At 38.7% G+C, this 230,686-nt stretch carries 219 protein-coding genes, 3 tRNA genes, 1 pseudogene, 3 riboswitches and 1 other annotated feature (1 of these 227 only partly in view); of the genes and pseudogenes, 38 read left to right on the top strand and 185 right to left on the bottom strand.

The window, feature by feature from the left end; genetic code table 11:
• The 5 genes from IGK01_RS08895 to IGK01_RS08915 all read right to left on the bottom strand — a co-directional run.
• Positions 1-216: the beginning of a transcriptional regulator GutM gene (locus IGK01_RS08895; RefSeq protein ID WP_010735018.1), read on the bottom strand. Its footprint begins 267 nt before the window's first position; 216 of the gene's 483 nt are visible here — the first part of the coding sequence; the start codon lies at positions 214-216; its stop codon lies off the left edge, out of view.
• Positions 213-2,075, bottom strand: coding sequence for a BglG family transcription antiterminator (locus tag IGK01_RS08900; RefSeq protein ID WP_438840675.1), 1,863 nt, complete (start codon positions 2,073-2,075; stop codon positions 213-215). The genes IGK01_RS08895 and IGK01_RS08900 overlap by 4 nt, the downstream gene beginning before the upstream one ends.
• A gap of 16 nt (positions 2,076-2,091) precedes the next feature.
• Positions 2,092-2,892, bottom strand: coding sequence for an SDR family oxidoreductase (locus tag IGK01_RS08905; protein WP_010735016.1), 801 nt, complete (start codon positions 2,890-2,892; stop codon positions 2,092-2,094).
• Between the two features lie 183 nt (positions 2,893-3,075).
• The gene (locus IGK01_RS08910) at positions 3,076-4,452 is read right to left on the bottom strand and encodes an InlB B-repeat-containing protein (RefSeq protein WP_438840676.1); all 1,377 of its coding nucleotides are present in this window, start codon (positions 4,450-4,452) and stop codon (positions 3,076-3,078) included.
• Positions 4,453-5,244: 792 nt separating this feature from the next.
• Positions 5,245-5,502 (bottom strand): TfoX/Sxy family protein, encoded by a 258-nt coding sequence (locus IGK01_RS08915; RefSeq protein WP_062804957.1) that lies wholly within the window; start codon positions 5,500-5,502, stop codon positions 5,245-5,247.
• A 225-nt stretch (positions 5,503-5,727) separates the two neighbouring features.
• Positions 5,728-5,825, top strand: a riboswitch (TPP riboswitch).
• A 76-nt stretch (positions 5,826-5,901) separates the two neighbouring features.
• On the opposite strand from IGK01_RS08915, the gene thiD reads away from it, so the two are divergent.
• The 3 genes from thiD to thiE are packed head-to-tail and all read left to right on the top strand — an operon-like array spanning position 5,902 to position 8,154.
• Positions 5,902-6,714 carry a bifunctional hydroxymethylpyrimidine kinase/phosphomethylpyrimidine kinase gene (gene thiD / locus IGK01_RS08920; RefSeq protein ID WP_023519969.1) on the top strand — a complete coding sequence of 271 codons (813 nt, stop codon included), beginning with the start codon at positions 5,902-5,904 and terminating at the stop codon, positions 6,712-6,714.
• On the top strand, positions 6,711-7,523 hold the full coding sequence (thiM, locus tag IGK01_RS08925; protein WP_023519970.1) for a hydroxyethylthiazole kinase: 813 nt from the start codon (positions 6,711-6,713) through the stop codon (positions 7,521-7,523). The genes thiD and thiM overlap by 4 nt, the downstream gene beginning before the upstream one ends.
• On the top strand, positions 7,513-8,154 hold the full coding sequence (gene thiE / locus IGK01_RS08930; protein ID WP_062804954.1) for a thiamine phosphate synthase: 642 nt from the start codon (positions 7,513-7,515) through the stop codon (positions 8,152-8,154). The genes thiM and thiE overlap by 11 nt, the downstream gene beginning before the upstream one ends.
• 151 nt (positions 8,155-8,305) lie before the next feature.
• Here thiE and rplS read toward each other — a convergent pair whose 3' ends face one another.
• From rplS to rpsP, 6 genes are all read right to left on the bottom strand, one after another.
• On the bottom strand, positions 8,306-8,653 hold the full coding sequence (gene rplS, locus IGK01_RS08935; protein WP_438840677.1) for a 50S ribosomal protein L19: 348 nt from the start codon (positions 8,651-8,653) through the stop codon (positions 8,306-8,308).
• A 145-nt stretch (positions 8,654-8,798) separates the two neighbouring features.
• Complete coding sequence (trmD, locus tag IGK01_RS08940; protein WP_349519997.1) at positions 8,799-9,536, bottom strand: tRNA (guanosine(37)-N1)-methyltransferase TrmD; 738 nt, start codon at positions 9,534-9,536, stop codon at positions 8,799-8,801.
• Complete coding sequence (rimM, locus tag IGK01_RS08945) at positions 9,526-10,050, bottom strand: ribosome maturation factor RimM (protein ID WP_010735009.1); 525 nt, start codon at positions 10,048-10,050, stop codon at positions 9,526-9,528. The genes trmD and rimM overlap by 11 nt, the downstream gene beginning before the upstream one ends.
• A gap of 125 nt (positions 10,051-10,175) precedes the next feature.
• Positions 10,176-10,991 (bottom strand): hypothetical protein, encoded by an 816-nt coding sequence (locus IGK01_RS08950; RefSeq protein WP_349519874.1) that lies wholly within the window; start codon positions 10,989-10,991, stop codon positions 10,176-10,178.
• Positions 10,992-11,095: 104 nt separating this feature from the next.
• A complete protein-coding gene (locus IGK01_RS08955) occupies positions 11,096-11,344 on the bottom strand; it encodes a KH domain-containing protein (protein WP_010735007.1) in 249 nt (82 codons plus the stop codon).
• Between the two features lie 11 nt (positions 11,345-11,355).
• On the bottom strand, positions 11,356-11,631 hold the full coding sequence (rpsP, locus tag IGK01_RS08960; RefSeq protein WP_010735006.1) for a 30S ribosomal protein S16: 276 nt from the start codon (positions 11,629-11,631) through the stop codon (positions 11,356-11,358).
• 316 nt (positions 11,632-11,947) lie between these two features.
• On the opposite strand from rpsP, the gene IGK01_RS08965 reads away from it, so the two are divergent.
• On the top strand, positions 11,948-12,502 hold the full coding sequence (locus IGK01_RS08965) for an NADPH-dependent FMN reductase (protein ID WP_010735005.1): 555 nt from the start codon (positions 11,948-11,950) through the stop codon (positions 12,500-12,502).
• A gap of 65 nt (positions 12,503-12,567) precedes the next feature.
• Here IGK01_RS08965 and IGK01_RS08970 read toward each other — a convergent pair whose 3' ends face one another.
• From IGK01_RS08970 to IGK01_RS08990, 5 genes are all read right to left on the bottom strand, one after another.
• Positions 12,568-13,101 (bottom strand): dihydrofolate reductase family protein, encoded by a 534-nt coding sequence (locus IGK01_RS08970; RefSeq protein ID WP_023519974.1) that lies wholly within the window; start codon positions 13,099-13,101, stop codon positions 12,568-12,570.
• 14 nt (positions 13,102-13,115) lie between these two features.
• The gene (locus tag IGK01_RS08975) at positions 13,116-13,679 is read right to left on the bottom strand and encodes a DNA-3-methyladenine glycosylase I (RefSeq protein WP_062804951.1); all 564 of its coding nucleotides are present in this window, start codon (positions 13,677-13,679) and stop codon (positions 13,116-13,118) included.
• Between the two features lie 96 nt (positions 13,680-13,775).
• Entirely contained in the window at positions 13,776-15,194 is a 1,419-nt protein-coding gene (ffh, locus tag IGK01_RS08980) for a signal recognition particle protein (protein ID WP_010735002.1), read from the bottom strand.
• 20 nt (positions 15,195-15,214) lie between these two features.
• The gene (locus IGK01_RS08985; RefSeq protein WP_010735001.1) at positions 15,215-15,553 is read right to left on the bottom strand and encodes a putative DNA-binding protein; all 339 of its coding nucleotides are present in this window, start codon (positions 15,551-15,553) and stop codon (positions 15,215-15,217) included.
• Positions 15,543-16,016, bottom strand: a complete 474-nt coding sequence (locus IGK01_RS08990; RefSeq protein WP_010735000.1) for a DUF523 domain-containing protein — start codon at positions 16,014-16,016, stop codon at positions 15,543-15,545. Before IGK01_RS08990 ends, IGK01_RS08985 begins: the two co-directional genes overlap by 11 nt.
• Positions 16,017-16,143: 127 nt before the next feature.
• Between IGK01_RS08990 and IGK01_RS08995 the strand changes: the two genes are divergently transcribed.
• A complete protein-coding gene (locus IGK01_RS08995) occupies positions 16,144-16,848 on the top strand; it encodes a response regulator transcription factor (RefSeq protein ID WP_010734999.1) in 705 nt (234 codons plus the stop codon).
• A complete protein-coding gene (locus tag IGK01_RS09000; RefSeq protein ID WP_153830230.1) occupies positions 16,845-18,593 on the top strand; it encodes a sensor histidine kinase in 1,749 nt (582 codons plus the stop codon). Before IGK01_RS08995 ends, IGK01_RS09000 begins: the two co-directional genes overlap by 4 nt.
• Positions 18,594-18,687: 94 nt before the next feature.
• Here IGK01_RS09000 and IGK01_RS09005 read toward each other — a convergent pair whose 3' ends face one another.
• From IGK01_RS09005 to IGK01_RS09015, 3 genes are all read right to left on the bottom strand, one after another.
• Positions 18,688-21,141 carry a cation-translocating P-type ATPase gene (locus IGK01_RS09005; protein WP_438840678.1) on the bottom strand — a complete coding sequence of 818 codons (2,454 nt, stop codon included), beginning with the start codon at positions 21,139-21,141 and terminating at the stop codon, positions 18,688-18,690.
• 224 nt (positions 21,142-21,365) lie between these two features.
• Entirely contained in the window at positions 21,366-22,250 is an 885-nt protein-coding gene (locus IGK01_RS09010; protein ID WP_010734996.1) for a phosphate ABC transporter substrate-binding protein PstS family protein, read from the bottom strand.
• Positions 22,251-22,391: 141 nt separating this feature from the next.
• Positions 22,392-22,862, bottom strand: a complete 471-nt coding sequence (locus IGK01_RS09015) for a hypothetical protein (RefSeq protein ID WP_010734995.1) — start codon at positions 22,860-22,862, stop codon at positions 22,392-22,394.
• 199 nt (positions 22,863-23,061) lie between these two features.
• Here IGK01_RS09015 and IGK01_RS09020 point away from each other — a divergent pair, with 199 nt between their 5' ends.
• Positions 23,062-23,427, top strand: coding sequence for a hypothetical protein (locus IGK01_RS09020; protein ID WP_010734994.1), 366 nt, complete (start codon positions 23,062-23,064; stop codon positions 23,425-23,427).
• A gap of 145 nt (positions 23,428-23,572) precedes the next feature.
• Here IGK01_RS09020 and IGK01_RS09025 read toward each other — a convergent pair whose 3' ends face one another.
• The 9 genes from IGK01_RS09025 to IGK01_RS09065 form a co-directional block, all read right to left on the bottom strand.
• Positions 23,573-24,154, bottom strand: coding sequence for a type II toxin-antitoxin system Phd/YefM family antitoxin (locus tag IGK01_RS09025; RefSeq protein ID WP_409173487.1), 582 nt, complete (start codon positions 24,152-24,154; stop codon positions 23,573-23,575).
• 42 nt (positions 24,155-24,196) lie between these two features.
• Positions 24,197-25,519 (bottom strand): hypothetical protein, encoded by a 1,323-nt coding sequence (locus tag IGK01_RS09030; protein WP_023519980.1) that lies wholly within the window; start codon positions 25,517-25,519, stop codon positions 24,197-24,199.
• 389 nt (positions 25,520-25,908) lie between these two features.
• Positions 25,909-27,972, bottom strand: coding sequence for a copper/silver-translocating P-type ATPase CopB (copB, locus tag IGK01_RS09035; RefSeq protein WP_371740695.1), 2,064 nt, complete (start codon positions 27,970-27,972; stop codon positions 25,909-25,911).
• 127 nt (positions 27,973-28,099) lie between these two features.
• Positions 28,100-30,283 (bottom strand): heavy metal translocating P-type ATPase, encoded by a 2,184-nt coding sequence (locus tag IGK01_RS09040; RefSeq protein ID WP_438840679.1) that lies wholly within the window; start codon positions 30,281-30,283, stop codon positions 28,100-28,102.
• Positions 30,284-30,493, bottom strand: coding sequence for a copper chaperone CopZ (gene copZ / locus IGK01_RS09045; RefSeq protein WP_010734989.1), 210 nt, complete (start codon positions 30,491-30,493; stop codon positions 30,284-30,286).
• Positions 30,494-30,506: 13 nt separating this feature from the next.
• Complete coding sequence (locus IGK01_RS09050; protein WP_010734988.1) at positions 30,507-30,947, bottom strand: CopY/TcrY family copper transport repressor; 441 nt, start codon at positions 30,945-30,947, stop codon at positions 30,507-30,509.
• 75 nt (positions 30,948-31,022) lie between these two features.
• Positions 31,023-31,556, bottom strand: coding sequence for a topology modulation protein (locus tag IGK01_RS09055; protein WP_062804945.1), 534 nt, complete (start codon positions 31,554-31,556; stop codon positions 31,023-31,025).
• Between the two features lie 103 nt (positions 31,557-31,659).
• Positions 31,660-33,123 (bottom strand): APC family permease, encoded by a 1,464-nt coding sequence (locus IGK01_RS09060; RefSeq protein WP_010734986.1) that lies wholly within the window; start codon positions 33,121-33,123, stop codon positions 31,660-31,662.
• 298 nt (positions 33,124-33,421) lie between these two features.
• The gene (locus IGK01_RS09065) at positions 33,422-35,503 is read right to left on the bottom strand and encodes a heavy metal translocating P-type ATPase (RefSeq protein ID WP_438840680.1); all 2,082 of its coding nucleotides are present in this window, start codon (positions 35,501-35,503) and stop codon (positions 33,422-33,424) included.
• Between the two features lie 207 nt (positions 35,504-35,710).
• Here IGK01_RS09065 and IGK01_RS09070 point away from each other — a divergent pair, with 207 nt between their 5' ends.
• Both IGK01_RS09070 and IGK01_RS09075 read left to right on the top strand, forming a co-directional pair.
• Complete coding sequence (locus IGK01_RS09070) at positions 35,711-36,889, top strand: hypothetical protein (protein WP_137072589.1); 1,179 nt, start codon at positions 35,711-35,713, stop codon at positions 36,887-36,889.
• A 110-nt stretch (positions 36,890-36,999) separates the two neighbouring features.
• On the top strand, positions 37,000-38,292 hold the full coding sequence (locus IGK01_RS09075) for a hypothetical protein (protein WP_438840681.1): 1,293 nt from the start codon (positions 37,000-37,002) through the stop codon (positions 38,290-38,292).
• Between the two features lie 71 nt (positions 38,293-38,363).
• Here IGK01_RS09075 and IGK01_RS09080 read toward each other — a convergent pair whose 3' ends face one another.
• The 9 genes from IGK01_RS09080 to IGK01_RS09120 form a co-directional block, all read right to left on the bottom strand.
• Positions 38,364-38,723 carry a YccF domain-containing protein gene (locus IGK01_RS09080; RefSeq protein ID WP_010734982.1) on the bottom strand — a complete coding sequence of 120 codons (360 nt, stop codon included), beginning with the start codon at positions 38,721-38,723 and terminating at the stop codon, positions 38,364-38,366.
• A gap of 33 nt (positions 38,724-38,756) precedes the next feature.
• A complete protein-coding gene (locus IGK01_RS09085) occupies positions 38,757-39,101 on the bottom strand; it encodes a hypothetical protein (protein WP_023519988.1) in 345 nt (114 codons plus the stop codon).
• Positions 39,098-39,733: an SGNH/GDSL hydrolase family protein gene (locus IGK01_RS09090; protein ID WP_104776392.1), complete on the bottom strand. Its 636-nt coding sequence runs from the start codon at positions 39,731-39,733 to the stop codon at positions 39,098-39,100. Before IGK01_RS09090 ends, IGK01_RS09085 begins: the two co-directional genes overlap by 4 nt.
• Positions 39,734-39,893: 160 nt before the next feature.
• Entirely contained in the window at positions 39,894-41,192 is a 1,299-nt protein-coding gene (gene asnS, locus IGK01_RS09095; protein ID WP_010734979.1) for an asparagine--tRNA ligase, read from the bottom strand.
• A gap of 30 nt (positions 41,193-41,222) precedes the next feature.
• Entirely contained in the window at positions 41,223-42,416 is a 1,194-nt protein-coding gene (locus IGK01_RS09100; protein WP_438840682.1) for a pyridoxal phosphate-dependent aminotransferase, read from the bottom strand.
• 26 nt (positions 42,417-42,442) lie between these two features.
• Entirely contained in the window at positions 42,443-42,946 is a 504-nt protein-coding gene (locus IGK01_RS09105; RefSeq protein ID WP_010734977.1) for a cell wall elongation regulator TseB-like domain-containing protein, read from the bottom strand.
• Positions 42,947-43,014: 68 nt separating this feature from the next.
• Entirely contained in the window at positions 43,015-45,804 is a 2,790-nt protein-coding gene (locus tag IGK01_RS09110; RefSeq protein WP_438840840.1) for a helicase C-terminal domain-containing protein, read from the bottom strand.
• A 281-nt stretch (positions 45,805-46,085) separates the two neighbouring features.
• Complete coding sequence (locus tag IGK01_RS09115; protein ID WP_005875554.1) at positions 46,086-46,286, bottom strand: cold-shock protein; 201 nt, start codon at positions 46,284-46,286, stop codon at positions 46,086-46,088.
• 377 nt (positions 46,287-46,663) lie between these two features.
• Positions 46,664-47,770 (bottom strand): baeRF6 domain-containing protein, encoded by a 1,107-nt coding sequence (locus IGK01_RS09120; protein ID WP_224434124.1) that lies wholly within the window; start codon positions 47,768-47,770, stop codon positions 46,664-46,666.
• A 476-nt stretch (positions 47,771-48,246) separates the two neighbouring features.
• On the opposite strand from IGK01_RS09120, the gene IGK01_RS09125 reads away from it, so the two are divergent.
• Both IGK01_RS09125 and IGK01_RS09130 read left to right on the top strand, forming a co-directional pair.
• Positions 48,247-49,554, top strand: a complete 1,308-nt coding sequence (locus tag IGK01_RS09125; protein ID WP_062804932.1) for a serine hydrolase — start codon at positions 48,247-48,249, stop codon at positions 49,552-49,554.
• Between the two features lie 335 nt (positions 49,555-49,889).
• The gene (locus tag IGK01_RS09130) at positions 49,890-51,092 is read left to right on the top strand and encodes a YdcF family protein (RefSeq protein ID WP_010734972.1); all 1,203 of its coding nucleotides are present in this window, start codon (positions 49,890-49,892) and stop codon (positions 51,090-51,092) included.
• A 50-nt stretch (positions 51,093-51,142) separates the two neighbouring features.
• Here the strand turns inward: IGK01_RS09130 and IGK01_RS09135 are convergent, their stop codons facing one another.
• From IGK01_RS09135 to IGK01_RS09150, 4 genes are all read right to left on the bottom strand, one after another.
• Positions 51,143-52,399, bottom strand: a complete 1,257-nt coding sequence (locus IGK01_RS09135; protein ID WP_023519995.1) for a voltage-gated chloride channel family protein — start codon at positions 52,397-52,399, stop codon at positions 51,143-51,145.
• Between the two features lie 51 nt (positions 52,400-52,450).
• Positions 52,451-52,518: riboswitch (Fluoride riboswitch) on the bottom strand.
• A gap of 40 nt (positions 52,519-52,558) precedes the next feature.
• Entirely contained in the window at positions 52,559-53,215 is a 657-nt protein-coding gene (locus IGK01_RS09140) for a FusB/FusC family EF-G-binding protein (protein ID WP_010734970.1), read from the bottom strand.
• 282 nt (positions 53,216-53,497) lie between these two features.
• Positions 53,498-54,001 (bottom strand): HD domain-containing protein, encoded by a 504-nt coding sequence (locus IGK01_RS09145; protein ID WP_010734969.1) that lies wholly within the window; start codon positions 53,999-54,001, stop codon positions 53,498-53,500.
• Between the two features lie 123 nt (positions 54,002-54,124).
• Complete coding sequence (locus IGK01_RS09150; RefSeq protein ID WP_062804929.1) at positions 54,125-54,886, bottom strand: TrmH family RNA methyltransferase; 762 nt, start codon at positions 54,884-54,886, stop codon at positions 54,125-54,127.
• 108 nt (positions 54,887-54,994) lie between these two features.
• Between IGK01_RS09150 and IGK01_RS09155 the strand changes: the two genes are divergently transcribed.
• A complete protein-coding gene (locus IGK01_RS09155) occupies positions 54,995-55,270 on the top strand; it encodes an acylphosphatase (protein ID WP_023519998.1) in 276 nt (91 codons plus the stop codon).
• A 219-nt stretch (positions 55,271-55,489) separates the two neighbouring features.
• Positions 55,490-56,428, top strand: coding sequence for a membrane protein insertase YidC (yidC, locus tag IGK01_RS09160; protein ID WP_010734966.1), 939 nt, complete (start codon positions 55,490-55,492; stop codon positions 56,426-56,428).
• Between the two features lie 59 nt (positions 56,429-56,487).
• On the opposite strand, the gene glyS is transcribed toward yidC, so the two are convergent.
• The 11 genes from glyS to IGK01_RS09215 all read right to left on the bottom strand — a co-directional run bounded on the left by glyS (position 56,488) and on the right by IGK01_RS09215 (position 67,496).
• The gene (gene glyS / locus IGK01_RS09165; RefSeq protein ID WP_438748346.1) at positions 56,488-58,557 is read right to left on the bottom strand and encodes a glycine--tRNA ligase subunit beta; all 2,070 of its coding nucleotides are present in this window, start codon (positions 58,555-58,557) and stop codon (positions 56,488-56,490) included.
• Position 58,558: 1 nt separating this feature from the next.
• The gene (gene glyQ, locus IGK01_RS09170; RefSeq protein ID WP_438840683.1) at positions 58,559-59,476 is read right to left on the bottom strand and encodes a glycine--tRNA ligase subunit alpha; all 918 of its coding nucleotides are present in this window, start codon (positions 59,474-59,476) and stop codon (positions 58,559-58,561) included.
• Positions 59,477-59,851: 375 nt separating this feature from the next.
• Complete coding sequence (gene recO, locus IGK01_RS09175) at positions 59,852-60,655, bottom strand: DNA repair protein RecO (RefSeq protein WP_438840684.1); 804 nt, start codon at positions 60,653-60,655, stop codon at positions 59,852-59,854.
• Between the two features lie 281 nt (positions 60,656-60,936).
• The gene (era, locus tag IGK01_RS09180) at positions 60,937-61,836 is read right to left on the bottom strand and encodes a GTPase Era (RefSeq protein ID WP_438840685.1); all 900 of its coding nucleotides are present in this window, start codon (positions 61,834-61,836) and stop codon (positions 60,937-60,939) included.
• Between the two features lie 13 nt (positions 61,837-61,849).
• A complete protein-coding gene (locus IGK01_RS09185; protein ID WP_226075803.1) occupies positions 61,850-62,257 on the bottom strand; it encodes a diacylglycerol kinase family protein in 408 nt (135 codons plus the stop codon).
• Positions 62,241-62,717 (bottom strand): rRNA maturation RNase YbeY, encoded by a 477-nt coding sequence (gene ybeY, locus IGK01_RS09190; protein WP_010734960.1) that lies wholly within the window; start codon positions 62,715-62,717, stop codon positions 62,241-62,243. The genes IGK01_RS09185 and ybeY overlap by 17 nt, the downstream gene beginning before the upstream one ends.
• Before the next feature lie 20 nt (positions 62,718-62,737).
• Complete coding sequence (locus IGK01_RS09195; protein WP_010734959.1) at positions 62,738-64,927, bottom strand: HD family phosphohydrolase; 2,190 nt, start codon at positions 64,925-64,927, stop codon at positions 62,738-62,740.
• Positions 64,928-64,948: 21 nt separating this feature from the next.
• Positions 64,949-65,920 (bottom strand): PhoH family protein, encoded by a 972-nt coding sequence (locus tag IGK01_RS09200; RefSeq protein ID WP_438840686.1) that lies wholly within the window; start codon positions 65,918-65,920, stop codon positions 64,949-64,951.
• 333 nt (positions 65,921-66,253) lie between these two features.
• Positions 66,254-66,700 carry a GatB/YqeY domain-containing protein gene (locus IGK01_RS09205; protein WP_010734957.1) on the bottom strand — a complete coding sequence of 149 codons (447 nt, stop codon included), beginning with the start codon at positions 66,698-66,700 and terminating at the stop codon, positions 66,254-66,256.
• Between the two features lie 26 nt (positions 66,701-66,726).
• A complete protein-coding gene (gene rpsU, locus IGK01_RS09210; protein ID WP_002356740.1) occupies positions 66,727-66,903 on the bottom strand; it encodes a 30S ribosomal protein S21 in 177 nt (58 codons plus the stop codon).
• A 164-nt stretch (positions 66,904-67,067) separates the two neighbouring features.
• Positions 67,068-67,496 (bottom strand): Fur family transcriptional regulator, encoded by a 429-nt coding sequence (locus tag IGK01_RS09215; RefSeq protein WP_438840687.1) that lies wholly within the window; start codon positions 67,494-67,496, stop codon positions 67,068-67,070.
• Between the two features lie 90 nt (positions 67,497-67,586).
• Between IGK01_RS09215 and IGK01_RS09220 the strand changes: the two genes are divergently transcribed.
• Positions 67,587-68,444, top strand: a complete 858-nt coding sequence (locus tag IGK01_RS09220; RefSeq protein WP_010734955.1) for a pyruvate, water dikinase regulatory protein — start codon at positions 67,587-67,589, stop codon at positions 68,442-68,444.
• A gap of 228 nt (positions 68,445-68,672) precedes the next feature.
• Here IGK01_RS09220 and IGK01_RS09225 read toward each other — a convergent pair whose 3' ends face one another.
• From IGK01_RS09225 to IGK01_RS09245, 5 genes are all read right to left on the bottom strand, one after another.
• Positions 68,673-68,972, bottom strand: a complete 300-nt coding sequence (locus IGK01_RS09225; protein ID WP_010734954.1) for an ArsR/SmtB family transcription factor — start codon at positions 68,970-68,972, stop codon at positions 68,673-68,675.
• A 65-nt stretch (positions 68,973-69,037) separates the two neighbouring features.
• Positions 69,038-70,765 carry a phospho-sugar mutase gene (locus tag IGK01_RS09230; protein ID WP_010734953.1) on the bottom strand — a complete coding sequence of 576 codons (1,728 nt, stop codon included), beginning with the start codon at positions 70,763-70,765 and terminating at the stop codon, positions 69,038-69,040.
• Between the two features lie 260 nt (positions 70,766-71,025).
• Positions 71,026-71,961: a thioredoxin-disulfide reductase gene (trxB, locus tag IGK01_RS09235; protein ID WP_438840688.1), complete on the bottom strand. Its 936-nt coding sequence runs from the start codon at positions 71,959-71,961 to the stop codon at positions 71,026-71,028.
• A 143-nt stretch (positions 71,962-72,104) separates the two neighbouring features.
• The gene (locus tag IGK01_RS09240; protein WP_023520005.1) at positions 72,105-73,538 is read right to left on the bottom strand and encodes a 6-phospho-beta-glucosidase; all 1,434 of its coding nucleotides are present in this window, start codon (positions 73,536-73,538) and stop codon (positions 72,105-72,107) included.
• 5 nt (positions 73,539-73,543) lie between these two features.
• The gene (locus tag IGK01_RS09245) at positions 73,544-74,944 is read right to left on the bottom strand and encodes a 6-phospho-beta-glucosidase (protein WP_019724139.1); all 1,401 of its coding nucleotides are present in this window, start codon (positions 74,942-74,944) and stop codon (positions 73,544-73,546) included.
• Between the two features lie 305 nt (positions 74,945-75,249).
• On the opposite strand from IGK01_RS09245, the gene IGK01_RS09250 reads away from it, so the two are divergent.
• Positions 75,250-76,155, top strand: a complete 906-nt coding sequence (locus IGK01_RS09250; protein ID WP_023520007.1) for a MurR/RpiR family transcriptional regulator — start codon at positions 75,250-75,252, stop codon at positions 76,153-76,155.
• A 246-nt stretch (positions 76,156-76,401) separates the two neighbouring features.
• Here the strand turns inward: IGK01_RS09250 and IGK01_RS09255 are convergent, their stop codons facing one another.
• The 5 genes from IGK01_RS09255 to IGK01_RS09275 form a co-directional block, all read right to left on the bottom strand.
• Positions 76,402-78,288: a beta-glucoside-specific PTS transporter subunit IIABC gene (locus tag IGK01_RS09255; protein ID WP_077151119.1), complete on the bottom strand. Its 1,887-nt coding sequence runs from the start codon at positions 78,286-78,288 to the stop codon at positions 76,402-76,404.
• 102 nt (positions 78,289-78,390) lie between these two features.
• A complete protein-coding gene (licT, locus tag IGK01_RS09260; protein WP_023520009.1) occupies positions 78,391-79,236 on the bottom strand; it encodes a BglG family transcription antiterminator LicT in 846 nt (281 codons plus the stop codon).
• 445 nt (positions 79,237-79,681) lie between these two features.
• Positions 79,682-81,460 carry an ABC transporter ATP-binding protein gene (locus IGK01_RS09265; protein ID WP_010734946.1) on the bottom strand — a complete coding sequence of 593 codons (1,779 nt, stop codon included), beginning with the start codon at positions 81,458-81,460 and terminating at the stop codon, positions 79,682-79,684.
• A complete protein-coding gene (locus IGK01_RS09270; protein ID WP_194179839.1) occupies positions 81,460-83,211 on the bottom strand; it encodes an ABC transporter ATP-binding protein in 1,752 nt (583 codons plus the stop codon). The genes IGK01_RS09265 and IGK01_RS09270 overlap by 1 nt, the downstream gene beginning before the upstream one ends.
• Before the next feature lie 214 nt (positions 83,212-83,425).
• On the bottom strand, positions 83,426-83,650 hold the full coding sequence (locus IGK01_RS09275) for a YneF family protein (protein ID WP_010734944.1): 225 nt from the start codon (positions 83,648-83,650) through the stop codon (positions 83,426-83,428).
• Between the two features lie 244 nt (positions 83,651-83,894).
• On the opposite strand from IGK01_RS09275, the gene IGK01_RS09280 reads away from it, so the two are divergent.
• On the top strand, positions 83,895-85,457 hold the full coding sequence (locus tag IGK01_RS09280; RefSeq protein WP_438840689.1) for an Nramp family divalent metal transporter: 1,563 nt from the start codon (positions 83,895-83,897) through the stop codon (positions 85,455-85,457).
• Between the two features lie 83 nt (positions 85,458-85,540).
• On the opposite strand, the pseudogene IGK01_RS09285 reads toward IGK01_RS09280, so the two are convergent.
• From IGK01_RS09285 to IGK01_RS09300, 4 genes and pseudogenes are all read right to left on the bottom strand, one after another.
• Positions 85,541-86,838: pseudogene (locus IGK01_RS09285) on the bottom strand (MFS transporter).
• A gap of 94 nt (positions 86,839-86,932) precedes the next feature.
• Entirely contained in the window at positions 86,933-87,799 is an 867-nt protein-coding gene (locus tag IGK01_RS09290) for an aldo/keto reductase (RefSeq protein ID WP_438840690.1), read from the bottom strand.
• Positions 87,800-87,872: 73 nt separating this feature from the next.
• Complete coding sequence (locus tag IGK01_RS09295; RefSeq protein WP_010734939.1) at positions 87,873-88,292, bottom strand: MerR family transcriptional regulator; 420 nt, start codon at positions 88,290-88,292, stop codon at positions 87,873-87,875.
• A gap of 326 nt (positions 88,293-88,618) precedes the next feature.
• Positions 88,619-89,518, bottom strand: a complete 900-nt coding sequence (locus IGK01_RS09300) for a deoxyribonuclease IV (protein WP_409173500.1) — start codon at positions 89,516-89,518, stop codon at positions 88,619-88,621.
• A 261-nt stretch (positions 89,519-89,779) separates the two neighbouring features.
• On the opposite strand from IGK01_RS09300, the gene IGK01_RS09305 reads away from it, so the two are divergent.
• Positions 89,780-92,125, top strand: a complete 2,346-nt coding sequence (locus tag IGK01_RS09305; protein ID WP_065096318.1) for a transglycosylase domain-containing protein — start codon at positions 89,780-89,782, stop codon at positions 92,123-92,125.
• A gap of 226 nt (positions 92,126-92,351) precedes the next feature.
• On the opposite strand, the gene ccpA is transcribed toward IGK01_RS09305, so the two are convergent.
• Positions 92,352-93,353, bottom strand: a complete 1,002-nt coding sequence (gene ccpA, locus IGK01_RS09310; protein WP_023520019.1) for a catabolite control protein A — start codon at positions 93,351-93,353, stop codon at positions 92,352-92,354.
• A 213-nt stretch (positions 93,354-93,566) separates the two neighbouring features.
• Here ccpA and IGK01_RS09315 point away from each other — a divergent pair, with 213 nt between their 5' ends.
• Positions 93,567-94,670, top strand: a complete 1,104-nt coding sequence (locus IGK01_RS09315) for an aminopeptidase P family protein (RefSeq protein ID WP_224434131.1) — start codon at positions 93,567-93,569, stop codon at positions 94,668-94,670.
• Positions 94,671-94,787: 117 nt separating this feature from the next.
• Here IGK01_RS09315 and IGK01_RS09320 read toward each other — a convergent pair whose 3' ends face one another.
• From IGK01_RS09320 to IGK01_RS09450, 27 genes are all read right to left on the bottom strand, one after another.
• Positions 94,788-95,144 carry a GNAT family N-acetyltransferase gene (locus IGK01_RS09320; RefSeq protein ID WP_349519918.1) on the bottom strand — a complete coding sequence of 119 codons (357 nt, stop codon included), beginning with the start codon at positions 95,142-95,144 and terminating at the stop codon, positions 94,788-94,790.
• 166 nt (positions 95,145-95,310) lie between these two features.
• Positions 95,311-95,874, bottom strand: a complete 564-nt coding sequence (locus IGK01_RS09325; RefSeq protein ID WP_010734933.1) for a YtxH domain-containing protein — start codon at positions 95,872-95,874, stop codon at positions 95,311-95,313.
• Between the two features lie 2 nt (positions 95,875-95,876).
• Complete coding sequence (locus IGK01_RS09330; RefSeq protein ID WP_010734932.1) at positions 95,877-96,320, bottom strand: DUF948 domain-containing protein; 444 nt, start codon at positions 96,318-96,320, stop codon at positions 95,877-95,879.
• A gap of 124 nt (positions 96,321-96,444) precedes the next feature.
• Complete coding sequence (gene galU, locus IGK01_RS09335; RefSeq protein WP_010734931.1) at positions 96,445-97,377, bottom strand: UTP--glucose-1-phosphate uridylyltransferase GalU; 933 nt, start codon at positions 97,375-97,377, stop codon at positions 96,445-96,447.
• Positions 97,378-97,399: 22 nt separating this feature from the next.
• A complete protein-coding gene (locus IGK01_RS09340; protein ID WP_226075633.1) occupies positions 97,400-98,413 on the bottom strand; it encodes an NAD(P)H-dependent glycerol-3-phosphate dehydrogenase in 1,014 nt (337 codons plus the stop codon).
• A 43-nt stretch (positions 98,414-98,456) separates the two neighbouring features.
• Positions 98,457-99,287 (bottom strand): prolipoprotein diacylglyceryl transferase, encoded by an 831-nt coding sequence (gene lgt, locus IGK01_RS09345; protein WP_438840691.1) that lies wholly within the window; start codon positions 99,285-99,287, stop codon positions 98,457-98,459.
• A 14-nt stretch (positions 99,288-99,301) separates the two neighbouring features.
• Positions 99,302-100,240: an HPr(Ser) kinase/phosphatase gene (gene hprK / locus IGK01_RS09350; protein WP_010734928.1), complete on the bottom strand. Its 939-nt coding sequence runs from the start codon at positions 100,238-100,240 to the stop codon at positions 99,302-99,304.
• A gap of 229 nt (positions 100,241-100,469) precedes the next feature.
• Positions 100,470-100,826, bottom strand: a complete 357-nt coding sequence (locus IGK01_RS09355) for a phage holin family protein (protein WP_010734927.1) — start codon at positions 100,824-100,826, stop codon at positions 100,470-100,472.
• Positions 100,826-101,131: a PspC domain-containing protein gene (locus tag IGK01_RS09360; protein ID WP_010734926.1), complete on the bottom strand. Its 306-nt coding sequence runs from the start codon at positions 101,129-101,131 to the stop codon at positions 100,826-100,828. The genes IGK01_RS09355 and IGK01_RS09360 overlap by 1 nt, the downstream gene beginning before the upstream one ends.
• 153 nt (positions 101,132-101,284) lie before the next feature.
• Positions 101,285-102,856, bottom strand: coding sequence for a daptomycin-sensing surface protein LiaX (gene liaX / locus IGK01_RS09365; protein WP_224434133.1), 1,572 nt, complete (start codon positions 102,854-102,856; stop codon positions 101,285-101,287).
• Positions 102,857-102,967: 111 nt separating this feature from the next.
• A complete protein-coding gene (locus tag IGK01_RS09370; protein ID WP_023520026.1) occupies positions 102,968-103,726 on the bottom strand; it encodes a YibE/F family protein in 759 nt (252 codons plus the stop codon).
• Positions 103,726-104,772, bottom strand: a complete 1,047-nt coding sequence (locus tag IGK01_RS09375; RefSeq protein WP_010734923.1) for a YibE/F family protein — start codon at positions 104,770-104,772, stop codon at positions 103,726-103,728. Before IGK01_RS09375 ends, IGK01_RS09370 begins: the two co-directional genes overlap by 1 nt.
• A 585-nt stretch (positions 104,773-105,357) precedes the next feature.
• A complete protein-coding gene (gene phoU / locus IGK01_RS09380) occupies positions 105,358-106,044 on the bottom strand; it encodes a phosphate signaling complex protein PhoU (RefSeq protein ID WP_010734921.1) in 687 nt (228 codons plus the stop codon).
• A 12-nt stretch (positions 106,045-106,056) separates the two neighbouring features.
• Entirely contained in the window at positions 106,057-106,815 is a 759-nt protein-coding gene (gene pstB / locus IGK01_RS09385; RefSeq protein WP_010734920.1) for a phosphate ABC transporter ATP-binding protein PstB, read from the bottom strand.
• 15 nt (positions 106,816-106,830) lie between these two features.
• On the bottom strand, positions 106,831-107,637 hold the full coding sequence (gene pstB / locus IGK01_RS09390; RefSeq protein WP_010734919.1) for a phosphate ABC transporter ATP-binding protein PstB: 807 nt from the start codon (positions 107,635-107,637) through the stop codon (positions 106,831-106,833).
• Positions 107,638-107,651: 14 nt separating this feature from the next.
• Positions 107,652-108,536 (bottom strand): phosphate ABC transporter permease PstA, encoded by an 885-nt coding sequence (gene pstA, locus IGK01_RS09395; protein ID WP_409173502.1) that lies wholly within the window; start codon positions 108,534-108,536, stop codon positions 107,652-107,654.
• A complete protein-coding gene (pstC, locus tag IGK01_RS09400; protein ID WP_034687410.1) occupies positions 108,536-109,456 on the bottom strand; it encodes a phosphate ABC transporter permease subunit PstC in 921 nt (306 codons plus the stop codon). Before pstC ends, pstA begins: the two co-directional genes overlap by 1 nt.
• A gap of 115 nt (positions 109,457-109,571) precedes the next feature.
• Positions 109,572-110,426 carry a phosphate ABC transporter substrate-binding protein PstS gene (locus IGK01_RS09405; RefSeq protein WP_010734916.1) on the bottom strand — a complete coding sequence of 285 codons (855 nt, stop codon included), beginning with the start codon at positions 110,424-110,426 and terminating at the stop codon, positions 109,572-109,574.
• A gap of 347 nt (positions 110,427-110,773) precedes the next feature.
• Positions 110,774-112,222 (bottom strand): cardiolipin synthase, encoded by a 1,449-nt coding sequence (gene cls, locus IGK01_RS09410; protein WP_010734915.1) that lies wholly within the window; start codon positions 112,220-112,222, stop codon positions 110,774-110,776.
• A 225-nt stretch (positions 112,223-112,447) separates the two neighbouring features.
• Positions 112,448-113,332 carry a permease-like cell division protein FtsX gene (ftsX, locus tag IGK01_RS09415; RefSeq protein WP_282568476.1) on the bottom strand — a complete coding sequence of 295 codons (885 nt, stop codon included), beginning with the start codon at positions 113,330-113,332 and terminating at the stop codon, positions 112,448-112,450.
• Positions 113,325-114,011, bottom strand: coding sequence for a cell division ATP-binding protein FtsE (ftsE, locus tag IGK01_RS09420; protein WP_010734913.1), 687 nt, complete (start codon positions 114,009-114,011; stop codon positions 113,325-113,327). Before ftsE ends, ftsX begins: the two co-directional genes overlap by 8 nt.
• Before the next feature lie 110 nt (positions 114,012-114,121).
• A protein-coding gene (prfB, locus tag IGK01_RS09425; protein WP_178946468.1) for a peptide chain release factor 2 occupies positions 114,122-115,220 on the bottom strand; the annotation gives its coding sequence in 2 pieces (ribosomal slippage) (positions 114,122-115,147 and positions 115,149-115,220; 1,098 coding nt in all).
• Between the two features lie 382 nt (positions 115,221-115,602).
• Complete coding sequence (gene secA, locus IGK01_RS09430) at positions 115,603-118,137, bottom strand: preprotein translocase subunit SecA (protein ID WP_438840692.1); 2,535 nt, start codon at positions 118,135-118,137, stop codon at positions 115,603-115,605.
• A 217-nt stretch (positions 118,138-118,354) separates the two neighbouring features.
• A complete protein-coding gene (gene hpf, locus IGK01_RS09435) occupies positions 118,355-118,906 on the bottom strand; it encodes a ribosome hibernation-promoting factor, HPF/YfiA family (RefSeq protein WP_010734910.1) in 552 nt (183 codons plus the stop codon).
• 136 nt (positions 118,907-119,042) lie between these two features.
• Positions 119,043-119,744 carry a ComF family protein gene (locus IGK01_RS09440; RefSeq protein WP_438840693.1) on the bottom strand — a complete coding sequence of 234 codons (702 nt, stop codon included), beginning with the start codon at positions 119,742-119,744 and terminating at the stop codon, positions 119,043-119,045.
• Positions 119,725-121,050, bottom strand: coding sequence for a DEAD/DEAH box helicase (locus IGK01_RS09445; protein WP_010734908.1), 1,326 nt, complete (start codon positions 121,048-121,050; stop codon positions 119,725-119,727). The genes IGK01_RS09440 and IGK01_RS09445 overlap by 20 nt, the downstream gene beginning before the upstream one ends.
• A gap of 263 nt (positions 121,051-121,313) precedes the next feature.
• Entirely contained in the window at positions 121,314-121,604 is a 291-nt protein-coding gene (locus tag IGK01_RS09450; RefSeq protein WP_010734907.1) for a DUF7662 domain-containing protein, read from the bottom strand.
• Positions 121,605-121,735: 131 nt separating this feature from the next.
• Between IGK01_RS09450 and IGK01_RS09455 the strand changes: the two genes are divergently transcribed.
• On the top strand, positions 121,736-122,380 hold the full coding sequence (locus IGK01_RS09455; RefSeq protein WP_023520031.1) for a YigZ family protein: 645 nt from the start codon (positions 121,736-121,738) through the stop codon (positions 122,378-122,380).
• A gap of 84 nt (positions 122,381-122,464) precedes the next feature.
• Here the strand turns inward: IGK01_RS09455 and IGK01_RS09460 are convergent, their stop codons facing one another.
• Together IGK01_RS09460 and IGK01_RS09465 are read right to left on the bottom strand one after the other, a co-directional pair.
• Positions 122,465-123,172, bottom strand: a complete 708-nt coding sequence (locus tag IGK01_RS09460) for a GntR family transcriptional regulator (protein WP_010734905.1) — start codon at positions 123,170-123,172, stop codon at positions 122,465-122,467.
• 237 nt (positions 123,173-123,409) lie between these two features.
• The gene (locus IGK01_RS09465) at positions 123,410-127,639 is read right to left on the bottom strand and encodes an acyl-CoA dehydratase activase-related protein (protein WP_375152406.1); all 4,230 of its coding nucleotides are present in this window, start codon (positions 127,637-127,639) and stop codon (positions 123,410-123,412) included.
• 173 nt (positions 127,640-127,812) lie between these two features.
• Here IGK01_RS09465 and IGK01_RS09470 point away from each other — a divergent pair, with 173 nt between their 5' ends.
• Positions 127,813-128,421 (top strand): TetR/AcrR family transcriptional regulator, encoded by a 609-nt coding sequence (locus IGK01_RS09470; protein WP_137072622.1) that lies wholly within the window; start codon positions 127,813-127,815, stop codon positions 128,419-128,421.
• A gap of 52 nt (positions 128,422-128,473) precedes the next feature.
• Here the strand turns inward: IGK01_RS09470 and IGK01_RS09475 are convergent, their stop codons facing one another.
• The 24 genes from IGK01_RS09475 to IGK01_RS09590 form a co-directional block, all read right to left on the bottom strand.
• Positions 128,474-128,644 (bottom strand): hypothetical protein, encoded by a 171-nt coding sequence (locus IGK01_RS09475; protein WP_010734900.1) that lies wholly within the window; start codon positions 128,642-128,644, stop codon positions 128,474-128,476.
• Positions 128,645-128,761: 117 nt separating this feature from the next.
• Positions 128,762-128,833, bottom strand: a tRNA-Gln gene (locus IGK01_RS09480).
• A gap of 6 nt (positions 128,834-128,839) precedes the next feature.
• Positions 128,840-128,920, bottom strand: a tRNA-Tyr gene (locus IGK01_RS09485).
• An 87-nt stretch (positions 128,921-129,007) separates the two neighbouring features.
• Positions 129,008-129,241 (bottom strand): DUF2969 domain-containing protein, encoded by a 234-nt coding sequence (locus IGK01_RS09490; RefSeq protein WP_010734899.1) that lies wholly within the window; start codon positions 129,239-129,241, stop codon positions 129,008-129,010.
• A 74-nt stretch (positions 129,242-129,315) separates the two neighbouring features.
• A complete protein-coding gene (locus IGK01_RS09495) occupies positions 129,316-130,200 on the bottom strand; it encodes an ROK family protein (protein WP_023520035.1) in 885 nt (294 codons plus the stop codon).
• A gap of 65 nt (positions 130,201-130,265) precedes the next feature.
• Positions 130,266-130,715, bottom strand: coding sequence for a GNAT family N-acetyltransferase (locus tag IGK01_RS09500; RefSeq protein ID WP_010734897.1), 450 nt, complete (start codon positions 130,713-130,715; stop codon positions 130,266-130,268).
• Positions 130,716-130,747: 32 nt separating this feature from the next.
• Positions 130,748-131,023 (bottom strand): membrane protein insertion efficiency factor YidD, encoded by a 276-nt coding sequence (gene yidD / locus IGK01_RS09505; RefSeq protein WP_010734896.1) that lies wholly within the window; start codon positions 131,021-131,023, stop codon positions 130,748-130,750.
• A gap of 212 nt (positions 131,024-131,235) precedes the next feature.
• On the bottom strand, positions 131,236-131,412 hold the full coding sequence (locus tag IGK01_RS09510) for a DNA-directed RNA polymerase subunit beta (protein WP_010734895.1): 177 nt from the start codon (positions 131,410-131,412) through the stop codon (positions 131,236-131,238).
• Positions 131,413-131,426: 14 nt separating this feature from the next.
• Positions 131,427-132,728 (bottom strand): UDP-N-acetylglucosamine 1-carboxyvinyltransferase, encoded by a 1,302-nt coding sequence (gene murA / locus IGK01_RS09515; RefSeq protein WP_010734894.1) that lies wholly within the window; start codon positions 132,726-132,728, stop codon positions 131,427-131,429.
• Between the two features lie 95 nt (positions 132,729-132,823).
• Positions 132,824-133,054 carry a DUF1146 family protein gene (locus IGK01_RS09520; RefSeq protein WP_029594144.1) on the bottom strand — a complete coding sequence of 77 codons (231 nt, stop codon included), beginning with the start codon at positions 133,052-133,054 and terminating at the stop codon, positions 132,824-132,826.
• A 311-nt stretch (positions 133,055-133,365) separates the two neighbouring features.
• On the bottom strand, positions 133,366-133,788 hold the full coding sequence (locus tag IGK01_RS09525) for a F0F1 ATP synthase subunit epsilon (protein WP_010734892.1): 423 nt from the start codon (positions 133,786-133,788) through the stop codon (positions 133,366-133,368).
• A 13-nt stretch (positions 133,789-133,801) separates the two neighbouring features.
• Positions 133,802-135,208: a F0F1 ATP synthase subunit beta gene (atpD, locus tag IGK01_RS09530; RefSeq protein ID WP_010734891.1), complete on the bottom strand. Its 1,407-nt coding sequence runs from the start codon at positions 135,206-135,208 to the stop codon at positions 133,802-133,804.
• 22 nt (positions 135,209-135,230) lie between these two features.
• Entirely contained in the window at positions 135,231-136,133 is a 903-nt protein-coding gene (locus IGK01_RS09535) for a F0F1 ATP synthase subunit gamma (RefSeq protein ID WP_438840694.1), read from the bottom strand.
• Positions 136,134-136,146: 13 nt separating this feature from the next.
• Entirely contained in the window at positions 136,147-137,703 is a 1,557-nt protein-coding gene (gene atpA / locus IGK01_RS09540; protein WP_010734889.1) for a F0F1 ATP synthase subunit alpha, read from the bottom strand.
• 22 nt (positions 137,704-137,725) lie between these two features.
• Entirely contained in the window at positions 137,726-138,268 is a 543-nt protein-coding gene (atpH, locus tag IGK01_RS09545; RefSeq protein WP_010734888.1) for an ATP synthase F1 subunit delta, read from the bottom strand.
• A complete protein-coding gene (gene atpF, locus IGK01_RS09550) occupies positions 138,255-138,779 on the bottom strand; it encodes a F0F1 ATP synthase subunit B (RefSeq protein ID WP_010734887.1) in 525 nt (174 codons plus the stop codon). Before atpF ends, atpH begins: the two co-directional genes overlap by 14 nt.
• A gap of 101 nt (positions 138,780-138,880) precedes the next feature.
• The gene (gene atpE / locus IGK01_RS09555) at positions 138,881-139,096 is read right to left on the bottom strand and encodes an ATP synthase F0 subunit C (RefSeq protein ID WP_010734886.1); all 216 of its coding nucleotides are present in this window, start codon (positions 139,094-139,096) and stop codon (positions 138,881-138,883) included.
• Between the two features lie 49 nt (positions 139,097-139,145).
• On the bottom strand, positions 139,146-139,865 hold the full coding sequence (gene atpB / locus IGK01_RS09560; RefSeq protein WP_010734885.1) for a F0F1 ATP synthase subunit A: 720 nt from the start codon (positions 139,863-139,865) through the stop codon (positions 139,146-139,148).
• 301 nt (positions 139,866-140,166) lie between these two features.
• Positions 140,167-140,631 (bottom strand): SsrA-binding protein SmpB, encoded by a 465-nt coding sequence (gene smpB, locus IGK01_RS09565; protein ID WP_010734884.1) that lies wholly within the window; start codon positions 140,629-140,631, stop codon positions 140,167-140,169.
• Between the two features lie 33 nt (positions 140,632-140,664).
• Positions 140,665-143,028, bottom strand: coding sequence for a ribonuclease R (gene rnr, locus IGK01_RS09570; RefSeq protein ID WP_023520038.1), 2,364 nt, complete (start codon positions 143,026-143,028; stop codon positions 140,665-140,667).
• Positions 143,029-143,030: 2 nt separating this feature from the next.
• The gene (locus IGK01_RS09575; protein WP_438840695.1) at positions 143,031-143,777 is read right to left on the bottom strand and encodes an alpha/beta hydrolase; all 747 of its coding nucleotides are present in this window, start codon (positions 143,775-143,777) and stop codon (positions 143,031-143,033) included.
• A gap of 202 nt (positions 143,778-143,979) precedes the next feature.
• Positions 143,980-144,216: a preprotein translocase subunit SecG gene (gene secG / locus IGK01_RS09580; RefSeq protein ID WP_010734881.1), complete on the bottom strand. Its 237-nt coding sequence runs from the start codon at positions 144,214-144,216 to the stop codon at positions 143,980-143,982.
• Positions 144,217-144,416: 200 nt separating this feature from the next.
• On the bottom strand, positions 144,417-144,692 hold the full coding sequence (locus IGK01_RS09585; RefSeq protein WP_019724263.1) for a GNAT family N-acetyltransferase: 276 nt from the start codon (positions 144,690-144,692) through the stop codon (positions 144,417-144,419).
• Between the two features lie 90 nt (positions 144,693-144,782).
• Positions 144,783-145,748: an alpha/beta hydrolase gene (locus IGK01_RS09590; protein ID WP_029594240.1), complete on the bottom strand. Its 966-nt coding sequence runs from the start codon at positions 145,746-145,748 to the stop codon at positions 144,783-144,785.
• A 291-nt stretch (positions 145,749-146,039) separates the two neighbouring features.
• A riboswitch (PreQ1 riboswitch) is annotated at positions 146,040-146,084 on the top strand.
• A gap of 23 nt (positions 146,085-146,107) precedes the next feature.
• Between IGK01_RS09590 and IGK01_RS09595 the strand changes: the two genes are divergently transcribed.
• Together IGK01_RS09595 and IGK01_RS09600 are read left to right on the top strand one after the other, a co-directional pair.
• On the top strand, positions 146,108-147,082 hold the full coding sequence (locus tag IGK01_RS09595) for a nucleoside hydrolase (protein WP_010734878.1): 975 nt from the start codon (positions 146,108-146,110) through the stop codon (positions 147,080-147,082).
• Positions 147,083-147,088: 6 nt separating this feature from the next.
• Positions 147,089-147,667, top strand: a complete 579-nt coding sequence (locus IGK01_RS09600) for an ECF transporter S component (RefSeq protein WP_023520040.1) — start codon at positions 147,089-147,091, stop codon at positions 147,665-147,667.
• A gap of 174 nt (positions 147,668-147,841) precedes the next feature.
• Here IGK01_RS09600 and IGK01_RS09605 read toward each other — a convergent pair whose 3' ends face one another.
• From IGK01_RS09605 to IGK01_RS09630, 6 genes are all read right to left on the bottom strand, one after another.
• Positions 147,842-148,450, bottom strand: coding sequence for a sugar O-acetyltransferase (locus IGK01_RS09605; protein ID WP_438840696.1), 609 nt, complete (start codon positions 148,448-148,450; stop codon positions 147,842-147,844).
• 99 nt (positions 148,451-148,549) lie between these two features.
• The gene (locus IGK01_RS09610) at positions 148,550-148,876 is read right to left on the bottom strand and encodes a hypothetical protein (protein WP_438840697.1); all 327 of its coding nucleotides are present in this window, start codon (positions 148,874-148,876) and stop codon (positions 148,550-148,552) included.
• 3 nt (positions 148,877-148,879) lie between these two features.
• On the bottom strand, positions 148,880-149,173 hold the full coding sequence (locus tag IGK01_RS09615; protein WP_023520042.1) for a hypothetical protein: 294 nt from the start codon (positions 149,171-149,173) through the stop codon (positions 148,880-148,882).
• 13 nt (positions 149,174-149,186) lie between these two features.
• Entirely contained in the window at positions 149,187-150,776 is a 1,590-nt protein-coding gene (locus IGK01_RS09620) for a cutinase family protein (RefSeq protein WP_438840698.1), read from the bottom strand.
• On the bottom strand, positions 150,776-151,171 hold the full coding sequence (locus IGK01_RS09625) for a hypothetical protein (protein ID WP_010734872.1): 396 nt from the start codon (positions 151,169-151,171) through the stop codon (positions 150,776-150,778). The genes IGK01_RS09620 and IGK01_RS09625 overlap by 1 nt, the downstream gene beginning before the upstream one ends.
• A 139-nt stretch (positions 151,172-151,310) precedes the next feature.
• Complete coding sequence (locus IGK01_RS09630) at positions 151,311-151,703, bottom strand: hypothetical protein (protein WP_224434139.1); 393 nt, start codon at positions 151,701-151,703, stop codon at positions 151,311-151,313.
• 263 nt (positions 151,704-151,966) lie between these two features.
• Here IGK01_RS09630 and IGK01_RS09635 point away from each other — a divergent pair, with 263 nt between their 5' ends.
• Together IGK01_RS09635 and IGK01_RS09640 are read left to right on the top strand one after the other, a co-directional pair.
• Positions 151,967-152,143, top strand: coding sequence for a hypothetical protein (locus tag IGK01_RS09635; protein ID WP_010734870.1), 177 nt, complete (start codon positions 151,967-151,969; stop codon positions 152,141-152,143).
• A 197-nt stretch (positions 152,144-152,340) separates the two neighbouring features.
• On the top strand, positions 152,341-152,748 hold the full coding sequence (locus IGK01_RS09640; protein WP_409173510.1) for a hypothetical protein: 408 nt from the start codon (positions 152,341-152,343) through the stop codon (positions 152,746-152,748).
• Positions 152,749-152,794: 46 nt separating this feature from the next.
• Here IGK01_RS09640 and IGK01_RS09645 read toward each other — a convergent pair whose 3' ends face one another.
• The 9 genes from IGK01_RS09645 to rpoN all read right to left on the bottom strand — a co-directional run bounded on the left by IGK01_RS09645 (position 152,795) and on the right by rpoN (position 164,551).
• Positions 152,795-153,862, bottom strand: coding sequence for a WxL protein peptidoglycan domain-containing protein (locus IGK01_RS09645; protein ID WP_010734868.1), 1,068 nt, complete (start codon positions 153,860-153,862; stop codon positions 152,795-152,797).
• Between the two features lie 207 nt (positions 153,863-154,069).
• On the bottom strand, positions 154,070-155,533 hold the full coding sequence (locus IGK01_RS09650) for a helix-turn-helix domain-containing protein (protein WP_062804889.1): 1,464 nt from the start codon (positions 155,531-155,533) through the stop codon (positions 154,070-154,072).
• Positions 155,534-156,076: 543 nt separating this feature from the next.
• Complete coding sequence (locus tag IGK01_RS09655) at positions 156,077-156,571, bottom strand: hypothetical protein (RefSeq protein ID WP_010734866.1); 495 nt, start codon at positions 156,569-156,571, stop codon at positions 156,077-156,079.
• 803 nt (positions 156,572-157,374) lie between these two features.
• Positions 157,375-158,673: a phosphopyruvate hydratase gene (gene eno, locus IGK01_RS09660; RefSeq protein ID WP_010734865.1), complete on the bottom strand. Its 1,299-nt coding sequence runs from the start codon at positions 158,671-158,673 to the stop codon at positions 157,375-157,377.
• A 116-nt stretch (positions 158,674-158,789) separates the two neighbouring features.
• Positions 158,790-159,545, bottom strand: coding sequence for a triose-phosphate isomerase (gene tpiA / locus IGK01_RS09665; protein ID WP_438748374.1), 756 nt, complete (start codon positions 159,543-159,545; stop codon positions 158,790-158,792).
• A gap of 94 nt (positions 159,546-159,639) precedes the next feature.
• Complete coding sequence (locus tag IGK01_RS09670) at positions 159,640-160,830, bottom strand: phosphoglycerate kinase (protein ID WP_010734863.1); 1,191 nt, start codon at positions 160,828-160,830, stop codon at positions 159,640-159,642.
• 106 nt (positions 160,831-160,936) lie between these two features.
• The gene (gene gap / locus IGK01_RS09675; RefSeq protein ID WP_010734862.1) at positions 160,937-161,938 is read right to left on the bottom strand and encodes a type I glyceraldehyde-3-phosphate dehydrogenase; all 1,002 of its coding nucleotides are present in this window, start codon (positions 161,936-161,938) and stop codon (positions 160,937-160,939) included.
• A gap of 40 nt (positions 161,939-161,978) precedes the next feature.
• Positions 161,979-163,070 (bottom strand): sugar-binding transcriptional regulator, encoded by a 1,092-nt coding sequence (locus IGK01_RS09680; RefSeq protein WP_438840699.1) that lies wholly within the window; start codon positions 163,068-163,070, stop codon positions 161,979-161,981.
• Between the two features lie 152 nt (positions 163,071-163,222).
• Positions 163,223-164,551 (bottom strand): RNA polymerase factor sigma-54, encoded by a 1,329-nt coding sequence (gene rpoN / locus IGK01_RS09685; protein WP_023520049.1) that lies wholly within the window; start codon positions 164,549-164,551, stop codon positions 163,223-163,225.
• 59 nt (positions 164,552-164,610) lie between these two features.
• Here rpoN and IGK01_RS09690 point away from each other — a divergent pair.
• Positions 164,611-164,682: transfer RNA gene (locus IGK01_RS09690), tRNA-Arg, on the top strand.
• Between the two features lie 108 nt (positions 164,683-164,790).
• Here the strand turns inward: IGK01_RS09690 and IGK01_RS09695 are convergent.
• From IGK01_RS09695 to IGK01_RS09710, 4 genes are all read right to left on the bottom strand, one after another.
• Entirely contained in the window at positions 164,791-165,420 is a 630-nt protein-coding gene (locus IGK01_RS09695; protein ID WP_019724552.1) for a hypothetical protein, read from the bottom strand.
• A gap of 302 nt (positions 165,421-165,722) precedes the next feature.
• Positions 165,723-166,121 (bottom strand): hypothetical protein, encoded by a 399-nt coding sequence (locus IGK01_RS09700; RefSeq protein WP_010734858.1) that lies wholly within the window; start codon positions 166,119-166,121, stop codon positions 165,723-165,725.
• Positions 166,122-166,402: 281 nt separating this feature from the next.
• Entirely contained in the window at positions 166,403-167,014 is a 612-nt protein-coding gene (rpoE, locus tag IGK01_RS09705) for a DNA-directed RNA polymerase subunit delta (RefSeq protein WP_019723160.1), read from the bottom strand.
• A 75-nt stretch (positions 167,015-167,089) separates the two neighbouring features.
• Entirely contained in the window at positions 167,090-167,521 is a 432-nt protein-coding gene (locus IGK01_RS09710; protein ID WP_010734856.1) for a DUF1934 domain-containing protein, read from the bottom strand.
• 207 nt (positions 167,522-167,728) lie between these two features.
• On the opposite strand from IGK01_RS09710, the gene IGK01_RS09715 reads away from it, so the two are divergent.
• Genes IGK01_RS09715 through yidA form a run of 3 tightly spaced genes read left to right on the top strand, consistent with a single transcriptional unit; the run spans position 167,729 to position 170,740 of the window.
• Complete coding sequence (locus IGK01_RS09715) at positions 167,729-168,562, top strand: lipoate--protein ligase family protein (protein ID WP_438840700.1); 834 nt, start codon at positions 167,729-167,731, stop codon at positions 168,560-168,562.
• Positions 168,546-169,916: an HD domain-containing protein gene (locus IGK01_RS09720; RefSeq protein ID WP_023520052.1), complete on the top strand. Its 1,371-nt coding sequence runs from the start codon at positions 168,546-168,548 to the stop codon at positions 169,914-169,916. Before IGK01_RS09715 ends, IGK01_RS09720 begins: the two co-directional genes overlap by 17 nt.
• Before the next feature lie 14 nt (positions 169,917-169,930).
• Positions 169,931-170,740 carry a sugar-phosphatase gene (gene yidA / locus IGK01_RS09725; RefSeq protein ID WP_010734853.1) on the top strand — a complete coding sequence of 270 codons (810 nt, stop codon included), beginning with the start codon at positions 169,931-169,933 and terminating at the stop codon, positions 170,738-170,740.
• A 70-nt stretch (positions 170,741-170,810) separates the two neighbouring features.
• On the opposite strand, the gene IGK01_RS09730 is transcribed toward yidA, so the two are convergent.
• Complete coding sequence (locus tag IGK01_RS09730) at positions 170,811-171,254, bottom strand: NUDIX hydrolase (protein WP_438840701.1); 444 nt, start codon at positions 171,252-171,254, stop codon at positions 170,811-170,813.
• A 133-nt stretch (positions 171,255-171,387) separates the two neighbouring features.
• Here IGK01_RS09730 and gloA point away from each other — a divergent pair, with 133 nt between their 5' ends.
• Positions 171,388-171,762: a lactoylglutathione lyase gene (gene gloA, locus IGK01_RS09735; protein ID WP_010734851.1), complete on the top strand. Its 375-nt coding sequence runs from the start codon at positions 171,388-171,390 to the stop codon at positions 171,760-171,762.
• Positions 171,763-171,845: 83 nt separating this feature from the next.
• On the opposite strand, the gene IGK01_RS09740 is transcribed toward gloA, so the two are convergent.
• From IGK01_RS09740 to IGK01_RS09785, 10 genes are all read right to left on the bottom strand, one after another.
• Positions 171,846-173,192: a TrkH family potassium uptake protein gene (locus IGK01_RS09740; RefSeq protein ID WP_019723165.1), complete on the bottom strand. Its 1,347-nt coding sequence runs from the start codon at positions 173,190-173,192 to the stop codon at positions 171,846-171,848.
• A 373-nt stretch (positions 173,193-173,565) separates the two neighbouring features.
• Positions 173,566-174,201: a V-type ATP synthase subunit D gene (locus IGK01_RS09745; RefSeq protein ID WP_010734849.1), complete on the bottom strand. Its 636-nt coding sequence runs from the start codon at positions 174,199-174,201 to the stop codon at positions 173,566-173,568.
• 7 nt (positions 174,202-174,208) lie between these two features.
• A complete protein-coding gene (locus IGK01_RS09750; RefSeq protein WP_438840702.1) occupies positions 174,209-175,585 on the bottom strand; it encodes a V-type ATP synthase subunit B in 1,377 nt (458 codons plus the stop codon).
• Positions 175,578-177,359 carry a V-type ATP synthase subunit A gene (locus tag IGK01_RS09755; RefSeq protein ID WP_023520055.1) on the bottom strand — a complete coding sequence of 594 codons (1,782 nt, stop codon included), beginning with the start codon at positions 177,357-177,359 and terminating at the stop codon, positions 175,578-175,580. The genes IGK01_RS09750 and IGK01_RS09755 overlap by 8 nt, the downstream gene beginning before the upstream one ends.
• 20 nt (positions 177,360-177,379) lie before the next feature.
• Positions 177,380-177,691, bottom strand: a complete 312-nt coding sequence (locus tag IGK01_RS09760) for a V-type ATP synthase subunit F (RefSeq protein ID WP_019723168.1) — start codon at positions 177,689-177,691, stop codon at positions 177,380-177,382.
• Positions 177,681-178,667: a V-type ATPase subunit gene (locus IGK01_RS09765; RefSeq protein WP_438840703.1), complete on the bottom strand. Its 987-nt coding sequence runs from the start codon at positions 178,665-178,667 to the stop codon at positions 177,681-177,683. Before IGK01_RS09765 ends, IGK01_RS09760 begins: the two co-directional genes overlap by 11 nt.
• Before the next feature lie 14 nt (positions 178,668-178,681).
• A complete protein-coding gene (locus tag IGK01_RS09770) occupies positions 178,682-179,266 on the bottom strand; it encodes a V-type ATP synthase subunit E (RefSeq protein ID WP_438840704.1) in 585 nt (194 codons plus the stop codon).
• A 16-nt stretch (positions 179,267-179,282) separates the two neighbouring features.
• The gene (locus tag IGK01_RS09775) at positions 179,283-179,753 is read right to left on the bottom strand and encodes a V-type ATP synthase subunit K (protein WP_010734843.1); all 471 of its coding nucleotides are present in this window, start codon (positions 179,751-179,753) and stop codon (positions 179,283-179,285) included.
• Positions 179,754-179,776: 23 nt separating this feature from the next.
• Positions 179,777-181,771, bottom strand: a complete 1,995-nt coding sequence (locus IGK01_RS09780; protein WP_438840705.1) for a V-type ATP synthase subunit I — start codon at positions 181,769-181,771, stop codon at positions 179,777-179,779.
• Complete coding sequence (locus tag IGK01_RS09785) at positions 181,758-182,081, bottom strand: hypothetical protein (protein ID WP_023520058.1); 324 nt, start codon at positions 182,079-182,081, stop codon at positions 181,758-181,760. The genes IGK01_RS09780 and IGK01_RS09785 overlap by 14 nt, the downstream gene beginning before the upstream one ends.
• Before the next feature lie 108 nt (positions 182,082-182,189).
• Positions 182,190-182,237 (bottom strand) — a sequence feature (sodium ion sensor (DUF1646 type); this cis-regulatory element may regulate processes involved in with the transportation of sodium ions).
• Positions 182,238-182,452: 215 nt separating this feature from the next.
• Here IGK01_RS09785 and IGK01_RS09790 point away from each other — a divergent pair.
• Positions 182,453-183,172, top strand: a complete 720-nt coding sequence (locus tag IGK01_RS09790) for a gamma-glutamyl-gamma-aminobutyrate hydrolase family protein (RefSeq protein WP_010734840.1) — start codon at positions 182,453-182,455, stop codon at positions 183,170-183,172.
• Between the two features lie 96 nt (positions 183,173-183,268).
• Here the strand turns inward: IGK01_RS09790 and IGK01_RS09795 are convergent, their stop codons facing one another.
• The 8 genes from IGK01_RS09795 to zapA all read right to left on the bottom strand — a co-directional run bounded on the left by IGK01_RS09795 (position 183,269) and on the right by zapA (position 193,645).
• Positions 183,269-185,167: a fructose-bisphosphatase class III gene (locus IGK01_RS09795; protein ID WP_062804874.1), complete on the bottom strand. Its 1,899-nt coding sequence runs from the start codon at positions 185,165-185,167 to the stop codon at positions 183,269-183,271.
• Between the two features lie 253 nt (positions 185,168-185,420).
• Positions 185,421-186,683: an ABC transporter permease gene (locus IGK01_RS09800; protein WP_010734838.1), complete on the bottom strand. Its 1,263-nt coding sequence runs from the start codon at positions 186,681-186,683 to the stop codon at positions 185,421-185,423.
• Complete coding sequence (locus IGK01_RS09805) at positions 186,676-187,575, bottom strand: ABC transporter ATP-binding protein (RefSeq protein ID WP_010734837.1); 900 nt, start codon at positions 187,573-187,575, stop codon at positions 186,676-186,678. Before IGK01_RS09805 ends, IGK01_RS09800 begins: the two co-directional genes overlap by 8 nt.
• A 142-nt stretch (positions 187,576-187,717) precedes the next feature.
• On the bottom strand, positions 187,718-189,496 hold the full coding sequence (uvrC, locus tag IGK01_RS09810; protein WP_023520060.1) for an excinuclease ABC subunit UvrC: 1,779 nt from the start codon (positions 189,494-189,496) through the stop codon (positions 187,718-187,720).
• Positions 189,497-189,762: 266 nt separating this feature from the next.
• On the bottom strand, positions 189,763-190,077 hold the full coding sequence (gene trxA, locus IGK01_RS09815) for a thioredoxin (RefSeq protein WP_010734835.1): 315 nt from the start codon (positions 190,075-190,077) through the stop codon (positions 189,763-189,765).
• 85 nt (positions 190,078-190,162) lie between these two features.
• On the bottom strand, positions 190,163-192,523 hold the full coding sequence (locus tag IGK01_RS09820; RefSeq protein WP_023520061.1) for an endonuclease MutS2: 2,361 nt from the start codon (positions 192,521-192,523) through the stop codon (positions 190,163-190,165).
• A gap of 109 nt (positions 192,524-192,632) precedes the next feature.
• A complete protein-coding gene (locus IGK01_RS09825; RefSeq protein WP_010734833.1) occupies positions 192,633-193,181 on the bottom strand; it encodes a CvpA family protein in 549 nt (182 codons plus the stop codon).
• 29 nt (positions 193,182-193,210) lie between these two features.
• Positions 193,211-193,645, bottom strand: coding sequence for a cell division protein ZapA (gene zapA, locus IGK01_RS09830; RefSeq protein ID WP_010734832.1), 435 nt, complete (start codon positions 193,643-193,645; stop codon positions 193,211-193,213).
• Positions 193,646-193,850: 205 nt separating this feature from the next.
• On the opposite strand from zapA, the gene rnhC reads away from it, so the two are divergent.
• Complete coding sequence (gene rnhC, locus IGK01_RS09835; RefSeq protein WP_438748393.1) at positions 193,851-194,765, top strand: ribonuclease HIII; 915 nt, start codon at positions 193,851-193,853, stop codon at positions 194,763-194,765.
• 82 nt (positions 194,766-194,847) lie between these two features.
• Complete coding sequence (locus tag IGK01_RS09840) at positions 194,848-195,750, top strand: N-acetylmuramoyl-L-alanine amidase family protein (protein ID WP_438840706.1); 903 nt, start codon at positions 194,848-194,850, stop codon at positions 195,748-195,750.
• A gap of 127 nt (positions 195,751-195,877) precedes the next feature.
• Here the strand turns inward: IGK01_RS09840 and IGK01_RS09845 are convergent, their stop codons facing one another.
• From IGK01_RS09845 to ulaG, 11 genes are all read right to left on the bottom strand, one after another.
• The gene (locus tag IGK01_RS09845; protein ID WP_194179468.1) at positions 195,878-198,160 is read right to left on the bottom strand and encodes a glycosyl hydrolase family 18 protein; all 2,283 of its coding nucleotides are present in this window, start codon (positions 198,158-198,160) and stop codon (positions 195,878-195,880) included.
• A 345-nt stretch (positions 198,161-198,505) separates the two neighbouring features.
• The gene (locus tag IGK01_RS09850) at positions 198,506-201,094 is read right to left on the bottom strand and encodes a glycosyl hydrolase family 18 protein (RefSeq protein ID WP_194179469.1); all 2,589 of its coding nucleotides are present in this window, start codon (positions 201,092-201,094) and stop codon (positions 198,506-198,508) included.
• A gap of 531 nt (positions 201,095-201,625) precedes the next feature.
• Positions 201,626-202,201, bottom strand: coding sequence for a TetR/AcrR family transcriptional regulator (locus tag IGK01_RS09855; protein ID WP_010734827.1), 576 nt, complete (start codon positions 202,199-202,201; stop codon positions 201,626-201,628).
• 17 nt (positions 202,202-202,218) lie between these two features.
• Positions 202,219-202,887, bottom strand: a complete 669-nt coding sequence (locus IGK01_RS09860; RefSeq protein ID WP_019722442.1) for an ABC transporter ATP-binding protein — start codon at positions 202,885-202,887, stop codon at positions 202,219-202,221.
• A gap of 15 nt (positions 202,888-202,902) precedes the next feature.
• A complete protein-coding gene (locus tag IGK01_RS09865) occupies positions 202,903-203,973 on the bottom strand; it encodes an ABC transporter permease (protein WP_010734825.1) in 1,071 nt (356 codons plus the stop codon).
• 170 nt (positions 203,974-204,143) lie between these two features.
• Positions 204,144-204,995 (bottom strand): L-ribulose-5-phosphate 3-epimerase, encoded by an 852-nt coding sequence (locus IGK01_RS09870; RefSeq protein ID WP_041684260.1) that lies wholly within the window; start codon positions 204,993-204,995, stop codon positions 204,144-204,146.
• A gap of 1 nt (position 204,996) precedes the next feature.
• Entirely contained in the window at positions 204,997-205,638 is a 642-nt protein-coding gene (locus tag IGK01_RS09875) for a 3-keto-L-gulonate-6-phosphate decarboxylase UlaD (RefSeq protein WP_438840707.1), read from the bottom strand.
• A complete protein-coding gene (locus IGK01_RS09880; RefSeq protein WP_019722445.1) occupies positions 205,639-205,950 on the bottom strand; it encodes a PTS sugar transporter subunit IIB in 312 nt (103 codons plus the stop codon).
• 15 nt (positions 205,951-205,965) lie between these two features.
• Positions 205,966-207,456 (bottom strand): PTS ascorbate transporter subunit IIC, encoded by a 1,491-nt coding sequence (locus tag IGK01_RS09885; protein ID WP_375152421.1) that lies wholly within the window; start codon positions 207,454-207,456, stop codon positions 205,966-205,968.
• Between the two features lie 183 nt (positions 207,457-207,639).
• Positions 207,640-208,095, bottom strand: coding sequence for a PTS sugar transporter subunit IIA (locus tag IGK01_RS09890; protein ID WP_010734820.1), 456 nt, complete (start codon positions 208,093-208,095; stop codon positions 207,640-207,642).
• 170 nt (positions 208,096-208,265) lie between these two features.
• Entirely contained in the window at positions 208,266-209,327 is a 1,062-nt protein-coding gene (gene ulaG / locus IGK01_RS09895) for an L-ascorbate 6-phosphate lactonase (RefSeq protein ID WP_023520068.1), read from the bottom strand.
• Positions 209,328-209,498: 171 nt separating this feature from the next.
• Here ulaG and IGK01_RS09900 point away from each other — a divergent pair, with 171 nt between their 5' ends.
• The gene (locus tag IGK01_RS09900; protein ID WP_023520069.1) at positions 209,499-210,266 is read left to right on the top strand and encodes a DeoR/GlpR family DNA-binding transcription regulator; all 768 of its coding nucleotides are present in this window, start codon (positions 209,499-209,501) and stop codon (positions 210,264-210,266) included.
• 239 nt (positions 210,267-210,505) lie between these two features.
• A complete protein-coding gene (locus tag IGK01_RS09905) occupies positions 210,506-211,609 on the top strand; it encodes an alpha-hydroxy-acid oxidizing protein (protein ID WP_224434147.1) in 1,104 nt (367 codons plus the stop codon).
• A 201-nt stretch (positions 211,610-211,810) separates the two neighbouring features.
• Here the strand turns inward: IGK01_RS09905 and IGK01_RS09910 are convergent, their stop codons facing one another.
• Both IGK01_RS09910 and IGK01_RS09915 read right to left on the bottom strand, forming a co-directional pair.
• Positions 211,811-212,593, bottom strand: coding sequence for a PhzF family phenazine biosynthesis protein (locus tag IGK01_RS09910; RefSeq protein WP_137072640.1), 783 nt, complete (start codon positions 212,591-212,593; stop codon positions 211,811-211,813).
• Between the two features lie 7 nt (positions 212,594-212,600).
• Complete coding sequence (locus IGK01_RS09915; RefSeq protein WP_023520072.1) at positions 212,601-213,560, bottom strand: ornithine cyclodeaminase family protein; 960 nt, start codon at positions 213,558-213,560, stop codon at positions 212,601-212,603.
• 92 nt (positions 213,561-213,652) lie between these two features.
• On the opposite strand from IGK01_RS09915, the gene IGK01_RS09920 reads away from it, so the two are divergent.
• The 3 genes from IGK01_RS09920 to IGK01_RS09930 all read left to right on the top strand — a co-directional run bounded on the left by IGK01_RS09920 (position 213,653) and on the right by IGK01_RS09930 (position 218,479).
• A complete protein-coding gene (locus IGK01_RS09920) occupies positions 213,653-215,047 on the top strand; it encodes a PLP-dependent aminotransferase family protein (RefSeq protein ID WP_349520007.1) in 1,395 nt (464 codons plus the stop codon).
• Positions 215,048-215,252: 205 nt separating this feature from the next.
• Complete coding sequence (locus IGK01_RS09925) at positions 215,253-216,893, top strand: malolactic enzyme (RefSeq protein ID WP_224434148.1); 1,641 nt, start codon at positions 215,253-215,255, stop codon at positions 216,891-216,893.
• 263 nt (positions 216,894-217,156) lie between these two features.
• Positions 217,157-218,479 carry a 2-hydroxycarboxylate transporter family protein gene (locus IGK01_RS09930; protein WP_010734811.1) on the top strand — a complete coding sequence of 441 codons (1,323 nt, stop codon included), beginning with the start codon at positions 217,157-217,159 and terminating at the stop codon, positions 218,477-218,479.
• A gap of 67 nt (positions 218,480-218,546) precedes the next feature.
• On the opposite strand, the gene IGK01_RS09935 is transcribed toward IGK01_RS09930, so the two are convergent.
• The 4 genes from IGK01_RS09935 to IGK01_RS09950 all read right to left on the bottom strand — a co-directional run bounded on the left by IGK01_RS09935 (position 218,547) and on the right by IGK01_RS09950 (position 221,948).
• Positions 218,547-218,987 (bottom strand): GNAT family N-acetyltransferase, encoded by a 441-nt coding sequence (locus tag IGK01_RS09935; protein ID WP_023520077.1) that lies wholly within the window; start codon positions 218,985-218,987, stop codon positions 218,547-218,549.
• An 818-nt stretch (positions 218,988-219,805) separates the two neighbouring features.
• The gene (locus IGK01_RS09940; protein WP_157733684.1) at positions 219,806-219,979 is read right to left on the bottom strand and encodes a hypothetical protein; all 174 of its coding nucleotides are present in this window, start codon (positions 219,977-219,979) and stop codon (positions 219,806-219,808) included.
• A 31-nt stretch (positions 219,980-220,010) separates the two neighbouring features.
• Complete coding sequence (locus IGK01_RS09945; RefSeq protein ID WP_219282025.1) at positions 220,011-221,570, bottom strand: hypothetical protein; 1,560 nt, start codon at positions 221,568-221,570, stop codon at positions 220,011-220,013.
• A 132-nt stretch (positions 221,571-221,702) separates the two neighbouring features.
• Positions 221,703-221,948, bottom strand: a complete 246-nt coding sequence (locus IGK01_RS09950; protein WP_033779050.1) for a helix-turn-helix domain-containing protein — start codon at positions 221,946-221,948, stop codon at positions 221,703-221,705.
• A gap of 104 nt (positions 221,949-222,052) precedes the next feature.
• Between IGK01_RS09950 and IGK01_RS09955 the strand changes: the two genes are divergently transcribed.
• Positions 222,053-222,826, top strand: a complete 774-nt coding sequence (locus IGK01_RS09955; protein ID WP_096081684.1) for a hypothetical protein — start codon at positions 222,053-222,055, stop codon at positions 222,824-222,826.
• Positions 222,827-223,055: 229 nt separating this feature from the next.
• Here IGK01_RS09955 and IGK01_RS09960 read toward each other — a convergent pair whose 3' ends face one another.
• The 10 genes from IGK01_RS09960 to IGK01_RS10005 form a co-directional block, all read right to left on the bottom strand.
• Positions 223,056-223,304 (bottom strand): type II toxin-antitoxin system Phd/YefM family antitoxin, encoded by a 249-nt coding sequence (locus tag IGK01_RS09960; protein ID WP_438840708.1) that lies wholly within the window; start codon positions 223,302-223,304, stop codon positions 223,056-223,058.
• A gap of 98 nt (positions 223,305-223,402) precedes the next feature.
• Positions 223,403-223,717 carry a hypothetical protein gene (locus IGK01_RS09965; protein ID WP_232508816.1) on the bottom strand — a complete coding sequence of 105 codons (315 nt, stop codon included), beginning with the start codon at positions 223,715-223,717 and terminating at the stop codon, positions 223,403-223,405.
• 76 nt (positions 223,718-223,793) lie between these two features.
• On the bottom strand, positions 223,794-224,288 hold the full coding sequence (locus IGK01_RS09970) for a hypothetical protein (protein ID WP_438840709.1): 495 nt from the start codon (positions 224,286-224,288) through the stop codon (positions 223,794-223,796).
• Positions 224,281-224,595, bottom strand: a complete 315-nt coding sequence (locus IGK01_RS09975; RefSeq protein WP_002331273.1) for a hypothetical protein — start codon at positions 224,593-224,595, stop codon at positions 224,281-224,283. Before IGK01_RS09975 ends, IGK01_RS09970 begins: the two co-directional genes overlap by 8 nt.
• Before the next feature lie 215 nt (positions 224,596-224,810).
• Positions 224,811-226,202, bottom strand: a complete 1,392-nt coding sequence (locus IGK01_RS09980) for a relaxase/mobilization nuclease domain-containing protein (protein WP_438840710.1) — start codon at positions 226,200-226,202, stop codon at positions 224,811-224,813.
• On the bottom strand, positions 226,187-226,798 hold the full coding sequence (locus IGK01_RS09985; RefSeq protein ID WP_002321374.1) for a plasmid mobilization protein: 612 nt from the start codon (positions 226,796-226,798) through the stop codon (positions 226,187-226,189). The genes IGK01_RS09980 and IGK01_RS09985 overlap by 16 nt, the downstream gene beginning before the upstream one ends.
• Before the next feature lie 11 nt (positions 226,799-226,809).
• Complete coding sequence (locus tag IGK01_RS09990) at positions 226,810-226,998, bottom strand: hypothetical protein (RefSeq protein WP_002341651.1); 189 nt, start codon at positions 226,996-226,998, stop codon at positions 226,810-226,812.
• A gap of 13 nt (positions 226,999-227,011) precedes the next feature.
• The gene (locus IGK01_RS09995; protein WP_438840711.1) at positions 227,012-229,534 is read right to left on the bottom strand and encodes a pLS20_p028 family conjugation system transmembrane protein; all 2,523 of its coding nucleotides are present in this window, start codon (positions 229,532-229,534) and stop codon (positions 227,012-227,014) included.
• A complete protein-coding gene (locus tag IGK01_RS10000) occupies positions 229,521-229,739 on the bottom strand; it encodes a hypothetical protein (protein WP_438840712.1) in 219 nt (72 codons plus the stop codon). The genes IGK01_RS09995 and IGK01_RS10000 overlap by 14 nt, the downstream gene beginning before the upstream one ends.
• Positions 229,736-230,611 carry a hypothetical protein gene (locus tag IGK01_RS10005; protein ID WP_438840841.1) on the bottom strand — a complete coding sequence of 292 codons (876 nt, stop codon included), beginning with the start codon at positions 230,609-230,611 and terminating at the stop codon, positions 229,736-229,738. The genes IGK01_RS10000 and IGK01_RS10005 overlap by 4 nt, the downstream gene beginning before the upstream one ends.
• Positions 230,612-230,686: the final 75 nt, after the last annotated feature.

Here is a 230,686-nt window from a genome sequence, read left to right on the forward strand (position 1 = left end):
CTTTCGCGCATCAATAATGATCCCTTTTTGATCGACAGCAAACATGACGATCGTTCCTGCTTTGATTTTTCCAGATCGACGACCGATAGCCACCTTCCCTTTTCTGCGCATTTCTAGATAGATTTGATTAAAGTGCTTGATTTGTTTCATTCCAAATATTACTTGCAGTCCGTAAGCAACAAGTGCAAATGCGCCGAATATATATATGAAATTCATGTTATGACCCCCTTTCGTATCATCCAATTTTGTAACCCAACTAAATCATCCAAACGACATAGTTCACTTCTAAATTCAGGATCGCCAATAACAGCAAAAAGCTGATCATACAGTTTTAGCAATTCTTTTTCTTTTTCCATCGTTAGATCTTGTGGAATGGCTAACAACAAGACGACTTGTACTTGTCCGTTGATCGTGGAGATTCCTTTCCTAAAGATACCCACTGATAAAATAATTTCAGCCGATTTTTTATTGATGGCATGAGGAAAAGCAATGCCATATTCAAAAATCGTACTCCTTAACTTTTCTCTAATAAACAGTTGCTCCTTAAATTCTTGATCGACTAAGCCTTTGCTCTCAAGAGATTCAAGCATATGATCAAGATTTTGTTTGTAGGGTTTCTTTTCATTTAAAATCTCAAAATCTAATTTTAAGTGATGAACGTTTGCGGCTCTCAACTTTTCTGCTTTACGCCACTCTTCTTGCAACCAAGTTTCGTTGAATAGATTGATCAATCGAATGATTGGGATATGTTTCTTTACATTTTTCAGCGGAATGGTTGTAAAAACAGCAAAATATTGGTCTAAGTCTTCCTGCTGATACTCCTCCTCAGAAAAATGGACCATGATGATTTGCGGACCCAAAACCCGTTCCAATTGACGGCGAATAATCAAGGCTGTTCCTTTTCCGGTATTACAGACGATTGCAATTTCTTTGTGTTCGTTGTTACTGGTTTGTTTCCTCAATGCAAGTTCAAAATAAAAGGCAATATAGCTGATTTCAACAGTCGGAACCACTCGTTGTAACTGCTCCCCGATCTGCTGTAGACCAATTTTTGCCAGTTCATAGGCTAGAGGATATTGGGATTCGATTTCACCATAGAACAGATCTTGAAGCTCTATTCGAAAAATCAAACGATTGAGCATGTAAATGAAGTGCTCTTTTATTTCATGGACTAAGAAGGTTTCATCAAATTCTACTAGTAAATTTTGATGAATTGTCTCTATCATTTGTTGAAATAACTGTTCGATTTTTTGCTCATCAATAGTAGACTTATCCATGCCAGCAATAGCACTTATATTAAGAGGAAAACTGAGAAAAGCTTGTTCTGTTTGGCTTAATGTGATGCTATATTCATATTCCAAATGATGGATCAATTCGACAAAAGCAGGATGACTCGTCATAAGGTCCATATATTCATTTGGCAAATCTACCAGTATATTTCCTTTAAGGAGTCGTTTCATTGTAATAGAAATCGTTTTTTTCAAAAGAAGGCCCTGATTTTTAGGTAAATTAAATTTTTGAACTACGTGTTCTACGAAATCTTGTGTGCGTTCTGATAATGGACGTTCGGCAAAATATTCTTGTACATAATGAAGGTGTAACAGTCGTAGATCCAGTTCTTCTCCACGCATACGCAGTCCACGATTCGGCGTTCCAATCACTTCGACATTAAAAGAGGAAATCAGTTTTTTCATCACTCGTAGATCTTTAACGACAGTACTTCGGCTGACCCCTAATGCTTCTGACAGATCATCGATCAGCAAAAAATCTTTTTGCTCGATCAGCTTCTTGACGATAAAGAAAACTCTTTTACTGCAAGAATTAAAATCGCTCTTCCGCCTCAAACTGCCGTTCATTATCAAATCAAATTTTTCAAAATTTTCAATTTCGATATGAAAATCATTCTTATGTTGAACGATTTCTGCAATTCCAATCAATTCTTCGTTTAAAGATTCAATGCTGGTTTTTACCGTTTGCGTACTTGTATTCAGCTGTTGTTTCAAACTGCCGATCCTCATTTCTTTGTGGGTAACCAGTAATTGTAGAATTTGATACCATCTGTTCACCACCGTCATTTACTTCCCCCACTTTTTATCCTCTAGTTTTTCCTCCGGCCACATTTGTGGTTACTCCAGTGATATAACTCGAACGATCAGATAGATAGTAACTAACTAAGTCAGCGACTTCTTTTAATTTCCCGCTTCGACCTAATGGAATCGTGCTCGTTTTGGCATAACCTGCTCTAAGCTCTTCAATCGTGATGCCACGAGTATAGGCCAAGGCTTCTTCATAAGAAAGTGTGCGTAGTCCGGTTTCCTCCATGATTCCTGGGGCGATCCCTATTACCCGAACATTTGATTTTCCTAACTCTTTTGCCCAAGATCGAGTAAAGCTGTTGACAGCGGCTTTCGTTGCCGCATACGCACTTTGCCCCTCTGAACCTTCAAGTCCTGATTCAGAAGACATATTGATGATTACTCCTTCTCCTTTAGCAACTAAGATTCTACTTACTGCTTGAGTCATCAAATATAATCCTTTTTGATTGATTGCGATGATTTTGTCAAATACTTCCTCGGATAATTCATATCTCCCATGCGCTTGCTTTTTATCCACTAATAAGCGTGGAATGTTGATGCCTGCATTGTTGACCAAACCATCTATCGTACCAAAGTGGTCCTTTACTTTTGCAACTCCAGCTTCTACTTCTTGTCGTAATGTTATATTGGTTTTTACAAATAATAATCGTTGATGTTTAAGTGTCGAATCTTTAATATCAAAATTTGCTACATTGACATGTTGTTCCAATAGACTTTCTACGATACTTTTCCCGATACCAGAAGATCCTCCGGTTACAATAATCGTTTTCCCCTCAATGTTCAGCCAATTTGTCATAAGCTATCACCCCTTTTTTTGTTTACGCTTTCAGTATAGCTACGTAGAAGAAAATAATTAAGTCAGACTTTTTTTGAATTTCCAAAAAAAATCTGACTTAATGTCTTTTTATGAGTGATGTTTTTTTTATTTACTAGTTCTTTCCTTTATAATATTTTTTTACGTGAGGATTATCTTTCAGTTTTATCGGCTACCTTCTGATTTCGAACGTTTTAACCAGCATATTCCTATTACGAAGACTATAAACATACCCAAGCCAACCATACTAGTCGAATACATCGATTGTTCCGCCGTTTTTGGAAGATGACTCACTTTTCTAGGTTGTTTTATGGGTGTACTATACGTAACTTTATCTTTTTTCATTACTTTAGTTATTGCTTTAGTTGTTTCAGTTGTTTTTACTGTTTCATACACTTTGTTTCCTTCTGGTTGTTGGATCGATGGTATCACCGGTTCAATGATTTGCGGTAATTTTTCCCATTGTGCGGTATAAGTCATATTACCTTCCACAAACTCGCTGACAGTTGGCGTCCAACCGATGAATTTATAGCCTTCTCTTGATGGTGTTCCACTAAACACAGGGGTTGCTATGCCTTTAATCAATTTTGAAAATACTTGGTTTTCAAAAATGGTTTGATTTGCAACACCGTCTGTATAGATCACTTGATAAGTGACAGTTTGTGGAATCACAGGTTCCCAAATGGCCGTATAAGTGCCATCACCAGTCACTGTATCAGTTATTGCTTTATCCCATCCTTTAAATATATACCCAGCTCTTGTAGGTTGCCCACTAAATATGGGTGTCGCAGAACCGGCGACTAAATTGTTAAAGACTTGATCTGCAAAAATCTCTTCATCTGGTACACCGTCTGTATAGTTGACCTGATACGTTGGAATTGGTTCCCATGTTGCTGTATAAAGCGCATCGGTTGTAACTGTCTCGCTGACAGTCGGACTCCAACCAGCAAATGTATAACCTTTTCTTGTTGGTTCTGCACCAAAACCTGGTGTAGCAGTTCCAGGTTCAATACGTTTGAAAGTTTTATCCTCAAATACAACGTCATTCTCTACACCATCTACATAACTCACTGTAAACGATTCAATTGGTGTGAATGAAGCATTTACAGTAATTGATGCTAGTCGAGAAGCATTTGACGCATCTACTGGTAGCGAGACATGAATTTCAAGTGTATTTATATCACCGACTTCACCTTCGATGGTAAATGGGACGCCGATCATACGAACACTTGGATCTAGGTATGGGCTAGTATTACTGAATAGGTCGCCGACCTGATATTTTCCTAAGGAGGTCCCATTTAGAAAAACTTCCAGCTCCATCTCACTAGGATTTCTTCTTTCCGCATCAGTATTATCTAGCGTGCTTAGATCAACCATGACCATTGCTCTGCCACTTTGTTGGTTTCGAGATAACAATTTCACTTGTGTTGAAAATATCCCTGGAGAACTTCCAGGATTGATTTGTGCACCATTAAAACGCCATGGGATCATTGCATCTTCCCCGACATCATAGTAATCAATGCCATTTGCAGAATACGACACTTCTGAATTGATTCATAGAGTTGCCGCAGAAATAGTTGGATTGAAACCTAAAAATACCAGTAAAACAATAAAACAAGCGACTATCTTTTTCATAATGATCCTCCATTCTGACATGAAGTCAAAAATCACATTCCGTTTACATATTAAATTGCTCAATACTGATCAATAAAAAAATGAATGTTTTCTGTTTTGTAAAACCTCCTTTTTTTGAAAAAGTAATGATAGTAAATTCGATCACAAATTTAATCTCCTACCTTTCTATTTAGTTATAATGTTTCATTCGCTTTTAATTTATTATTAAAATTATAAAAATATAAAAGCCTGCGATCATACACCAAAATTGTTATGTTTTTTTGTTTATTAGATATTTTTTAGCGGTTTACAAAAATGAAAGTTCACTTAATCTCAAGTAAATTATAACGAATTTTAAATTAAAATTGCATGGATTTTAGCGTGTCAAATTCTCATAATGCTAGTAAACCAGTAATTAAATATGTTCTATTTTTTTGTTTAAGTTCTCGTTTTTTCAAATTCAATCAATTTCATCGTTTCTTCCTAGCAATATATTTCTGTTAAAAAGTTATAAAAAAACTAAATATTGTTATTAAATTCACAAAAAAATATTCTTTAATAATTTCGTATTTTCTATCTTCATCGCTTATTTTGATCAGAAAAGTAAAACAAAGATTGCTTATCCATCGATAGCAATGAACTTTTTTTAAAAAAATTATACAAAAATAAGCAACGAAATACGGAACAAGCCACAATTTCCGGGTTTCATTGCTTATTATTTTAGCTTAGGCTTCGATAGAATTGCTTTAACTTTTCTTTTTCCTCTTTTGTCAAAGCTTGCATAGGCTTGCCTTTTCTCGCTCCTTCGATTCCATATAGCATATGCAGACAGGCGCCACTGTCCACCTTTTGACGAATTTCAAAAAATATCTGTTCCGTTCCCTTTTCTTTAAATTTTTCTTCCGTTGTCACACCAATCTTTCGCAAATTTTCTTCTAATACTTTCCCTATATTCGGTAGATTACTTAACTCTGTCATAAGATTCCCTCCAAAAGTTTGGCTTTGATATATTGCATCGTACACTTAGAATATTCTATCGTTTTTCTTTAGTATACCATCTTGAGAAACGCACTAGCAATTCCTATAAGAACGCTACTTCGAAAGAAAGTAAACTGTTGCTTTTAGCTACTCAGTGTAGGCTTGCTCCTGTAAACTTGAATCTTCTGCTTTTTTCAGATATCATTGGTTCGTAACTAAATATGATTTTGTTTGCAGGGGGACGTTATCGCGTTGAGAAGGTAAAACCTGACCCTTTGAACCTGTTGGTTGATACCAGCGTAGGGAGCAAATGTCCTTTTTGTTGATGCGAAATCGAAACAATCAAGGCATTCTTCTATACTGGAAGAATGTCTTTTTTCTATTTTAAGGAGGAATTCGATGAAAAAAGTACTAAGTATTGCTGGCTCAGACTGTAGCGGTGGCGCCGGTATCCAAGCCGATTTAAAAACATTTGCCGCTCATGGTGTTTATGGAATGTCTGTGATCACCTCAGTAGTCGCTGAAAATACCGCTCGTGTGATCTCATACCAAGACATCGCACCAACAATTATCAATGAACAAATGACAGCTGTTTTCGAGGACATCTATCCTGATGCAGTTAAAATCGGTATGTTGTCGTGTGCAGATACGATGTTAGCTGTCGCAAGCAGTCTACAAGAATGGCAACCTAAAAATATTGTACTAGATCCTGTGATGTATGCGAAAAATGGCGATGCCTTGATGGAGCCAGAAGCAATCGACACATTGATCAAAAACGTCTTACCATTAGCTACTTTGATCACCCCAAATATTCCAGAAGCAGAAAAAATCGCAGATCGCTCGATTACTTCCCTGGAAGAAATGGAACGAGCAGCAAAAGCTATTTATGAAACATGTCACGCTGCAGTTTTGATCAAAGGAGGCCATCGCACAGGTGAAGCCACTGATATATTGTATGATGGGAAAAATATTTACTCCTATACATCTGAACGAATCGTCACAAAAAACACCCATGGCACTGGTTGTACCTTCTCTTCAGCGATTGCCTCACAACTCGCTTTGGGCGTACCATTAGACCAAGCAATTTCCAAGGCTAAAAAATATATCACTACTGCAATCGCACATTCACTAGAATTGGGCGAAGGTCATGGCCCAACCAATCATTTCTATTCACTCTATCGCAATGGTCTTAAGGAGGAACAAAGTCAATGAATACATTTTTAAAAACAGCTGTAGAAACGGTCCGTATGAAAAATCCTTTGGTCCACCATATCACGAACTATGTAACGGTCAATGATTGTGCGAATGTCACTCTTGCGATCGGTGGTTCACCAATCATGGCTGATGATGCGTTAGAGGTAGCGGAAATCACAGCAATGTCACAGGCATTGGTACTAAACATGGGTACTTTGAATGAACGTACCGTAGCTTCGATGCTTTCAGCTGGGCAAACAGCCAACGAAAAAGGTATCCCGATCATTTTTGATCCAGTCGGTGCAGGGGCTTCACAGTTTCGTAATCAAACAGCGAAAACGATCATAGAAAACTTGAAATGTGCAGTGATTCGTGGCAATATTTCAGAAATCCGCTTTTTAGCGGGAATCGCAAGCACGACGAAAGGTGTCGATGCCTCGGCAGATGATGCAAGCTCCATTGAAGAAGCCCAACGGATTGCTGATCAATTAGCAACCGCTCACAAATGTATCGTAGTGATCACCGGTGCGACAGATGTGATTTCTGATGGGCGGCGTAAAATCTTAGTGCACAATGGTTGTCCTGAAATGAGTCGGATAACTGGCACGGGCTGTATGCTCACTTCATTGATTGCTAGCTTTTGTGGGGGGTCTCCTGAACATCTTTTCCATGCAGCAACTACAGCTGTTCTTACAATGGGGATTGCTGGCGAGCTTGCGTTGGAACAAACGGCTGGTACGGGAAGTTTTCGGATCGCACTGATTGATGAAATCAGCCGTATTGATCGGGAAACATTACTACTGCGAGGAAACTACTTTGAAAAATGACATCAACTATTCCTTATACCTAGTGACAGACCAGTCACTGCTGAAAAAAAAGCCCCTCCAAGAAGCAGTGCAACAAGCCCTTGAAGGAGGTATTACCGTCTTACAGTTGAGAGAAAAAAAAGCCAATTCACGAGATTTTTATGAGGAGGCGATCGCATTGAAACGATTAGCTAAACCATACAATGTTCCATTGATCATCAACGATCGAGTAGACATTGCGTTATCTTGTGATGCAGAAGGTGTTCATGTCGGTCAAACAGATCTACCTGTGGCTGTGGTGAGAAAAATGATTGGCCCTGAAAAAATCATCGGCGCTTCCGTCCAAACACTCGAACAAGCAATTTCCGCTGAACAAGCTGGGGCAGATTATTTAGGTGTAGGGACGATGTTTCCAACCGCTACTAAAACAGATGCCATCATCGTATCAAAAAATGAACTCAAGAAGATTCTTCAACACGTTTCGATCCCTGTTGTTTTGATCGGTGGTCTCAACGAACACACGATTGCAGAATTCAAAACCTTCCCCGTTCAAGGCTTTGCTGTGGTTTCAGCGATCCTAGCAAAAGAAGAAATCAAAAAAGTGACTAAAGAACTTTCTGTACAAATCAATACGTTCATCAAAAAACAGTAAAAACATAACCACCATTAAAAAGGGGGATTTACATTTCGATTGATCCTCGATGATATTCATTTAATTTAAATTCACGAACCCTACTTGTCGTAAAGCAAAAAAAAGAACCCTTGAAAATTCAAGGGTTCTTCCTCTGTCTGATAATAAGAAATTAACGACGGATTTCTTTGATACGAGCTGCTTTTCCGTGTAATGCACGTAGGTAGTACAATTTCGCACGACGTACTTTACCGTAACGGACAACATCGATTTTTGCAACACGTGGTGTGTGCAATGGGAATGTACGCTCAACGCCTACACCGTTAGAAACTTTACGTACTGTATAAGTTTCGCTGATTCCAGCACCACGGCGTTTGATTACAACACCTTCAAATAACTGGATACGTTCACGAGTACCTTCGACAACTTTCGCATGAACACGTACAGTGTCACCAGGGCGGAAAGCTGGAATGTCAGAACGTAGTTGTTCTTTTGTTAATTCTTCGATTAATGGATTCATTGTTTTCTTCTCCTTATTCCAAACATTCTTATGAGTAATTTCTCACAGCGGAACATCGTAATAGTTAAGTGTTTTTACACTCACCATAGAATACTATCATATTCTATGGTGAGTGTAAAGAAAATTTTCATTTATTTGTTGCAACTCAAGCTTCTTCTTTTTTGATCTCCGCTAGCATTTTTTCCATTTGCGGTGTCATGTCTAATTTTGCTAACATGTCTGGACGTCGAAGATATGTTCGGCGTAAGGATTCTTTTAGTTGCCATTCTTCAATCAATTTATGGTTACCATTGGTCAATACTTCTGGTACCTTCATGTCTTTGAATTCTGCTGGTCTTGTATATTGAGGATGTTCCAACAAGCCAGTAGAATGCGAGTCTGTTTGGGCAGATGTTTGATTACCTAAAACATCTGGCAATAGCCGAACGGTCGCATCGATCATCACCATGGCGCCTAGCTCACCACCGGTCAATACATAATCTCCCAATGAGACTTCATCTGTTACGAGTGAACGGATGCGCTCATCATAGCCTTCATAGTGGCCACAAATAAAGATCAGATGCTCTTCTTCCGAAAATTCTTCTGCCATTTTTTGATTAAATGGTTTACCAGCTGGATCAAGCAAGATCACACGTTTTTTTGTTTCTTGATGTTTTTCTTCGATGGCTTTGATATTGTCATAGATGGGTTGGACTTTCAATAACATCCCTGCCCCACCACCATATGGATAATCATCGACTGTTTGGTGTTTGTTGTCCGAATACTCACGAAAATTAGAAACATTGATTTCTAACAATTCTTTTGCTACTGCTTTACCAATGATCGATTCCCCCATCGGACCTTCAAACATTCGTGGAAACAGAGTCAACACGTCAATCTTCATCATCGATCAATCCTTCTAATAATGTCACACGAACCAAGCCATTTTCAAGATCGACTTCTTGAACGACGGAATCGATATAAGGGATCAGTGCATCTTTTTTCTTTGGTCGTTGGATGACCCAAACGTCATTTGCGCCTGGAGATAAAATCTCTTTGATCTTTCCTAGTTCTTTTTCGTTTTCATCAATGACCTTCAAGCCAATGATTTCATGGTAGTAATATTCATTTTCTGTCAATTCAACTAAGTTTTCTTTTGATACACGTAAGATACCATCACGGTATTTTTCAACGTCATTGATGGAAGGATGATTCTCAAAGCTGAGTAAATCAAAGTTTTTGTGTTTACGGTGACTCTTTACAGTCAATTCTACAGGAGCTTTTCCTTCTTGGAAGAGTGTCAAAACTTCACCTTTTTTGTAACGTTCTTCAGGGAAATCTGTGGTTGAGATGACACGGACTTCACCTTTGATTCCTTGTGTATTGACAATCTTGCCAACGTTTAGATATTCAGTCAACTTTTGTCCTCATTTCTTTCATGATTCTTGTCACTCTGCTTGGTCCCGATTTGCTTTTGGACTCAGAGTGTTCTATCGTTTCCTGTCTATTTTAGCATGTGGTTCTTGGCAATTCTAGTCTTCTTTTATTGTTGTTCCATGGAAACAGCCATTTTTAATGCATTCATCGAATCTTGATTCGTGATGGTATAGACAGTGGTTGGTTTTTGCCAAATGATTCGAGTATTTTGATTCGTGCCATCGGTCATATTGATTTCGATCGTTCCGACTTTTTCCGGTGCAGGTAAGCGGGCAGACTCCAAGTAAGTCACGATCTGTTTCGCCAAAGGTACAGGATCTTGTCCGTCAATATTGCTGGCACGTATTCGTAACCGCCAATTTCCTTCTTGCCATTCAAGAATCGAAGAACCAGCAGCACCTTGTTGATAACCGACAATGTTATAACCGAGATCGACTTGTCTTCCTCCAGTATCGACCGTAAATGGCTGAATCGTGTTCAGTGTTTCTTGGGAAGATGCAAAGTCATCTTGATAAAGGTAAGAAGCGATTGGTTCTGCTTGGTTCAATGAGGCGTCGTTTAGTGGTAGCGCTTGTTCTGATTGATAGTATAAGACAGAAAAGCCTTGTTTTGTCATCGTTGCTGCGATGTTCAAGTTAGATGACCCAACTGGGATCTCTTTGGGCATCGGTGTGTCTGGATACTCTTTTTGCAATTGCTCAAAGGCAGTTTGCGTCGAATTTTCTTGCGTACTCGTACTTGTTTCAGCTGATGAGGCTGTCTCATTGCTACTCACGGAAGATGACCCTATCTCTTCTTTTGAAGTACTTGTTTCTGTCGTACGAACTGTTTCATTTGTCGTTTTTTGACTCGTTTCACTTGGTGATTGACAGGCACCGAGTAAAGCGACTGCGAATAAGCTGATCAAACCTATTTTTTTCATTCGAAACACTCCTCTCTTACTATTAAGGATACGCTTTGTACCTGTTTTTGCCAAATATGATCTCTAAAGAACACAAAAAAACTGTTTCGCGAAAACGAAACAGTTTATTCTTTATTGTCGATGATATTCAAACGCACTTTTTTCGGTGCATTGATTCGTACTCCGTAAACGATTGTGCGGATTGCTTTCGCAACGCGTCCTTGTTTACCGATGATACGACCGATATCTTCGGGAGCCACAGTTAGATTGTATTCGTAAAAATCTTCCGACTCAACGACTTCTAGCTGGACTTGATCAGGATAAGTAACTAACGGACGAACGATTGTTAAGACTAAGTCGCTTAAATCTTTCATATCCGGTCACCTTATTTCTTTGAGAATTTAGCTTCATGATGTTTTTTCATAACGCCTTCTTTTGAAAGGATGTTACGTACTGTATCTGAAGGTTGTGCACCTTTTGATAACCAGTCAAGTACTAAATCTTCTTTTAAAACTACTTCTGCAGGGTCTTTCAAAGGGTTGTAAGTACCTACAGTTTCGATGAAACGTCCATCACGAGGAGAACGTGAATCAGCTACGACGATACGGTAAAAAGGACTCTTTTTAGAACCCATACGTTTTAAACGGATTTTAACTGCCATTATATATTTCCACCTCCATTGTTTTATTCACAAGATGTAGTGTACCAGTTTTTTTTTACCCTGTAAAGCTTTTTTTCTTTACAGTCTGATTTTTTTCTATTTTTATTCTTTCTCTAAGTAGTTTGTTCCTTTTCTACGGATTTCTTCTTACTTTTTTGAATCATCAAGGTTGAACATAGGAAGCTTGTAATTCCCCTATCCATAAGCATTTCCTATGTTTTCGATCACACATTAAAATAACCCAAGTGTTTTTATTTGCTCAGTTTACTTATTTTTTGTAAGATAAATATAGAAAGATTGAAGGAGGAATTGTTTTATGACAAAAAAAATTGGTTTTTTCATCGGAAGTTTAAGAAAAGATTCATACAATAAGAAAGTTGCAGAAACTTTTGCGGACTTATTACCGGAAGGATACGAGAGCGTATTTGTAAAAATCGATGACCTTCCTTTTTATAACGAAGATATCGAAACACCTGAGCAAACGCCTGCAGAATGGACACGTTTCCGTGAAGAAGTCAAAGATCTAGACGGCGTGATCTTTGTAACTCCTGAGTACAACCGCTCAGTGCCAGCTGTATTGAAAAATGCCTTGGATGTTGGTTCTCGTCCTTATGGTCAAAGTGTTTGGGATAAAAAACCTGGTTTAGTGGTCACTGCTTCTCCTGGTGGAGTCGGTGGTTTTGGCGCAAATCATCACTTACGTCAATCATTAGTCTTTTTAAATGTCCCAACATTACAACAACCAGAAGCGTATATCGGAAATATCACTAACTTACTTGATGAAGAGGGCAACATTATCCAAGGAACCGTTGATTTCTTCCAAACGATTTTAGATGCGTATCTAGATTTCGCGGGAAAATTGAACGCTTGATGTCTTGCTAATTTTACAAAAAACCACGAAACAGCATGTTGTTTCGTGGTTTTTTGTGTGACCTACTATTCTTTGTGCTCTTCTTTACGATAGTGTAGCTCGATGAACTCGCCAAAGCGTTTCGTGTCCACCAATTGATACCGCCGTACATAATCCCCTTCTTGAAAAAGACGAATCCCATTTCCAAGTAAAACCGGCGCAATTTGAATGTACCATTCATCGATCAGTTGCTGTTCAATGATTGGTTTGAGCAAACTGCCCCCACCAACTACCCAGATCCTTTGTTCACTTGATTCCTTCAACCCCTTGAGAAAGCTTACGGGATCTTCGTGAACGACCCTAGCATCCTCCAGCTTCAATTCTTTGTCTGTTGAAAAGACATAATTGGTTTTTTCTGGATAGATCTTGGCTGTATCTAAATATTTTTTGGCTTCTTGATACGTTTTTCTGCCCATGATCGTTGTATCGATGGTTTGATAAAACGCATCATAGGTTGTTTTTTCCCCAGTAGGCGTATCGAAGAGCCATTGTAAGTCATCATTAGTTGTTGCTAGATAGCCATCCATACTGATTGCTCCGTAAAAAATGATCTTAGACATATTATCCTTCTCCTTTAGCGTTTGACTTCTTGGTGGCGAAAACAAGTGATCAGGTGATCGTTGATGATCCCTACCGCTTCTAAAAAGGCATAAATAGTCGTACTTCCAATAAATCTGAAGCCGCGTTTTTTCAAGTCCTTTGAGATACGATCAGAGAGTTCACTAGTAGTTGGCACTTCACTTTGGTCTTGGTAGTTTCCGGTTACTACTTTGCCATCCACAAAAGACCAGAGATAATCCGAAAAACTGAGTCCAGTGGCTTGCATTGCCAGAACAGCTTGTGCGTTCGTTATTGCCGCTTCGATTTTTCGACGATTGCGAATGATCCCCTTGTTGTTCATCAATTCTTCGATTTTTTCTTCATCATACTTGGCAATTTTTTCGAGTTCAAACTGGTCATAAGCTTCATCAAAAGCTTGGCTCTTGTTCAAGATCGTTTGCCAGCTGAGACCTGCTTGATTGATATCAAGCATTAATTTACGGTACAGTCGTTGATCTTCATATTCAGGTACCCCCCAAATCGTATCATGGTACTCACGCATCATTTCAGTTGATTCACTCCATGGACAGCGTTTCATCGACTCACTCCTTTTAGGATTTTCAAACAATGTATGAAAAAACTCCGAAGACAAAATTAAATACGTCTTCGAAGCTTTTTTGCACTTGATTACTGTTTATTTCTTTTTCTTCTTTTTCTTTTTGTTTTTCTTCATCATGCGATTCATCGCCATTTTTCCTAGCTTACCTTTGACACCGGTACCGAACATTTGGTCCATGCCAGGAATATTCATGTCCCCTTTAGACATTTGTTGCATCATCTTACGGGATTCTTTGAATTGTTTGATCATACGATTGACTTCCACTACGCTGTTCCCTGAACCAGCAGCAATTCTGCGTCGACGGCTTGGATTCAATAGGTCTGGGTTTTCACGTTCTGCAGGTGTCATCGAATAAACCATTGCTTTTTTACGCTCAACATCTTTCGGATCAACTTTGATATTTTCGATTCCTGGCATTTGATTCATTCCTGGGATCATTTTTAATAAGTCTTCGATTGGGCCCATACCCATGACTTGATCCAATTGTTCAATGAAATCATTGAAGTCAAATGAGTTTTCACGCATTTTTTGCGCAAGCTCTTCTGCTTTTTTCTCATCATAGTCTTGTTGCGCTTTTTCGATCAGCGTCAACATATCCCCCATACCAAGGATACGACTTGCCATGCGATCTGGATGGAAGACTTCTAAGTCAGTCAGCTTTTCACCAGAACCGATGAACTTGATCGGTGCGCCTGTCACTGAACGGATTGATAGCGCCGCTCCCCCACGTGTGTCTCCATCTAATTTTGTGATGACGACCCCGGTGATCCCTAATTGTTGATTGAAGCTATCCGCAACGTTGACGGCATCTTGACCAGTCATCGCATCGACAACGAGTAAGATTTCGTTAGGTTGTGTTAAGTCTTTGATTTGTTTTAATTCATCCATCAATGTTTCATCAATGTGTAAACGACCGGCTGTATCGATCAATACGTAATCATTTTTCTTTTCTTTTGCGAGTTCCATCCCTTGACGAACGATTTCTACAGGACTCACATCTGTTCCCATATCAAAAACCGGAACATCCAATTGCTGTCCTAAAACTTTTAACTGGTCGATGGCAGCAGGACGGTACACGTCACCTGCAATCAATAAGGGACGAGCATTTTCATTTTTCTTTAAATAATTCGCTAATTTACCAGTAAACGTTGTTTTACCTGCCCCTTGCAACCCAGCCATCATGATGACAGTCGGGATTTTAGGAGATTTAGTCAATTCAACTGTTTCAGAACCCAAAGTGATCGTTAACTCTTCATCCACGATCTTTACGATTTGTTGTGCTGGAGAAAGACTATCAAGTACTTCTGCTCCAACTGCACGTTCGCGCACACGTTTCGTAAAATCTTTGACTACTTGTAAGTTGACATCGGCTTCTAATAGCGCAAGACGGATCTCGCGCATCATTTCCTTGACGTCAGCTTCAGAGACTTTTCCTTTTTTTCGTAACTTTGACATCGCCTGTTGTAGGCGTTCAGTTAAGCTTTCAAATGCCATATTTTATTCATTCCTTTTTGTTATTCTTCGATTTCTTGAATTTTTTTGATGTATCCTTGTAGCGTTTGATCTTCAGGATACTGTTCATTGATATAGTTCGTCAATTCTGTCAACAACTGTTCACGAACGACATAGTCAGAAAAAAGGTGGAGTTTTTTTTCGTAATTCTCCAAGATCTTGCTCGTTCGTTTGATATTATCATAAACTGCTTGGCGACTGACTTCATATTCTTCAGCGATTTCTCCAAGTGAGAAATCATCTGCATAATATAATTCCATATAATTCATTTGTTTCTCAGTCAACAGTGTCGAATAAAATTCAAAAAGAGCATTCATCCGATTGGTTTTCTCAATTTCCATTCAACTCACCTCGTTGATCCATCCACTCTTCTTCTGAGCAGACACTGATTTTTTGTTGGAGAAAATAGGCGGTAGCTACGCCAATGCCTTCTTTCAGACTACCAGTGAAACTACCATCATAGATAGTTGATGAGCCGCAGGAAGGACTATTTGCTTTTAAGATCAACGTTGAGATCTGCTTTTCCTTTAGCACTTGATAAGCATTGATCGCACCTTTTTTATAGGCTTCTGTGACATCTTTTCCAGAGATCGTCATGACCTTAGCCTGATGATCCCAGACATCAAACCCATCACCACCAACGATTTCTGCTGGTTCTCTTGGAATGGGCAAACCTCCTGCTACTTCTGGACAGATCACGATTGCTTGACCTTCTGTCACGAGTTTTTTTAAGGCAGGGATTGTTTGTTCCCGGCCATCATAGCGACATGACACGCCACCTAAACAAGCACTGATACCGATCATCGGACATTTTCTCCTTTAGCTGAGCAAATTGCTTTTATATTATACCATTTATTTAGCTGGTTAAATAGTCCTTGCCCCCGATTCTGTGCTAAAATAAAGGAGATGAAATTTATCAAAAGGAGAATTTATGAAAAAAGTACTAGTTGTTGATGACGAACCCTCAATTGTAACATTACTGACATTCAATCTTGAAAAAGAAGGATATAAAGTAACCAGTGCTGCAGATGGTCAAGAAGGTCTTGATCTTGCATTGGAACATTCATATGATTTCATTATTTTAGACGTGATGCTTCCTTCGATCGACGGAATCGCGATCACACAAAAACTCCGTCAAGAAAAAAATGACACACCTATATTGATCCTAACAGCTAAAGATGATCAAGTCGATCGAATCATTGGACTGGAGATCGGTGCGGATGATTATTTGACGAAACCCTTCAGCCCTCGGGAAGTCCTAGCACGGATGAAAGCCATCTTTCGTCGGATCGAACCCCGTAAAACTCAATCTGATGAGGCAGAACCAGAATACTTATCCATTGGACAAATCAAAGCCGACTTGACGAATTATCAAGTAACGATCGAGGACCAACCGATCGAACTTACGCCGAAAGAATTTGAGTTGCTTGTTTATTTCATGAAACGCAAAGATCGAGTGATCGATCGAGATACACTGTTGGATCGTATCTGGAATTTTGATTTTTCTGGACAAAGTCGTATTGTTGATGTCCACGTCAGTCATTTACGTGAAAAAATCGAGCGTGATCCGAAACATCCTAAATATTTACTGACTGTTCGGGGCTTTGGTTATAAATTCCAGGAACCAAAACGATGAAAAAACAATGGAAAAAATTCTCCGAGCGCTTATTTTTCCTCGTCTTGTTGCTTGGCTTATTTTTTGGCGGATGGCAGATCATCTCCCATTATTTCCAACAACAGATCATTGAACAGCAAGAAAGTTATTTGACTAAAAAAGCGCAGTTATTGGCTCGTCAACTAGATGTTGAGAATCCTGCTTCTGCTAGTAATAAAGCAGTTCTGGATGAATTTGTCCATCAATCCAATGAACGAGTGACGTTGATCGATCAAACTGGCACGATCATTTATGACACGGAAGAATCTTCTCTGCATGAACAAAGAAAAACACGTCCGGAAATCAAAGCGATCTTAGAAGGCAGTACGCTTGGCACTTCACTTCGTAAGAGTACGACATTGAACGAAGAATTACTTTATGTCGCCTTGCCTATCAAAGTCAATGGGAAATTAGTAGCGATCATTCGCATCGCTGAACCTACAAGTGGCTTTCTTCCTCGCACGGAAAGTTTTCGCCGTTGGGTATTTGGTTTCTTCTTAGTTTTCTTTCTTTTATTGACATTTATGATCTACTATCTGATTTACCAACGGAACCAACCACTCAAAACAGTGATTCCTGTTTTGAAAAAGATGGTCAAGAACCCGGAACAAACGGAAATCATTATGCAGACTTCTGATCAATGGGAAGAATTATACCAGACGATCAATGGCTTGAGTGAACAGATGACCAAAATGTATCGCGCCTATACGACGACGGAAGAGCAATTATACAGCTTGTTGAATGAATTGATGATCGGTGTCTTTCTGATTGACTCCAATGCGACACTGCGTCTGCTTAATCCAAAAATGCAAGTCCATCTAGGTGTGAAAGATTATCAAGAAAATCAACATTACACAGAAGTGATCCGCGAACCAAAATTGATCCAATTGATCCATCAAGTTTCTCCGACTGAACCGATCGTTCATCAAGAAGTCACGATTGCTGACGGTACGCAAACACTGGATATCAGCTTGCGTTATTTCAATAGTTCAGAGGATACTGGCCAAATTTTAGGTGTTGCTTATGATCTGACAAAAGTCAGACATTTAGAAAAAATGCAAAAAGATTTTGTCGGCAATGTCTCACATGAATTAAAAACACCTGTCACTTCTTTGATCGGGTTTACTGAGACTTTACTGGACGGTGCAAAAGAAGACCCCGACACACTGACTGAATTTCTATTGATCATGCAAAAAGATGCGATTCGTTTAGATAAGCTGATCCGAGAAATTATTCAGTTATCAAAAGACGAAGAGAGTTTACATGAAACCCAAACGATCTATATGGAGCCTTATTTCCAACAAGTGATCCAAAGCTATCAACCAATGATCCGGAAAAAACAGTTGACGATCAAATTGATTGGAGAAAATACTGCCTTTACGACACATCCTGATTTGCTTTACCCGATCATCAAAAACTTATTTGAAAATGCGATCCAATATTCAAAAGAAGAAAGTGAGATCATCATTCGCTACGAAAGCCACGATCAGCTGATTTTCTCTGTACAAGATTTTGGTATTGGTATCGATCGCGAAGATCAAGAACGCATCTTTGAACGTTTTTATCGTGTAGATAAAGCGCGTAGTCGCCATTCAGGTGGTACAGGATTAGGATTGTCGATCGTGAAAGAATACGTGAATTTACTTCATGGTACGGTGGAGATCGAGAGTCACCCTGGTATCGGCTCTACCTTTATTGTGAAAATCCCTAAAATCAATTTATCGTGAACCTGATAGGTATAAATGAAATAAGCGTCAACCTCCAAGAACATTTCTGTTTTAGGAGGTTGACGCTATCTCTTTGTACCCAACAATTCTTCGCTCATTTCTTGAAAAATGGAAATACTTTTCTCCAACGTTTTTTCGTACGTGTCGTATCGATCTTATCTAAATGCAAATATTTTTCCACGAAAAAGGTCAACTGACGAAAGATGGATTCTGCTGCGAAAAAGAGCATGACCACCATTAAGATAGACACTGGCGAAATGGCTGATATTGAAAATAGTTTATGCAAGAAGACAACAGAAAAGACGATTCCACTTGCACAAAATAGTATGATCCGTGTTCGAAATTGATTCAATGGTTGACAGATTTTATAAAGGACTAAAAAGCCAACAACGATCAGCAACATGGTAGAGGCTGTCGACGTATCGGTTTTGTTCAGATTTAAAATTGAACCACCCACGACTAAAGCGCCTACCACCATCATATCGGTCAGACCACCCGGAATGGCTTTTTCCAAGACGTTCTCAATGAATCGGCCTTTGATTCGGTTTTCATTTTCTTCCAATGCTAATAAAAAGGAAGGTAACCCGATCGTAAATAAACTGATCAATGTGATTTGTGAAGGTTCTAATGGATAAGTGAATGCAAAAAGAACAGAAAAAACAGACAATAAGAATGAAAAAATATTTTTTACTAAGAAAAGACTGGCAGAACGTTCGATATTGTTTACGACACGCCGTCCTTCGCCAACAATCTCTGGCATTTTAGAAAAATCTGATTCCAACAAGACCACTTGTGCAGCTTGCATCGTCGCTTCATTCCCTGATGCCATCGCAATGCTACAATCGGCTTCTTTCATCGCCAAGATATCATTTACCCCATCCCCAGTCATCGCCACTGTATGCTTCTCTTTTAGTAAACGAACAAATTCCTTTTTTTGTTCTGGTTTGACACGGCCAAAGACGGTATATTTTTCCATGGCTTCTGGAAATTCTTCTTCCCTTAACGAGGAGACATCCACATATTGCTCCGCGTTTGAAATACCCGCTTGTGTGGCAACATGAGAAACTGTCGCTGGGTTATCACCAGAAATCACTTTGATAGCAACATCTTGCTTCTTAAAGTAATTAAACGTCGCTTTCGCTTCTTGACGGATCGGATTAGCAATCAATAAATAACCTAACGGGATAACGGCTTCTTCCAAGTCTTCTTGTGACAGTATCCCTTGGTATTCACCGAAAACTAATACCCGATAGCCTTGATCCGTATACGCGTTAAATTCAGAAGCATAACTCGTGAACGCTTCACGTAAGACCATCTCTGGTGCTCCAAGGACATACGTTTTATCTGTAAATGTCACGCTGCTATATTTTCTCACAGAAGAAAAGGGTAAACTTGCTGTTGCCTCTCTGTCAGAATGCTTCGTGAAGTAATTTTTGATTGCTTGCATCGTTTCATTGTCAGCTTCGATTACCTGTGCGTAGTCACCAAGTAATTCATCCAACTGATCTGCTGTTTGTTTTGCTAAAGGATTTTCAGGAATCAGCACACGTTGAACGTCCATTGAATTTTCAGTGATTGTTCCTGTTTTATCGACACATAATACATCCACTCGTGCTAACGTCTCGATACTTTTCATGTCATGAAGCAACACTTGTTGTTTCGCTAAGCGTGTCGCACTCATTGCTAGAGCAATCGTCGTGAGTAGGTACAGTCCTTCAGGAATCATACCGATCAACGCAGCTTCCATCGAAACAATACTTTCCCTCAACGTATTGCCATTGTAAAAATAGCTTTGAGAAAATAAGGTCAATCCAATGGGGATAATGATGATCCCTACCCATTTGATGATCCTATCTAACGAAGCAATCATCTCTGATTGTTCTCCAGTACCCATTTCTTTTGCCTGCATCGTTAATTTGGCAATATAAGATTCATTGCCGACTCGTGTCAACTGAACCTTCGCTTTACCCGCGACGATGAAGCTTCCCGACATTAGTTCGTCGCCGATTTCCTTATTTATCTCATCCGCTTCACCAGTCAATAGCGCTTCATTCACTTGTAGATTGCCGTCTATGATCTTTCCATCTGCGGGGATCTGGTCTCCTGTTTTTAGAATGACGAGATCATCTAGCACTAACTCTTCGATAGTTATCTTCTGTTCTTGACCATTCCGTAATACTTTGACCGTTGCGGCGTGTAACATGCTCAACTGATCTAAAATTTTCTTGGAATGGATCTCTTGATAGATTGCGATGCCCGTATTTGCCAATATGACAGGTAAAAAAGTCAAATTTTTATAGGAATTGACGACACATAATAGAATCGCTAAGACTAAAAAAATCAGATTGAAATAAGTAAAGACATTCTCCATCACGATTTGCTTGTTCGTTTTAAATGTAGGACTCGTTGCTTGATTGACAGCGCCAACACGTATTCTTTCTTGTACCTGTGTGTCTGTCAGCCCTTCATTTTTGTTAGGATCAATGCGTTCTAATTGTGCCAACATTTGCTGCATCTGTTTTTTTCGTTGTTTTTCTTTTTTATTCATAGCTAATCCCTCAACTTTTTTTCTACTCTTTAACCATACGTCATTTCGTCCAATAAATCCTCAGATATAACTGATATTCTTCTTTCAAAACTGTCATATGAAAAAAAACGAAACCGTAGAGTGGGCAATAAACTAAAAAAGCTTAGATCCTCAACGAGGAACTAAGCTTAATGATCAATGGTAGTCGTTTTGAATAAACATGTGATTGAAAGATGTATTCAATCTTATGATAAGTTACCTTCTGCGTCACGTTCAACTTTCATCATGCTGATCGGTAGGTAGCCTAAATCTTGTACTGGTCCTTCTTGAACGGCATCTGTCATCATGAAGTCTAAGAACTTCTTCACTTCTGGTTCAGGTTCGCCATTTGTATACATATGCTCATAAGACCAAATTTCCCAGCTGTTGTCTGAGACATTTTCAGGAGTTGGTTCTACACCGTTGATTTTCAACGCTTGAGTAGAATCATCTAAATAAGAGAAAGCTAAATAGCTGATCGCACCTGGTGTTTGTGAAACGATTTGACGAACTGTTCCTGATGAATCTTGTTCTTGAGATTGTATTGGTACAGCGCCATCTAATGCCCAGTATTCAAAGGTTGCACGAGTGCCGCTTCCGTTTGCACGGTTGATGACGTTGATTTCTTGATCTGCTCCGCCTAGTTCACTCCAGTTAGTGATCTTACCAGTGAAGATGTCGATCAATTGTTCTTTTGTAATATCTTCAACGCCTGTATCTTTATTTACGATTGGTGCCATTCCAACAACTGCTACACGATGGTCTACCAATTTACTTGCATCGATTCCATCTCTTTGTTCTGCAAATACATCAGAGTTTCCGATTGTTACAGCACCTGACGCTACTTGACTAAGACCTGTTCCACTTCCGCCACCTTGAACAGAAATCTGATAGTTGGGGTTATCTTGGGTAAACATTTCTTGTGCAGCATCAACTAAAGGTTGCAAAGCGGTTGAACCGACCGCTACGATTTTTACTTGATCATCTGAACTAGCCGAGTTGCTGGCTGATCCATCCGTACTTCCTGAACCAGAACCACATCCAGCTAAGATAAAACCTAATACTCCTAAAGAAAATAAAACTTTTTTCATTTATATGCCCCTTTCTTAGTTACAAATTGATTGTATCAGGGTACTGTAAATCCTAGATATTGAATATGTAAAGTTATTGTTAAGTTGTGTAAATATATCGTAAAACAAAAAAACGTCCGAAAATGGACGTCCTACAAAAAACTATATCTTTTCTATAAGTAAAGATTGTTCACGGATCTCTGTATAATAGAATAGGCCGACTGCTAACGCAAAGGAAGCAATCGCTACATAAAAACAAGGTTTGATGGTCAAAAAATACATCGCAGAATAGCTTGTATCTTTTAGTCCACTTTCACTTAATCCATTCGGACCGATGATGATCCTCGGTAATATCGAGAAATAAGATGTAAAGACCAGCATAGAAGAAAACTGGATCAAATGCCAATTATACTTTTTTATAAATGTTTTTGAAACGATCAAATTCACACTGATCAAAAAATAAAAAAGGGTCAATGTCGGAAAATTTTTGGAAATAATAAAGCCACTTCCATTGATGATGCCAAGAATCTCAGCACCTTGTACCACTGCATTCACCCATGTAAAAGGCAAAAGAAAAATTGGGAAAAACCAAAGAAACAAATACAATTGTTCTAGTTTTATTCTCTTTTTCATACAAAACCTCCCAAAAGACACTCCATCTATCATAATATATTCTATTTCTCTAAAAAAACTGAGGGGAAAGACTAGTTTTTTAAGAATAAAGCAATGAGAGTTTATTCATTTTATTCAGAATATTTCTAAAAAGAATTGATTATTCATTGTTTGATTTTACAATTAAAACCAAGGAGAACTGATTTGGAGGAATGGACCTTTGCAATTATTCTACATAAAAAAAACAATCTACTTATTGATGTGTGTGCCTTATTTTTATCTTGCTCTACTTTTTGATTATTATTATCATTCAGTCATCCTATTTATACTATTGATATTTTGGGCTTTTTTCCTTGGTTTTACGTTGAGACGAGCCAATCGTTTAGGAACATTGGTTCTTGGCAATCTTTGTTCTACGATCACCTCTTATTTATGTTTTGCTAAATGTACTGAATGGCATTTTTTATATCATCCTTTTCCCCCTGAACAGATCATCTTACTGCTCGCTGGTATTTACTTATTTCCACAGTTATTAGGGATCATTTGGGGTAGTATATTTGCCTATTCGCGTAAGCAAGTAAAATAAGCTTTCACTTTTTTAGATAGCAAAATAAAAGTAAAACCCCCAGAGACGGCTAGTGGTCGTTAGAGGGCTTTACTTTTATTTTTATATTCTTTTTGGCCTAGGTTCGATGTTTAGCGAAGCAATCAAGGCAACACTTGGTAGTTTTTTATATTTCATGTAAATAGATTTTTTTGATGATCAGCTTATCGAATAGTTGAGATTGACTATCTTGTTCACCGATGATCTCTGCGATCACGATTTTACCATTTGGTTTTTTCCTTAATTGGTAATTGATTTTACCCGTTTCTGTTAATTCATTGAGCATATCAACAACCCCGCCAAAACCAGTTTTCTTCGTAATGAATCCCAATGCCACCATTCGTTCATCAAGATTTTTAGCAGAGATAGATACACCTGTAACTAAATATTGTTTTAAGGCGCTAACCAATTCATCTAACGATTCAGAAGTGGATACGATGGCCGTGCGATTTTTTGTGAATGGTTCGTTTGTCCCAGTTCCATTTGTTTTTGCCTCTTCTGTTTCTGTCTCAACGAGTTGGCGAAGCGTGGCTAATTCTTGCAACAACGTCTCATATTGCTCTTGGGTCAACATCACACCAGCAACTTTTTCACGATTAAAAATATATACGCCTGTTTCAGCTTTTCTAGCTTGGTCAAACACATCCATCGGCGATCTTTTCACTTCTGTAATTGAAGATGTAGGTACTTCTAGTTTCTTTAATTCCAATGGATTTTCCTCCTTTGTTTTTCCAGTCCATTATAGCATATTCTAGCGTTCGATGATTCGTTTACTCGTAAAAGTTATCTTTGTGTTGATCCAATAATCGATGTCTGATAATAGTTTTTCGATTCCAAGTGAGTCTTGATAAAAATAAGTTTTCTGATCATTAGTGAGACTAGCAGAAAAAAAATGGTCTGTGATGACAAGTTGAGCATAACTAGGTGGCTTACTCCTGGTACATACGTGGATCGATGTGCGTTTGCGATGACGTAACGTTTTATCTAAAATTGCTGCAAGTCGTCTAGCTTCTTCATGGTCATAGCGAAAAAAGAATACGATTTTAACTTCCGGTGCATACATCTCCAGATAGCCTCGTTCATTTAATAATTTCAGCAACATCCTTGCCCAATCGGTGGTTGGCTGAAACAAAGCTTGTTGCAAAGCGATACGAAACTGGTTTGATTTTTCAATAAAATTAGGGATCGTGTCTGCTAATGCTTGGTAGGCAACAGCTTCTTCATGGATAAAGCGATCATGAAGACCAATTGAATATTTTAACCACTCTTGGAATAGTACTCTTGTTATTTTCTTTTTGTTGGAACTTTCAAAATCATTCGTCAACCAAAATAATGAATCTAATTTTTCAGTAACGATCGATAATTTTTGATAGACGGAGGTTTTTTCGATCCTTTCCCACCGCTTGTCTGTGATCAAATGGCTATTCAGTCGCAGGATAGCCCGATAATTCTTTTCTTTTGTCGGAAGCTTTTGTTCAGAGCGAAAGAGTAGTTCTGGAAAAATCTCATAGAAGAACAATTGATGATTTGTAAAAATCTCAATATCTGTATGTTTGGGACGTTGGTCTAGAAGTTGGATGAATAGTTCTGAAAATGTTTGATCATGGTCTTCCTTAAAAAAAGTTGGGAACTCTTTGAGAAAACAAAAAAGTAAATATCTGATTTTTCGTTCAGAACCATAGATTTGTCGCTTTTTGTAGGAAAAAGAAAGATGATAATCCCCTAGCCATTTTTTCAATCGTTCTTGTGCGGAACGATCGTATTCGAAGGAGTATTCCCTTTGTAAAATCAGATCCCGTAATAAACAGAACGAATCCGATCGGATCAAAAATTCAAACAAAAGAAATGGCTCATTGTATGCTTGATGATAAACCAGCTGGACTTCTTTTTTGTCATACGCTAGTTCTAAGGGATAATCCTCTGATTTCAATCGCTTCAAATAACGATCGATCGTTTTGACATCGACATCCATCCTTTTTGCTAAGTCGCTTTTCTTCCATGTCAGATCTTTCATTTGGTTGATCAGTAAAAAGATATTCTGTGCATTTTTTGTTAGTAATGTTTGCCAATTCATTGCTTAACCTCACTCTATCAATAGTTTTTCCAGAGTGGTTCATCAATACTCTGAAAATGTCTCTTATATAAAGTACGCAAAGAAATATTTTTTATTTTTATTATTTTACTAATTTACAAAATTAACCAGAAATTAATCCAAAGTCTCTCGTTTGTGTAAATCATACCAACGACAAAAAAGAAGTGAGCCCTTCGTTCTCTCCCACCACCTAAAACCGGATAAACAACAGGAACAGAAGTAACTTCTTCGGAAATAAGACGCCAGCCACAAAAATTTGAAAAACAATTTTCGTGGCTGGCGCCTTATTTCTTGAGACTGAACACTTCTGTCCCGACCGCATTGACATAGTCATATTCACTCTTTATTCAATAATTATTTACTAAAAATGATCATTCTTTGATCTTCAACGTCAACGCATTCAGTGCTACAACTACGGTACTCAATGACATCAAGACAGCTCCAATCGCTGGGCTTAACAAAATCCCGATCGGTGCAAGAATCCCTGCTGCTAAAGGAATGGCAAGAATGTTGTAACCAGCTCCCCACCATAGGTTTTGGATCATTTTCTTTCTCGTTTGTTTGGCTAGATCTAAGAAATGCAAGATATCTTTTGGATCACTGTTGATCAAAACCACATCCGCTGAGTCGATCGCAATATCGGTTCCTGCCCCAATCGCCATCCCGATCGTCGCACGTGCTAAACTTGGGGCGTCGTTGATTCCGTCACCGACCATGATGACTTTTTTCCCTTGTTCCTGATAACGTTTGACGATATCTTCCTTGTCATTTGGTAAAAGTCCGCCATAATACTCTTCAATACCTAAGTATTGTGCGACCACTTCTGCTGCATGTGGATTGTCACCAGTCAACATAACCGGAGTGATATTTCTTTCTTTGAGACTTTGAATAAAGGTTTTTGCTTCTGCTTTGATGATGTCGCCTAAAGCCACTAATCCCACTAAACGATCATCGATCAATAGAAAACTGACAGTATTCCCTTGTTCTTCGTAAGGAGTTAATCGCTCCTTTGCAATTTCAAGTCCTAAACGTTTGATTTCTTTTTCGTTGACTACTTTTACATTCTTATCTGCTACTGTGCCAGTTAAGCCAACCCCTGAAAGATTTTTTTGATTCTCTGCTTGATAAGGAGAAATATTTTGTTCCTTCAAATAACGCATGATCCCAATGGCTAAAGGATGATTGGCGTTCGCTTCTAAGGCACCTAGATATTTCAATAGTTCTTCTTGAGGATAATCATCGTCTAAGCTTTCGATACCAGTGACGGTGAACTTTCCTTCCGTCAACGTACCTGTTTTATCCAGCATGATGACATCTAACTCATTGGCTTGTTCTAAGGCGCGACGACTTTTGAGCAACAACCCATTTTTAGCAGCAATCGATGTCGAACGTGCAACAACTAAAGGAATCGCCAAACCTAACGCATGAGGACAGGCAATAATGAAGACGGTGACCATCCGTTCTAAAGCAGTTGGTAAATCGGTTAAAAAGAGCCACACAACAAATGCCAATAGACCGGCGATCAATGCGACATAAAACAACCATTTGGCTACTTTGTCAGACAAAGATTCTAGTTTTGACTTTTCACCTTGTGCTTGACGGACCATATCCATGACTTTTGCTAAATAGCTATTTTCACCAGTTCCAGTCACTTCGATCTCAATAGTACCGTCTCCATTGATCGAACCACCGATCACTGGATCAGATGTTTGCTTTTTGACCCCTTTGGATTCGCCAGTTACGGCAGATTCGTCCACGATCGTTTCACCTTTCAGGATCTTCCCATCCGTTGGCATTTTATCTCCTGCTCGAACGACTAAATGATCGCCCTCTTTGACCTCTTTTAAAGAAATTGTCTCTTCTGTCCCATCTGTTCGTAATCGTTTGACCGTTTCCGGTAATAATTCTGCTAATTTCTGTAACGCATTACTTGCATTAGAAACGGCACTCATTTCGATCCAGTGCCCTAATAGCATGATGACGATCAACGTCGCCAATTCCCAGAAGAAGTCCATCACATGAGTATGGGGATTGATGAGATTTGCGATAAAAGAATAGACACTATAAACATAGGCGACACTGATCCCCATAGCAATCAAGGTCATCATTGCTGGACTTTTTTGTTTCAATTCCATTTTAGCGCCACTTAAAAAGGGTTGTCCGCCATAGATGAACAAGATGGTCGCCAGGATCAAGACGAGCCAATCAGAGCCAGGGAAAGTCACTTGAAAGGGGAATTCCATGCCCATCATGGGAGAAAACAAGATGATCGGAATCGCTAGCAACAAGGACAACCAAAATTTTTGTTTAAAATTCCCCATGTGCATCGAATGATCCATCCCGCCGCTCATATGGTCATGATGATCCATTGAACTGTGGTCCATTGAGTGATGCTCATGTGCCATGCTCTCGTGGTTCATTTTTGTATGGTCCATACTCGTATGATCCATTTTATGGTGTGTCATGTTCGTTTGTTGCTTCATTTCATCATGATGATGCTCGTGCATCGTTTGTTTTTTTTGCTCGTTCATTTTCATTCTGTCCTTTCCTTTGTTGAACCGTTTATTTCTTCATTTTTTGGTTTAGACTTAATGAATTGAGTAACACACTGATTGAGCTAAAGGCCATCGCTCCTCCGGCAATGATTGGATTCAATAAGCCAAACGCAGCAAATGGAATGCCAATCGTGTTATAAATAAATGCCCAAAATAAGTTTTGTTTGATTTTTTTCAAGGTCACACTTGAAAGTTCGATCGTTTGTCCAATCGACGAGAGTTGACTATTCATTAACGTTACATCTGCTGTTTCTATAGCGATATCGGTGCCATTCCCCATGGCGATACCGACATTTGCTAAAGCCAAGGCGGGGGCATCATTGATACCATCACCGACCATCCCCACTTGTTTTCCTTCTTTTTGCAATTTTTCGACATATCCTGCTTTTTCATCAGGTAATACTTCAGCAAAGATGTGTTCTTTTGGAATACCAACTTCTTGTCCAATCGTCGTTGCAACTGATTGATTGTCCCCTGTGACCATATAAACTGCCAATCCTTGGGCTTGTAATTGTTGGATTGCTGATCTTGCGTGTTCTTTGATCTGATCAGCCACAGCGATCATCCCCAATACCTGTCTGTCATCTGCAAGAAACATCACGGTTTTTCCTTGTCGTTCTAATTGTAACGCTTGTTCTTGATACGCTTCAAATGAAACGTTCAGCTCCACTAGTCGTTTTCTCGTACCAATAAAATAAGATTTTCCATCTATTACCCCACTGATCCCAGCACCCGGATGTGCTTTTGCTTGAACCACAGGCAAAGTCGCGATCGCCTGTTCTTTTCCATAAGTCACAATGGCTTTGCCTAAAGGATGCTCTGAGCCTTGCTCTAATGTGGTGGCGATCGTTAACACTTCTTCGTCACCAATAACGTCTGTGACCACTGGTTTACCTTGTGTGATCGTACCAGTTTTATCTAAAAGGATCGTGTCTAGATGTGTTGCAGCTTCTAATGCCTCGCCGCCTTTGATCAAAATACCCTTTCGTGCGCCTAATCCTGTACCAACCATGATAGCAGTTGGTGTCGCTAGTCCTAACGCACAAGGACAAGCAATAACCAACACTGAAACACTATGGATCACTGCCAGTTCCCAGTTGCCACTGATGAGTCCAGTGACTATTAAGGTAAAGAAAGCAATGACTAAAACGATAGGAACAAAAATAGCAGAAATCTTATCAGCAATTTTTTGGATCGGTGCTTTACTTCCTTGGGCATCTTCCACCATTTGGATGATTTGTGAGAGGACAGTTCCTTTTCCTACTTGGGTCACCGTCATTTCAAGAATCCCTGTGGAATTGATGGTTCCGCCGAAGAGTAGATCCCCCGTTTTTTTCTCAACTGGCACACTTTCTCCAGTCAACATTCCTTCATCGATCGCACTATCTCCTTTGATGACTTTCCCATCTGTTGGGATTTGTTCTCCCGGTCGGACGAGTAAAATATCCCCAATCTCTACTTCCTCGATTGGTATGGTCTTTTCTTCACCATTTTTTATGACCTGTGCTGTTTTTTTCTGAAGAGACATCAACTGCTTGATGGCATCGCCGGTTTTACTTTTGGCTGTGTGTTCCAAATATTTTCCTAACAAAATCAGTGTGATGATCATATTGCTACTTTCAAAATATAAGTCCGATGAATGTGTACTGAAAAAACCATTGTATACACTAAGCGCAAATGCGGCGGTCGTACCGATTGCCACTAACACATCCATATTGGGTGCGTTTGTTTTGATGGCATGATACGCTCCTTCATAAAAGCGCCAACCAATATAAAACTGGACAGGGGTTGCTAAAATCAGTTGGACCCATGGATCATGGAAAAAATGGACAAGCGTTCCGTGAAAGCCTAACATCATTGCAATCATCGCGATCATCATAGGAAGCGTCAAGATAGCACCTATGATGACATCTCGCTTCATCTTTGTTAAATAAGTTTGCTTTTCTTCTGCAATTTTTTGCTTATGGGCCTCATCATATAAAATCGCACCATAACCAATGGTTTCAACACTCTGGATCAGTTCTTCAATTGATACTTCCTGATAATTGATCGTCGCTTTTTCTGTTGCCAGATTAACAGTCGCAGATAATACACCGGGCTGTTCATTCAACTCTTTTTCGATTCGTGCAGCACAATTGGCACAAGTCATTCCAGTAATCACGAGTGTGTCTTTTTTAGCTGGATACTCCATTTAAATCACCTCTGCTTGATAGCCTAAATCATTGATTGCTTGACATATCGTAGATGGTTGGATCACTGTTTCATCTAATGACACAGTTCCGATCTCTTTTTTTAAGTTGACATTAATTTTTTTTACACCTGGTAGCGCATTGACCGTTTCTTCCACTCTTGCAACGCAATGTTTACAGCTCATTCCTTTGATCGTTACTTTTGTTTTCATCCCTGTTTTCCTCCTAGTTGTTTTGATGGCAATGACATTGTCCTGGAATGCAATTGCACTGGATATCTGTTACTGGCTCTTTTTTCTTTAGTTCTGCCATGATTTGGTCAATATCTGCATGTGTTAAAGTTGCTTCTGAGACAAGATCTGCAATCGTCTCGCCGATTTTCTTCGCACAAATATGTGAGAATAAATTTTCAGCAGCACTTTGCACAGTGTCCGTTTCAGACACCGCTGGGTGATAAATAAATTTTTTCCCTTCTTGTTCTGTCCAAATCGCTTCTTTTTTGACAAGTCGTCCTAATAACGTTTTGACTGTTGCTGCTTTCCAGCCCATTGATTCAGAAAGGATCTGTGTGATTTCCTGAGCTGTGGTGTCTCCTAATGTCCAGACGACACGCATGATTTCCCATTCTGAGTCACTGATTTTGATTGGCTTTTTCACTTCTTCCATACGTATCACTCTCCTCTTCGTTTACAAATGTAAACTTGAATTCTAAATACAGATTACACTTGTAAACGAAACGTGTCAACTACTTTTACTTCGCCATTGCTCTAGAAATTTTTTTTGCTGTCGTGAACCATTCAAAATGACTAATTTTCCTTCTGCTCCTTGTTCATAGATTTTTTTGATTGCTAAGGGTTCCCTTTCTTTCTTGAAACGCCAAACAAAAAGTAAAAAGTCCAAATATTCTTTGTCGAATTTTTCTATAAATTCTTCTGGAACATCTGGACGGGTACTTTTATCTAATTTTCGTTTAATCGAACGTTTGACCACACGATACATCGCGATGTGTCTCGGCAAGCGAAGTAACAGGATCAAGTCAGCTTGTTCAATTCGATCTTTTGCAATCGATAGATAATTCCCTTCGATGATCCAATCCTTGTTCTCAGCCATAAATTTTTCCTGTTCTTTTAACAACCATTGCTTAGCTGCTTTTCCATAGTCCGTTGTTAGCCACAAACGATCCAGTGCTAAAAGAGGGCTTCCTGACGTTGCTTGTAAGCTTCTTGCAAGTGTGGACTTACCTGCACCCGACTGTCCAATAATCATTATTTTCATTTTTGTCCTCCTTCGAATGGTCATCTTTTTATTTTACCTCGTATTCTTAATAACGCAAAAAAAGACCGAACCAATCGTTGGACTGATTCGGTCAAATCTTATTTTAAAGTTGAGAAACTGGTTCTTTCAATGGATTTTTCTTATTATCACGACGCGCGATTGCTGGTAAGATCATACCTAGTAAAATCAAAATGATCGGTGTGACGATGTTTGAGATCAATTGGAACCACCAAGCTTGTGGATCAGCAGCGTATTCCACTTTTGGTACCATTCCCAAAATACATGCAAACGCAGTGAAAGCAAAACACCAAGCACCAAAGATGAATCCAACTTTAGGATTTTTCACGAACTTATATTCTGACGTGAATTTTTTGTATGCTTTGTTCAACATCATATAGGCTAGGAATACCCATAAGTAACGCATTGGCATAACGACTGAATTTAAGTTCGTCAACCATTTAACTAATTCATTCATATCTTTGATACCAATAATCGGTAATAGAATGATGATACCGACTAAGATACCAGTTAACATGTAACCATTGACCAACGTTCCTTTACGGTTACGTTTACGTAACCAACTTGGTACAAATTCTGGATCTGCATCGGCTAACAAGATCTTCAATGGCGCATCAATAGAAAATGCCAAGGCAGAAATTTGACCGACCATATTCGTCAATGCATAGATGATCATCAATGCATTACCGATACCATAATAGTTACCTAAGATTTGGAAGGCACTGTACGCACCGTTTGCCATTAAATCTTTCGGAATATTGTCACTTGCAAATAACATACCCATTGCCACTGAACCTAAAACAGCACAGATACCGACCATTGCTGCTAAAAAGATCATCCCTTTTGGAAATTCTTTTGCCGGGTTACGTGTAGAATTAACATAAGGAGAGATTTTCTCAGCGCCTCCTACAGCAAAGACTAACATTGAAACAGTCGTAAAGTAACTAAAGTCAAACTTAGGAATGTACGTTTTGACTTGGTTCATATTTGCTGTCGCAAATTCCATCGTTGGATTGATGAATGGCGCAGTAACAGCAAGTAAAATGAATAATAATGACATGACGAACATCGCTGTACCTGCTAAACCACCGATAACTTTTAACGTTGATAAGCCTTTTGTTGATAGATACAAGAAAGCTAAGAAAATGATCAAGGAGATCACTGCGACCATTTGGACAGACATCGTATTGACGATATCGCCATTTCCTTGAACTGCCCAACCAGCTGCAATCAAAATCGCTTGTGGTTTTTGTGCTAAGTATGGAATATGCACGACCCAATATGTCCAGGCAGCATAATAAGCTAAGCGTTTATTCGAAGTAGTATTTTCTACCCAAGAACTAACGCCCCCTTTACTATCTTTGAATGCTGATCCTAATTGACCGACGATCAGTGCATAGGGGATAAAATAAATAGCTAGAATCAATAACCATGAAGTGATTACTGAGATTCCTTGTTGCGCGTAGTTATTGACGACATTCCCCATACCCCAGACCATGTTGAATGCAATCAACGCTACTGTAAACCAGCGCAGTTGTTTTTCGTTCATCTGATTTCTCCTTTATAAATATTTAATAATTATTCATTGACTATCATATTCAATTTTCATAATGTTTACAACACTTCGTTATTTTATTTGTGGATTATTTTAGGTAAAACACATTGTTTTTACATTTATTTTTCATTTTACCCTCTAACACCTAATCTAAAGGCGCACAAACAAGAAGTATTTTCTAACTATTTTGGAATTTTCAGAACAATTAAAATCTTCCAGTTATTTTAATCACAGAAAAACCACAGTCCTCAAATAAATGATTTCTGTGGTTTAACGGTGCTTTTTTGACTGTTTATTTGACTTTTTTGACAGATAGCCCACGCATGGCGTTTAAAACTGCTATCAGGGTCACACCCACATCGGCAAAGACTGCATTTCCCATAGAAGCAAAGCCAATAGCTCCGAGAACCAATACGATTACTTTTACTCCGATAGCAAACGCAATATTTTGCTTGACGATTTTCAACGTTTTTCTTGAAATTTCAATCGCCTCCGCAAGTTTTGATGGCTCATCGTTCATGATGACGACGTCGGCTGCTTCAATGGCTACATCACTGCCTAAACCACCCATGGCGATTCCCACATCTGCTCGAGCTAATACCGGTGCATCATTGATCCCGTCTCCGACAAAGGCAGTTTTCTGAGTCGTTTCGCTCATCAATGCTTCTAATTTTTCTACCTTATCTTCTGGAAGCAGTTCACTATAGACTGTATCGACTCCGACCTCTTTTGCGACTTGTTCCGCAATCTTTTGGGCATCACCTGTCAACATCACTGTCTTTTTGACGCCGACTTTTTTCAATGTCTCGATAGCAAATGTTGCATCTGGTTTGATCGTATCCGCAATAACTAAATAGCCCATGAGCTGACTGTCGATCGCTAAATAGATCAATGTTCCTATTTCATGATTCTCTGGTTGCTCGACTCCATAGCGAGCCAATAATTTTTGATTTCCGACAAGTACCTCTTGTCCCTTGACCTGGGCGTTGATTCCTTCTCCAGCGATTTCTGCAGGTTCTTCAATTTCATATAACGGGCCACTGTAGGTATCCATGACCGCCTTGGCGATTGGATGTGTCGATACATTTTCTAGACTCGCCACATATTTCATAAATGCTTTCTTGTCAATGGTAGAAACAACTTTTTGTACGGCAAAATCACCCTTGGTCAGGGTACCTGTTTTGTCAAATACTACTGTTTCTGTACGAGCTAAAAGTTCTAGATAATTTCCACCTTTGACAAGTATCCCCCGTTTACTAGCTCCACCGATTCCTCCGAAAAAGCTAAGTGGAACAGAAATGACCAATGCACATGGACAAGAGATCACTAGGAATGTCAATGCTCGATAAATCCATTCAGAAAAATCTCCTCCATAAAGTAAGGGTGGGACAGTTGCTAAAAGAACAGCTAACGCAACGACGATCGGCGTATAGTAACGAGCAAACTTAGTGATGAATTTTTCAGCAGGTGCCTTTTTACTGCTTGCTGTCTCCACTAGTTCTAATAATTTGCTGATGGTCGAATTTTCATAGTTCTTTTTAACTTCGATGGTTAGAGGATGGGTCTTATTGATAAAACCACTTAATACATTTTCACCATTCATCACTTCTTTAGGCAATGATTCTCCTGTTAATGCAGATGTATCTACGAGGGATTGTCCCTTCAAAATCGTTCCATCCAAAGGAATTCTTTCACCTGGTTTGACCATGACCGACTCACCGATCTGCACTTCTTCTGGTTGCTTATTTACCAAGCCGCTTTCAGTGATCACATGAGCAACTTCCGGTCGGATCGCCATCAACTCACGAATGGACCGACGAGACTGATCGACCGCAAAATGTTGGAAATACTCACCGATTTGATAAAACAACATGACAGCAACTGCTTCTGGATATTCACCGATCATCATTGCACCAATCGTTGCAATCGACATTAAAAAATTTTCATCAAACACTTGTCCTTTACGAATATTGACAACCGCTTGCTTGATCACATCAAAGCCGATAAGAACAAAAATGGCGAAAAAAGTAACGAAACGAATTGGCTCAGCAGGCTTCCATAAAAACAATAAAAGTAAACTAAGTGACGCTATGATGATACGTAACAACGCTGTTTTATTTTCTTTTTCTTGTTCATGATTTTCACTTATCTGGTTTTTCACTTCGATTACTTTGACCTCTGGTTCTAATTGATGGATTTCTTCTGTTACTTGCTTTTCAATCGCTTCAATGACCGCTTTATCTGCATCGATCATCATTTTTCCAGTCGCAAAATTGACTGATGCTTCTTTTACGCCAGGTATTGCTTGTACTTTTTTTTCGATTTTCATCGCACAATTTGCGCAATCTAAACCTTCTAATTGATAACTTTTCATTTCAAGTCCCTCCTTACCAAACATATGACTATCTATTCATAAGTCATTATACATGAATGGTTATTCATATGTCAAATCATAGTAATAACAGATCATGATTAAAGTATCGTTCGGGAGAATCATTATTTCTGCAAGGTGTAAAAGAAGTTTCTTATGTAAAAGTGACGAATGATAAACTTTTACATAAGACACTAAAGGAGGAAATACATGATTGATTTCAACGATCAATACCATATACTAGCTATGGCTTTGCGACTAGGAAAAGCTACCAACTTCAAAGCAGTCGGAAAGAAAGGAAAAGAAAATTATCAATTTTTATTTTCAAAATTGATAAAAATGATCGAAAATGATCAAGATTCATTTTTTATTGAAACAGTCAAAAAAAATGACTTGATACACTCTCTTGAACATACAATTGACTATTACGATGCCAAAAAAAGAGAAGACATTCAGCACATCATGGAAAACTTAAAAGAGGATGACCCAACTAGCTTTGTCATCATTCCCTCTTACTCTACTACTATAAGATTATTTCATGATCACATATATAGCTTGATCATTCACAAAAATAAGGACTACATTGTTACTAAGATCAATAAATTAGAGTCAATGACTACGAACTTCCAGCTTAAAATTGATGAAAAAAATTTAAATAAGCTTAGCGATATTCTTTATTATTCTAAGTTTGAGTATCGAAAGACGAGAATATCTGTTGATATATTCTCAAAACTAAAAAAAATAGCTGTTGAAAAACCCTCTGCTTTACATGTGGAAATGCGTGGTTATCCAGGCATTACAAATTGCCCGATACTTGAACCGTTAACAGCATTAAAATGGACTGTCTACAATTGCAATAAGCCAATTTCGTCTGCCGAAATCAAGGAGAAGAAAGTGATCAATCCAAAACTATGGCCTTCAAAGGAGCTTCGGATGCGATTTTATCAAACGTTTTTAACCGATAATGAGCAACATAATCAACAATTTTCTATATTATGGCATTATTACACCATGCGAAAAGCAGAAACTCAATTAGTTGATAAAGAATACAAAGGAAAAATCCGCTATCTTTCTATTAAATATTTAAATAAAGTCTTAAATGATCCAGCCGTTCCAATAGAATTTAAGAGAAATCAAACAAATGAAGCCAGTCAACAAAATTATAAAGTATTTCATTCAAGGTCAAAAAAATTGGAAACATTGCACACAAAAATAAGTCATATAACCAATAAAAAGAACATAACAACTGATAAATCTCAACATAAAAACAATGAGAATTCTCAATATTTTAGACCAAGTAATAGTATTGCTTCTACTTCATCAGATAACGTTACCTCCATTAGTTTTCTCTCAAAAAAAGAGCGCCAAGTCTGTTCAATACAAAGATAACTGTTTTCCTACGAAATTGAGATAAAGCGAAAAACAGTTGCCAAGTAAATTTATCCTATCCTTTCTATGGTGGGACTATTGCACGAAAATAAAAAATAAGGAGAGTTATTATGCTTGATTTTGATGGACAATACCACCAATTGGCACTTGCTTTAAGATTAGGAAATGCGGCGGCATTTGAAGTTGTCGGTTCAGGCGGAAGAAAAAATTATCAATTTTTATTTTCAAGATTTATCAAAATGATTGAAAATGATGTTGCTGGTACCTTGATCAATGAAAGTCAAAAAAATCAAGTGATCCAGTCTTTAAGAAATACGATCGTCTACTACGATATGAAAAAATCGACTGAACTGGAAGAGAAAATCAGACATTTAAAAAAAGATGACCCAGCCAGTTTTATGATTTTTCCAGCTTATTCAGTGACCCCTGACTCTTATCATAATCATATTTATGGCTTAGTAATTTATAAGCAAGATAATGACTATCTTGTCGCGAAATTAGATAAATATGAGACAAATAAAAAGATGGGGAATCATTTGCTAAAAATCCCAGCGGATCAGTTGGGGAAATTAAGTAAAATACTATTTGCGACAAAGCTTGAACACCACAGTGAGTCTAAGATCAACCTCATCAATGAAATCACCAGACTCTCAGATAAGCCTGCAAAAAACCTTAATTTTGAAATGAGAGGGTATGCAATGATTCCCAACTGCCCGATTTTAGAACCGCTTGTCACTTTCCGAAGTGTTCTTCATAATTGTCAGGAAGCTATTTTTACTCCACCATTGATTGAAGACAAAGTGAAACCTAAATTCTGCTCATCGTTTGCGTTTCGTGAGCGGTTCTTTCAGACTTTTTTAGGTGAAAATTTAAAACACGATCAAAAATTTTTTCAATTATGGAAACATTACGAACAGCGAAAAAAAATCACTGGTCTAAAAGAAACTATCTCCAGAGATGAATTCGTTGATATTTCGGATGATTTCGTAAAGAAAGTCTACGAAGATCCTAAAACACCTAAAAAATTTGTCAAAAATCAATCCGTCGAGGTTGCACCTTATTATTATCATGTTTTTTATGATGATTCCAGGCGATTGAAACCATTGGATGCTCACATCAACGCAATCATCGATGGAACGGATCAACCATTAAAAGAGGGATTTCGCCAAAAAGTAAAAGTTAAGAGCCAGCGGTTTGGGGGAACAGTCAAAACAGTCAAAGATAGGATTTTTTCTGATAGACAGACCTCTAAAAGTAACACCACAGACGTGACACTTTCAACTTCTCCAACACAAACGTCCTTTACACAAGCGAATTTTAATCATCGCGTAGTAGACGCAACCAACAAATCGAATTTTTTGAGTAAGCAAATACCTAAAAAACATACAGATATCACTCGCTAAGTGTAAAAAAAGTAACTCTTTGGACAGACAACCAACTGTGCAAGAGAGTTACTTTTATATTTAGTCACTATTTAAACGATTTCTGCCCCAAATGGCATCAACGCTAGGCGTGCTAGTTTGAAGGATTGCTTTGCGAAAGGAATACCAATGATCGTGATACAAAGTAAAATCCCACTGATGACATGACCTAAAGCAATCGGCAAACCTGACACGATCAACCAAATGATATTGACGATCAAAGACACGCCATTGTTTGTATAAATGACTTCTTTTCCAAAGGGTGCAAACGATAAAGAAGCTAGTTTGAAACATTGTAGCCCGACCGGAATACCAACAATTGTGATACACCATAATACACCTGCTACCGCCCAACTCAGTCCTCCGAGTAAGCCACCAAAAATAAACCAAATAATATTTCCAATACAACTCATTGTTTCTTTCTCCATTCTAATAAGAGTCTTACGTTAAAAACCATTGAAATCGACTCTCTTGATTTTACGTTTTTTTGCTTCTAGTAACCACTGCTCCATAAACTGAGCGGCTACTGTTCTTTCTTGATCGACTGCCACAAAAATCGTTTGAAGCAGTTCACCTGATTGTTGATCTGCTTCAGTCGTTTCGATTTGTCTCGCTTGTCCAAAAGCGAAAATCATTTGTTTTTCTGCGTCATCATGTGCTGCTATAAAGGATATATTCAATGGATCGTTTATATCTGGCAGCATTAGTTCCTCCAAGAATCGATTTTCTTGTTGCCTGATCAACCTATTGATCATCGGTAGATCTGCTTCGGTTGCTGGGCGAATGATCATTCAAACCACTCTTTTCTTTTTTTGACCGTTTCTATCCAAATATTGGCAATCGTTTCATGACCCAGTAGTGTCGGATGGACACCATCATCCCCTGTATATTTCTCATAGCCATATGAGATGCCTAAAGAATTCAACGTTCCATCTAACGGGACAAAAACTGCTTGATATTCTTTTGCTAGTTGACGAATCAAGTGGATCTTTGGATCAAGATCACTACGCCAACTTCTCCGATCGTCAGGCTCTGGCAAAACAAATGGTTCCATCAAGACGATTTTTTTGATGCCACTTTCCACTAAACGATCAAGTAAATACCGATAATCGGCTTCAAAACGCTCAAAAGATTCTTTTGTCGCAAATGCTGCAGGCTCGCCTACATTGTGCCATGTATCATTGATACCAATCAAAATCGAGACCATATCAGGTTTCAAATCGATGCAGTCTGCTTGCCAGCGCTTCTTTAGGTCTGCTAACTTATTTCCGCCGATTCCGCGATTGACGAATGTCCACGTGTTTTCTGGATCACTCGCAGCCAATTTTGCCGCTGTTAACAGTGCATAGCCCTGACCGAGATCGTCAGTTCCTCTACCCGCATCTGTGATACTATCTCCAATGAATAAAAGTCGTTGTTCCATCACACACCCTACTTTCCTTGCCACTTTTACGTTATTATCCCACACACATCTAGCCAAAGAAAGAAGGAATTGGAACAATAGTGATTTCATAATAACTTCTTAAAAAAAATGCGTTCCACGAAAATACGATGAACGATTTTCGTGGAACGCGTCTTATTTCTTATGGGTAAATACGATTTAACAAACGTGGGAATGGAATTGCTTCACGTACATGATCGATCCCTGAGATCCAAGTCACTGTACGTTCTAAGCCTAAGCCGAAACCAGAATGTGGAACAGATCCGTATTTACGTAGATCTAGGTACCATGAGTATTCTTTTTCGTCTAAGCCATGATTCTTGATTTGTTCAAGTAAGAAATCATAGTCAGTCGCACGTTCACTTCCGCCGATGATCTCGCCATATCCTTCAGGTGCGATCATATCTGCACAAATCACGACATCTTCTCTTGTTGGATGTGGTTTCATGTAGAATGGTTTGATCGCTTTTGGATAGTTCAAGATAAAGACTGGTTGTTCAAATGAGTTCGCAATAAACGTTTCGTGTGGTGAACCGAAATCATCGCCCCACTCGATATCGTCAAAACCATTTTTCTTCAATAATTCGATGGCATCATCATACGTGATACGTGGGAAAGGTAATTTAGTATAAGTTTTCAATACTTCTTTATCACGTTCTAAGACGTCTAAAGCATACTCGCAGTTATCTAATACACTTTGAACTAAGAAAGCAACATATTGTTCTTGTACTTCTAAGCTTTCTTCTTGATGCGTGAACGCCATTTCAGGTTCGATCATCCAAAATTCGATCAAATGACGACGTGTTTTTGATTTTTCAGCACGGAAAGTTGGTCCAAATGAAAATACTTTACCAAATGCCATTGCAGCAGCTTCCATGTACAATTGACCACTTTGTGACAGATATGCTTTTTGATCAAAGTAGTTTGTCTCAAATAGATCGGTGGTTCCTTCTGGGGCAGAGCCAGTCAAGATCGGTGGATCGATTTTAACGAATTGGTTGTTGTTGAAAAATTCGTAGGTTGCACGGATGATTTCATTTCGAATCTGCATCACTGCATGTTGGCGTGAAGAGCGTAACCATAAATGACGATGATCCATCAAGAAATCTGTTCCATGTTCTTTTGGTGTGATTGGATAATCATGACTTTCACTCACTACTTCAATGTTCGTGATCCCGATCTCATAGCCAAATTTAGAACGGCTATCTTCACGAATCTCACCTGTCACAAGGATCGATGTTTCTTGAGAAAGATTTTTTGCCATTTGGAAAACTTCCTCAGGCACTTCGCTTTTTACGACAACTCCTTGGAAGAATGCTGTCCCATCTCGTAATTGTAAAAAGGCGATTTTCCCACTTGAACGCTTATTAGCGACCCAAGCACCGATCGTTACTGTTTCGCCTACATGTTTTTTTGAATCGATGATTTGAATTTGTTCCACGTAAAATTCTCCTTTGTCCTATAATAATTTCTAATCGTTTTGACTTTTACTCTCAATAAAACGTTGGATTCGTCGGATTCCTTCTTCTAACGTTGCTAGATTCGCCGCATAACTCAAACGAACATTTTCCGGTGCGCCGAAACCTTCACCTGTAACTAGAGCAACCCCTGCTTCTTCTAGTAGATCTTCGACCCACGGCGTCACTTGTTCATAGCCACATATCGCTAACGTTTCTTTCACATTCGGAAACAAGTAAAATGCGCCTTGTGGTCTTTTGACCGACACCCCGGGCAAATCAGCAACAAGCGGAAATACGATGTCTAGACGTTCTTCAAATGCTTTGCGCATCTCTTCAACGGTATCTTGTTCCCCTTGTAATGCTTCAACAGCCGCATATTGACTGACTGCAGTTGGGTTACTAGTTGATTGTGATGCAATCGCAATCATCCCATCAATGATTTTTTGATCGCCGACCGCGTATCCGATACGCCAGCCTGTCATTGCATAGGTTTTTGATACACCGTTGATGATTATCGTCTGTTCACGTATTGCTTTTGAAATCGTTGCAATTGGAGTAAACTCATTGTCATTATAAACTAATCGGCCATAAATATCATCAGCAACTATTAAAATATCGTTTTTTACTGCCCATTCACCTATAACTTGTAGTTCTTCTTTTGTATAGATCATCCCTGTCGGATTAGAAGGAGAATTGATAATGACTGCTTTTGTCTTGGAAGAACGTGCTTGTTCCAATTGTTCGAGGGTCACTTTGAAATCATTGACTTCTTGACCAGTGACAAAAACAGGGACACCTTCTGCTAACTTGACTTGTTCACCATAGCTCACCCAATAAGGTACTGGAATGATGACTTCATCTTTTGGATCTAGGATTGTTTGGAATAAGGCATAGAGGGCAAATTTCGCCCCGTCTGTCACAATCGTCTGAGAAGCATCGTAAGTCAAGCCATAATAGGTTTCCAGATACGAAACGATTGCCTGTCTTAATTCTGGAATACCCGCTGTTGGCGTATAATAGCTTGCTTTTCCATTCTTGATGGCTGCGATCGCTGCTTCTTGGATATTTTCAGGTGTAGCAAAATCAGGCTCTCCTACGGTCAAACTGATAATGTCTTTCCCTTGTGCTTTCAATGCCTTTGCTTTTGCTGCAGTTGCTAGTGTTACGGAAGGCTCTAAGCGTTCCACTCTTTTTGACTGTTTCATCCAATCTATCCTTTCATCCGTCTTTTCTATACCCCGCTAATGACTTTGACTTCCTCTCCCGTTTTAAAAGAAAGTAAATAATAATTCAACTGGTCATCTGACGTTTTGGTAATGACTTCCCATACCGGTTCATCTTTGTACATCCCTAAGGAAGCTTTTTCCACTTGTTGATCGGGATGTTGTTTGCTGATTTCTTGGCGGGCAGCTTCTTCGGTCAAGCCTGCTTTTTGTTCTAACACTTTCACACGCTCACCCGATTTAGGTATGATCACTGCAATATCTTGTCCTTTATCATTTTGGCCTGTTAATGAAAAATAAGTGGCTTCCCGAGTAAACCAATAGAATTGGTCCACTTCCTCAAGATTTGCATATTGTTCAGCTAGTTTTGTCGCCTCTTGTTTCGCTTGCGTCATTGGGCGTGTCGCACGCAGATAAAAAATCGTGCTGATCACGATTACTGCTAATAAAGCGATGATCAAGCCCAGCAAGATGCGATTGATCGTATGTTCTTTGTTTGTCTGATTCTTCAAGGACTGTCGCTCCTTCTTTTTTCATTGATGTCCATTATAACAGATTTCGAGGTGAAAATAGTCCTCGATTATGGCTTAATTTCTTCGTTTTTGTTTAAGAAATCATGGATATCCTCACAAATTTGTTCAAAAGGCGCCTCTTGGACAGGCATCTTTTTAGGCAAGGCATGAATGATCCTCGCGCCATATTTTGCGGTCACTAATCGTCGATCTAAAATCAGCAAGACACCTTTGTCCGTTTCCGAACGAATCAAACGACCTAAAGCTTGTCTGACCTTCAGTGCTGCCTTGGGTAAGGATTCTTGATAAAAAGGGTTGATGCCTTCCGATTCCAAATACGCATTTCTCGCTTTGACCATTGGACGTTGTGGATGATCGAATGGCAACCGCGTAATGACGACTAGCTGTAACGCATCTCCTGGCAGGTCGACGCCTTCCCAAAAACTATCTGCGCCGAATAGCACGCTCATATCAGAAAGAACAAAACGCTTCAATAGTTTCTCACGACTGCCACCGATTCCTTGAGCTAAAATCTCTCTTCCTTGTTCAAGCATTGTCAAATGCATTCGTTGATACACCTTTTGTAAAACATCATGAGAAGTAAACAAAACTAGGATCGGTCTTTTTTCTTGTCTGATCAACTGGTATAACACATCCGTTAGATAGTCGACATACGTTGTACCACTTAATTGATTGATCTCTGGTGCTTCTTTTGGCACGAAGATCCGTGCTTGTTTTTCGTAATCATAAGGAGAGGCAATGACTTTCAGCGGAGTACCTTCAATTCCTAATCGTTTCGCCAAATATTGACGATCTGGGCCCACTTTCAATGTCCCTCCTATATATAAAATCCGTTCATAGCGCTGATACCAAACTGTATTGGGAATCAGTGCGGCAGTAAAATCGTGGAGATGGAACATCGTCTGCTGAGGGGTGGCACCCGGAACAAACCAATGGACTAAACTTTCTTGCCAATTCTCCAACCATTCTTCCATAAAACTTGCTTGTTGATCTAAACGTTCAAACAAAGCATACAGACTTGCAAGATCGACACGCATTTGCTTCGTCCAACTTTCTTGAAGCACCTCTAAGCCTGAACGGATCCTGTACTGTAATTCCTTTATTTCTTGGTAAAAAAGATGAAGATGGTCAATGGCTGTACTTGCTTCAAAAGATAATTTATCTAAGTCCTCTTTCGTGATCATGACTTCTTCCGGGTAAGTTTGTCTTTTTTGTTGAGGTATGATCTCAAGTAACCCTTCAGCTAAACAAAGCTGTGCCTCACGAAGCGCAGACAACTCTTCTTTGTAGATATCAAGCCAGCGCTGCCCCTCATGATTGGCTGGAAGATAGCCTTTGAAGCGATCGAACAAACGATCAGGTTCTTCGAATAATTGTACTTCCTTGTTAAAATAGCTCAAACTGAATCGTTGATCATTGACTTTTTCAGCAATCTCAGGTAAATGATGTACTTCATCGATCAATAAATAAGGACTTTCAGGCAACAACGGTGTCTTTCTTTGTGTTTCTTGGACTAAAAAAGCATGGTTGACGATCAAGAAGTTACTTTGCTTGATTTGTCGATGCAAAAATCGAATAAAATCTTGTTCATAGAACGCTTGTTTTTTCGCTAAAAAGTCAAGCCCGCGATGCGAAACATCTGTAAAAAAGGCATGATTCAAATTCGTTAGATGCAATTCATCTAAATCTCCTGTTTTCGTCTGCGTCAGCCAGACAAGAACTGTCATTTGATAGAGTGCATATTGTTTTTGCTCCTTTGGCTCAAGGAGTGTGGCTTTGAACCGTTGCAAATCGAGATAATGGCGGTAGCTTTTGATAATCGTCGCTTGGATCGGTTGGTCGAATAATTGATTCAACAAAGGAATATCTTTTTCCATGATCTGCTCTTGTAAAACAAGCGATACCGTACTGATCACTGCCGGCTTCTCCGGTGTGGCCAGATAGCTAAGAGGCAATAGATAGCCAATCGTCTTGCCCATACCAGTCGCTGCTTCGATCATCAAATTTTTCGATTCATCTTTGGTAAAATGATCATAGACAACATTCATCAAACGATTTTGTTCTTTACGATACATCAACGTTTTTCCAAATATTTTCTCTTTCGCTTGTTTTTTTCTTGGATAATCTTTATGACCATAGTAAACTTCTGAAAACAGTTCGACTTCTTTTTTTTGTAAGGCGATTCCCTCGATGATTTCCAGTTCATCTGATAAAGGTGGGGGCTGCTTTCTCAGTTCGTCGGTGGTTTGTTCGATGAATAATCTAGTATCCATCCCTGTATGATTGCTCAGTTTCACGATCTGTTCAAGCGTCACTAAAGGTAACTGACGCATCCGTTCTTCAATCAGTAGAAGCAACTGTGCTGTCACTTCCGCATCGCTATCTGCCTGATGGGGATTATCGTGGATAAACCCCAGACTTTCCGACAAATCAGCTAAACGAAAGCTCGGTTCAGTCGGCAAAAATATCTGGGCCAACTCGACTGTATCGATTCCTGGAATCTGTAATTTAGGTACGCCACAGCGAGTCAATTCATGGTTCAAAAACTGATAATCAAAATAAATATTATGCGCCACGAAGATGGTATCCGCTAGAAGGTTGTAAATCGTTTGTGCTACATCTTCAAAATAGGGTGAACGATGGACACGTTGATTGGTGATCCCTGTCAAATGCTGGATCTGTTTTGAGATTTTTCGCCCAGGGTTGATATCCATCGAATAACGAGAGGTGATCCGCCCATCTTCGATCATGACACATCCAAATTGGATAATGCGATCTTCTTTTGGATTTGTCCCAGTCGTTTCAATATCGACGACTGCATAAGTTTTCGGTTTCAACATATCTTCCTCTTCTCTTCCCTCTAGTCTTCTTTTGAAATTATACTACAAATCACTTGAAAATTCTTAGGAAATCAACCTAAAGCATACGTCTGTTGTTATCTTTGCTACTGAGAGAAACAGTAAGTTTACTTCTCCCCTTCCTTTTCTCGTTATCACTCATCTAACCATGTAAGACGATGTTCTTAGGTGTAGAGAATCAAAGCATATGAAAAGAAAACACAAAAAAGCCCAGACCGCTAGGAACTAGCAGACTGAGCTTTTATTTAGTAGTGGGTTAATTAAGCTTTAACAACGTTAGTTGCTTGAGGGCCACGTTGACCTTCTTCAACATCGAAGTTTACTGTTTGGCCTTCTTCTAAAGTTTTGAATCCATCACCTTGGATAGCTGAGAAATGAACGAATACATCGTTGCCGTTTTCTGCTGTAATGAAACCGAAACCTTTTTCTGAGTTAAACCATTTCACTGTACCTGTTTCCATAATAAAAATCCTCCTTGTGTATCAAACACATATTTTGCAATTACTTGAATGGTGAATATCTGGAAGATGTTTATTTGAAACAAACTACCAAGATTACCGAACAAAAACTACATAGTTATTGTAGCACATTAATTACAGTTTAGCTAGTAAATTTTGAACTTTTTTTATTTTTTTTTTCATTCTTTTGCTTATTTCTCCAAAAAAAACGAACGTTTTTAATTTACGCTTAAAAAAAATTCACTTTTAAACTTGATGATCTTCTGATCTTTCTCCCCTGAGAAATAAGAAAAAGCCACGAAATCAAATAAATGATCTACATGGCTTTTCCTTTCTTATAAAATGAATGATCAATCGGTTCTAGGTACTGTTCCTAGAGACTAATAACGCAATATCGCGGTCAAACTCTTTTCGTCAGGCGCATCTTTTTGATCCAAGATAAAGACTTGTCCGCCATTGGTGATCACATCATCAGCTAGTTGATTCAACACTTGTCGACGGTCGTACTCTGTTTCTGGGTCTTCACCAAATCCGTCAGCCAGATTAGAGGTTGCGATAAATAAGTGAGAAATCTTTCCCTCTTTCGCTGCTGGCACGATGTCCACTAGTTGATCCAAGAATTTTTTATCTAACAATTGATTGTAGCTACTTGCTTCCTTCGCTGCCAGTTCATCCGAAAGTTTCTTCGCACCTGCTTCGATATCTTTTAAAGATAATTGGGCAGGTGAAGCTGAGATCGCCACATCCGAACGGTAATAAGGGTTTTTCGCCACTTTTTTGAACATTGTTTGATTTTCAGGCAAAGCATACAAGTACACAGGCCATTTTTCAGGATTATCCAAGCTGTCTTTAAGAAATTCATCGACCGCTTGGTAATAATTGATCCAGTCAATTTCAACTTCTTCGTCTTTAGGATTCACCCCATGGAATGTTGAGCCTTCACTACCATTTGACGAGTAGTTGATACCTCCACCTGTCAACTCAGATCCTAAAGCTGTCACCACATCTGTAGGTGCTCCTTCGGGTAGATCAACTTCTTTTACTTGTTTGTTGCTTACTTCGTAAAGCTTCATTGAATCACGATTCAATCCCAGTAAATAATACGAGTAGTTAAAATGTCCATTTTTAATGATCGCTAATAAATAAGGTTGGTCACTTACATAATATTGATCATCTACTGCAATGCTCAAACGATGAACAATGGTACTTTCAGGAGACAAGATCACCGCGACACTCGCAGTGGCACTGCGCCAAAATGAAGCATCTTCTAGTAGTTGATCGATTTTTTTTTGAAAATTCGACCAATCATGCTCCGCATATTTCTTTTCAAAACGTTTTTTTGCTTCTTTTGCAAAGTTCTTGAATTTGATCTGATCTTTTTCCACATCTTGATGTGCAACGTGAGTGTTTAGCATAATAGTAATAAATGGTCCTTTGACACCTTCTGAAGTCAGTTGTGACAGTAACTCTCTATCCTTTTTCGCCATAAACGTACCCCTCCTAAAAATCATTTCTTCAATACTACTAACTAAAGTCTACCACAACCATTTTTATCCATAAAACAAAATGGTCCCTAGACAAAAAATCGTTTACAATCCCATCTCTGACTAAGGATTGTTTTCTTCAACTATTCTTCAAAATTTCATCAATGATTCGTTACATTTCACAGCGAAATTATTCATACCTAACTGCTAACATAGAGAAAAGTAGAAATCGAGGTGTTTATATGCAATTATTGATGATATTTAGTTTACTATGTATGACTGCTCTATTTGTATTCACTGCCTTTCGTCTAAATGAACCCGAGGCTCAACCTGTACGAGTCAAAAAGAATCAACGCTAACTATCCTCTTGTGTTCGTTTGGTTTATCTAAAGTTTTTTTCAGAAAGATTGAAACTACGCACACTCTCTGATAAAATTTTAATTTGTAGCAAATCAAATTAGAAAACAAGGAGATTGGACATGGGCACTAAGAAAAAACATTTCGCTTTACTGTTGGCAACGCTTCTTTTAACGTTAGGATCATTCTTGCCAACTTTATCCGTACAGGCCGATGAAGCATTTTCTGTGAATTCCCAAGCAGCATTTGCTGTGGACGCAACAAGCGGAAAAATTTTATACGACCAAGACGGAGAAAAAACAATGGGGATCGCGTCAATCTCAAAAATCATCGGGTTGTACATCGTACTTGACCAAGTCAAAGAAGGAAAATTATCCTGGGATGATGAAGTGGCAATCTCCGATTATGCTGAAACATTAAGCATTGCACCTAATTTATCGAATGTTCCCTTACATAAGGAGAATACCTATACTGTAAAAGAACTTTTTGACTCTGCCTTTATCCAATCAGCCAACGCATCAATGGTCGCTTTAGCTGAAAAGATCTCTGGTAGTGAAACAGCATTTCTGACTGTCATGAATGACCAGTTAAAAGAATGGGGCATTGAAAATGCAACGATCGTCAATGTTTCTGGGTTGAACAATGTTTACCTCGGCGCAAATCGTCCAGAAGGTACTGGCGAAGCAGATGAAAATCAAATGTCCGCAAAAGACGTAGCGATCATCGCACGTCACCTGTTACTCGATTTTCCTGAGGTACTAGAAGTGACGAGTACTGCAACAAAAATGTTTGGTGAAAACACACAATCGCCGGTTGAAATGGTTAATTGGAATTGGATGCTTCCAGGTTTTATCAACTTCAAAGAAGGCGTTGATGGACTAAAAACTGGAACAACTGATTTTGCTGGTGCTTGTTTTGTCGGTACCATCGAACGAGACGGCAAACGCATCATTACAGTCATATTGAATGCGGAAGGTCATGAGCAAAACCCAAGCGTTCGGTTCACCGAAACGGCTCGCTTGATGGATTATTGCTATGATAACTGGTCAGTCAAAGAAATCGGTAAAGCAAACGCAAGCATTCCTTCACTCAAATCGATCGATGTGAAAAACGGAAAAGAAACTTCTGTCAATGTCGTACTAAAAAGCCCAGTCAGTGTCTGGGTCAGAAATGATATGGATACGGGTCAATTGACGATCACACCTAAGATCGATGAGACAAAAGTAAAGGATAATGAACTTGAAGCACCGATCGTTAGAGGCACAAAGGTTGGCACAGCCACTATCACTTTAGCTGATGATCAATTAGGGTACTTAGAAGATGGTGCCTCTCCAAGCACAGACATCATCACTGCTAGTTCGGTTGAAAAAGCGAATATCTTTGTGATCGGCTGGCGCAATGTCACTAATTTTTTCAGTAATCTATTCTAAATAAACATTCCAAATAGTTACATCCACTCCTTACCCAAACAGTAAATGCTGGCTCTTCTTCACGAATCGACGAGACGCTATCAACCTTTACTGTTTGGGTATTTTTCTGCTTCTTACAGAAAATAAATGTATTTTCTATTTTTTCTTTTTTTATAACAGCATTTTTACAAATTTTTCGTTATACTGTAGATGGTAGATTGTTACTTGTAGGGTTGGTCTATGAGAGGCGAGTAACACTATCAGTTCGTGTTGAATAATCATCACTAGTCTGCTAATCAGCTGTTTCCTTTTCATTCGCAGTGATGACTCCACGATTAGAAAAAGGAGTTGGTATTATGAATTTAACAAGAGATTTGATTTTTTCGATTCTCTATATCGTAGGGATGGTTGGGATCATCACCTGGCGCAGGAAACAAAAAGATCCCGCGTTATTCTTTTATTGTGGTACTTGGACATTCACATTGATGCTTACGTACTTCGTTGTATTAGAGATTTTTTATGCGAGTTTTTATTTCTTGATCCCTCTCGCTTTTTTCAGTATCTTTGCTTTTTTTTACTTTACCGAAAAAAGGCGACTACTGAATGGTTTGATCTTCAATTTATTTTTGATTAGTTTCGGCGCTTATTTATTACTCTTACTTTTTGAGACGCAGAATATCTTTATTGGTGGGATTTTTGCTTTGATTGCAGTACCAGCTTTTTTGATTTTACTATTTGGCATATATATTTTGGTCGTCTTTCTCATTTGGAATGGCATCATCGTCTTAAAAAGAGAATCACGTTCACTAGCTAATCTTTTGACTTTACTGCTAGGGATTGCCTTAACGCTATATTTAATTGCCACTGTATTTTTAATCAACTACTTACCAGCGTGGATCAATGTTCTTCTTTCTGGTATAGCAGTCATCTTGATTTATCTGTTTATTGTCTTCTATAATTTTATGACTGTCTCTTTCTTATATCAGTTCAACCGACCACGTTACAACCAGAATTATATTATCGTGTTAGGCGCAGGCCTGATCAACGGGGAACGTGTTTCTCCCCTCCTAGCCAAACGGATCGACAAAGCAATTGCTTTTTATTGGGCCCAGAGTCATGCTACGCTCAATCCACCGATTCTTTTGATGTCTGGTGGTCAAGGTGCAGATGAAAAGTTACCAGAAGCAATTGCCATGAAAAACTATGCCTTAGAAAAAGGGATTCCGGAGCGGGACATTTTAGTTGAAACAAATTCAACAACCACTTTAGAAAATATGCGTTTCTCCAAAGAATTAATGGATCGTGAATCTGGCGGTGGCGCTTATCGTGCGATTTTCAGTTCAAATAATTACCACATTTTCCGTGCAGGACTCTTTGCGAAGCAAGCACAGTTAAAAGCCAATGGCATTGGTGCAAAAACAGCCTTTTATTATTTGCCAAATGCTTTTCTTAGAGAATATATCGCGATCTTGATGTTGCATAAAAAACGTCACATGATCGTATGTGGTATCATCCTTGGCCTGACTGCATTGTTAGCTTTGATCACCCTTATTGCCTAAAAAAAGAAGTTGCGTTTCATGCAACTTCTTTTTTTCTTTCAATCAGTAAACTATTCTCTCTGATCATTATTCATTGGTAAAAATAAAATCCCTTTTTTGATCATTACTTTTTGTGCGGAATAGATTCCGTTATTTCCCGAACACATGAAACTGATCAAACAAATCATAAAAAAGAAACTAGCTGCTTCTCCTCCAAATAATTCGATGCCCATGACAAAACAAGCAATGGGTGTATTCGTCGCTCCAGAAAACACACCGATAAATCCTAATGCAGCTAGAAAAGGAATCGAAACATGCAGGATGGGCGCTAAAGTTGCCCCTAGAGTTGCACCAATCTCAAACAAAGGGGTCACTTCCCCACCTTGATAGCCAGCGCCTAAAGAAAGGACAGTAAATCCTAACTTACCGATAAAATCATAGGCATGTGCTTTTCCGGCAAACGCATCTTGCAATAAAGGCAAGCTAAGTCCTAAGTAGCGTTGTGTTTGTAAAATCATTGCCACAACTACGACAATTCCTCCACCTATAAAATTTCTAGTGATTGGATGTTTGAACCATTTCAGATACCACTTTTTCAAAAAGACGATTGAACGACTAAAAACCCAACCAATAATCCCAAAAGCGATACCCGCCACCATCAGTTTGCCAAAGAGTGCAGGACTCCACCCTGGAATTTCTCCCATCTTATAATGGATATGTGTGACACCAATCCTTTCGGTTACGAAGTTAGCAAATAAAGCAGCAAAAAAGCTGGGAAAGATCGCTTCTGTACGCATCTTTCCGATTGCTAGTACTTCAAGTCCAAACAATGTGCCTGCTAAAGGTGTCCCAAACACTGAACTAAATCCTGCACTGATCCCACTGATGACCAGCACCTCTCGCTCGATAGGACTCAATTTTAATCCCCTTGCTAGATTTTCAGCTAAAGCGCCACCCATTTGGACTGCTGTTCCTTCTCGACCGACAGAACCGCCAAAAAGATGCGTCGTGATCGTACCGAAAAGCGTTAAAGGAATCAATCGGAGCGGGATTTTTTCTTCCCCACCATTCCCTTGATCAATGACCAGATTATTCCCACGACTAGCATTCCCACCGTATCGTTGATAAAGAAACGCAAATAATGCCCCACTGACAGGTAATAGATACAATAACCAAGTATGTGCTTCTCGTAAATCCGTCACCACAGTTAAGCTATTTAGAAAAAAAGCGGAAAGTCCTCCCATTAGTACGCCTAAACAAGCAGTGATCACTAACCATTTCACCATATATGTCCCTATTTTGAATGGACTAAGTAACCGTTGATCCATTTTTCTATTCCTCCCCACAAAAAAAGCCTACTAAAAAAACGGATTCTCCGATTTTTAGTAGGCGTCATTAGTCATCTATCGATCGACATTTAAAGGCGAACACCATCACCTATTCATTTACAGAAAGTTTATCATACATTCTCAAGAAAAACAATGGCGCTATTTTTCTTTCTTCACGATGTCTGTAAATTCATAAAATGGTGCCAGCTTTACTAGTTGCTGATTGCACTGATCACTATCATGACAAATGTAATTTCCTTTTTTAGTATACGTGCCATCTGATCCTGATTTTGTCGTGGAAAGAAACATCGAAACACTCGAAGTCTTATGGCAAATCGCGCATACTCCTTTGATGATCGTCGGAGAAAGTGTGCCATGGACACCTTGTAGCCGCTCATCTGCATAATAAAGCAGATATTTCTTCTGTGTTCCTGGATCATTCCAGCCCACATAAGTATGCTCTTTAAGATCCAATGTTTGCCAATCTGGGTGTTTCAACTTTTTTACTTTTCGGAATATTTTTTCCACTTGGATTTTTGATGGTTGCTTGAATGGCGCAACATGTTCTTTTAAACGTTCGAGCAATTCTGTCGCTTTTTCTTTTTTCAAGTTTGTATCCATAACTTGTTTCACAAATGGTTCAACTAAGGCGATTACTTGTGGATCATTTTCTACTACCTCATTGATTCTTTCTGTGGCTAATGCTTGAACGGTTGCGACAGTTTTTTTATCATTCACTGAATGATAGACATTTAACAGTTGCTCGATTTCTCGTTTGATAAAGAAATATTGATACGTTTTGATTGTTGTTTCCATGATTTTTTGAGTCCTTTCTTCTTTCAAAAGTAGCTACTTTGAAGAAAAAAGAGTCCTTCAACAAAGTTAGCTTAATAACTGAAGTCCTTGAACTCTGCTAAATAAGATACGTATGGCATCTTATCATCACCCCCTTTATGCTTTTTTCATCTATGTACATTCACCTAATAAAGAGTTAACCTTATAAATCTTATTTCGTCAACTACTTTCGCAAAAAAAAAAACAGTCAAAGGTTTCCCATGATCGGGACCTTCGACTGTTTCCGTTCGGCTGGTCAAATAGTTAGATCGACTGTTCTTTTCCAAAATATCGTTGCCATTTTTGTTTCATTGTATCCGTTACTGGTTGCGCCGCTTCTTTCACCGCACAATACTTGTCAACAAATGTCACAATATAGCTTTCTTTGTATTTTGGTGGAGCGATCGTTGCTCCCCACATATGTTTCAAGATGATGTCGCGCTCTAAATCAGAAAGTTCAGTAATCTTTTCTGCATTTTTCACAGCGATCCTAGGATGCACATACGCATGTGTGCCTTCATCAAATTTTGTTGTACGCCAGTCATAATAGAATAGGTCATGTAAAAGTCCTGCACGTGCAGTAGCTCTTGCATCTCCACCCCATTTTTTTGCTAATTTGTAACTGTAATAAGAAACACTGATTGAGTGTTCCAATCTTGTCGAATGTACATGTTGGATATAATCAGCTAATTTTTGTACTGCTTCTGTTTCTAATAGATCTTCGATATAAGACATGTATTCTTCGTCTTCACGCCATTTTTCTGTCATAATTTTCGATCTGCCACCTTTTTGAATTTCATTTATCGTTGAAATTGTACATAGTATATCATTCATGTTCGGAATATTCTAGTGAGGTTGATTAAAAATCCAAAAAGCTTAATAGTTCCTTAATCAAGAAGAAAGATGATACAACAATATGCCGGTAGCTACGCCGACATTCAATGACTCAGCATGGCCATTCATCGGGATGTAGATATTTTTATCAGTTAGCGCCAATAATTCTGATCGCACCCCTTGCCCTTCATTTCCCATAATGATCGTATAATTTTTTGTTGGTACGACGGTTGGAAGAGAAACAGCTTCTTCATTGAGTTCTGTTCCGTATATCGCAAATCCTTTTTCTTTCAATTCAGGAATGAGCGCGTCTAACTCTTGTGAGATAACTGGTAAATGGTAATTGCTTCCCTGCATGCTTCTTAAAACTTTGGTGCTATAAATATCAGCTGAGCCTTTCCCTAAGATCACACCTGCTAAACCAAACGCATCTGCTGTTCGGATCATCGTTCCGACATTTCCAGGATCTTGGACATTGTCTAAAAGCAACCAGCCTCCTGTATCTATTGACACTTGGCTAACTTCTAGCGGCATCACTGCCACGATTCCTTGTGGTGTTGGTAGATCAGAGATCACCGCCATCACCTCATCAGTGACTAAAAAGCAATCCAATGCGTGTTGTTCGACCCATGTCCCCCATTCTGACCAGCCTCGTTCTGTCAGAAAGATCTCTTTAGGTATGACTTTGGCATTCACAGCTTCTTCGATCAAGTGAAACCCTTCAAGCAGGTACTCCTGTCCTTCTTCGCGGTGCTTCTTTTTATGTAATTTTTTTATTTCTTTGATTCTAGGATTTTTTGCTGATTGAATTTTTTTCACGTTTTCCACCTCACTTTATTATAGCATGGAATCAATCGTTGGGCTTGTTAGTTTTATAAAAAATCGTTATCATAAATTTATCAAATAGAGGAAAGAGTGGTGCTTCAAATGAAAAAAGTTAAAATGAATGTGCAAGGGCGTGTCCAAGGTGTAGGTTTTCGTTATATGACAAAAATAGTAGCTGATCAATTGGGCGTGACAGGAACAGTTAAAAACGAAGAAGATGGTTCGGTGACGATCGAAGCCGCTGGTGAGGAGGAAACCATCGATCAGTTCATCAAAGAAGTCAAGCTATCCCCTAGTCCCAGTGGCCGTGTCCAATATGTCGACTTGCAAGAACATCCGATGATGGAAGAACGAAAGAAATTTGATGTGATCGGCTAAATGTTTCTTCTTGAAAGCACATATGAAGAAAGTCGTTGTTGCCATCTACTGGAAGATGATCGTTTCAATTCTCTGTTCTTTTATGTGCGCTTCCCTGTCCTTCCCATGATCGGTTAAACTTAAGGGAATTATTTGAATTTTCTATGAAGTTCATTGAATTATTCTCATATTTTTAGTATAGTTAAGCTTGTGTAAAAATTTTAAAAGAGGAAGTATTTTATGAATAAATGGAAAAATTGGTTACTAGGTTCTGGTCTTGTAACACTCTTACTTTTCTTATCTGGTTGTGTCAGAATGGATGCTGAAGGAAACCCTGATACATCTGGAATCGTCTATCGCGTATTAGTACAACCTATGGGACAAGCGATTACATATCTCGTGCAGAATTTCAACTGGTCATACGGTTGGGCTGTTATCTTGATGACTGTGATCGTACGAATCATCATTTTACCTTTAGGAATCAGTCAATCGAAAAAGACAATGATCCAATCTGAAAAAATGCAAGCATTGAAACCTCAAGTCAGTGCCGCCCAAGAAAAACTAAAAGCGGCAACGACCCGAGAAGAACAAATGGCTGCACAAGCAGAAATGCAACAAGTGTATCGCGAAAATGGGTTAAGTATGACTGGTGGAATCGGTTGTTTACCTTTATTGATCCAAATGCCGATCTTCTCAGCGCTGTACTTTACTGCTCGCTATACAGAAGGTATCCGTGAATCGACTTTTTATGGTATCGACTTAGGAAATCCAAGTTTAGTCTTAGTTGCGATTGCCGGGATTGCTTACCTAATTCAAGGGTACATCTCAACGATCGGTATTCCTGAAGAACAGAAAAAAACGATGCGCACCATGTTGATCGTTTCACCTGCGATGATCGTCTTCATGTCGATCAGTGCTCCTGCAGGAGTGACCCTTTACTGGGTAGTCGGTGGTATCTTTAGTTGTCTACAAACATTTATCACCAATGTGATCATGAAGCCACGCTTAAAAGCTCAAGTCGCAGAAGAATTGAAACAAAATCCACCGAAACAAGTCGTGACACCTCGAAAAGATGTGACACCTGAAGAAGCGACGAAACCAACGAAAAAAATCAATACACAAGCAACCAAGAAAAATGCTAACGGTCGAAATGCCGGTAAACAGCAACGTAAAAAATAAAAGGTTTGGGATGTTCGCATCCCAAACCTTTTTTGTTTCAAGCTTTTACTTGATCCGTCTTATTTTGTAATGATTTGATCCAGACTAGCAATACTTAATGCCATATCAGCAATTTGTTGCAACTGTGCTAAACGGTTGTTACGGACAGCTTCATCTTCGACCATGACCATCGTTTGATCAAAATACTGATCGATAACTGGTCTTAAGCTGACTAATTGCTCATAGTTCTCTTTAAGTGTACGTTCCGCAAACTGAGCTTTCACTTTCTCAACTGCTTCGTACAATGCTTGCTCTGCTTCATTTTCAAACAGGCTTGTATCAATCTCATTCGTTGTTCTTTCGGCTTTTTTCGCTAGGTTCATCACACGCGTCAAAGCTTCCATCGATGGTTTGAAGTTTTCATCTTGCAAACGTTCCTTCAACAGACGTGCAGCTGCAAAAACGGTTGTCAAATTACTTTCCTTCGCATTCAAGACAGCATCGATCACATCGTGGCGAATGGCTTTTGTCATCAATCGTTGGCGCAAACGACCTTTGATAAAGTCGATTACATCAGTTCCTTGAACGAAAGCTAACCCGAAACGCTCTTGATTTTCATTGATTGCAGCATTCACTTCTTGTTGTAATTGTGCCAATGGGAAAGCCCATTGTTTTGCTTCAATGATCCGAACGATACCATATGCTTGACGACGTAATGCGTAAGGGTCGTTTGAACCACTTGGCACCATTCCTACAGTAAAGAAAGAGAAAATACTATCTAATTTATCGGCAATGGCTAAGACTGCACCAATCGTCGTTTCTGGCAATTCACCTTCACTAGCGATCGGTAAATAATGTTCACGGATCGCTGTCGCAACCGCTGGATCTTCTCCATGCAACAACGCATATTTTTCACCCATGATTCCTTGAAGTTCTGGAAATTCTCCAACCATGTTCGTCACTAGGTCAAACTTATAGATTTCGCCGGTACGTTGTAATGCAGCTAGTTCTTCCCCCGATAAACCGACAGATTTACCGATAACAGATGCAATCACTTGCACACGTTGCATTTTTTCATAAATACTACCGATCTTTTCATGGAAAGTCACTGATTTCAACTTATTGACATAATGCTCGATTGGGAATTTTTTGTCTTCATTGTAAAAGAATTCCGCATCTTCTAAACGCGCAGTCAGTACTTTTTGGTTCCCACGAATAACGTTATCTAGCTTCACACGATCGCCATTTCGTACAGCGATAAAATGTGGTAAGAGTTGACCTTCGGCATTTCGAACATCAAAATAACGTTGGTGTTCCTTCATGGAAGTCACGAGTACTTCTTCCGGTACAGATAGATATTTTTCTTCAAAATCACCAGCAAAGACAGTTGGATACTCCACTAGATTATTGACTTCTTCAAGTAGGTCTTCATCAAAATCGATGTGCCAATCATTTTTTGTTGATAATTGAGTCGCTTGTTCCATGATCATTGCTCTTCTCTTTTGTGGCGAAGCAACTACAAATTGTTCAGATAGCTTTTCTTCGTATTCTGCTGGATGAGCAAATGTCACATCTTCACCTAAGAAACGATGCCCACGAGAAGTACGTCCAGTTTTCACATCTAAAAATTCAAACGGGATCACTTCTTCTCCAAATAGTGCCACGATCCAATGAATCGGGCGAATATATTCAAAGTCAAAAGAAGACCAGTGCATTGTCACAGGGAATGTCATGCTTTTAATCACATCGATCAATCCTGTCAAGACTTCGATTGCTGGTTTTCCTTGAGTATATTTCGTCACATAGACATATTCCACACCTTTGATTTCTCGGAAGGTGATATCGTCTGTCGTCAATCCTTGCCCACGAACAAATCCTTGAGCTGCTTTCGACCAGTTTCCTTCAGCATCTAATGCGATTTTTTTCGCTGGTCCCTTCACTTCTTCTTCACTGTCAGCCTGACGTTCTGGTACATTTGTTACTTTGATCGCCAAACGTCTCGGAGTAGAGAATGTCTCGATTGCATCGTAAGTCAATTGATTGTCCGTTAAAAACGCTGCTGTTTTTTCTTCTAATTGTTTCATGCTTGGTGTCACAACATGCGCTGGCATTTCTTCCAAGCCAATTTCTAATAATAAGTCCTTTGCCATCTTATTCACCTTCCTTAACAGTCGTTGGATTTTCTGATTGATTATTTAGCAATGGGAATCCAAGTTTTTCACGTTCTGCAACAAAGATTTTCGCCACAGATCTCGCCATGTTACGAATGCGAGCCAAGTAGCCAGCACGTTCAGTCACAGATACTGCACCACGAGCATCTAATAGATTGAAGGTGTGACTACATTTTAAAATGTAATCATATGCTGGATGGACCAGATTTTCTTCAATACAACGTTTCGCTTCTTTTTCAAAACGATCAAAATTACTTAATAATAATTCTTGATCACTCACTTCAAATGAATATTTTGAGTGTTCATATTCAGGCTGTTTGAAGATCTCACCATATTTGACACCTGCTGACCATTCAAGATCATACACACTTTCCACTTCTTGGATATAAGAAGCTAAGCGCTCTAACCCATAAGTGATTTCTGAAGTGACTGGTTTACATGGCAAACCGCCGACTTGTTGGAAGTACGTAAATTGCGTGATTTCCATGCCATCTAACCAGACTTCCCAACCAACACCGGCACAACCCATCGAAGGGTTCTCCCAGTTGTCCTCAACAAAGCGGATATCATGTTCTAACGGATCGATCCCTAACAAACGCAAGCTTTCCAAGTAAAGTTCTTGGATATTTTCTGGTGATGGCTTCATCACCACTTGGAATTGATGGTGTTGATATAACCGGTTAGGATTCTCACCATAACGACCATCAGCTGGTCGACGTGATGGCTCAACGTAAGCGGCATTCCAAGGTTCTGGACCGATTGCTCGTAAAAACGTGTAAGGGCTCATTGTACCTGCCCCTTTTTCTGTATCGTATGCTTGCATCAGCATACAACCGTTCGATGACCAAAATTTTTGTAATGTCAAAATCATTTCTTGAACTGTTTGCTTCTTACTCATATAATTACCCCTTTCATCTTAACCAAGAATCAAAAATAGTAACAAAAAAAGTCCCTATGTTTGCGTAAACAAACATAGGGACGAATATCTTCGCGGTTCCACCCTACTTCCGAGCGACTCGGCAGCTTCGTTGATCGTACTCACAAGTGCCTCTTCAAAAACCGTTAGCATTCGGCTCACACTCTCCCGAACTCGCTTGTGCCACTTGATTTTCTACTGATCTTGATCATCATACGTATGTGATTATTGAATATCCTTTATAAATGACATTCGTCTATTGAAAAAACAATAGTTACTATCTAGGCTTTATAATAGACGTTAACCAAGTACTTTGTCAAATATTTTTGAAAAAAATCCATTGTTTCAAACATTTTTTCATTCTTCTGCAGGACTTTCCTTCGTTGCCTCATTGGTCGGTTTCATGATATGTTCCCAACTTTTCATTTGATCAATAAACTTTTTACTTTTCAAATGGATGCCTACGTATTCTTCATATAACAGATCAATCAATTGGCGAATCTTTTGTTTGGTTTCTTCTTTGAGGTCGATCCCGCTGATGCGATCATACGAGATTGCTGAGAAGAGCCGTACGAAGTGAACTGCACGTGGGTCCGCGTGATACCGATAATGATCTAACTCCCAGTGATTTTCACATAAGACGCCACCATATTTGGATGAATAATCAAATTTTCCTTGCGTCTTTCCACACACTGCACAGTGGGTCCAAACTGGCGAGATCCCGAAACGTTGCAATAATTGAATCTCAAAAATATTCGTAATGATCTCTGGGTCATCTCCTTGATCCATGCGTTGCAATGCTTGGTGTGTGAATTGAAATAGATTCGGATCATATTGCCGATCCTCGATCGCCGCATCCACTAAGTTCAACAAATAAGTCCCGTAACCGCTAAGAAAAATATCTTCTTGTATCTTACGAAACGAGTGGACATCTTTTACACTGTTAACAAAGGACAAGCCTTCATTATGAAAATGACCAATATAAATTGCTTCCGTAAAAGGCAACAATGCGGGTGCAATCGGTTGATTTTGACGATGGATCCCCTTGACATAAAACATCATTTTTCCTGCCGATTCTGTAAATATCTTGACTAATTTATCTTTTTCCTTGTAGTTGCGACTAGAAAGGATGATTCCTTTTGATTCTGCAAGCTGACTCATCGTCACCCCTCCTCTGACTTTAACGTAAATTGCTTTTTTAAATTGAAAAGAAGGAAAAAGTCATGCGAGCATCCGTGAAGTCGAGACAAAAGTAACTATTACTTTTATTCCAGACTCTTAATTGCTTCCATGACTTAGTTGTCCTCTAACTTCTGTAACTGGATAACCGGTGCTCAAGAGCAACTCTTCAATAGTAAGGCGAAACGTGAAAAAATATGGAAAGCTATTTTCCCACGTTTCGCCTTACTATTCGGAGCTGACCGGCTTTCTCACAACCTTGTTTAATACTCGTCTTGACGATATCCAAAGTCTTGTAAATAGACTCGTTTGTCTCGCCAATCTTTTTGGACTTTTACCCAAAGTTCTAGAAAGACTTTGTCCCCTAGCAGATTCTCAATATCTCTTCGTGCTTTTGTTCCGATGTCTTTCAGCATCTTACCGCCTTTACCGATTATGATTCCTTTTTGACTATCCCGCTCGACAATGATCGTAGCTTGGATATGGATTTTATTATTCTCATTACGTTTCATCGTATCGATGACTACTGCGACTGAATGGGGTACTTCATCTCGTGTCAAAAACAAGACTTTTTCCCGAATCAATTCAGAAACGATAAAATACTCCGGATGGTCAGTGACTTGATCGTCTGGGAAATATTGCGGGCCTTCAGGCATTTCGTCCACTAAGACCTCCATCAAATGTTCGACATTGTTTCCTTCTGTCGCAGAGATCGGAACAACTTGGGCAAACTCCATTTGTGAGGAATAATCTTCAATGATCCCTAATAACTCATCTGGATGGACTTTGTCGATCTTATTGATCACTAAATATACCGGTGATTGGACATTTTTCAAGCGTTCGATGATGAAATCGTCGCCTTTTCCTCTTTTTTGATCGGCGCTGATCATGAACAATACCGCATCAACTTCACGTAAAGCACTATAAGCTGTTTCTACCATAAAATCGCCTAAGCGATGTTTGGGTTTATGGATTCCAGGTGTATCAATAAAGATCAATTGTGCTTCAGGAGTCGTATACACTCCTTGGATCTTATTTCTTGTCGTTTGCGCTTTATCACTCATGATCGCGATTTTTTGACCAACGATCCGATTGAGCAACGTCGATTTACCAACATTTGGTCGTCCGACGATTGCTACAAATCCAGATTTATGTTCTGACATAATTACTCTCCTTTTAATTAAAAAACAGTTGATAGATTTTTGGACCAAATAAGATGATCCCCACGATTACAGCGAAGCAAGCAGTCAATAACACTGCCCCAGCTGCCATATCTTTGATTTTTTTCCCAATGGGATGAAAATGGAAGTCTGTGAACATATCCACTACATTCTCAAACACAGTGTTCATGATTTCGACGATCCATACGAGAAAGACTGAAAGGAGCAACCATAGCCACTCCATTCGATCCAATTGAAAGATGAACCCCATGATCAGAGCAATGATCCCAAGAGCCACATGTTTCTTCATATTTCTTTCTTCATCAAAAACGGTTTTGACTCCTTGTAAAGCAAACTCCACTGACATCAAAAAATGTTTGTTTTTATCTACTTTTTGTTCTTCTTTTTTATCTTTTAAGTCCATAAGCATCTAAAATCTCTTTCTGTAAGCCAAACATTTCCGCTTCATCTTCAGGTGTCATATGGTCGTAGCCGTTGATGTGTAAAAATCCATGGACGGCTAAGAAGCCTAGTTCGCGATCATAGGAGTGACCATATTCTTCAGCTTGTTCTTTTGCCCGATCGATTGAGATCATGATATCTCCCAATACACGAGGCATTGGCTCATCGTCCTCTTCAAAAATCACTGGGATCTCGTCTTCACCTTCATCTTCTAACGCAAAACTGATCACATCTGTTGGTGCGTCTTTGCCACGGTACGTACGATTGATTTCTTGGATAGACGGATTATCCATGAAGGTCACCGACATTTCCGTCTCATCTGATAAAGAAAGTTTTTTTGCCGCAAATTGAAGCAATTCTTCAATTTCTTTGATTTTCGTTTCAGATACAGTGTTTGTTTCATCGATAAATGTAATATCCATTAGTCATCGCTTCCTTCTTGCTATTCTTTTTCTTGTTTCATTTTTTCTGCTTCAGACTTCATTTTAGGGTATTTGATCCTTGAGTGGAAGGTACTGCTCAATCCACTAACAAGAGATTTTTCAACTTTGCGGATTTCTTTGAGTGTCAATCCACTATCATCAAGCTGACCATCAGAAATCCGTTCTTCAATCAAATTATGCACAAAAGCTTCGATTTTTTCACTGGTTGGATGATCCATCGCTCGCACAGCGGCTTCGCAACTATCCGCAATATTGACGATCCCAGCTTCCCGTGTTTGCGGTCTAGGGCCAGGGTAACGGAATTGTTCCTCTGTTACTTCGGGATTACGTTCTTTTGCTTTGATATAGAAATAACGCATCAAAGTCGTCCCATGATGTTGCTTGCAGATATCGATCACCATTTGTGGCATATCGTACTCTTCTAAAATCTTCGCACCGTCCGTCACATGCCCAAAAATAATTTGTTTACTATCTTCAGGAAGTAAAAAGTTATGGGGATTTTCCGCACCAGAAGGTAAGTTCTCCACGAAAAAGCTGGCATGTTTGATTTTGCCGATGTCATGGTAATAACAAGCCACACGTGTCAACAATGAACGCCCACCGATTTCAGCAACTGCATTCGCACTCAGATTCGCAACCATCATACTATGATGATACGTTCCCGGTGCTTCTTCTAACAATTGCTTCAATAATGGATGGTTCGGGTTACTCAATTCATTTAGAACGATCACACTGTCGTCATTCACTAATAGCTCAATATAAGGGTGCAGACCAATCGTCAGTAAATACGACAGAAATGCGCCCATGAAGCCACATACAAGTGTTAACCAAGTGGTGCCATCGCTAAAGCTCATGCCTTGATAAACCACTAAAACGACATCCATCAATAACGGAAAGACAACGACCCACATGATTGCTGGGAACCATTGTTCTGAAATACGTTGCCGTTTTAAAATGGCTGCTAAAAAGCCGGCAAATAGGTACGAGACCAAAATCACAGTCAAGAAATTCGTACCGATCGAATTGTAAAAAATGAATAGCGCTGAAACTGCTTGGAATAACGCAGCCATGATACCCGCTCTTCGATTCAAGAAAAAGTTTAAGACAAGCGGTACAAACGCTGCTGGGTAAAGTAACGGAATATACGTCGCTTGCTCTGTTTGAAAGACTTGGAAAAATTTCATCAATAAAATACTGATGGACATCGCTGTTACGTAGAAAAGAATATACTCTGTTCGTTTGAATAGATCTTTATACTGTAGTGAATTGTAGAATAACACACCAATTTGCAATAATACCGCTAGAATCATAGCGACAAGAGGAAAAATCGAAGTAGATTGACTCGTCAAACCTAACAACTCTAATTTTTTCATAGCAGCTGCATCGATTTGATTCCCTTCACGAACAATGATCTCCCCTTGGAAAATCATGACGGGTTGGATGGAGTCACGTGCCTCTTGCTTCAACTCTTCTGTTCGTTTTTCATTTAGCACATCATTCACAACAATGCCCTGATCGACTAAATAGCGGATCATTTCTTGTTGTTCTGCCGAAACATTCAAATACTGGATCTTATCATTTGCTTCTTGTTTGAAATTATCTAAATCACTTTCTCGAACTTGCTTACTCATTTGTTCGTCGATCAATTTCAAGCTTTCATCACGAACCGTCGTAATCTCGCTTTCTGACATATTCATGATCGTTGAGTAAAAACTATTTGGTAATTTTTGGTAGAACGCGACATCATCCGCATTTGAACTTTCGAATATTCGTTTCAATGCGGCTATCCGTTCTTCTACTGTTGGCTTTGGAACATTTTCATCTTCTTTTGCCTTACTGACTTTTTCTTCGTATTGTTTGTCGATCGTGTCATTCGCACGATCGATCAAAACAAACAGTTGATTGATCCGACGATCTTGTTCCGAAGCTAGGTCACTTTGGTAGGTGTACTCAGGTGTCACTGCTTCAGCTGCTAATTTCCTTTTTTGTTCGGTTTCTTCCGTGTTCTCAATCGTTTTATTGGCACGGATACTTTCTTCCGCTACTTGTCCCTCTCTAAAATCATTGGGCTTTTGCTTCACGCTGCTAAACGTGATCCCACACATCAATAGAAAGAAAAGCAATAAGAGAAAAGGTGCTGCAGCTTTCCCTAATTTCGCTTGAAGCTGCTGCAATATTTTGTTCAACATGTGGTAATCCTCCTAAAAAAGCTATTCTTGATGAAGATCCGCTTTTTCATAAGCTTTGATGATTTCTGCCACGACAGGGTGACGAACGACATCACTAGCTTCAAAATTCACAAAATCGATTTTTTTGATTTGTTTGAGTGTTCGTTCTGCATGGATCAATCCACTCATTATCCCTTTTGGTAAATCGATTTGGCTCGTGTCCCCATTGACGATCATTTTTGACTGATAGCCAAGCCGAGTCAAAAACATTTTCATTTGGGCGACTGTTGTGTTTTGCGCCTCATCCAAAATCACAAAGGCATCATCTAACGTTCTACCACGCATATATGCAAGTGGTGCAATCTCGATGATTCCTCGCTCCATCAAACGATTGGTATGATCCAACCCAAAAATCTGGTACAGTGCATCATAAACTGGTCGTAAATATGGATCGACTTTTTCCTTCAGATCTCCAGGTAAGAATCCAAGATTTTCACCTGCTTCGACGGCTGGACGAGTCAAGATGATTTTTTGGACTTCGCCTTTTTTTAAGGCAGCAATCGCTAATACGACAGCCAAAAATGTTTTCCCAGTACCAGCTGGTCCTACGCCAAAGACCACATCATGTTTGGCGACAGAATCGACGTATTTTTTTTGTCCGCTGTTTTTGACACGGATCGGTTTGCCATTGCGATCTTTGACGATCTCTTGTTCATACATCTCAACAAAATAGTCCAATGTCCCTTTTTGAGCCATTTTCAAGGCAGTGACCACATCAGGCATACTGATATGGATCCCTCGTTTGATCAATTCTTGTAACGTTCGGATGACGGAAGCAGCCAAAGAAATATCGGTTTCTTCCCCGATGATCTGGATCACTTCACCTCTTGTGTGGATCGTCGTTTCAGTTGTTTCTTCGATCAGTTTGATATGTTTATCATGTGACCCTAAAAGCATACTGATATCATCAGTTGCTGTTAATCTAATATCCAAAGAACTAGACGCTTCTGTCAAAAATAGACATCTCCTTTATTTCAAATCGTTCTTACCTATTCTACCATAATCATGAAAAACTATATAGCGAATAAAATGAGACGACTTGAGAAAAATGTTTTAATTTGGATTACTGAGACAAAACGTTCTTCAACTAAAACAACCTAATCATTTAGTAACTAGCAGAGATACCTGACTTTGATCATCAGTTGTCCGATTTATTTTAATCTATGAATCTTTTGTCAAGTAACAACAAACGTTTTTAAACAAAAAAATATTGATCAAAAAACTATTCTTTTAATGAACACAAAAAAACTACAGACACTTTCGCGTCCGTAGTTTCGTTTGCTAAGATTAAGACTGCAATAGTTCTTTTACGATAGCATTTACTTGATTTCCATCAGCTTTTCCTTTGACTTTAGGCATGATAACTCCCATGACTTTACCAAATTCTTTTGCAGATGAAGCACCTGTTTGCGTGATCGCATCTTGAACAAGTTGTCGAATTTCTTCTTCAGAAAGTTGCTCTGGCATATACTTTTCGACTATCACAATTTCACTTTTCACTTTTTCAGCTAAATCGTCACGTCCAGCTTCCTCGAATTCATGCAAAGAATCACGGCGTTGTTTCATTTCGCGAGACAACACTGTTAGTTCTTCTTCTTCTGTCAAGTCGTGACCTTCTTTAATTTGCTCGTTTTGTATAGATGACTTGATCATACGAATCACCTGTAAAGATTCTTTATCTTTAGCTTTCATCGCTGTCTTCATGTCATCGTTCAATCTACTTAGTAGTGACACACTACCAACTCCAATTCATCAAAGAACTAGAATTTTTTGCGTTTTCTAGCTGCTTCAGATTTTTTCTTACGCTTTACACTTGGTTTTTCGTAGAATTCACGTTTACGAGATTCTTGTAAAGTACCCGCTTTTGACACGGAACGTTTGAAGCGACGAAGAGCATCGTCAAGTGATTCGTTTTTGCGAACGACTGTTTTTGACATATTAATTCCCTCCCTCCGAGCTTAAAAAGTAACCGTAATTGTTATTGAAATGTTAATCTCAAGAAACAAGACTGTTCTATAAACATTATAGCTAAAGCAGTTTTGACCGTCAAGAGAATCTTATGATTTTTTTAAATAATCACCTGTTATTTTATTGAAAATTATTATTGACAGCTCTCACAGCGACCAAATATCTCAAAGCGATGCCCTTCAATGGTACACCCACTGAGTTGTTCTTCAAAATAATTCATTGGACACATATGGATTTCTTTTGTCGTCCCACAAACGGTACATATGAAGTGGTGATGATGCCCAATCTCGCCTTGACAACAATGAAAACGGAATTTCATTTCTCCATTTAGATCCGTTTCTTCCAAAAGATCTAACTCTGAAAAGTCATGTAAATTACGATAGATCGTATCATAGCTGACTCCTTTAAATTCCTGACTCATATAGTCAAAGACTTCTTTTGCAGAGACGTAACGATTTCGTTTGATTAAATATGCGAGTAATGCTTCTCGCTTTTTCGTGTATTTGAGCCCGTTATTTTTCAATGTTTCTAAAGATTGTTCGATCAATGTTTGTTTATTCATCATTATCCCCCAAATCAATATGATTACGAAGTATGTACACTCGAGTATGGTATAATAAACCTAAAAAAAAAGCAAGGAGGTTTTTTATTTATGACTGCCGAATCAAATGAAGTCGTCACCTTTTTTGTCATTTCAGACTCTGCAGGTGAAACAGCAACAAAATTAGCCCAAGCCACAATGGCGCAATATCCATCTATCGAATTTAGTTTATTTCGACGAACTTTTGTGACTGATCCAGAGACGTTGCAACGCGCACTAAATGATGCATTGTCAGAACAAGCATTAGTTCTCCATACATTGATCAACCAAGAATTGGTGGATTTAACAAATGAATTTTGTCAAAAAAACAAATTATACAGCTTTGATGTATTGACCCCACCAATTGCAGAAATCGAGCGCTTGACTGGCATCAAACCGACACGTCAACCAGGGGCACTTCACTTATTGAATGAAAATTATTTCAAACGAATCAAAGCGATGGAGTTTGCGGTGAAATATGACGACGGAAAAGATCCTCGAGGTTTTTTGGAAGCCGATGTCGTCTTACTTGGTGTTTCCAGAACTTCTAAAACACCATTAAGTTTGTTTTTAGCCAATAAAAATTTAAAAGTAGCGAATCTCCCACTGATACCTCAAGCACATATCCCTAAACAGTTGTGGGAAATCGATCCGAAGAAGATTGTTGGATTAACAAATAACCCTGATATTTTAAATAACATTCGTAAAGAACGCATGCGTTCATATGGCCTGAATCCAGATACTGCGTACTCCGATATCGAAAAAATTCGTGCAGAATTGGAATTTGCCAATGAACTTTATGAAAAATTAGGGTGTGTCGTCATCAATGTTGCTTCTCTTTCCATTGAAGAAACAGCATCATTGATATTGAATGAGTTAGAGCTGGAAGACCATAGCTATTACGGCACAGAAACTTCGGAAGAGAAATAGCTTTTTATTATCTTTTTAAATAATAAAAATAGGAGTTGATCGAGGTCGGGACAGAAGTGTTCAACCTCGAGAAATAAGGCGCCATCCACGAAAATTGTTCTTCAAATTTTTGTGGATGGCGCCTTATTTCCGAAGTGGTTACTTCTGTTCCCGCCGTTTATTCGGTTTTAGGTGGTACAAGAGGACCAATGTCCCAGACACTTTCAAATCCTTTTTTAATGACTTTAGTTAGCTTTTTTGATGCTCTACATGTTTGATCGTTTGTTCTAAAATATCTAATACATGAAAGTCATCTAAACTGTAAAGGATCGTTTTTCCTTCACGTCGTGATTTCACCACGTGGTTTTCACGTAACAACCGTAATTGATGAGACACAGCCGATTGTTCCATTTGAACAGATTGACTGATCGACGTCACATTTTTTTCACCATCTTTTAAATAAAGTAAAATATTCAAACGTGTCGGATCACTTAATACCTTGAATAATTGACTCACTTTTTCTACTTTAATGTTTTGATTCCCCGACAAACGATTCACCTCCAAAAAAAGACTGACTACTAAAGTGTACCACTTTTTTCGTCAGTCTCAACTGTTTATTCTTCTGTCATTGATTTGATGCTAGCTTCAAGTGCAGCAATTTTTTCTTGTGCTGCTTGGTTTGAATCACCTTTGACACCAATATAAAATTTGATTTTTGGTTCCGTTCCAGAAGGACGGATCGCGATCCAACCGTCTTCTTCTAGTGTATATTTCAATACATCTGAAGGTGGAGTCGTTAGTTTTTCTACATTTCCTTGGTCATCTGTTTTTGTCAGTGCCTTGAAATCTTCTGTTTGTAAAACTTTTTCTCCGGCAAATTCAGTTGGTGCATCTTTTCTGAATTTCTCCATCAGTGCTGCAATTTTCGCTGAACCTTCTTGCCCACTCATTGTGACTGAAATTGTTTTTTCTGCATAATAGCCATACGTTTCAAAAATCGATTGTAACCCATCATAAAGGGTCTTACCTTGTTTTTTATAAAATGCAGCAACTTCTGCTAATAATAATAGTGCTTGAATCGCGTCTTTATCGCGAACGAATGGTTTGACTAAATAACCGTAGCTTTCTTCAAAACCAAACATGAATGTATGCGCCTTGGTTTCTTCAAATTGTTGGATTTTTTCAGCAATAAATTTGAAGCCAGTCAAAACGTTCATCATTTCTACACCATAATGTCTAGCGATTGCTGTCGGTAGTTCACTTGAAACGATTGATTTCAAGACCGCCGCATTTTCTGGCAGTGTTCCTTTTTCTTTGTGAGCTTCTAGGATATATTGGACAAGCAAAGCGCCGATTTGATTTCCAGTCAATACTTTGTATGAACCGTCTGGCAAGCGTACAGCTGCACCTAGACGATCGGCATCTGGATCAGTAGCAATCAATAGATCTGCGCCTTCTTTTTCGCCTAAACGGATTGCGTATTCAAAAGCAGAGTGTTCTTCTGGATTTGGTGATTTGACTGTGGTGAAGTCTGGGTCAGCGACTGCTTGCTCAGGAACCAAGACAAATTGTTCAAATCCCGCTTGAGTCAACGCACGCTCACCTAACATTTTGCCTGTTCCGTGTAACGGCGTGAAGACTAGCTTCAATTCTTTCCCTAATGTTTCTACTAATTCATGATTGATCGTCACTGCTTTGATTTCTTCCAAGTACGCTTGGTCGATTTCTTCGCCGATGATCGTGATCAAATCACTATTTTTTGCTTGTTCTTCTGCTAAAACTTCTACTTTTAATGGATTGCTGATGTTTCGTACATATTTTGTCAATGCGTCTGCATCAGCAGGCGGCATTTGTCCACCATCTTCGCCATAGACTTTATAGCCATTATATGCCGCTGGATTATGAGAAGCTGTAACCATGATCCCAGCGAATGCGTTAAGATGACGAACCGCAAATGAAAGCTCTGGGGTTGGTCGTAAGCTTTCAAATACAAAAGATGGAATACCATGTTGCGCTAAAGTTTTTGCCGCTTCCATTGCAAATTCTGGCGATTGATGACGTGAATCATAAGCAATCGCTACCCCACGTTTTTTTGTTTCTGCTCCTTGTTCATCCATAAATTGTGCAAGCCCTTCTGTTGCTTGACGTACAGTATAGATGTTCATTCGATTGATTCCAGGTCCTAAGATCCCGCGCATTCCTGCTGTACCAAATTCCAAAGGTGCGTAGAACGCATCTTCTAATTTTTCAGGATTTTCACTTAATTCTTTTAATTGTTTTTTTAAATTTTCTTCTAATGATTCTTCAGTTGCCCATTGCTCGTAAACTTGTTTCCAAGACATGAAGCTGACACCTCTTTCTAAAAATATATTCCTTTCTAAGTATAGCATTCTCTATTTAGATAGCAAAGCATAAGAAAAAGAGGTCGGGAAAGAAGTGTTCAGCCTCGAGAAATAGGCGCCATCCACGAAAATTGTTCTTCAAATTTTTGTGGATGGCGCCTTATTTCCGAAGAGGTTACTTCTGTTCCCGCCGTTTATTCGGTTTTAGGTGGCACATGAGGACTAATGTCCCAGACACCTTTCGTTTTTTAAATCATTAGTTATCCTTGAGCGTTTGGCGTTTCTTCTAATGCTTCCAAGTATTTATACACTTGTTGTCCAGCAATCCCGCCATCGCCTACTGCTGTGGTGATTTGGCGTAGATCTTTTTCTCGCACATCGCCAATAGCAAACACACCAGGCATATTCGTACACATATCTTGATCTGTTGGAATCCAGCCAGCAGCATTCGTGAGTCCTGCTTTGCGGAAAGGTTCAGTTAATGGATCTAGTCCAACGTAGATGAACACACCGTCAGCTGCTAATTCGATTTCTTCCCCTGTTTTTGCGTTGTGCCCTTTGACACCAGTAACGACCATATCATTTCCGATGATCTCATCAGTGATCGTATCCCAAACAAATGAGATTTTTTCGTTCGCAAATGCGCGATCTTGGATGATTTTTTGCGCTCTTAGTTCATCACGACGATGAACGATAACGACTTCTGAAGCAAATTGAGTCAAATACACAGCTTCTTCTCCTGCAGAATCGCCACCACCGATCACGACTAGGCGTTTATCACGGAAAAATGCACCGTCACAAACCGCGCAATAAGAAACGCCACGTCCAGCATATTCTTCTTCGCCTGGTACTCCTAGTTTACGATGGATACAACCAGTTGCAATGATGACTGTTTTCGCTTCGTAACTTTTGTCTTCACAGATGACTTCTTTATAGTTGCCATGATCTTTGATATCTTGGACGATACCGTAGACATTTTCAGTTCCAAATCGTGAAACACCTTCATACATTTTATACGCAAGGTCTGGCCCCATGATCGAATCAAATCCAGGATAATTTTCTACTTCTGCGGTGTTGTTCATTTGCCCACCAGGTGCCCCTTGTTCGATCATCGCTACTGATAAGTTTGATCTTGAAGCATACAAAGCAGCGGTCATGCCAGCAGGTCCTGCACCAATTACGATTACATCATACATATGTAGATTCCTCCGTTTTAAAATCAAGTAAGCCTACTTTACAGCCAATCACACAAAAAGTCTATTGTTCTGCCTACGAGTTTCGAATAGATATATTATACTCGAAATCGATAGACAAAAACAATAGACATTCTTATTCTATCCTATTTGTTCGCTAGATTTTCACCATTCGAAGCAATCACTTGTTTATACCAATCAAATGATTTTTTCTTTGTTCGTTTCAATGTACCATTGCCTTCATTGTCACGATCAACGTAGATAAAACCATAGCGTTTCTTCATTTCACCAGTTCCAGCAGAAACTAGATCGATACATCCCCAAGTCGTATAACCTAAAAGATCAACACCATCTAATTCGACTGCATCTTTCATCGCTTGGATGTGTGAAGCAAGATATGAAATGCGATAGTCATCTTCCACATAGCCATTCTCATCCGGAGTATCTACCGCGCCCAAACCATTTTCGACAATAAACAATGGTTTTTGATAACGATCATAAATATCATTCAAGGTTACCCGTAAACCTAATGGGTCAATTTGCCAGCCCCATTCACTTGCTTCTAAATAAGGGTTTTTCGTTGATTCAAAGATATTTCCTGCGGTTTGTTCTAATAGTTTTGGATCGGTTGTTGAAACACGAGAAGAATAATAAGAGAATGAAATAAAATCAACAGTATGTTGTTTCAATAACTCTAAGTCTCCTGGTTCCATTTTGATCTCGATGCCTTGGCGTTCCATTTCTTTTAGTGCATATGCTGGGTATTCTCCTCTTGACTGCACATCGATAAAGAAGTAGTTTTCACGGTCTGCTTGGCGTGAAGCCCAGACATCTTCTGGTTTACATGAATAAGGATAATAAGCCCCCGCAGCTAACATACAGCCGACTTTATTCTCAGGGTCGACTTCATGCGCGATTTTTGTGGCAATCGCACTCGCTAGTAACTCATGATGAGCTGCTTGATATTTGACTTGCTCTACATTGTCACCTTCTTCAAAATACAAGCCAGCGCCCATGAACGGTGCATGTAAAATCATGTTGATTTCATTAAAGGTCAACCAATATTTTACTAATCCTTTGTAACGGTTAAAGACCACGTGACAAAGGTTTTCATAAAATCCGACTAATTCACGCGAACGCCATGCCCCATATTCCTTGACTAGATGCATCGGGCAGTCAAAATGGGTGATCGTTACTAAGGGTTCGATCCCATACTTTTGACATTCTTTAAAGACATCTTCATAGAATTTCAACCCTTCTTCGTTTGGCTCTTTCTCATCACCTAATGGAAAAATACGGCTCCAGGCAATCGATAGACGGTAGGTTTTAAAGCCCATTTCTGCAAATAAGGCAATATCTTCTTTATAGTGATGGTACATATCGATCGCTTCTTTTGCTGGATAAAAATGTTCGTCATCAAACTCAAACATTTTTTGTTGACCGGTAATCACTGGAAAACGATCTGGACCAATCGGCACGACATCTACATTGGCTAAGCCGCGCCCTCCTTCGTCGTATCCACCTTCACATTGATTGGCAGCTGTTGCGCCACCCCATAAAAAGTCTTTTCTAAATCCCATCGTTGTTATACTCCTTCCACTACACGTTTTTCTGACAATTCTCTTGCTAATTCATCTTGCACTTCGATGCCTTCTGCTGTTAAGCGATCGATGGCTTCTTTAAATTGTGGTAAATACTCTTGATGAGCAATAAATAATTCATCCATCATACGTTTTGCTGTTTTACCAGAACGAACTAATGGGTTGATCGTAAATGCTTGTAACGCCGTCCCGTAATCACCTGTGACAGCTGCTTCGATCGTCAACAACTCCATATTTTTCATCACTTGTAACCAGCCACGTTCTGCTGTAGGTAATGAACCAAAAGCAACACTTCTTGCTCCTTGCGCGCCTACATACGCTGTTACTTCAACGACACAGTCTGCTGGTAGATCAGGCACTGCCCCATTGTTTTTCGTTGAGACAACGATTTGAGTTTCTTTATTGCCATAGATCGAAGCAATCGTTTCACACGCAGCATCCGAATAATAGGCACCACCTCGTTGTTGTAATTGTTCTGGTTTATGATCGAGTTGCGGATCTTTGTATAGCTCAAACAATTCCGCTTCTGTTTGTTTGACTTGTTGTGCTCGCGTTCCGATCGTGTGGTATTCTTCCAACGCATGCTCCAACATTTCTTCTTCACGATAGTAATAGCGGTGATAGCCACAAGGAATCATTTTCATCTGATCGAGTTGTTCTCTAAAGAATGGCACATCGAATATGTTTTTTGGCAACCCGTTATCTTCCGCATAAAGTTGTTCAATCAAATCTTCTGTACGATCATTTCCTTTTGCATCCGCTACTTTGTGCCAATGGAAATGGTTCAGCCCAGCAAATTTATAAATCAACTCTTCTTTCTTTTCACTGATCATGACTGGCTCTGTCATCATTGCCATTACTGGTACATTGCACAATCCAATCACTTTGTCCCATTTCCCATAACGAACGACTGCTTCAGTCACCATACCGCTTGGATTAGCGAAATTGATCAACCAAGCGTTCGGACAGAGGCGTTTCATGTCTTCAACTACTGCTAAAATGACTGGGATCGTACGAAATGCTTTGAACATTCCCCCAGCTCCATTGGTTTCTTGGCCTAACATGCCGTAGTACGCTGGAATGCGTTCGTCTTTTACACGAGCATCCAATTGACCGACCCGAAATTGTGTAGTGACAAAGTCCGCATCTTTCAATGCTTCTTCGCGATCTAAGGTGGCATAGATTTTCACGTCATATGGAGAAGCATCCCACATCCGTTGGGCCATTTCACTGACGATCGCTAGTTTTTCACGCCCAGCTTCGATATCGACTAACCAGATTTCACGAATCGGCAATTCATCGTAACGTTTGATGAATCCTTCCATTAGTTCCGGTGTGTAACTACTTCCGCCACCAATTGTCGCGATCTTGATTCCTTGATTCATACACTCACTCCTTCGTCTTTTTTACAACTCCATTATCATTTTTGTAAATAAAAGTCACAATACTTTTTAACCAATTTGAATAACCATTTACAAAATGATCGATATTCTTGCATTTTTTTGTAAATTTATTGCGCATAACAAAAAGAAAAATAATGAGAAAATCCAAATAAAACCTAATTTTTCAATCAAAATAAACGAGTAAAGGAATTACTTCTCTTTTTTTTGTTTCATTGACACACTAAATAATACCGTTTACAATTATTTTACATATTTTTAACTAAAAACGTAAAAAAGAGGATCGAATTATGCTATTAAAGGAAAAGCTTAAACAAATCAACTTTTCACCTTCAGAAAGCGAAGTCATCCGTTTTCTCCAAGCCAATGAAACAACTCTGGCCGATCGAACGATTCAACAAATTGCTGAAACTTGCTATGTCCATCCTTCTACTTTGATTCGGATCGCCAAAAAAATGGGTTTTCACGGATGGGTGGATTTTAGAGATGCGTTCATTGCTGAAACAGAATATCTACAAGGAAACTTTCAAGAAGTGGACGCCAATCTCCCTTTTTCCGAAAATGAAGGCATCATGACGATCGCTAATCGGATTGCGGCACTTGAACGTATGACGATCCAAGATACGTTATCCTTGTTGATGCACGACGATCTCCAACAAGCAAAGCAACTTCTGCTGCGATCGAATAAAATCGTATTATTTTCGAGTGATACCAACACATTGATTGCTCAATCATTCAAATTGAAAATGAATCGGATCAAACAAGAAGTGACCATCGTGCCCACATCTGGCGAGTCCTATTACGATGCCTACAATTGTCAGCCTGAAAACTGTGCGATCTTGATCTCTTATACGGGAGAAAATCAGATGATGCTTCGGACTGCTGAAATTTTGAAAGAAAAAAATGTGCCGATTTTATCGTTGACGAGCATCGGTGAGTCCAGTTTGTCCACAGCGAGCGATGTGGTATTACGCCTGACAACACGTGAACGATTGTACTCAAAAATCAGTAGTTTCACGATCAATACGTCGATCTCCTATTTGTTGGATGTGTTATATAGTTGTGTCTTTGCTGAACATTATCGTGAGAACCTCGATTATTTGATCGAAGTTGGGCAAAAAGTCGATACACGGCAGATCAGTTCATCCATTATGAAAGAAGAACTATTTACCGATTCAATCGAAGATGGCGATTAGTCTACTTTTATAGCGGGAATGATCAGAAAGATTCGTTCAGAACAAAGTTGCTCCTTGAAATTTACTCTCTAATTAAATAGCTGAACTTCTAAGAAAATAAGCCGTAACATCCAAAATATGAGAGGAAACCCTCGGATGTTACGACTTTTTTTGGAATCAGGTACTTAGAAACATTCTCCTGTGGAAAAATGCTTTTTAACACTAAGCTAACTTACTAAAACCTTGATATAAAGGGCTTTGAACTCATCAAGTCAACGCTGTGATCAACTCATCCCCATTCGTCACGATCTTCGATTGATTCTCGACAATATCGAGGTAATCTGCTGAATTGGTAATGATGACGGGGGTTTCTACACTATAGCCTTCACTTTCGATCGCATTGATATCAAATCGCAATAAGACGTCTCCTTGTTTCACTTTATCCCCTTGTTTCACAAAAGACTCAAAATGTTTCCCTTCCAATTGTACAGTGTCTAACCCAACATGGATCAACAGTTCTAATCCACTTTCAGAAACTAAACCGATCGCATGTTTTGAAGGAAATAACGTCATCACTGTCCCATCGAATGGTGCAACGACTTCCCCTTTTTCTGGATAGATCAAGATTCCTCGTCCTAACGCGCCTTTAGCAAATGCTTGGTCTTTTGCTTCGCTTAAAGATGCAATACCACCTTGGATCGGTGTTTTGACGATTTCTTTGATTTTACTTTCTTTTTTCTCAGGCACTACTTCTTCGGTATCTTTCCAGAACAAGAAAGTCAAAGTAAAACCGATCGTTGCTGCAATTGCGATACCGATAAAGGCATTGTACATGCCACTTGCATCGCTACCACTAATGAAGTTGACCACTCCGAAGATGCCCAATCCACCCATTGTATAACTTGTCGTACCACTCATCATCAAATAGATACCAGAGATTGCCCCACCAATCATTGAATAAATGAATGGGGTCTTTTTAGGTAGAGTGATTCCATAGATGGCTGGTTCTGTCACACCAAAGATTCCTGAGATAAAGGCAGGCATACATAAGGCTTTCATTTTCTTGTCTTTAAACTTGAAGTACATTGCTAATACCACGGCGGTTTGTGCAAAACTTGCCCCAAAAACACCTACAAGCATTTGACTTGAGCCATTTTGTGCCAACTGCATGATCGCCAAAGGAATGATACTCCAATGTAGACCGAAGATAACTAATACTTGCCAGAAGAAGCCTAGAACCCCACCATATAATGCTGGTGAAAAATCCATCAATGCTTGGAAACCTGCACTCAACCACTCTGTTAACAAGCTAACGATTGGGCCAATCACCAAAAAGCCGATCGGTAGAGCAATCAATAAAACCATAAAAGGAACAACAAATGTTTGGACAACTGTTGGAACGATCTTCTTCGCAAATTTTTGGACTTGTCCGGCAAAAGCAATGATAAAGATGACAGGAATGACACTTGATGTATAAGAAGCTCCTACCCAGGGAATACCCAAGAAACTTTCATATGCAGGTAATCCTAAAAGGCTAAGCGGCGCTGCAGCACCTTGATTGGCTGCTTCAAAACTACTTTGTAATGCGGGACCTTGCACGGTCGGATAGACAAGGGCTGCACCGATGACGATGCCGACCATTGGATTCAATTTGAATTTTTTAGCTGCTGTATACCCTAGAATAACTGGCATGAAATAAAAGATCGAATCACCGATCCCATTTAACATGATATAAGTTCCGGAAGTCTGCTCATAAAATCCTAAAAAGATAAATAATGCATTCAATCCTTTGACCATCCCGGCAGCTGCTAAAGCTCCTAAGAAGGGTTGGAAACAACCACTTAAAATATCGATCAAACGATTAAATATATTGCCTTTCGCAGGGGCTAATTCCGCATCTTCTGAAATCCCTGCTACACTTAATACATCTGCATATACGTCTGGTACATGATTACCAATGACTACTTGGTATTGCCCACCGCTTTTCATGACGGTCACGACACCATCCATATTCTTCAATGTCTCGTCATCTGCTTTACTTTCGTCTTTTAACCGAAAACGCAAGCGAGTCACACAGTGCGTCAAACTACTGATATTTTCTTTTCCGCCAACATATTTCACGATTTCTTTTGCTAAATCTTGGTATTTTCCCATGTTCTTTTCCTCCAATTGTTTGATTGAAGGTTTAGCCAACTCAATGTCACTATCCTTTGGTACTCATTCGTTGAATCCACGGCCCTCCTTTTAGTGATTTTTTTAATGATTATTATCTGCCAAACGAGCCAGATGGATCGTTAAGTAGACAATTTCATCGTCTGACATATGATAATTAAATGTTTCCTGTAAGAATAAAGCGATTTTGTCCACGCAGCCAGAAGCCGTTTGGTATTTTCGCTGGATCATCTGGATCAACTCCTCCTCGACCTCACCTTCTTGGGTAAGGGACGTGTTCATCACACGGCTAAGAAAAAAACGAAGATGCGTGACAAATCGGAAAAAATAAAGCGATTCTTCATCAAAGGGTGTTTGATAATAATAGCGAACGATATTCAAAATATCTTGAATGGTTTTCGTAAACTGGTACATATTGTTCATACTATCTTGTTCTGATTGTGCATTGACTAAATGAAGGGCAATGAATCCAGCTTCATTTTCGGATAAATCAAATCCATATTTATGATGGACTTTTTCAATCGTTTTTTTACCTATTTGGTATTCTCTCGGAAATAATTGCTTGATATCATATAATAAAACATTAGGTAATCCAACGCCGGTTTTATAACGTTTGATCGCATTGTATAAATGATCGGTCAATGAAATATAAATGGATTCATTCAATGTCACATCTAACTTTTCTTTCGTATACTCAATGATCTCGTAGGAGAGTTCGAGGTATTCCATCGGGATATCCTCCGCTAATTTTTGAAAATGTCTCGACAGTCGATCATCTGTCAAATGAAATTCTTTATCCACACCCGCTTCTAAAATAGCATCACCAATCTTTTTTTTGAATGCTAATCCTTTTCCCATAACGATCATTTCTCGATTTAATTTGTCCCTTGTGACAACGACATTATTATTTAGAATTTTTTCAATCCGCATAATATCCCCTTTCTATGATTGTCACTCCTAAAAAAACAAAAAAACCCAAAAAGTCAGCCATGGAATCGATTCATGGTGACTGATTAGGTTTAGCTTGCGTGATGCAATCACTATCCAACAGTATGTTCTTTTCTTCATAGTAGCGAAACAATTTTAAAATGTCAACGCTTTCTTTTGTATTATTCCAATATTTCTAAAAAAATTCTTTCACGTTAACATGGGAACTACCACTCCCCTAGAACAACCATTAACCAGACAGTAAGAATAGCCGATTGACTTTTTTTGATTTGAATCATACCGCTATCAATCAAGTCATAAAAAAAAGCCTTGATCCCCAAAAGTTGGCACGTTTTTGGGGATTCAAGACTTATGAGTTGAGGCTAACTATTTTTATCACGGCTTACGATACAAGTGTTTCAAAAACAGATGCCTTTATTCTTCCCTGTTACTCACTTTGTAATTTGTACATATCTGCGTATAACCCTTCTTCCGCTAAAAGTGTTTCATGATTCCCGCGCTCCACGATATGTCCTTTATCTAATACGAGGATCAACTCTGCATCACGGATCGTTGACAGACGATGGGCGATAGCAATCGTTGTCCGACCTTGACGCATCTTCGCAAGTCCTTCTTGGATCAACACTTCTGTTTCTGTGTCGATATTCGCCGTTGCTTCATCCAGAACTAAGATTTTAGGATCCGTTACAATCGTTCTGGCAAACGTGATCAATTGGCGTTGCCCACTTGAATAGCTCGCCCCTCTTTCAATCACTTTTGAATGATACCCTTTCGGTAAGTCTTCAATGAACTGATTCGCTTGGACAAACTCAGCGGCTTCACGTATTTGTTCGTCTGTGATCTCTGGATTCATCATTCGGATGTTTCCAGCGATATCCCCATAAAATAAGAACGCATCCTGTAATACTAGACCCATTTTATTGCGTAATTCAGCGATCGGATATTCACGAATGTCATGATCATCAATCAAGATCTGCCCTTCGTAAAACTCATAAAAACGCATCAACACATTGATGATCGAACTTTTCCCACTTCCTGTATGTCCGACTAATGCGACAGTTTCTCCTGGATTAGCAACAAATGAAATATTGTTCAATACATTGTTTTTTCCATCATAAGAGAAACTGACATTACGAAATTCGATTTTTCCAGCAGTGATCGTCCGATCCGCTGATTCCTTTTGCTGTGGTGCATATTCTTCCGTATCCATGATTTTCAAGATACGACTTCCTGCGACTGTTCCGTCCGTAAAGACACTCAAGAAGTCCATCATTTGCGACATCGGATTAAAGAATCCTTGAACATAGGTGGTGAAGGCAAAGATCAAACCGACTTCAACTGGTGAATGTAACGCGTCGAGTCCGAACAACGTCAAAGTCAAGGCAACTGCTAAAGCATATAAAAAACTGATGATTGGACTCAAAAGAATCGAATTTGTCTTGATCATGGCATAGCGAGTCGCTAGATACTCTTCATTGACTTCCTCAAATTCTTTTGCTAAACGCGATTCTTGACGAAATTGTTGGATGATCCGCATCCCAGAAATCGATTCATTTAATTTTGTGTTCAATTGACTCAAGCGCTCACGCATATTTCGATAGATCCTTGAACTGAATTTTTGATAATACCAAATCACTACTCCTAAAATCGGTAAAAAGATCAGACACCATAGCGCGATTTTTTGATTGATTTGAAACATCGCAATAAATGAAGAAATCACGGCAAAAATTCCTGTTAAAACCATCAGAAAGACATACCAAAATTCAAACAGTGTTTCTGTGTCATTAGTCACACGAGAAACAGTCGATCCAGCTGGCGTTTGGTCAAAGTACCGCATTCCTAGTGTATGAAGTTTCTCAAACAACTTTACACGGATATGTTGGTAGGTCTTCAATGACGCCATCGAATATAGATACCATTGGAAAAACCAGATGATACTTTTGACAATGACCCCAAATAGATAAAGCCCTGCAAAGAAAAGGATGACTTGTGTCGTTGCTGACTGCTTCGCTAGATGCTCATCCATGAATGTTTGGATGATCCTTGGCAATAGCACATTGATGACTGATAATACTAAAGCAAATAAAATCGCAATGATGAATGTCGAGCGAAAGGGTTTAGCAAATTGCATCAACCGTTTAATGATCGAAGCTTGTTCTTTATAGGTCATGGATTTTGACCATTCCGACTGATATTGATCTTCCATTATTCGCCACCTCCTTCAATTTTTGCTTCTAATTGTTGTTTCTGCCACATTTGTTCGTACCAACCGCCAAGAGCTAACAACTCTTGATGTGTGCCACGTTCAATGATCCGACCATGATCGATGACGATGATTTCATTGGCGTGCATGACACTACTTAAACGATGGGCCGCAATGATCGTGGTTTTGTTTTTCCGTTCTGCTTTAAGGTTACGTAAGATTGCTTCTTCTGTCTTAGCATCAACAGCGGATAATGCGTCATCCAAAATCAATAATTCGGGACTTTGGATCAATGCACGAGCAATCGACAACCGTTGCTTCTGTCCACCAGAAAGGGAGACTCCACGTTCACCGACCATTGTCTGGTACCCTTCTGGCAGTTCTTTGATTTCTGTGTTGATATACGCCAATTCCGCTGCTTCTTCCACTTCTTCTGGTGATTTCTGTGGATTGGAGAAGCGAATATTATCTAGGATCGTCATCGAAAACAAGAAATGATCTTGTGGCACATAACCAATCGAGCGCAACAAGGCATCTAGTGAGTAGTCTCTGATCGTTCGTCCGCCAAATTTGATTTCTCCTTGATAATGGTCATACTCACGCATCAATAATTTGATGATCGTCGTCTTACCGGCACCTGTTTTACCAACGATACCTAACGTATCACCTTCATTGATCGCAAATTTGATGTGTTCTAATGCTGGCTGTTCATCGTCTGGATAGGTAAATTGTGTGATTGCCACATTCAACTCACCTTTTGCTGGTGTCATTTCTGCTCCTACTTTTTCGACGATATGTGTTTTCTCATGCAATAGTTCATTGACACGATCATACGAAGCATTCCCTCTCTCTAGTACATTGAACAGACGTCCAATCGCAAACATCGGCCAGACAAGCATACCGATATAACTGATAAAGGAAACCATCTGTCCAATTGAGATCGTACCATCCAAGACATAACGTCCACCTAAAATAATTGTCGCCACATATGACAAGCCAATGATCAATGTGATGAATGGATCAAAAAGCGCATCTAAAAAGTTTACTCGCTTATTTTTCTCAATGGCATCATCGATCTTTTCTTGGAAATCTTCCAAGTCTTGTTTTTCTTGACCAAATGTTTTGATGACTTTGATACCTGTGATACTTTCTTGCGTTTTATCGTTGATACTTGAAAAGGCTTCTTGTGAGTCACGAAACGCATCATGTAATTTTGAGCCTAAGATCCTTGAAGTAACCGCTAATAATGGCAATGGGATCAATGCAATCAACGTTAACCGCCAATCAACGAATAGAACCATCGCAATGATCGTCGTTCCTCCAGTGATCACTGAATCTGCAAATGTTAAAATTCCTGCACCAGCTACATTTTGAATCGCGTTCAAATCATTCGTTGCATGAGCCATCAAATCACCCGTCCGGTATTTTTGATAGAACAAACTATCCATTCGCGTAAAATGAGCAAATAGACGCTGGCGTAATTCTTTTTCAAGTCTAGCTGCACTGCCCCAAATGTTCATTCGCCAAATATAGCGAAAAAGATATTGCAAAAAAGCTGCAATGATCAATACACCTATCCACAATGCAATGATTTGCATCGAGATATTTTGATCGGCGATTTCATCGATAATGATCCCGATGACTTTAGGTGGGATCAACTGCACTATTGCCACCGCGAACAAAGAAAATACGCCAATCAAATAGTGCCTTTTCTCTTGTTTAAAAAACCAACCCAATTTTCTGAAAATCGACATATACTTCCTCCTTCTAACTCCTAAAAATTTCATTTATTTCCGAGGTTGAATTGCATCCTCAGATATCGTTGATCACAATCGAAAAAATATGATCGTCATACAATTTATAAAAAATAATCATTGATCGGCATGAATGCGCTTTTCTCAAATGGAGAAAAAGAAAAAAGCGAGCTGAAATCAATCAGCCCGCTTTTTGATGTTGTCGAATAAGAACCTACTTCTTCCCTTGGTTCTTCATCTGTTGCATCATCTGACGAATTTTCTTTTCAGATGGTTTTTGCCCCATAGACATCATCATTGATCTTAACATTTCCTCATTAACGGGAGGATTTTTTTCTAAGTAATCTTTCATATATTTACGCGCAAGAAAGAATCCACCGACTGCGCCGATTAACAATGCAATAACTGCAATAAGTACAACGATTCCGTTTGATACCATGTAAATCTCTCCTTTCCTTTTCCTAATTGCTCTCAATGATTCATTTTACTAAAACTTACAAAAAAAAGAAAGGCGTTTTCTTAAGAATATGTAAAAAAAGTCATTTTTATTTCATGATTATACAAAAATACCTATTTAGAAAGTGAGCCACATTTAATTTTTAGGTTAGCCGAATTTTTTTCTTTTATTTTTTCGTCTCTGGGTGTAGAATGAATTCGAAAAGAAATAGAAGGGTGGTTTTCATTTGAATAATCACGAGAATAAACATAAATGGATTGAACACACTAATGGGTTATCCCTTTCAGAAGTAAACGGTACGGTTAAAGTACCAAAAGGAAAAAGTTTCTTCCGCACCTTACTTGCCTATTCCGGACCTGGTGCACTCGTAGCAGTCGGCTATATGGACCCAGGTAATTGGTCAACATCGATCACCGGTGGCCAAAATTTCCAATACTTATTGATGTCAGTTATTCTGATGTCCAGCTTGATTGCTATGTTACTACAATATATGGCGGCCAAACTTGGGATCGTCAGCCAAATGGATCTGGCACAGGCGATTCGTGCTCGTACGAGTAAAACGCTAGGGGTCATTCTTTGGATCTTGACCGAATTAGCGATCATGGCGACAGATATCGCTGAAGTCATTGGTGCAGCGATCGCTTTATATTTATTATTTGATATTCCTTTGGCAATTGCTGTCTTTATTACCGTCTTGGATGTCTTTGTCTTGCTTCTTTTGACAAAGATCGGTTTTCGTAAAATCGAAGCGTTAGTCGTCTGTTTGATTTTCGTTATCCTATTTGTCTTTGTCTACCAAGTGGCGCTTTCAAACCCTGATTGGAGCAGTCTATTCAAAGGCTTTATTCCTAATAGCCAAACATTTGCTGAAGAACCAAAAATCGGTGGAGAGACCCCATTGACTGGAGCTTTAGGGATCATTGGTGCAACTGTGATGCCTCACAATCTCTATTTGCACTCTGCTGTTTCCCAAACCCGCGAGATCGATCGAAAAGATCCAGAAGATATTGCAAGAGCGGTTCGTTTCTCAACATGGGATTCCAATATTCAATTAACGATGGCTTTCGTTGTCAATGCACTTCTATTGATCATGGGGGTTGCCGTCTTTAAAACTGGTGCAGTTCAAGATCCCTCTTTCTTTGGTTTATATGAAGCACTTTCCGATCCATCTGCGATGAGTAACGGCGTCTTGATCGCCGTAGCACAATCAGGCATTTTATCAACCTTATTTGCAGTAGCACTGCTTGCTTCTGGTCAAAATTCAACGATTACCGGTACATTGACTGGACAAGTCATTATGGAAGGCTTTATCCATATGCGCATGCCGATCTGGTTACGCCGTTTAGTCACTCGACTATTGTCCGTCATTCCAGTACTACTTTGTGTCTTGTTCACTAGCTCCAAAGGCACGATCGAAGAACATACAGCACTTAATAATCTAATGAATGAGTCCCAAGTATTCTTAGCTTTTGCCTTACCTTTTTCAATGATTCCTTTATTGATGATGACCAACAGCCAAGCAGAAATGGGCGCCCGTTTCAAAAATTCACTGATCGTCAAAATACTTGGTTGGTTTTCTGTCATCAGTTTGACGTATTTAAACTTGCGCGGACTCCCTGGACAAATCGAAGCTTTCTTCGGCGATCAAGCTTCTACTGCGTCAATCGCCCTTGCTGATCGGATCGCTTACATCATCATCGTTGCAGTTCTCGCCTTACTCGCTTGGACGATCGTTGATCTTTACAAGGGAAATAAACGCTATGAACAACGTTTACAAGAGTTGTCGTGAGCCATTCCCCCCTCTAAGCAGGAAAAAAAGAAGCATAGGTTTTGACCTATGCTTCTTTTTTGTGGTTACTAAATTAGAAAGTTCTATTTTTCATCATGAAGATAAATAGCTACCACGGCAATAGCTATGATTGTAAAAGCAACCATCCACCAGATCTCAGTTTGAAAATTAGTAGTAGTCGAGACAATCAATGACAAACCAATTGGTCCACCAATTTGGTGCATGGTATTCGTCAAACCACTTGCGATACCTGCTAATTCGTCAGGTGCTTCATGGATACCAGCAGATGTCACTGGCGCTAAAATCATTCCTTGTCCTAATCCAAGGATCATCATAGGAACAAAGATCGTTTGCCAATAACCATTAAACGGGTTCGAAACCGCCAGTAAAATCAACCCTATTGCTAGTATTATTTCTCCAACAAACAATATCCTATTATTTCCAAATCGTGCAGTCATTCTCGGCAACTGCATCGCAATAATAAAATTAACTATCGTTAGTGGTAGAAAAGCAAATCCTGATTGTAACGCTGAGAATCCATATTGACTTTGCATCATTTGAGGTAAAAAGAACCAAAATGGCAGCATCGCCATCATAAATAAGAGACGAGTAGCATAGGCACCAGAACGTATCTTATTTTTAAAAAGTTCGAGGGGAAGCATTGGCGAAGAAGTCCTTCGCTCCCATAAAATAAACAAACCTAAAAACATGATACCTATGAATAAAAAGTTGCTTTTTACTTCAGTAAGACCGTAGATGATTCCTATCAATCCGAGGATCGATAATAAACTTCCTAAATAATCAATACGTTCCCTTCGACGTTCCGAAGGTCTCACATATTTCAATGTTAAAACCACTAACAAAAGAGTAAATGGCACATTTATTAAGAAACCAGCGCGCCAAGAAATCAAGCTAGTCAGTCCCCCACCAACTAACAAACCAATACTTGAACCAATTCCCGCCGTTGCTCCATAATAAGAGATCGCACGTTGCCTCATATTATTTTGATAAGCATCCATGAGCAGTGCTAAAGATGTCGGAGCAATAATGGAACTACCTACTCCTTGGACACCACGCATCATGATCAACGTTCCTGCTGTTTGTGATAATCCAATAAGCAGTGAACTTATCCCAAAATAAATAAACCAACTAAAAAAATCTTTTTTCTTCCAAATAAATCAGAAAGGCGACCACTTAATAGTAAAAAACCACCAAAAGTAAGCGTATATGCACTTGATACCCATGAAAGTGCTCTTGCAGATAAACCTAAACTTTCTCCTATCTTCATAGAACTTGTAAAAATAATAGAATTATCCATTAAAATCAAAAAATAGGATAATAAAGTAATTGGTAAAATGACACCAAATTTTTCTCTCTTCAAATTTCCTAACTTCTTTCTATTGCTTTTATTATTTCGTCCTTTCACATTCGATTCTTTTAAACTTTTATCCTTTTCACAGATCAATAGTTTTCTATCATTTTTCTGTAGCCAACATTCTCTCCATAAACCATTCCACTTGTTGTGGTGCATCATGGTCAAAGAAGGCAGACTCTTTCATATCTAAAGCGGCTATTTTTTCAACATCTTCATTCGAAAGTTCAAAATCAAAGATATCAATATTTTCAGCCATTCTCTCTGGTCGAACAGATTTTGCTAGAGCAACGATCCCTCTTTGCATCAACCAACGAAGAACAACTTGTCCGACTGTTTTATCATATTTTTTACCGATTTCTGCTAATTCAGGATTTGTGAACAACTCGTGACGACCTTCAGCAAATGGTGCCCAAGCTTCGATTTGTACGCCATATTTTTCATGCCATTCTTGATCTTCTACACGTTGGTTCCAAGGATTTACTTCTATTTGATTGATTTGAGGTTTCACATCATTCAAACCAACAAATTCGATCATTTTAGCCGATTTGAAATTGGAAATCCCAATTGCACGTAATTTCTCTGCTTTTTGAGCAGCAACCATTGCACGCCATGCGCCATAGATATCTCCATAGGGTTGATGAATTAGATATAAATCAAGATACTCTAACCCCATTGCCCCCAGAGAATGTTCGATCGTTTCAGTTGCTTTTTCTTCTGGAGTTTGTAGAATAAATAATTTAGAAGTGACAAAAAGTTCTTCACGCTTTACACTTCCTTCGGCGATCGCACGTCGGATTCCTTCACCAGTTTCTTTTTCATTTCCGTAAATAAATGCTGTGTCGATCAAACGATATCCTGCATTGATGGCTTGATAAACCGCTTCTGCTGTTTCTTCTAGTGGAATTTGATAAACCCCAAATCCTAGTTGAGGCATCTCTACACCATTGTTCAATTTTATTGTGTTCATGTTATTTCCTCCTTTTCTTCTTTACCTTTTCTATCCTAAACCTTGAAGTTAGATCCATAGCAAGAAAAAATTTTTACTTTTTTCGTTCCCATAATTTTTCGACTTTATCTGGAGTCATTTCCCCAGCCTTGAACTTCGCAATATGTTCATCATACGTTTCGATCTTATAAACCAGCAATTCTCTCACTTCCTGCATCTCCTCTAGTTTTCTATCTAGTTCTTCTAACTGATCAACTAAAATCTGCTTTTGCGCTTTTTCCACGTTTTGTGCTTCGCGTAATTGAGCCAAGTGAGCAAATTCAATGAGAGATTCTACAGACAAACCCGCGTTACGTAAATTTTTTGCTAAATAAATCCAATTTAGGTCATTTGTTGTGTAATCCCGATACCCACTCTCATTACGACTAACCGGCGGGATGACTCCTACACGTTCATAGTAACGGAGTGTATCCACACTCAAATCAAACATGTCAGCTGCTTTTTTTATATTCATTCCATCACCCTCCACTTTTATATAGGTTATCATAAACCCTAAAGTCAACTCCAAGGCAAATGATAATCAACAAATTTTCTTTATTTGATTGGTTTTCTTTTATCATCCGTTTCTTTCAAAATAAACATAACCTTATCTTTTTAATTTAAAATCAAGTTAACAACGAGAAGAGAAGCAACTTCTTCAAAAAATAAGGCACCATCCACAAAAATTTGAAGAACAATTTTCGTGGATGGTGCCTTATTTCTCGAGGCTGAACACTTCTGTCCCGACCTCATGTCATTCGATCCTAAAAATCAATTTATTTAATAAAGAATATGACTTACTTAGCCTTCTACATCTGCTAATAATTCTGGGAATACTTCTGGGTTGAAGGTTTCAGCTTTGAACATCGCGATTTCTTTCCCATAAGGGGCATAAGCTAATTTTTTATCTTTTCCGACATATGGTGTTTCAAGAATCTTTGAAACATCTTTGAACATTGGTTCATGGACGATTTTATTCAATGCATCAAAACCGATCGTACCAAAGCCGATATTGGCGTGGCGGTCTTTATGTGAACCTTGTGGATTTTTTGAATCATTGATGTGTAGTACTTTTAAGCGATCTAAACCAATCACTTTATCAAACGTTTCAATAACGCCATAAAAATCATTCGCTACATCATAGCCGGCATCACTCGTGTGGCACGTGTCAAAGGTGACTGATAGCTTTTCATTCAATGTCACTCCATCAATGATCTGTGCCAACTCTTCGAACGTTCTGCCGATCTCTGTACCTTTTCCTGCCATTGTCTCTAAGGCGATTTGTGCGGTCTGTTCTTTCGTCAAGACTTCATTTAGCCCTTCAATGATCCTTGCAATCCCTGCCTCTGCTCCAGCACCGACATGTGCGCCTGGATGCAATGTGATCTGAGTTGCTCCTAATGCTTCCGCTCGAACGATTTCTTCTCTTAAAAACTGTACAGCAAAAGGAAACATCTCTGGTTTCGTTGTATTTCCTAAATTAATGATATACGGTGCATGGACCACTATATTCTTCAATCCATTTTCTTCCATATATTGTTTTCCAGCTTCAATATTCATTTCTTCAATTGGTTTTCTACGGGTATTTTGTGGTGCGCCTGTATAGATCATAAAAGTAGAAGCACCATAGCTGGCTGCTTCTTCTGCTGCACCTAGTAACATCTTTTTACCGCTCATACTGACATGTGAACCTAATAACATCTTACTCCTCCTATAAAGCCCTCTCGGCTAGTCACTCAGTGAATGGATTTGTTCACTCTCCTTTTATCTTAACTGAAACGAATTTGAAAGAAAAGTTTGAAATCTGTCCAATGATCCGAGCAGATACAAAATAACTAGAAGAATTTTTAATGTTTTCTCAAAACCAAAGGTCAAATAAGACACAAAAAAAGCCATGTCTGTTTTTTTGTTCTATTATTTGCTATAATTAGCGAAATAAAACCATTAGTTGAGGTGAAACCTTTGCCACGTAATAATACACGAAGAAAACAAGCACGACGAACAAAAGAAAAGTGGTTTGTTCCTAAGGTCATTTTTCGCGTTTTTCAATCATTAACCGTTTTTATCATGGTTCTTATCATTCTATTCGCTGCATTAGGTGTGGGAGTCGGTGCCGGCTATTTTGCGTATCTAGTTGAAGATACAAAGCTACCTTCCAAATCTGAGTTACAATCTGAGTTAGGCAATATAACCGAAACATCAAAACTTGTTTATGCCGATAATACAGAGATCTCGACGATCCAAACTGATTTGATGCGGACAACCGTCCCTTCAGATCAAATGTCGCCTTATTTAAAATCTGCGATCATCAGCACAGAGGATGAATATTTTGAAGAACATAAAGGCTATGTTCCTAAAGCGGTGATCCGAGCACTTTTCTCTGAAGCAACCGGGATCGGCTCATCTGGAGGATCAACACTGACCCAGCAGTTAGTCAAGCAACAGATTTTGACCGATGAAACAACCTTTAAACGTAAAGCAAATGAGATCTTATTGGCTGCTCAAGTCGAGAAACATTTTACAAAAGACGAAATCATCTCCACTTATTTGAATGTTTCACCTTTCGGAAGAAACAATAAAGGCCAAAATATTGCCGGTGTCCAAGAAGCTGCGCAAGGGATCTTCGGAGTCAATGCGAGCGATTTATCCTTACCACAAGCGGCATTTATCGCAGGTTTACCACAAAGTCCGATCACTTATAGCCCTTATACCAATACAGGTGCATTGAAAGAAGACCTTACTGCCGGCTTAGAAAGAAAAGACATCGTGCTATTTAGCATGTACCGTGAACACCAAATCACAAAAGAGCAATATGAAGAAGCAAAAGCCTATGACTTAACAAAAGATTTCTTAGGTCAACAAGTGGCAGAACAAACTGACCGTGACTTCTTATATTACACGGTCATGAATGCCGCGACCGATATCATTGCTAGACAATTGGGAGAAAAAGATAACGCAGATCTATCCGATACAGACGTCTACAATGCCTACTATCAACGTGCAGAACAAACGATCCAAAATCAAGGGTACACGATTCATTCAACGATCGATAAAGGCATCTATGATGCGATGCAAGCAGGTGTTGCCAATTATGGTTACTTACTTGATGACGGAAAAGGCACACCTGTTGAGACTGGTAACGTTCTGATGGATAATAAAACCGGTCGAGTTTATGGATTTGTCGGTGGTCGTAATTATGCGCTGAACCAAAATAATCATGCCTTTGATACTCAAAGACAAGCCGGGTCATCGATCAAGCCGATGTTGGTTTATGGTCCAGCGATCGATATGGGCTTAGTTGGTTCAGAATCACGTGTTTCTGACTATGCAACTACTTGGCAAGAAGGCTCAAATGCGGGAGAAGACATCGTCAATGCGACGAATAAAGGATCAAATACCTTCCAAACGGTTCGTGAATCATTGGAATGGTCGAACAATATCCCTGCTTACCATTTATATCAAGATGTTTTGAACAATGGCGGCTCAAAACAATACGCCTACGAAACGTATCTATCAAAAATGAACTATCCCGCAAATGCCAACTGGGGCGTTGAATCGGCACCACTGGGAACAGTCGATGTCACCACTCTTCAACAAACCAATGGCTTCCAGGCATTAGCAAATAATGGCGAATTCCAGCAAGCGTATATCATTGATGCAATCACTGACAACGAGGGGAATGTCATTTATCAACACGAAGTTAAACCAGTGCGCGTCTTTTCCGAAGCCGCAGCTTCGATCGTCAATGATATGTTGCGTAGCGTTATCAATGAAAAGATCACCACACCATTCAAAGATGATATCACTAGTCTCAATGGCAGCTTAGGTCAAGCGGACTGGATCGGTAAAACTGGTTCAACGAATGATTACCGAGATTCATGGTTAGTTGTCTCCACACCCTCTGTCACGATCAGTAGTTGGGCAGGACACGATGATAATACCGGAATGGATGCCCAAGCAAGATTGCGTTCATCCAAATATTTAGCGAATTTAATCAATCAAGTGTATCAAGTAAACCCAACGATTTTTGGTACCGATCAGAAATTCACACTTGCTTCTGATGTGAAGAAAGAAGACGTTTCTGCCTTCACAGGACAATTACCTGGAAAAGTGACCGTTGACCGAAGATCGATCAATACACCTAGCAAAACTGTCGAGTCACTTTGGGCAAAAAATGGTCCTGAGAAAAGCACCTTCAAATTTGGTGTAGGTGGAACAGATGAAAATTACAAAGATTACTGGAATACTGTCGGAACATTCGAACGTGAAAATCCACAGAACAAAGAGGATGACAAAGACGACGATTAAAAAAACAATTTGAGTCCACTACTCTTTCTCAAAAAAAAAACGAGTCAGATCTTGATAAATGATATCAAGATCCGGCTCATTTTTTATTCGTTTTTACTTATCTTTGGTGAAGCTTTGCCCCTGTTATTTCCATAAAAAAGTAGCTGAAACGACTATTCTTTGTCATTTCAGCTACTTTTAATTATCGTTTTATTTGATCAATCGCTTGATGTTTATCTCAATCGATTTATTTCGTTGAACCTTTTTCTTCAATTCCATATGGTAAGATGATTGTTTTTTCTTCTACTTCTTCTTTGTTCATCATTTTTGTCAATAGACGCATTGATACCGCACCTAAGTCATATAATGGTTGCGTAATACTTGTCAAGCGTGGTCGAGCAACTTCAGTCAATAAAGAATTGTTGCTTGTGATGATCTCAAATTCTTCTGGTACTTTGACACCACGGTCAATCAAGCCATCTAAAATACCGATTGCTAGTTCATCATCCGTTACATAAACAGCAGTTGCTCCACTATTGTGGATACGTTCTACTAATGACAAGCCATCTCTAAAATTATAGCTTGATTCAAAGATCAAACCTTCACTATAAGTCAGCCCGTTTTCTTTCAACGCTTCTTTGTAGCCTTTCAAACGGTTTTGGCCATTGATCGGGTCAATCAATGCACCACTTACAAAGGCAATTTTTTTATTGCCGTTTTTAGCTAATTTAGTTACTGCATCTTTTGTCGCTGAAGTATAGTCGATATTGACACTTCCTACTTGTTCGTCTGGATCGATCGAACCAGCTAAAACAACTGGAGTTTTTGAACGTGAGAATTCGCCACGGATTTCATCTGTGATATGATGCCCCATGAAAATCACACCGTCAACTTGTTTGGCTAAAAGATTGTTCAGTACGTTGACTTCTTTTTGGTCATTTCCGTCTGAATTTGCCAAAATGATATTATATTTGTACATCGTTGCCACATCATCGATCCCACGTGCTAATGAAGCAAAGAACATATTGCTGACATCTGGGATGATGACCCCAACCGTCGTTGTTTTTTTACTTGCAAGACCACGAGCTACAGCATTTGGGCGATAATCTAAGCGGTCAATGACTTCCAATACTTTTTTTCTTGTAGCTGGTTTTACATTTGGATTCCCATTGACAACACGTGAAACAGTAGCCATAGAAACATTTGCCTCTCTCGCTACGTCATAAATAGTGATAGTTTGTTTTTCCATCGTTGTTCTCCTATTCTGTTTTTATATCTTTTCTGAAAATACGATTTACATTTCTAAAACAGGATATCAAAGATTGACAGAAATTGCAACCGTTTTACTAGCGTTTTCATGAAAAAAATCACCTTTTTCACTTTTAGTCAATTGGTCTTTTTTTACAAGAGTGGTACAATGAATTATCGAAACATGCCATAAATGCGAAAGAAGGATGTCCAAATGAATCTTGAAAAAATCAATGAATTACGCCAATGGATGGCTCAAAAAGAAATCGACCTTGCTTATATCAGTGATCCAGGTCATATCGCCTATTTTGCTGGTTATGAAAGTGAACCCCACGAACGTGTACTAGCTCTATTTCTTCCACTTGACCAAGATCCTTTCTTGTTTACACCAGCGTTAGAAGTAGAAGATGCACAAAATAGTCCTTGGGCCTATGATGTCCGTGGTTATCTTGATAGTGAAGATCCTTGGCTATTGATCGGGCAAGAGATCCGCACCCGTTATCCACAAATAAAAACGATCGGGATCGAAAAAAATGCATTGACGGTTGATCGCTTTGACGCATTATCGCTACAAATGACAAGCAGCATCCGATTTGCTGACCTGACTCCGGTCATCCAACGTCTGCAATTGATCAAAACAACAAAAGAAAAAGAGCAATTGATTGCGGCAGGAAAATGGGCAGATGTAGCTTTTGAAATTGGTTTTCGCTCCATCAAAGAAGGCGTAACGGAACAAGCGATTATTGCTGAAATCGAATATCAACTAAAAAAACAAGGGGTATCTCAAATGTCTTTTGACACGCTAGTTTTAGCGGGGACAAATGCAGCAAGCCCTCATGGAACACCTGGAAGTACTACGATCCAACCAAATGAACTTGTCTTGTTCGATCTAGGCGTCGTATGGGATGGCTATTGTAGTGATGCGACACGAACAGTTGCCTTCCAAAAACCGACAGAATTTCAAGAGAAAATCTACCAAATCACGCTTGAAGCCCAATTAGCAGCTCAAGAAGCTGTTCGTCCAGGCGTCACAGCCGCTGAACTTGATCAAGTCGCACGTAACGTCATTGAAAGCTACGGCTACGGCGAATACTTCAATCATCGTCTAGGTCATGGTATTGGTACAACTGTTCATGAATATCCCTCATTAGTGGCAGGCAATGATCTAGTGATCGAAGAAGGCATGTGCTTCTCATTAGAACCAGGTATTTATATCCCTGATCAAGTAGGCGTAAGAATCGAAGATTGCGTCTATGTCACAAGTGACGGTTGCATCCCATTTACAACAACACCAAAAGAATTATTAGTAGTGGAGTAAGGTTGTGAAAGAAGCGTTTTGACCTGTAAATAAGCGATAACCCCAAAGTAGAAACTATTTTCGGGTTATCGCTTATTTTTTTAGTTGCTTTTTCTGATATCCGTTAGTTGTCGATACCTATTCATTTGCTATTTGTTGCTTTAAATAGAATTTCGTTGTGCCAACAAAAGGCATATTTTCCACCGAAGCAAACACCTCAAAGCCATGCCTTTCGTAGAACTCTCGAGCTTGATAATCTTGCGTATTGACGGTCATATACAAACACTGGTTTTCCAATGCTGTTTGTTGAACCGCTTCTATTAATCGCGATCCGATGCCTTCGTGACGGTACGATTGATCTACGGCGAGCAATGATAGATGCAAGGTATTACCAAATAAAGATGCTACTGCGCCACCGATCCACTTCTCATCCTTAGATGCACTGATTGAAATGATTTGAGTTGTTAAGTGTTCATTTGTAGAAAATGATTGCATATATTGTTCGTTCAGCAGACCAATGATTTTCTTTTCTGTTTCTTCGGAATCGCTTTTCTTGATCTCAATGATTTACAATATCCTCTCCACGTAAGATTAGAGAAAAAAGGACACGAATCAGGTTGTTTCCTGATCGTGCCTTTTCTTGCTCACTTTTTAGTGTTGCTTATTTAAATGTATCTTTTAAATCTTCTTTCGCAGTAGCTGCATCTTCTTTTGCCATCTCAGACAAGATTTTTGCATCTTCAGCTACTGGTTTAGCTTCGTCAATGCCTTCTTTTACAGTACTACCTGCTTGGTCTGCTGTATCTTTGATGTCGATCATGATGTCTTCTTTCGCAGCAGCTGCTGTGTCGCCTAAATCAGCAGCTGATTTTTTGAAACGATCAGATAAATCAGCTGATTGCTCTTTCAATGTCACTAAAATATCTTCTGATTCGTCTCCTGCGTCGGCTGTTGCGTCTGAGACTGTTTGTTTGACATTACCAGCTAAATCGCCTGCTTGTTGTGAAAGATCATGCGCTTTGTCTTTTGCGATACTTGTCAATTCAGTTGATTTTTCTTTTACCATCTCTGTATAATCAGAAGCCATATCTAGAAAATCATCCGCTTGTGCTGCTAATTCATCACGTAATTCTTTACCAGATTTTGGTGCAAGTAGCAATGCTGCCACTGCTGCGGCTGTACCACCAATCACTGCACCTAGTAAAAATCCACCTTTTTTTGCCATGATTATTTTCCTCCTGTCGTATCTGTTGTTGGTTTTTTATGTTTAAAGAATTTCACTGCAGTCCCACCGACTTTGCTGGCAACAGTTGCTTTTGCTGTTGTTTTACCGATGCCACCAACTTTTGTAACGATGTGTTTGCTTGAAGAATTCAATTCTGATACACTCTCGCTCAAATCAGCGACAGCTGTAAATAAAGGATCGATCGTTGCTACTTTTCCGTTGATATCATTCAACAATTCGTTGCTTTTCACTAACAAGCCTTCGACTTGTCTCGATAAAAGATCAACATCTTTGGTAACGACTTCAATCGTTGTGTTTGCTTCTGTTACTGTTTGTTCTGCTTTTTCAATCGTTTTTGCTAATCGAATCAATACACGTACTAGAAAGACCACAAGTATTGCAAAAGCAATTGCTGCAATCAAGCCAGCAATTTCTCCAACTGTCATAATCAAGCCTCCTTCTCCTCTTCTTGCTATAAGGATAGCATTTTCATATTTTTTAAACAAATAAAAAATAGCAAAAAGCTTCAACTACCTACATTTTGATCAGCAGCTGAAGCATCTCGCTTGTTTACTTTTTGTTAGTTGGTTCAGAAGTTTCTGTTGATTGATTGAAAGATGAAGGCGTCTCTGCTGCTAAAGACTTGCCTAATGATAGAATGTATTCTCTTAATGGTCCACCCACTTCTGGATGTGTCAATCCATATTCGATACTTGTTTTCATAAAACCAAATTTGTCGCCGACATCATAACGTTTACCCGTAAATTTACGTGCGAATACGCGTTGTGTCTTATTCAATGTATCGATTGCATCGGTCAATTGGATCTCATTACCTGCACCTGGTTTTTGCTCTGCTAAGACATCAAAGATTTCGGGTGTCAATAAATAGCGTCCAATAATTGCTAAATCACTTGGTGCTTTACTTGGTTCAGGCTTTTCAACAAAATCTTTGACATTGAATAAGCCGTCTTCTAGTTCTTCTCCTGGATTGATGATCCCATATTTAGATGTATCTTTGTGAGGTACTTGCATCACGGCGATCGTTGAAGCATGTGTACGCTCATAATCGTCGATCAGTTGTTGTGTCAATGGGATTTCATCTTCCATGATGTCATCACCTAACATGACAACAAACGGTTCATTTCCGATGAATGCTCTTGCTTGCAACACAGCGTGTCCTAACCCTTTAGGATGCGATTGACGAATAAAATGAAGGTTTACATCCGTTGTTTCTTCCACTAATTTTAGTAATTCAGTTTTTCCTTTTTCGCCTAAGTTCGTTTCTAATTCGATATTTGAGTCAAAATGATCTTCAATTGGGCGTTTTGCTTTCCCTGTGACGATCAAAATATCTTCAATCCCTGATTTTAACGCTTCTTCTACGATAAATTGAATCGTTGGTTTATCAACGATCGGCAACATTTCTTTTGCCATCGCTTTTGTTGCAGGTAAAAATCTTGTTCCTAAACCTGCTGCTGGAATCACTGCTTTTTTTACTTTCATTTTTTTCTCTCCCTTAAAAATGTTAGTGAAATTCATTCTCTTTTTTGCCATCGCGCAACATGATCTCTGTCGCTGCTTCATTTATGTTCTTGTGCTCATATAGCACTTCATAAATCGTTTGAGTGATCGGCATCTCGATCCCCATGGTCTCAGCTAACTCTTTAGCAGCTCGTGTGGTCTGGACACCTTCCACGACCATGCCCATATTATCCAAGACTTCGCTTAATTCATGGTCTTGTCCAAGCAGATTACCGGTACGCCAATTTCTCGAGTGGATACTTGTACAAGTGACAATTAAATCACCGACACCGCTCAGTCCGATGAAGGTCAACGGATTTGCTCCCATAGCAACACCTAAGCGGCTGATTTCTGCTAATCCTCTTGTCATGATAGCTGCCTTTGCATTATCCCCAAAACCTAAGCCATGGATTGCACCTGCACCGATTGCGATAATGTTTTTTAAAGCGGCACCCATTTCGACCCCAATAACATCAGGATTCGTATAGATTCGGAAATAATGATTCAAAAATAGTGTTTGAACAAATTTAGCAGCATCTGCTTCCGTGCTTGCAGCAGTGATCGTCGTAATATCGTGACGAGCCACTTCTTCTGCATGACTTGGACCCGATAAAACAGCAATTGCTTGTCTCTTTTCTGCTGGGATCTCTTCTGCCAGGACTTCTGAGATCCGCTTGTGTGTTCCTTGTTCTAAGCCTTTACTTGCATGGATGATCACTGGTTTTGTTTGCAAGACCTCAACGAGTTCTTGACATACCGAACGAATCGCCTTAGTCGGTACAACGAACAAAACAGCATCTACATCAGAAACAGCCTTCGCCATGTCCGAGTATGCGATGATCGTTTTGGGCAATTGGTGTTTTGGTAAATAATGCTCATTGGTATGCTTTTGGTTGATTTCATTAACCTGTGAGGCACGGTGACTCCAGAGTCGAACGTCATGACCATTTTCAGCAAGCACTTGTGCTAATGCTGTTCCCCACGAGCCAGCACCTAAAACCGCTACCCTATATTTCATTTTACCACTCCTGCAAATTTTTTCATTTTTTTCGACTTGGACTTTAGATAATGAATTGATTTTTCCCTAAAGATCGGTCGTAATCTGGTAAGTTGCCTTTTTTCCGACGCCAGATGAATAGAACGATTGCTCCAATGAATAGCACAGCAGATAAAAGCTGTGACACACGGATCGTATCTAAAAAGTAAAGACTATCCGTTCTCATTCCTTCGATGAAGAAACGACCAAAACTATACCATATCAAGTAAAGCAGTGCGATTTCCCCTTTTTTCAAAAGATGCGTTTTCTTCCGTAGTAATAAGAGGATGATCACGCCAATAAGGCTCCATACTGATTCATAAAGGAAAGTTGGCTGTCGATAGATCCCATCGATATACATATTATCAATAATAAAATTCGGTAAATATAGACTTTCTAAGAAACTCCTTGTTGTATCTGGTCCAAATGCTTCATGGTTCATGAAATTTCCCCAGCGCCCAATTGCTTGTGCTAATAAAACACTAGGTGCAGCAATGTCCAAGAACGTCCAGGCATCAATGAAGTGATATTTCGTGTAAAAATATAATGTGATACCGCCTGCAATCAGACCACCATAAATCGCTAGACCGCCTGAACGGATATTGAATATTTGGATCGGATTTGCAATATACTGTGGTAAATCGAACAAGATGTAATACAAGCGTGCGCCAATGATCGATAGCGGTAATCCCCATAACATAAAGTCAGTGACGTCTTCTGCTTTCATTCCTACTCTTACTGCTTCTCGACTGCTTAACCACATGGCGATGATAATGCCTGAAACAATGATCAATGCATACCAGTAAATAGGAACTCCTAAAAGGTCAAAAGCGACCCGATTGATTTGTGCAATCATACTTTCACTCCTAGCTATTGTCCGTTTGAATTTTCTTCAATCAAACGGCTCAATCTTTCTTCAAATGTCTTCGTTGCATCGAATCCCATCGTTTTCGCACGGAAATTCATCGCAGCAACTTCAATGATGATCGCGACATTTCGTCCAGTTTTCACAGGTATTTTGATTTGGGGGATACCTACTTCCGCAATTTCAACAGAAGTATCTTCAGACCCTAAACGATCGTATTTTTTCTCTTTTGCCCAAGCTTCTAAGTAGACAGCTAATTGGACTTGCATCGATCCTCTGACTGCACTGGCACCAAAAAGATTCATCACATCAATGATCCCGATTCCGCGAATCTCAATCAAATGTTCAAGGATTTTTGGTGGCTCTCCAATAACAGTTAGCTCATCTTGTTGATACACATCCACTCGATCATCTGCAATCAATCGATGGCCTCTTTTGATCAGTTCTAACGCTGTCTCACTCTTCCCAATACCACTATCTCCTTGGATCAAGACACCTAGTCCATAGACATCGACTAAGACGCCGTGAACACTTGTCCTAGGTGCTAATCGTCCATCTAAATAACTTGATAACTCACCAAGTAAACGTGAGGTTGAGATTGGCGAACGCAAAACGGCCATGCCATGTTCATTTGCTGCTTGAATCATTTCTTCTGGTGCAGCTAAACCTCTAGAGATGATAAAGGCTGGCATGTCTTCACTGCATAAACGACGCATGATCATCAAACGCTCTTCCGGCATCATCCGTTCTGCGAAGCTGATTTCTTTGCTCCCAAATAACTGTAGTCGATCATGCGAATAATAATTAAAATAACCGGTCAATTCCAGTCCAGGTCTGGAGATATCACCGGTTACGATGACACGATTTAAACTTTGCTCGTCACCAGTGACGATTTCTAATGATAGTTTTTCTACTAATTGGCTAACTTTTACCATTTCTGCCATTCGTATACCTCATTTCTATTAAACTGTTCTCTTTTATTTTATCATTCTATCGGTAAAAGTACTACCAATAAAAAAAACAAGGGATATCCTTTTCATTACACTCGTTTTTTATGGCAAGCACCGATCAAGAAATCGCTGTCATTTCTTTAGAAATAAGAAGAGGAAGCGACAATTGCCACTTCCTCTTTCCACTTATTTGATTGTGCTTTATTGTCCTTTGCATTGTTTTCTAACGATTCCTGTTCATATTACGATTGCTAACGATGATATTTACGAATGACATGATCACTGCAATCATTATAGCTGATCCAAATGACGAAAAGCTAAAATTAGCTGCTCCGACAAAGAAGGAGGTCATTTGTAAAATCAATGCGTTGATCACAAAAGTGAATAATCCAAACGTCAACAAGGTAAAGGGGATCGATAAAAACATAATGAATGGCTTGACTAATAGATTCAGCACAGAAAGAACAAAACTCGCCACAACTGCGGTCCAAATACTATTCACAAATATCATATTTGGAAAAATAACTGCCAGAGAGATAAACGTCAGCGTACTAACAACAATACGTTGAAGATAAGACATTAAAAGTCACTCCATTCGTCATCGTTGATTTTCTCTGCCTCTTTTCGTTTATTCGTTTGTTCTCTGTAGTTGTTTTTTTGATAATAGTCGTTGTCATGTCCATAACGACGTTGATTATTCTTTCCTGAAGGCACAAGCAAAGCCAACAGAATGTATAAAATAATTGGGCTTCCGAATGCAACTAAACTTAAGAAGACGTAAATGACACGAACAACTGTTGGATCAATCCCAAGATATTCAGCAATCCCAGCTAAAGTACCTGTCAATACAATATTTTTATTTGATTTTGTCAACTTTTTTTTCATTTTCTTTCACCTCTGTTCTCCTATTTTAATTGAAGAAAGATGCTAAAACAATCTTACTTCGGAAGATTTATTGAAATAATAAACCTATTGTTTGTTTCTTATAAGTATGATTTTCGCTTCGCCTTCCTCTTTCAGAAGGTCGAAGCGAAAAAATTATTTATCTGTATCTTTTAAATAGATACTACCAGTTGTAGTAGACAATTCAATTTTCGCCATTTCATTTTCAGAAACGCGACGGAATTCTAACATTTGATTCGTGCGCTCTTTCTTTTCACGGATCACTTCATAATCAGACAGGCGGCTATTGATACTGCCGAGACTTGTTTTTGCATGACCGTCCATACCGATGGTTGTTGGCAATGCAACTTTGACGTTACCATTGACTGAGCTTGCTTCGATTTTCTTCAAACGATCTTCTTTCACTGTCAAACGAACATCCCCATTGACTAATGAAATCGCTAAGTTTTCTGGTGTTGCGCCAAAAGTAACTGTACCGTTGACTGTTTCAATGATTGAATCTAAAATATCTCCATTACGGACATCGATATTCCCATTGACTCCACCAATCTCAAGCATCGTTGCAGCCATTTGCTCAACCAAGATATTACCGTTTGTTGATTTCATGTAAATATCTTTTACATCTAAATCTTCAACTACAATATTACCATTGAGTAATTTGATTGCTGTATGGTCATACGTGCGTTTTGGTAAGTAGAAGACTAAATCGGCACGTACACGTTTGTTCGGGATTTGGAAATAAATGTGTTCATCATTGACTTCGATTTGACTGCGTTCAGCAAAAGCTTCATAAGGCTCTGCACCCATTTTTCCATAAAGCTTGATTTTCGCTTCGACTTTTACGTCTTCGCTATCCCAAGTTTTCAAGGTGACATTCCCATTAGCCGCTTTGATGTCGATAATACTTGCTTGTGGCGCGCTATAGTAAAATTCGTGTTCAAATTTAGTTGTAGCGATCCCAGGTACTCGTAAACTGACATCTTTCCATTCCATATTATCATTCACTGTTACGGAAACATTTTGGAAGGTTTTCTTTAAGAATTTACCTAGTTGACTCCCAGCTTCAGTCATTTTTTCGCCGACTTGGTTCAATGTGTCATTTGCTTGTTCTTTCCAATCCTCTGGCAAGTCAAATTTCTCAGCAAAGGTGTCTTTTTTCTCAGACCATTGGCTTTTACGGATATCTTTTAATTCAGCTTCAAGCTTGATCCGCTCTTCAGATAAGAGATCTCCGGCTGCTTCAAGTTCTTTGACTTCTTGCTCCAATTGTTGACGTTGTGTCAATTCTTCTTCTGTTAGTTGATCCAACTCTTCTTTTGTATTCAATTGCATCAATGTTTCCTGTTTTTCATTGCGTGCAATTTTATTTTCAAAAAGTTTTGCGTTGACTTCATCTAAGTGAGCAGAAGTTTTGTTCGCTTCAGTCGCCAATTCATCTAAGATTTTTTCTAGATTCTCTTTGTCTTCTTGCTCTTTTTGTCTTGGATCTGGTTCTACTGCTTCACGTTCAGCTTTGCCATTTTCAAGTTCATCGATCAAACGACTTGCTTCATCTTTTTCTTTACGATCAGCATGTACACGATCTGCCTCTTTTGCGATTTGCTTTTCATCTTTTTCAGTTGCCATACTCTCCAATAGGTCTAAACCTTCTTCAGTTGAAAGGATGCCTTTTTTAACTAATTCTAAAATACGTTCTCTTTCTTTCATGGAAATTGCCTCCTTATAGCAAAAATTGTTTGCAAGCTTTTCCTTACATACATATTATGCAATGATTTGAAGAAAAAGTCATAGGACTTAAGTTGTAACTTTCTCTCATTCTTAGGATGATTTTTTCTGTCGAGTAAATAAAATTGAAGAAATGACTGATGTTATCGGTAAAACAAGGATCGCTGCGCTTGTCGTGACTACTACAGTTACATACTCCAAAACGAAAGTTTTTTCGTTGATCAACTGGCCAAAAGACAATTCTAGATCAATGAACCACAATATCAGGGCTAAACAATTTCCCATAAAAGCAAAAACCAAGGTCGTTACTGTTGTAGCTAAAATTTTTCTGCCGATCCGTATACTCGATTTTACTAATTCCCGATAGCTTTGTAATGGATCTGTCAGATATACTTCATACGTCGCACTAGCGATGGACACACTTGCATCTAATACGGCTCCACTCACACTGATCAATAAAATTGCTCGCGTCAATGCGAAAAAATCCAAGGGTACATGCAAATCGAACCCTGTCAGTTCATCTAATTCAATCCTTGTAAACCCTTGGATCGCTAATTCAGAAAGAAACGGCGTCACCACTAAGAAAACCACTAAAAAAAGCAATACACTAAGAAAAGCTGCTTTCATCTTGAGATTATAGCCATTAACAAAAAACAATGTGACACTAGTGATCAATAAAAAGATCACGATGGCACTTGGTAATATTGGCAACCGAAAATGATAGAGGAGTAATAGAAGGAAAAACAACAGGACGTTGATGAACAGACCTAAGATCGTATAGAGCCCATTTTTCCCACCAACCAGTAAAATCAATAGCACTAAGAGAAGTGCTAAGAGCAAAAGTACATTCATCAAATCGCCCTCCGATACTTCAAATGGCCTAAATAGCATAAAAGTGTAATGGGAATCGAAAGGACAATGCCTAGACTTCCGCTGATCACACGTAGCAATTCCAACGAGAGATGTAGCTCAATCGCATCTCTCAAGGGCCAACCATTGTTAAAGTAAACAAGTAACATCGGGATCGTCCCACTGACGTATACGAATAGTAAGATATTCGTCATGGAGCCAATTACATCTTGTCCTACCATTTGACCAGACTGCCACAATCGTTTCATCGTTATTTTTGGTTTTTTATTCACCAACTCATCTAAAGTTGTCGTGACTGTGACAACTGTATCCAATACCCCACCTGTCATCCCTACTAATAAACTAGCTAAAAAAACGGAACGATACGGTCGAGTCAAGTAACTCATTTCCTCATAACGTAATCCTTGATCGTTCAAATAATCCATTGCGAACAAACAAATTAGAAAAGCTACACCTACACTCGTCATGGTTGCGACGATTTTTATCAGTCCACCTTGTTGCCAACCATCTAAGGCAAAAACGCAAATGACCGTTCCTAGAAAGACAAAAAGGACACTCGTCATCACCAAAGATATCCCTTGGATCTGCGTGAAACCCTGAAGAAGTAAAATCAATAACAAGAGATTGAGTCCTACACTGATCAAAGTGAATATGCCTGCTTTTCCGCCTACGAACAAGAGCGCACAGATAAATAAACTTGTAAAAAGGAATAACCAGCCGTCATTTTTTTTGCTGAGTATCTGCCATTCATCCCCGATTTTCCGTACGAGATAAAGTTGATTCGTCTTAGCTTTTGCATGTTCGATCTGATTTTCTTGGTGCGGAATAAACAGAGTGAGTTCTGTTCCTTTCGCTTGCGTATTCATCAATTCTCCTTTGATTACTTGTTGTTCATTTTCTAGCGATACTTGCTGTACTTGCATGATTGGGTCTTCGTACCATTCAGTGGCATGTTGGATTACCCATGCGGCCACAAAACAACTACAAAGAATCAAACATTTGATCAATAATCGATTTTTTTTGTACATACGCCTTCCTTTCTAAGGTTGTGAAAGAAGTGCTCAGCTCCGAGAAATAAGCGTGAAGAACCGAAAATTGTTCTTCAAATTTTTGGGGGTTCACGCTTATTTCTGAAGGAGCTACTTCTTGAACACCGTTTATTCTAAGGTTGTGAAAGAAGCGGTCAGTACTAAGGCATAAGGCAGAAAAATCGAAAATGGCTTTTTCATTTTTTATTTTTTTGACTTATGTCCGAAGTGTTGCTTCTTGAACACCGTTTATCTAGGTTGTGAAAGAAGCGACTTGACCTGAGCAGTAAGATAGAAAATTGAAAAATAGTTTTTCATATTTTACAATTTTTTAGCTTAGTGTTGAAGGTCAGCTTCTTGAACACCATTTATTCATTTTTAGAAGGAACAGGATATCTAATGTACCCGATCCTTAAAATTTATGAAATGGATAACAACAAACAATTAATCATCGCCAAATCTCGAATAATTGTCTTCTATATTAATAAAAAAGCCAACTTCCAAAAATATATCTCTCTTTTCGGAAGTTGGCGCTTATTTCTCAGAAATACTGATCAGCATTTGACAAAAATCAGCGAATGATTTTTATCTTTGATTAGTCTCTTCGTTATGATTTGTGTTCAACTCAGTGATTTTACCTGTAGCTAGATACACGATCCATTCACAGATATTTGTTACGTAATCACCGATCCGCTCTAAATAACTTGCTACGTTGACATAGTCCGTTCCACTGATAACAGTTTCGGGATTTGCTTGCATATTTTTGATCGTTGCATTGTAGATCCGATTGAATGATTCATTGACACGATGATCCATATTTGCAATCGTACGTGCATCCTTTTCATCTGTTTTAACGTAAGCGACTAAGACATTATCTACCATTTTTTTGACATAATCAGACATATCAGAGATTTCTTTTTCGATTTCAGGAATTCTTGTTTCTCCTTTAAGACGAATCGTTGACTTGGCGATTGATACTGCGTGGTCAGCCATACGCTCTAAATCTGAACTTGCTTTCATGACTGTGATGATCGTTCGTAGATCAGTTGTCACCGGTTGTTGCAAAGCAATCATTTCAAAACTTTTTTTCTCTAATCGTGTTTCCATATCATTGATTGTAATGTCATTTTCAATTACTTCTTTTGCAAGAACTTTGTCGTGTTTTGTATAAGAGCGCACTGATTTATGCACGGCATTACTAACCATCATTCCCATTTCGTAAAATTGATTATGAAGGTTCAATAATTCTTCTTCAAATTGTGTTCGTAACATCCTCTTTCCTCCTTATCCGAATCGTCCTGAGATATAATCTTCCGTTTCTTTTTTATCAGGATTCATAAATATTTTTTTCGTATTGTTGAACTCGATCAAATTGCCATCTAAGAAGAAAGCTGTTTTGTCTGAGATACGTGATGCTTGTGACATATTGTGAGTCACAATGATCATCGTATAGCGTTCTCTTAATTCTAATAACATACTTTCTATTTTACCAGTAGAGACTGGATCTAAGGCACTAGTTGGCTCATCTAATAAAATAATTTCTGGATTGACAGCTAACACACGGGCAATACACACTCGCTGTTGTTGTCCACCTGATAAAGACAACGCACTTTTATGCAATTTATCTTTGACATCTTCCCAAACAGATGCTGCTTTCAAGCTCTCTTCTACTACTTGGTCTAACACTTTTTTGTCTTTTTCACCTTTGATTTTCAACCCATAAATGACATTTTCATAGATGGAGAATGGAAAAGGATTTGGTTGTTGGAACACCATACCGATTTCTTTACGTAGTCCAACGATATCCGTTTTAGGACTGTAGATATCATTGCCCTTGTAAACGACACTACCAGTGATCGTTACACCTGGGATCAAATCATTCATACGATTCAATGAACGTAAATAAGTAGATTTCCCACAACCAGATGGTCCGATCATTGCAGTGATCTCGCCTTTATTGAAACTTAGATCAATGCCTTTCAAGGCTTCTTTTTCCCCATAATACAGATGAAGATCTTTTGATGAGATAATTTCTTTTGTCATAGCAAGTCCTCCGTCTTAACCAAAATGACCGGACACATAGTCTTCAGTTGCCTGAATCTTAGGTCTAGTAAATATCTTATTCGTCTTGTCATACTCGATCACATTTCCAAGATAGAAGAACGCAGTGTAATCGCTGATCCGGGCAGCTTGTTGCATATTGTGAGTCACAATAATAATCGTATAATCTTCTTTTAAGTTGACTAACGTTTCTTCAACAGTCCCAGTAGAAATCGGGTCTAACGCACTCGCTGGTTCATCAAGCAATAAAATATCTGGTTTCATCGCGATTGCACGAGCGATACAAAGACGTTGCTGTTGTCCACCTGATAACGCCAAAGCACTTTTATTCAAACTATCTTTGACTTGATCCCATAATGCCGCTTGCTTCAAACTAGTTTCGACGATCTCATCTAGTTTTTGTTTGTTTTTCTCACCATGCTGTTTCAAGGCAAACGTAATATTGTCATAGATTGATTTACTAAAAGGATTCGGACGTTGGAACACCATGCCGATTCGTTTGCGCATTTCGTAAACGTCGATTTGTGGTGCATTGACATCGACTTCTTTATACATGATCTTTCCAGTGATCTTCGTGTTTGCGATCCCATCGTTCATTCGATTCAATGAACGTAGATAAGTGGACTTCCCACACCCTGATGGTCCGATCAATGCAGTGATTTTATTCTTTTCAAATTCAAGATTGACACCTTTAATGGCTTCGTTATCGCCATACCATACATGCAAATCATCTGTATATAGCGCGATATCTTTTTCAGCGCCCATTTTGATGATGTTGGTTTCATTCATATTATATTCTTTCATTCTGCTTCTTCTCCTTAAGCTGAAGTCATTTTACGGTGCAGACGTTTTCCAATTGCTCGAGCACCAAAGTTGAATAGTAACACAGCGATGATCAATACTGCAGAAGCTCCTGCCGAAACGGAAACCCCATCGGGCATCGTTCCTTCTGTATTGATTTTCCAAATGTGGACAGCTAGTGTTTCAGCTTGTCGGAAGATACCGATCGGGCTGGAAATGCTAAATGGATTCCAGTTAGTAAAATCTAAGGCTGGCGCACTTTGACCAGCGGTATAGATCAACGCTGCGGCCTCACCGAAAATACGGCCAGAACTCAAGATGACCCCCGTCAAAATACCTGGTGTCGCTTCAGGAACAACGACACGAAGCACTGTTTCCCAACGAGACAATCCTAGAGCTAAACCAGCTTCGCGTTGTGTGTAATGAACTGCTTGTAAAGATTCTTCGACTGTCCGAGTCAATAAAGGCAAGTTGAATACGGTTAATGCCAAGGCACCTGAAATGATCGAGAACCCATATTGGAATTGGATAACGAAAACCAAGAAACCAAAGAGACCGACAACGACAGAAGGCAATGAGCTAAGAATCTCAATGGATGTGCGGATGACATCTGTCAACCAGTTTTTACCTGCATACTCAGACAAGTAGATTCCTGCACCCAGTGAAATCGGAAAACTGATGATCATTGTGATGATCAGTAAATAGATAGAGTTGAATAATTGGATTCCAATTCCTCCGCCAGTTTGATACGCTTTTGACGATTCAGTCAAAAATGCCCAAGAGATATGTGGAATACCGCGAACTAAGATATAAAGAAGCAACGCAGCGAGGATCAGGACGATGATGCCTGAAATCACATATAAGACACCTGTTGCTATTTTATCAGAACGTTTTGCATTCATTATTTCAATTCTCCCTTCTTACCAATCAAGCGGATAACGATATTAAAGAATAATGACATCAAGAGTAGGATCAAGGCTAGAGACCACAACACGTTGTTTTCAACGGTACCCATGATCGTATTTCCGATACCCATCGTCAAGATCGATGTCAGCGTTGCAGCTGGAGTGGTAAAGCTTGTTGGCATCAATGCCGCATTACCGATAACCATTTGGATCGCTAAGGCTTCACCAAAGGCACGAGCCATCCCAAAGACGATAGCTGTCAAGATTCCTGGAATTGCTGCGCGTAAGACTACTTTATATGTGGTTTGCCATCTCGTTGCTCCTAATGCAAGAGAAGCTTCACGATAGTGTCTTGGTACGGCTTTTAACGCATCGACTGTCATCGTCGTAACCGTTGGTAAGATCATTACGAACAACACAAATGTTCCGGCTAAAATACCAAAACCCGTTCCGCCAAAAATGCCGCGAATGAATGGAACGATGACGGATAGACCGATAAACCCATAAACAACTGAAGGAATACCTACAAGTAGTTCAATGACCGGTTGTAAAATCTTTGTTCCGTTTTTCGGAGAGATTTCTGTCATGAACACAGCTGCTCCGATGGCAAAAGGTGTTGCAATGATCGCAGATAAAAAAGTAACGATAAACGAACCCGCGATCATTGGTAGAGCTCCTACCATTGGTTTTCCATCCGGCCCGAGTGCGCTTGGATTCCAATTTGTTCCAAATAAGAAATCAAAAACATTGATTTTATCAACAAAAAAGGTCGCTAACCCTTTGCTGGCAACAAAATAAAATATTGCTAAAACAACCACTACAATCAATGCAATACATAAAAAGCTGATAAACTTTCCACGTTGTTCCATTTTCGAGCGCTTGGATTTAGTTACTAGTGCTTTTTTTACATCTTCCACAGATGATTCCTCCTTGGTCCTTTAACATACCTATACAGTCTACTAAGCGAATATCAATTTGATTTTAATAACATGTAAATTTTTTGCTAACTTTGTAAATTTTGTGTAAAGATGGTTAATTCACCACATTACCTTCCCAATCGCGTTCAACTTTCATACTCGACACTGGAATATAGCCTAAATCTCCAACGATATTTTTTTGCACTTCATCTGATAAGATATAAGCTAAAAAGTCTTTCGTTAATTGACTTGTCTCTTTTCGCGTATACATATGCTCATAAGCCCAAATCGTCCAATCATTTGTTGTGACATTCTTGTCTGTTGGCTCGACTCCGTCGATTTTCAGTGTATCCACATCTTTTGATACATAAGAGAATGCGACATAGCTGATTGCTCCTGGGGTATCCGCAACGATTTGACGGACCATTCCACTAGAATCTTGTTCTTGGGAACGAATCGCTGTTTCACCGTCTAAGACCCATTTTTCAAAAGTTGCTCTCGTTCCACTACCTGCAGCACGGTTCAAGATCACGATTGGCTGATCTTTCCCACCTAGTTGTTTCCAGTTCGTCAGTTCACCAGTAAATACTTTTTTCAAGTCTTCCATCGAAATGTTGTCAATGCCGACTTCTTTGTTGACAATTGGTGTAATGCCCACTACTGCTACTCGATGGTCAATCAGCGCGGACGCATCGATCCCTGATTTCTCCTCTGCGAACAAATCAGAATTACCGATCTCAACAGCACCTGATTGGACTTGCGATAAACCAGTACCACTTCCGCCACCTTGTACATTGATAAATTTGCCGGGATTTTCTGATTGATATGTCTCAGCAACCGTTTCAACTAAAGGTTGTAAAGCGGATGATCCCACCGCTGTGATCGATTCACCTTGGTCGACCAGGTTTGAACACCCAGACATTGTTATAAATAGTGCTATCATTGGTATTAATAATCGTAATTTTTTCATTAGAAATCTCCTTCAATCCTAAAGTATTTCCATTTTAACATTTTCACTATTACTTGAAAATCAATTGATTTTATTAAATAACAAATAATTTAATTTAATTAAAAAAAATACTATCTCAATAAATTTTTCTATGCTATACTGGCATTGAAATGTGTCTCTGTACCAAGCAAGCATTAACTTATTTCTTGCTTTCCCCAAAAAACAAGAAATACCCCAAAAGTTAATTCCCGCTCTTGCGAGACGCTTTCTCCATTTCTTGTAATAAAACTACAGAAATGGCCCCGATAGAAAAGGACATGAAAATCTGCTCTTATGAGTCTATTTCATGTCCTTTTTTGTTCAGTTTTTTACAAGAGTGGTGAAACAAGTCGAGCCAATCCCTCTTTTAGCTTGATCATCCAGCCCCGAGCCTCGTAACGTTCTTTTGTCAAACGCTCAGAAACTTTTGCATCTTCAAAAAATGCCCCTCGCACTTGAGTTGCGAGCCGTTCGTCATAGATCAGTGTATTGACCTCAAAATCTAAACGGAAAGAACGAACGTCGATGTTTGCTGAACCTACGGAAACGATTCCGCTATCGATGATCATTGTCTTCGCATGAATAAATCCATTTTCATAAGTTTCGATGACAGCACCATATTCGATCAATTCAGCAGCAAAAGAATACGTTGCCCAATACACTAATGGGTGATCTGGTTTATTGGGAATCTGCAAATGGACCTTCACACCGGATAGCAATGCCAATTTCAACGCTTCATGGATTGATTCATCTGGAATATAATAAGGCGTTTGGATCAAAATCTCCCGCTTGGCCAGTGAGATCATTTTAAGGTACGTCATTTTGATTTGTTCATGTTCTGAGTCTGGTCCACTCGTCACGACCTGTAAAGCAATCTCACCGGTTGATGCAATACTTGGGAAAAAGCGCGCCGCATAATGCACTTCTTTTGTATGTTGAGAATTCCAATCCATCAAAAAGCGATTTTGTAGCGCATAGACTCCTTCACCATAGATACGCAAATGATTATCTCGCCAATAACCAAATTTTTGCACGAGACCTAAATACTCATTTCCCACATTGAATCCACCTGTATAACCAATTTTCCCATCGATTACTACGATCTTTCGATGATTACGATAATTGATTCGCGGGTTCAGATAAGGAACAAAAAGCGGAAAAAAGAAAGCAACTTCTCCACCAGCTTCTTTTAACTCATGGAAAAACTTGGTTGAAACTTCCGTCGATCCCCACGCATCTAGTAAAACTCTTACTTGTACCCCTCTGCGAGCAGCAGAAGTTAATGCTTGGCAGACCTCGATCCCTAAGCTATCGCTGCGATAAATATAATATTGTAGATGGATGTGGTCAGTTGCCTGTTCAATATCCTCGATCAACCGGTCAAATTTTTCTCTGCCATCGGTGAACAGCGTCACATCATTGCTTGTGGTATACAGTGTGCTTTCTCCAACAGTTAACATATAAATCAACTGTTTGACATCCACTTGTCCAGTCGGAGGATGTGGGTATAATCCCCGCATCAATGCCTGTCGATCCTCTTCGATCTCTAAGTTCTTACCGATCTTTCCTTGAATCTTCAAATCAAATATCTTATCTTTTGAAATCCCACGTCCAAAGAAAATGTAAAGGAAAAAACCTAGTATCGGGATAAAAGTCAATACAAGTAACCATGCCCAAGTTTGAGCAGTTTCTTTTCTTTCGGTAAAAACGATCACTAAAGATAATAATGTGTTCGTAAGCAGTAAGATCGTCGAAAAATTGTCAAAAATAATATCCATTGCCTCACCTCTTATCCGGCTATCCTCCTTAGGATAGCGAAGTTGTTTTTTAAAGTAAAGAAAAACCACTGATTTGTCTACCAGAAAAACCGACTTCCTTAGAATACTATAGATAGAAAGGAAAGAGTAAGTTTATTTTTCTATAAAATAGATTTTTCGAGAATGAAAATTTTTACAAAAAAAAACCAGCAGGATCGCTCCCACTGGTCTGCTTCATATCTTTGACTAAAATTTCAAGAATCTTCTCATTGAAATAATCGAACCTAATGAACCAATAATGACACCAATACCGGCCATCAATGCGTCGATTTTCCAAACGATATCCTGTGGCTGTATCAATGAGTAATTTGAACGCAACAAGGTTGGGTTGAGCAATTTGTAGATTTCCTGATACCCAAATGTGAGAATCAATACAGGAATAATGGCTCCAATCAAGCCGATCCAACCTCCTTCAAGGAAGAAAGGCCAACGGATATAGCCATTCTTGGCACCAACTAAACGCATGATCTGGATCTCTCTTTGACGTGAAATGATCGTGATACGAATCGTATTTGAGATCAAGAACATCGCGACAAATAATAGCAAGGCAGCTGCTGCTAATCCCCATGTACGTACTGCCGCAGCAATATCAAAGATTCGGTCAGACGAAGTGCCACCATAATCCGAACGGAAAACATTTTTCAACTTCGCGGCTTCTTCAGAAACTTCTTTAGTATAAGAAGGTTGTGTCGTTGTTACAACGTATACATCGTATAACGGATTGCCGTCTCCCTCAAACAAACTCCAAGAATCACCCATTTGATCCTGGATTTTCTTTAATTCTTGGTCTTTACTTGAAAATTCAACTTTGTTGACGTGTTCAAGTTCATTCAATTCTTTTTCGAGTGTTTTCATATCTTTCTCATTCGTCCCGATATCAACGAACACAGAAACATCTACGTTACCTTCGATGTCTTCGGCTAATTTAGTCGCATTCATGATGATTGCCATAAATACACCAACCAAAGTCAGTGTGATCGTCACCGCACTGATTGATGCGATGGTCATCCAACCGTTTCGTTTTAAACTTTTGATACTTTCTAATAAATGACGGAAAAAGGTTCTAATCATCGTATCCATATTCCCCTTCCGCTTGGTCACGAATAATCCGGCCATTTTCAATGGCGATTACGCGGTGACGAATTGTATTAACGATCGTACTGTTATGTGTAGCCATAACAACAGTCGTTCCTTGCGCATTGATCCTATCTAATAACTTCATGATTTCCCATGAGTTTTCCGGGTCTAAGTTTCCTGTCGGTTCATCTGCAATCAATACTTTTGGTGTATTCACGATTGCTCGAGCAATCGAAACACGCTGTTGTTCCCCACCTGATAATTCACTTGGGAAAACACGTACTTTATGTTTCAAGCCGACTAAGTCTAAAACTTCCATGACACGTTTTTTTATGTCACGAGGTTTTCTACCGATGACTTGCATCGCATATGCGACATTTTCATATACTGTTTTTCGAGGCAACAATTTATAGTCTTGGAAAACTACTCCGATTTCTCTACGTAAATAAGGTACTTCACGATCTTTGATATTTATCAGATCATGGCCAGCAACGTTCAATGTTCCTTTCGTTGCTTTTTCTTCTCGGTACATCAATTTGATGAATGTAGATTTACCAGCACCAGATGGTCCTACTACATAAACAAACTCTCCTTGGTCAATGACGATCGAGAGATTTCGGATAGCTGTGGTACCATTTGAGTACTTCTTCATTACATCCTTCATTTCAATCATGGCGTTCTCTCCATATCTTTTCAGTCTTTAGTCATTATAGCATGGGAATGTTTCAGCTTGCTTTCGAAATCTTACAATTTTATTTCAATTTACTACTAATCGTAAGCATACTATATATGCATTTTTAAATAGCCATCGATAAATGGGTCTAACTCGCCATCCATCACCGCTTGGACATTTCCAGTTTCCACATTGGTCCGATGATCTTTGACCATCGAATACGGATGGAAAACATAAGAACGGATCTGTGAGCCCCAGCCGATTTCCATTTGTTCCCCACGTAATGCAGCTGCTTCTTGTTCTTTCTTTTCAACTTCCAATTGATAAAGTTTCGCTTTCAGCATCCCCATCGCTTGTTCACGGTTTTTTAATTGTGAGCGTTGTGCCTGACTGGCAACGACCGTTCCTGTTGGCAAATGCGTGATCCGTACAGCAGATTCTGTTTTGTTGATATGCTGTCCACCCGCTCCACTTGCTCGGTAAGTGTCGATCTTCAAATCATCAGGATTGACCTCGATGTCGATCATGTCATCTAATTCTGGCATGACATCGACCGAACAAAATGACGTATGTCGGCGTTTCGCCGAATCAAATGGCGAGATCCGAACAAGACGGTGAACGCCTTTTTCTGATTTCAGATAACCATAAGCATTATGCCCTTTGATCAATAATGTCACACTTTTGATTCCAGCTTCATCACCAGCCTGGTAATCTAACATTTCCACTTGGTAGTTGTGTTGCTCTGACCAACGGGTGTACATTCGTAACAACATACTTCCCCAGTCTTGAGATTCTGTTCCCCCAGCACCTGGATGCAGCTCGACGATGGCGTTATTGCGGTCATAAGGTCCGTCTAGTAACATGGCTAATTCGTAAGTCGTCATTTTTTCAGCTAACGCACTGATTCGCTCTTGTGCTTCTTCTTGCATTTGCGCATCTGGCTCTTCTTGTAACATTTCCACCATCAATTCTAGTTCTTCTAGCTCTTGTGCGAGTTCATTGAACTGATCATAGGTTTCTTTGTTTGCATTATTTTCATTGATCACTTTTTGTGCAGCTTCACTATCATCCCAAAAACCTGGTTCAGCCATTTTTGCTTCTGCTTCAGCAATATCTTCTTCCAGCTGATCTAAGTCAAAGAGACCCCCTAAAACTTGTGACTTTCTCTTGCATTTCGGTTAGGAGGTTTCGAATTTCAGAAATTTCCATTTCGATTTCCTTCTTTCTGTCTAATCTTCATTGTTTAGTCTACCAGAATCTTGAACGAACAGAAAGAATAAGATGCGACAAGCTTGCCACTTTCCCTTTTTCATTCCGTTCTTAATGGTAGTGTGTCCCAAAAGTAACCTCTTCGGAAATAAGGTGGAATCCACAAAAATTCAACGAACGATTTTTGCGGATTCCACCTTATTTCTTGAGGCTCAGTACTGCTTGACCTCAGGGAAGTCATAAAACAAAAAATAGTGCTTTAAGATTCCCTATCTATTTTAGTTTGTGAAAAGGAACGATCACTCTCATATGAGGGGAGTTCCTTTTCTGAATTGATCAAATCTTATTGTTCAGTATGAACGATTTCTTTCAATAGGAAAGATTACATTTCATTCTTGCCGTGACAATTTTTGTATTTTTTACCACTGCCACATGGACAAGGGTCATTACGACCAACTTTATTGACACTGACAGGCTGTGATTTCACATTCAATCGACTGTTTTCTTTCGCGTCGCCTTCTGTTGGTTGAACAGGCTGTCCTTGAGACACTTGTTCACGTTGGACGTTTTGACGGATCTCTGCTTTCATAAAGATACGTGTTACTTCGTATTCGATTGCACCAATCATGTCTTCAAACATTTTGTAGCCTTCTGTTTGATATTCGACAAGTGGATTGTTTTGTCCGTAAGCACGTAGTCCGATCGATTGACGTAATTGATCCATTGCATCGATGTGGTCTGTCCATTTTGAATCGACAACACGTAAGATCACGACTTTTTCAAACTCAAGTAATTGCTCAGGTCCATTTAGTTGTGAAGCTTTCGTATTAAAGATTTCTTGTGCTTTTTCATTTAAGAATTCTTTGATTTGTTGCGGTGTCTTGCCTTCTAGATCAGCCAATGAAATACTGTCTTCATGAACAAGTGTACTACCAGCAAAGTCAACGATCCCTTCAAGGTTCCAGTTTTCCTTTTCAAGTTGAGTATGTGCATCTACTACTCGACTGATCGTTCGTTTGACCATATTCATCAATGGTTCAGATAGACTTGTTTCTTCCATGATGACGTCTTGACGTTGTTTATAGATGACTTCACGTTGTTCACGCATCACGTCATCGTATTGAAGAACGTTTTTACGTGTGTCGTAGTTGTTTCCTTCTACACGTTTTTGCGCAGATTCAACTTGTTTCGACAACATCTTACTTTGGATCACTGCATCTTCTTCACCGATCTTCATGCGTTCCAAGAAAGCTTTGATTCGTTCTGAACCGAATCGTTTCATCAAGTCATCTTCAAGAGACAAGTAGAATTGTGACATCCCTGGATCTCCTTGACGACCGGCACGTCCACGTAACTGGTTATCGATACGTCTTGATTCGTGACGTTCTGTACCAATAACGGCTAATCCACCCAACTCACGAACACCTAGACCTAACTTGATATCCGTACCACGACCAGCCATGTTCGTTGCAATCGTAACTGCTCCTTTTTGACCAGCATTCATGATGATCTCGGCTTCTTTAAAGTGGTTTTTGGCATTTAGTACTTCATGAGGTACGCGTTCTCGGTTCAATAAATCAGAAAGCAATTCAGACGTTTCAACAGCGACAGTACCTACAAGAACAGGTTGTCCTTTACGGTAACGATCTTTGATATCTTGAACGACTGCATTGAACTTGCTTGTCAATGTCGGATATAACAAATCTGGACGATCATCACGAATGACCGGACGATTTGTAGGGATTTGAATGACTTGGATGTTGTAGATTTCTCTAAACTCTTCTTCTTCTGTCTTCGCTGTCCCTGTCATACCAGATAATTTCTTATACATACGGAAATAGTTTTGGAATGTGATCGATGCCATCGTTTTTGTTTCATCTTCGATCTCCACGCCTTCTTTGGCTTCAATCGCTTGGTGCAAGCCATCAGAATAACGGCGTCCATCCATGATACGACCAGTAAATTGGTCAACGATCATTACTTTTCCATCTTGGACCACATAGTCGATATCTAAAATCATGATATAGTTTGCGCGTAATGATTGATCGATATGATGCGTTAAAGCAGAATTTTCGATATCATATAAGTTATCTAAACCGAAAGTTTCTTCGGCTTTTTCAATTCCCGCTTCAGTCAAGCTGATCGTTTTTGATTGAACATCGATTTTATAATCTTCTTCTTCTTTCAATCGTTTGACAAAGTTATCAGCACGCGTATATAACGCAGTTGACTTTTCTGCTTGTCCAGAAATGATCAATGGCGTTCTTGCTTCATCGATCAAGATCGAATCGACTTCATCGACGATTGCATAGTTCAATGGACGTTGTACCATTTGATGACGATAAACGACCATGTTGTCTCTCAAATAGTCAAACCCTAGCTCGTTGTTTGTACTATACGTAATATCACAATTGTAGGCTTCACGTTTTTCATCTGCTGATTTTGAATTGATATTCAAACCAACTGTCAAACCTAAGAAGTTGTATAACTCACCCATCTCATTGGAGTCACGGGTAGACAAGTATTCATTGACAGTAACTACGTGAACGCCTTCTCCCGTCAAAGCATTTAAATAAACAGGCATCGTAGCAGTCAAGGTTTTCCCTTCACCGGTACGCATCTCTGGAATATTTCCATCATGAAGTACGATCCCCCCCATCAACTGCACAGGGTAAGGGTACAATCCTAATACGCGTTTTGCTGCTTCACGAACGACTGCGAAAGCTTCTGGTAAAAGTTGATCTAATGTTTCCCCTTTTTTATATCTTTCCTTAAATTCGGTTGTCTTTGCTTGTAATTGTTCATCTGTTAATGCTGCCATATCATCAGCATGAGCTTCGATTTTTTTTACAATACTTTCTAAACGTTTTAGTTCTTTCTTATCATTTTCGATAATCGAACGAATAAAATTGGCCATGCGTTGTTTAATCTCCTTTTATATAATATCCAAACTATGTAGACTCTGTTTCTTATTTTATCATTAGTTGTGGATAAATGAAATAACTTAAGACAATTAAAGTGATATCTTCATAATTATTTCATATTCTTTTTTATCTATTCAATCCGAAAAAAAAGCTTGCAGTAGTCATTAGAGACCACTGCAAGTTTTTCTCATGTTATTCTTTCGTTATTTATCAATCAGTTTCGATCAATCCATATTTGCCATCTTTACGACGGTAAACAATGCTTGTACCATTCGTTTCTGCATCTTCAAAGATGAAAAAGTTATGGCCTAACATATTCATTTGTAAAACAGCTTCTTCGCTGTCCATTGGTTTCAATGACAAGCGTTTTGTACGCACGATATCTAATTCAGACTCATTTTCTTCTTCGTCTTCATTATTGAACATAACCGCCGCATTTGCTGTATTCAAACCAGTTTCACGAGATTTGCGATTGATTTTTGTTTTAAATTTGCGGATTTGACGTTCCAATTTATCAACAACCAAATCAATACTTGCATATAGATCTGGTGAAGTTTCTTCGGCACGTAATACGAGATAAGGTAATGGAATCGTAACTTCCACTTTTGCTGTTTTTTCAGTATAAACTTTTAAATTCACATGCGCCGTAGCATCGGGAGCATCGCTGAAATAACGTTCTAATTTTCCTACTTTTTTCTCTACGTAGTCACGAATCGCTTCAGTTACTTCGATATTTTCGCCGCGTACATTATATCTAAACATAAAAACTACCCCTTTCATCTACCACAATCAAGAAGGAGAAGGACCACTCTTTCCCTCTTCTTACTTCTATTATATCGAACTCGTAAGCATTTGCAAACTAAATCGCTGTCATTTTACTGCTGTTTCTACAAAAAGCTTATCTAGCAAGTGAGAACGTCTGTACTTTATTGGGTGACTGCGCCAATAGGCAGGTCGCTGCATGGAACATCGTCTGGCCAGTCGTATAAACATCATCGATCAGTAAGATATTTTCCCCTTTGATTTTAAGCGTAGATGGCTGATAAACAAATGGTTGGGACGTAATCAAACGTTGCTCTCTTGTTTTTTTAGATTGCGGTGTATGGTGTTTTTCTCTGATCAGCAATTCTTGAAAAGGAAGCCCAGCAGCTCTCAATAGTTCACTCACTTGATTAAATCCCCTTTCGCTGATCCTTTCTGTAGACAATGGGATCGGACAAAAAACAAACGACTTATATTGTTTTCGTAATTCTTGTAACTCTAAGCTGAATGTGTGTGCCAACAGGATATCCCCCATGAATTTATATTGTTTGAGCCAAGTACGGAACGCGTGATCATAGCGGAAGAACGCACGATGACAAAAACGATAGTCAGGATAACGCGTACGCCAATGCAAGCAATCTCGGCAATAGTCAGGTTGATCAATCGCCTGTTTCGTCCATACTTTTTTGCAGCCTTCGCACTGATGGCTACTCTCCTGTTGTATTCGTTGGAATAAAAATTGACATTCCTGGCAACGTCTCGCTATTTTTTTCAGTCCAAGCAATTCACTAATTGTTATATTTCTACTAAATGTTTTCTTACAGTATACGCATCTCATCTCGTTGCTCTTTTCCTTTTTTATTCATTTGTTTGATTTCTTTACACGCCTTTGCGATAGCACGTGTCTTTTCTTCATAGAAAAAATAGACCTGACTATTGGTGAATCCTCCCTTTCGATCGGCACGTCCAGCAATTTGGACCAGTGATGATTTGCTGAATACCGGATGATCGGCGCCTAAAACAACGACTGAGATCCGTTCAAAAGTCACCCCGCGCTCTAAGATCATCGTTGTCAAAAACACATCGTAATGTTGCTCTCTCATATTTTGGACTTTGCTACTACGTGCTTCATCTTTTGATGAGGCGGATGTCATACGACAAGACAATTGTTTTTTTAATTGTTTCTCCAATTGCTCCATTAAAGAGATACTCGGGCAAAACAATAGCACATGGTTTTCTTTGACTAGCTCTTGGATCAAGCGACACAATCGTTGATTCTTTTTTGGGTGTAAACAGCGATTAGCCCACTGATCCCAAAAAAGCAGTTTCGGTTCTGGCAATAATCGTTGATGAAAGCGTAAAGCCAACTGATGAACAGTCATAGCTGTTCGGCTTTTTTTCAATAACTGGTCATCGGGTGTCGCACTTAAATATATCAGTTGGCCATTTCTTTGTAGCGCGGTTTCCACTGCATAAGCTAACCCTTGATCCCCCACAAATGGAAAAGCATCCACTTCATCTACTACTAAAAGAGCAAATGCTCGGTAAAAACGATACAACTGATGCGTCGTACAAATCACTAAAGAACCATAGCGATCAGGTTCGTCTAATTTCCCATGAAGCAGGCGGATCGTTTCTTCTGGGAAGACCTTGCTAAGTCGTAGGTATAATTCCTGACAAACATCGATCCTTGGTGAGGCGATAGCAACTCTCCTACCTTTAGCTAAGGTCTTTCGGATACTGGCGTAAAGCATCTCCGTCTTGCCTGAACCGGTAACTGCCCAAACCAAATGCTCACCCGATCGTTCACATAGATCATCCGAAATTTGCTGTTGTAGTGTTGTTAATTGACCTTCCCAACAGTGATTTATATGACGCTTCTTTCCATTTGGTTGTTCGAATAAGTAGAGCTGTTGCAGGGTATCGCAACGCCCCAAAAACAGACAGTGGGGACAGTAGTAGGTAGACGCATTGAGCCTTGCAGTTTGCAAAGGGGTCGTTTGACTGCAACGATTGCAATAAAGCTGCTTCTTTTTTATTGTGATTGCATCGACCACTACATAGTTCAATTTTTCATAAGAATGTTCATTCCCATATACTTCTTTAGTTAATAATCGCCGCCCAAAAAAATCTTCCGCTTGCATGTGCACTTCTCTCCCTTCGCAAAATAGATACGCCAAAAAAGAAATTCTTCATGCAGAATCAATCGGATTGATCCAATTAGAAAATCAGCTAATAAGCGGACGAACGAACGTGATGATTTCAATGAAAAACAAAAAAAGTATGAAACTGAGTCAGCGGGCCATTTCTTTAACAGAAACTTTCGGACTCAGATCATACTGATATATGTAGCTAGACCTAAATTTGAACTTGAATCGAAGGATCGGATCAACAGCTAGAAAAATAGTTATTCGTCAAACAACCAACTGGATTTGACTAATTGATTGAATACGATAAATTCTTTTTCTAAATTGATGACCACCACTTCATAGCCAGCATTGATCCAGCCATAGGCGCCTTTTTCAGGATGTTTATAGTCGTTCGCCCACCAATCGGTACTTTCTCGTGCAGAACGGGGCAAGGCACTACTTGGAAAAAGCAACTCATCGATTTGAGTAAATGTCAGCGTGATTTGAGAGCCACCATTTGTCTTTAAATAATGAGTGATGGCATCATACTTTTTGACTCGTTCTTTCATGTTACGCACCTCACTTTTCTTTATTATCCCATATTCCCTTCGTTAAGCAACTATTAACATAATTGTCATGCAGAAAAAAATTCTCTATACTTGAAAAGAGACGAGAACAAACAATGAAAGTAGTGAAACAGATGTTAGAACGTTATTACACGATCAAAGAAAATGGTCAAAGTGAGCTTGAAATAAAAAAATCACGTTTTATCTGCTCACTGAAACGAGTTGAAACGGAAGAAGAAGCAAAACAATTTATCCAAGAAACAAAAAAAGAACATTGGAAAGCCAATCATAATTGTAGTGCGTTCGTGATTGGTGAAAAAAATGAGATTCAACGAAGTAGCGATGATGGTGAACCGAGTGGAACTGCTGGCGTGCCGATGCTAGAAGTAATCAAAAAAAATGAACTAATCAATGTTGCGGCTGTTGTGACTCGTTATTTCGGCGGGATCAAATTAGGTACAGGCGGCTTGATTCGTGCATATGCGCATTCGGTTTCCCACGCATTACAAGAAATTGGCATCGTTGAAGGGACATTGCAACAAGAATTATCGATTCATATTGCCTATCCTCAGCTAGGAAAAATAGAAAACTTCTTGGCACTCCAGCAGGTGAATGTGAAAGAAATCCGCTATACAGAAAAAGTCATCGTTGTTTGCATGATCAATGAAAAAGAGGTCTCTGCTTTCCAAGAAGCAATCATTGAACTTTTGAGCGGTCAAGTGACATTTACTGAAGGCGCTGTTTCTTATCATGAACAACTCATTCAAACAAGAGAATGAGCCTGATCATAGAGAAAAAGACCAAAGAATAGAAGGCAGCTATGCCAATGACTATTCTCTGGTCTTTTTATTCAATATGAACGATCATCTTTCTAAATAAAACTCAAAGCGGTCGCCGACATATTGGGTACGTACGTATTCAAATGGCGTGCCATCTTCAAAGTAAGAGATCTGTCTTAAACGTAAAACAGCATCTCCTCGCTTGACCTCTAAATATTCAGCAATTTTTTCTGAAGCTAAGACTGCTGAAATTGTTTGTTTCGCCGCACCGATCTTGTTTCCTCTTTTTTCTTCGAGTGTTCGGTACAATGACTCCGTAATTTCTGCTTTGCTGTATCCGTCGATGATTTTTTGCGGAATACTCGCAATCTCAAAGCAAATAGGGATATCATCAGCAAAACGAATACGTTCCATTCGTAAGATAGTATCATCTTTTTTTAGTTGCAATTTCTCCATTTCACTCGAACTTGGTGACGTGAGAAAATAAGAAATCGTTCGACTGGATGGTACACGATTTTGTGATTCCATGATTTCGGTAAAACTGGTTGCACCAGACATCTTTTCTTGGACTTTTTCTCGTGCCACGTAGGTACCTGATCCAATTTTTCTTTCAAGGATTCCTTCATCGGCTAAGTTTTGGATTGCTTGTCTTAAAGTCATTCGACTAACATTAAACTTGATGGCTAATTCTCTTTCTGAAGGAAGACGATCTCCAATTTTCCAGACGCCTTGCTCGATTTCACTTTTGATTTGATCGTGAATTTGTATATATACCGGTAATTGATTCGACATAACATCTACCCGTCCTTTCATTTCTATTTTATTATAACTGGTATATACCTAATTCTCAACAAAAAAGAGCCCATCATGCTGTTCATTCCACTGCCTTGCCCTCCGATATAATAGCGTTTGGATATAGACCTATGATCATTCACTCTTATTCAATAAGTAATTAAAGTAACAAGCCCTTACTATTCTTGCTCGGAAACGACAGAATCAAAAAAGGCTGGCTCAAGTTCACCCAACTAATCATTGATCCAGTATTTTCATGGCCGTTGCCATCATCAAACGGATTCGATTCAATTGATTGACTACGGAAGCACCTGGGTCATAATCGATTGCCGTAATGTTGGCTTTTGGGTAACGATGACGAAGCTCTTTGAATACCCCTTTGCCTACAACATGATTCGGTAGACAGCCAAATGGTTGCATACAAACGATATTAGGCACATCATTTTCCAACAATTCAATCATCTCACCGGTTAAAAACCAGCCTTCGCCGGTCTGATTGCCAATTGATAAAATCTGGCTTGCTCCCTCTGCTAATTGATGAATTGGTGTTATTCCATCAAAGCGTTGTGATTTCCTTAATGCTTTATCCATTGGCTTTACAACATATTCAATCAAGCGGATAAGAAACTGCGCGACCCATTTACTTTTTTTCGAATGACCTAAATGTTCATATTTCCAGATTTGATTGTATATCGAATAATTCATAAAGCCCATGATATCAGGTACAACGACTTCAGCTCCTTCTTCTTCTAATAATCGGACGATATCATTATTGGCTGTCGGTGAATACTTGACTAGGATCTCTCCAACAATCCCTACTTTAGGTTTCGTTTGGTTCGTTAGCGGAACCGTGTCAAAATCATGGATGATTTTCGCCATATTTCGATTGAAATTTGTCAAAGAACCATTTTTGACATTGCGTTCCACTCGTTCAAGCCATTGATGGTGTATTTCATCAATCGCGCCTTTTTCTATCTCATACGGTCGAGTGCGGTAAACGACTCGTTCAAAAAGATCGCCATATAAAAAAGCAACAGCTAAACGTTTCAACAATGGCAATGTGAACGTAAAACCAGGAGAAGATTCTACCCCTTGATTGCCGAAAGACACAGAAACCACAGGTATCTGTGGGAAGCCAGCTTCATCAAGCGCCTTGCGAAGTAGTGGGATATAATTAGTCGCTCGGCATCCACCTCCTGTTTGGGTCATCATCACGCTGGTATGATTTAAATCATATGTGCCACTTTCCAATGCCTCGACTATTTGCCCAATCGAGATGATTGCTGGATAACACGCGTCATTGTTGACATACTTCAACCCAACATCAACGGCACTGCCACTTTCACTTGGCAAACAAACGACTCGATATCCCGAGGATTTTAGAGCAACATCAACTAAACCAGATTGATGGATAGGACTTAACATCGGCAATAACAAGGTATGTGTTTTCTTCATTTCTTTGGTAAAGGTGATTTTTTCCGGTGTAAGAAATTGTTTCGTTGGGCGAAATTGTTGTTTGGTTCGTGCATTGACTGCCGCTTTTAATGAGCGCAAGCGTATCCTGATGGCACCTAAATTTGCACCTTCATCGATTTTTAGGACAGTGTATAACTTGCCATATTGCGCCATGATTTCTTCCACTTGATCAGTTGTCACCGCATCGATACCACACCCGAAAGAGTTTAATTGCACTAATTCTAACTCCTTAGATTTGGCGACGACTCGGGCAGCTGCATATAATCTTGATTGATAGACCCATTGATTCACTACTCGTAATTGCCCCACATCTCCTAGATGAGCAATGCTATCTTCTGTCAAGACATGGAAGCCTTCTTGTGTGATCAATTCTGCAATCCCATGATTGATTTCCGGATCTAGATGGTAAGGGCGACCTGCAAGGACGATGCCACGTTCATTGTTTTGATGTAGCATCCTCAAGGTTTCTTCTCCTTTTTGCTGAATTTCTTTTTTAAAATCGGCTAATGCTTCATATCCTTGGTGTAAGGCTTCTTTTATTTGATCTTCTGAAAATCCATAGTCAGAAAATGTTTGGTGTAACGTCTTTGCCACTGATGCTTCGTTCGCTAGATTCAAAAACGGCTGACGGTAATCGATCCTTCCTTCTCGAATCGCATCGACATTATTTTTGATGACATCTGGATAACTTTGAACGATGGGACAATTAAAATGATTGTCCGCTTGGTTGTTCTCCTTTTGCTCAAAGATCACGCCCGGATAAAAAATGCAGGGAACACCAGCATCGATCAGTGACTGGATATGGCCATGCACCAGTTTCGCTGGATAGCAGACGGTATCACTTGAAATCGTGTCGATTCCTTGTTCGTAGATTTCCTTACTCGAACGAGGGGATAAGACTACTCGAAAGCCTAAAGTACGAAAGAAAGTCTGCCAAAGAGGAAAGTTTTCATACATATTCAATACTCTTGGAATCCCGATTTCCCCGTTGACAGCTTCTGTTTTTCGTAATGGACGGTAACGGAATAATTGCCGAGATTTTTCAGCCACTAAATTGATTTTCTTATCGGCTTTTTTGATTTTGATCTGTGCCCCACGTTCACAACGATTACCAGAAATCAACTTCCGACCATCAGAAAATAAAGTGACCGTCAATAGGCAATTATTCTCACACAACCCACAGTGCGTCAATTCTTTTTCTGTCGTCAACTGAGACAATTCTTCGAATGAGAGTACTTCACTTATTTCCCCTTTTTGATATTCTTCCAAAGCAATCAAAGAAGCCCCATATGCACCCATCAATCCTGCGATAGAAGGACGAACAACTTCTCTTCCACTGATTGTTTCAAATGCTCGCAAGACTGCATCGTTGTAAAAGGTTCCACCTTGGCACACGATCTTATTGCCTAGATCTTCTGGTTTTCTGATTTTGATCACTTTGTAGATCGCATTTTTGATCACAGAATAAGATAGACCAGCCGAGATGTCTCCAACAGAAGCGCCTTCTTTTTGGACTTGCTTGACCTTTGAATTCATGAAGACCGTACATCTGGAACCTAAGTCCACAGGGTTCTTGGCTGAAATAGCTGCAACCGTAAAATCTTGGATTCCATAACCTAATGACCTAGCAAATGTTTCGATAAATGAACCACAACCTGAAGAACAGGCTTCGTTCAATTGAATCGAGGACAATGCGCCGTCCTTGATCGTCATTGCCTTCATATCTTGTCCGCCAATATCTAAAATAAAATCGACACCTGGTTGAAAAAAATTTGCTGCTTTATAATGCGCCATCGTTTCGACTTCACCAATATCGATTTTCAACGCACTCTTGATCAACGCTTCACCATATCCAGTCACTACCGCTTTACCGATAAAGCAGCCTTTGGGCATTTGCTGATACATATTTTTCAATACGTTGATGGTTGTTTCTAAAGGCTGTCCTTCATTGTTTCCATAAAACGAGAATAATAGCTCTCCTGATTGATTGATCAAGGTGACTTTCGTCGTTGTCGAACCAGCATCAATACCTAGAAAAGCCACCCCCTGATGGGTAGCTAGCGCACGTTCTTGCACCTTCGCTTTTTCGTGTCGACTGCGAAAATCAGCTAACTCTTGATCGTTCTGAAACAGTGGCGCTAAAGAACGAGATGGATGAAGCAACTCTTGCTCTTGGCTTTTCAATTTCTGGATTAATTCACTGAGTGTTTTTTCCTTTGAAGTTTTTGCGTGATAAGCTGCCCCTAATGCTACGAATAGTTGCGGATTTTCTGGAAAAATCACTTCTTCTGTCGATAGACCAAGCGTTTCAATAAAGCGTTGGCGCAATTCGGACATAAAGTAAAGTGGGCCACCTAAAAAGGCGACCTTTCCTTTGATCTTTCTGCCTGCTGCTAAACCAGCGATTGTTTGATTGACGACGGCTTGAAAAATACTAGCAGCGATATCGGCTTTCGCCGCTCCTTCATTGATCAGTGGTTGTACATCCGTTTTAGCGAATACACCACAGCGAGAGGCAATTGGATAAAGCTGTTGGTACGCTTTGGCTAGTTCATTCAACCCATTTGCATCGGTTTTCAATAGTGCTGCCATCTGATCAATAAACGCGCCTGTCCCTCCCGCGCAGCTACCATTCATGCGTTGTTCTAAAGAAGAACCAAAAAAAGTGATTTTGGCATCTTCTCCCCCTAATTCAATTGCTACATCTGTTTCGGGAATCCTTTCTTCGATCGTTTTTGTACATGCAATCACTTCTTGGATAAAAGGTAATTGTAGATGTTCCGCTAATCCCATACCGCCAGAACCAGTGATGGCAAAAGCAATCCCCTGATCTTGTAAGGTTGTTTTGGCTTCTTCTAATATGTTGATGGTTGCTTTTCTGATATCTGCATAATGTCGTTCGTATTTAGCAAAAAGAGTTTCGCCATGGTTATCAAGAATCACTAATTTTACTGTCGTTGAACCTACATCGATACCTCCGTACATTTTCATCGTCTCGCCACCTTCTTAAAAAAACGCTTTGTTTAACATTGAACAAACCGTCTGTTATACTACATATATCTATTTTAAAACGATTTAGAGCGATTTCAATAAGCAATAATCGTCAGTTTGTGAGATAAACAACAATCGTGTGCGATTTGTCGACCAAAAGTGAGGAGATTTTTATGATGAAGAAAAACGATCTTCGAGTGAAACGTACCAATAAAATGATTATTGAAGCATTCTTACGTTTACTAGAAACAAAAAGTATGGAGCGAATCACGATCCAAGAAATTGCCGATGAAGCAATGATCAATCGTGCGACTTTTTATGCTCATTTCAAAGATAAACAAGATCTTTATGAGCATTTATTCCATATCGCTATCCAGACATTTACCTCGATCTTAGATTTGGAACCCTTGATGGAAGACAATAAATTGAAGCTGAAACGGGTCAACCGCGCCTTAACTCAAATTTACCAATTGGTGGCTGAGAACAAAGCCATATTTATTACGACTTTGGACGGCACTTCGATCGAGTTTTTCAGGAAAAAGTTAAAAATTTTCTTATCAGAAAAATACGCCACTATCTTTGATCGTCTAAAAATCACAGAGAACGAACTAGAAGTACCTATTGACTTTATCACAGAATACATAACTGCCATTTTCACCGGTACTTTACATTGGTGGGTCACTAGTGATACCGAGATGACACCACAGCAGTTAGCTACTTTAGTCATCAAATTAGTGGGAAATGGTCACTTGACCGTCTTAGGGATCGAGATTGAAAAATAACAAAAGCTCTGAAGAACACAAGATTATGTGAACTTCAGAGCTTTTGTTATTCTTAACGATTTTTAGACAACCATTTTTTGGTATGATTTGTTGGACGTTTCGCTTTGATTTGGACAAATTTTTCTGATTTTTTCGGTACATGGATCTCTACATTGTACTTCTCCGATTTGATCATATCGTAAATTTTTTCTGCTGTTTCATCTACTTTTTGTTTCCACTTCATTTGTGCCGCCTCCTTTTTTTCTTCTTATATCTACTCTAGCCTATAATAGCAAAATCAGCAAGAAACAAGGTGTTTTACACAAAAAAAAGAGTGATCTGCAACTGATCACTCTAGGAACTGGGGTAGCTGGATTCGAACCAACGCATGAGGGAGTCAAAGTCCCTTGCCTTACCGCTTGGCTATACCCCAATGAAATGGAGGAGAGTGGATTCGAACCACTGAACCCTAAGGAACGGATTTACAGTCCGTCGCGTTTAGCCACTTCGCTACTCCTCCGAAAGGTTTGTATCAACCTGACTTAGTTATAATACCTAATTTTCCAAGTGATTGCAACCCTTTATTGAAAATTTTTTTGATATTTTTTTATTCGTGTAAATTCCAATGACGAATTACTGTTTCTATCGCATTTTCAAGACTTTTTTCTTTGCCAAAGTCTTCTTCTCCCAAGAAAATCTCAAATTCTTTTGGGCCATACGCTAAAATTTCACCGATCATTTTTTTACCAATAAATAACTGCGTTACCTCATATGTGTTCCCTTTGATCGTTTTTTTGATCTCTTCGGTACGCACTTCAATATCTTTATTCTTTTTTGACATTATTTCCCACCTCCTCAATAGTTTATCACATTTAACGGCAGAAAACATTCACTGCGTGCCTTCTATTTGATAATTTATTTTCCTGCTTCGTGTTGCGCTAGATAATTTGCTGCTGCCCCTATCAGGTTCGCATCATTGCGATACTCACACAGGGTGATCAATGGATCAAAATCATTCAACCCAAAATGATTCGTCAATTTTTTCATCCGTTGATTGATTTCTGTCAGTAATCCCTCTTTTGCAGAAATTCCGCCACCCAATACGATCACTTCTGGATCAAAAGAAAATTGAATACTAAATAACCCTTTTGTTAAATAATCATAAAAAGATTCAACTTCTTCTTGTGCGAGCGGATCACCATTTTCTGCTAATTCAAAGACTTCTTTTCCACTAAAGGTATGTTTATCTAATCCTTTGCGTTCACAATACCGCCACGCCATTTGGACTGCCGTTCCTAATGTACTGAATGTATGCTCCCCATTAAGAAACATCAAGCCAAATTCTCCGCCATAAAGATGAGCGCCTTTATTCAATTCACCATTAGTGAACATCGCACCACCTACGCCTGTACCAATTACTACAAAAGCAACATTTTGATAGCCACGAGCAGCACCTTCATAAAACTCAGCCATTCCCGCGCAATTCGCATCATTTTCCATAGCAACTGGCAGACCAAATAATTCCTCTAATTCAGTATAAATATCAAACCCATGGATATAAGGGATCGCGCTGATACCTTCAATCACTTGTCGTTGGCTGTTCACAACACCTGGTGCACTAAAGGCGACCCCACTGATTGCTACTTCTTGTGATAATTGTTGGAATACCAATGATAATTGCGCTTTCATTTCTTTCCATGTAGCTGGTGTTGTGAACTGACCTTTATGTGTTAGTGTTTCTTGTTCCCAATAACCATATTTGACAGCTGAACCACCAAAATCGAATGCTAAAATCCCCATAATTATTTGTTCCTCCTCGATAGTTTTTCATCATTATTTTCACTATGAAACGCTTTCTTTTTATTCTATAATTCTTTGGATAAAGTGACTTGATCTCTCAGAAGTATTCCTTCTTCATAGATTGGTTCTGGGTAGTTATTGATGAAGTAATCCTTTTCTCTTGATACTTCTTTAAAGCCTTTTTTTTGATAAAGATGTAACGCTGGATTCGTGATACTTCCTGTACGGATCAGTATTTTTGTTGGTTGTTTGCATTCTTTGCTAAACTGTTCGAGTGCATGGTCAATCAGCTTGCCACCGATTCCTCTTCCTTGATGCGCATCAGCAACAGAAACATTCATGATCTCACATTCCGTTTCTCTGATTTCATAAACAAGCACACCAATCACTTCATCCTGCTCTTTCCAGATAAATCCATCGCCATTGGTCACATAAGCGATCACTTTGTTTTTATCAGGATCGGCTTCTAGTAGTAATGCCCATGGTAAGTCACTTTTGTTCAATTGTTGAAACATCGCTTTCTCCCATCTAATAAAAATCAATGACTCTATTTTTTGTATTTTTTATAGTCTGGCATCGATTGATCTTCTTTATTACGCGTCAAACGAAAGTTACGAGGCACATAATCGATACCGCCTTTCACAAATGGGTGGCAACGAAAGATGCGTGCTGTTCCCATTAGGGTTCCTTTGAGCGCACCATGTACTTGGATGGCTTGGATCATGTAATTAGAACAAGTTGGATAATACCGACAACTTGGTGGGAACGCAGGTGAAATAAAACGCTGATATCCTCGAACTAAATAAATTAAAATCTTTTTCATATTCTCATCTCCATAAAAAAGAGGATTGGTCATACATCCACTTACCATCCCCTATAACCGGATAAACGGTGTTCTAAAAGCAACTCCTACAGAAATAAGCGCCAAAACCCAAAAATATGAAAAGCTATTTTCGGATTTTGGCGCTTATTTCTCGGAGCTGTACGCTTTTGCCACAACCTCTTTTTATCTTATCTGTTACCTAGTGTACACACTTAACTAAAGAAATCGAAGATATGCAACCATAAGCTCGGTTGAAAGACCTTGAATGGACTTCCACCGCCAATCAAACCATATCCGATCATTGTTCCAATGATGAATAATAGGAGTACAAGTAAAATGACAGCTAAAATTTTTACCAAACTTATCAAAATATAGCGTGGACTCGTCATCTCTCGTCACATCCTTAAGCGATTGTTTGTGGTGTTTTTTCGACTGGTGTTTCTTCTACATTTACACGTTCCACATCTGCACCTAATTGTTGCAATTTAATATGGAAATTATAATAGCCACGATCTAAATATTTTAGGTTACGAACGCGTGTGATTCCATTTGCTTTCAAACCAGCTAATACGAGCGCTGCTGCTGCTCTTAGATCTGTTGCATAGACTTCAGCACCTTGTAATTCGTGATTACCATCCATGATTGCAATGTTGCCATCGATTTTTACATGTGCATTCATTCTGCGCATTTCTTCAAGATGTTGGAAACGGTTCTCAAAGACTGTTTCAGTCACAACACTTGTACCTTCTGCAACCAACTGGATAGCAGTCATTTGTGCTTGCATATCCGTTGGGAAACCAGGATGTGGCATTGTTTTTACATCTGTTGGTAAAATATGTTTTGGTCCGATGACACGAACGCCACCGTCTTCTTCAGTGATCGTTGCACCCATTTCGATCAATTTAGAGATCAATGGACGATTATGCTCAGAAATCGCATCAGCGATCAATAGATTGCCTTCAGTCATTGCTGCTGCTACCATGAAAGTACCAGCTTCGATACGGTCTTGGACGATTGAATGGTTGACTGCATGCAAATGATCAACGCCTTCGATACGCATCGTTTCTGTACCAGCGCCATAAACATTCGCACCCATTTTATTTAAGATATTCGCTAAATCAACGATTTCAGGTTCACGTGCGACGTTTTCAATGATCGTCGTGCCTTTTGCTTTGACAGCAGCCATCATGATGTTTTGTGTCGCACCAACACTTGGAAAATCTAAATAGATCGTATTTCCGATCAGTTGATCGGCGATTGCTTCGATATAACCATTCTTTTGAATGATTTTTGCACCCAAGGCTTGAAAACCTTTTAGGTGTAAATCGATCGGACGTTTTCCAATCGCACATCCACCAGGCATTGCAACTTTTGCATGACCATTTCTAGCCAATAATGGTCCCATCACAACGATTGACGCACGCATTTGGCTTACGTATTCATAAGGTGCTTCAATTTCTAATTCTCTCGATGCATCAAGTGTCACACGATTATTCTCTTCATCAAACGCTACATCTACGTTCAAATGACGGATCACTTGATTCATAGTGAACACGTCAGAAAGAATTGGCACATTATCTAAAACGGTCGTTCCTTCTTCAGCCAATAAACTTGCGGCTAAAATCGGCAATACCGCATTCTTTGCTCCTTCGATCTTTACTGTTCCTTTTAATTGATTGCCACCTTTTACGATGATCTCTTCCATGTTGTTCCCCCCAAAAAAATCCGTTGAGTATACATTCGCTCAAAATCTTTTTTATTATATCACTTCTTGTTTTAAAATAGTACCTTTTTTTAAAATTATAGGCTGACGAAAAGATTTCGACATAGCGCAATGATCTCTAAGAAAAAACTGCTCGCTGTATACCCTAAAAAAATTGAAAAAAGGACAATTGCCATTCTAATTTGTGTCGTATGCATTGAACGAAAAAAAGCGTCAACGCGTAAAGAACGCAAAGACCAAAAGGCTAAGTAAATAAATGCCAAATGACTAACGATCCGAATGATTGCATCAATACCATATACTTGCATCATTACGCCCTTTCTAACAAATGTTTTTGATAACTAACACACTGATGATACCATAAATTTTATAAAAGTAGAAATTATTGGTTGTAAAAATGATAAATCTCTGTAATTTTCTTGACAAACTCTGAAAAATGGATGAAAAATATCATTTCTTTACACCAAAAAAATAAATTTTATCCTAACAATGAATGATAAAGAAAAGAAGAGATCGGGAAACACACGTGGCTGCATTAGCACCCATAAGTGTTTGTCCCGATCTCTTCTTTTGGGAGTTGTTCTCCCGCCATAATTCAATTACTTGTCAATTATAGTAATCACTTATGTTTTGATACATTGATACGGTTCACTGCGCGGTGTAACGCAACAGTTGCCCGTTTCAGTTCATTCTTATCTTCTTTTTGTTTGGCTTCTTCGATTTGGCGTTCAGCACGTTGTTTTGCGCGTTCTGCTCGAGTGACGTCGATATCTCGTTCACGTTCCGCACTATCTGCGACGATTGAAACTAAGTTATCGCGAACTTCCATGATGCCGCCGTTCACAGCGATCCAGTCAACGTGTGTATCTGAATCTGTCCGCTTCACACGAACTTCATCGATCGTTAAAGGCACGATGATTGGCGCATGCTGTGGTAAAATACCAAGTTCGCCAGCAGTAGTGCGTGCAACAACGATTGCCGCATGGTGATCATAAACTAAACCATCGGGAGTAACCACATTAACAGTTAAATATTGATCCATGGGGCACCCCTTTCTAGTAGCCTAGTTTTTTCGCTTTTTCGACAACGTCTTCGATTCGGCCGACACTGCGGAATGCTTCTTCAGGAAGGTCATCGTATTTACCTTCAAGAATCTCACGGAAGCCTTTGACAGTTTCTTCAACTGGTACATAAGAACCTGGAAGACCTGTGAATTGTTCAGCTACATTGAAGTTTTGTGATAAGAAGAATTGGATTCGACGAGCGCGTGAAACCAATATTTTTTCTTGATCTGATAATTCATCCATCCCTAAAATAGCGATGATGTCTTGCAATTCACGGTAACGTTGTAATACATGTTGTACTTCAGTCGCTACTTTGTAGTGTTCTTCTCCTACGATTTCAGGAGATAACGCACTTGATGAAGAAGCAAGTGGGTCAACGGCTGGATAGATCCCTTGTTCGGTCAATTTACGTTCCAAGTTTGTCGTTGCATCTAAATGGGCAAATGTCGTTGCTGGCGCTGGGTCAGTATAGTCATCCGCTGGCACGTAGATTGCTTGGATCGAAGTGATCGAACCTTTTTTCGTTGAAGTGATCCGTTCTTGGAGTTGTCCCATTTCAGTCGCTAAGGTTGGTTGATAACCAACCGCTGATGGCATACGTCCTAGTAAGGCAGATACTTCCGAACCTGCTTGGGTGAAACGGAAAATATTATCAATAAATAAGAGCACGTCTTGTCCTTCGACATCACGGAAATATTCCGCAATCGTCAATCCAGTTAGTGCGACACGCATACGAGCACCTGGTGGCTCATTCATTTGTCCAAACACCATCGCTGTTTTTTCGATTACGCCTGAATCTTTCATTTCGTAATACAGATCGTTTCCTTCACGGGTACGTTCACCAACACCGGTAAACACTGAGATTCCCCCATGTTCTTGGGCGATATTATGGATCAATTCTTGGATCAGTACGGTTTTACCAACACCGGCACCTCCAAACAATCCAACTTTCCCACCTTTTAAATAAGGTGCTAATAAGTCAATGACTTTGATCCCAGTTTCAAGAATCTCTGTACTTGTGCTTAATTCATCAAAATTTGGTGCTTTCTTGTGGATCTCGCTTCTTTGGGCATCCTCTGGAAATGGTGCTTCCAAATCGATTGTTTCACCTAACACGTTGAACACACGACCTAATGTTTCTGTTCCAACTGGTACAGAGATCGCTTTACTTGTGTCGATGACTTCCATTCCACGTTGTAGTCCATCCGTCGATTCCATTGCGATCGTACGGATCACACCGTCACCTAATTCTAATGCTGCTTCAAGAACAACTTTTGATTTTTGCTCATCATTTTTATAAACAACTAATGCGTTGTTGATATCTGGTAAGGATTGGTCTAAAGAAAATTCCACGTCGACAACGGGACCGATTACTTGAACAATCTTGCCTGAACTCATCTTTTTTCCTCCAATCTCCTTGCTATTCTAGTGCCGATGCTCCGGCAACAATTTCGGTAATTTCTTGGGTGATCGCCCCTTGTCTTGCACGGTTATAAGAAACCGTCAGATCATCGATGATGTTCGTAGCATTATCAGTTGCGGTTTTCATTGCAGTCATTCCCGCGGCATGTTCTGCCGTTTTCGCATCGACGATCGCACCATAAATCAAACTTTCGGCATATTGCGGCAACAGTTGAGTCAAGATTTCTTCTTTTGAAGGTTCAAAAATATATTCTTGCTCAAAGCTTTTCGCTTCTCCCGGATCTAAATCTGAAATAGGTAACATTTTTTCTACACGAAATTGACTAGTCAATGAATTGATATGATGGTTATAACATACATACAATTCGTCAAATACTTCATTTTGATACATGGTCGTTGCCATGTTCACGATTTTACGAACCTCATCAAAGCTAGGTTGATCAGACAAATTGCGCAGTTCATACGCTAAGTTGATGTCACGAGCTTTAAAGAAATCCGCTCCGGTACCACCAATGGCGATCATGACATATTCATCTGGTGATTGATGGTCTTCTTCCAAGATGGACATGGTTTGTTTCAATATGGAACTATTGTAGCCACCGACTAACCCACCATCAGCTGTGATCACGATATAACCGGTTTTTTTAACTGGTCGACTGATCAGCATACTATTATAATTGACATCTCCTCTTGGATTAGCCGAAGCAATGTCAGTTAATTGTGTTGCTGTTAAATGCGTAACGATTTCTCTCACCTTATTGGCATAAATCTGGAACTTCTGTGAAGAAGCTTCAGATTTTGTCAATTTAGAGGCTGACACCATTTGCATGGCACGAGTGATTTGGCTCGTCTTTTTCGTTGACGCGATTCGTGTCTTGATTTCATTTAATGAAGCGCCCATTCATCTCACCTCACTATGCATTTTGAATGGATTTCAATTTGTCTTCTGTTGAAGAATTATTTCCTTTTGTTGCCATAAAGATATCTTTGTACTCTTGAATTGCTTGGTTCAACGCTTCTTCTTCAGGAAGATCTTTCGTCGTACGGATCGTTTCAAAGAGATCTGCATGATTTGTCTCAAGATATTCAAATAACTCATGTTCAAAATCTAAAATGCTATCTACAGGGATACTGTCTAAGTAACCGTGTGTCAATGCATATAAGATGACTACTTGTTTTTCCACTGCAAGAGGTGCATGTAATTTTTGCTTCAAGATTTCTACTGTACGACGACCACGATTCAATTTCGCTTGTGTCGCCGCATCTAGATCAGAGCCAAATTGCGTAAATGCTTCTAATTCACGGTAACTTGCTAAGTCTAGACGCAATGTTCCGGCAACTTTTTTCATTGCTTTGATCTGTGCTGAACCACCAACACGAGAAACTGATAACCCTGCATCTACGGCTGGACGAGTTCCTGCATAGAACAAATCACTTTCTAAGAAGATTTGTCCATCAGTGATCGAAATGACGTTTGTTGGAATATAAGCAGAGATATCCCCAGCTTGTGTTTCAACAAATGGTAAAGCAGTCATTGACCCTCCACCTAGATCATCACTTAATTTTGCTGCACGTTCTAACAAACGTGAGTGCAAGTAGAAAACATCCCCTGGATAGGCTTCGCGGCCTGGTGGTCGACGAAGTAATAAAGAAAGCTCACGATAGGCAACAGCTTGTTTAGATAGATCATCAAAAATGATCAATACATGTTTGCCGTTATACATGAATTCTTCACCCATAGCTGTTCCAGCATAAGGTGCGATGTATAGCAATGGTGCAGGTTGAGAAGCGCCCGCATTGACTACGATCGTATAATCCATTGCGCCATATTTTTTCAATGTTTCTACTTGTGTACGTACCGTTGAATCTTTTTGTCCAATAGCTACATAGATACAAATCATATCTTGACCTTTTTGGTTGATGATTGTATCGATTGCAATCGATGTTTTCCCTGTTTTACGGTCACCGATGACTAATTCACGTTGTCCACGTCCGATCGGAACTAACGCATCGATCGCTTTCAACCCTGTTTGCATTGGTTCGTTGACTGATTTACGTTGCATAACACCAGGTGCCATCGCTTCAACTGGACGTGTTTTGTCCGTCACGATTTCTCCTAGCCCATCAATGGGTTGTCCTAAAGGATTGACGACACGTCCGATCATTGCGTCCCCTACAGGTACTTCCATGATCTTTCCTGTGCGTTTTACTTTATCCCCTTCACGAATGGATTCAAAATCACCTAAGATAATGATTCCGACATCATTTGATTCCAAGTTTTGTGCCATACCATATGAACCGTTCGAAAATTCAAGTAGTTCACCACTCATGGCATTTTCAAGTCCATGCGCACGTGCGATTCCGTCACCAACATAAGTGACTGTACCGATTTCTTCGACTGAAAGCACGTTTTCATAATGTTCAATTTGTTCTTTAATCAAGGCACTAATTTCTTCTGCTTTGATAGCCATTCGATTCACCTACCTCTTTGTACTATCTATTTAATTGATTACGCAATTTTTCCAACTGCGTCCGAATGCTTCCGTCGATCACTTGATGATCTGCTTCTACAATTGCCCCACCAATGATCGTAGAATCAACTTGTTGCTTCAATTCGACCGTTTGATAGTTCATTGTTTTAGCGACATTTTCTTCAAGTCTAGTCAATTGTTCCGCTGAAAGTGGGACTGCTGTAGTCACACTTCCCAGTAACAAACCATTATTTTCATTGTAACGATGTTCATATTCGTCGATCATCAAAGGTAGATCGTTCATCCGATTGTACATGAACACGACTTCTAAAAAGTTTTTTACGATTCCTTGATAACCACTGACTAATTTGTCCATGATCAATCGCTTTTCATGAGGTTCCAACCGAACATCACTAAGGATACTCCCTAATTCAGGAACATCAGCATAGATTTTACGTAGACTAAGAAGTTCTTGGTAAATTTCTTCTGTATTATTTGAATCGATCGCCAGTTCAAATAATGCTTTTCCGTAACGTCTACCTACTGTATATTTATCTAGTTTCATTTGACGAACCTAGACCTTCGATATATTGATTGATTAAAGATTCGTGCATTTCTGGAGATAATTCTTTATTCAAGATTTTTTCCGCGATTTGAAGAGAAAGTTCAGCTACATCGTCTTTGACTGAGTTCAATGCCGTATCACGTTCCATCGTGATATCCGATTGAGCTTTACTTTTTAGACGAGCAACTTCTTCTTGCGTCTCCTTCAAAATATTTTGGCGGCTTAATTCTCCACTTTCTTTCGCATGTTTGATGATATCCGCAGCATCAGAGCGAGAAGCCAACAATTGTTGCTCACGTTCTTGTTCTAATTTTGCTGATTTGATGCGAGATTGTTCTGCAGAATCTAAATCATTGGCGATCTTATCTTCACGTTTTTTCAAAATATCGCTGATCGGTCCCCACGCAAAGTGTTTTAATAGGACCATTAATATCAAAAATGAGCCGCTGACAACGATGATATTACCTAACATCGGATTGCCAACTTCTGCAATTGCCAATTGATTCAGCATAGGTTAGCCTTCCTTTCTCTGAGAATCCAGTTTTCTTAGATTGCGTATTTAATAAAATAGTAGATAGCTTTTTTGACTATCGCGCAACCTCAGCATTTTTATTACACACCAAAAACTAGGATCAAGGCGATAACAACACCTAGAATAGGAACGGCTTCGACTAAGGCTACCCCGATGAACATCGTTGTACGTAATTGACCTGACATTTCAGGTTGGCGTGCCATTGATTCGATTGTTTTAGAAATTACTTGACCATTACCGTAACCAGCTCCGATAGCTGCCCCTAAGATTGCGATTGCTGCTGCGATATAATTCATAATTTACTTCCTCCTAAAATAGTTTAAATAGTAATTAAATCTAGTTATTTTACTCTTCTACTTCGATTTTGTGACTCATATATACCATTGATAAAGTGACAAAGACAAATGCTTGGATGCTTCCGATAAATAATGAGAACGCGATCCAAACCATCTCTAACGGAATTGCTAAAGGCAATGAGAACCAGCCTAAGCTTGTCATCATTTTTGCGATTAAAGTTAGCAATACTTCTCCCGCATAAATATTCCCATAAAGACGTAAAGCAAGTGTTAACAAGTTTGTGAACTCTTCGATCACCTTCATTGGAAACATAAAACTATAAGGTTTTAGGAACGAGTTGACAAAGTAACCTTTGAAGCCGAGCTTCTTCACCCCGAATAGATGAGTAAGTGTGATCATAATAAATGCCAATGTTAAAGTTACAAACGGGTCTGCTGTCGGACTTTTCCAAAGTGTCGTTTCGCTAGGTAAGACGATTTTTGTAACTAAACCGATATTGTTCGCAACAAAAACAAAGAGAAACAAGGTAAATGCCAATAAATGAAAATTATTCAATTCTTTTCTAGGCACATTATCTGTAACGATCCCTCGTGTAAAATCAATGACCCATTCAAGTGCATTTTGCTTCCCAGTTGGCTTCATCTTTAGATTTCTTGTAAAGAAGTAAACTAAAAAGAAAACGATCAAACAAGTTAACAACACCATCAAACAAACAGTCCCATCAAACCAAACCGGTCCAATGTGGAACGTTAGCGAGCGTTCATCCAATCCATTTCACCTCTTTTCCCCGAATTTCACATAAAATCAATTTCATGTGTGTATCTGGTTTTTCTTTATCGGTTTCTAACCAAACGGTATCATACCACCACGAAATAGAAATTTCAAAGTATTTTCATGAAAATTAGACACTTTTTTATTTCAGTCTAAAAATCATCAAAAACATGGATGATATGATGCCAGGAAACTCAGAAAAAACCTGTGATAATCATGTTTCATCAGATTAAATGCTAACAAATTTTATCATTAAGTAAATCTAAAAGCACCGAATATGCGAAAAAGGATAATGAAATTATCTAGAGAAATTTTTTAATGTACGATCAATTTGTCGATCCACATCTTTTCGCTTCAGATCTTCTCGCTTATCATACGATTTTTTCCCTTTGGCCAATCCGATCAAGACTTTCGCATAGCCATCTCGGATATAGACTTTCAAAGGAACAATCGTGATTCCGGTATTTTTTGTTTCATTCAATAAACGCGCAATTTGCTTTTTATGCAATAACAATTTTCTAGTTCTTAGTGGATCATGATTAAAGATATTCCCTTGTTCATAAGGGCTGACATGGACATTATGCAAAAAAGCTTCGCCGTTTCTCACACGAACAAATCCATCTTTTAAGTTGATACGACTATTGCGAATAGATTTGATCTCTGTACCTTGTAAAACCATTCCTGCTTCCATTGTGTCGATGATCGAATAATCATGGCGAGCTTTTTTATTTTGCGCAATCAGTTTTCCCTCGCCTTTTGGCATTGGACATTCCCCCAATTCATTTTCATTTTATATTTATTTTTTCTTTTTCTTCTTGGTGACGCCTTTGTAAAAAGGTTTTTTCCCTTTTTTCCCTTTTTCTTTTTTTGGACCATATTTACTATCGGCTTTCTTCGGACGTTTTTTCTTGTCCGTTTGCCGTCCATTTGAATGTTTTGAAGAACCTTTATTGGCTTCTTTTCTTCTTCCTTTTGGCGCTTCCAACGGTGCCAATTCCTCTGCGGAGACTAATTCGAAATCAACCGCTCGCTCCGTAGGATCAGCCTTGACTACTTTTACTCGAACTTTTTGTCCGATCTTGAAAGTTAATCCTGTCCGCTCACCAACGAGCGCTAGATGGTTTTCAATGTAGTGGAAGTAATCTTGTTTCAATTCATTGATATGGATCAAACCTTCTACTGTATTTGGAAGTTCGATGAATAACCCGAATTTCACCACAGAGCTGATGATCCCATCAAATTCTTCTCCCACTTTATCCATCATAAACTCGGCTTTCTTCATTGAGTCCACTTCACGTTCTGTTTCAACTGCACGTCGCTCCATTTTCGAGCTATGATCGGCAATATCAGGCAGTGCATTTTCCCAATGCGTCTGATTGCTTTCACTTGGATCTTGACCATATGAACGAATCAAACGATGCACGATCAAGTCTGGATAACGACGGATCGGTGACGTGAAATGTGTATAGTACTCTGCTGCTAATCCGTAATGACCAAAATTATCCTCAGAATAGCGTGCTTGTTGCATACTTCTTAACAACATGGTATTGATCACTGCTGACTCCGGTTTTTCTTCAACATCTTCGATCACTTTTTGTAAGTCCTTAGGTGTGATCGTGCCCTTCGTTCCTTTGACTAAAATCCCTAAAGCAGATGCAAAATCAAAGAATCGTTGCATTTTCTCTTCTTTTGGTTGCTCATGGATACGATAAATAAAAGGGAAATTCGCACGTGAATAATGTTCTGCCACCGTTTCATTGGCTGCTAACATAAAGGATTCAATCAAACGTTCTCCTACACCACGACTCCGCAAGAGGATATCTTGAGGGTGACCGTCTGGATCAACCATGATTTTGGCTTCCCGATCTTCAAAAGAGATCGCACCACGACGAATACGCATCGTCTCTAAGATCTCATGCAACTCACCCATCGCTTGAAACATAGGAACCAATGGTTCATAGCGAGCCATAGTTTCTTCGTCTTGCTCTTCTAAGATCTGATTGACTGCTGTATAAGTCATTCGCTCTGTTGTTTGGATCACACTTGGAAAAATCTCATGAGAAATGATTTTCCCTGTTGGGTCGATCTCCATTTCACAACTCATCGTTAAACGAGGAACCTTAGGATTCAGCGAACAAATACCATTTGATAAACGTTGCGGGATCATCGGAATCACACGATCAGTCAAATACACACTTGTTCCACGTTCATAGGCTTCACGATCTAATTGACTGCCTTCTGTCACATAATATGAAACATCGGCAATGTGGACGCCTAAAAAGTAATTCCCATTATCTAACTTTCTAACTGTGACTGCATCATCTAAATCTTTGGCATCTTCGCCATCGATCGTCACGATCAATTGGTCACGTAAATCTCTGCGACCAATCAAATCTTTGTCACTGATACTATCTGGTACAGCATCTGCTTCGCTTAATACATCATCCGGAAACTGGGTCGGTATTCCATTGGCTACGACAATCGATAAAATATCCATCCCAGGATCATTCTTATGACCAATGACTTGTTTGATGATTCCTTCTAAACTCGTTGCATAGCTTTTTTCTGGATAATGGGTCAATTCGATCAGCACGATACTTCCATCTACTGGACGGACACCTTCTGCTGCGGCGTACACTTTGAATTGATTCATTTTTTTATCTTTTGGAATGACTACTCCATAAAGATCCGTTTCTGCCATTTCATCTTCTGTATAAGCGATGAACTCTCCGGCAATTTGTGTGGTTGCGCGTTGACGAATCTCAACGACCTTTCCTTCAGCTCCACGATCCGAAAAGGCATCCGCCGTTTTGACGATATCGATTGCAACAGTATCCCCGTCCATCGCATAGCCAGTCGCTTCTTTAGGGATATACACATCATCTTCTTCAGGATCGATCGTGACAAACCCAAATCCTCGCTCATTTGCGCGGAACGTTCCTTCAATCAAAATAGGCTGAAGTGGCAGTTTGATTTTTCCTTTTTTGGTAAATACGATACTTTGTTCTCTTTCCATCTGTGCGATGGTTTGCACTAGTAATTTAAAATCTTCGCTTTTTTGAAAGCCAAGACCTTCAGCGATTTCTTCCATCGAAAAACTTTTCTTGCGACTGCTTTCAATAAAGAAAATGATTTTTTCTTTTAATGTTTCTTTTGTCATTATTATTCCTCATTCCAAGGTAAGTTCTCTAAAAAATCCAATACATCCTTTTCAAACGCTTTTCTTGCTATTCCTACTGTGATCACATGCTTACTTTCTGGATACCAGTGTAAGGAAATGTCAGTTTGCGTAAGTTTTTTTGCTGTCTCGTAGACACCATAAGGATCAATCATTTCATCTTGACCCGCTTGAGCCATGAATACTGGTTTTTGGATATCTGATAACTTACTTTCTGTTATTGCTGCTTGCTCTTGAATATCTATTAATTGTTGCTGTACTCGTGGCCGAAAGCTTTCGACTTTTTGTTCGATCATCGACTCCGATTCACCGGCAATTTTCAAGACCTGGCGTACATAATTCTCAAAATTCTCCGGCACATGATTTTCTACTGGAGAAATTGGCGAACAAAAAAATCCGCCTCCTATCATCGGAAATTCTGATAATGCTCGAACGGCAAAAATGCCACCCATCGACAATCCTAATACGGCGATGTCAGAAAATCCTTCATCGTTGAGAAACTTGATCGCTTGTTTCGTGTCTTGCCACCACGTCTCAGCGTCCTGTTCTAAGATCTCATTTGGAGTAAGCGTGCCATGTCCTGTAAACATTGGGGCATAGACCGAATAGTTTGATTTCTCTAAAAAACGGGCTAACATCCGAACATCATTTGGACTACCTGAATACGCATGCAATAAGAGGATTGCACGCTTCCCATGTTTTTCATAAATAGGTTGTGGTAGACTTTTCATTTTATTCACCTCATTAGCCTTATTTTACCATAGTTAGCAAATACCTTCTTATATAACGGTTCTTTTTCTATTCAACAAAAAAGGTCTGGGAGCATTTCGTTTCCCAGACCTTCTATTTTTTTGAACAATCGATGAACCATCCGTGTATCCTCAAAATCTGAATGAAGCAAATGATCACTTCTGATCATTAGTTTCGAACGATTTATTTAGAAGATAAAAATGCAAGTACGAACAACAGAATCATCCATACAGCGCCCATAACAGCTGTCGAGCGTTGCATTACTGCTTCAAATCCACGTGCTTTTTGCTTTCCGAATAATTGATCTGCGCCACCTGTAAATGCACTTGCTGCACTATTTTGTTTGCTTGGTTGCATCATGATCGCAATGACCATCATAATCGAGATGACAATGACGATCCCTAAAATAATATTATACATCAAACAGCCTCCTTTCTCAAAATATCGTCCTTCTAACTTTATCACATAACACGTCTTGTGACAACAGTGTTTCATAAGATGGGCGATGTTTTAAAGAACATTTCTAGGCTTTTTTACATCGATTTTTTTGCAGGTTCTGTGACAAACGATCCACCTGTATCCTCCTCTAAAATCAATGCTTTTTTGCTAACCATTAACGCTTATTTCCGCCAAACATCATGATATTCAGCTTTTCTCTCAAACTCCGCTTTTGCGTAGGGGCATAACGGAATAACTTTTCTGCCAGTACGTCTGGCTACTTCCACTCCTGTAGCAACCAATTTTTCTGCTAATTTCTGTCCACGAAATGCAGGATCAACAAATGTATGATCAATGATCATAATATCAGGACCAGCATCAGACCACGTCATTTCTCCTATTTCATTTTGTTCATCGTCCAATAACACTAAGCGATTCTTTTCTTCTTTGATTTCCATCATTTCACTCTCCCAACCCTAAAATAACGAACAGTTTCTTTATTCAATTTGATTTTACCAGTCCTATTTTTTTCAAACAATCATTTGTACTTATAGACCCACTCTTTGCTCAATGAATGAAAAAATCACTGTCCAGTAGGTCTCTGGATCTTTACTGACTGCTTCTAAATGTTCTGCTCCAGGCACTAGCAGTAAGGCTTTATCTCCTGCCGTTGCATTTTGGATCGTATAAGCTGCTTCCATCGGAACAAAATGATCATGTTCACCATGGATGATCAGAACGGGTAAATGATTGCTCCCTAACTGTCTCGTTGCTGATGCCTGTTTCAAAGAATAGCCTGCATATTTTTGTGCGTAACGATTCGCATGTCGCATAATGATTTTTTTGGGAAAAACTGTCAATTTGCTTAACATATAACGAAATTCTGAATAAACGGATACAAAGCCACTATCAAGGACCAAGCCTTTGACAGCACTCGGCAACTTCTCGCCACTAGCCATCATGATCGTAGAAGCCCCCATTGAGCCTCCATGTAAGATGATCTTAGCCTCTGGCTCTCGTTGTAAGATCTCATTGATCCAGAGTATCAGATCTAATCGATCCAACCACCCCATCCCAATGATCTCCCCTTCACTTTCCCCATGGGCACGCAAATCAGGGATCAAGACATTGAATCCTTTTTCTGCATACTTTTTCCCGATATAAGACATGTCTTTTTTTCCTGTGCTGCGATAGTCATGGACACAGACTACCCATTTACCTTTGTTCGAATAAGTAGAGAATATCCTCCCCTTCAATTTTAACCCCTCTTGACTTTTAGTCATAATGGGTTCTCCTTGTTGCCAAAAATCTTCTGCTAGATCTTCTAAACGTTGGCGTTGCTCTTCGACTGTCGTCAAAGAGGCAGGGTCCATGAGTTGATGACCTGTCTCTTCATACCAAGCATAACCACGTTGTAATCCAGTTTTGATCAACTTCTTTGCGTACAGATAAGCAATAAAATGATAACTACCGATCATTAATAACATAATTAATAAACTATAAAAAACAATCACTTGCATCCCACACTTTCTACTTGGTGATTGAAACAAAAATTCAAGTATGCTAAATGGTGCTCTAGCATTCTCCTACGTATTTCAACGTTCATTTCTATTGTACCACGTTCTACCAAAGAGGCAGACAGTGAACCATTGACCAGCTGTAATTTTAAACACCTTATTCCTTACAAACGATCTTCTCTTCCTACTTCTAACACTCATAAGAGATAATGAATTGTTTGCATAACATTTACATTCTTCATAAAAATAAGTATACTAATGCCGTGCATTGGAATCAAGGGTTGACCCCTTGGACTGGTTCGGAAACTTCCCAGGATAAAAAACTAAGTGTCTCTAAAGAAAGGAGATTGGAAATAATGCGAAAAGTTATTATTGATTGCGATCCCGGTATCGATGATACATTAGCGCTATTGTTTGCATTAAAATCACCAGAAATCGAAGTTGTCGCAATCACCACCGTTTGTGGGAACGTCCCCGTACATTTGGGAACTGAAAATGTCATCCGTTGTTTGGAACGTTGTGACCGTTTAGACATCCCTGTCTATCAAGGTTCTGCAACACCACTCAACACGCCATTTATCAGCGCTCAAGATACTCACGGCATGGACGGTCTAGGGGAAACGAACTTCCCATTAGTAACAGACAAGCAAGCCGAAACGATCCACGCTGTTGATTTTTTAGCGAGTTATTTTGCTGAACAAAAAGATACTTCAGTGATTGCTTTAGGGCCGCTAACAAATGTCGCTTCTGCTTTACAAAAGAATCCACAAATAGGAAAGCACATGGATCGATTTGTTTCGATGGGCGGCACGTATAAAAGCCACGGCAATTGTTCACCAGTAGCAGAATACAATTACTGGTGTGACCCTGATGCCGCAGCTTATGTATTTGAACATCTTGGTCAAATGATCGAGATGGTCGGTTTAGACGTGACACGAGAAATCGTCTTTACACCAACGATCCTAGAATATTGTTGCCAACTTTCGCCCGAAGAAGGCAACTATTTAAAAGCAATCACACGCTTTTACTTTGACTTTCATTGGCAGCAAGAACGCGTCCTAGGTTGTGTCATCAATGACCCTTTGGCAGTTGCATATTTCATCGATGAACAACTGTGCCAAGGATTCACTAGCTATACTGCTGTTGAAACACAAGGCATCAGCCGCGGACAAACCTTGGTTGATCGTTATGATTTTTGGCAGAAAAAACCAAACAGTCTAATCATGACAGATGTCGACACCTCTCTTTTTTTCCGGAAGTTTTTAGCCGTTCTTTTACATGCACAAGAAGAATTGATAAAAAATGATCTGGAAAGATTAAAGATAGGATGAAAAAAGATGACACAAAAGAAAATCACGACAAGAATGATCACAATCATGGCACTAAGTATCGGAATCAACTTTCTCGGTGGAACGATTGCTTTATGGCTCCGTTTACCGATTTATCTTGATTCGATCGGTACGATTTTTGCAGGTGCCTTACTTGGACCAATTCCTGGGATTTTGACAGGATTGAGTAGTAGCTTACTTAGTGGCGTGACGATGGATATGTTCTCTTTGTATTATTCCCCGATACAAATCATCACTGGGTTATTAGCGGGGTTGATTTTACCACAGAAATTACAGGCGCAAGGTTTGAAGAGTAAACTTTCATTATTCGCATGGACGTTTGTCCTTTCAGCGCCTGGAACCATACTATCCTCGATCATCACGATCCAATTATTTGGTGGTATCACTTCATCAGGTTCAAGTACCATTGTCCAACTTCTTTATGGATTAGGACTAAACCAAGCTGTAAGTGTCACGATTGTTCAAGCAGCGACAGATTATTTAGATCGGCTACTATCGGTCCTTGTCGTTTCACTCGTTGTGTTGAAATTACCAAACCAAGTAGTGGCAAAGACAAGAAATCGTTGATGCGTATTTGTACTATAGCTAATCACTAAATGCAAAAACCCGAACGTCGAATCAATTTCTCTCATCTCTATGAGAGGGAATGATCCATCGTTCGGGTATTGTTTGTTATCCAAAAGTTTTTGTCTCTTATTTGACTGAAAGAGACTTTCCTAAATCCAGTATGCTATCGTTCCATCAACAAGGCACTATCCTGGACTTTAATATTTTTTCTCGATCTTTATACGTAATTGGTCGGATCACTTTACATGGATTTCCCGCAGCAATCACATTTTCTGGTATATCTTTTGTTACGACACTTCCTGCCCCAATGATGCTATTTGCACCAATCGTTATCCCTTGAAGAACATGGACTCCCGCTCCTAACCAAACTTTATCGCCAATATGGATTGGCTTCGCATAAACGACATGATCAGCACGTTCAAATGGATCTTCTGCATGATTGGCTGCATACAAACCAACTCTCGGCCCTACATAAACATCATTTCCGATCGTCACCTCATGACAATCAAGAATGATCATATCATGGTTCAAATAAACATTATTTCCTATAGAAATGTTGAATCCAAACTCACATTGAAAATTCGACTCGATATAGACATTCTCACCCATTGAAGCGAATAGCGCCCGTAAAATGGGGTATTTATAATGATTTTCTGAATTCACGAGAAAATTATATCTCCTGCATTGTCTCAAGGCATGATTTCGTGCGTGTACTACTTTAGAGTCCATATCATCGTATGGCAACCCTGTATTGGTTATCTGTTTCACATCATCTTCGCTCATCTTTCTCCCCCTATTATCTTATTTGCTTACATGTATTATAACAGAGAGTCTATTTTCTATAAGGAAGAGAGATTTGTGAAAGATCGTGACTGTTTTTTTCTAGTAATTGGTTTCGTGAATTCGCTCCATCTCTTTTCGATAGGATCTTGTTAATTCTTGCTCTTTTTCTTCTAATTGTCGTTCATAGTTTTGAGCCGTATGGATCAGGTTACGATCTATTGCCTCCATTTGATGATAGAATTGTCGGTTATCCCAATGATCATTCTTCGACAAATACATGATTTTTTGTACCAATTGACCTGTTTCTTTCCTAAAGTTTACTAACTGATGATCGATTTCTTCTTGTTGACGGTGTATCTGACGTTTGTTTTCATTAAATCGCTCCTCTAAATCTTGTAGTTTACGTTGTTTCTCTACTGTCCCCATTCTTTATCCCCTTTTCACAGGTGTGAGCAATGTTGGTTGTTTCATTTGTTTGACATACTGTTCTGCTGCAACGGCACTTTCCCCTTCTAAAGCGCCTTTCAAAGTAGATGGTAAGACACTATTCGTTTGTTGATACATTCCTTCTGAGATCTCTTTTAAGGATTCGATCGAAGTTAACTTGGCCTGAGCAATACGACTTTCCTTTGCCAGAATCAGCGCTTGTATGGCTACTCGTTCCCGTTCCTTTTGTTCTTGTCCAAGTCTTTCTAGAAATTCTTGCAATTCTCTATCTTCCATGGATAAACTCCTTTCACTTGTTTTTGAACAAAATATTTCCTGCCTGTCTGTCATACTCTGTAAGATGATTTGCTACTACCGCCAGTTTATTACTAAATTCCTCCAGCTTCTCTTTATATTGTTTCACTTGATTCGTATTTAATGAGGCTTGTCCGCTGTCCCATAAATTATTTTTTTCATATGGGGAAACCATCTCTTGTACTTCCCAATAAGTCAAATAGTTTTTGATTGCTCCCGCACCAGCCAATATTTCTTTTGATATTGCCGTAATCTCATCTTCAAATTCTTTTCGGGCATTTTTAAAGATGATCTCGTACTCTTCGCCTATATTTTTCGCCTTTTGGATGATCGATTGAACTAACTTCGATTGTAAAGTGATTTTTTTAGAACCTGAAGCATTAGAAATTCTTTTATGTAATTCGTTGACCGTCTCGTTCCATTCACTAGCAACTTTTGCTTCCGCAATAATCGTAGCGTATTCTTTTTCAAAATCTTTATACTCTCCAGATAACAATAGTTTTATGACTTCTGTAAAAGATAACCCACCTTCTGGTTTTTCTTTTACTACACGATTCAAATATTTATCGATCAAATGGGAAACCTTGATCCCCGCAGCAAAAATGTAGCCATGTTCCTTTAAATTAGCTTCCTGAAGTGTGCCATCAGGATTTATTTGAAACTGTCCAAAGTCATGGCTAGAGCCGTTTTGATCTTCCATATCAAACGTCGTGTTAAAAGATTTCGGTAGTAAATAGCGAACATTCCCGATTTCATCTACTCCAGGCTTATTTCTATTCAACATGGAAACGATATCAAAAGCATTGACGTAATAATCGATTTTCCCATCCTCTTCCAACTTCTGGATATTTTTTTGTGCCTGTTCAGACATTTTATTGATACTTTCACGCGCATCAGGTCCTTGAAACAAAACCACTTTGTCGATTTTAGCAATATCTTTTTCAGGGAGATTCGCCACAGCCTGAATCGACACCATCGTTCCCAGAGAATGACCTGTGACAGACATTGTAGCATGAGGTGCTTGTGTGGTCATTTCCGTTATCTTCTGGTGCATGGCTTGATTTGCTAATTTTGCTTGCGGAATATAAGCATTTTTTGTTGTAAATGCCTGGTTATTATGCCACCAGTCATTAAGATTCAAATTACTTGAAGAAATACCATCACTGCCTCTAGTAACAAAATAAGTATGCTTAGTCTCTATCGACAACTTAGGCGTATCCGTCACATAATAAGCATTGAATCCAGCTTTTTCATCCGTCAAGAGTCCTTGCTTATATGTGTTTTTTACATAGCTCTGTATTTCATAGCCTCCGTTTACTTTCGGCACTCGGCTGTTTCCTAACTCCTTGACTGTTTTTACGGTGGTGTCGGGTTGGAGGTAGACTGTACTTAAATCATTTCCATGAGCATCTTTTGCATTTGGGAAGTTGAAACGAATAGATTTACCTTTTTCCAAAGCTCTCTTTTCTTTTTTTGTCATGCCATTTACAAAATTATACGTAACTCCAGCATTGTTTCTTCTATTATTGTATGAACTTTGTGCTAAGTTAGCATAAACATTATATGAATTACCTAAGTTAGCCATTATTTAAATTCCTCCAATGCTTCTTCAAAATTATTTGTTGCTATCTCTTCTATTTTAGTAGGTTTTTGTAAATTATTTGGTAACACTTGAATTGCTCCAGCATCTATTTCATTATTATCAATTCCATATAATTCAATATCAACTATATACATCTTTTTGGTGAACGCTCCACTATCTTCTATCCTAAACGATTCCCAATTATATTTGACAATATTTATATTAGCTTTTGAATTTCTCTTTATAATGTACTTTGTTAATTCTTCTTCATGTTCTTTCAAAAAAGCGATTTGTTTTTCTTTTTCTGTCGGTTCCATTATTTTTTTCACTCCTAACGTGCCTAAAAGTACCAAGACAATAGTCAAACTAACTACAATAATTTTTTCCTTTTTCCTCACAAGAACTTCTCCCTTCTGTGGCTGCAACTATAGTAATCATAGTTAGCTAATTTCTTTTTTACTAGACCAAGGTTTTCGCTATGACCACAACCTGTATAAAAGCTTCGCCTAAAATCAGGATATATCTTGATTCTCTATATCAGCTGTTAAGTTCCTCATCACTTATTTGTTGTCCATAATGTAAAGTTGACATATCAGGCATATTATTTTGATTTAATTCTATATCCAGTCTGAAATCCATATGTGGATTATGGTTTACAAATCCAAAAATTTGAATTTTTTTGCCAGCCCCACTAGGAAGACTATTTCCGATAACCACTCGATTAACATTATTCCAATCATAATTAATTTCTGTTACTTTTTCACCTTTGTATTGATTAATATATTCTGTCATTTTACTTTCATGCTCTTTCAAAAAAGCAATTTGTTTCTCTCTTTCTGTTGGTTCGCTCATCTTCTTCACTTCTATCGTCATCAAAAGAACTAATAATACACCTATACTTACTAGAATCAGCCACTTTTTCTTTCCCAAATGATTATCCCTCATTCCTTACTCTTCAAATTCTCGGATACTTTTTGTGTAAGTTCTGTCAGCACATCAATACTTTCTAGTATTTTCTATTTGTACTACTCTTTACTCATCTACTTCGTTCATTATTACTATACGTAATTTTTGCCTATTTAAATTAAAATTTACTGGATAAGGCGCATATACGTCGTATACGGTTCGTTTTAGTCTTATACGATCATAGAGAAATGCTTATTTCGTCTAACCTTTTTACAGAGGGAGCAATTATGTTAAGAAAAACAAGCTTAGTAGTTGGTTCTATTGTTCTAGCAATTTTAGGTTTTAGCCCGATGCTATTATCGATCGTTCGAAAAAATAACTCCCACGTGGATATAAAATTAACCCCAAAGTATTATGAGCAGTCAGAAGAGTCTCTGTTTATTTTGGAAAATCAAAAAGAATAAAGCATTGTTTGTTTTATGGACGATACCAGACATGTCTTGGTATTGTCTTTATTGATATGGATGTGTCCTTTACTGTTTGATGTATTACATAGGCTATAATGAAGTTGACCACCTTTTTTTTAACAATAAAAAGCCAGTGTATACATAATAAAACTCACTATATTCATTACTCAAACATCATTTGGAGGTGACCCTTCATGAAAAACCAACTCGCTTTTAAATTTTTACCCAAGTTATGGACTTCTATTTTATATCTTGTGGTGATTGCTATTGGCTCATTCATGTATTTATCAAAGTATTGGAATGTTACGATTTTCACCTCTATCTATCCTGATTTTTATCTTCATATCTCAAACTTTTCAATTAGTTTGATTTTAGGTTTGATTCCATATTTTTGGTTATTGATGGGGATAAAATTCAATTATGTAGTCATCTTTTCTTTACTCTTACTCGTAGTAAATGCACTATGTGAAACTGTCTTTGGATTCATAAACACACCTGATCTTATTGATATGTGTTTTGGCTTTGTTGGTACTGGAATGTATTTCCTGACATTGTTAATCATTTATACATTCGGACTTTTACCTAATAAAGAAACCACATAATTTTTCAAAAATCATCTGACTGAAATGCAAAACGAGAATCGAAGCCTTAGCTGTCGATTCTCGTTTTCTTATATTTAAGATAAAGTATTACACTTGTGATGATCAACAGAGCAGAAAAAACAAGCAACAAACCGATCACCCAGATATTACTTCCTTGATTGACGATAATCTTGTTTGAACCACCTGTTTGCTCTATCAACCCTTCCAGCTCTTCTTTTGTATAATTAAATTTAGTTACTTTTTCTTTGCCATCAACAGTTAGGATAAACTGATATTCCCCAAACATCAATTCTGCATCACTAACTAACGGTAGATTTAGCTTTGTTTTAGTCATTGGAGTCAATGCAATTGAGCTTTCTTCAATTTCTCCTTCAGAAATGATATCCCCGTTTGGATTGATTACTTTGTACGAGCCGCTTTCCGCAAAAGTTACTGCAGGATCATTGTTGGCTATATAGTAATCAAGCCTTATCGCATCCTGTGAGCTCACAAACTCAAACTCATCATAAGTTTGTTCTTTTTCAGCCTCTATTTCATCCATCTTGAGATGAAATAGGATTACTTTCTCATAGACATGAACGATATCTACAGCATCTTCATGACTTTCTTCACTTAATGTCTGAGAGAAATTCACCCCACCTAAAACTTCTCCATCAAGTTCCTCAGTCACATTGATCAAAATTGCTATCGTTTCACTTTGTTTCGCTTCAACTTTGATTTTCCCGTCTTCTAGTTCGCCATTAGCATCAGTTATCTTCACGTATTTACTAAAGTCATACTTTTCATCTAAAAGGTTTTCTGTATTTTCAACATAAGTGACACTTCCCATCGTTGATATAGCAACCGATGGATAGACAGTAACATCTAAGTCCTTGTCACCTATATTTGTAATCGTAGCAGTGAACTCATAGTTCTTATTAAGTTCTGGAGTAAACTGCAGATAGCTATCTCTGATCTCATATTCTTTGGGTTGCACATCCACTAGGATCGATGCAGTATCTTCCTCGGACGCCTCTACTGGTTGTATGTAAAAAAAACATCCCATCAATAAAACGAAAATAAGCGAACAGAAGTCAACTAACTTGTATTCTTTGGCTTGGCTATTTTTTGTCATTATTTCTCCTATTCATTTTCCTATCAAGTATCTTAAATCTCTATATTTTTTCTTGATCATTCTTATTCCTCTTTTTTCACAACAGTAGTTATCCTATCATCATACTTTGTATTTTGATTCATCAGAATGTTTCACTTTTTCCTGATCAAATTGAAAAGAATAAGTATCCTTAGAGATTTTTTTTATTATTTATATTTATTAAATTCATTACTCTAACTTTAAGATAATTCTTGCTTGGACAATCGCGTTTAAATTGTCCCAATGATCCTTATTGTGAATGTCTCTAAAAAAAGCAAAATCTTGGGACTCTTCGTGATACACAATCCCATCAGACACCAAAATATCTGCATCAGTAAAGTCAGAAGTGAAATGAATGATTTTTTTATTAAATATCGTTAGTAATTTACTTTCGATAACTGGTACATATTCCGGATGATGCAACATCGATATAGCAATAGTCACTCTTTCATTGTTTTGGATAGGCAAATAATACGAAAGGATATGTGCTAACTTGTTCGCAAATATTTGTCTATCACCAACTTGAAAATTCCTGTTTTTGACTATTCCCAATAGTAGCTGCTTCACTTCATGGATTCTACTATTGGGACTATTTTGATTAGCCACTCCTTTTAAATTCTCGAAATAAATATTTTTGTATGCCCAACTATTGATGACACTTTCATATAAAATCACATGTTCCACATCGGAATTTATCTTATATTTTTCTGATAATGTTTCGACGACATTCATAGAAAAATCAACGATTTCGTTCTGTCTATGCTCTTTGAATTTTTTGCCTAAGACTATCTTGTCCTGCTTGCTTGTCGTTTCAGGGATGAGAAGTTGTCTACAAAAATAAAAGAATGCAACTTCTTTTTCTCTATCTTCCATGTTTCGAGTTGGTATCAACTTTGTTAGCGAGTCCTCTTCATATAGTTCTTTCATATCAGCGAATAGTTCTATCGCTGTTTTGTCCAAATCTTGTATGATATACCCACGTGACACAGCATTTTCAAGTATTGAGAATAGAATGTCATGCTTTGCTTTTGTTGTCTTCAACCTCTCGTAGTGTCCACCTACTAGGTCAATATTCACTCTTGTTTGGCTATCTGCGAAAACATTATAGGCCATGATTTGTACCAGGTAATGATATGTTCTGATAGACATCTCATTGCCTTCCAAAGAAATTGATTCAAAATTACTATTAATAGTTATTGGTATTTTTTGATAATGAAAGATATCTTTCAGTCGGCTGATCAATTTATAACTATAAGACTTACTAAACATCAACTTTTCGGAAATATCGACTACACGAGTTTTTCGGTGTTTCAAGAGATAGAGCAATAATTGAAAATAAGGTGATTCATTAAAAAACTTTTTTTTCAAATTAACAAATACTTGAAGCAACAGTTCCTGATTAACACCTTCAATTAAACCAATCGTCCCCTTTTCTAGTAAAAAGAAAGATGAAAATGTAAAATTCAATTGTTCGAAGTTTTCTTCGAGTTCAACCAGTAATATTTTCGTTTGATACATCGTTAAGTTTAACCGCTCACTTAATTTATTCAATGACAAATATTTTTCTGTCACTAGAACCGTAAACAGTTGCAACATTTCGTTTTGTTTTTTTGTTAAGTAACGGCTACTAAACGTATCCATTATATATTCCATTTCTTCTACCAACCTTCATTTTTAGAGGATTCTATACTAAGAAGAATTCATTTAGTCAGAATGTTTCATTTTTTATTTTCAGCGAACTATACCGATGTCTCCTAGTTCAACTTGCATGGCTGTTGTATTGGTCTTGCCTGTACATTTTGACTTGATTACTAAGGTAGTGAAGCTTTGATCATGTATATTTGTCTTTCTACGGAATTATTATCTAAACACCTTCACTTTTTCTAATAAATTTCTATTGATTAAAATTTTCTCTGTTTGCATTACTAGATTCATAAATCTGATGGACCAACCAGCGACAGTAGAAGCTTGCAACTACGCGAAAGAATAAAAGAAGGAACACTGATCAGGCAATCAACAAGAGTAGTTTTCATTGATTGGATCAGCATTTCTTCTTTGAATATTCTATAGGACAGACGGATAGATCTACGTATTCTATATTATGATCCATCGTATTCTGTCAATCTTCGCACACTTAACTCTTTTTATCTGTCAAGCCTTTCACAACTGAAAAAAACTATTTTTTAGTCCGGAGTATTATCCCCAAGGATTATTTACTTCTTGTGCTGTCAAGATGATTTTGGCACTATCATCTCTGTTTGATCGCCATACGTAATCATTTGCATCTAAAATGACATCGAAATCTTTTTCGATCTGTACCGAACTCATTCGCATTACCTGTTGTGCTTGAAGATGTGGGTTTGAAGGTTGAATGTCTAGTCCATTTCCATATTGGTCAAGTTTTGCAAAAATATTCACAAAAACATCCTGTGATTTTGTATTATTTACTGTAGCAGTTGCTTTCAAGACCTTCGTTTGTTTACGCATATCTGAGTTTAAGTCAAAATCAGATAATTTGAAATCGACTTTGTTTGTTGTTCCTTCATTGAAAGTGATATCTAGTTTTCCATCTTGGACTTCAATCGGTATTTGTTTTTCACTGACTGTCTCGGATGCGTTTACTAAGCTTGGGTTACTACCTACTAACAACAAAGTTGATAGCATAACTGTTGTGGATACCTTTTTTTTCATTGTTGGATAGCCTCCGGAATTTAATATTTTTTTCACAAAATCAGTTTACATTAAATTCCCTCATAGGGTTTATCCGAACATTCAACTCTTTTTTTAAAAACAGGATAATCTTTCACCACGTTCTTTGCTACATGATAGAAACTTATCCGGAAAGATGGACTAGGCTCACTCCTTAACTCTATAAAAGCTCCCTATTTGTCCTTTGATCAGAGTTATTAGACCTTTTAGGCGTGATATTTCGACCAAATCCGTGTCCGGTTATCAAAAAAATTTCCATGAGAACTTATTCTCTTACATTCATCAAAAATCAACTTATTTATATTGGAACCGAACACTATGCGGGTTTTGTTTATATGGCAACATATGGTGATGACGTCAAAAGAGTTGGTGGTTAGCTTGAGGAAGTAAGAGAAGCAAATGATAAAGAAGAAATCCTTCGGAATCGTTCGTCGTTTAGATAATCAATAGACTATAACACACTATATAATAAAAAGAAAGTCCACATAGTTGTCGATCTTCAAGTTTATAGGAGGTACATTCTTGTTCTCAATCGTCTCGTTTTCATCATCCATGATAAAGACGCGATGAATTAAGAACAGCTTGGATAAAGCTAATTAATCGATTTTGTGCCTAATAAAAATATGAGGAATGATGATCTTTATTTATATTCATAAGAATCTATGATTTGTTTTTATCATTCGTTTCTGTAAGTACTAAAAATATTTTTTCTGATTAATCATCTGCCTAAAAAAATACCCCTCTCATGTCATTGACATAAGAAGGGCATTTTTACATTCATTTAATTATTTGTTTTTTAAGTTGTAGAAAGATTTCAAACCTTTGTACTCTGCAACTTCACCAAGTTGGTCTTCGATACGTAATAATTGGTTGTATTTCGCAACACGGTCAGTACGTGATAGAGAACCTGTTTTGATTTGGCCAGCGTTTGTTGCAACTGCGATATCAGAGATTGTTGAATCTTCTGTTTCACCAGAACGATGAGAAACTACTGCAGTGTAACCAGCTTCTTTAGCCATTTCGATTGCTTCGAAAGTTTCTGTCAAAGTACCGATTTGGTTAACTTTGATAAGGATTGAGTTAGCAATTCCTTTTTCGATACCTTCAGCAAGTTTTTCAGTGTTTGTTACGAACAAGTCGTCACCCACTAATTGAACTTTGTCGCCTAGAACTTCTGTCAATTTCTTGAATCCATCCCAGTCGTTTTCGTCTAATCCATCTTCAATAGAGATGATTGGGTATTTAGATACTAATTCTTCGTAGAATTTGATCATTTCGTCAGTTGTTTTTTCGCCTTCGCCTGAATCAGCTAATACGTAAACACCTTTTTCTTTGTCGTAGAATTCTGAAGAAGCAGCGTCCATTGCAAGAACAACGTCTTTACCAGGAACATAGCCAGCTTTTTCGATTGCTTCGATGATTACTTCGAAACCTTCTTCGTTTGAACCAAGGTTAGGAGCGAATCCACCTTCATCACCAACTGAAGTTGCTAATCCACGAGATTTCAAGATTGCAGCTAATGCATGGAATACTTCCGCACCCATACGTAGTGCTTCTTTGAATGTTGGCGCGCCAACAGGCATGATCATGAATTCTTGGAAGTCGATTGAGTTATCCGCATGTGATCCACCGTTGATGATGTTCATCATTGGCGTTGGTAATACTTTTGTGTTGAATCCGCCTAGGTAGTGGTATAAAGGTACTTCTAGGTAGTCAGCAGCTGCACGAGCAACAGCGATTGAAACACCAAGAATAGCGTTCGCACCTAATTTACCTTTGTTAGGAGTTCCGTCTAAAGCGATCATTGCTTTGTCGATAGCCATTTGGTCACGTACATCGTAGCCAATGATTGCTTCAGCAATGATGTTGTTTACGTTGTCAACAGCTTTGATTACACCTTTACCGCCATAACGAGATTTGTCTCCGTCACGTAATTCAACTGCTTCGTATTCACCAGTTGAAGCACCTGAAGGAACCATTCCACGGCCGAAAGCACCGCTTTCTGTGTATACTTCTACTTCGATTGTTGGGTTACCGCGTGAGTCTAGAATCTCGCGAGCGTAAACATCAGTAATAATTGACATGTTTTGTCTCTCCTTTGAGTTTGGTTTTTTCCTAAGGGATTTCCCTCATATACGATTTTAGTTAATTTTGTGTCTTTGTGCAAACATTTCTTGCATTTTTCACAAATTTTCAATAATTATTTTACTGCATCAAGTAATGCTAAGAATGAATCCGCTTCTAAGCTAGCTCCGCCAACTAATGCGCCATCCACATTTTCTTTTGCCATATACTCAGCAATGTTCTCAGGTTTTACAGAACCACCGTATTGGATACGAACTGCTTCTGATACTTCTTTGCCGTAAAGTTTTTCAACTGTTTGACGTACCACGCCACAGATTTCGTCAGCGATTTCAGCATCTGCTGATTTACCTGTACCGATTGCCCAGATTGGTTCGTAAGCAATAACTAGATTACTTACTTGACCTTCTGTTAAGCCTTCAAGACCAGCAGTGATTTGTCCTTCGATCCACTCAGCAGTTTTGCCTGCTTCATATGTTTCTAATGACTCACCACAGCAAAGAATTGGGATCATACCGTTTGCGAAGATTGCTTTCGCTTTTTTGTTGATATCTTCGTCAGTTTCGTGGAAGTATTCACGACGCTCAGAGTGACCGATGATCACATATTGTACACCTAGATCAGCTAAAGCTGCTGGTGATGTTTCACCAGTGAATGCACCTGAGTTTTCCCAGTAAGAGTTTTGTGCAGCGATTTTCAATTCTGTACCTTCAGCTGAAGCCATTAATTCTTGTAAGAATAATGCAGGAGATCCAATCACTGAATCTACTTTATCATTTGAAGGGATCTTGTTTTTTACTGCTTCTGCAAAAGTTTTTGCTTCAGATGCAGTTTTGTTCATTTTCCAGTTACCAGCGATAATTGGTTTACGCATGATATGCACTCCTATTCAGAATGTAAGAGGACTACAGATTTGAGCAATCTGTAGATGGTCCTCTCACCATTTTATTTATTCGTTGATTTTATGCTTATTTGTCGTTGATTGCAGCTAGTCCAGGTAATTCTTTCCCTTCAAGCAACTCTAAGCTTGCACCGCCACCTGTTGAGATGTGAGTGAATTTGTCTGCAAAACCTAATTGTTCCGCAGCAGCTGCAGAGTCACCGCCACCGATGATCGTTGTAGCATCTTCAAGGTTAGCGATTGCTTCACAAACACCGATCGTACCTTTAGCGAAGTTACTCATTTCGAATACACCCATTGGTCCGTTCCATACAACTGTTTTCGCACCTTGTAATGTATCAGCAAATAATTTAACTGAAGCAGGACCGATGTCTAATGCCATCAAGCCTTCAGGAATATCTCCTTCGATGACTTGTGTTTCTACATCATTTGAAAATTCAGGGGCACAAACGTTGTCGATTGGTAAAACTAATTTGTCGCCTGCTTTTTCGATCAATTCTTTTGCTAAAGCTACTTTATCTGCTTCAACTAAAGAGTTACCGATCTTGATGCCTTTTGCTTCGTAGAATGTGTAAGTCATTCCGCCGCCGATCAAGATTTTGTCTGCTTTAGGAATCAAGTTTTCGATGACACCGATTTTATCTGAAACTTTCGCTCCACCTAAGATCGCGATCATCGGACGTTTTGGTTCTTCAACTGCTTCGCCGATGAACTTGATTTCTTTATCCATCAAGAATCCAGCAACAGTTGGGATACCTGTTGAAGCGATCCCTACGTTTGAAGCATGCGCACGGTGAGCCGTACCAAATGCATCATTGACAAATACATCGCCTAAAGAAGCCCAGTATTTACCTAGGTCAGCATCATTTTTGCTTTCTTTTTTGCCGTCGATGTCTTCAAAACGAGTGTTTTCAAAAACAACTACGTCTCCGTCTTTCATGTCAGCAATTGCTGTTTCTAATTCTGAACCACGAGTTTCAGGAACGAAAGTTACTTCTTTACCTAGCAATTCGCCTAAACGTTTTGCAACTGGTGCCAAAGATTTTCCTTCTTTGTCTTCTTCTGTTTTCACACGTCCAAGGTGAGAGAAAAGAATCGCTTTTCCGCCTTGCTCCAACACATAATTGATTGTTGGTAACGCAGCTTTGATACGTGTATCATCAGTGATGACGCCGTCTTTCAAAGGAACGTTGAAGTCAACACGGACAAGGACTTTTTTATCTTTTAAATCAATATCTTTGACTGTTTTCTTAGCCATTTGATTTCCTCCTAAAATAAACATCTTATCAAAAAAAGCGGAGAAGCGCGATTGCTTCCCCGCTTTTAAGTGTACATGGATATAGGTTACACTTGTACGATTTATCTTATAAGTTAGCGAAGTATTCTAAAGTACGTACTAATTGTGCAGTGTATGACATTTCGTTGTCGTACCAAGCAACAGTTTTAACTAATTGTTTGTCACCAACAGTCATTACTTTTGTTTGAGTAGCATCAAATAATGAACCGTAAGTCATACCAACGATATCTGAAGAAACGATTTCGTCTGTGTTGTAACCGTAAGATTCGTTAGCTGCTTCTTCCATTGCAGCATTTACTTCATCAACTGTTACGTTTTTATCAAGAACTGTAACTAATTCTGTTAATGAACCAGTTGCGATTGGTACACGTTGAGCAGCTCCGTCTAATTTACCGTTCAATTCAGGGATTACTAAACCGATTGCTTTAGCAGCACCTGTTGAGTTAGGAACGATGTTTGCAGCAGCAGCGCGTGCACGGCGGAAGTCACCTTTAGGATGAGGTCCGTCAAGAGTCATTTGGTCACCTGTGTAAGCGTGGATAGTTGTCATTAATCCTTCAACAACACCAAATTTGTCATTCAATGTTTTAGCCATAGGAGCTAAACAGTTAGTTGTACATGAAGCACCAGAGATAACTGTTTCTTTACCAGTTAATGTTTCATGGTTTGTGTTGTAAACGATTGTTGGTACATCGTCTCCACCAGGAGCTGAGATAACAACACGTTTAGCACCAGCTGTTAAATGTTTTTCAGCAGCTGATTTTGAAGTGAAGAAACCAGTACATTCTAGAACGATGTCTACGCCTAGTTCGCCCCAAGGTAATTCTTCAGGGTTACGGTTAGCTAATACTTTAACTTCTTTTCCGTTTACGTTGAATGAACCTTCGTGAACTTCAACTGTTCCGTTGAAACGTCCTTGAGTTGTATCGTATTTTAACAAGTGTGCCAACATTTTAGCATCTGTCAAATCGTTGATTGCTACTACTTCGATTCCATCTACATCTTGGATACGACGGAACGCTAGACGTCCAATACGTCCAAAACCATTAATACCTACTTTAACTGTCATTTAAGATTTCCTCCTTATGAAAATCAAAAAAATATTTATTTTAAAGGGATACCCCTTTTAAAATCTCATTAGCAGCGGCTTCATCTGTGATGAGCCACGTTTGTTTTGGTGCATTCTTCATATACGCTCGAATTGCTTTGGCTTTGGCTTTCCCTCCTGCAACCGCAAGAATGATCGGGACTTTAGCTAAGTCATTTAATTCGATGCCGATTCGTGGGACTTTATAAACGACTTCTCCTTTTTCATTGAAGAAATAGCCAAAAGATTCCGCAACGGCATTGGCTTGTTTCAACATCAGCAATTCTTCTTCATTCATCTTTCGTCGCGCTGCCATATGCAACGCCCGTCCAATACTATGAATAACACAATTTGCCTGACTTATCAAGTTTAAAACTTCTTGTATAGACGGCTCATTGAGTAATGAATTGTAAGTAGCCAAGCTTAATTGTTCCGGCACATATAGTGCTCGGTGTTTTCCATTTGCCTTTGTAGCCATTCTAGCACTGACTGAGTTCGCTTGTACAGTAATCGCCTCACCGATCCCACCTCGCGCAGGAACAAACAAATTATGGCGCTTGCTGTTTTCTAAGCTAGTCAATTGCTCTGCAACGATCGCCATCGTCGTTCCTCCCATGACTGCGATGATATTATCACCTTCAGGAAGTAGTAGATTCAGTGATTCGTCTAAGGCTTCGCCAAAAGCATCTGCTACTTTTGGTTGTTGTTCACTGTTTCCAGAAACAACGATACAGCGCTGGTTTCCAAAATACTCAGATAGTTTCATTTCAATCTGATGCATTCCTAAAAGTTGGTCCATAAAGCCTTCGAGGCTTTGATAGACTTCCTCTCCTTTTTTCGTCAGCGTCATACCACTTTTAGAGGCGTTGATCAGTTCAAGTTGTTTGAGCAGATCCGTTTCTGTTCGTAAGACACGTTCGGTCATGCCCATGCTTTCCGATAAACTACGACGACCAATTGGCTGCATCCAGTAAATATTGCGCAAAATCTTATAGCGTTCTTGCAAAACATCCATGATGTCTGGCGCAACAGCTTCAATCAGTTTCAATTCATCTAACATAGCGATCTCCTTAGTTGGACATTTTTCGTCCAATGTAGACTCAAAACGACCCATGTGATCTAAAAAAATAAATCGGACTTTCCAACTTGCACGTTTTCTACTAGGAAAATCTCAACCTCACATGACATAGTCTAACAGTTTTGCCCGTGTTTATCAACAAAAAAAGACTAGAAAAATGTTTAAGATTCTTCCAGTCTTTCATTCAATTATCTATCATACCGTTTTCTTTTCGATGAACTAGGGATTCCTAACAAGTCACGATATTTGGCGACTGTTCGTCGAGAAATCGAAATTTTGTCATTTTTCAGTAGTTCTACTAATTTTTGGTCAGATAATGGTTTGCTTTTATCTTCCGCATCCACTAGTTCTTGGACTTTTTTCTTTGCGGTATCTGCTGATAGGTCTTCAGTACTCTCTGCATTTGTAGGTTGGAGTCTCGTCGTAAAGAACTTTTTCAATTCGAAGACACCAAAATCGGTTTCAAGATACTTGCCATTGACTGCTCGACTGACCGTTGATTCGTGGACGTCGATTTCTTCTGCGACTTCTTTTAAGGTCAATGGGCGGATCGGTCGTGCGACATTTGTAAAGAATTCTTTTTGCCGAGAAACAATGATTTGCGCCACGCGCATGATCGTATCACCGCGTTGCAAAATCGTTTTTTGCAGCCATTCAAATTCTTGTTTTCGTTCGTTCAAATAGGCTTGAGTCTCTTTATCTGCTTTTTTTTGCATCTGTTGAAAATAGGCTTCTTGAAAACGTACATTCGGCTGGTTGCCTCGATTTGAGATGACTTGGACTTCTTCACCTATTACGACAACTTTGACATCGGGAATGATATACAAACCGCTACTATGGTCAAAGACTCGTCCAGGACTTGGACTAAGGGTTTGGATATAGTCAAAGATCCGTTGTACATCGCTTAATGGAATCGCAAAATGTTGGGCGATCTCTTTCCATTTGCGTTCGACTAATTGATCAAACCATTCTTCCAAGACGATGTAAGCCAATTCGGGCGCATAATCGTCTCTTTCGGTTTGTAACATCAAACATTCTTGTAAACTTCGCGCCCCAACACCTGCTGGCTCTAACTGCTGGATCAGCGTCAATGCGTCAAGCATTTGGATCGGTGTCGCATTCGTTTGTTGGATGGCGTCTTCTAAAGAAATAGTCAAAAAACCATTCAGGTCGATATATTCGATCAAATATAAAATCAACTTACGTAAGAAAGTATCTCGGTAATTCAAATGGACTTGTTCGATCAATGATTCAAAAAGTGAGCCTGTTGTATCAGGAATTTGATTCAAGTAGCTCATCTCTTCTCCCTCATAACTGGCATTACGTTTTTGGTAATCGGGTTGCCAATCCGGTTCGATCACTTCTACTAAGGGGTTTTCCAACGCCTGATTTTCAACAAAAGCCAGTAGCTCTTCGCTGTTATACTGCAAGACTTGGATGGACTGTTGGAGCTGTTGTGTCATGGCAAGTTTTTGTGTTTGTTGTTGTTTTTGTGAAAAATTTTGTTCAAATTTCATTTTTTTGTCCATTCCCCTTGTAATTTATTTTTGATTTCGATACAATTGTTGCAGTGCTTGCGTCCTTAGTGTAGTGGATATCACGTAAGATTCCGGTTCTTGAGACGGGGGTTCGATTCCCTCAGGACGCGTCTATTGTTATCTTAGCATATTTGTGAAGATTTTGCTTTCAAATTTCTAAGAAAAAAAGCGGTTTTCCTATCTAGGAAAACTGCTTTTTTTGATTTCTTCATGGGATTTCAAAAAGTAAACCAATCTTCTATGTAACTATAGTAGAAATGATTCGTTAAAGGTCCAGGAGTATAGCGCTCTGTCACACCCTCACCTTGACGAAGCGTTAAACCGTTTCTTAAAGTGGCTGTTTTTTGATCATAAAAATCACCATTGATGAGATAAAATATTCGGTTAGGGTCCTCTAAATAAGCAAATACATCCCCTGTAAAATGTTTTTCCAATCCTTGATCAGCGGATTTCAACTGAACGGATAAAATTGACTTGATTGCTCGGAAATTTCCACTTTCGCTCGTTTCACAGTATAACAATAAATTTGGTTGGTATACTCTGTTGACAGTTATGTTTTGAGAAAAGATACGGTAGATTGCCCCATTATGTATTGCGCTTTGCACCATTTGCTCAGTATAGCCGAGCTGTTTTTTAGCTTCTTCTTCGGTTAGTTGATATTCTCTCGAAATGACACGAAGCAGTTGCTGAAAATCCAACTTACTGGACATTGTACGATATGTATTTTCTTCATTTTTCGTTGAAAGATTCAAAGAGGTTTGCTCTTTTGGTGATGAATGGACCAAGAGAAACAACCCAAATAAAATCACAAGAAAACCGATTACTTTTATTCGTATTGACTTTTTCATTGATTACTCCTATTTATTTGTTATTCTTCTGTCTATAATCATAATCAGAAATAGCCAATGAAGCAAAGAGTTTTTATAAAAAACAATCGTTTTTTATTTTCCGACTTGATTCTATAACTTGTTTCCTCAAGAAGTCACTACAGCAGTGTTTGACCACGAGAAATAAAGCACCATCCACGAAAATTATTTTTCAAATTTTGGTGGACGGCGACTTATTTTTCGAAGAGTTACTTCTGTTTCCGCGGTTTATTCGATTTTAAATGGTGCGAGAGGATTATTGTCCCACTCTCTTTCATTTTTTATCAATCATAAGGAACATAATCTTCGTAACTTTCTTCGTTGTTCAAGGCTTCATTTTCAATAAAATAGTTCATACCGCCCATCAATTCCGAACTCATTGGTCCGTTTAAAGATAAATCATGACGTTCAATCATTTCCCGGTATTCATCTGCACTGATCACCGCACCGGTTTTCAAGCTTTTGTATTGCTTCGGTGTTTCCTCCACTTCTTGATCCAACTTTGAAAAATCTGTTTCTTTGTATGTCACGAAATAGCCATGAGAAAGTTTCCGTTCGACTACTTCATTGCATTCAGGACAGCGGATCGGCATTTCTTTTTCTCGATGCTTCACAATGTGACGTACTTCATTATAATAGAATTTGGTCTGACAATTGGGACATTTTAATTGATCATCTAACATATCGATCGTCTCCTTTTATATTTGATTGTCATGTCTCAGTTTCACTTTCATCATACTCTTTTTTACAACAAATGAAAAAAGATTCGCTGACATCACCTAATGCTTTTCTCTGAAACATTTCTATAAACCACAAAAATATGCCTTCATCCTTAAGGAGAAACACTTTTGGTTTCTAGTTGACGTTCTGCCTTACTCTCTAGGACTTTTTCTTTTATTCTAATACAAAAAAACTGCAAGGCTACTTTTACAAGTAACTTGCAGTTTTTTGTGATTTCTCTTACTTATTCTTCTGGGAAATCTTCGTCTTCAAATTCTTCGTCTTCTTCGTCATCGTCTTCGATAATGCTTAGATCTTCTTCGATGTTTCCTGGGATTTCTTCTTCGTCGTCTCCAGTATCTGCACCAATTTCTTGTAAGTCTGAATTGTATGCAGCGATTTCTTCATCATCGTCATCTTCATCTTCAAAAAGATCATCATCGTCTTCGTCAGACAGATCAGTATCTTCTGGGTCATCATCGTTATAATCGATGGCATCTTCGTCATCATTGATAAAGGCATTGACTTTTTTGCGTTTACGACGACGTGGTGTATCCTCGTCTTCTTCGTCGATTCCATGGTTGACTTCTTCATCGATCGAATCGATGGCATACCATGAACGCAAGCCCCAACGATTGTCGCCTAATGAAATAAAGCTACCGTCGATATTTAAGTCAGTATAAAATTGTGCGAGTGAATCACGAATGTCACTATCTGATTTGCCAAGATATGTTTGAATCTCATTTGCTAAATCAGAAAAGTCCATCACATCACCACGCTGCTCTAAGATCGCGTGTGCGACTTCGATCATTGATAATTCGTTTTTGTTTGCACCTTCAAATACACTAATTTCCAATCAGGACACGTCCTTTCACAGTCTACTCCTTATCATACAAAATCACAGGTAAAAAATCAAACGTTTCTTTGCTATTTATGCAGTAAAATCTAAGACCATCTCATATTCGCCTATTTTTTCGACACCCATGAACAAATCGTAATCGATCATGACTTTGCCAGCCGTTGGACGATCTTTTAGACTGACATGTAGTTCTTTTGTGTATGTGTCGACTTGGATCATTCCATAAGGCGTGCGGTAATGGGTTTCTAGACGCTCCCGATAGGCAAATTTTAGACGCATACGCATTTCACCAGCACGGATCAATTGCACGTGACCATCTGGCATGATCTTGATTGTGACAGGAATTTCTTCTTGTCCTTCTTGGATCTCTTTATAGCGTATGTATAAGGTATCGCCAATTTTGACCATTTGTCCTTTCAGATCAAAATAAAAATCTTGTTGCTCTCCTTGTTGTTTCACTTTTGTACGTAATTGTATCGAAATCGGTAATCCAGATCGTTCCATTTGACATTCTCCTTTTCTCATAGCTACATTGTTCCCACTTTCCACTGATTTGTCAACCGACAGGTATAGAGAACAGATAACTTTTTTCATCTCTTCTTTCTTATTTTGGAGTATAATGAAGAAAGAAGGAGTGATACTCCTGTATATTAGAATGAGTTGAGGTTGTAACAATCGCTGCTCAAGCAGATTTAAATAGGAGTTGAGTACATGACGTCCATCATTTTGGATCAAGAAGTCTACCAAACAAATGATTTTTCTCCGTTTGCTTTAACGGATATTTTAACAGAGTATGCCAAAAAAAATCAACAAACTTTTCTACATTTTTGGCAATATGAACAGACGATCATCCTCGGTATGAAGGATACCCGAACCCCTTTTTTATCTGAAGGGATCAAGGTCATCCAAGATGCGGGATTTACACCGGTGATCCGCAATGCTGGTGGACTAGGTATCGTTTCAGACCAAGGGATTTTGAATATCTCGTTGATTTTCCCACAAGAAGATGAGAACAAGATCTCGATCGATGAAGGATATGAACAGATGCTCGCTCTTACTCGTCAGGCTTTTCCTGTTTATGCAGACAAAATAGAAGCCTATGAAATCAAAGATTCTTATTGTCCTGGTACCTACGATCTCAGTATCAATGGTAAAAAATTTGCCGGGATCGCACAACGGCGGATCAAAAACGGGATCTCTGTGATGATGTATCTGAGCGTGAATGGGGATCAAGAAAAACGAGGCGAACTGATGCGACAGTTTTATCAACAAGCATTGAAAGAACAATTCGGTACAAACGGCTATCCTGCGGTGGCACCTACAAGCATGGCGACACTAGAAAAGTTATTCGATACACCGTTGACCGTTGCTCAAGTAAAAGATTCATTTATCCAAGCGTTCACTACATCTTATCCAACAAGTATTTCTATGGGGTCTGACATTTGGCAAGAAGCGAATGTTTCGCCAGATGAATGGTACGGACAAATTGAACGTATGACCCAACGAAATGCACTAAAGGAGCTGGCTTATGACAACACCTTATAAATACAAACTATTACCAATGGAAAAAGTCTTTAGAGATCCAGTGCATAACTACATCCACGTGCAACATCAAGTGATTTTAGACTTGATCAATTCGAAAGAAGTCCAGCGATTACGACGGATCAAACAACTCGGTACTTCGTCATTTACTTTCCATGGCGCAGAGCATAGCCGTTTCACTCATTCACTCGGTGTATACGAAATCTCCCGACGCATCTGTGACATTTTTTCAAGAAATTTCTCCATTGAAAAAATCGGTCCTTCTGGTTGGGATGATCGGGAACGTCTCGTGACTTTATGTGCCGCCTTACTCCATGATATTGGCCATGGGCCTTATTCACATACCTTTGAACATATTTTCCAGACCAATCATGAAGCAATCACTGTAGAGATCATTACTTCGCCAGAAACGGAAGTCTATCAGATTTTGAATCGTGTCGAAGAAGGTTTTCCTGAGAAAGTGGCTAGTGTGATCCAAAAAACATATCCAAATCCACAAGTCGTCCAAATGATCTCTAGCCAAATCGATGCCGATCGTATGGATTACCTTTTACGTGATGCCTACTTTACAGGTACAGAATATGGAACGTTCGATCTGACAAGGATTTTGCGTGTGATTCGCCCCTATCAAGGTGGAATCGCCTTTTCCATGAATGGGATGCACGCAGTAGAAGATTATATCGTCAGTCGCTATCAGATGTATGTTCAAGTATACTTTCATCCAGTTTCTCGGGGAATGGAAGTCGTCTTGGAGCATCTATTGCATCGTGCCCATGAACTTTATCACCAAGATGATGATAGTTTTGCACGTTATTCACAGTTACTGTTGCCATTTTTAGATGGCACATTTAGTTTAGATGAGTACTTAAAGCTGGATGATGGCGTCTTGAATACGTGTTTCAGTCAATGGACGGATTCATCTGATCCAATCCTTAGTGACTTAGCCAAACGCTTCTTAAATCGTAAACCATTGAAATCAGCGATGTTTTCTGGTGATCGTCACTCACCACTGATTGCTGAATTGACCTCTTTGGTCGAAAAAGTGGGCTACAATCCAAACTATTATACAGCCATCAATTCAAGCTATGACCTGCCTTATGATTTTTACCGTCCAGAAGAAGGCAGACATCGCACACAAATTGAAATCTTGCGAAATGACGGAACTTTGGTAGAATTATCAGAGGTCAGTCAATTAGTTGCTGCACTCGCAGGGCAAGAACAAGGAGATGAACGCTTCTTCTTTCCAAAAGAAATGGTCGATCCTACCTTGCGTAATCACTATGATCTTTTTGATGAAACCTACCAAGAATTTGCGCGTCATATCCATAATGGCGCATTGATTGAAGAAATAAACTAACTAAGGAGAATTTTATGTCTATCAAATTAGTCGCTATCGATATCGATGGCACCCTGTTAAACGAAAAAAGAGAAATCACACAAGAAGTAAAAGAAGCAATTGCAAGCGCTGTGGAAAAAAACGTGGCAATCGTACTATGTACAGGTCGTCCGCTTCCAGGAGTCAAAAACCAATTGAATGAATTGGGATTATACCAAGACAACGATTATGTGATCACTTATAACGGTGCGTTAGTCCAGCAAACAAAATCCGGCAAGATCATTGCTCGTCATGGCTTGACTTATGAAGATTTCTTGGAGATCGAAGTCATGGCCAGACGTGTGGGGAGTCATTTGCATTCGATCGATGATCAGACGATCTATACAACGAATCGTGATATCAGTCCCTATACTGTCCATGAAGCTTTTTTAGTCAACATGCCATTGAAATATCGGACAGCTGATGAAATGACACCTGATATGAGTATCGTGAAGATGATGATGATCGATGAACCAGCGATCCTAGATGCGGCCATCGCTCGTTTACCACAAACTTTCCGCGAAAAATATACAACTGTCAAGAGTTCACCTTTCTACTTTGAGATCTTGAACAAAGAAGCTAGTAAAGGCGCTGCTGTTGCTAACTTAGCCCAACATCTAGGAATCAAACAAGAGGAGATCATGGCAATCGGTGACAACGAAAATGATTTGTCGATGATCGAATACGCTGGATTAGGCGTGGCGATGGGAAATGCCGTTCCGTTGATAAAAGAAGCGGCTAATGTGGTTACTGCAACCAACGATGAACACGGTGTGGCTGAAGCAATCAAAAAATATGTCTTGTAAAAGTAATGAATAAAAACAGCTCATTTTAAAGTCCGAAGTATCGGCTCTTTCTTATGAGCTGTTTTTTTGTTCAATTTTGCTTCATCGCTAACCATTTTTCCACTGCCCAACGATGACTTCCTCGTTTTAATTTTTCTAAGGCAGTTTCAGGAGTGACCCACCAGATCGATTGGTCTTTTTCGGTTGGTTCCCCTACCTTTTGCCAACTCTTTGCTACATAAAAATAGCCAGGATTGTGGAAGTAAGTTTTTCGATGGTTTGAGTAAAAATGTTCCGCTGCTTCCCCTAGATAACAAGAAATCTCTGAGCTGATCCCCATTTCCTCCAGTAATTCACGAGAAATCGCTTCTTCATTTGTTTCCTGTCCCTCTTTTTCACCGCCTGGCAAAAAAAAGGCACCATTTGGCGCTTCGATCATTGCGATTTTCCCATGTGTTTCGACAATGATATACGCTGCGTAACGGTCTTGGTAATTTGCAGACTCGTCTTTTTCGCCAAACATTGGGTTTTCCATAGGTATTGTCCCTTCATCTTTTTCTTTCTATTCTACATGAGAGTTTTCTCATAAACAAGCACAAACCCATAGCGTACTTGAAATTTTTGATATGATAATGTGGAAAAGGTAAAAAAGAAAGGAAGATATACTTATGAAAATGGCTCACACTTGCGTCCGCGTTAAAGATCTTGACGCTTCTTTAAAATTCTATCAAACAGCATTCGGCTTTGAAGAAAGTCGTCGTCGCGATTTTCCAGAAAACAAGTTCACGCTGGTTTACTTGACTTTACCAGGAGATGATTACGAATTAGAGTTGACTTACAACTATGATCATGAAGGCTATGATTTAGGAAACGGCTACGGTCATATCGCTATTTCAGTTGAAGACTTAGAAGCACTTCATGAAAAACATCAAGCAGCAGGCTTCAACGTGACTGACTTGAAAGGACTGCCAGGAACAGCTCCGTCTTATTACTTCGTTGTCGATCCTGATGGTTACAAAATCGAAGTCATTCGTACAAAATAAATAGAGCAATACTAAAAAACAGAGGATGTGAACACCGCGTGTCAACTTCCTCTGTTTTTTTCTGTTCTTAAAACCACTTACTGTTAACCGATCAATACGCTCTCTTCTGGATATTTGTACTTCGTCCCTACTTGATTTCCTTTTACAAGAATAGAGAAAAAGACGGTTAAAATCCCTACACGTCCGATATACATCAATGACATGATGATCAGTTTCCCGACTTCTGTCAGATCTGGCGTCAACCCCATTGTCAACCCAACTGTTCCAAAAGCTGAGAACACTTCAAAAGCAATATATTCGATGCCTGAAGTTTCTGGGATCGTCTCAGTCACAGACAAGACCATGATCGCCAACATACATAAAGACAATGTAACGAAAAACAATGTCAGTGCGCGAAGTACTGCTGCTGGGCGAATAGTTCGTCCGAAAGCTTCAGCTCTGGTTTTCCCGTTAAATGTCGCATGCATTTGAATCAATAGGATGCCCAAAGTAGTGGTCTTTAACCCACCTGCTGTTGAACCGGATGTTCCACCGATATACATCAAGATCATTGTCAACATCAAGCCGGCATGACTCATTTGTAAATAGTCGATGGAGTAGTAACCAGCTGTTCTTGGTGTGACACTCATGAAGAACGTATTTGCTAAACGTTCAAGATAAGTTCCTTCAACTAGATGGATCGCATTTTGTTCGGTAAAGAAAAAGACGATAAAACCGCCCACCAATAAGCCACCAGTGACAATCAATGCAATTTTTGAGTGGAGAGTGATTTTCTTTACTTTATGATAACTAAGTAGATCCCGCCAAACAATGAAACCTAACCCACCAGCAATGATCAGCGCAGAGACCACCATTAAGAGATAGATGTTTGGCTGATCATTTGCTAAGCTATCCCCTAACAAATCAAACCCAGCATTACAAAAACTTGATACGGCATGGAAGATGCTGTACCAAATCCCTTTTGTCCATCCGTAAGTCGGCACAAATGTAAAACTCAAGGCAAGTGCTCCCAGCCCTTGGATGACCATTGCGAATTTCAAGATATAGAGCATCAAACTCATAACACCTGACATGATTTCAAGATTCAATGCTTCTTTTAGTAAGATCCGCATACTAAAGCTGACTTTTTTCTTCGCTACTGCAAAGAAAATAATGGGGATCATCATAAAACCTAAACCACCGATCTCGATCAAAACCATGATCAGAAACTGACCGGCTTCATTCCAATGCGCCGCAGTGTTCAATGTAGTCAAGCCAGTGACACAGACGGCTGAAGTTGCAGTAAATAATGCATCAATATAATTCGTCGGTTCGCCACTTTTACTAAAGAAAGGCAAAGTAAGTAAACTGCCACCAACTAAGATCAAAAGAAAAAAGCCAACAGCAATCAATTGAACTGGTGACAGTTGTTTTGTTATCCTCTGTTTCATTCGAATCACTCCTCTAAGACCGTTAGCTACCTTCGCAACGAACAAATGAAGTAGCTATTGCTCTCACGGATGTAAAAGTAAGTCCGCCAAACGCTCGCTTTCTTTTCATCCCTTATCTTACCCTGTTTTTCTTCTTCCAGCAAAGAATTTGAGTCTTTTTCCTCCCTTATACCTGTTCGTTTGATACACATGCTTTCGAACAAACAATAGGAACGCTCAAATGAGTTCTACAAAAAAAAAAACTCCATATAATAAGCCATAAACATTCGAAATTAGTTAAAGATATTTTTCGACATTTACGGCCTATTCTTCGGAGCTTAGAACTGTAGCTCGGATGAGCGAACAACGTTACTAATTTGCTCAGATGACTTAGCTAATCAGCGTTCCCCATATTTTTCACTTTGATCAAGCGAGTAACTTCCGCACGTTCATTTTCTTCTAACTTCATCTTGATATAATAGATCGTTTCTTCTAATTGTGGAATCGTCATGTACTCTAACGCATTCACTCTGCGCCGTGTTTTTTCGATCTCACCGGCCATCAGTTGACAGGTTTTCTCGATCTCTGTCAACTCAAGGAGCTTAGGCAGAAATGAGGTAAAACGATCGATCGAACGGTCTAATTCTGCATTGGAATTCAAATAGCCATAATCCACCGGTGCTTCGCCTAGCTGTTCGTCATATTCAAAATTCATGATCGGTACTTTGACGCTCATAATGTTTTTTTCGATAACAGCTAACTCGACATTTTCAGCCGGTAGTACAAACAATTCATCAATGAAGGCTTCAGGTAATGAAGCTTTCGCAAGGACAAAATCGCTCATAGCTGCTGTCATTTCTTTTTCTACTACTTGGCGCAGTTCATTGTTCTTACGGATCAGTAGGATGAATTGACGCATCAATTCATCCTGCTTATCCTTCAACAATTTGTGTCCTCTTGTTGCAGTCGTCAATTGTTTTTTGAGTCGTGTCAATTCCATTCGTGTCGGATTAACATTTAATCGAACCATCTGACACTCACTCCCCTTCTGGCAGGTACTGGTCAAGCAGATCATCTTTGATCCGTTTTAATTCCGTTCGTGGAAGCATGGCTAAAAGTTCCCATCCTAGATCCAGCGTTTCAGTGATTGAGCGGTTGGTATAAAATCCTTGATTGACATATTCTTTTTCAAAACGTTCCGCAAACTTAGCATAGATTTTGTCCACGTCTGACAACGCCGACTCCCCTAAGACAACAGCTAATTCTTTGGCTTGTTTACCTTGGGCATACGCCGCAAATAATTGGTTCATCGTCGCTGCATGATCTTTTCTAGTTTTCCCTTCACCTGTCCCTTTATCTTTCAAACGTGAAAGCGAAGGCAGGACATCGATCGGTGGTTGGATGCCACTCTTATACAATTCCCTCGTCAAAATGATTTGTCCTTCTGTGATATAGCCGGTCAAATCAGGGATGGGATGTGTCTTATCATCTTCTGGCATGGTCAAGATCGGGATTTGTGTCACAGACCCCTTTAATCCTCGGATTCGACCAGCACGTTCATATAAAGTTGCTAAATTCGTATAAAGATACCCTGGATAGCCACGACGACCTGGCACTTCACGACGGGCAGCAGAGATTTCTCGTAATGCTTCGGCGTAGTTAGTCATATCTGTCATGATGACTAACACGTGCATCCCTTTTTCATAAGCGAGATATTCAGCCGCAGTCAATGCCATACGAGGCGTTGCGATCCGTTCGATGGCTGGGTCATTCGCTAAGTTCATGAACATCACCGAACGATCGATTGCTCCCGTATGGCGGAAGTCTTCCATAAAGAATTCTGCTTCTTCAAAGGTGATTCCAATGGCAGCAAAAACAACTGCAAAATCATCAGAAGAGTCTAACACCGTCGCTTGTCTCGCAATTTGAGCAGCTAATTCTTTGTGTGGCAAACCAGAGCCAGAAAATACCGGCAATTTTTGTCCTCTGACCAAAGTATTCAGGTGATCGATTGCTGAGATACCTGTTTGGATAAACTCATCAGGATAATCACGAGCCACCGGGTTGATGACTTCTCCATTGATGTCCAAGTATTTTTCTGGTAGGATTTCTGGCCCATTGTCTTTTGGACGACCTAACCCGTCAAATACACGACCGATCATGTCTTCAGAAACTCCCAACTCTAATGGATGCCCTAAAAAGCGGACCGTTGAATCTCTCAGATTGATTCCACTAGTTCCTTCAAAAATTTGGACCATCGCTTTGTCTTCTTGTACTTCAAGTACTTGTCCACGACGAATCTCGCCATTTTGCATACGAACTTCAATCAACTCTTCATATTTCACCCCAGCGACTTTCTCGACCGCCATCAAAGGACCGACCACTTCACCAATTGTTCGATATTCTTTAATCATCGGTCATTCCTCCTTCTGAAACGATTGCTTGGATCGTTGGTTTGATATTCGCTTGGATTTCATCTAATTTCTCTAATTCTGTTTCTGGCACGAATTTACTACGACCGATTCGTTCTCTCAATCCCACAGTTCCTTTCATGATCTCACTGAGATAAGCACCTAATGAAATCGCCTGACGTGCTTCTTCACCAAAAGATAGGATCAATTTCAACATCTTGAATTGTTTTTCTCTAGAAGTAAATGTATCCACCTCATCAAACGCATTTTGTTGTAAGTAATCTTCACGAATGGACTTTGCTACTTCAAGCGTCAAGCGATCATTATCTGAAAGTGAATCGACACCAACAAGACGCACGATTTCATTCAATTGCTCTTCTTGTTGCAAGATACGCATTCCTTCTGCCACCATCTCTGCCCAATCCGCTTGTAGGATCTGATCCATGTAACGTCCCACTTCTGACGAGTAAAGAGAATAGCTTTGAATCCAGTTGATGGATGGGAAATGACGTTTTTGCGCCAAACTGGAGTCTAATCCCCAGAAAACTTTCACGACACGCAACGTATTTTGAGTCACTGGTTCAGAAACATCTCCACCAGATGGTGAGACCGCACTGATCGCTGTAATGCTTCCTTCACGTTCTTCATTACCTAAAGCAATGACACGTCCTGAACGTTCATAGTATTCAGCTAAACGAGAACCTAAATATGCAGGATAGCCTTCATCACCAGGCATTTCTTCTAAACGTCCACTCATTTCTCGCAATGCCTCTGCCCAACGAGAAGTGGAATCTGCCATGATCGCCACATCATATCCCATATCACGGAAATATTCCGCAATAGTGATCCCTGTATAGATCGATGCTTCCCGTGCAGCTACTGGCATATTTGATGTATTGGCAATCAATACGGTACGTTCCATCAATGATTCACCTGTATTAGGATCAATCAGTTCTGGAAACTCATTCAGTACGTCCGTCATCTCATTACCACGTTCACCACAACCAACATAAACGACCATATCAACATCTGCCCATTTAGCAATTTGGTGCTGAACAACTGTTTTACCAGCACCAAATGGGCCAGGTACAGCGGCAGCTCCGCCTTTTGTCACTGGGAAAAAGGTATCGATAACACGTTGCCCCGTGATCATTGGCGCGTCCGGATTCAATTTTGCTTTGATCGGACGACTCCGTCTAACAGGCCATTTTTGCAACATCGTCAATTCTCGCAAACCGTCTTCTGTTTCGATGACACAAACCACTTCATCGATCGTAAATGATCCCGCTTCGATTTTTTTGATTTTTCCTTTGACACCATGAGGTACCATGATTTTATGTTGGATGATCTTTGTTTCATCCACCACACCTAGAACATCTCCGGTACTGACTTCTTGCCCGACTTCAGCAGTTGCTTCAAACCACCATTTTTTTTCATGGTCTAACGCTGGTAATTGGACACCACGACTTAAAAAGTTGCTTTGCGTGATCTCCATGAACGTATCCAATGGCCGTTGGATCCCATCAAACATTTGTGAAATGATCCCAGGCGCCAACTCAACAGACAACGCTTCACCTGTTGAACGAACGGGTTCACCAGGGCCGATCCCTGAAGTTTCTTCGTATACTTGTATCGATGCGACATCTCCGCGCATCTCAATGATTTCGCCGATGACTCCTAGCTCTCCCACTAAGCACATATCTTGGATACTTGCATCTGACATATTTTTTGCCATCACGAGAGGGCCGGAGACTTTTATGATTTTTCCAATTTGCAATGCACTATCTCCTTTACATTCTATAAGATATTTTGTCCAACTGCTTTTTCCACACTCTTTTGGATCTCTGCTACGCCGATCCCCATCGTTCCTTGATGGCTAGGGATTAGGACAATTGCTGGCGTCATCGATTCTTTGTAACGTTCTATCGTCTCAGGTGTCATCGCCGCCGATTGTTCTGTGACATAGATCACTCCATAGGCGCTTTTTGCCATTTGTTCGATTGCGCGCCTCACTTCTTGTGGCTCTGTCGCATAGTGCACATCAAACCCAAATAATTTAAATGGTAAAACAGAATCTTTGTCGCCAACGACACCGATTTTATGCGTCATAGACTTGTCTCACCCTTTCTCTGATCGTTTCATTATCAAAGTGATTTTTCTTACCGATCACTAATAGCCGAAGATTTTTGCTCTCAATTTCTTTTGCATTCAAGAAAGCAAGTAAAGGCAACGGGCCAAAAGCCTGCGTTTGTGCGGCTTCATACAGCGAAGATAAGTAATCGTCTTTGATTTGTTCTAATCGAACAAAATCTAGTTCTCCTTCATGGATTGCAGGTTCGATCAATTGACGATAATCTGTTGTTTGCAGAAAGTTCAAATAGGTATCCAACTCGCTTTTGACGAAACTCAAAAACGTTTCTTTCGGGATACTGCCAGAACTTGAAAGTACTGCAGTCATAAAACCACTGGATCGTTGTTGCAAGATACCGCGTGCCATCGTCGTGATATTAGTCAAATCAATAAACGCAATGATTTCTTCCAGTAATTCCGGATACCCAAGTTTCTCTCCAAGACGGCGTTGCTCTGTCAAGAAATAGCGATCATAGATAACATCGATTCCTTGTAACACAGAGGATTCTTCGCAGTATTCATGGACTTCACGAATACTATCCATCAACTGCGAAGGCAATTCTGTAGAGCCTTGTGTATGGATTGCTTGCTTTAACGCTTCGCATGAATAAAAACCATCATTACGGTACAGGTGATCCAGATTTTTACCCGTCATCTCGGCTTTTGTCAGGACTTTTAAATTATGGAACGTATACCGCATCGTATAGACCCAAACGACTTCAGGTTCTGGCGCCGATTCTTTCAACCAGGTAAATAGTTTGCCCGACTCAGCCAATAGATTTTCCTCAAAGTCCTGTTCAAAACCTTCGTAGATATAAGGATGATAAATCGTTGTTTTTAACATTTCGCCTAATGCGTCCAATGATTTCGTCTGGATCATGCGATCAAAATCTTCTTTTGATAAAAGTTCTAATTCTCTTCCACGAATCAAGGGATTTAATTCATGATAATCCATTCACCGATCCCTCCTTACTCGAATAGTTGTTTCGCAATTTCAAAGCGCATTTGTTCTTGCACTTCTTGTACTAGATCACTATAGACAAAGTTGTATTGTACCCCTTGGTCATCAATCAAAAATCCTGCTTCTTTGGCAATCCTTCGATCACTTAGATGCAAGGTGAAGGGCAACTGTTGGTTCCACTTTGTCACTACTTCATTGGTTAAAATGGCAGCAGATTTTTCTCCGGCTAATAAAGTAACCTCACCAGATAAGGATAAATTCTGCACCATATTGAACATCAATGAAAGTTGATCTTCTGCTGGCCAACTTTCTAATTCTTGGCGTGCTTCAGCAAACAAACGATGTAAAAATTCTTGTTTTTCATTGAGTGTTGCTTGACGCACTTCCACCTTTTGGCGATTTCTTAATTGACGGTAACTCTTTTCGATTTCTTCAAGTTCTTTAGATTTTTGCTTTTCATCGTCTGCTTCTAAACGCGCACGCTCGATTTTGAACTGCTGATCGATTTTTTCACGTTCTGCTTTTTCAAACGCCGCTCGTTCTGCTTCAGCTGTTTCATTCATTTGACGAATGATATTATCAATGGCGTTCATTGTTTTTCCTCCTTGTTTAAGCATTCAATACTAATAAGAAAGAAATAACGAAGCCTAAGATTGCGTAAGTTTCAACCATTGCGGCAAAGATAATTCCTTTAGTTGCGTGTTCTGGTTTTTTCGCTAAGATCTGGATACCTGCAGCAGATACTTTCCCCTGAGCAATCCCAGAAAACAATCCTGTAAAGGCAATCGGTAAAGATGCGCCTAAAAAATTCAGCCCTTGGACAACCGACATATCTGCATTTAAATTGATAAAGATCAAGAAGGCGATTACGAAGCCATAAAGTCCCTGTGTTCCGGGAAGTAATTGTAAAATCAACGCTTGTCCAAATTTTTCCGGTTGACTTGTCGTCAATGCAGCTGCGGCTTCACCAGTCATCCCCACACCTTTCGCTGATCCGATCCCTGAAAAGATCGTGGCTGTTGCCATCGCTAATACCGCAAACACCATTCCACCATTTTGAGCAATTAAGTAATCCATCATTTTTTAAAATTCCTCCAATTTTTTTACTTTTTCTTATGATTGATATTGACATATTTTTCCGCTGTTTTCAGTGGATCGAAGGCCCGTCCGCCTCCGGTATAAAACTTGCCGAAAAATTCGACATATTGCAATCTCGCGCCATGCACGTAGGCACTAAGCAAGGTCAAGAACATATTCAACACATGTAAAGCGATGATCAATAAGATCCCGACACTAAAGCGCGCGGCTGGCGGCATGAAAGCAACCAACATATTGAAGGCAGCGCCGATACTCCCACCAGAGATCCCCAAAGCCATCAATCGTGTGTAACTCACTAGATCACCGATATAACCAGTCAAACCATACAAATTATAGGCTCCTTTTGCAGCACCTTTGACTTTGGATGAAGATTGGAAAATCGGAATGACCAAAATACATAGCGCTGATAAAATCGCTAATCCTGCACCTAGGTAAACAAAAATCGGGTTCTTGACGATCATACTACCAAGTAATAAAAGGACGACTCCCACTAAAATCCCTTGCCAGGCAAATCCATCATTGATCGCATCCACGTAATCTTTGCGCTTGATATGCTCTTTTGCTGCAAGAAACAATCCTACTAAGATTTGGATAAGCCCAAAAATGACAGACAAGACTAAAATCGTATTGACATCATCTGTTGTAGACAACAACGGGAAGGGTAAGTGGATACCTAATACTTCGGTCGGTAACGCTTGTCCAAAGAAGGAACTATAAATAAATCCCCAGATGATCGACGGAATCGCTAAGATTTCGAAAAACTTAGCAAATCGCTGCATCCCTCGAGGTAATACCAACAATTTTTGCGCAATGATTGCGCCTATAAGCATGAGTAAACCATAACCAATATCAGCCACCATCATCCCGAAAAAGACAAGATAAAATGGCGTCATCCATGGTGTCGGATCAATTTCATGATACTTAGGTAAACTGTACATTTCCGTCAGCATTTCAAAAGGTGCCACGATTGGATGGTTCTTCAATTTCGTTGGTACTTCTTGATCGATCTCTTCTTCGGTGGGCGCTTCAAAGCTAAGAAAGACTTCATCAGCAGACAACGTATTTTCTACCTGCCGGATCAATTCTTGCTTTTCGTCCTCGCCGACCCATCCTTGGACAACGATCAGGTAAGGCGCCATGACAAATCGATCCTTCACTGCTTCTCGTTCTTCCATTGCCAAGAAAATTTCTTCTGCCCATTCCAATTCTTGGATGTAACTGCTACAACGACCGATTTTGATCGCTAATTGTTTTTGTGCTTCGTAACAAGCTTGCAACTCTTGCTTGATTTCCTGTAGCTGTTCTTTTGGCGTTTGCTCATAAGGATATGCTTCTTTGACAAAACCATAACGAGTAGCAATCTCATCGACAATAGATGCTGAAGTCTTGAGCACCACGTAAGTCAAGTAAACGAAGTGATCTGTTTCGCTGACTTCTTCCACATAGACCTCTGGAACTTTTGCTAATGCTTCTCTAAATTCTGTCGCATTAGCAACACTGATCGTTCCCATCTCAACTGTTGTTTGGTGACTACTAAAGCTTTGCGGTATAACATCCAGATTTGCCCAATGTGTCAACCAGTCTTCCTGCTCTGACAGTTGTTCTCGTTGTTCTGCTAATGTTTCCCATTGTTTCTTCAAGCCTAATATTTCAGTTAAACGCTTCGTAAAATCTTCTTCCGAATAATTTGCTTCTAGTTCCTGCAAGGTCACTTCTCTTCGTTTGAGGTGTTGTTTCTTTTGTTGCTTGTCCCCATGATGATCAATGAACTGAACAGCTTCTCTTGTTTGCATGATCCGACTAGTAAGCGCATTGACGATCGGTTCTTTTTCAAAAATCGCTGCCTTAGGAAAATAAGTATCCACCCATTGGTTATTTGTCGTTTCTTGAAAAAGATCGCGAATCTCTACATTTTGGATGCCTTGGATTGCTTGTAATAAGGCATCCTGATTTTGTTTATCGGAAATAAGAGTCACTTTTTCCATCTTAGTGACGGCCATAGGTTTCTTTCACCCTTTCAATGATCGCGTCAACCGCTTGCTGACGTTGCTTCTCATATTGTTCTTGTACGATGGATTGCAATCGTCTAGCGTCTTCGTTCAATTTATTTTTTTCAGCAATCGCTTTTTGCTGTTCCGCTCGTTTTTTTTCTTCAAGCAACTGTTCCAAATGTTGTTTTTGACTTGCACGAAGTTGATCCAATTCGACCGCTTTTGCTTCTTTATAATCTTTTAACTCTTGCTGAAGCTTTTTCATCGCTTGTTCATTTTCTTTTTCAGCTTGTTTGATTTTTTCTAAGGCTTCTAGCACATTCCCTACTTCCTTTCTCTAAAAAAAGAGGGACATCCTTTCTTTTTTCATTGAAAGTATGTCCCTCTAAAAATAACTTCAGATAATCTAGGCACTTTCAAAAAAATGTTCTTCTCACCCCTTGAAGAACTAGATCCTTGAAGCTTGCGCCCAACCATTTATATATTTCTTACTTACAAGTATAACAAATTCAGGTAAAATTTCAACTAACAGATCCCTTTTTCCTTTCAGAAAGTTCATAACTGACAGTAAATGAGCAACTTTAGAAACATTCTACCTATTATATAATTACGTACGTTTTCCAAAACAAATATTTTAATTTTTTTAAACTATTGCTAAAATAGAAGTAGTTTATGAATGGAGGAAATCGTATGCATCAAAAAATTGGTATCGCGGCCAATCAATTACTGCGGGCTACAGAAACATTTCAAGGAAATCAAGTCACTTACACCCCGCAAGGTTTTGTTAATGCGGTACAGCAAGCAGGGGGCTTGCCTTTGCTTCTCCCTATTTCTTCCACAGAAAGCGCTCGTGACTACATTCAGCTCGTCGATAAGCTACTCCTAGCTGGCGGTCAGGATGTCAGTCCTTCGTTCTACAACGAAGCGCCTCACCCTAAATTGACAGAAACAAACCTGAATCGGGATCTATTTGAACAGGCGTTGATCAATGAAGCATTAAAACAAAATAAACCGATCTTAGCTGTGTGTCGTGGGATGCAATTATTGAATGTAACGTTAGGGGGGAATCTTTACCAAGACCTTACGTTATATCCAAATTGGTCAGTGAAACATGAACAACAACCAACTCCCCCACAATTTGCTACGCATGAAATCACAGTCGAACCAGATAGTATCCTCCACGAAGTATTACCTACTTCTTATTTTGTAAATTCTTATCATCACCAAGCAATCAGGGATCTTGCTCCTACACTAAAAGCAACAGCGTATTCTCCTGATGGATTGGTGGAAGCTGTTGAAAGTAAAGGATCCAACCAACGAATACTTGGTGTTCAATGGCATCCTGAGCTTATTCACCAAAAAAATCCACTCGATCAAAAATTATTTGATTATTTTGTACAATCATTATGATCGTTATAAACGAAATGAAAAGCCCGTCTAGCAGGAACATGTTGTTTCGGCTAGACGGGCTTTCATTCATTTTATGCAAGGAACATCGATCTGCAGTTAACTTCTACGATACTCAAGCAGCTGTTTCAATTGCTCGATTTGTCGCTGCAATTCGCTCCCTTTTGTCGTATCACGATTTAATTTTCGTGGCAACTGTTGATCAATGACCTTTTTGACTTCTGCCAAGCCATTGGCTGTTTCAAATTGTTCCTCGATGCCTAAAAATGGGTAGTGGGTCACGATTTGAAAGCCATAAGAGTTACATAGCAACGAATACCCTGCAATACCCGTTGTTCGTTGATAGGCCTTTGATAAACCACCGTCAATCACGAAAACTGTTCCGTCCGCTTTGATTGGTGACTCCCCTTTTTTCACTTTGACTGGTGTATGTCCATTGATGATCACTGAACCATAGACAGGTACACCGAACTCACGCCTTACTTTTTGACTCAACCATTCTTTGTCTCGTAATCGATAGTAAGCATTGCTGACTTCCACATGCGTTTCTTTTTCTGCTAAATAATAACGCTCAAACGTAGCCATCTTACTTTTACCAAACAACGGCGAGTAAGGCCCACTCCATGCGTACCAAATCAAATCAGTCGCTAGGTCTTCTTTTTTCTTCAGTGATTTAGCACTTTCACGAATCTGTTCTTCAAAAAATGCCATCAATTGCTTCCCTTGATACGTCTCACTCCCAAGTTTAAAACTTAGAAACTCACCATGTTCATCTACCGGCATACAGCCATGAAACAAGATACTTTGGTTCGTGACAAGATACATCCTACCTTTTTCTAAAAGGAAATCCATATGTTTTTGCATTCGGAGTGAATGTTGAAAAGAATACAGCAACATATCGATCACTCGTCGTTCGTCTGCCGTTAAACGATCCGGTTCCTGCGCAGAAATCGTCTGGAAACATGGGTGATGGATCGTATACTTTTGACCATCCAGAAACAACTCATTTTTTTCATAATCGATATTCGCTAACATATCCCGATCCGCCATCTCAAATTCTGGTCGTCGTTTCAGTAAATGCGATTCTAGTTTGAATTGCATGATCGCAAGCGCTTGATGGATTTTCTCCATCTCTTCTCTCTCGCGTTCCGTTGCGTCTTGGCTATTCTTAGGTGTAAACAAAGGGTTTGTTTGATAAGTTTCTGTCGCAAACGAACAAAGGGAACGCAGATTCAACGCGTATTCTTTTTCCAACTCGAATAAATAATTATACCGCGCAGCGATACGCAATAAGGTCAACAAACAAGTTTCCGAGCCACAATATGCCCCCAGCCATAAAATATCATGGTTGCCCCATTGGATATCGATTGAATGGATCTCCATCAAGCGGTCCATCACTTTGGCGGCTTGTGTCCCCCGATCAAAGATGTCTCCGACCACGTGGACATGATCGATCACCATTCGTTGAATCGTCTGCGCTAACTTTTTTAAAAAGCGCTCTTCTTCATTCATCTCAAGCAACTGATCAACGATTTTACTCACATAAGATTTTTTCCCTTGCACACGATCATCGACATACAATAATTCCTCAATGATATAACTATATTCTTTAGGCAAGGCTTTTCTTACTTTTGATCTCGTATACTTAACAGAAGTGAATCGCAGTAACTCGATCAATTGATGGATCAACGTTGTTTTGTCTTGTTTTTTGTACCAGTCAGTCGCTAATGCGTATTCCGGATATGCAACAAAAATCGTTAATCGTTTCATCTCTTCTTCACTTAAACAATCTTGAAATAAATCTTTGATTTTCTCTCGTAGATTCCCTGAACCATTTCTCAATATATGATCAAATGCTGGAAACTCTCCATGGATATCACTTAAAAATAATTCGGTTCCTTTTGGTAGTTGTAGGATTGCTTCTAAGTTGATGATCTCCGTAATGACTTCTTCTTTTGTTGGGAATTTTTCTGACAATAATTCTAAATATTGATCCATCCAAACGCCTCCAAAATTGGTATACCTAAAATTATAGGACACACAATGGATATTTACAACAAAATTACTTTACTAAATAAAAAATAGGTACATATAAAATCGTGGATTTTTCAAATCAAACAAAAGCACTCTAGGTATACGTCTAAAAGCAACTCTTACGAAAATAAGCCGAGACACCCGAAAATTGTTCTTCACCTTTCGGGCGTCTCGGCTTATTTCTCATCATTGAATATTTCTGTTACAACTTCAACATTTATTTCTTTTTGCGTTCATTTCTCATGATTGAAATCGATTGTTTCAATGACGTCCAAATACCACCTTCACTGTAAACAAGCACGTTTGATTTGTACATATTTGCGGACATGAACATCAATACGAATGTGATGATCACTAGAACGATCAAAGAAATCAATACGCCACTTATTTCAACCGTTTCATTTGCCAAGCGGATCGGCATGATATATGAAGATAGGAATGGAATGTATGAAGTGATGCGGATCACGATATTATTCGGATCAGATGCACCAAGGATCAATCCTAGCATATAACCACCTAAAGAAAGGTACGTCACTGGTAAAATCGCTTTTGCTGTATCTTCGGCTTTGTTGACTAGTGAGCCACATAAGGCAGCTAACACGGCGTAGATCAAGATCCCAAAGAACATAAATAGTAAAGAGTACCATAAGAATGGCCCAAAAATACTATCCAAAGAAATCCCATCCAGTACACTTTTAACGATTTCCATATCTTTGAACTGGTTGAATCCTACTGCAAAGATGATACCGTATAAAGCCATTTGAGTGACTGCCACTAGCAGAACTCCTGTTAGTTTTCCATAAAAATGTTTTTGTGCAGTGGTACTAGACAAGATCACTTCCATGATTCTTGTCCCTTTTTCTGAAGCAATCTCTTGCGCGATGATCTGTGCATACGTCAAGATGATGATGAATAGAATGATCGTTGCGACATAACTGACTGCATATTGAACAGCTGAGTTATCTTCTCCTATCGTCATTTCACCATTGGCGTCAAAACTGACTTTTTGTCGTGAAAATCCAGCCGGTTGACTTAATGCAGCCACTTCTTCAGGAGAGATCCCTAAGCTACTTGCCCGCATCATTGACTGTAAACCAGTCAACTGCTGTTGGATCAACAGTTGTGTTGCTTGGCCTAATGAGTTTTCACTAAATAATTCTCCGGATACTTCTCCATTATCTGTCGTGACTACCATGTACGCATCGATCTTTTCGTCAGATAACTTACTTTTGGCTTCATCCTCCGATGAAAAAGCTTCAAAGTGGAAATCCCCCATATCGGATTGACTCAAATAATCAGTGATTTGTTGGTCTTCAGCAATCACACCGATTTTATCTGTTTCACTGTTTTGTTGAGCAAAATTACCTGCTAAGTAAATCACACCCATCAAAACAAACGGGACTAATATCATAATAATAAAAGAAATCGATTTGACATTTTTCAAATAGACATCTTTTGTGATGATCCAAAATTTACCCATGTAGTTCACCTGCTTTCATCTTGAAGATTTCTTCTAAAGTAGGCGGTTGTTGATTGAACATTGGAATATAGCCAAATTGTGTCGCACGGGTAAAAATTTCTTTCCCTACATCTGGATGATCCAACGTGATTTCCAACGATTGATCCTCACGAAGAACCACTTTTTGGACCCCAGCGATTTCCTCTACTTCTTGTTGTGACAATCCAGACTCCAAAAATAGCTTTGTTCTGCCAAATGCTTCTCGAATCTCGTGGACTTTCCCATCTAGTACCATCTCCCCATTTCGAAGCATGATCAAGTGGTCACAAATCTTTTCAACATTATCCATATTGTGACTAGAAAAAATGACACAAGAGCCATTTTTCTTCAATTCGATGATCCCGTCTTTAAGTAGCTCAGCATTCACTGGGTCCAACCCACTAAAAGGTTCATCTAAAATAATCAACTTGGGTTCGTGGATCAGTGTTGCAATCAGTTGTACCTTTTGTTGATTTCCTTTTGATAAGGACTTAACTTTATCTGTTTTTTTCCCTTTTACTTGAAATTTCTCCATCCAAAAATCGATCTTAGGTTCAATTTCTTTTTTTGTTTTTCCCCGTAATGCGGCAAAATAGATCAACTGTTCTTGGATCGATACCTTGGGATAAAGCCCTCGTTCTTCAGGTAAATACCCAATGATGTCATAATCTTTTTCACTCAAATGATGGCCGTTCCATAGTACTTCTCCTTGATCTTGCGTCAAAAAATCTAAAATCAAACGAAAAGTCGTTGTTTTTCCTGCCCCGTTTTGCCCAATCAATCCCATGATTTTCCCATCAGGTATTTGAAAAGAAACATGATCAACAGCTGTATAACTGCCAAATGTCTTAACCAAATCCTTTACTTCTAGCATTTTCTCACTCCTTCATCCTAAATTCCTCTATCCTTTACTGTACGATATAAAATAACATATACATAAGAACTTATGTTATTGTTTTTTATTGTACATATGAAAATGATAGGACACTTTACAGGTTTTGTAAAGCGCCCTCAGTTCAATTTTTATGCAGTTTATCGAAAACATTTTGTGCGACATTTTTTGGTAGACCAATTTCTTGTAACTCCTCAATTGACGCAGCGGTGATGTTTTTTAACGATTTGAACTCTTTCAACAACATTTTTTTTCGTTTTGGCCCTAACCCTTCAATTTCATCTAAGCGCGATGCAAAACTATTTTTACTACGTAACTGACGATGAAACGTGATTGCAAAGCGATGGACTTCGTCTTGGATACGTTGCAGTAAAAAGAATTCTGGTGAATTTCGTTCAAGCGGAACCACTTCTAATTCATTCCCAAATAACAACTCATTGGTTTTATGCTTATCATTCTTAGCCATTCCAGCGACAGGGATATCGATTCCCAATTGATTCTCCAGTACATCCTTCGCTACATCGACTTGCCCTTTTCCCCCATCGATTAAAATCAGATCAGGCAAGGGCAGTTCTTCTCGTATCACACGTGCGTAGCGGCGGTAGATGACTTCTCGCATCGAAGCATAGTCGTCTGGTCCAACGACCGTTTTGATTTTGTATTTACGGTATTCTTTTTTTGCTGGTTTTCCATCGATGAATACCACCATCGCCGCTACTGGATCGGTTCCCATGATATTAGAGTTATCAAAAGACTCGATCCGAATGGGTGCTGGAATGTTCATCGCATTACCAAGGCGCTCGATCGCTCCGATCGTTCGTTCTTGTTTCCTCACGATCAAATCAAAGCGTTCGTTCAATGCCACCCTTGCATTTTTATTGGCTAGTTCGACTAATTTTTTCTTCTCACCACGTTTGGGCTGGATGACTTTTGTCGATAATAACGCCTCAACACTCGGTTGATCGATCGTATCAGGGATCACCACTTCTTTTGGAATGAAATGTTCATTTTCCTGATAAAACTGCCCGATGTATGTTAAGAAATCCTCTTCTGCTTCATTATAAAAAGGAATGATCGATACATCTCGTTCAATCAGCTTTCCTTGACGTACAAAGAATACTTGGACACACATCCAGCCTTTATCAATGGCATAACCAAACACATCTCGATCAATCAAATCAGTGTTTGTCATTTTTTGTCTTGTCATGATCGTTTCAATAGCTCTGATTTGATCACGATACTCTGCTGCTTTTTCAAATTCCATATTTTCTGCAGCCTTAGCCATTTTCTCTTTGATTTCAGCTTCGATCGTCTCATGACCACCATTCAAAAAGCGTTTGACTTCGTTCACGATACTTGTATATTCCGCTGGATCTACATCAAAATAGTAGGGACATAAGCATTGACCTAAATGGTAATAAAGACAAGGTTCTTTTGTCTGACTTGGTTTACACTTCCGTAATGGGAATAAACGATCTAAAATCTTTTTTGTTTCATTCGCAGCCCCAACATCCGGGTAAGGGCCAAAATAAAAGGCTTTGTCTTTTAATACTTTACGAGTGATCACCAAACGAGGATATTTTTCATTCGTGATTTTTAAGAAAGGATAAGTTTTATCATCCTTTAACATGATATTGTATTTTGGATCATTCTTTTTGATCAGATTGATTTCTAGCAGTAATGCTTCAATGTTGGATTCTGTCACAATGTACTCAAAGTCCTCGATCTCACTGACTAATCGCTCCGTTTTCGTGTTATGACTTCCAGTAAAATAGGAACGCACGCGATTTTTCAAGACTTTGGCTTTTCCCACATAAATGATCGTGCCGTTTTTGTCTTTCATCAAATAGCAGCCAGGCTGATCAGGAAGTAATGCAAGTTTATTTTTTATTCGTTCATTCATGGTGACTGCTCCTTTATATTTCTGATATCGCTATTATAACAGAGGTTGAGAGAGAAGTATCAAGCGAAGAGACATAAGAAAAATTTTGCGCAGTTTATTGTATAAATTTTTAAGTATCTTGTCTCCAAAAATAGATACTATTCTCTTCATCTATGACTTTTTTGTTCCACTTCTCTGTTCAGTTTCATGACTTGATTAGTCGCAAAAAAACCGAGACAGCAATCCATATGATTGTTGTCTCAGTCTGATGTGTTAGTTACTTAATCTTATAAGTGTTGGGCAATCATTTGACGTAATTGATCTTTTGATTGAACACCGATTGCTTTTTCTACTACTTCGCCGTCTTTTTTCAAAAGTAATGTTGGAATACTCATGATCCCAAATTGTTGTGGTGTTTCAGGATTTTCATCAACATCCATCTTCACGATTCTGAATTCGTCTTCGTCATATTCTTCTTCTAACTGGTCTAAAATTGGCGCTTGCATTCGACAAGGTCCACACCAAGTTGCCCAAAAGTCGATTAAAACTAACCCTTTATCTGTTTCTTCGTTGAATGTTGCATCTGTAATTACTTGAGCCATATCAAAGACCTCCATTTATTAGTCTATTCTAAGTATAGCACTATTGGTACCTAGATTCGAGCTATTTGCTTACCTTTAGTAAGCTTTATTTAAATTTAACAATTGTCGCACCATTGCCCCCTTGATTTCCAGGAGCAAAATCGAAGCTCTTGACGCTACGATGATTTTTTAAATAATCGGTGATCCCGGTTCTTAGTGCGCCTGTGCCTTTTCCATGAACGATCGTCACTTGAGGGTAGCCAGCCAAAATTGCCGCATCTAAATATAGATCGACTTCATTTAATGCTTCTTCATAACGTTTCCCTCGAAGATCAAGTTGATTGGAGACTGTCGAATGCGCATCTGAGCGAACCGTATGGATCACTCGTTGTTGTGGTTCTTTTTGGGGAGCGATCGGTGTCAATTCACTTTCCGAAACGTTCATCTTCAAGATACCGATCTCCACTTGCCATTGGTTGCCATTTTTGCGCAACAATGTTCCACGTTGCCCATAAGTCGTCACGAGTACTTCGTCACCTGGTTTCAATGTTTTCTGTTCTTTCGCTTTTTTCAAGACTTTATTTTTCTTTAATTGTTCTTCTTGATGCAAGTTAGCTAACTGTGATTTGGCATCGATCAATTGATGCTCTTTGACCGTACCTTGCCCCACTTGTTTTTGTAAATTGCGAATATCTGCGATGATTTTTTCTGCCTTTTCTTCTGCTTCAGAAACAAGTGCATTGGCTTTTTGTTTGGCTTTCGCCATTTCTTGTTCGCGCTCTTCAAAGAAGTAGCTATAAGCTTCTTTCAAATCATTGTACAGACGTTGCGCTTCATCGACATAATGACGCATCTCTAAATACTCTGTTTCTGCCATTTTTCGACGATTCTCTAAATCAGTGATCATTTCATTCAAGTCTTGACTTTCATCGTTCATCAATTGCTTGGCTTCATCAATGACTTGGTTGTCTAATCCTAAACGACTTGAAATCTCAAAGGCATTACTCCTACCTGGCACGCCGATCAACAAGCGGTATGTGGGGCTAAGGGTGTCAACGTTGAACTCCATGCTTGCATTGATGGTATTCGAACGATTGTAGCCGTACACTTTCAGTTCAGGATAATGTGTTGTTGCCATCACATAGGCAGATTTCTTTCCTAGATCATCTAAAATAGCAATTGCTAGCGCTGCTCCTTCTTGAGGATCAGTCCCTGCACCTAGTTCGTCAAATAAAACTAAGCTTTTTTCATTAACTTTGGAAAGGATATCCACGGTATTTGTCATATGTGAGGAGAAGGTCGATAAACTTTGCTCAATCGATTGTTCATCTCCGATATCAGCAAAAATATCTTCAAAGATCCCGATCTGACTTTCTTCATCCACCGGGATCGGTAACCCTGCTTGCCCCATCAATTGCAATAAGCCCAGTGTTTTCAACGTGATGGTTTTCCCACCAGTATTTGGTCCAGTAATGACGATCGCTTGATAGTTTTCCCCAATCGAAATATCATTTGGTACGACTTTTTCTTGATCGATCAATGGGTGTCTGGCTTGCTTCAAATCAACAATGTTTTCTATACTGATCGTCGGTACGATTGCCTTTAGTTCTTTCCCAAAGCGTGCTTTCGCATTCATCAAGTCCATTTTTCCAATGACATACGCATTGTGGATGATTTCTTGGCGATGAGGAGCCAACTCCGCCGACAACTCACTTAGAATACGTTGGATCTCATTGCGTTCGGCAATTTGATATTGACGCAAGCGATTGTTCAACTCCACGACTTGTTTTGGTTCAACGAATAGTGTTTGTCCCGAAGAACTTTGATCATGGACGACTCCGCCAAACACACCACGATATTCTTGTTTTACTGGAATAACATAGCGGTCGTTTCTCATCGTAATGATGGCATCGCTTAGGTATTTGGCATTTTTCCCACGAACGATCCCATCTAATTGTTCTCTGACTGCTTGTTCGCTTCTACGGATATTATGGCGGATCGTCTTCAACTCTGGAGAGGCATCATCCGTCACTCGTCCATCATCATCGATTGCTTCTTTCAAACGACGGCTCAAGGATGGGATAGCGACTAATTGATCTGTCCAAAAATAAAGACGCGCAAACTCAATCTCGCTATCTGCTAAATCATCAATAAAACGTCGCAACTCACTAGTAGTAGATAAGACACGAGAAACTTGTGCTAACTCGACCCCATTAAGATCCGCACCGATTTGGATCCGTTTCATATGTGGGCGGATATTCTCTATTTTGGGGATTGGGATGCCGCCACGCAATCGTTGGGCTTTTAGTCCATCTTCCGTTTCTTCCAACCAATATCTGATTGTCTCTGCTTCATTCACTGGCACAAGCTGGGCTAATTCTTCTTGCCCTTGTGCTGTGATCACAAACTGTCGTACTTGTTGTTTTACTTTTTCAAACTCTAATGTTTCTAGAATGCGTTTGTTCATTTTTTTCACCTTACTTTCACTAAAAAAGAGGCCGATAGATGGCTAAGCAGTCTTCAAGACTAACCAACATCTTCATAGCCTCTGTCATTGACAAAAAATCATCTCTTACTTAGTTAATCACTTGTGTCACCCATAGATCATATATTTTATTTGCTAAAATAGGTGTTCGTTCAACCATAAATGTTGCAAGATTATTGCCACTAAATTGGTTTTGGATAAATCCTACCGGAATAAATGTTAGTAAACGTAAAACTAGAACCAACGAAATATAGGTGATGATCACGGATAAAACCCCTCCAGCCACCCAGTCTAATTGCTTTAGTACAGGAATAAATGTCAACCCATGAGCGAATACCCCAATGAATCGTGTGACTAGCCAACCAACAAATAAAATGATCAAGAAAGCCACCCCTGCATAAAATGCTTCATCTAGTTTAAATGAAAAAGCTTGATCAAAAAAAACTAAGTTAGAATTGGCGGTTACCGCAGGATAAGGAATATATAATTGCAGATGATTGGCTAATGTTTTGTAATAGGTTTGTGCTGCTAGAAATGAGACAAAATAGCCAACCAGATAAATTCCCTGTAGCGCAAAACCACGACTGGCTCCAGAAAAAAATGCAATCAGCAAAATAAATAAAATCAAAAGACTAAGCATACATTCTTCCTTTCTCTTCTATAATAATATCAATTCGAAGATCTTTGTTTGATTTGACCTTTTCGTTTTTCATTTAGAATCTGTTGTGCTTCCACATGATTCTTGATTTCATGGTCACTTCCATTTTCTTTCAATACTGCTCGTGCTTCATTTTCAATTGCTTCGATTCGTTTGATCCGATTTTCCATTTCTGTGAATCTCACCATTTTTTGTTTCAGTTCTGTGACTTCTTTTATTAAATTCAAATTTTTTTCCTGTCTTTTCAATTGATCGGAAAATGCATTGACTGCTAATAAAATAGCTGCTTGTTCATTGTCTAATTGAGGGGACAATTCTTTCAGTTCAGCTAATTGTTCATTGATTAATTTTGTGACCATATCCATATGCTGTTTTGATTCTTGCCCGATAATAGTATACGTTTGGTCCGCAATCACCGCTTTATAGCGTGTTTTTTCATGTGCCATATGAATCTGTCTCCTCCTATTGCCAAAAATATTAACTAGTGTACCATATAGTTAAGCAATTAACCGTACACGAAAAACTTCATTATAAATACTTTACTATTATATGATAAACTTTGCAAAAATGCTATGTGTGCATTGATTTCAAATCAGCTAGATCTAGTCAAATACAACTTTTCTTACGACTGGATCGCAATAGGAGGAAAACATGAGTAACATTATCTTAAAGGTAACAACAAATCAATTGAACATGATGAAAGAGGCATATCGCCCATTTTTAGTACAAAAGCCGATTCCATATACGCATTTTTCCGCTAAAAAAAATGGCACAACGATCACTGCCTATACTTCTGGAAAAGTGATGTTTCAAGGTACCGGCGCTGAACAAGAAGCAGCGAAATGGGGAAACCCACTTACAGCAAAAAAATCGACACAAACTAATTCTTCTTCCTTACCCAAAGATCTACAAACACTATCTGTTTTAGGGAGTGACGAAGTCGGCAACGGTAGTTACTTTGGCCCACTGACTGTTTGTGCTGCCTATGTCGATCAAATACAATTGAAAGAATTACGCACGTTAGGCGTCAAAGATTCAAAAGAATTAAAAGATGGACAAATCATTCAATTAGCCAAAGTATTAAAGGAAACGATCCCATATCAATTACTGGTTCTGCCACCAAAAAAATACAATGAGATCCAACCTATGTATAATGCAGTGAGAATGAAGGTCGCTTTACACAATCAAGCTATCCATTTATTGTTACAAAAAATAGCACCAGTCAAGCCGGATGCTATTTTGATCGACCAGTTCACACCGGAAGCCAACTTTAAAAAATACGCTCGTTTAGAAAAAAATCAACTCACCGAAAAACTCTACTTTGTGACAAAAGGTGAACAATATCATTTAGCTGTTGCTGCCGCTTCGATCATTAGTCGCGCAAGCTTTTTAGAAGAGTTGGACAAAGAATCTGCTGAACTTGGTCTCACGCTTCCTTCTGGTGCAGGTACAAAATCCGACCAAGTCGCTGCAACGATTTTAAAAAAAGGTGGCGAAGCCTTGTTAGCAAACTATGCAAAATTGCATTTTGCGAACACAGAAAAAGCCAAAAAAATAGTCAACTAACTATCCGTTTTAGCTTGTTCCGCTTTTCTTTAAGTTCGATTTAAGTTTTGTTGTTTATCCTCATGTTCAAGAGGTGAAAACGATGAAAAAAATGCGAATTATTATTTTTATATGTCTGATCGGGATCATTGCTCTTTTCAAATTTGGTCTTAGCAATCAAGAAACAGATGCGAGACAACAGACAAGCAATAGTGTCTCTAGCATCATACAATCAACTGATTCTTCTTCAGAGGCCCTCATAAAAATCGGAAAAGAAGATGCTACATTGTATGCAGACTCGTCATTAAGTGAACCGCTAATTTCCGTCAATGCTGGTGAACTGGCCACGCTTCTTTCAACTACAGACAACGCCTACAAAATTACCACGAATGATGGTGAAACTGGCTATTTATCACTTACGGATGGCTCATCACTGACTCGCTCGACACAAGAGCTACCGAGTGACCTATCAGAAGCGGTGATCGTACTAGATCCTGGACACGGAGGCGACGATACAGGCGCGCTTAGCATAGATGGACATATAGAAGAAAAGACAGTGACACTCGCTGTTGCAAAACAGTTACAAACGAGTTTAGAAGCCGCTGGCGCAACGGTTTATTTGACACATGAAACAGATGACTACATTTCATTAGATGACATTTGTGCATTTAGCGAAGAAAAATCAGCTGACCTTTTTATCAGCTTACATGCTGATTCGACTGAATCAGCCAATGAAGCAGCTGGTACAACCACTTATTATTATTACAATAGTGAGCAACGTCTAGCGGAAACTGTTTCTGATGAACTGGCGGATCTGCTCATTACATCTCGTGGAACTGCTACAGGGAACTATCAGGTGTTAAGAGAAAACCTTCAGCCATCCCTCTTGATCGAAATGGGCTATATGAACAATGACGAAGATTTAGCTACATTGACTACTGTTAACTATCAACAACAGTTGGCGCAATCGATCACACAAGCGCTACTCACTTATTTCAATCAGTAATTTTTTTCTAAACGCAAGAACCTCGTTAGGTATTGATGTTTCATCAAGACCAACAAGGTTCTTCCATTTCATCAGCAACCAGTTGTCAGTACATGGTCACCGCTGAATCTGTTTATATTAAAACGATCTAATTGATCAATTCCCATGGTCCCCATTGTTGAGTACCAGGTTCATCGCCTTGTGTCCACCATTTCGCCCGATACGCATTTCCTAAATGAGTGACTCTATCACCCATAAGATAGACTGTTGAGGCATCCCATGCCGCATATCCAGGCACACTGTCTTCCAAGGTTCGAACGATCACTGGTTGACTAGCTGCCGAAACATTGTTTGAGGCATCGAATGCTTTTACAGTATACGTATACTGTGTATCAGGTGCTAATCCCGTATCTGTAAATGATGGCGTTCTTGGTTGCCCTACTAATTGACCATCACGGTAAACAAAGTAACCTGCTACTCGCTGATTATCGGTTGAAGCCGTCCAGTTCAACGTCACTTCTGTCGCATTGATCGTGGTTGCTGCCACATTTGTTGGAATTGACGGTGCCTCAACATCTGATGGGTCTGGCGCTTCTACACCAAAGATCACTTGGTGATTGATTTCAATACCGTCAGTCCCAATTCGTTGACTTAAAGTGATCGTGTCAATATGATCAACCGAAACCTGTGACGTATCAGATTGTAAACGGAAATCATAAGAAGCTCCTGGAGCAAGTTCTCTGCCATCATAAACGGTGGCTAGATCAACAGTTACCATGCCGTTCGTGGTAGTCACATCCCCTGCCTTGAAGTTACCAGAAGTTAACGTTTCATTACTATTCAACTCCAGCATAAGTTTAGGCAATTTGACTGTTTTCTGGGCAGCTTCCACAGCGCTTAGTACAGTAGACGTTTCTGTCAATGTTTCATTATTTGTCAAAGTGATTTCGTACCCGCTTACATTATTCTCTGTATAAGGCGTAATATCTACAGAGATATCTAACGGTGTGCTAACGATCTCGTGCTGTGGTAATGGCGTATTCCCAAATAATCCTTCTTTGATCGCATTCGTCAATTCATCACGTTTTGTACTTGTCGTTTCTTTGTCTTGTGATTGCATCCAAGAAATCACACCACCCAGTTCTTCTTCTTGCACATACTGGGTTTTGTAACCGATTGAACGTTCATTATCGAAACTGAAAAACTCGCCTGTTTCTGTACTGTACATATAAGGAGCCTTCGCTACATCATCCCAGTACTCAGTCAATCCACTCGTTGCACTGATCAAATCTGGAATATTTCGATATGGCCAGACACCTCCGGCTCTACCACCATCCCCAACGACTAATGGACTTTTATTTTTTGCACCGTATGTTGCCGTTAGGTCAGCATTTCGATTACTCTGTTCAGCCGTTTGGAACAATCCCGGCAGTAATGGATCATTGCCTTCTGCCACTTCATGCCAACCACGAGTATAAAAAGCTGCCCCAATCACGATTTTTTCAGCTGGCGCACCTTCATCCCTTAAAAACTGAACCGTTTGATCTACCGAAAGTCCTTGGTCATAATTAGGATCAGCAGGATTCCCATAAAGTGCTGTATGATGTCCACTGCGGTCACCCCAACCACCGTTCATATCATAGGTCATGATATTTGCAAAATCAACAACTTCAAATAAACCATCAATGTCTATCCCTGAAGATAATTTACTTTGAGATGCAGGCAGCGCAACTGATAATTCATAAGTTTTGCCTAGTTCTTCGCCTTGTTCATCAATCGATTCACGAATCTCATTTAGTAAAATGATGTAATTTTCTTTGTCTTCAGGTACTGCATTTGGCGTTCCTTCATCGTTAACATTGTCTACCAAGTCAGGTTGTCGAACATCTGCAGGATACTCCCAATCGACATCAACAAAATCCATATTCGTATATTTGATGAAGCGGGTAACGTTCTCCACTAGATTTTGTCGTTTCACTGGATCAGCCGCTACTTCAGAAAAATCACCTGATTTAGACCAGCCGCCCAAAGAGACACCAATTTTCATATTAGGATTTTTCCCACGTAGATCTTGGATCGCATTCAATATACCCGAACTTGCTGAATTCCATTGAACCCCTGTTTGTCCTACAGGCGCACCAACAGCAGCATCCGTATCTGTAAATTCTAAATCGCCATTACTATCAAAATCTAAAAAGGCAAAATTCAAATGAGTGATTTGATCAGCTGGAATATCTTTAGGATAGAAATTTCCTTCTCCACCCCAAATCGACCAATCGCCATAGTACATGACATTGCGATAAGGTGCGACCTGAGTTTCTCGCACCTCTTCAGCATGAACCTCTGGCGACTCATTAAATGCTGGTAAAGTCATTGCAACAATCGAAGAAAATAACAAAGCAACTAAACTAATACTCTTAATTCTTTTCATATCAATCTCATCTACTTTTTTTCTCAGTTTTTTTACGAAAAAACAAACGCGCCCAAATCACAGGTTAAAAGTTATTTTATAACTCCTTAAAAATTAGAAATCAGATAAATTTTAATTGTAAAAATCTTACAAATATGAATTTAACATTTATTTATTTTTAACGCAACTAATTGCAACCGATTACAATCGTCGTGTTTCAAGTTATTTTTAAACCATATTATTTTGTTTATTTTTTAACTAACATGTTTTTTTCAGTGAATTCGAGTAAATAAGATAAATAACAATGACAGAATAACATTATAAAAAAAGAACAAGGCAATCTGCCCTGTTCTTTTTTTATTTAAATTAACCAATTAGTTCCCATGGACCCCATTGTTCAGTTCCTGGCTCATCACCTTGTGTCCACCATTTCGCACGATAAGTATTTCCTTTATGAGTTACTACATCACCTAAATCATAGACTTTGTTCGCATCCCATTCGCCTTCAGCTGGCGGAGTTGTTTCTTCTAAAGTTGTGACAACTAATGCTTTGCTTTCTTCTGAAACATTTCCTGCTGCATCAAACGCTTTTACTGTATATGAGTATTCCGTATTCGCTGTTAACCCAGCATCAGCAAATGAAGTTGTTGCTGATTGACCCACTTGTTTGCCATCACGGAAAACATAGTATCCTGCTACTGCAACATTGTCAGTTGAACGAGTCCAAGACAATGATACATTTTTCTCACCGATCGTTGAAGCTTTCAAGTCTAATGGAATTGAAGGTGCTTCTGTATCTACTGGTGCTTTTTCTAACGTTTTAACAACTAATGCTTTACTGTCTTCTGAAACATTTCCGGCACGGTCAAATGCTTTTACTGTATATGAATATTCTGTATCTGCAGTTAAACCAGCGTCAGTAAATGAAGTTGTTGCTGATTGACCCACTTGTTTGCCATCACGGAAAACGTAGTATCCTGCGACCCCTTTGTCGTCAGTTGATTTTGTCCATGATAGAGAAACGTTTGTTTCACCGATTGTTGAAGCTGTTAGTTCTGTTGGTACTGAAGGTGCTTCTGTATCCGGTGTTCCTGGTTCAGTCGTTGAACCTTCACCAAAGATCACTTGTTTATTGATTTCAATACCTTCGTTACCAATTCTTTGGCTTAATGTGATTGAGTCGATATTGTCAACAGCGACATCTGCTTCAGCAGCATTTGAACTCAATCTGAACTCATAAGATGCACCTGGTGCGATTTCTTTGCCATCATATACAGAAGACAAATCAACGATTGCAGCGCCATCAACATTTGTTACAGTACCTGCTTTGTAATCACCAGCGCCAAGCTTTTCATTTGTCGCCATTGGAATCACTAATTTAGGTAATTTGATTGTTTCTTGTGAAAATTCAACTAATTTCAATACAGAAGAAGTTTCTTCCATTTTTTCATTGTTGGTAATTTTTACGTCGTAACCACTAACGCCATATTGTGTATAAGTTGAGATCTCAACATCCACATTCAATGGTGTGCTCTTGATTTCAAACTCTGGAAGTTTCTCACTACCTAACAATCCTTCTTTGATTGCATTGGTCAACTCATCACGTTTTGTTCCAGTTGTTTCTTTGTCTTGTGATTGTTGCCATGAAATGATTCCACCAAGTTGGTTTTCTTTTACATATTCAGCTTTATAAGTCACTGATTTTTCATTTTCGTAAGTAAAGAATTCACCAGTTGTTTCGCTGTACATAAATGGTGCTTTCGCTACGTCATCCCAATACTCTTTCAATCCAGATGTATTACCAAGTAACGTTTCAATATCTCGATATGGCCATACACCACTGGCACGTCCACCGTCACCTACTTTTAATGGATTTTTGTTTTTCGCTCCATAACTTGGTGTTTGATCGGCATCTTGACTTGATAATTCTGCTTTTTGGAATAATCCCGGTGCCTCTTCATTATCCCCTTTTGCCACTTCGTTCCATCCACGAGTATAGAATGCTGCTCCAATAACGATTTTTTCTGAAGCCGCACCTTTCTCACGTAGGTATTCTACTGTTTGATCTACTGAGAAGCCTTCATCATAATTAGGATCAGCTGGATTCCCGTAAAGTGCTGAATGGTGACCACTTGTATCTGACCATGCACCAGTTAAGTCATAAGTCATGATGTTTGCGAAATCGACAACATCAAATAGTCGTTTCACGTCGATACCTGAATCTAATTTACCTTGAGCTGCTGGCAATGCAACAGATAGTTCATATGTTTTTCCTAATTCTTCGCCTTGTTTATCAATTGTTTCGCGAATTTCATCTAATAATTTTATGTAATTTTCTTTATCTTCAGGTTTTGCATTTGGTGTTCCTTCGTCATTTACGTTATCCACTAGATCTGGTTGACGTACATCTGCCGGGAATTCCCAGTCAACATCGACAAAGTCCATATTTGTATATTTAATAAATTTTGCTACATTATCTACAAGGTTCTTACGTTTCGTAGGGTTTGCTGCTACTTCAGAGAAATCTCCTGATTTAGACCAACCACCTAATGAAACACCAATTTTCATGTTTGGATTTTTTCCACGTAAATCTTGAATCGCATTTAAGATACCAGAACTAGCAGAGTTCCATTGTACGCCCGGTAATCCTACAGGTGCGCCTGTCGCTGCGTCTGCATCAGTAAAGACTAGTTCGCCATTACTATCAAAATCTAAAAAGGCAAAATTCAAGTGAGTCAATTGATCTGCTGGGATATCTTTTGGATAAAAGTTACCTTCGCCGCCCCAAATCGACCAGTCACCATAATACATTACGTTTCTATAAGTTGCTTGTTGTTCTGTTTGTTGGATTTCTTCTGCATTGACGATAGACAATTCCCCAATTGTCGGAAGCGCCGTTGAGACAACAGAAGAAAATAACATCGCTGCCAACCCAATTTTTTTAATACTTTTCATTTTTAAATTCTCCCCTTTTTACACTATTCACTTTTCAAAAAACAATTATGTAACAAAATAAACACGAAAATATGTTATTCATCCCCCCTCTATTTCTCTAAAATAGTGAGTTAAACTCAGTGAAACTTTTGTTGCTAACAGAATATTATCACCTGAAAATGGCTTTTTCAACCGTTCTCCTAAAATTATTTAAAAAACAAATTAAATCACCTTGGTTATTTACCTGTTTTATAATCGTTATTATTAAAAATCTTTATATCACTTGCTTTTCACCTCTTTTTCTCAATTGCTAGAAAAATTAAATATCCCTCATTATTTTAATTAAAAAATAACAATTTGAGAAAATATAATAACAAAAAGGCGTAGAGGACAAGAAATTAAATTGATTTTTGTTTCTAATCTTAAAAATCAAATAAACGAAGTTCCAGAAGTAACTCCTTCATAAAAAGCCGAGAAACCAAAAATTTGAAAAACAATTTTTGGGTTTCTCGGCTTATTTCTCGGAGCTGGACACTTCTGTCCCCACCGCATTTAATCAGCTACGACACCATGAAGGTATAAATCGATCAGTCGTTCCACACTAAATGGGTTTTCAAGTGAATTAGAAGATTCGGTGATATATGGTGCTAACAGAAGAAAAAAGTGCTTTGCAGCAATTTCTGTCGTAACATGAGCGCGCATCAAAGATTGATTTGTCGAAAAAATCACTTCAAATGGTTCACGATAACTTTTTTTCCACAAGGTAAAAAGATGATTTCGTGTCTCGGCAGAAAGGTTTGATTTTAAATCATGGTGCATCATAAATAGGTCTAAAAGATGGGTATCGATCAGATACTTCGTCATTTTAGTCAAAGATTGTTTAAAATCAAGTTTGTTCTCTTCTAAGATTGCTCTTAAGTCTGTACCTACAGTACTCAAATGCTCTTCTAAGACTGCACAATATAACTTTTCTTTATCGCTAAAGTAATGATAAAGATTTGGTTGCGTGATTCCAGCATTTTTAGCAATCTCACGTGTTGAAGTTCCTTGATAACCTTTTGACATAAACAAACGATTGGCTTCTTTTAAAATTTTCTCTTGTGTATCCTTATTGTATCGATGGACCAACTTTTACACCCTCTGACTTATTTTTTTTCTCGAAAGACACCATCTTCTATCATAAATACTTTATCACATCTGTCAATAAGTCGGGTATCATGAGTGACCATTATGATTGCTTTATTTTTTTCCTTGGATTCTTTTGCTAAAATATCTACAACTTCTACTGCTTTTTCTGAATCCAAACTAGCTGTTGGCTCATCTGCCAAAATAATCGAAGGATCGTTATATAGCGCTCGAGCAATTGCCACTCTTTGTCGTTCACCACCCGAAAGATCTTCTGGATACTTATTAAGGAGTTTATCCACCCCAAGTTGTTGGAATAGTTCTTTTGCCTCCTCTTGTCGATTTTCATGCTTGATCTTATCGACCAGTACTAATTGTTTTTTGACGGTCAAAAATGGAACTAGATTGGAAGCTTGAAGAATAAATCCGATTTCCTTAAACCGTAATTTTACTCGTTTTTTCTCCGGTTGTTCACTGAAATCTTCTCCATTGATCTTGACGGTTCCTTTATTTGGTGTCTGTAAACCGCCTGCAATCGTTAAGAAGGTACTCTTTCCAGAACCAGATGGTCCAATGATTGCGACAAACTCCCCTTTATCGACACTGACATTTGTTTTTTTCAATGCTTGGATGGTTTGATCACCATCTTTAAAACTTTTTTCAACATCTATAAATTCAATTGCTTTCATTTCCCATTCTCCTTTCTATCCGATTGCTTTTAATGGATCAATTTTTACGATCGTTCTAACAGAGAAAAGTGCCCCTAAAATAGCAACGATCAACATCATTACACTAATCACGCCGAAAAACAACCAGTTACTTTGGAATGGTACAGCATCTGGTAGAACAAGTGAGGTAACGAACGTTCCAAACAATCCAAGAGCGACACCGAAAAATGAAAGTAAGAACGTTTGTGCAACTACTGAACGTGCAATAAATCCACCAGTAACGCCTTGGGCTTTAAGTACACCAAAAATATTGATTTTTTGCATGGTCAATACATAAATGAAAATGCCGATCACGATTGCTGCAATCACAATCAAAAAGCCGATCATGAAACCAAACGTCAATACTTGTGCATTGTACCCTGGTAGTTCATTGATAAATGTCGAAATACTGATTTTCTCTAGATCATCCGGTAAGCTATCCACATCTCCTCGCACGACCACTGCATTGATACGAGCATTATCAGTTGCATCTTGTTTCTCAAATCGTATCTCTTGGTACGCATTGATCGTTGTATAGACGACAGGAGAGACATTGAATTTGGCATTCTCAGTAAATCCAGTCAATTTAAATGTCTTGTCGCTTCCTGATAATTTGATCGTATCTCCAATGTCTAAGCCATATTCTTCTTTTAAACTAATATCACCGACTGCTTCATCATTTGACTGGAATTCTTCTCCTTCCACGATATTCGGCATGATGAATTGGTTTTGATCGATTCCAAAAAAACTAACATTGACTTTATCAGCATCTGGACGATCTGGACTCGTGACTACTCCAGGTGTTTGAGCTAAATAAGCGACTTGATCACCTTTCACTTCTTCTGCCATCTTTTTCGTGATCATCGACATCCCTAAGTTTGTATTGGCGTCTTTTGATAAAACAATGGTATCTGCCTCCCATTTATCTACAGCAGTTCGATTGTCTTGTGCCAACCCATAGGCTAATCCTGTCAAAAAAAAGACAAGGTACGCAATTAGAAACATGACGCCTGTCACTAAGGCATAGCGTAATTTTGAATGAATGATTTCATTTAATGCTAAAAACATAAAATTCCCCCTAAAAATTTATCAACTGATAAATATATCTTATCACTTGATAAATTTTTAGAGGAATAATCTGCTCAGAATAATCAATAAAAGAAAAAACAATTGAGTTGATCATATTCAATAAGGAATATGTCAGTCGTTTATTTCTAAGTTTCATCAAAAAATTGAGGTTAAAATCCCGATTCTTTTAGCTTTGGCAATAGATATTCTTTCGCTTGTAAGATCTGACTTTCATAATCCTTATCCTGACCACTCCACATTTCAATCAAGAATGGCCCTTCGTAATTTACACGTTTCAATGTTTTAAATAAGCCAGAAAAATCCACACAACCTTGACCAAACGGAACGTCTCTGAACTTACCCTTACTACTAACTGTTACTGGTTGCGTATCTTTTAGGTGGATCGAAGTAATATATTCGATGCCTTGTTCAAGTTCAATCGCCACATTATTTTCTGGCCACGCTGATAGATTTCCTAAGTCAGGATACACTTGTAAATAAGGAGAAGGGAGTTGTTTTTTTATCTCTATGAATTTACGAATGGAATTCATAAATGGGTCATCCATGACTTCAATCGACAAGATTATCCCAAACTGTGCTGCCTCTTTGATACTGGCACGCAATCCTCTGATAAACGCTTCTCTTGTCTCTATTGATTTTTTTTCATAGTATACATCGTATCCCGCCACTTGTATGATCCTGATACCTAACCGATACGCAAGCTGTATCGCCTTTTTCATCATAGATAAGGCTTTTTCTTGTTTTTTGACATCTACTGAGCCGAATGGAAAACGGCGATGCCCACTTAAACAAAGCGAATGGATAGCAATCCCTGAAACCGCTATCGCTTCTTTTAACTCAGCGATTTGTTCATTCGTCCAATCTAAACGAGCCAATCGTTCCTCGCTTTCGTCAATCGATATTTCCAGAAAATCAAACCCCAATTCTTTTACTGCATCTAACCGCTCTTGCCACGACCATCCGCTAGGCAGTGCCTTTTCATAAAGTCCGATTCTCATCATCTCATTCTCCCCACAGTCGCTTGATCTCCTTTTGGAATGCTTGGGCTTGTATGATAGGATCTGCACACGCCGTCAATCCTCGACCGACAATAAAATGAAAGATCGGCATCCCTTGGAAAAAGGCTAACGTTGAAATTGACAGCCCACCAGTTACTGAGACTTGAAAACCTAAATCGATCAATTGTTGGACGAGATTCAGATCCTTTTCTCCCCAAACTTCTCCAGCTAACAAGGCATCCCTACTTTGATGATAGACGACCTGAGAAATCCCAATTTCTCGCCATTTTTTTGCTTGTTCCATCGTCCATTCTCCGTATAGTTCTACTTGAAGTGCTTTGACTTTCTTTTGTGCGGCTTGCATGGTAGCTAGAGAGGCACAGCAGATCACTGTCATGAAATCTGCCCCAGCCTGCGCTACATTACCAGCCACAGTTTCTCCTGCGTCGGCACATTTTGTATCCGCAACGATCGTTTTTTCTGGAAACATTTTTCTCATACATTCGATTGGTTTGCTTCCTTCTTGAAGACAAAGAATGGTGCCTACTTCAATCACATCGACGATTTCTCCAATTTTTTTCACATCTGCCAATGCAGACGCTAACGTGTTATGATCCAGTGCAATTTGTAATTTTGGTCGTTTCATCTAATTCTCCTTTGATTTCAATTCTTTGTACATTGTTGTTTCTTTGAATTTCTCACAGATCTCAGTAGGTGACATCACATTTTTGATCCCCACGACCGTCACACCTCGCTCAATTGCTTGCATGAACATCGGCATAAAATTGAGTGGCGTAAAGACGACATCATATTGACTTGCCGAACTTTTACCTTCAGAGATCGGGCAATGATGGATTTTACTCACTGTAATATTTAATTCTCTCATTGCCTTTTCTACACTACGCATCATCATTAAACTTGTACCAGAACCATTGGCACACGAAACTAAAATTCTCATTTACTTTCCCTCCTATTAATTACTGTCTCCAAACTTTTCTTTATATTTTTGATAATCCTCCACAATCAAAAAATATCCTTCTGGATTTTTTCGATATTGTAGTTGCGGAATTAGCAACAAACCGACGACCACTAGTGCAACACCTGCATAACCAAAAAATTTCATCAAAACAGTAAAGACTGGCCAAGCAGTCGCCCAATCAAACATACCAATGTACCCTCCGTAACTAGATAACCCGATCCATGTCGCAAAGAGTGCAGAACCACCGACTTGGATCAGCCCAGATAAGAAAGGGAACAAACATGCTGCCTTGAACCCACCCCGATTATTAGAGAACACAGCGATGACCGCATTATCAAAAAATAGTGGGATAAATCCAGCGATCACGATCGTTGGTGATCGGAAGACGATCAATAAGATGATCATCAAGAATTGTCCTAATGCACCAAATAAAAACCCGATCGTGACTGCATTTGGTGATCCAAAGCCAAAAGTTGCAGCCACATCGATCCCTGGCACAGCTCCTGGTAAAATAGTATTTGAGATTCCTTGGAAAGATTGTGTCAACTCATCCACAAAGGTCCGGACACCAAGCTGTAAAATGGCTAAATACACAGCAAAGTTCAAAGAAGTGGTCAGTACGTAGAATAGAAAACTTTGTCCTGCCACCATAAATTCTGCCTCAATCAAGTACTCCTGTCCTAATACTAATAAGATGATGCCAAAGAAGAACAGCATCAATAAAGAAGTCGCCACCATGTTTTCGTTGAAAATGGATAAGAAACCCGGAAGCTCCATATCTTCAAGCTTTTTATCGGCTTTTCTATTCCCATTTTTTTTACGACTACTCTTTTGCCACCACTTCGCTAAGGTAGAAAATAGGTACACCCCAAACATCTGTTGGTGCGCAATCGCAAAACCAGCTCCGTCTGTCAATTCTTGTGTCACACCAACAGTTAAATTAGAAGCAACTGCCCAGTAACACCCTAAAATGATCCCCATAAATACTAATACTTCTACTCTTCCTAATTCAGGAAAACAGAAAAGTAAGATCCAAAAAGCTGTAGCTGCTTGCTGGATCTGGACATTTCCTGTCGTAAAAACAGCTCGCAACTTCGTATATTTTTGGAAACGAACTAACAGGATATTCAATATAAATGCAATCAATAATAAAATCATCACATCACTGAACGTTCGTCCAAAAGTATCCATCAATCCTGCATCTACAGCATTTTGACCAAAATAGGGATCAGTCACCATCGCCTCAAGATCAAAACGATCCTTTAAACCAACTAAGATCGGTCGGAAATTGTTTACTAATCCACCTGAACCAACAACTAAAATCAGATAACCTACAGTGGCTTTCAAAAATCCAGCTATACATTCGTATAATGGTCGGCCAAGAAGTATATACCCTAATAAAACGATCGAACCGATCAAATAAGCCGGCTGCGTTAAAATATTTGTCGCAAAATACGTCCATATCTCCATCAAGATAGCTCCCATATTTTTCCGTTACCAAAAACCAGAACAACTCCTCAAACGATGCGAGATATCATGGTTTTCATGTAAACGGACTCCCTCCCTTGCCTCGTATTTTTTAGTTGATAATTTATCTTTTATGTCTATTTGCTTTGTACCGAATGGTCCTCACTGGCCATACCTAGCAAGCAAAAGACTACCTCTACCTTATAGTGGCTCGTATTTCTCCATGACCATTTGATAATCTTCGATTGTTTCTGTCGCTAGTAATTCTTCGATCAACCCATCTTGCATCAGTAATTCTGATAATGATTGAATATTTTCTAAGTGTTGCTTTGGCTCTTTAGCTGCTAAGGTGAAGAAAAGGCTGGCAGACTTTGACCCTTCCTCAAAAGGAACTGGTGCGTTCATTTTGGTAAATGAAATCGTCGTATCGAAAACATGGGAGCCACCTTGCATGGCATGAGGCATCGCAACGTGCGGGGCGATCAGGATATATGCCCCATGTTCTTCGACATTGCGGATCATTTCTTCTACATATACATGATCAATGATTCTTTTTTCTAATAAGTGACGACTGCTCTCCTCGATTGCTACTCGCCAATCATTTATCGTAGTTTCTACATAATTGACTAAGTCATTCTCATAGAAATATCTCAACATATTTACAAACAGTATCAAGCAGTCAACCCGTTGTTTGACAATAGCGCATTCTTATCAAGAGATGACTTTGTCTTACGTTCACTTGCTTTGATACGTTCTCCCTCCTCGCTCTTGCTTTTGTTAAAAAATTCTCAGCTCAGCTGATTTATTGTCATATATCTCTTGGGCTCCTACAAAAATGATGGAAACGGCGTATCATTTTCTTGGGTGAAGACATCATGGAAGCCACGATCGAAATTGAATGCCAAGTCTTTTCTATTATCTGGGTACGTATACTTCCCACCCACTTGCCAAATATAAGGGGAAAACTGATAAGCCAATCGATCTTTTTTCATGCGCCATAATTGAGTGATCTCGCTAGGATCAGCCATAAAATTGGACCAAATATCATAATGGACTGGGATCACGACTTGAGCTCTTAACGATTCTGCCATTCTCAACAAATCACTGGCGGTCATCTTATCAGTGATGCCACGCGGATTTTCACCATATGCACCTAGACAAACATCGATTTGATGTTCATTGCCATGTTTGGCAAAAAGGTTGGAATAATGCGAATCCCCTGCGTGATAGATGTTCCCTCCTGATGTTTTGAAAAGATAATTGACAGCGATCGTATCCATTTCTTGTGGCAACTGATCTTTTAATTGCACATTAGGATCATCATGTGTGATCAATGCCGTCCGATCAAAGGCTTCCAGCGCAACGATCTCTACTTCATTGATCAAAGCGATATCGCCGGGTTTGACTACTTGGGTCTTTTTTTTTGGTATCCCCCAAGAGAGCCATGTTTCCACTACTGCTTTGGGGCCAATAAATAGTGCCTCCGGACAATTTTGATGAACAGCTGCGGCAGTGTGAATATCCAGATGATCGGAATGGATATGTGTCACCACTAATGCATCCACATTTTTGATCGCAAATGGATCGATCACAAAAGGTTGCGTTCGTAAATTTGGTTGCATCTTTTCTGTACCGCTCATACGCATCATCTGGTGGCCTTTTTTCATCTGTCCATTCCCGTGTGTTCGTTTTCCTGTCCCACACCATAAGTCACAAAGGATATTTGTACCTTCATGTGACTTCAGCCATATACCTGTACATCCTAGCCACCATATAGATACGCTTTTTTCTTTTACTTGTTCCATTTCGATTTCTTCGTTCAGATAGGTTCCCCATTCTGGAAAAGTCGAACGTAACCAACTTTCCTTTGTTACTTCTGTTATATTCATGTGCCATCCTCCTCTTTATTAGGTATATATAAATGATAAAGCGCTATCAAAGTGATTGGAATAGCTTTATATGACTGTTATTACTTTATGTGATCGTTTCCATTTTTTTATGCTCGTTTAGCTATAATTAGTCATATAGAGAAACAAATTGATTGAAAAGGAAGGATAACAATGAAAAATTCTCTGTTGACGATTAAAAAAAGACGTAATGAAATTCTTGATCTATTACAAAGGTACACAAAAATGACCACGATTGAACTGTCTGAAAAGCTTCACGTATCACTCAGCACTATTCGTCGAGACCTTAGATTATTAGAAGAAAAAAATGAGATTATTCGTGAATATGGCTATTGCCTCTTCAACTATGACAATCAAACAAATTTCGATCTTTCAGGACCAACGTGGATCAAACATCAAATTGCTCGTTGTGCTAGTCAATATATTGGAGACTATGCCACCGTATTTATCAATTCAAGTTCCACTGCCTTAGCTACACTCGATTATTTAGAATCGAATCACGTCACCGTCGTAACGAATAATTTAAAGGTCGTTTCTTGTGTCAGACAAGGAAATTATACGTATATACTCACTGGTGGCGAATTACGCGTACCGAAAGAAGTCTTGGTAGGAGATATTGCCGCTCGCACATTAGCAGATATGAATGCAGATGTCTGTATTATTGGATGTAGCGGAGTAGATTTAGAGAATGGTGTGACGACAAAAATTTTAAACGAATCTAAAATCAACGAATGGATGATCAAAAAGAGTATCAAATGTCGTATTCTTGTTGCAGACCATCGTAAGATTGGCCGGACTTCACAGTTTAAGATTGCCGATATTTCTGCCTTTGATTATTTGATCACCGATCAGCATTGTTCACCTAAACTTGCCAAAAAAATCGAACAATTAGGTGTCACTGTTATTCGAGTAAGTTTATAAAAGAAAGTAAATTTCATCAAAGTTGCTAACAGATAAAAAACAGCTATGATTCGATTTTCTTCTTTTAGTCGAGTATTCAAAGCGTGACTATACTCTTGCATAGCGGTAACTCTCCGTTCAGTTAAATAAAATAAAACAGATTATTTGCCTGTTTTAAAAACAAGGCGTAGTATAAAAATGTAAACGCTGACAAATTCAATATTATTTATTGATCGATACTACGAAAGAAGGTTTGTTTTATGGAAATGATTTATCAAGCTGGCTCACAAGAAGGTCAAATCAATTTTATTAATACAGAAGACTTAGAAATGGCGGCAGCTCAAGTGATTCCTACTGGCGGATACGGCTATATCAGTAGTGGTGCTGGAGATCTCTTTACGTATCAAGAAAACGTGCAATCATTCAATCATCAATTGATTATTCCTCATGTTTTAAAAGACGTGGAAATTCCAGATACAACGACTTACTTTGACCAAGAAACATTAACTGCGCCAATCATCATGGCGCCTATTGCAGCTCATGGTTTAGCTCATACACATGCAGAAAAAGCTTCAGCTAAAGGAGTTGCCGATTTTCATACGATTTATACGGCGAGTTCTTACGCTTCCTGTACATTAGAAGAAATCCGTGAGGCCGGTGGTCCAGATGCACCACAATGGTTCCAGTTTTACATGAGTAAAGATAATGGGATCAATTTAGATATTCTAGAGATGGCCAAACGTAATGGCGCAAAAGCAATCGTTTTGACAGCTGATGCAACCGTTGGTGGGAATCGAGAAACAGACCTTCGCAATGGCTTCACTTTTCCATTGCCAATGCCGATCGTTCAAGCCTATCAATCAGGGGTCGGACAAACGATGGACGCAGTTTATAAATCCTCCAAACAAAAGTTAAGTCCAAAAGATGTGGAATTTATTGCCGCTCATTCTGACTTACCCGTTTATGTAAAAGGTGTGCAATCAGAAGACGATGTTTATCGTTCATTAGATGCGGGGGCAAATGGCATCTGGGTATCGAATCATGGCGGTCGTCAATTAGATGGTGGGCCAGCAGCCTTTGATTCTTTGAAATATGTAGCAGAAGCCGTCGACAAACGTGTCCCTATCGTCTTTGATAGTGGTGTTCGTCGTGGTCAGCATGTCTTTAAAGCCATTGCTTCTGGTGCCGATCTAGTCGCGATCGGTCGTCCTGCCATTTACGGTTTAGCTCTCGGTGGAAGTACAGGCATCCAACAAGTATTCGACTTCTTCAAAAAAGAATTAGAAATGGTCATGCAATTAGCTGGGACGCAAACCATCGAAGATATCAAAAATGTGACATTACGGGAAAATCGTTTCTTCTAAATTGAGAAAATCTCAAATAAAACAAGCGCAGTTTCCATAATTATTTCGCACTTTTGAATCCAAATAAACGAACATCAAAAAAGCTTTTAAAAATAAGCAAGAAGACCCAAAAATTTGAATAAATTTCGGGTCTTCTTGCTTATTTTTCAGAGCTGTATGCTATTTATTGCACTCTGTATCCTACCTGTTTGGATGGATTTTCTAAATGTACGCTTCACCTTTTGCAAACAAAGTTGCTTCGCCACTGATCATCACGCGTTCACTTAACCACTTGCAAGTCAAGAACCCACCTCTGGCAGAAAGTTGTTGAGCAACCAAGTCGTCCTTTCCAAGCTTTTGTGCCCAGTAAGGAATCAAATTCGCATGAGCCGAGCCACACACTGGATCTTCATTGATCGTTAGTTTTGGGAAAAAGGTCCTAGAAACAAAATCTTCTTTCTTTCCTTTGGCTGTGACAATCACGCCGACGCCTTCTTCTAATTCCCTCATTGCAGTATAATCAGGCGTCAGCTTTGCCACTGTCTCTTCGTCTTCTAATACAAAAAATAAGTCCCTTGCCAGATAAGCCTCTTTTATTCTTGTGCCGATTGCTTGTTCGTATGCTGGTAATATAGCAATTGGTTGCGGTAAAATACTTGGAAAATCCATCGCATATTTTTGCTCTTTTTTTGTGACAACTAGGTTCCCACTTTGCGTTGAAAATGAAATCATGGATTCACTGATACCATAGAAGTGGAACAATACAAATGCGGTTGCCAAGGTCGCATGACCACATAAGTCGATTTCACGATCAGGGGTAAACCAACGTAATTCATAACCTTTCTCTTTTCTAACGGTAAAGGCTGTTTCGGATAGGTTATTTTCGATGGCGATTTTTTGCATGGTATCATCAGGTAGCCATTCATCTAACACAAAGACCGCAGCAGGATTTCCTTTAAACACTTCATTGGTGAAGGCGTCAACTACATAATAGGGTAAATTCATTTATAAACTACTCCTTTACTTTTTGATAAATATATTCGGCACAACATAAATCTTCCACTGCTAAGCCAACCGCATCAAAGATCGTGATCGCTTGTTCGTCTGTACGCCCTGTTTTCTGATGGGTGACTAATTCACCTAGAGAACCGAGGATGTTTGTCTGATCAATTTTCCCTTCTGACAAGGGAATCAAATAGTCGCCACTTTCCCTTTTGACCGCTTGGTAATCATCTACATACAATTGTCCAGATGCCATCAAATCACTCGTTAATTCACGAATCTCTGGTGTAAATGTACCGATTGCATTGATATGCGTGCCTGGTTTAACCTCTTTTTTTGATAAAAAAGCATGTTTACTAGGTGTTAAAGTACAGACAATATCTGCTTCTATAGTCGCTTCAGCCAATGTCGAGCAATCAATAAAACGCAGTTTTGGATAATTAGTTTGCTGTTCTAGGATAAATTGTTTTCGTCGTGTTTCATCTAAATCATAGACATATACACGGTGAATCTTTCGGACACAGGTAATTGCGGCTAGATGTGAAACTGCTTGTTGTCCAGTTCCGATCAATGTGAGTGTATCTGCTGATGGCTTTGCTAGATAATCTGTGGCTAATGCTGAAACTGCTGCTGTTCGTATCCAAGTCACGGCATTCGCATCGATCATTGCGACGGGTTGCCCGTTTTTTGAATCGAAGAGCATGATTTCACCCAAATGTGATGGTAGCTTTTGTTTGTGATTGCTTGGAAAAGCCGTGATGATTTTTGAACCAAAGTACCGGTTTCTTCCCAAATAAGCGGGCATCATCGCAAATACATTTTGTTTCTCGCCATCTGGTAATTGTTGGACCATTCGATTCTCTTGAGAAATCTTTCCGACTTGAAAATCTTTAAAACACTGTTCCATTACGTTGATTGCTTCTGTAAAACTAAAATGGGTGATTACTTTATGACTATCGATGATTTGCATATTTCCCCTCCTTTTTTCTATCCTAGCGCCCGAAAACAATACATTCAATGATATAATTGTATGGAATACAATTTTTGAAAGAAGGAACGAGTATGTCGATCAACTCTTATGAGAATTATCCACTGACTTGGCGTCCAGATAAAAAAAAGTTACATCGCCCAATCTACCAATCACTTATCACGCAGCTAGAAGCTGATATCTTATCAAATAAATTACAAAAAAATACAAGGTTACCTTCCCAAAGAGAACTAGCTGATTTTTTAGACATCAATTTCACAACAGTTGGTCAAGCTTATAAGTTGGGTCTAGAAAAAGGGTTACTCTATACAAGTATCGGGAGTGGGACATTTGTTTCCCCAAATGCGTTTACCTCCATCACTATTTCTTCTGATCAAGTACCTGATCATGTCATTGATTTTGGGTTAGTCAGTTCATTTGATGAATGCAACGAAATGATCACTCCTTTTATTCAAGCTGTTTCACAAAATCATGCGACTAACGGACTTCTTAGCTACCGTGAACCATTAGGGACAACCTATCAATTGACGATTGCCAAAAAATGGTTGGGAACACAAGGTGTCTATGCTTCAAGGGAACAGATTGCTATTGTTTCAGGTGTCCAAAACGGCTTGGCGATCACGCTAGCTGCTTTGTTTTCTCCAGGAGATCGTTTGGCAGTCGATCGCTATACTTATTCGAATTTCATTGAGCTTGCTCACCTTTACCATATGGAAATCGTGCCGATTGATTTTGATGCGGAGGGTATGCTTCCAGAATTACTTGAACAAGAATGTCGGAAAAAAGCAATCCACGGTATTTTTCTGATGCCTTCATGTAACAATCCTATTGGGTTTCAACTATCTGCAAAACGGAGGCAACAGCTAAAAGAAGTCATTACAAAGCAACAATTGATCGTGATCGAAGACGACATCCATTCTTTTTTGACTACCTATAATCAAAAAACACCCATTCCCTCATTCCAGCAGTTACTTCCTGAACAAACCATTTATCTTGCCGGAATGACCAAGTTTATCTGTGCAGGCATGCGTGTTGCCTTTCTAGTATTTCCCGATAAGTACAAACAAAACATCCAACAGGCGATTTTCAATATCAATGTCAAAACCTCAAGTTTAGATGCTGAGATTGTCACGCAAATCCTATGTTCAGAAACCGCACAGGACATACTCGAAACAAAATCCAGCTATACAAAACAAGCAAATGAACGATTCGATACACTTTTCAACTTGCCTCGACCGACCAATCCACTTCCTTTTTATCGAAATCTCCCTGTTCGAAATGATCTGTCTCCGAAAACGATCGAACAAGCTTTTTTAAATAAAGGGATTCGTGTCTATCATTCACATCGTTTTACGACACAACCGCAACATGATCCTTTTATTCGAATTGCTTTATCCTCTAATCCTTTGGAAGTATTAACGAAAGGACTTGAAATCGTCAAGAAAGAAATCGTGTACTTTCAACGATGACTTATCATATAAAATCAAAATGATCCAACTCATTCTTTTTGTTTTTAACTGCTCGAATCCCCATCGAGGAGGAGCCTATTTTTAATCATAGGCTCCTCTTTTTTCTATTGTCATATAAATAAAATTTATCATAACTACCTATTTTGACTATAGCCTTGAGCGAATCCTATACTTCGTATGTATTAAAACTTAGGAGGAATCATTCATGCTAACAGGGTTAAACTTATTAAATAATCCATTTTTAAATAAAGGAACTGCTTTTACAAAAGAAGAACGTAAAAAATACGGGATTGCCGGAATGCTTCCTAGCACAGTCCAAACATTAGAACAACAATCTGTGCAAGCATATGGCCAATACCTAAGCAAACAAACTGATTTAGAAAAACGTATTTTCTTAATGAACTTATTCAATACAAACCGCACACTTTTCTATAAATTGATGGGACAACATTTAGTAGAATTTATGCCGGTAGTATATGATCCAGTAGTTGCAGATGCAATCGAACAATACAATGAAATTTTCTTAAAACCACAAGATGCTGCATTTCTTTCGATCGATGAACCAGAATTGATCAAAGAAAGTTTGAAAAATGCCGCAGCTGGTCGTGATATTCGTTTGATCGTTGTTACAGATGCAGAAGGTATCCTTGGAATGGGTGACTGGGGAGTTAATGGTGTTGACATCGCAATTGGAAAACTAATGGTTTATACAGCAGCTGCTGGTATCAATCCAGCGCAAGTATTACCTGTATCGATCGATGCTGGTACAAACAATGAAGAGTTATTGAATAATCCGTTATATCTAGGAAACAAACATGCGCGTGTCGAAGGTGATTCTTACTATGAATTCATCGACCAATTCGTTTCATCTGCTACAGAACTATTCCCTGAATTATTGTTACACTGGGAAGACTTTGGTCGTGGCAATGCCGCAACGATCTTAGAAAAATATGAAGACAAAATCACGACATTCAATGATGACATCCAAGGAACAGGGATCGTCGTACTAGCTGGTGTACTCGGCGGATTGAATATTTCTGGTGAATCCTTGAAAGATCAAACGATCCTAACATTCGGAGCTGGAACAGCTGGAGTCGGCATTGCGAATATCTTATTAGATGAAATGATCCGTCAAGGTGTACCAGAAGAAGAAGCACGTAAACACTTCTATCAAGTGGATAAACAAGGACTATTATTCGAAGATACTGAAGGATTGACACCTGGACAAATTCCTTTTGCACGTAAACGTTCAGAATTTACCAATAGTGAAGAATTGACTAATTTAGAAGCTGTTGTCAAAGCAATTCACCCAACGATCATGATTGGTACATCTACTCAACCAGGGGCATTCACAGAAGAAATCGTCAAAGAAATGGCTAGCCATACACCACGACCAATCATCATGCCTTTGTCTAACCCAACAAAATTAGCAGAAGCAAAAGCAAAAGATTTGATTGAATGGACAGATGGAAAAGCATTAGTCGGAACAGGTATCCCTGCGGATGATGTGGAATACAATGGCGTGACTTATCAAATCGGACAAGCAAACAACGCATTGATGTATCCAGGTTTAGGACTTGGTTTGATTGCTTCAACAGCTACTCGTGTCAACGCTGAGATCATCTCACAAGCAAGTCGTGCATTAGGTGGTATCGTTGATGTCACAAAACCAGGGGCAGCTATTTTACCACCAGTTGCAAGAATCACTGAATTCTCACAAACGATTGCTGAAACAGTCGCTCAATCAGTCGTGAATCAACAATTGAACCGTGAAGAAATCACTGACATCAAAGCAGCTGTCGAAGCAGCTAAATGGGTGCCTGAATATCAAGATTTAGAAGCTTAATTCACGCTAGTCTCTTTCACAATAATTCGTTACTAAACAGTTCTGAGCAAAACGAGACTTAAAGTAAAAAATACGCATGGTAAACATCGAAGCCTTGGATCATTCGTTCACCGAGAAATAGGAAAACCAACTATTTTTCAACGAATTGATCCAAGGGGTGTTTTTTGCCAAGAAATACTGGAGCCAGTTGAGGAATAGCTTTAGATTATTTTCCAACTCATAGGGAACTCCTCTTACGTTAATCAAGGAAAGGATCTGTAAGAATGTTACATCAAGAACAAACGACTTCTACAGTCGTTAAGACAAACAAAGAAGGTTTTTGGGAAACAAAAATCAGTGGGGTCAGTTTACCTATCTATTTGATCATGGTTCTCGTTTTGATCGTTGCGATGGCATTAGGTAAATTACCAACAAATATGATCGGTCCTATCGCCGTGCTCGTCATTTTTGGGAATCTATTCCATTTTATTGGGACAAAAATCCCAATCGTCAAAAGTTATTTAGGTGGTGGTTCTGTTTTTGCGATCTTCGCTTCCGCAGCTATCGCAACCTTTGGTATTTTACCTGATTATGTCGTGAAATCAACTGAAAACTTTGTCAATAATATGGGCTTTTTAGACTTTTATATCGCTGCTTTGATTACCGGAAGTATTCTAGGAATGAACCGAAAATTATTGATGAAGGCTTCCGTTCGTTTTATCCCTGTTGCACTTATTTCTATGGTTGTTTCATTTTTTGCAGTTGGACTTGTGGGAATGTTGATTGGGAATGGCTTCGCTAATTCCGTATTATACATCTCTTTACCTGCCATGGCTGGTGGTGTAGGTGCTGGCGCTGTTCCACTATCAACTATTTATGCAAACGTCTTAGGAACAGATGCTTCTGCTATTATTTCACGTTTGATCCCTGCAACTGCAATGACAAATGTGCTAGCCATTATCGGAGCCGCTTTAGTGGCTCGTGCTGGACAATCCATGCCAAAATTGAATGGTAATGGGAAACTGATGGAAAAAGGCGATCTAGGTGACGGCAAACCACGCAATGTGAAACCTTCTATCCCTCAATTAGGTGTTGGTTTAATGGTCTCGATCACATTCTTTATTCTTGGCCAAATCTGTAATTTCTTTGTACCAAAAGTTCATGCTTATGCTTTCATGATCATTATTGTGGTCATCTGTAAAATCACCAATGTTCTTCCTGAATACTACGAAGATGCAGCAATCATGTTCAATAACTTGATTGTTAAAAACTTAACGGCAGCTGTTTTAGCAGGTATCGGGATTGCTTTATTGAATTTGAATGTTTTAGCTTCTGCTTTAACATGGCAATTCGTCGTACTCTGCTTAACAAGTGTCATCGTCATCTCCCTTGTCTCTGCATTTGTTGGTCGTCTATTTGGACTTTATCCGATCGAATCAACGATTACAGCAGGACTATGTAACAATTCAATGGGTGGTACAGGAAATGTTGCCGTCTTATCCGCATCAAACCGCATGGAATTGATTGCTTTTGCTCAAATGGGCAATCGTTTAGGTGGAGCGATCGTCTTGATCATTTCAGGATTTTTGATGCAACTATTTTCTTAATTCGAATAAATGTAAAAAAACTTCTCGATCATTATTCGAGAAGTTTTTTTGCGATGACCTTCATCATTCATTTAGAAAATCTTTTTTGAAATTGCTTTTGCCATTTGGTTGAATGATAGCCGATACGTTCATAAAAACGATGTGCCTCGTTGCGATATTCGCCAGAGTTTAGTCGAACACCAAAGTAGCCACGTTCTTTTCCTTGCTTCTCAACACTCTCCATCAATCGTCTGCCAATTCCTTGATGTTGCGCTTTTGAAGAAACTGCTAATGCTAAAATATTGAACAACGTTGGACTTAACAATGTTGCATACTTTTGGGCATGGACATATCCTAATACTTTCCTCGTCCCTTCTTCCTCATAAACATCAATGACATAGATCTCTGGCTGTGCCAAGATGTATTTTAATTGCTTCGTTGTTTCCGAAAGTGGCATCTCATACCCTAATTCTTCCTTATTTAGCTTGTTTATGGTTTCTGCATCCTCCACACGAGCAGTTCTGATCATTTTGGTCTTCCTTTCTTCTCTAAGGTTATATACTATGCTAAGGATAGTATGGATTTTTCTATCGAAATGAACCATGGTCAATTCCTTGATCAAAAGAATGATAAAAAAAGAGAAACCTTGTCATTTCAAGGTTTCTCCACTATTTTAATACTATTCTTCTTCTTCAGCCATGAAGTTAAGTTCATTGACGATAATTGAAGATAGTTGATATTTCAATGATTTTTGAATAGAACTACTCATTTTAAAGATGATAATTCATCTTGATTGGTTTTCTAATCGTATTCAAAAACGTATTCAAATTGCGTGGCGTGCTTTTGGTAGAAAAGACTGAAGAATCTATCAAAATAAAATATGTTACCAACCGATCCTTCCAATGACTCTTTTGGGAATCAAAGTAAAGGAATAGGCTTTATATAAAGATTTCATTTAACAAATTGCTATGGACTGACAGTGTATATTATCAGGTACTATCATCGAGAACGTAGCCAATATCATATCCAAAACAGCAGGTAGAGAAGTTATTTGAGGAATAAACTGTTTCTTTTAATAATAATTTTTAAATAGTAATGCAATGGAAGAAAAAACATTGGGAGATGGATCCAATCAATAAGAAGATTGTTTGTAGAAGTATTTCTCTCCTTTTAACAATATATTCATCCTCCAATAGTCTCAATTGAATTTTCTTGTTTTCATCTATGAAGAATTAGTCATATAAATCGCAAGAATACAATAATGTCGATTCACATTTCTATCATAATAGCTATAAAAGCTATCTTGTTTTACTTGATATTTTTTCAATAATCAAAAAGGAAGGCTGATTAGCCTTCCAAGCATAAAACTACATTGTGAACGGGATCTTTTGAAAAAACCGCATTACTTGATTCTAATTCTTTGTAGTATACTTTAGAATCATGATTTTCTTGTTTTTTCTCATATTCATTATAGTATACTGCTTTCATTAGTTTTACTAATTCTTGATTTTTTTTATCCATAATCATCCCATCTTTCTACTTCACACGTGAGTTAGCGAAAAAAATATGAATAACTTTTATTTGCTTCTGTTCTATACCTTCTAATTTTTGAGGATACAGATTTTCTCACTTCAAAATTGGATTTATACTTAACTGCTCTCTTTTTATTATGACATACTGTAGTCTTTTCATCAATAATTTCCTTCTGATTCTTTATTTCAATGTATCCTTTCGATTTTAGAAACTCATTTAGTTCTGTTGTCTCAATAAATTCCTTAAAGATTGGCCATGTTAAGTATTCATTTACTAAAGCAACATCATCCTTTCCTGATTGAGATGTTTCAGCTATTAATTTTTCTAAAATATCAATCGCCACTTTGAAATTATCATCAATTAAAGCTAAACACATTAAATGCTCATTTTTAGCAAGCGAAAAATCTTCTGATTTTCTAATTTGTTCCATTCTTTTTAAATTTCCCGTCCATTTGAGGCTCTGCAAATAGTTGACAGTCAATAAAAGCTTATTTGATGCATCTATTTTAGATGCATCCTTCCAAAGCATATCAAAAACTGAGTAAGCTATCTCATACTTCTCGCTCTTCAAGTAGTTAAAAGCAATATTGTGGAATTTTTTAAAAAAAATATTAAACTGTGTAGGAAAAAACTTCTTTACAACATAAAAAACTGACTTTATTGAAATAAGAAAAATAATATTCATGTTCTCTTCCAAATATTCCAAAGATACACTTATTTTTTTCCCTACAAGAAAGGCTTTTTTTTCATCACTTATTTTTTTTATACTGTTTAGATATCTTTTATTAATAACAGCATTATTATGAATGATTAAGTTTCTTCTTAAAAAGAATTCTTTGAATTTCTCCTCGTCTTCATCAACTAACTCTTTAAAAAATTCTTTAAAAGTATTTTTTCCAATATATTTTAGCCATGTAATTTGCGAACCTCTCATAACATCCTCAACGGATTTTTCAATTAGGTATTCTTTTGCTTCTTCTAAACTACTTAATTCAATAATTTGTTCAAAAGATAATTGCTTATCGTTTATTTTTGAAGAAGATGAATTGACTATGATAAAAGAAATTAGTTTTGAGTGTAGTGATTCAAAAGCGTTACTTATCGTAATTAATGATGTTTCAAATAATAAATGCCTTTGTCTAGTCCTTTTTCTACTCTCTTCCAAATAAATTTCAATCTTACTTCTCATTTTTGAATCTTTTAGAGATAAAGAAATAGAGTCATCTTCACTTAATTCAAATAGAACCCCTCTTTCTTCACTAGAAATCATTTTTAGCAATTTTTTGAGCAATTCGTCTGGAGCCCCTTCTTCTGGCTTCCCAAGCTCATTGAATAGTCTTCCGTTACTTTTTTCGTTAATATTTTTTAAATTGTCAATAAAACGTGCTTCATTTTCCTTCATTTCTATATACATTAGATTTAAAAGATTAAAGCTATCAAGAATACTTTGTTCTTCTTCATTTAAAATTACTTTAAGTTGAAAAGTCGAACCCATAATTTCATCAATTGAATTAATATAACTGTCAACTGCTTCCATCTGTTCAATAAAATTCCCTAAATCATCTAATAGACCTTCCATAAATATCTCCTTATCTCTATACAATTTATAAGTATACCCTTAACGACATATATCATCCTTATTATACCAACATTTACATGTGACATATAAGGGTGTAATATTAATAATTTAAATCCAGCTGACTACAAGTAGTCATTGAAGCAAATCTTCATAAGACACCTGTAGAATATCTTTGATGGCTTTCAATTGATCCAATTTAATATGTTGGCGGCCACCTTCAATCTTAACCAACGTTTCCCTAGTTATAGCAATTTTACGAAGCTGTAGGTCTCTAATCAGCTCGGTTTGACCAATTCCTTTTTCTAATCGGATTCGTCTAATATTGCTACCGATTACATTCTCTTTATCAATAATTTTTTCCTCTTTCAAGAATAGCACACCTTTTGGACTATAATTAGTCCTTTTTCTTATTAATCTTAAAGATTTGGTATGCTAAAATGGGACTAGTATTAGTCCATATTCGATTTTAAGGAGGAATTTTTTTGAAGAAATTTGCAATCATTCTAACCAGCGCTTTACTCATCGGAACTATAAGCGGGTGTACCACTTCTGACACAAGCTCTACAAGTACGGAAACTAGTACAACAACCTCAGAAAAGAATTACCCAATACATTTTTTTCCAGTTCCAGATGGTTTTGAAGCTTATTATCATGATAAAAAAATAGATGTTCCTTTATCAGAAACTGAATCTACTGAAAAGATTTTGCCAATTGAAATTGAAAGAAATCAAGACGATATAAAACTAAAAGCTGATCTTCCCTTACTGAACAGCACACAAATTGATAGACATGAAAATATTAAAGTTAATATTGAAAAAGGAGCATTAGCACAACTTTATACTGAAAAAGTTGAACAATTTTTTGAGGCTGGTGCCAATAAAGACTTTTCAAAAATAAGCGATTATTCGGAGAACTTTTTTAATGAAACCCAAGATGAAATCATGAACTCAACTTTTATGGCTGAAGATATGTACAATATGACATTAAAAAAAATAAAAGCTTACGACCATCCGTTAAATCTGACACTAAATAATGGACTGCTTTCTTTTGTATTAGCAGGTTACGTTGACTATGAATATTCACCAGATTATTTGGAGAAACCTCTTCAACACGAGAACAATGATATTAATTTTAGATTTGTCTACGAGTCAAAAAGTAAAACATGGTTAGTTGATCAATTAAGCACAATAAACACAAGCTTCCATGAATTACCTAAACCTGAAAATGAAACTGAGATAGTCATTAAAATCTTCTAAAAAAGAAGCGTTGAAGGAGAAATATTCCTTTCAACGCTTCTTTTTTATATGCTTAGAAACATAAATAAATTGTATACTTTCTTTTTAGCCCCTATTACTTTTCACGAAAAATATCTTTTTTCGACACTAGCGTTTCTCTACTTCTAATACTGTACACAGTTTTTGTATTATTGAAAAATTACTCATTATTTAGCATTAATCCACATCGTTTTATCCATCGACCTTCATACTAAACTACTTTAAAGTCATCTTCCTTCTCGTTTTTCATTAAATCAGATACATAAGCCCATGTACCCGTTCGTTGTAAATAAAGTTCTTCTTGTAGCAGCTCCCACTTTCTCTTATAAATCATAATGACGCCATCGTCCAATCCATTTTTAGAATCCCTAGTAATTTCTATTTCAGAATTTGAATGAACTACTTCTTGCAACACTTTACCTATATTTTTTTTGAAGTTTGTTGGAGTAATAGTATCCAAAATGAACACCTCTCTTCTCTATACCTCTATTATGAAGCGCCCATCAAATAAAGCAAGCGTTGAGGAATAATTCTTTCAACGCTTGCTTTATTAAGCTTTCATTTTGTAGTTTGACTAATACCAATAATCTGATCTCTAAACAATCGAAAAACTTCTTGTGGTTGATAATAATCTGTATCTATTTCAAATGTTTCTGAGAATAATTCATTGAATTTTTCTACTGAAATAATGATTTTACCATTCTTCTCTCGACTGTTTTCTATTATTTCTGCTTCTAATTCAAATAAATCTAGTGACGAACTAAAATCATAAATCCTGTCATATTGAACAAAAAAATCAAGAAAAAGTTGCTCAAACTCTTCCTTATTTATCACTAGTGTTTCAAGCGGAACAACTTTATTTTCATCAGCCATTCTTCCAATTTCCTCACTTTCATTTTCAATAATCACAAAAATGATATTAACTTAAAAGCCACTAACAAAATAAGCCTTACAAAGTAAAGGGTAATCCAACAAAAAAACCATTCGCTCTACGTACTACGATTTGGTATTCCTGCCTTTCACTAGGTAATTCATAATAGTAATTTATTGTTTCTGATTTACCATTTTCAATATACTCTGGATTATCCAATATCATAGCATACTCATAAAGTTCTTCACCATCCTTATTTTCAATCGGCCATTGTTGCGGACGTATCGGATTTTCTGTATCATTTTTCATTGTATAGGTCACTTGTAATACACGATTATGCTGTGAAAATTCATTTCTTTTTTCGGTCACTTCAATATTTTTAAATGTTAGTTCAACCCCATCTGCCTGATAAGTTTTACCTATTTTTAAATCTTTTGTTACAATTTTTATTGGCTTTTCTTCTGGAAAATGTCTGGCTTTAATTGTTAGATAACTTCCAAAAAGAATCAATCCTAGTAGCACTAAAAGAATTCCTTTAACGAGCCACTGAAACGGGAAGTAAACTTTAAACATCTTTTTTCTCCTCCGTTTTGTATTTGTTTTTTAGAGAATACGATAACTTTTGATCAATGTCATCCAGCTTTTCAATTACTTCATTACTTATCATTGATTCTAGTTCTGAAATTTTTTGTTCAAATTTAATGCTTTCAGGATCATTAAATTTATTATTTGATGGACTAGCTAACACTGGTAAATTTGAAACCATAACACGAAACATATTTGCCTTTGAACCAAAAATTCCTTTGTTTTGGTTGTAAAAATTGTTGAATATTTCTTTAGTTTCTTCTGAAGCCGAGACTTTAAAATATGGATAGTTCATTTTTTTCTTCCACCTTTCTTTTTTTGGGAGGGAGTCTGTAGGGAGCTTGCTCCCTCAGAGATTTACCCACCATCTGACTTGCCAGAAAGTAGCCTAGCGTGAGCGGGGCGGATTGACTGGCAAGTAGATGGGTAGCTGGCGTATGCCCTCAAAACCGCCTCTTTCCAACTCCCTCCGTATCGATGGGAAACTGGAAAGTCTACTGGCTAATTCCTTTAGAAATCCATCTCAAAATCTCGTTGTCTCCTTTGCTGATTTTCAATCATTTGTTGCGTGAACTCGTAATCCTTTTTAGCACGATACATTTTCACATCGTCATTCATTATGCGACTGATTTGATAGTGAATCTGTTTAGCAGAAGGTGTATGAGAACAATTTTTAAAGCCCTCAGCCGGTAGAAATAATTCTTTCTGATCTGTCTTTTTAACTAAAATTGTTTTACTTTTAGTACTACGTAAAGTTCTAAGATTCACATCAGTATGAAGTTTAATCGTGTATTCTTGATCATCTTCTAAAGATATTGTGTTTGCATAATGCTTGTCTACTTCTCGCAAGAAATCATCATATTTAATGATTTTTTTAGCACCCTCATGATCACTAAACTGCTTTTGTGCAATGGAATCTAATTCCACAAACGGTACATTTAACTCTCCAGTTTTATAATCAACCCCACTAGCTAACGCTATAATTTGTTCCGTATCTAGATCAACAAAATTATTCATATGTGTTTCTTCTAAATTCTTTTCAAGTCGTTCAAAAACAGATTCAAATGAATATTTTTTCCCTAACTTTCTTGCACTAAAAGTACGTTCGACATACTGACTTTTTTCTTTTCTAGATTGTCTTTCTCTCCCTAAAGTAATTAGCTCATCTCTACGCTCATAGAAATTTACATCTTGTTTGTAAAGAACATAGCCAAGTTTGTTATTTGTTTTTGAAAATTGATAAACTTCGATGTTGTATTCTTTTGCTAAATGATCCGAAAAACGCACAAATGAATTTGCTTCACAATTCTCCAACGTAGCTTCAATCGCATTTTGTACAAATTCTTGATAATTAATTTTTCCATTTTTCAGTTTACTTGGATCGTTTGAATAGAGATTCGTTCTCTTTTCTAAATTTTCATAGTACTCATTGTCTACAGGTTCGAGTCCATTTTCAACAAGCACTTCATCGTTAATTTTTCGCATTCGTTCTAAATCTTTAGGGTCAATACGCAACCTCTTACAGGTCTCCATATCAATATTATTAACAACAAGATGACTATGAAAATGATCTTTATCATTGTGACTTGCAACAATAATTTGCGAATTTGGAAAAGCTTTTTCTGCAAATTCGACAGCTATTTCGTGCATTTTCTCAATACTTAACTCTTTAGAAATATTCTTATCAAACGAATGGATAACATGAAATGCTTGTGCTATATCTTTAGATTTATTCATCCTGGTTCTTACTAAATTCATTTCTTGCAATGCTTCCTCACTATTATCACTACAATTTATTCCTGAAACTGCAACACATTTTTCTTTTTTTGAAGGATTAGCTGCATATTGTAATAGCGAGGATAAATTTTTCTTGCGTCCTTTCGATGTTATAGTAGCTCCCAAAGTTGTTTCACCTCATCTTTTAAACTTGCAATAATCTGAATTGAGTGAATTAAATTCCGATCAACTTTTTGGGAATACTCTTCTTTCGTACCCGGTCTAGTTTGCTTTTCTATCCAATATTCGAAATATTCTTTTTCTACTTCTGATAATTTAAAAAAAGAGGGGGCACTCCGATTGGACTCCAAAAAAATGTCATCTGGATAACTAATCATCAACTTTTTTGCTATGCTATTCGCAAGTTCATCTTTAAAAATGTTGTAACGGCTAGCATCAAAACTAAAATGTAGGCTCTTTTCTTTTTTATCTTCAGATTCTTCTCTAAAATATTTAGCAATGATATTTAATGCCTTTACCGCTTGATTCAAATTGTTACCAATTTGATTTAACTGTTTGGTTAAAACTACCCTATCATCTTCAGCTAACAACGGCGGTTCATATTTGAGTCCCTTTAACCGCTCACGGCAAACGTCTGCTCTAGAAATTCCCCTTTGTTTTGCAATCAATGTCAGTTCAAGATAAGTCTTTTTATCGACACGAAAATTTAAGGCCTCACTATGTTTGCGATTTTTTTCGTACATTTTTTGTTTATCATCCATTGATTATCCCCTCACATTTTTTCTAGAGAGCAACATTTGAAATTGCTCTCTATTTCATTTTTCATCTTTAATTCTTCTTGAATCATCAGTTCAATATAATTTGTGACCGTGATTTTTTCATTTGTTGCTTTCTTTACTGATTCACATAATTCGTCAAGTTCTAAGAAATCATGTGTACTAATCTGTAGAATTAATTGCATGACAATCACCTCTTTATTTTTTAAATAGACTATCAAACAGTGGATTCGGTTTATCAGAAATATCCTGAAACAGTGGATTATTTTCATAAGTAAATCGTGGACGTTTCTTCTCCTTCACTTCTTGTTCTACAATCACTTTTTCGTTAGGCCTTTCTTTTCGTTCCTCGATAATATTTATTTTTTGCGTCTTATCTCCCTGACTTGCTTCAGCTCTTGTTTCACGTACTTCTACCGTTCTTGGTTGATTTGACGCACTACTTTGTACATTTTCTCGTACATCTACTGTTCGATTTCCATTTTGACTACTTGTAGTATTCTGCAAGTTTTCTCGTACATCTACCGTTCTCGGTTGACTTGTCCCACTACTTTGTACATTTTCTCGTACATCTACTGTTCGATTTCCATTTTGACTACTTGTAGTATTTTGTAAGTTTTCTCGAACATCTACTGAGCGCCTATCTTGACTACTTGTAGAATTTTGTAGATTTTCTTTGACTGATTTTTCTAATCCGGTATTTGAATTTTTAGCTTCTTGGATTCTTTCTTTAGTCAACGCTTCTTTTTCGTCCATATTAGCGCCTGTACGCCCTTCTACACGTTTCCTTAACATTTCCTCACGATTCATTGCTTCAGGCGTGTATTTTTCTTCCTGTCGCTTCTGATTAATTAATTCTTCAGCAGACTTAGCTTGACCGTGCATAGCATTTTTACGTTCTTCAATATCTTGTTTAACTTTTTGCTGAATTGCACTTGCAGGATTAATATTTGATTCAGCATTATTTTTCATTGCTTCACGCATACGTTCAGAACTAGACATAATTCTATCAGCGTTTTCAACTTTAGCGCCATCTTTTCTATCCGAAAGACGTGTTGGCATAGAATCAGCATATTTTCCAGTTTCATCTTCTTTGTTTTTAGCTACTATAGGTTTGCTATTTTTATTAATAGCGGACACGGTACCATCATCTAAACCTTCTTTGAATTTATTCTTGGTATCATTAGCCATATCACGCATACTCTTAAATGGTTTTGTTGCTCTTTTACTAGCCATTGTAGCTCCATCCGAAGCTAAGCCTGATAATCCTCGTTCACGAGCATACCCAAGTGTTTTCCCCGTTTTATTAGCTTTTTGAGAAAGTGATTGACCAAAGTTGCGTTCAGGTTTTCGTTCTTCCCCTTCCGCTTGATCGTTTCCACCACTATTTTTCCCACCTTTAGATCGGTTCATACCACCTGTTCCTTTACGAAACAGCATAGCTCCCATGCCAAATGCTGAAGCAAGCTGGCCATAGCCTTCCTTTAAACCAATATCCACGCCAAAGTAACGCATGACTGTTCCACTACCCTTTATTAGAACGAACACGGCACAGATATAAGCAATTGTTTTTATAAAAATATTTGTTGAGATACCTTCGCCAGCGTTTAAATAATTTATGAACATTGCAAACATAGACAATCCGAATCCCTGAAAACCGACAGTCAAATAACACTGTAGAATATCTGACAAAACTTGTTTTGATCGTTGTCCTGTTTCTAAGTCAGTAGCAAATACTAAAACTCCGAGTACACGTTTAAATGCTAACTCGAGTATTGCTGTAATTATAATGAAAGCACTAAAAACATACGCTACCGCTAAAGCAATCAATCCAAATGAAATTCCCCACAGGTTCGCTTGATAGCGATAATATCCTGATTTGATACCATCAACAAAGGTTGACAAAAAATTATCTGAAAATTTAGTAGCAACAAATTCATTATCAGAATTTTCAACTAATTCATAACGCAGATTATCAGCTGTTGGGTTCTCTTTTTCCATTTTATCAATTACATTATCTGTCAATACTTGCGTAAGATCCGTTTTCCAGAAATTTTCTTTTGTTAAATTGTTCCGATCATTCGTTTTGTTAATCATTGAATACTGATCTGTTTTATTGATATAAGCTAAATCAGTGACCCCTTGTTCAATCAACGACCACGCCACGCCTTCATCCGAATCTGTAATCGTAGCTGAGTCATTATAAAAGGTTTTAGTAAACTCTATTCCGCTATTGATTAATGTTGGCATTAAAAGGATTAATGCTACTGACATAACTACGTTCATTCCAACCGATTTTAAGTCTAAAGTCCCTTTTCCAGTCACCATTTTATATCCAATAATCATTAGTGAGAGTACCATCAATCCAATAACAATTGTATTTAAAACTGACTGATAGACTTTGTTCAATCCGGTACTTTCTACAAAGCTAAACAAATCTAAAACCTTGGGAATCATATTTTGAATGCCATCGACAACAGCGAACATTGATTTTATGACAGACCAGCCTATCCACATACCGAACTGGCTGTAAAAATTTCCATTGTATTTTTTCAAATAATTCTGGTAAAGCGGATTAGTTAAAAAAACAGTTTGACTCTCAGTATCATCAAACCAATTGAAAATACTGCCTTCTGCAACGTTACTCGTAAAAATAATCATAGCTATGAGAACAAGAAAACTAATCGACAACCAATTAATTTTTCTCTTAATTACTTTCATTGTTACCTCCTTCAGCCCATTTTCTGAGACTTTCAGAGAGTTTCTGAGCTATATTTCTGTCAATTATGATATGAGTTACACATTTGTCATTTTCAGATCTTAAATCGAGAACCACTGTGTTGAAGCAGATACTCTCGATTAGTTCGAGAGTATCAGTGTTTTGATCAAGACACCAAATCTGATCTATTAGACGATTTTTAATCATGTTTTTTCTCCTTCTAACCAATTATGCATAGGTATTTTAGGTAACTCTTTAATTCCGAATGCATAATTGAATTGATCTGTAGTCTCTATATTTTCTAAAAGCTGATTTTTATATCTAATTTGAAGTCCATTTAGAAAAAATTTTGCGTAATCGAATAGTCCTTCATCTGTTTTTGCTTGAAAAACGCATGCTTTATGTTGTGTTATAATGCACTGAGCGTTAAGATACTGGGTATTTTCATATAAAAATTCAATGATTTTTCTGATATCTTCTGTATCTACATTAGCGTTTCTCAAATAGTGATACACTTGAAATAATTTTCGACCATTGTTATTATTTTCTTCATAAAGAACACTAACCTTAGTGTAAATCATCTTTATATTAATATCCTCTTCTTCCATAACGGGAGTAGTCTTTGATGTGTTCTGTGAAGTAGTCTTTGTATACGTATATACGAATTTGTACATACCTCTACCTTTTTTCAAAGAGACATATCTCTTTTTTTCGATAACCCTCTGACGAATTTTCGACACATACTCCTTTTTTTCGCGATCTAAAGCAGGAAAAGTAATTTCTATCAATTTATGTACATTTAAAACAATGTACATAACATTTGATAATGTAACTGCTCTTTGCTCATAATAAATATTTCTAAAAACTCTTTTGATAATTCCCTTTTTCTCTAAGTACACAATTGCATCTTTTATAGCTCTTTCTGATAATCCTGTTTTTTTGCTTAATTGCTTATATGATTTTTGCAAAATATCTTCAATAAATTTCTTTTTATATCCAATTAACTGACCCTCATCGTTAAAAATTTTTTTGGGTCTGTACCAATAAGTAATTTCTGCTAAGATAACTATTGCATTCAAATAGGGCTTCTCAACGCCTTTTTTCGTTTTTTTTCTTAATTGACCGTACCACGAGTGTGGAATTACATTTCCATC

Origin of the sequence: Enterococcus sp. AZ080, from assembly GCF_051714945.1 — a bacterium.
Lineage (GTDB): Bacteria > Bacillota > Bacilli > Lactobacillales > Enterococcaceae > Enterococcus_B > Enterococcus_B pernyi.

Excerpts from the sequence above, each read along its gene's own strand:
- lgt (WP_438840691.1), bottom strand. The coding sequence starts at position 99,287 with ATGATTGCACAAATCAATCGGGTCGCTTTTGACCTTTTAGGAGTTCCT.
- IGK01_RS08900 (WP_438840675.1), bottom strand. The coding sequence starts at position 2,075 with ATGACGGTGGTGAACAGATGGTATCAAATTCTACAATTACTGGTTACC.
- thiM (WP_023519970.1), top strand. The coding sequence starts at position 6,711 with ATGAATACATTTTTAAAAACAGCTGTAGAAACGGTCCGTATGAAAAAT.
- licT (WP_023520009.1), bottom strand. The coding sequence starts at position 79,236 with ATGCGGATTGAAAAAATTCTAAATAATAATGTCGTTGTCACAAGGGAC.
- IGK01_RS08975 (WP_062804951.1), bottom strand. The coding sequence starts at position 13,679 with ATGAAACGCTGTCCATGGAGTGAATCAACTGAAATGATGCGTGAGTAC.
- IGK01_RS09445 (WP_010734908.1), bottom strand. The coding sequence starts at position 121,050 with ATGCAAGCGGAAGATTTTTTTGGGCGGCGATTATTAACTAAAGAAGTA.
- IGK01_RS08985 (WP_010735001.1), bottom strand. The coding sequence starts at position 15,553 with ATGGAAATTGAGAAAACCAATCGGATGAATGCTCTTTTTGAATTTTAT.
- IGK01_RS08955 (WP_010735007.1), bottom strand. The coding sequence starts at position 11,344 with ATGAAAGATTTAAGCGACTTAGTCTTAACAATCGTTCGTCCGTTAGTT.
- IGK01_RS09640 (WP_409173510.1), top strand. The coding sequence starts at position 152,341 with ATGAAAAACCAACTCGCTTTTAAATTTTTACCCAAGTTATGGACTTCT.
- IGK01_RS09030 (WP_023519980.1), bottom strand. The coding sequence starts at position 25,519 with ATGAATTGGCAAACATTACTAACAAAAAATGCACAGAATATCTTTTTA.
- IGK01_RS09050 (WP_010734988.1), bottom strand. The coding sequence starts at position 30,947 with ATGGAAGAAGTGAAAAAGCCAATCAAAATCAGTGACTCAGAATGGGAA.
- IGK01_RS09930 (WP_010734811.1), top strand. The coding sequence starts at position 217,157 with ATGTTACATCAAGAACAAACGACTTCTACAGTCGTTAAGACAAACAAA.
- smpB (WP_010734884.1), bottom strand. The coding sequence starts at position 140,631 with ATGCCAAAAGGCGAGGGAAAACTGATTGCGCAAAATAAAAAAGCTCGC.
- IGK01_RS09000 (WP_153830230.1), top strand. The coding sequence starts at position 16,845 with ATGAAAAAACAATGGAAAAAATTCTCCGAGCGCTTATTTTTCCTCGTC.
- IGK01_RS09970 (WP_438840709.1), bottom strand. The coding sequence starts at position 224,288 with ATGTTTAAAGTTTACTTCCCGTTTCAGTGGCTCGTTAAAGGAATTCTT.
- IGK01_RS09920 (WP_349520007.1), top strand. The coding sequence starts at position 213,653 with ATGTCGATCAACTCTTATGAGAATTATCCACTGACTTGGCGTCCAGAT.
- secG (WP_010734881.1), bottom strand. The coding sequence starts at position 144,216 with ATGTATAATATTATTTTAGGGATCGTCATTGTCATCTCGATTATGATG.
- IGK01_RS09615 (WP_023520042.1), bottom strand. The coding sequence starts at position 149,173 with ATGGAAGATAGAGAATTGCAAGAATTTCTAGAAAGACTTGGACAAGAA.
- IGK01_RS09790 (WP_010734840.1), top strand. The coding sequence starts at position 182,453 with ATGCATCAAAAAATTGGTATCGCGGCCAATCAATTACTGCGGGCTACA.
- IGK01_RS09600 (WP_023520040.1), top strand. The coding sequence starts at position 147,089 with ATGACACAAAAGAAAATCACGACAAGAATGATCACAATCATGGCACTA.
- IGK01_RS09805 (WP_010734837.1), bottom strand. The coding sequence starts at position 187,575 with ATGCTAGAAGTAAAGGATTTGGTTAAGACATTTGGCAGTTATACAGCT.
- IGK01_RS09585 (WP_019724263.1), bottom strand. The coding sequence starts at position 144,692 with ATGGAAATCAAAGAAGAAAAGAATCGCTTAGTGTTATTGGACGATGAA.
- IGK01_RS09100 (WP_438840682.1), bottom strand. The coding sequence starts at position 42,416 with ATGAAACAGTCAAAAAGAGTGGAACGCTTAGAGCCTTCCGTAACACTA.
- IGK01_RS09475 (WP_010734900.1), bottom strand. The coding sequence starts at position 128,644 with ATGAAGTGGAAACAAAAAGTAGATGAAACAGCAGAAAAAATTTACGAT.
- IGK01_RS09910 (WP_137072640.1), bottom strand. The coding sequence starts at position 212,593 with ATGAATTTACCCTATTATGTAGTTGACGCCTTCACCAATGAAGTGTTT.
- trxA (WP_010734835.1), bottom strand. The coding sequence starts at position 190,077 with ATGGCTCAAGTAATTACAGATGCAACATTCAACGAAGAAACAGATAAA.
- IGK01_RS09330 (WP_010734932.1), bottom strand. The coding sequence starts at position 96,320 with ATGACAGTTGGAGAAATTGCTGGCTTGATTGCAGCAATTGCTTTTGCA.
- IGK01_RS09060 (WP_010734986.1), bottom strand. The coding sequence starts at position 33,123 with ATGAACGAAAAACAACTGCGCTGGTTTACAGTAGCGTTGATTGCATTC.
- IGK01_RS09315 (WP_224434131.1), top strand. The coding sequence starts at position 93,567 with ATGAATCTTGAAAAAATCAATGAATTACGCCAATGGATGGCTCAAAAA.
- IGK01_RS09820 (WP_023520061.1), bottom strand. The coding sequence starts at position 192,523 with ATGAACAAACGCATTCTAGAAACATTAGAGTTTGAAAAAGTAAAACAA.
- IGK01_RS09610 (WP_438840697.1), bottom strand. The coding sequence starts at position 148,876 with ATGGGGACAGTAGAGAAACAACGTAAACTACAAGATTTAGAGGAGCGA.
- cls (WP_010734915.1), bottom strand. The coding sequence starts at position 112,222 with ATGGATATTATTTTTGACAATTTTTCGACGATCTTACTGCTTACGAAC.
- IGK01_RS09460 (WP_010734905.1), bottom strand. The coding sequence starts at position 123,172 with ATGTCGAATCAATTACCGGTATATATACAAATTCACGATCAAATCAAA.
- IGK01_RS09535 (WP_438840694.1), bottom strand. The coding sequence starts at position 136,133 with ATGGGCGCTTCATTAAATGAAATCAAGACACGAATCGCGTCAACGAAA.
- IGK01_RS09905 (WP_224434147.1), top strand. The coding sequence starts at position 210,506 with ATGGAAATGATTTATCAAGCTGGCTCACAAGAAGGTCAAATCAATTTT.
- liaX (WP_224434133.1), bottom strand. The coding sequence starts at position 102,856 with ATGAAAGAAAGAGAACGTATTTTAGAATTAGTTAAAAAAGGCATCCTT.
- IGK01_RS09775 (WP_010734843.1), bottom strand. The coding sequence starts at position 179,753 with ATGATGGATTACTTAATTGCTCAAAATGGTGGAATGGTGTTTGCGGTA.
- IGK01_RS09715 (WP_438840700.1), top strand. The coding sequence starts at position 167,729 with ATGACGTCCATCATTTTGGATCAAGAAGTCTACCAAACAAATGATTTT.
- atpH (WP_010734888.1), bottom strand. The coding sequence starts at position 138,268 with ATGAAACTAGATAAATATACAGTAGGTAGACGTTACGGAAAAGCATTA.
- thiD (WP_023519969.1), top strand. The coding sequence starts at position 5,902 with ATGAAAAAAGTACTAAGTATTGCTGGCTCAGACTGTAGCGGTGGCGCC.
- IGK01_RS09645 (WP_010734868.1), bottom strand. The coding sequence starts at position 153,862 with ATGACAAAAAATAGCCAAGCCAAAGAATACAAGTTAGTTGACTTCTGT.
- glyQ (WP_438840683.1), bottom strand. The coding sequence starts at position 59,476 with ATGAGTAAGAAGCAAACAGTTCAAGAAATGATTTTGACATTACAAAAA.
- IGK01_RS09080 (WP_010734982.1), bottom strand. The coding sequence starts at position 38,723 with ATGAGTTGTATTGGAAATATTATTTGGTTTATTTTTGGTGGCTTACTC.
- hprK (WP_010734928.1), bottom strand. The coding sequence starts at position 100,240 with ATGGCAGAAATGGTAAAAGTTAGCCAATTAGTAGAAAAACTATCATTA.
- IGK01_RS08905 (WP_010735016.1), bottom strand. The coding sequence starts at position 2,892 with ATGACAAATTGGCTGAACATTGAGGGGAAAACGATTATTGTAACCGGA.
- IGK01_RS09185 (WP_226075803.1), bottom strand. The coding sequence starts at position 62,257 with ATGGACTTAAAAGATAAAAAAGAAGAACAAAAAGTAGATAAAAACAAA.
- IGK01_RS08970 (WP_023519974.1), bottom strand. The coding sequence starts at position 13,101 with ATGTCTAAGATCATTTTTTACGGAGCAATCAGTATGGATGGCTATCTA.
- IGK01_RS09520 (WP_029594144.1), bottom strand. The coding sequence starts at position 133,054 with ATGCAAGTATATGGTATTGATGCAATCATTCGGATCGTTAGTCATTTG.
- eno (WP_010734865.1), bottom strand. The coding sequence starts at position 158,673 with ATGTCAATTATTACTGATGTTTACGCTCGCGAGATTCTAGACTCACGC.
- IGK01_RS09695 (WP_019724552.1), bottom strand. The coding sequence starts at position 165,420 with ATGAAAAAGTCAATACGAATAAAAGTAATCGGTTTTCTTGTGATTTTA.
- IGK01_RS08990 (WP_010735000.1), bottom strand. The coding sequence starts at position 16,016 with ATGATCGGTATCAGTGCTTGTTTAGGTGGCGTGTCATGTCGCTATGAT.
- hpf (WP_010734910.1), bottom strand. The coding sequence starts at position 118,906 with ATGTTTAGATATAATGTACGCGGCGAAAATATCGAAGTAACTGAAGCG.
- rnhC (WP_438748393.1), top strand. The coding sequence starts at position 193,851 with ATGAGTAACATTATCTTAAAGGTAACAACAAATCAATTGAACATGATG.
- IGK01_RS09965 (WP_232508816.1), bottom strand. The coding sequence starts at position 223,717 with ATGGCTGATGAAAATAAAGTTGTTCCGCTTGAAACACTAGTGATAAAT.
- IGK01_RS09740 (WP_019723165.1), bottom strand. The coding sequence starts at position 173,192 with ATGAAACAGAGGATAACAAAACAACTGTCACCAGTTCAATTGATTGCT.
- ftsX (WP_282568476.1), bottom strand. The coding sequence starts at position 113,332 with ATGATTAGAACCTTTTTCCGTCATTTATTAGAAAGTATCAAAAGTTTA.
- IGK01_RS09720 (WP_023520052.1), top strand. The coding sequence starts at position 168,546 with ATGACAACACCTTATAAATACAAACTATTACCAATGGAAAAAGTCTTT.
- ccpA (WP_023520019.1), bottom strand. The coding sequence starts at position 93,353 with ATGGAAAAACAAACTATCACTATTTATGACGTAGCGAGAGAGGCAAAT.
- IGK01_RS09245 (WP_019724139.1), bottom strand. The coding sequence starts at position 74,944 with ATGAATCAAGGAATCAAGATCGCGACAATTGGTGGCGGAAGTAGTTAC.
- IGK01_RS09070 (WP_137072589.1), top strand. The coding sequence starts at position 35,711 with ATGATTGATTTCAACGATCAATACCATATACTAGCTATGGCTTTGCGA.
- IGK01_RS09670 (WP_010734863.1), bottom strand. The coding sequence starts at position 160,830 with ATGGCTAAGAAAACAGTCAAAGATATTGATTTAAAAGATAAAAAAGTC.
- IGK01_RS09890 (WP_010734820.1), bottom strand. The coding sequence starts at position 208,095 with ATGTTGAGATATTTCTATGAGAATGACTTAGTCAATTATGTAGAAACT.
- IGK01_RS09860 (WP_019722442.1), bottom strand. The coding sequence starts at position 202,887 with ATGAAAGCAATTGAATTTATAGATGTTGAAAAAAGTTTTAAAGATGGT.
- IGK01_RS09145 (WP_010734969.1), bottom strand. The coding sequence starts at position 54,001 with ATGACAGAAAAATGGCGTGAAGACGAAGAATACATGTCTTATATCGAA.
- IGK01_RS09710 (WP_010734856.1), bottom strand. The coding sequence starts at position 167,521 with ATGGAACGATCTGGATTACCGATTTCGATACAATTACGTACAAAAGTG.
- IGK01_RS09750 (WP_438840702.1), bottom strand. The coding sequence starts at position 175,585 with ATGATTAAAGAATATCGAACAATTGGTGAAGTGGTCGGTCCTTTGATG.
- IGK01_RS09700 (WP_010734858.1), bottom strand. The coding sequence starts at position 166,121 with ATGTTAGATGATCAATTAAAATGTCCCAATTGTCAGACCAAATTCTAT.
- gap (WP_010734862.1), bottom strand. The coding sequence starts at position 161,938 with ATGACAGTTAAAGTAGGTATTAATGGTTTTGGACGTATTGGACGTCTA.
- IGK01_RS09875 (WP_438840707.1), bottom strand. The coding sequence starts at position 205,638 with ATGAAACGACCAAAATTACAAATTGCACTGGATCATAACACGTTAGCG.
- rpoN (WP_023520049.1), bottom strand. The coding sequence starts at position 164,551 with ATGAAATTTGAACAAAATTTTTCACAAAAACAACAACAAACACAAAAA.
- IGK01_RS09940 (WP_157733684.1), bottom strand. The coding sequence starts at position 219,979 with ATGGATAAAAAAAATCAAGAATTAGTAAAACTAATGAAAGCAGTATAC.
- IGK01_RS09605 (WP_438840696.1), bottom strand. The coding sequence starts at position 148,450 with ATGAGCGAAGATGATGTGAAACAGATAACCAATACAGGGTTGCCATAC.
- IGK01_RS09845 (WP_194179468.1), bottom strand. The coding sequence starts at position 198,160 with ATGAAAAGAATTAAGAGTATTAGTTTAGTTGCTTTGTTATTTTCTTCG.
- yidC (WP_010734966.1), top strand. The coding sequence starts at position 55,490 with ATGAATAAATGGAAAAATTGGTTACTAGGTTCTGGTCTTGTAACACTC.
- IGK01_RS09440 (WP_438840693.1), bottom strand. The coding sequence starts at position 119,744 with ATGAGATGCGTATACTGTAAGAAAACATTTAGTAGAAATATAACAATT.
- ffh (WP_010735002.1), bottom strand. The coding sequence starts at position 15,194 with ATGGCATTTGAAAGCTTAACTGAACGCCTACAACAGGCGATGTCAAAG.
- IGK01_RS09655 (WP_010734866.1), bottom strand. The coding sequence starts at position 156,571 with ATGAAAAAAAAGGTATCCACAACAGTTATGCTATCAACTTTGTTGTTA.
- trmD (WP_349519997.1), bottom strand. The coding sequence starts at position 9,536 with ATGAAGATTGACGTGTTGACTCTGTTTCCACGAATGTTTGAAGGTCCG.
- IGK01_RS09140 (WP_010734970.1), bottom strand. The coding sequence starts at position 53,215 with ATGGAAACAACAATCAAAACGTATCAATATTTCTTTATCAAACGAGAA.
- IGK01_RS09925 (WP_224434148.1), top strand. The coding sequence starts at position 215,253 with ATGCTAACAGGGTTAAACTTATTAAATAATCCATTTTTAAATAAAGGA.
- pstB (WP_010734919.1), bottom strand. The coding sequence starts at position 107,637 with ATGAAAGAATATAATATGAATGAAACCAACATCATCAAAATGGGCGCT.
- IGK01_RS09265 (WP_010734946.1), bottom strand. The coding sequence starts at position 81,460 with ATGGAAGATCAATATCAGTCGGAATGGTCAAAATCCATGACCTATAAA.
- IGK01_RS09990 (WP_002341651.1), bottom strand. The coding sequence starts at position 226,998 with ATGCAATTAATTCTACAGATTAGTACACATGATTTCTTAGAACTTGAC.
- IGK01_RS09325 (WP_010734933.1), bottom strand. The coding sequence starts at position 95,874 with ATGGCAAAAAAAGGTGGATTTTTACTAGGTGCAGTGATTGGTGGTACA.
- IGK01_RS09340 (WP_226075633.1), bottom strand. The coding sequence starts at position 98,413 with ATGAAATATAGGGTAGCGGTTTTAGGTGCTGGCTCGTGGGGAACAGCA.
- IGK01_RS09270 (WP_194179839.1), bottom strand. The coding sequence starts at position 83,211 with ATGTCGATTTTCAGAAAATTGGGTTGGTTTTTTAAACAAGAGAAAAGG.
- IGK01_RS09915 (WP_023520072.1), bottom strand. The coding sequence starts at position 213,560 with ATGCAAATCATCGATAGTCATAAAGTAATCACCCATTTTAGTTTTACA.
- rplS (WP_438840677.1), bottom strand. The coding sequence starts at position 8,653 with ATGAATCCATTAATCGAAGAATTAACAAAAGAACAACTACGTTCTGAC.
- IGK01_RS09870 (WP_041684260.1), bottom strand. The coding sequence starts at position 204,995 with ATGATGAGAATCGGACTTTATGAAAAGGCACTGCCTAGCGGATGGTCG.
- ulaG (WP_023520068.1), bottom strand. The coding sequence starts at position 209,327 with ATGAATATAACAGAAGTAACAAAGGAAAGTTGGTTACGTTCGACTTTT.
- rnr (WP_023520038.1), bottom strand. The coding sequence starts at position 143,028 with ATGACAAAAGAAACATTAAAAGAAAAAATCATTTTCTTTATTGAAAGC.
- IGK01_RS09130 (WP_010734972.1), top strand. The coding sequence starts at position 49,890 with ATGAATTTAACAAGAGATTTGATTTTTTCGATTCTCTATATCGTAGGG.
- IGK01_RS09770 (WP_438840704.1), bottom strand. The coding sequence starts at position 179,266 with ATGAACGCCATTGATAATATCATTCGTCAAATGAATGAAACAGCTGAA.
- IGK01_RS09065 (WP_438840680.1), bottom strand. The coding sequence starts at position 35,503 with ATGAAAAGTTATCAATTAGAAGGTTTAGATTGCGCAAATTGTGCGATG.
- IGK01_RS09620 (WP_438840698.1), bottom strand. The coding sequence starts at position 150,776 with ATGGCTAACTTAGGTAATTCATATAATGTTTATGCTAACTTAGCACAA.
- yidD (WP_010734896.1), bottom strand. The coding sequence starts at position 131,023 with ATGAAAAAGATTTTAATTTATTTAGTTCGAGGATATCAGCGTTTTATT.
- IGK01_RS09795 (WP_062804874.1), bottom strand. The coding sequence starts at position 185,167 with ATGGATCAATATTTAGAATTATTGTCAGAAAAATTCCCAACAAAAGAA.
- IGK01_RS09455 (WP_023520031.1), top strand. The coding sequence starts at position 121,736 with ATGTTAGAACGTTATTACACGATCAAAGAAAATGGTCAAAGTGAGCTT.
- IGK01_RS08950 (WP_349519874.1), bottom strand. The coding sequence starts at position 10,991 with ATGAAAAAAATAGGTTTGATCAGCTTATTCGCAGTCGCTTTACTCGGT.
- IGK01_RS09450 (WP_010734907.1), bottom strand. The coding sequence starts at position 121,604 with ATGAAAGAACGAGTCAAAAAGTATGATGCCATCACTCATTATTTAAAG.
- IGK01_RS09375 (WP_010734923.1), bottom strand. The coding sequence starts at position 104,772 with ATGTACAAAAAAAATCGATTATTGATCAAATGTTTGATTCTTTGTAGT.
- atpD (WP_010734891.1), bottom strand. The coding sequence starts at position 135,208 with ATGAGTTCAGGCAAGATTGTTCAAGTAATCGGTCCCGTTGTCGACGTG.
- IGK01_RS09120 (WP_224434124.1), bottom strand. The coding sequence starts at position 47,770 with ATGGCGAAAAAGGATAGAGAGTTACTGTCACAACTGACTTCAGAAGGT.
- glyS (WP_438748346.1), bottom strand. The coding sequence starts at position 58,557 with ATGGCAAAGGACTTATTATTAGAAATTGGCTTGGAAGAAATGCCAGCG.
- atpE (WP_010734886.1), bottom strand. The coding sequence starts at position 139,096 with ATGAATTATATCGCAGCAGCAATCGCAATCTTAGGGGCAGCTATCGGA.
- tpiA (WP_438748374.1), bottom strand. The coding sequence starts at position 159,545 with ATGCGTAAACCAATTATCGCTGGTAACTGGAAAATGAACAAAACTGCA.
- IGK01_RS09195 (WP_010734959.1), bottom strand. The coding sequence starts at position 64,927 with ATGTTGAACAAAATATTGCAGCAGCTTCAAGCGAAATTAGGGAAAGCT.
- IGK01_RS09015 (WP_010734995.1), bottom strand. The coding sequence starts at position 22,862 with ATGAAAAAGAGAATAAAACTAGAACAATTGTATTTGTTTCTTTGGTTT.
- IGK01_RS09945 (WP_219282025.1), bottom strand. The coding sequence starts at position 221,570 with ATGGAAGGTCTATTAGATGATTTAGGGAATTTTATTGAACAGATGGAA.
- IGK01_RS08965 (WP_010735005.1), top strand. The coding sequence starts at position 11,948 with ATGACAAAAAAAATTGGTTTTTTCATCGGAAGTTTAAGAAAAGATTCA.
- IGK01_RS09355 (WP_010734927.1), bottom strand. The coding sequence starts at position 100,826 with ATGTCTTATCTTCAACGTATTGTTGTTAGTACGCTGACGTTTATCTCT.
- IGK01_RS09745 (WP_010734849.1), bottom strand. The coding sequence starts at position 174,201 with ATGGTTCGATTAAATGTTAATCCGACACGAATGGAATTGACACGACTC.
- IGK01_RS09290 (WP_438840690.1), bottom strand. The coding sequence starts at position 87,799 with ATGAACACAATAAAATTGAACAATGGTGTAGAGATGCCTCAACTAGGA.
- copZ (WP_010734989.1), bottom strand. The coding sequence starts at position 30,493 with ATGAAAACAAAAGTAACGATCAAAGGAATGAGCTGTAAACATTGCGTT.
- IGK01_RS09500 (WP_010734897.1), bottom strand. The coding sequence starts at position 130,715 with ATGTTTCAACAATTGAACAAAAGTGACTTACCATGGGCATTACTACTA.
- IGK01_RS09995 (WP_438840711.1), bottom strand. The coding sequence starts at position 229,534 with ATGAAAGTAATTAAGAGAAAAATTAATTGGTTGTCGATTAGTTTTCTT.
- secA (WP_438840692.1), bottom strand. The coding sequence starts at position 118,137 with ATGGCCAATTTTATTCGTTCGATTATCGAAAATGATAAGAAAGAACTA.
- rpsU (WP_002356740.1), bottom strand. The coding sequence starts at position 66,903 with ATGTCAAAAACAGTCGTTCGCAAAAACGAATCACTTGACGATGCTCTT.
- IGK01_RS09765 (WP_438840703.1), bottom strand. The coding sequence starts at position 178,667 with ATGGATTATCATGAATTAAATCCCTTGATTCGTGGAAGAGAATTAGAA.
- IGK01_RS09215 (WP_438840687.1), bottom strand. The coding sequence starts at position 67,496 with ATGAATAAACAAACATTGATCGAACAATCTTTAGAAACATTGAAAAAT.
- IGK01_RS09985 (WP_002321374.1), bottom strand. The coding sequence starts at position 226,798 with ATGGATGATAAACAAAAAATGTACGAAAAAAATCGCAAACATAGTGAG.
- IGK01_RS09005 (WP_438840678.1), bottom strand. The coding sequence starts at position 21,141 with ATGAATAAAAAAGAAAAACAACGAAAAAAACAGATGCAGCAAATGTTG.
- IGK01_RS09935 (WP_023520077.1), bottom strand. The coding sequence starts at position 218,987 with ATGATCAGAACTGCTCGTGTGGAGGATGCAGAAACCATAAACAAGCTA.
- IGK01_RS08915 (WP_062804957.1), bottom strand. The coding sequence starts at position 5,502 with ATGACAGAGTTAAGTAATCTACCGAATATAGGGAAAGTATTAGAAGAA.
- IGK01_RS09650 (WP_062804889.1), bottom strand. The coding sequence starts at position 155,533 with ATGGAATATATAATGGATACGTTTAGTAGCCGTTACTTAACAAAAAAA.
- IGK01_RS09250 (WP_023520007.1), top strand. The coding sequence starts at position 75,250 with ATGCTATTAAAGGAAAAGCTTAAACAAATCAACTTTTCACCTTCAGAA.
- IGK01_RS09885 (WP_375152421.1), bottom strand. The coding sequence starts at position 207,456 with ATGGGAGCTATCTTGATGGAGATATGGACGTATTTTGCGACAAATATT.
- IGK01_RS09230 (WP_010734953.1), bottom strand. The coding sequence starts at position 70,765 with ATGTCTTGGAAACAAGTTTACGAGCAATGGGCAACTGAAGAATCATTA.
- IGK01_RS09865 (WP_010734825.1), bottom strand. The coding sequence starts at position 203,973 with ATGTTTTTAGCATTAAATGAAATCATTCATTCAAAATTACGCTATGCC.
- IGK01_RS09495 (WP_023520035.1), bottom strand. The coding sequence starts at position 130,200 with ATGGGGATTTTAGCATTCGATTTTGGTGGTTCAGCTGTCAAATATGGT.
- IGK01_RS09300 (WP_409173500.1), bottom strand. The coding sequence starts at position 89,518 with ATGTTATTAGGTTCACATGTCAGTATGAGCGGTAAAAAGATGTTACTA.
- IGK01_RS09900 (WP_023520069.1), top strand. The coding sequence starts at position 209,499 with ATGAAAAATTCTCTGTTGACGATTAAAAAAAGACGTAATGAAATTCTT.
- IGK01_RS09040 (WP_438840679.1), bottom strand. The coding sequence starts at position 30,283 with ATGGAGTATCCAGCTAAAAAAGACACACTCGTGATTACTGGAATGACT.
- IGK01_RS09975 (WP_002331273.1), bottom strand. The coding sequence starts at position 224,595 with ATGAACTATCCATATTTTAAAGTCTCGGCTTCAGAAGAAACTAAAGAA.
- IGK01_RS09880 (WP_019722445.1), bottom strand. The coding sequence starts at position 205,950 with ATGAGAATTTTAGTTTCGTGTGCCAATGGTTCTGGTACAAGTTTAATG.
- IGK01_RS09320 (WP_349519918.1), bottom strand. The coding sequence starts at position 95,144 with ATGCAATCATTTTCTACAAATGAACACTTAACAACTCAAATCATTTCA.
- IGK01_RS09135 (WP_023519995.1), bottom strand. The coding sequence starts at position 52,399 with ATGGATCAACGGTTACTTAGTCCATTCAAAATAGGGACATATATGGTG.
- atpF (WP_010734887.1), bottom strand. The coding sequence starts at position 138,779 with ATGCTGAATCAATTGGCAATTGCAGAAGTTGGCAATCCGATGTTAGGT.
- ftsE (WP_010734913.1), bottom strand. The coding sequence starts at position 114,011 with ATGATTGAAATGAAGGATGTAATGAAGAAGTACTCAAATGGTACCACA.
- IGK01_RS09275 (WP_010734944.1), bottom strand. The coding sequence starts at position 83,650 with ATGGTATCAAACGGAATCGTTGTACTTATTGCAGTTATTGCATTGTTA.
- phoU (WP_010734921.1), bottom strand. The coding sequence starts at position 106,044 with ATGTTACGAACACAATTTGAAGAAGAATTATTGAACCTTCATAATCAA.
- murA (WP_010734894.1), bottom strand. The coding sequence starts at position 132,728 with ATGGAAGAGATCATCGTAAAAGGTGGCAATCAATTAAAAGGAACAGTA.
- IGK01_RS09780 (WP_438840705.1), bottom strand. The coding sequence starts at position 181,771 with ATGGCCGTCACTAAGATGGAAAAAGTGACTCTTATTTCCGATAAACAA.
- IGK01_RS09490 (WP_010734899.1), bottom strand. The coding sequence starts at position 129,241 with ATGTCAAAAAAGAATAAAGATATTGAAGTGCGTACCGAAGAGATCAAA.
- IGK01_RS09850 (WP_194179469.1), bottom strand. The coding sequence starts at position 201,094 with ATGAAAAGTATTAAAAAAATTGGGTTGGCAGCGATGTTATTTTCTTCT.
- IGK01_RS09635 (WP_010734870.1), top strand. The coding sequence starts at position 151,967 with ATGTTAAGAAAAACAAGCTTAGTAGTTGGTTCTATTGTTCTAGCAATT.
- recO (WP_438840684.1), bottom strand. The coding sequence starts at position 60,655 with ATGAGTCAGCTTGCAGAATCAAAAGGAATCATCCTTTCTAGTCGCAAC.
- IGK01_RS09075 (WP_438840681.1), top strand. The coding sequence starts at position 37,000 with ATGCTTGATTTTGATGGACAATACCACCAATTGGCACTTGCTTTAAGA.
- IGK01_RS09825 (WP_010734833.1), bottom strand. The coding sequence starts at position 193,181 with ATGCTTAGTCTTTTGATTTTATTTATTTTGCTGATTGCATTTTTTTCT.
- IGK01_RS10000 (WP_438840712.1), bottom strand. The coding sequence starts at position 229,739 with ATGATTAAAAATCGTCTAATAGATCAGATTTGGTGTCTTGATCAAAAC.
- IGK01_RS09125 (WP_062804932.1), top strand. The coding sequence starts at position 48,247 with ATGGGCACTAAGAAAAAACATTTCGCTTTACTGTTGGCAACGCTTCTT.
- IGK01_RS09085 (WP_023519988.1), bottom strand. The coding sequence starts at position 39,101 with ATGATCATTCGCCCAGCAACCGAAGCAGATCTACCGATGATCAATAGG.
- atpA (WP_010734889.1), bottom strand. The coding sequence starts at position 137,703 with ATGGCTATCAAAGCAGAAGAAATTAGTGCCTTGATTAAAGAACAAATT.
- IGK01_RS09800 (WP_010734838.1), bottom strand. The coding sequence starts at position 186,683 with ATGGGTAAATTTTGGATCATCACAAAAGATGTCTATTTGAAAAATGTC.
- IGK01_RS09575 (WP_438840695.1), bottom strand. The coding sequence starts at position 143,777 with ATGAAAAGTCTACCACAACCTATTTATGAAAAACATGGGAAGCGTGCA.
- ybeY (WP_010734960.1), bottom strand. The coding sequence starts at position 62,717 with ATGGATATTACATTTATCGATGAAACAAACACTGTATCTGAAACGAAA.
- IGK01_RS09010 (WP_010734996.1), bottom strand. The coding sequence starts at position 22,250 with ATGAAAAAAGTTTTATTTTCTTTAGGAGTATTAGGTTTTATCTTAGCT.
- IGK01_RS09155 (WP_023519998.1), top strand. The coding sequence starts at position 54,995 with ATGAAAAAAGTTAAAATGAATGTGCAAGGGCGTGTCCAAGGTGTAGGT.
- pstA (WP_409173502.1), bottom strand. The coding sequence starts at position 108,536 with ATGAATGCAAAACGTTCTGATAAAATAGCAACAGGTGTCTTATATGTG.
- IGK01_RS08995 (WP_010734999.1), top strand. The coding sequence starts at position 16,144 with ATGAAAAAAGTACTAGTTGTTGATGACGAACCCTCAATTGTAACATTA.
- IGK01_RS09090 (WP_104776392.1), bottom strand. The coding sequence starts at position 39,733 with ATGGAACAACGACTTTTATTCATTGGAGATAGTATCACAGATGCGGGT.
- era (WP_438840685.1), bottom strand. The coding sequence starts at position 61,836 with ATGTCAGAACATAAATCTGGATTTGTAGCAATCGTCGGACGACCAAAT.
- pstB (WP_010734920.1), bottom strand. The coding sequence starts at position 106,815 with ATGACAAAAGAAATTATCTCATCAAAAGATCTTCATCTGTATTATGGG.
- yidA (WP_010734853.1), top strand. The coding sequence starts at position 169,931 with ATGTCTATCAAATTAGTCGCTATCGATATCGATGGCACCCTGTTAAAC.
- IGK01_RS09510 (WP_010734895.1), bottom strand. The coding sequence starts at position 131,412 with ATGACGAGTCCACGCTATATTTTGATAAGTTTGGTAAAAATTTTAGCT.
- IGK01_RS09840 (WP_438840706.1), top strand. The coding sequence starts at position 194,848 with ATGAAAAAAATGCGAATTATTATTTTTATATGTCTGATCGGGATCATT.
- IGK01_RS09760 (WP_019723168.1), bottom strand. The coding sequence starts at position 177,691 with ATGACGCATAAAATCGGTGTCGTTGGCGACAAAGATTCTGTTTTACCA.
- IGK01_RS09465 (WP_375152406.1), bottom strand. The coding sequence starts at position 127,639 with ATGAAAATGTACGGAGGTATCGATGTAGGTTCAACGACAGTAAAATTA.
- zapA (WP_010734832.1), bottom strand. The coding sequence starts at position 193,645 with ATGGCACATGAAAAAACACGCTATAAAGCGGTGATTGCGGACCAAACG.
- copB (WP_371740695.1), bottom strand. The coding sequence starts at position 27,972 with ATGGACCATACAAAAATGAACCACGAGAGCATGGCACATGAGCATCAC.
- IGK01_RS09295 (WP_010734939.1), bottom strand. The coding sequence starts at position 88,292 with ATGAATATAAAAAAAGCAGCTGACATGTTTGATTTGAGTGTGGATACA.
- IGK01_RS09055 (WP_062804945.1), bottom strand. The coding sequence starts at position 31,556 with ATGAAAATAATGATTATTGGACAGTCGGGTGCAGGTAAGTCCACACTT.
- IGK01_RS09240 (WP_023520005.1), bottom strand. The coding sequence starts at position 73,538 with ATGGGATTTAGAAAAGACTTTTTATGGGGTGGCGCAACAGCTGCCAAT.
- IGK01_RS09360 (WP_010734926.1), bottom strand. The coding sequence starts at position 101,131 with ATGAAAAAAAAGTTGACAAAATCAAATAAAAATATTGTATTGACAGGT.
- IGK01_RS09470 (WP_137072622.1), top strand. The coding sequence starts at position 127,813 with ATGATGAAGAAAAACGATCTTCGAGTGAAACGTACCAATAAAATGATT.
- galU (WP_010734931.1), bottom strand. The coding sequence starts at position 97,377 with ATGAAAGTAAAAAAAGCAGTGATTCCAGCAGCAGGTTTAGGAACAAGA.
- rpsP (WP_010735006.1), bottom strand. The coding sequence starts at position 11,631 with ATGGCAGTTAAAATCCGTTTAAAACGTATGGGTTCTAAAAAGAGTCCT.
- trxB (WP_438840688.1), bottom strand. The coding sequence starts at position 71,961 with ATGTATGATGTAATCGTAATTGGTGCAGGACCTGCTGGCATGACCGCT.
- uvrC (WP_023520060.1), bottom strand. The coding sequence starts at position 189,496 with ATGAATGAACGAATAAAAAATAAACTTGCATTACTTCCTGATCAGCCT.
- IGK01_RS09525 (WP_010734892.1), bottom strand. The coding sequence starts at position 133,788 with ATGGATCAATATTTAACTGTTAATGTGGTTACTCCCGATGGTTTAGTT.
- gloA (WP_010734851.1), top strand. The coding sequence starts at position 171,388 with ATGAAAATGGCTCACACTTGCGTCCGCGTTAAAGATCTTGACGCTTCT.
- IGK01_RS09595 (WP_010734878.1), top strand. The coding sequence starts at position 146,108 with ATGCGAAAAGTTATTATTGATTGCGATCCCGGTATCGATGATACATTA.
- IGK01_RS09370 (WP_023520026.1), bottom strand. The coding sequence starts at position 103,726 with ATGAATGTACTTTTGCTCTTAGCACTTCTCTTAGTGCTATTGATTTTA.
- IGK01_RS09255 (WP_077151119.1), bottom strand. The coding sequence starts at position 78,288 with ATGGGAAAATACCAAGATTTAGCAAAAGAAATCGTGAAATATGTTGGC.
- IGK01_RS09115 (WP_005875554.1), bottom strand. The coding sequence starts at position 46,286 with ATGGAAACAGGTACAGTGAAATGGTTTAACTCAGAAAAAGGTTTCGGT.
- IGK01_RS09730 (WP_438840701.1), bottom strand. The coding sequence starts at position 171,254 with ATGGAAAACCCAATGTTTGGCGAAAAAGACGAGTCTGCAAATTACCAA.
- IGK01_RS09680 (WP_438840699.1), bottom strand. The coding sequence starts at position 163,070 with ATGGGTCGTTTTGAGTCTACATTGGACGAAAAATGTCCAACTAAGGAG.
- IGK01_RS09220 (WP_010734955.1), top strand. The coding sequence starts at position 67,587 with ATGACTGCCGAATCAAATGAAGTCGTCACCTTTTTTGTCATTTCAGAC.
- IGK01_RS09405 (WP_010734916.1), bottom strand. The coding sequence starts at position 110,426 with ATGAAAAAATTACGATTATTAATACCAATGATAGCACTATTTATAACA.